Source organism: Leucobacter triazinivorans (assembly GCF_004208635.1).
Classification (GTDB): domain Bacteria; phylum Actinomycetota; class Actinomycetes; order Actinomycetales; family Microbacteriaceae; genus Leucobacter; species Leucobacter triazinivorans.
Genome location: NZ_CP035806.1, coordinates 1950119 through 2177856 on the forward strand (window position 1 = coordinate 1950119; position 227738 = coordinate 2177856).

208 protein-coding genes and 2 tRNA genes (2 of these 210 running past the window's edge) are annotated in these 227738 nt (G+C 69.8%); 131 read left to right on the forward strand and 79 right to left on the reverse strand.

Annotated elements, in window-relative coordinates:
- Both EVS81_RS08870 and EVS81_RS08875 read left to right on the forward strand, forming a co-directional pair.
- Positions 1–509, forward strand: the 3' portion of a protein-coding gene (locus EVS81_RS08870) for a GAP family protein (RefSeq protein WP_130110069.1). The gene continues 163 nt to the left of window position 1, outside the view; 509 of the gene's 672 nt are visible here — the last part of the coding sequence; its start codon lies off the left edge, out of view; it ends in the stop codon at positions 507–509.
- On the forward strand, positions 509–2116 hold the full coding sequence (locus tag EVS81_RS08875) for a SulP family inorganic anion transporter (protein WP_130110070.1): 1608 nt from the start codon (positions 509–511) through the stop codon (positions 2114–2116). The genes EVS81_RS08870 and EVS81_RS08875 overlap by 1 nt, the downstream gene beginning before the upstream one ends.
- Before the next feature lie 87 nt (positions 2117–2203).
- On the opposite strand, the gene EVS81_RS08880 is transcribed toward EVS81_RS08875, so the two are convergent.
- A complete protein-coding gene (locus EVS81_RS08880) occupies positions 2204–3088 on the reverse strand; it encodes a formylglycine-generating enzyme family protein (RefSeq protein WP_130110071.1) in 885 nt (294 codons plus the stop codon).
- 278 nt (positions 3089–3366) lie between these two features.
- Between EVS81_RS08880 and EVS81_RS08885 the strand changes: the two genes are divergently transcribed.
- Complete coding sequence (locus tag EVS81_RS08885; protein ID WP_130110072.1) at positions 3367–5937, forward strand: winged helix-turn-helix domain-containing protein; 2571 nt, start codon at positions 3367–3369, stop codon at positions 5935–5937.
- Positions 5938–5959: 22 nt separating this feature from the next.
- Here EVS81_RS08885 and EVS81_RS08890 read toward each other — a convergent pair whose 3' ends face one another.
- The 11 genes from EVS81_RS08890 to dnaA all read right to left on the reverse strand — a co-directional run bounded on the left by EVS81_RS08890 (position 5960) and on the right by dnaA (position 17418).
- Positions 5960–6400 carry a DUF6325 family protein gene (locus EVS81_RS08890; protein ID WP_130110073.1) on the reverse strand — a complete coding sequence of 147 codons (441 nt, stop codon included), beginning with the start codon at positions 6398–6400 and terminating at the stop codon, positions 5960–5962.
- A 17-nt stretch (positions 6401–6417) separates the two neighbouring features.
- On the reverse strand, positions 6418–6807 hold the full coding sequence (locus EVS81_RS08895; RefSeq protein ID WP_130111368.1) for an SHOCT domain-containing protein: 390 nt from the start codon (positions 6805–6807) through the stop codon (positions 6418–6420).
- Positions 6808–7093: 286 nt separating this feature from the next.
- A tRNA-Ala gene (locus EVS81_RS08900) sits at positions 7094–7166 on the reverse strand.
- A 28-nt stretch (positions 7167–7194) separates the two neighbouring features.
- Positions 7195–7268: transfer RNA gene (locus EVS81_RS08905), tRNA-Ile, on the reverse strand.
- 97 nt (positions 7269–7365) lie between these two features.
- Positions 7366–7773 (reverse strand): DUF3566 domain-containing protein, encoded by a 408-nt coding sequence (locus tag EVS81_RS08910; RefSeq protein ID WP_130110074.1) that lies wholly within the window; start codon positions 7771–7773, stop codon positions 7366–7368.
- The gene (gene gyrA, locus EVS81_RS08915; protein WP_130111369.1) at positions 7766–10300 is read right to left on the reverse strand and encodes a DNA gyrase subunit A; all 2535 of its coding nucleotides are present in this window, start codon (positions 10298–10300) and stop codon (positions 7766–7768) included. Before gyrA ends, EVS81_RS08910 begins: the two co-directional genes overlap by 8 nt.
- 25 nt (positions 10301–10325) lie before the next feature.
- Positions 10326–12323, reverse strand: coding sequence for a DNA topoisomerase (ATP-hydrolyzing) subunit B (gene gyrB, locus EVS81_RS08920; protein WP_130110075.1), 1998 nt, complete (start codon positions 12321–12323; stop codon positions 10326–10328).
- Positions 12324–12746: 423 nt separating this feature from the next.
- Positions 12747–13235: a DciA family protein gene (locus EVS81_RS08925; protein ID WP_130110076.1), complete on the reverse strand. Its 489-nt coding sequence runs from the start codon at positions 13233–13235 to the stop codon at positions 12747–12749.
- A complete protein-coding gene (gene recF, locus EVS81_RS08930) occupies positions 13235–14401 on the reverse strand; it encodes a DNA replication/repair protein RecF (protein ID WP_130110077.1) in 1167 nt (388 codons plus the stop codon). The genes EVS81_RS08925 and recF overlap by 1 nt, the downstream gene beginning before the upstream one ends.
- Before the next feature lie 12 nt (positions 14402–14413).
- Complete coding sequence (gene dnaN / locus EVS81_RS08935) at positions 14414–15556, reverse strand: DNA polymerase III subunit beta (RefSeq protein WP_130110078.1); 1143 nt, start codon at positions 15554–15556, stop codon at positions 14414–14416.
- Positions 15557–15966: 410 nt separating this feature from the next.
- Entirely contained in the window at positions 15967–17418 is a 1452-nt protein-coding gene (gene dnaA / locus EVS81_RS08940) for a chromosomal replication initiator protein DnaA (RefSeq protein WP_130110079.1), read from the reverse strand.
- A gap of 444 nt (positions 17419–17862) precedes the next feature.
- Here dnaA and rpmH point away from each other — a divergent pair, with 444 nt between their 5' ends.
- From rpmH to EVS81_RS08980, 8 genes are all read left to right on the forward strand, one after another.
- Positions 17863–18000 (forward strand): 50S ribosomal protein L34, encoded by a 138-nt coding sequence (gene rpmH, locus EVS81_RS08945; protein WP_010155609.1) that lies wholly within the window; start codon positions 17863–17865, stop codon positions 17998–18000.
- A 91-nt stretch (positions 18001–18091) separates the two neighbouring features.
- Positions 18092–18385 carry a ribonuclease P protein component gene (rnpA, locus tag EVS81_RS08950; protein WP_420813283.1) on the forward strand — a complete coding sequence of 98 codons (294 nt, stop codon included), beginning with the start codon at positions 18092–18094 and terminating at the stop codon, positions 18383–18385.
- On the forward strand, positions 18382–18687 hold the full coding sequence (gene yidD, locus EVS81_RS08955; RefSeq protein ID WP_130110081.1) for a membrane protein insertion efficiency factor YidD: 306 nt from the start codon (positions 18382–18384) through the stop codon (positions 18685–18687). The genes rnpA and yidD overlap by 4 nt, the downstream gene beginning before the upstream one ends.
- Before the next feature lie 4 nt (positions 18688–18691).
- The gene (gene yidC, locus EVS81_RS08960; protein WP_130110082.1) at positions 18692–19654 is read left to right on the forward strand and encodes a membrane protein insertase YidC; all 963 of its coding nucleotides are present in this window, start codon (positions 18692–18694) and stop codon (positions 19652–19654) included.
- Complete coding sequence (locus EVS81_RS08965; RefSeq protein WP_130110083.1) at positions 19651–20166, forward strand: Jag family protein; 516 nt, start codon at positions 19651–19653, stop codon at positions 20164–20166. Before yidC ends, EVS81_RS08965 begins: the two co-directional genes overlap by 4 nt.
- A 122-nt stretch (positions 20167–20288) precedes the next feature.
- Positions 20289–20930, forward strand: coding sequence for a 16S rRNA (guanine(527)-N(7))-methyltransferase RsmG (gene rsmG / locus EVS81_RS08970; protein ID WP_130110084.1), 642 nt, complete (start codon positions 20289–20291; stop codon positions 20928–20930).
- Entirely contained in the window at positions 20923–21837 is a 915-nt protein-coding gene (locus EVS81_RS08975) for a ParA family protein (protein WP_130110085.1), read from the forward strand. The genes rsmG and EVS81_RS08975 overlap by 8 nt, the downstream gene beginning before the upstream one ends.
- A 3-nt stretch (positions 21838–21840) precedes the next feature.
- Positions 21841–22857: a ParB/RepB/Spo0J family partition protein gene (locus tag EVS81_RS08980; RefSeq protein WP_130110086.1), complete on the forward strand. Its 1017-nt coding sequence runs from the start codon at positions 21841–21843 to the stop codon at positions 22855–22857.
- A 264-nt stretch (positions 22858–23121) separates the two neighbouring features.
- Here EVS81_RS08980 and trxA read toward each other — a convergent pair whose 3' ends face one another.
- From trxA to EVS81_RS08995, 3 genes are all read right to left on the reverse strand, one after another.
- Positions 23122–23445: a thioredoxin gene (trxA, locus tag EVS81_RS08985; protein ID WP_130110087.1), complete on the reverse strand. Its 324-nt coding sequence runs from the start codon at positions 23443–23445 to the stop codon at positions 23122–23124.
- Positions 23446–23480: 35 nt separating this feature from the next.
- Positions 23481–24467: a thioredoxin-disulfide reductase gene (gene trxB / locus EVS81_RS08990; protein WP_130110088.1), complete on the reverse strand. Its 987-nt coding sequence runs from the start codon at positions 24465–24467 to the stop codon at positions 23481–23483.
- Positions 24468–24572: 105 nt separating this feature from the next.
- Entirely contained in the window at positions 24573–26891 is a 2319-nt protein-coding gene (locus tag EVS81_RS08995; protein WP_130110089.1) for a DUF6049 family protein, read from the reverse strand.
- A gap of 67 nt (positions 26892–26958) precedes the next feature.
- Here EVS81_RS08995 and EVS81_RS09000 point away from each other — a divergent pair, with 67 nt between their 5' ends.
- The 9 genes from EVS81_RS09000 to EVS81_RS09040 all read left to right on the forward strand — a co-directional run bounded on the left by EVS81_RS09000 (position 26959) and on the right by EVS81_RS09040 (position 34044).
- Positions 26959–28413: a CCA tRNA nucleotidyltransferase gene (locus EVS81_RS09000; protein ID WP_130110090.1), complete on the forward strand. Its 1455-nt coding sequence runs from the start codon at positions 26959–26961 to the stop codon at positions 28411–28413.
- A gap of 70 nt (positions 28414–28483) precedes the next feature.
- Positions 28484–29311: a PIG-L family deacetylase gene (locus tag EVS81_RS09005; RefSeq protein ID WP_130110091.1), complete on the forward strand. Its 828-nt coding sequence runs from the start codon at positions 28484–28486 to the stop codon at positions 29309–29311.
- 171 nt (positions 29312–29482) lie between these two features.
- Complete coding sequence (rpsF, locus tag EVS81_RS09010; protein ID WP_130110092.1) at positions 29483–29845, forward strand: 30S ribosomal protein S6; 363 nt, start codon at positions 29483–29485, stop codon at positions 29843–29845.
- Between the two features lie 3 nt (positions 29846–29848).
- Positions 29849–30379: a single-stranded DNA-binding protein gene (gene ssb, locus EVS81_RS09015; RefSeq protein WP_130110093.1), complete on the forward strand. Its 531-nt coding sequence runs from the start codon at positions 29849–29851 to the stop codon at positions 30377–30379.
- 55 nt (positions 30380–30434) lie between these two features.
- On the forward strand, positions 30435–30695 hold the full coding sequence (gene rpsR, locus EVS81_RS09020) for a 30S ribosomal protein S18 (RefSeq protein ID WP_130110094.1): 261 nt from the start codon (positions 30435–30437) through the stop codon (positions 30693–30695).
- A gap of 13 nt (positions 30696–30708) precedes the next feature.
- Complete coding sequence (gene rplI / locus EVS81_RS09025) at positions 30709–31158, forward strand: 50S ribosomal protein L9 (protein ID WP_130110095.1); 450 nt, start codon at positions 30709–30711, stop codon at positions 31156–31158.
- A gap of 526 nt (positions 31159–31684) precedes the next feature.
- Positions 31685–33061 carry a replicative DNA helicase gene (gene dnaB / locus EVS81_RS09030; RefSeq protein ID WP_130110096.1) on the forward strand — a complete coding sequence of 459 codons (1377 nt, stop codon included), beginning with the start codon at positions 31685–31687 and terminating at the stop codon, positions 33059–33061.
- Between the two features lie 83 nt (positions 33062–33144).
- The gene (locus tag EVS81_RS09035; RefSeq protein ID WP_240739790.1) at positions 33145–33729 is read left to right on the forward strand and encodes a hypothetical protein; all 585 of its coding nucleotides are present in this window, start codon (positions 33145–33147) and stop codon (positions 33727–33729) included.
- A 27-nt stretch (positions 33730–33756) separates the two neighbouring features.
- On the forward strand, positions 33757–34044 hold the full coding sequence (locus tag EVS81_RS09040; protein WP_130110097.1) for an ABC transporter ATP-binding protein: 288 nt from the start codon (positions 33757–33759) through the stop codon (positions 34042–34044).
- A gap of 48 nt (positions 34045–34092) precedes the next feature.
- Here EVS81_RS09040 and EVS81_RS09045 read toward each other — a convergent pair whose 3' ends face one another.
- From EVS81_RS09045 to EVS81_RS09070, 6 genes are all read right to left on the reverse strand, one after another.
- Positions 34093–34617 carry a hypothetical protein gene (locus EVS81_RS09045; RefSeq protein ID WP_130110098.1) on the reverse strand — a complete coding sequence of 175 codons (525 nt, stop codon included), beginning with the start codon at positions 34615–34617 and terminating at the stop codon, positions 34093–34095.
- Positions 34610–35440 (reverse strand): LssY C-terminal domain-containing protein, encoded by an 831-nt coding sequence (locus EVS81_RS09050; protein ID WP_130110099.1) that lies wholly within the window; start codon positions 35438–35440, stop codon positions 34610–34612. Before EVS81_RS09050 ends, EVS81_RS09045 begins: the two co-directional genes overlap by 8 nt.
- 115 nt (positions 35441–35555) lie before the next feature.
- Entirely contained in the window at positions 35556–36413 is an 858-nt protein-coding gene (locus EVS81_RS09055) for a siderophore-interacting protein (RefSeq protein WP_240739791.1), read from the reverse strand.
- Positions 36414–36510: 97 nt separating this feature from the next.
- A complete protein-coding gene (purB, locus tag EVS81_RS09060; RefSeq protein ID WP_130110100.1) occupies positions 36511–37896 on the reverse strand; it encodes an adenylosuccinate lyase in 1386 nt (461 codons plus the stop codon).
- 322 nt (positions 37897–38218) lie between these two features.
- Positions 38219–38467 (reverse strand): arsenate reductase/protein-tyrosine-phosphatase family protein, encoded by a 249-nt coding sequence (locus EVS81_RS09065; protein WP_130110101.1) that lies wholly within the window; start codon positions 38465–38467, stop codon positions 38219–38221.
- A gap of 124 nt (positions 38468–38591) precedes the next feature.
- Entirely contained in the window at positions 38592–38999 is a 408-nt protein-coding gene (locus EVS81_RS09070) for a phage holin family protein (protein ID WP_130110102.1), read from the reverse strand.
- Positions 39000–39111: 112 nt separating this feature from the next.
- On the opposite strand from EVS81_RS09070, the gene EVS81_RS09075 reads away from it, so the two are divergent.
- From EVS81_RS09075 to EVS81_RS09090, 4 genes are all read left to right on the forward strand, one after another.
- Positions 39112–40281 (forward strand): histidinol-phosphate transaminase, encoded by a 1170-nt coding sequence (locus tag EVS81_RS09075; RefSeq protein ID WP_130110103.1) that lies wholly within the window; start codon positions 39112–39114, stop codon positions 40279–40281.
- Between the two features lie 42 nt (positions 40282–40323).
- Positions 40324–41526, forward strand: a complete 1203-nt coding sequence (locus tag EVS81_RS09080) for a thiamine pyrophosphate-dependent enzyme (protein ID WP_130110104.1) — start codon at positions 40324–40326, stop codon at positions 41524–41526.
- The gene (locus tag EVS81_RS09085) at positions 41523–42602 is read left to right on the forward strand and encodes an alpha-ketoacid dehydrogenase subunit beta (RefSeq protein ID WP_130110105.1); all 1080 of its coding nucleotides are present in this window, start codon (positions 41523–41525) and stop codon (positions 42600–42602) included. The genes EVS81_RS09080 and EVS81_RS09085 overlap by 4 nt, the downstream gene beginning before the upstream one ends.
- A gap of 147 nt (positions 42603–42749) precedes the next feature.
- Positions 42750–44087 carry a dihydrolipoamide acetyltransferase family protein gene (locus EVS81_RS09090; protein WP_130110106.1) on the forward strand — a complete coding sequence of 446 codons (1338 nt, stop codon included), beginning with the start codon at positions 42750–42752 and terminating at the stop codon, positions 44085–44087.
- Positions 44088–44200: 113 nt separating this feature from the next.
- Here the strand turns inward: EVS81_RS09090 and EVS81_RS09095 are convergent, their stop codons facing one another.
- Positions 44201–45067 carry an IclR family transcriptional regulator gene (locus tag EVS81_RS09095; protein WP_130110107.1) on the reverse strand — a complete coding sequence of 289 codons (867 nt, stop codon included), beginning with the start codon at positions 45065–45067 and terminating at the stop codon, positions 44201–44203.
- A gap of 121 nt (positions 45068–45188) precedes the next feature.
- Here EVS81_RS09095 and EVS81_RS09100 point away from each other — a divergent pair, with 121 nt between their 5' ends.
- From EVS81_RS09100 to EVS81_RS09145, 10 genes are all read left to right on the forward strand, one after another.
- Positions 45189–45854, forward strand: a complete 666-nt coding sequence (locus tag EVS81_RS09100) for an ABC transporter permease (RefSeq protein ID WP_240739792.1) — start codon at positions 45189–45191, stop codon at positions 45852–45854.
- Positions 45847–46890, forward strand: a complete 1044-nt coding sequence (locus EVS81_RS09105) for an ABC transporter ATP-binding protein (RefSeq protein WP_205879306.1) — start codon at positions 45847–45849, stop codon at positions 46888–46890. Before EVS81_RS09100 ends, EVS81_RS09105 begins: the two co-directional genes overlap by 8 nt.
- Positions 46887–47684, forward strand: a complete 798-nt coding sequence (locus EVS81_RS09110) for an ABC transporter permease (protein ID WP_130110109.1) — start codon at positions 46887–46889, stop codon at positions 47682–47684. Before EVS81_RS09105 ends, EVS81_RS09110 begins: the two co-directional genes overlap by 4 nt.
- A gap of 47 nt (positions 47685–47731) precedes the next feature.
- Positions 47732–48673 carry a glycine betaine ABC transporter substrate-binding protein gene (locus EVS81_RS09115; protein ID WP_130110110.1) on the forward strand — a complete coding sequence of 314 codons (942 nt, stop codon included), beginning with the start codon at positions 47732–47734 and terminating at the stop codon, positions 48671–48673.
- Positions 48673–49230 (forward strand): formaldehyde-activating enzyme, encoded by a 558-nt coding sequence (gene fae, locus EVS81_RS09120; protein WP_130110111.1) that lies wholly within the window; start codon positions 48673–48675, stop codon positions 49228–49230. Before EVS81_RS09115 ends, fae begins: the two co-directional genes overlap by 1 nt.
- Positions 49227–50150, forward strand: a complete 924-nt coding sequence (locus EVS81_RS09125) for an NAD(P)-dependent oxidoreductase (protein WP_130110112.1) — start codon at positions 49227–49229, stop codon at positions 50148–50150. The genes fae and EVS81_RS09125 overlap by 4 nt, the downstream gene beginning before the upstream one ends.
- Complete coding sequence (locus EVS81_RS09130) at positions 50147–51667, forward strand: NAD-dependent succinate-semialdehyde dehydrogenase (RefSeq protein WP_130110113.1); 1521 nt, start codon at positions 50147–50149, stop codon at positions 51665–51667. Before EVS81_RS09125 ends, EVS81_RS09130 begins: the two co-directional genes overlap by 4 nt.
- Positions 51664–52440, forward strand: a complete 777-nt coding sequence (locus tag EVS81_RS09135; protein ID WP_130110114.1) for an SDR family oxidoreductase — start codon at positions 51664–51666, stop codon at positions 52438–52440. The genes EVS81_RS09130 and EVS81_RS09135 overlap by 4 nt, the downstream gene beginning before the upstream one ends.
- Positions 52441–52606: 166 nt before the next feature.
- Complete coding sequence (locus EVS81_RS09140; protein ID WP_130110115.1) at positions 52607–54076, forward strand: FAD-binding oxidoreductase; 1470 nt, start codon at positions 52607–52609, stop codon at positions 54074–54076.
- 11 nt (positions 54077–54087) lie between these two features.
- Positions 54088–55470 (forward strand): FGGY-family carbohydrate kinase, encoded by a 1383-nt coding sequence (locus EVS81_RS09145; protein ID WP_130110116.1) that lies wholly within the window; start codon positions 54088–54090, stop codon positions 55468–55470.
- A 63-nt stretch (positions 55471–55533) separates the two neighbouring features.
- On the opposite strand, the gene EVS81_RS09150 is transcribed toward EVS81_RS09145, so the two are convergent.
- The 5 genes from EVS81_RS09150 to EVS81_RS09170 form a co-directional block, all read right to left on the reverse strand.
- Positions 55534–56187, reverse strand: coding sequence for an MIP/aquaporin family protein (locus EVS81_RS09150; protein WP_130110117.1), 654 nt, complete (start codon positions 56185–56187; stop codon positions 55534–55536).
- 151 nt (positions 56188–56338) lie between these two features.
- Entirely contained in the window at positions 56339–57376 is a 1038-nt protein-coding gene (locus EVS81_RS09155; protein WP_130110118.1) for a cation diffusion facilitator family transporter, read from the reverse strand.
- A 13-nt stretch (positions 57377–57389) separates the two neighbouring features.
- A complete protein-coding gene (locus EVS81_RS09160) occupies positions 57390–59705 on the reverse strand; it encodes a heavy metal translocating P-type ATPase (protein ID WP_130110119.1) in 2316 nt (771 codons plus the stop codon).
- Between the two features lie 56 nt (positions 59706–59761).
- Positions 59762–60289: a hypothetical protein gene (locus EVS81_RS09165; RefSeq protein WP_130110120.1), complete on the reverse strand. Its 528-nt coding sequence runs from the start codon at positions 60287–60289 to the stop codon at positions 59762–59764.
- Between the two features lie 70 nt (positions 60290–60359).
- Positions 60360–60575, reverse strand: a complete 216-nt coding sequence (locus tag EVS81_RS09170) for a heavy-metal-associated domain-containing protein (RefSeq protein WP_130110121.1) — start codon at positions 60573–60575, stop codon at positions 60360–60362.
- Positions 60576–60776: 201 nt separating this feature from the next.
- Between EVS81_RS09170 and EVS81_RS09175 the strand changes: the two genes are divergently transcribed.
- On the forward strand, positions 60777–62018 hold the full coding sequence (locus EVS81_RS09175) for a glycosyltransferase (protein WP_130110122.1): 1242 nt from the start codon (positions 60777–60779) through the stop codon (positions 62016–62018).
- 323 nt (positions 62019–62341) lie between these two features.
- On the opposite strand, the gene EVS81_RS09185 is transcribed toward EVS81_RS09175, so the two are convergent.
- Positions 62342–63100 carry a GntR family transcriptional regulator gene (locus tag EVS81_RS09185; RefSeq protein ID WP_130110123.1) on the reverse strand — a complete coding sequence of 253 codons (759 nt, stop codon included), beginning with the start codon at positions 63098–63100 and terminating at the stop codon, positions 62342–62344.
- A 208-nt stretch (positions 63101–63308) separates the two neighbouring features.
- Here EVS81_RS09185 and iolC point away from each other — a divergent pair, with 208 nt between their 5' ends.
- The 8 genes from iolC to EVS81_RS09225 all read left to right on the forward strand — a co-directional run bounded on the left by iolC (position 63309) and on the right by EVS81_RS09225 (position 73324).
- Positions 63309–64262 carry a 5-dehydro-2-deoxygluconokinase gene (iolC, locus tag EVS81_RS09190; protein WP_130110124.1) on the forward strand — a complete coding sequence of 318 codons (954 nt, stop codon included), beginning with the start codon at positions 63309–63311 and terminating at the stop codon, positions 64260–64262.
- Position 64263: 1 nt separating this feature from the next.
- Positions 64264–65145, forward strand: coding sequence for a class I fructose-bisphosphate aldolase (locus EVS81_RS09195; protein ID WP_165384230.1), 882 nt, complete (start codon positions 64264–64266; stop codon positions 65143–65145).
- A gap of 116 nt (positions 65146–65261) precedes the next feature.
- Positions 65262–66773 (forward strand): CoA-acylating methylmalonate-semialdehyde dehydrogenase, encoded by a 1512-nt coding sequence (locus EVS81_RS09200; RefSeq protein WP_130110125.1) that lies wholly within the window; start codon positions 65262–65264, stop codon positions 66771–66773.
- A gap of 141 nt (positions 66774–66914) precedes the next feature.
- Entirely contained in the window at positions 66915–67850 is a 936-nt protein-coding gene (gene iolB / locus EVS81_RS09205; RefSeq protein WP_130110126.1) for a 5-deoxy-glucuronate isomerase, read from the forward strand.
- A gap of 124 nt (positions 67851–67974) precedes the next feature.
- Entirely contained in the window at positions 67975–69930 is a 1956-nt protein-coding gene (iolD, locus tag EVS81_RS09210; RefSeq protein WP_130110127.1) for a 3D-(3,5/4)-trihydroxycyclohexane-1,2-dione acylhydrolase (decyclizing), read from the forward strand.
- A 266-nt stretch (positions 69931–70196) separates the two neighbouring features.
- Positions 70197–71120 (forward strand): sugar phosphate isomerase/epimerase family protein, encoded by a 924-nt coding sequence (locus EVS81_RS09215; protein WP_130110128.1) that lies wholly within the window; start codon positions 70197–70199, stop codon positions 71118–71120.
- Positions 71121–71331: 211 nt separating this feature from the next.
- On the forward strand, positions 71332–72348 hold the full coding sequence (locus tag EVS81_RS09220) for a Gfo/Idh/MocA family protein (RefSeq protein ID WP_130110129.1): 1017 nt from the start codon (positions 71332–71334) through the stop codon (positions 72346–72348).
- A 103-nt stretch (positions 72349–72451) separates the two neighbouring features.
- A complete protein-coding gene (locus EVS81_RS09225; RefSeq protein ID WP_130110130.1) occupies positions 72452–73324 on the forward strand; it encodes a sugar phosphate isomerase/epimerase family protein in 873 nt (290 codons plus the stop codon).
- Between the two features lie 49 nt (positions 73325–73373).
- Here the strand turns inward: EVS81_RS09225 and EVS81_RS09230 are convergent, their stop codons facing one another.
- Positions 73374–74129 carry a sulfite exporter TauE/SafE family protein gene (locus EVS81_RS09230; RefSeq protein ID WP_130110131.1) on the reverse strand — a complete coding sequence of 252 codons (756 nt, stop codon included), beginning with the start codon at positions 74127–74129 and terminating at the stop codon, positions 73374–73376.
- 106 nt (positions 74130–74235) lie between these two features.
- Between EVS81_RS09230 and EVS81_RS09235 the strand changes: the two genes are divergently transcribed.
- Positions 74236–75675, forward strand: a complete 1440-nt coding sequence (locus EVS81_RS09235) for a sugar porter family MFS transporter (RefSeq protein ID WP_130110132.1) — start codon at positions 74236–74238, stop codon at positions 75673–75675.
- An 83-nt stretch (positions 75676–75758) separates the two neighbouring features.
- Here the strand turns inward: EVS81_RS09235 and EVS81_RS09240 are convergent, their stop codons facing one another.
- From EVS81_RS09240 to EVS81_RS09250, 3 genes are all read right to left on the reverse strand, one after another.
- Entirely contained in the window at positions 75759–76631 is an 873-nt protein-coding gene (locus EVS81_RS09240) for a siderophore-interacting protein (protein ID WP_130110133.1), read from the reverse strand.
- Between the two features lie 83 nt (positions 76632–76714).
- On the reverse strand, positions 76715–77716 hold the full coding sequence (locus tag EVS81_RS09245; protein ID WP_130110134.1) for a sugar phosphate isomerase/epimerase family protein: 1002 nt from the start codon (positions 77714–77716) through the stop codon (positions 76715–76717).
- A gap of 3 nt (positions 77717–77719) precedes the next feature.
- Positions 77720–78916, reverse strand: coding sequence for a Gfo/Idh/MocA family protein (locus EVS81_RS09250; RefSeq protein WP_130110135.1), 1197 nt, complete (start codon positions 78914–78916; stop codon positions 77720–77722).
- Between the two features lie 224 nt (positions 78917–79140).
- Here EVS81_RS09250 and EVS81_RS09255 point away from each other — a divergent pair, with 224 nt between their 5' ends.
- From EVS81_RS09255 to EVS81_RS09290, 8 genes are all read left to right on the forward strand, one after another.
- Complete coding sequence (locus EVS81_RS09255) at positions 79141–80208, forward strand: LacI family DNA-binding transcriptional regulator (protein ID WP_130110136.1); 1068 nt, start codon at positions 79141–79143, stop codon at positions 80206–80208.
- Positions 80209–80553: 345 nt separating this feature from the next.
- The gene (gene iolG, locus EVS81_RS09260) at positions 80554–81570 is read left to right on the forward strand and encodes an inositol 2-dehydrogenase (RefSeq protein ID WP_130110137.1); all 1017 of its coding nucleotides are present in this window, start codon (positions 80554–80556) and stop codon (positions 81568–81570) included.
- 48 nt (positions 81571–81618) lie between these two features.
- A complete protein-coding gene (locus tag EVS81_RS09265) occupies positions 81619–82395 on the forward strand; it encodes a TIM barrel protein (RefSeq protein ID WP_130110138.1) in 777 nt (258 codons plus the stop codon).
- A gap of 108 nt (positions 82396–82503) precedes the next feature.
- A complete protein-coding gene (locus tag EVS81_RS09270; protein ID WP_130110139.1) occupies positions 82504–83541 on the forward strand; it encodes a LacI family DNA-binding transcriptional regulator in 1038 nt (345 codons plus the stop codon).
- 231 nt (positions 83542–83772) lie between these two features.
- Positions 83773–85227, forward strand: coding sequence for an aldehyde dehydrogenase family protein (locus EVS81_RS09275; RefSeq protein ID WP_130110140.1), 1455 nt, complete (start codon positions 83773–83775; stop codon positions 85225–85227).
- A gap of 348 nt (positions 85228–85575) precedes the next feature.
- The gene (gene iolD, locus EVS81_RS09280; RefSeq protein ID WP_130110141.1) at positions 85576–87525 is read left to right on the forward strand and encodes a 3D-(3,5/4)-trihydroxycyclohexane-1,2-dione acylhydrolase (decyclizing); all 1950 of its coding nucleotides are present in this window, start codon (positions 85576–85578) and stop codon (positions 87523–87525) included.
- A complete protein-coding gene (locus tag EVS81_RS09285) occupies positions 87522–88319 on the forward strand; it encodes an HpcH/HpaI aldolase family protein (protein WP_130110142.1) in 798 nt (265 codons plus the stop codon). The genes iolD (EVS81_RS09280) and EVS81_RS09285 overlap by 4 nt, the downstream gene beginning before the upstream one ends.
- Positions 88316–89380 carry an NAD(P)-dependent oxidoreductase gene (locus EVS81_RS09290; RefSeq protein WP_130110143.1) on the forward strand — a complete coding sequence of 355 codons (1065 nt, stop codon included), beginning with the start codon at positions 88316–88318 and terminating at the stop codon, positions 89378–89380. The genes EVS81_RS09285 and EVS81_RS09290 overlap by 4 nt, the downstream gene beginning before the upstream one ends.
- Before the next feature lie 143 nt (positions 89381–89523).
- On the opposite strand, the gene EVS81_RS09295 is transcribed toward EVS81_RS09290, so the two are convergent.
- Positions 89524–89781 carry a hypothetical protein gene (locus EVS81_RS09295; RefSeq protein WP_130110144.1) on the reverse strand — a complete coding sequence of 86 codons (258 nt, stop codon included), beginning with the start codon at positions 89779–89781 and terminating at the stop codon, positions 89524–89526.
- 50 nt (positions 89782–89831) lie between these two features.
- Here EVS81_RS09295 and EVS81_RS09300 point away from each other — a divergent pair, with 50 nt between their 5' ends.
- From EVS81_RS09300 to EVS81_RS09340, 9 genes are all read left to right on the forward strand, one after another.
- Positions 89832–90278, forward strand: coding sequence for a MarR family winged helix-turn-helix transcriptional regulator (locus tag EVS81_RS09300; protein WP_130110145.1), 447 nt, complete (start codon positions 89832–89834; stop codon positions 90276–90278).
- Between the two features lie 474 nt (positions 90279–90752).
- On the forward strand, positions 90753–91748 hold the full coding sequence (locus EVS81_RS09305) for a substrate-binding domain-containing protein (protein WP_130110146.1): 996 nt from the start codon (positions 90753–90755) through the stop codon (positions 91746–91748).
- A 25-nt stretch (positions 91749–91773) separates the two neighbouring features.
- On the forward strand, positions 91774–92820 hold the full coding sequence (locus EVS81_RS09310) for an ABC transporter permease (RefSeq protein WP_130110147.1): 1047 nt from the start codon (positions 91774–91776) through the stop codon (positions 92818–92820).
- Positions 92817–93749, forward strand: coding sequence for an ATP-binding cassette domain-containing protein (locus EVS81_RS09315; RefSeq protein WP_130110148.1), 933 nt, complete (start codon positions 92817–92819; stop codon positions 93747–93749). Before EVS81_RS09310 ends, EVS81_RS09315 begins: the two co-directional genes overlap by 4 nt.
- 146 nt (positions 93750–93895) lie before the next feature.
- Entirely contained in the window at positions 93896–94711 is an 816-nt protein-coding gene (locus EVS81_RS09320; protein WP_130110149.1) for an SDR family NAD(P)-dependent oxidoreductase, read from the forward strand.
- A gap of 148 nt (positions 94712–94859) precedes the next feature.
- The gene (locus EVS81_RS09325) at positions 94860–96116 is read left to right on the forward strand and encodes a Gfo/Idh/MocA family protein (RefSeq protein ID WP_130110150.1); all 1257 of its coding nucleotides are present in this window, start codon (positions 94860–94862) and stop codon (positions 96114–96116) included.
- 128 nt (positions 96117–96244) lie between these two features.
- The gene (locus EVS81_RS09330; RefSeq protein WP_130110151.1) at positions 96245–97156 is read left to right on the forward strand and encodes a sugar phosphate isomerase/epimerase family protein; all 912 of its coding nucleotides are present in this window, start codon (positions 96245–96247) and stop codon (positions 97154–97156) included.
- Positions 97153–98169, forward strand: coding sequence for a Gfo/Idh/MocA family protein (locus EVS81_RS09335; RefSeq protein WP_130110152.1), 1017 nt, complete (start codon positions 97153–97155; stop codon positions 98167–98169). The genes EVS81_RS09330 and EVS81_RS09335 overlap by 4 nt, the downstream gene beginning before the upstream one ends.
- Before the next feature lie 134 nt (positions 98170–98303).
- The gene (locus EVS81_RS09340; RefSeq protein ID WP_130110153.1) at positions 98304–99101 is read left to right on the forward strand and encodes an SDR family oxidoreductase; all 798 of its coding nucleotides are present in this window, start codon (positions 98304–98306) and stop codon (positions 99099–99101) included.
- Between the two features lie 15 nt (positions 99102–99116).
- On the opposite strand, the gene EVS81_RS09345 is transcribed toward EVS81_RS09340, so the two are convergent.
- Positions 99117–100184, reverse strand: coding sequence for an inositol-3-phosphate synthase (locus EVS81_RS09345; RefSeq protein ID WP_130110154.1), 1068 nt, complete (start codon positions 100182–100184; stop codon positions 99117–99119).
- Between the two features lie 241 nt (positions 100185–100425).
- On the opposite strand from EVS81_RS09345, the gene EVS81_RS09350 reads away from it, so the two are divergent.
- Positions 100426–101313, forward strand: coding sequence for an inositol monophosphatase family protein (locus EVS81_RS09350; RefSeq protein ID WP_130110155.1), 888 nt, complete (start codon positions 100426–100428; stop codon positions 101311–101313).
- Positions 101314–101343: 30 nt separating this feature from the next.
- On the opposite strand, the gene EVS81_RS09355 is transcribed toward EVS81_RS09350, so the two are convergent.
- A complete protein-coding gene (locus tag EVS81_RS09355; RefSeq protein WP_130110156.1) occupies positions 101344–102765 on the reverse strand; it encodes an amidase in 1422 nt (473 codons plus the stop codon).
- Between the two features lie 118 nt (positions 102766–102883).
- Complete coding sequence (locus EVS81_RS15810; RefSeq protein WP_165384231.1) at positions 102884–103042, reverse strand: hypothetical protein; 159 nt, start codon at positions 103040–103042, stop codon at positions 102884–102886.
- Positions 103043–103133: 91 nt separating this feature from the next.
- Between EVS81_RS15810 and EVS81_RS09360 the strand changes: the two genes are divergently transcribed.
- The 6 genes from EVS81_RS09360 to EVS81_RS09385 all read left to right on the forward strand — a co-directional run bounded on the left by EVS81_RS09360 (position 103134) and on the right by EVS81_RS09385 (position 108721).
- Positions 103134–104249, forward strand: coding sequence for a metal ABC transporter substrate-binding protein (locus tag EVS81_RS09360; RefSeq protein WP_130110157.1), 1116 nt, complete (start codon positions 103134–103136; stop codon positions 104247–104249).
- Positions 104246–105055, forward strand: a complete 810-nt coding sequence (locus EVS81_RS09365) for a metal ABC transporter ATP-binding protein (RefSeq protein WP_130110158.1) — start codon at positions 104246–104248, stop codon at positions 105053–105055. Before EVS81_RS09360 ends, EVS81_RS09365 begins: the two co-directional genes overlap by 4 nt.
- Complete coding sequence (locus tag EVS81_RS09370; RefSeq protein WP_240739793.1) at positions 105052–106023, forward strand: metal ABC transporter permease; 972 nt, start codon at positions 105052–105054, stop codon at positions 106021–106023. Before EVS81_RS09365 ends, EVS81_RS09370 begins: the two co-directional genes overlap by 4 nt.
- The gene (locus EVS81_RS09375; protein WP_130110159.1) at positions 106020–106847 is read left to right on the forward strand and encodes a metal ABC transporter permease; all 828 of its coding nucleotides are present in this window, start codon (positions 106020–106022) and stop codon (positions 106845–106847) included. The genes EVS81_RS09370 and EVS81_RS09375 overlap by 4 nt, the downstream gene beginning before the upstream one ends.
- A gap of 20 nt (positions 106848–106867) precedes the next feature.
- Complete coding sequence (locus EVS81_RS09380; protein WP_165384232.1) at positions 106868–107281, forward strand: Fur family transcriptional regulator; 414 nt, start codon at positions 106868–106870, stop codon at positions 107279–107281.
- Between the two features lie 486 nt (positions 107282–107767).
- Complete coding sequence (locus tag EVS81_RS09385; RefSeq protein WP_130110160.1) at positions 107768–108721, forward strand: hypothetical protein; 954 nt, start codon at positions 107768–107770, stop codon at positions 108719–108721.
- Between the two features lie 1014 nt (positions 108722–109735).
- Here EVS81_RS09385 and EVS81_RS09390 read toward each other — a convergent pair.
- The 3 genes from EVS81_RS09390 to EVS81_RS09400 all read right to left on the reverse strand — a co-directional run bounded on the left by EVS81_RS09390 (position 109736) and on the right by EVS81_RS09400 (position 112925).
- On the reverse strand, positions 109736–110545 hold the full coding sequence (locus tag EVS81_RS09390; protein ID WP_130110161.1) for an anti-sigma factor: 810 nt from the start codon (positions 110543–110545) through the stop codon (positions 109736–109738).
- Positions 110542–111141, reverse strand: coding sequence for a sigma-70 family RNA polymerase sigma factor (locus EVS81_RS09395; protein ID WP_240739794.1), 600 nt, complete (start codon positions 111139–111141; stop codon positions 110542–110544). The genes EVS81_RS09390 and EVS81_RS09395 overlap by 4 nt, the downstream gene beginning before the upstream one ends.
- Before the next feature lie 65 nt (positions 111142–111206).
- On the reverse strand, positions 111207–112925 hold the full coding sequence (locus tag EVS81_RS09400; protein ID WP_130110162.1) for a cytochrome c biogenesis protein CcdA: 1719 nt from the start codon (positions 112923–112925) through the stop codon (positions 111207–111209).
- Positions 112926–113120: 195 nt separating this feature from the next.
- Between EVS81_RS09400 and EVS81_RS09405 the strand changes: the two genes are divergently transcribed.
- From EVS81_RS09405 to EVS81_RS09430, 6 genes are all read left to right on the forward strand, one after another.
- Positions 113121–113801 (forward strand): fasciclin domain-containing protein, encoded by a 681-nt coding sequence (locus tag EVS81_RS09405; protein WP_130110163.1) that lies wholly within the window; start codon positions 113121–113123, stop codon positions 113799–113801.
- 285 nt (positions 113802–114086) lie between these two features.
- The gene (locus tag EVS81_RS09410) at positions 114087–114863 is read left to right on the forward strand and encodes an amino acid ABC transporter ATP-binding protein (RefSeq protein WP_130110164.1); all 777 of its coding nucleotides are present in this window, start codon (positions 114087–114089) and stop codon (positions 114861–114863) included.
- Between the two features lie 101 nt (positions 114864–114964).
- Entirely contained in the window at positions 114965–115843 is an 879-nt protein-coding gene (locus EVS81_RS09415; protein WP_130110165.1) for a glutamate ABC transporter substrate-binding protein, read from the forward strand.
- A gap of 81 nt (positions 115844–115924) precedes the next feature.
- On the forward strand, positions 115925–116575 hold the full coding sequence (locus EVS81_RS09420) for an amino acid ABC transporter permease (RefSeq protein ID WP_130110166.1): 651 nt from the start codon (positions 115925–115927) through the stop codon (positions 116573–116575).
- Entirely contained in the window at positions 116572–117546 is a 975-nt protein-coding gene (locus tag EVS81_RS09425) for an amino acid ABC transporter permease (protein WP_130110167.1), read from the forward strand. Before EVS81_RS09420 ends, EVS81_RS09425 begins: the two co-directional genes overlap by 4 nt.
- 3 nt (positions 117547–117549) lie before the next feature.
- The gene (locus EVS81_RS09430) at positions 117550–118707 is read left to right on the forward strand and encodes a pyridoxal-phosphate dependent enzyme (protein WP_130110168.1); all 1158 of its coding nucleotides are present in this window, start codon (positions 117550–117552) and stop codon (positions 118705–118707) included.
- 115 nt (positions 118708–118822) lie between these two features.
- Here the strand turns inward: EVS81_RS09430 and EVS81_RS09435 are convergent, their stop codons facing one another.
- Positions 118823–119836: an aldo/keto reductase family protein gene (locus EVS81_RS09435; protein ID WP_130110169.1), complete on the reverse strand. Its 1014-nt coding sequence runs from the start codon at positions 119834–119836 to the stop codon at positions 118823–118825.
- Between the two features lie 61 nt (positions 119837–119897).
- Positions 119898–120689 (reverse strand): SGNH/GDSL hydrolase family protein, encoded by a 792-nt coding sequence (locus EVS81_RS09440; protein WP_130111377.1) that lies wholly within the window; start codon positions 120687–120689, stop codon positions 119898–119900.
- 681 nt (positions 120690–121370) lie between these two features.
- Here EVS81_RS09440 and rpmB point away from each other — a divergent pair.
- The 5 genes from rpmB to EVS81_RS09465 all read left to right on the forward strand — a co-directional run bounded on the left by rpmB (position 121371) and on the right by EVS81_RS09465 (position 124767).
- Positions 121371–121607, forward strand: coding sequence for a 50S ribosomal protein L28 (rpmB, locus tag EVS81_RS09445; RefSeq protein ID WP_105805590.1), 237 nt, complete (start codon positions 121371–121373; stop codon positions 121605–121607).
- Positions 121607–121774: a 50S ribosomal protein L33 gene (gene rpmG, locus EVS81_RS09450; protein ID WP_017884003.1), complete on the forward strand. Its 168-nt coding sequence runs from the start codon at positions 121607–121609 to the stop codon at positions 121772–121774. The genes rpmB and rpmG overlap by 1 nt, the downstream gene beginning before the upstream one ends.
- Positions 121775–121776: 2 nt before the next feature.
- Positions 121777–122082 carry a 30S ribosomal protein S14 gene (rpsN, locus tag EVS81_RS09455; RefSeq protein ID WP_130110170.1) on the forward strand — a complete coding sequence of 102 codons (306 nt, stop codon included), beginning with the start codon at positions 121777–121779 and terminating at the stop codon, positions 122080–122082.
- Positions 122083–122395: 313 nt separating this feature from the next.
- Positions 122396–122674: an HU family DNA-binding protein gene (locus EVS81_RS09460; protein ID WP_053383214.1), complete on the forward strand. Its 279-nt coding sequence runs from the start codon at positions 122396–122398 to the stop codon at positions 122672–122674.
- Positions 122675–122778: 104 nt separating this feature from the next.
- Positions 122779–124767 (forward strand): bifunctional copper resistance protein CopD/cytochrome c oxidase assembly protein, encoded by a 1989-nt coding sequence (locus EVS81_RS09465; RefSeq protein ID WP_130110171.1) that lies wholly within the window; start codon positions 122779–122781, stop codon positions 124765–124767.
- Between the two features lie 160 nt (positions 124768–124927).
- Here EVS81_RS09465 and dcd read toward each other — a convergent pair whose 3' ends face one another.
- Both dcd and EVS81_RS09475 read right to left on the reverse strand, forming a co-directional pair.
- Positions 124928–125533 (reverse strand): dCTP deaminase, encoded by a 606-nt coding sequence (dcd, locus tag EVS81_RS09470; protein WP_130110172.1) that lies wholly within the window; start codon positions 125531–125533, stop codon positions 124928–124930.
- A gap of 257 nt (positions 125534–125790) precedes the next feature.
- Positions 125791–127218 carry an amidohydrolase family protein gene (locus EVS81_RS09475; RefSeq protein ID WP_130110173.1) on the reverse strand — a complete coding sequence of 476 codons (1428 nt, stop codon included), beginning with the start codon at positions 127216–127218 and terminating at the stop codon, positions 125791–125793.
- A gap of 195 nt (positions 127219–127413) precedes the next feature.
- Here EVS81_RS09475 and EVS81_RS09480 point away from each other — a divergent pair, with 195 nt between their 5' ends.
- The 3 genes from EVS81_RS09480 (at position 127414) to EVS81_RS09490 (ending at position 130507) form a co-directional block, all read left to right on the forward strand.
- Positions 127414–128121: an SDR family NAD(P)-dependent oxidoreductase gene (locus EVS81_RS09480; RefSeq protein ID WP_130110174.1), complete on the forward strand. Its 708-nt coding sequence runs from the start codon at positions 127414–127416 to the stop codon at positions 128119–128121.
- Positions 128122–128273: 152 nt separating this feature from the next.
- A complete protein-coding gene (locus EVS81_RS09485) occupies positions 128274–129506 on the forward strand; it encodes an acyl-CoA dehydrogenase family protein (RefSeq protein ID WP_130110175.1) in 1233 nt (410 codons plus the stop codon).
- Between the two features lie 5 nt (positions 129507–129511).
- On the forward strand, positions 129512–130507 hold the full coding sequence (locus EVS81_RS09490) for an alpha/beta fold hydrolase (protein ID WP_130111378.1): 996 nt from the start codon (positions 129512–129514) through the stop codon (positions 130505–130507).
- A 77-nt stretch (positions 130508–130584) separates the two neighbouring features.
- Here the strand turns inward: EVS81_RS09490 and EVS81_RS09495 are convergent, their stop codons facing one another.
- Positions 130585–131832 carry an acyl-CoA dehydrogenase family protein gene (locus EVS81_RS09495; protein ID WP_130110176.1) on the reverse strand — a complete coding sequence of 416 codons (1248 nt, stop codon included), beginning with the start codon at positions 131830–131832 and terminating at the stop codon, positions 130585–130587.
- A gap of 114 nt (positions 131833–131946) precedes the next feature.
- On the opposite strand from EVS81_RS09495, the gene EVS81_RS09500 reads away from it, so the two are divergent.
- On the forward strand, positions 131947–132426 hold the full coding sequence (locus EVS81_RS09500) for a MarR family winged helix-turn-helix transcriptional regulator (protein ID WP_130110177.1): 480 nt from the start codon (positions 131947–131949) through the stop codon (positions 132424–132426).
- On the opposite strand, the gene EVS81_RS09505 is transcribed toward EVS81_RS09500, so the two are convergent.
- The 6 genes from EVS81_RS09505 to EVS81_RS09530 all read right to left on the reverse strand — a co-directional run bounded on the left by EVS81_RS09505 (position 132407) and on the right by EVS81_RS09530 (position 137855).
- Positions 132407–133510, reverse strand: a complete 1104-nt coding sequence (locus EVS81_RS09505) for a zinc-binding dehydrogenase (protein ID WP_338034675.1) — start codon at positions 133508–133510, stop codon at positions 132407–132409. The genes EVS81_RS09500 and EVS81_RS09505 overlap by 20 nt on opposite strands.
- Before the next feature lie 5 nt (positions 133511–133515).
- Positions 133516–134298, reverse strand: coding sequence for an ABC transporter ATP-binding protein (locus EVS81_RS09510; RefSeq protein WP_130110179.1), 783 nt, complete (start codon positions 134296–134298; stop codon positions 133516–133518).
- A gap of 10 nt (positions 134299–134308) precedes the next feature.
- Positions 134309–135163 carry an ABC transporter permease gene (locus EVS81_RS09515; RefSeq protein WP_130110180.1) on the reverse strand — a complete coding sequence of 285 codons (855 nt, stop codon included), beginning with the start codon at positions 135161–135163 and terminating at the stop codon, positions 134309–134311.
- A complete protein-coding gene (locus EVS81_RS09520; protein WP_165384233.1) occupies positions 135163–135906 on the reverse strand; it encodes an ABC transporter permease in 744 nt (247 codons plus the stop codon). Before EVS81_RS09520 ends, EVS81_RS09515 begins: the two co-directional genes overlap by 1 nt.
- Before the next feature lie 103 nt (positions 135907–136009).
- Entirely contained in the window at positions 136010–137008 is a 999-nt protein-coding gene (locus EVS81_RS09525; protein ID WP_130110182.1) for an ABC transporter substrate-binding protein, read from the reverse strand.
- A 133-nt stretch (positions 137009–137141) separates the two neighbouring features.
- Positions 137142–137855, reverse strand: a complete 714-nt coding sequence (locus EVS81_RS09530) for a GntR family transcriptional regulator (RefSeq protein ID WP_130110183.1) — start codon at positions 137853–137855, stop codon at positions 137142–137144.
- A gap of 158 nt (positions 137856–138013) precedes the next feature.
- Between EVS81_RS09530 and EVS81_RS09535 the strand changes: the two genes are divergently transcribed.
- The 11 genes from EVS81_RS09535 (at position 138014) to EVS81_RS09585 (ending at position 148637) form a co-directional block, all read left to right on the forward strand.
- The gene (locus EVS81_RS09535) at positions 138014–138853 is read left to right on the forward strand and encodes an SDR family NAD(P)-dependent oxidoreductase (RefSeq protein WP_130110184.1); all 840 of its coding nucleotides are present in this window, start codon (positions 138014–138016) and stop codon (positions 138851–138853) included.
- Between the two features lie 72 nt (positions 138854–138925).
- Positions 138926–139855: an NAD(P)H-binding protein gene (locus EVS81_RS09540; protein WP_165384234.1), complete on the forward strand. Its 930-nt coding sequence runs from the start codon at positions 138926–138928 to the stop codon at positions 139853–139855.
- Positions 139852–140700, forward strand: coding sequence for an N-acyl homoserine lactonase family protein (locus tag EVS81_RS09545; protein WP_130110186.1), 849 nt, complete (start codon positions 139852–139854; stop codon positions 140698–140700). The genes EVS81_RS09540 and EVS81_RS09545 overlap by 4 nt, the downstream gene beginning before the upstream one ends.
- Positions 140693–141586 carry an NAD(P)-dependent oxidoreductase gene (locus EVS81_RS09550; RefSeq protein ID WP_130110187.1) on the forward strand — a complete coding sequence of 298 codons (894 nt, stop codon included), beginning with the start codon at positions 140693–140695 and terminating at the stop codon, positions 141584–141586. Before EVS81_RS09545 ends, EVS81_RS09550 begins: the two co-directional genes overlap by 8 nt.
- Before the next feature lie 44 nt (positions 141587–141630).
- Positions 141631–142038: a carboxymuconolactone decarboxylase family protein gene (locus EVS81_RS09555; RefSeq protein WP_130110188.1), complete on the forward strand. Its 408-nt coding sequence runs from the start codon at positions 141631–141633 to the stop codon at positions 142036–142038.
- Complete coding sequence (locus EVS81_RS09560; RefSeq protein WP_130110189.1) at positions 142035–142931, forward strand: NAD(P)-dependent oxidoreductase; 897 nt, start codon at positions 142035–142037, stop codon at positions 142929–142931. Before EVS81_RS09555 ends, EVS81_RS09560 begins: the two co-directional genes overlap by 4 nt.
- Complete coding sequence (locus EVS81_RS09565) at positions 142928–143698, forward strand: carboxymuconolactone decarboxylase family protein (protein ID WP_130110190.1); 771 nt, start codon at positions 142928–142930, stop codon at positions 143696–143698. The genes EVS81_RS09560 and EVS81_RS09565 overlap by 4 nt, the downstream gene beginning before the upstream one ends.
- Entirely contained in the window at positions 143695–145272 is a 1578-nt protein-coding gene (locus EVS81_RS09570) for an FAD-binding oxidoreductase (RefSeq protein ID WP_130110191.1), read from the forward strand. Before EVS81_RS09565 ends, EVS81_RS09570 begins: the two co-directional genes overlap by 4 nt.
- A 37-nt stretch (positions 145273–145309) precedes the next feature.
- On the forward strand, positions 145310–146707 hold the full coding sequence (locus EVS81_RS09575; RefSeq protein WP_130110192.1) for an FAD-binding oxidoreductase: 1398 nt from the start codon (positions 145310–145312) through the stop codon (positions 146705–146707).
- Positions 146704–147537: an SDR family NAD(P)-dependent oxidoreductase gene (locus EVS81_RS09580; RefSeq protein WP_130110193.1), complete on the forward strand. Its 834-nt coding sequence runs from the start codon at positions 146704–146706 to the stop codon at positions 147535–147537. The genes EVS81_RS09575 and EVS81_RS09580 overlap by 4 nt, the downstream gene beginning before the upstream one ends.
- On the forward strand, positions 147534–148637 hold the full coding sequence (locus tag EVS81_RS09585) for a zinc-binding dehydrogenase (RefSeq protein WP_205879307.1): 1104 nt from the start codon (positions 147534–147536) through the stop codon (positions 148635–148637). The genes EVS81_RS09580 and EVS81_RS09585 overlap by 4 nt, the downstream gene beginning before the upstream one ends.
- A gap of 130 nt (positions 148638–148767) precedes the next feature.
- On the opposite strand, the gene EVS81_RS09590 is transcribed toward EVS81_RS09585, so the two are convergent.
- Complete coding sequence (locus EVS81_RS09590; protein WP_130110194.1) at positions 148768–150327, reverse strand: FAD-binding oxidoreductase; 1560 nt, start codon at positions 150325–150327, stop codon at positions 148768–148770.
- A 13-nt stretch (positions 150328–150340) separates the two neighbouring features.
- The gene (locus EVS81_RS09595; protein WP_130110195.1) at positions 150341–150742 is read right to left on the reverse strand and encodes a cupin domain-containing protein; all 402 of its coding nucleotides are present in this window, start codon (positions 150740–150742) and stop codon (positions 150341–150343) included.
- Between the two features lie 144 nt (positions 150743–150886).
- On the opposite strand from EVS81_RS09595, the gene EVS81_RS15815 reads away from it, so the two are divergent.
- The 6 genes from EVS81_RS15815 to EVS81_RS09625 all read left to right on the forward strand — a co-directional run bounded on the left by EVS81_RS15815 (position 150887) and on the right by EVS81_RS09625 (position 158382).
- The gene (locus EVS81_RS15815; protein ID WP_165384235.1) at positions 150887–152017 is read left to right on the forward strand and encodes a flavin reductase; all 1131 of its coding nucleotides are present in this window, start codon (positions 150887–150889) and stop codon (positions 152015–152017) included.
- 297 nt (positions 152018–152314) lie between these two features.
- The gene (locus EVS81_RS09605) at positions 152315–153511 is read left to right on the forward strand and encodes a type 1 periplasmic-binding domain-containing protein (protein WP_130110196.1); all 1197 of its coding nucleotides are present in this window, start codon (positions 152315–152317) and stop codon (positions 153509–153511) included.
- An 88-nt stretch (positions 153512–153599) separates the two neighbouring features.
- Positions 153600–155135: a sugar ABC transporter ATP-binding protein gene (locus tag EVS81_RS09610; protein ID WP_130110197.1), complete on the forward strand. Its 1536-nt coding sequence runs from the start codon at positions 153600–153602 to the stop codon at positions 155133–155135.
- Positions 155132–156208 (forward strand): ABC transporter permease, encoded by a 1077-nt coding sequence (locus EVS81_RS09615; protein ID WP_130110198.1) that lies wholly within the window; start codon positions 155132–155134, stop codon positions 156206–156208. Before EVS81_RS09610 ends, EVS81_RS09615 begins: the two co-directional genes overlap by 4 nt.
- Positions 156209–156286: 78 nt before the next feature.
- Positions 156287–157279 carry a DMT family transporter gene (locus tag EVS81_RS09620; protein WP_165384236.1) on the forward strand — a complete coding sequence of 331 codons (993 nt, stop codon included), beginning with the start codon at positions 156287–156289 and terminating at the stop codon, positions 157277–157279.
- Entirely contained in the window at positions 157279–158382 is a 1104-nt protein-coding gene (locus tag EVS81_RS09625; RefSeq protein ID WP_130110200.1) for a zinc-binding dehydrogenase, read from the forward strand. Before EVS81_RS09620 ends, EVS81_RS09625 begins: the two co-directional genes overlap by 1 nt.
- 225 nt (positions 158383–158607) lie before the next feature.
- On the opposite strand, the gene EVS81_RS09630 is transcribed toward EVS81_RS09625, so the two are convergent.
- The gene (locus EVS81_RS09630) at positions 158608–159477 is read right to left on the reverse strand and encodes an NAD(P)-dependent oxidoreductase (RefSeq protein ID WP_130110201.1); all 870 of its coding nucleotides are present in this window, start codon (positions 159475–159477) and stop codon (positions 158608–158610) included.
- On the reverse strand, positions 159474–160856 hold the full coding sequence (locus EVS81_RS09635; protein WP_205879308.1) for a M24 family metallopeptidase: 1383 nt from the start codon (positions 160854–160856) through the stop codon (positions 159474–159476). The genes EVS81_RS09630 and EVS81_RS09635 overlap by 4 nt, the downstream gene beginning before the upstream one ends.
- A 117-nt stretch (positions 160857–160973) precedes the next feature.
- Between EVS81_RS09635 and EVS81_RS09640 the strand changes: the two genes are divergently transcribed.
- Positions 160974–161648: a helix-turn-helix domain-containing protein gene (locus EVS81_RS09640; protein ID WP_130110203.1), complete on the forward strand. Its 675-nt coding sequence runs from the start codon at positions 160974–160976 to the stop codon at positions 161646–161648.
- 77 nt (positions 161649–161725) lie between these two features.
- On the opposite strand, the gene EVS81_RS09645 is transcribed toward EVS81_RS09640, so the two are convergent.
- A complete protein-coding gene (locus tag EVS81_RS09645) occupies positions 161726–162805 on the reverse strand; it encodes a zinc-dependent alcohol dehydrogenase (protein WP_130110204.1) in 1080 nt (359 codons plus the stop codon).
- Entirely contained in the window at positions 162802–163113 is a 312-nt protein-coding gene (locus EVS81_RS09650; RefSeq protein ID WP_165384237.1) for a Dabb family protein, read from the reverse strand. Before EVS81_RS09650 ends, EVS81_RS09645 begins: the two co-directional genes overlap by 4 nt.
- Here EVS81_RS09650 and EVS81_RS09655 point away from each other — a divergent pair.
- The gene (locus EVS81_RS09655; RefSeq protein WP_240739797.1) at positions 163003–164238 is read left to right on the forward strand and encodes a ketopantoate reductase family protein; all 1236 of its coding nucleotides are present in this window, start codon (positions 163003–163005) and stop codon (positions 164236–164238) included. The genes EVS81_RS09650 and EVS81_RS09655 overlap by 111 nt on opposite strands.
- Before the next feature lie 13 nt (positions 164239–164251).
- On the opposite strand, the gene EVS81_RS09660 is transcribed toward EVS81_RS09655, so the two are convergent.
- Positions 164252–164935 (reverse strand): GntR family transcriptional regulator, encoded by a 684-nt coding sequence (locus EVS81_RS09660; protein WP_130110207.1) that lies wholly within the window; start codon positions 164933–164935, stop codon positions 164252–164254.
- 38 nt (positions 164936–164973) lie between these two features.
- Positions 164974–165501, reverse strand: a complete 528-nt coding sequence (locus EVS81_RS09665; RefSeq protein WP_130110208.1) for a VOC family protein — start codon at positions 165499–165501, stop codon at positions 164974–164976.
- A 157-nt stretch (positions 165502–165658) separates the two neighbouring features.
- On the opposite strand from EVS81_RS09665, the gene EVS81_RS09670 reads away from it, so the two are divergent.
- Together EVS81_RS09670 and EVS81_RS09675 are read left to right on the forward strand one after the other, a co-directional pair.
- Positions 165659–167851, forward strand: a complete 2193-nt coding sequence (locus EVS81_RS09670; RefSeq protein WP_130110209.1) for an alpha-ketoacid dehydrogenase subunit alpha/beta — start codon at positions 165659–165661, stop codon at positions 167849–167851.
- Positions 167851–169191, forward strand: a complete 1341-nt coding sequence (locus tag EVS81_RS09675) for a pyruvate dehydrogenase complex dihydrolipoamide acetyltransferase (RefSeq protein WP_130110210.1) — start codon at positions 167851–167853, stop codon at positions 169189–169191. Before EVS81_RS09670 ends, EVS81_RS09675 begins: the two co-directional genes overlap by 1 nt.
- Positions 169192–169293: 102 nt before the next feature.
- Here EVS81_RS09675 and EVS81_RS09680 read toward each other — a convergent pair whose 3' ends face one another.
- On the reverse strand, positions 169294–170013 hold the full coding sequence (locus EVS81_RS09680; protein WP_130110211.1) for a TetR/AcrR family transcriptional regulator: 720 nt from the start codon (positions 170011–170013) through the stop codon (positions 169294–169296).
- Positions 170014–170125: 112 nt separating this feature from the next.
- Between EVS81_RS09680 and EVS81_RS09685 the strand changes: the two genes are divergently transcribed.
- From EVS81_RS09685 to EVS81_RS09700, 4 genes are all read left to right on the forward strand, one after another.
- Complete coding sequence (locus tag EVS81_RS09685) at positions 170126–172981, forward strand: MMPL family transporter (protein WP_130110212.1); 2856 nt, start codon at positions 170126–170128, stop codon at positions 172979–172981.
- Positions 172978–175170, forward strand: coding sequence for a YhgE/Pip domain-containing protein (locus tag EVS81_RS09690; RefSeq protein ID WP_130110213.1), 2193 nt, complete (start codon positions 172978–172980; stop codon positions 175168–175170). Before EVS81_RS09685 ends, EVS81_RS09690 begins: the two co-directional genes overlap by 4 nt.
- A gap of 203 nt (positions 175171–175373) precedes the next feature.
- On the forward strand, positions 175374–176336 hold the full coding sequence (locus EVS81_RS09695; RefSeq protein WP_420813284.1) for a quinone oxidoreductase family protein: 963 nt from the start codon (positions 175374–175376) through the stop codon (positions 176334–176336).
- On the forward strand, positions 176333–177412 hold the full coding sequence (locus EVS81_RS09700; protein ID WP_130110215.1) for a hypothetical protein: 1080 nt from the start codon (positions 176333–176335) through the stop codon (positions 177410–177412). The genes EVS81_RS09695 and EVS81_RS09700 overlap by 4 nt, the downstream gene beginning before the upstream one ends.
- A gap of 35 nt (positions 177413–177447) precedes the next feature.
- On the opposite strand, the gene EVS81_RS09705 is transcribed toward EVS81_RS09700, so the two are convergent.
- From EVS81_RS09705 to EVS81_RS09720, 4 genes are all read right to left on the reverse strand, one after another.
- Complete coding sequence (locus EVS81_RS09705; protein ID WP_130111380.1) at positions 177448–178497, reverse strand: lipoate-protein ligase LplAB; 1050 nt, start codon at positions 178495–178497, stop codon at positions 177448–177450.
- A gap of 80 nt (positions 178498–178577) precedes the next feature.
- Complete coding sequence (locus tag EVS81_RS09710) at positions 178578–179447, reverse strand: alpha/beta fold hydrolase (RefSeq protein WP_130110216.1); 870 nt, start codon at positions 179445–179447, stop codon at positions 178578–178580.
- A gap of 81 nt (positions 179448–179528) precedes the next feature.
- Positions 179529–181205 (reverse strand): amidohydrolase, encoded by a 1677-nt coding sequence (locus EVS81_RS09715; protein ID WP_130110217.1) that lies wholly within the window; start codon positions 181203–181205, stop codon positions 179529–179531.
- Positions 181206–181310: 105 nt separating this feature from the next.
- Positions 181311–182534, reverse strand: a complete 1224-nt coding sequence (locus EVS81_RS09720) for an MFS transporter (protein ID WP_130110218.1) — start codon at positions 182532–182534, stop codon at positions 181311–181313.
- Between the two features lie 110 nt (positions 182535–182644).
- Here EVS81_RS09720 and EVS81_RS09725 point away from each other — a divergent pair, with 110 nt between their 5' ends.
- Positions 182645–183262 carry a TetR/AcrR family transcriptional regulator gene (locus EVS81_RS09725; protein ID WP_130110219.1) on the forward strand — a complete coding sequence of 206 codons (618 nt, stop codon included), beginning with the start codon at positions 182645–182647 and terminating at the stop codon, positions 183260–183262.
- Positions 183263–183299: 37 nt separating this feature from the next.
- A complete protein-coding gene (locus tag EVS81_RS09730) occupies positions 183300–184349 on the forward strand; it encodes an alpha/beta hydrolase (RefSeq protein ID WP_240739798.1) in 1050 nt (349 codons plus the stop codon).
- 14 nt (positions 184350–184363) lie between these two features.
- Here EVS81_RS09730 and EVS81_RS09735 read toward each other — a convergent pair whose 3' ends face one another.
- Together EVS81_RS09735 and EVS81_RS09740 are read right to left on the reverse strand one after the other, a co-directional pair.
- Positions 184364–184981, reverse strand: a complete 618-nt coding sequence (locus tag EVS81_RS09735) for a flavin reductase family protein (RefSeq protein ID WP_130110220.1) — start codon at positions 184979–184981, stop codon at positions 184364–184366.
- The gene (locus EVS81_RS09740; RefSeq protein WP_130110221.1) at positions 184978–185499 is read right to left on the reverse strand and encodes an NADPH-dependent FMN reductase; all 522 of its coding nucleotides are present in this window, start codon (positions 185497–185499) and stop codon (positions 184978–184980) included. The genes EVS81_RS09735 and EVS81_RS09740 overlap by 4 nt, the downstream gene beginning before the upstream one ends.
- Before the next feature lie 422 nt (positions 185500–185921).
- Here EVS81_RS09740 and EVS81_RS09745 point away from each other — a divergent pair, with 422 nt between their 5' ends.
- The gene (locus tag EVS81_RS09745) at positions 185922–186269 is read left to right on the forward strand and encodes a YciI family protein (RefSeq protein WP_130110222.1); all 348 of its coding nucleotides are present in this window, start codon (positions 185922–185924) and stop codon (positions 186267–186269) included.
- Positions 186270–186435: 166 nt separating this feature from the next.
- Positions 186436–187056, forward strand: a complete 621-nt coding sequence (locus EVS81_RS09750) for a GNAT family N-acetyltransferase (protein ID WP_130110223.1) — start codon at positions 186436–186438, stop codon at positions 187054–187056.
- Between the two features lie 225 nt (positions 187057–187281).
- Here EVS81_RS09750 and EVS81_RS09755 read toward each other — a convergent pair whose 3' ends face one another.
- The 3 genes from EVS81_RS09755 to EVS81_RS09765 form a co-directional block, all read right to left on the reverse strand.
- The gene (locus EVS81_RS09755) at positions 187282–188547 is read right to left on the reverse strand and encodes an alpha-hydroxy acid oxidase (protein ID WP_130110224.1); all 1266 of its coding nucleotides are present in this window, start codon (positions 188545–188547) and stop codon (positions 187282–187284) included.
- Positions 188548–188598: 51 nt separating this feature from the next.
- Entirely contained in the window at positions 188599–190644 is a 2046-nt protein-coding gene (locus EVS81_RS09760; protein ID WP_130110225.1) for a bifunctional aldolase/short-chain dehydrogenase, read from the reverse strand.
- Positions 190645–190761: 117 nt separating this feature from the next.
- A complete protein-coding gene (locus tag EVS81_RS09765; protein WP_130110226.1) occupies positions 190762–191523 on the reverse strand; it encodes a DeoR/GlpR family DNA-binding transcription regulator in 762 nt (253 codons plus the stop codon).
- A gap of 104 nt (positions 191524–191627) precedes the next feature.
- Here EVS81_RS09765 and EVS81_RS09770 point away from each other — a divergent pair, with 104 nt between their 5' ends.
- The 6 genes from EVS81_RS09770 to EVS81_RS09795 all read left to right on the forward strand — a co-directional run bounded on the left by EVS81_RS09770 (position 191628) and on the right by EVS81_RS09795 (position 198948).
- A complete protein-coding gene (locus EVS81_RS09770) occupies positions 191628–192377 on the forward strand; it encodes a DeoR/GlpR family DNA-binding transcription regulator (protein WP_130110227.1) in 750 nt (249 codons plus the stop codon).
- Between the two features lie 334 nt (positions 192378–192711).
- The gene (locus tag EVS81_RS09775; protein ID WP_130110228.1) at positions 192712–194244 is read left to right on the forward strand and encodes a sugar ABC transporter ATP-binding protein; all 1533 of its coding nucleotides are present in this window, start codon (positions 192712–192714) and stop codon (positions 194242–194244) included.
- The gene (locus EVS81_RS09780) at positions 194241–195260 is read left to right on the forward strand and encodes an ABC transporter permease (protein WP_205879309.1); all 1020 of its coding nucleotides are present in this window, start codon (positions 194241–194243) and stop codon (positions 195258–195260) included. The genes EVS81_RS09775 and EVS81_RS09780 overlap by 4 nt, the downstream gene beginning before the upstream one ends.
- A 31-nt stretch (positions 195261–195291) precedes the next feature.
- The gene (locus EVS81_RS09785) at positions 195292–196275 is read left to right on the forward strand and encodes a sugar ABC transporter substrate-binding protein (protein WP_130110229.1); all 984 of its coding nucleotides are present in this window, start codon (positions 195292–195294) and stop codon (positions 196273–196275) included.
- A 122-nt stretch (positions 196276–196397) separates the two neighbouring features.
- Positions 196398–197456 (forward strand): NAD(P)-dependent oxidoreductase, encoded by a 1059-nt coding sequence (locus EVS81_RS09790; protein ID WP_130110230.1) that lies wholly within the window; start codon positions 196398–196400, stop codon positions 197454–197456.
- Between the two features lie 61 nt (positions 197457–197517).
- Complete coding sequence (locus EVS81_RS09795; protein WP_130110231.1) at positions 197518–198948, forward strand: xylulokinase; 1431 nt, start codon at positions 197518–197520, stop codon at positions 198946–198948.
- 21 nt (positions 198949–198969) lie between these two features.
- On the opposite strand, the gene EVS81_RS09800 is transcribed toward EVS81_RS09795, so the two are convergent.
- The 8 genes from EVS81_RS09800 to EVS81_RS09835 form a co-directional block, all read right to left on the reverse strand.
- Positions 198970–200436, reverse strand: coding sequence for a rhamnulokinase (locus tag EVS81_RS09800; RefSeq protein ID WP_130110232.1), 1467 nt, complete (start codon positions 200434–200436; stop codon positions 198970–198972).
- A complete protein-coding gene (gene rhaI / locus EVS81_RS09805; protein WP_130110233.1) occupies positions 200436–201605 on the reverse strand; it encodes an L-rhamnose isomerase in 1170 nt (389 codons plus the stop codon). Before rhaI ends, EVS81_RS09800 begins: the two co-directional genes overlap by 1 nt.
- 51 nt (positions 201606–201656) lie before the next feature.
- Positions 201657–202001 (reverse strand): L-rhamnose mutarotase, encoded by a 345-nt coding sequence (locus tag EVS81_RS09810; protein ID WP_130110234.1) that lies wholly within the window; start codon positions 201999–202001, stop codon positions 201657–201659.
- Between the two features lie 2 nt (positions 202002–202003).
- Positions 202004–203278 carry an L-fucose/L-arabinose isomerase family protein gene (locus EVS81_RS09815; protein ID WP_240739799.1) on the reverse strand — a complete coding sequence of 425 codons (1275 nt, stop codon included), beginning with the start codon at positions 203276–203278 and terminating at the stop codon, positions 202004–202006.
- A 286-nt stretch (positions 203279–203564) separates the two neighbouring features.
- A complete protein-coding gene (rhaS, locus tag EVS81_RS09820) occupies positions 203565–204620 on the reverse strand; it encodes a rhamnose ABC transporter substrate-binding protein (protein WP_130110236.1) in 1056 nt (351 codons plus the stop codon).
- 31 nt (positions 204621–204651) lie between these two features.
- Positions 204652–205743, reverse strand: coding sequence for an ABC transporter permease (locus EVS81_RS09825; RefSeq protein ID WP_130110237.1), 1092 nt, complete (start codon positions 205741–205743; stop codon positions 204652–204654).
- A complete protein-coding gene (locus EVS81_RS09830) occupies positions 205740–206771 on the reverse strand; it encodes an ABC transporter permease (protein ID WP_130110238.1) in 1032 nt (343 codons plus the stop codon). The genes EVS81_RS09825 and EVS81_RS09830 overlap by 4 nt, the downstream gene beginning before the upstream one ends.
- On the reverse strand, positions 206768–208300 hold the full coding sequence (locus EVS81_RS09835; RefSeq protein ID WP_130110239.1) for a sugar ABC transporter ATP-binding protein: 1533 nt from the start codon (positions 208298–208300) through the stop codon (positions 206768–206770). The genes EVS81_RS09830 and EVS81_RS09835 overlap by 4 nt, the downstream gene beginning before the upstream one ends.
- 224 nt (positions 208301–208524) lie before the next feature.
- Between EVS81_RS09835 and EVS81_RS09840 the strand changes: the two genes are divergently transcribed.
- The gene (locus tag EVS81_RS09840) at positions 208525–209532 is read left to right on the forward strand and encodes a LacI family DNA-binding transcriptional regulator (RefSeq protein WP_130110240.1); all 1008 of its coding nucleotides are present in this window, start codon (positions 208525–208527) and stop codon (positions 209530–209532) included.
- A 126-nt stretch (positions 209533–209658) separates the two neighbouring features.
- Here the strand turns inward: EVS81_RS09840 and EVS81_RS09845 are convergent, their stop codons facing one another.
- Together EVS81_RS09845 and EVS81_RS09850 are read right to left on the reverse strand one after the other, a co-directional pair.
- Positions 209659–210519: a response regulator transcription factor gene (locus EVS81_RS09845; protein ID WP_130110241.1), complete on the reverse strand. Its 861-nt coding sequence runs from the start codon at positions 210517–210519 to the stop codon at positions 209659–209661.
- Positions 210516–211796, reverse strand: coding sequence for a sensor histidine kinase (locus EVS81_RS09850; RefSeq protein ID WP_130110242.1), 1281 nt, complete (start codon positions 211794–211796; stop codon positions 210516–210518). The genes EVS81_RS09845 and EVS81_RS09850 overlap by 4 nt, the downstream gene beginning before the upstream one ends.
- Before the next feature lie 200 nt (positions 211797–211996).
- On the opposite strand from EVS81_RS09850, the gene EVS81_RS09855 reads away from it, so the two are divergent.
- The 3 genes from EVS81_RS09855 (at position 211997) to EVS81_RS09865 (ending at position 215624) form a co-directional block, all read left to right on the forward strand.
- The gene (locus tag EVS81_RS09855; protein ID WP_130110243.1) at positions 211997–212908 is read left to right on the forward strand and encodes an ABC transporter ATP-binding protein; all 912 of its coding nucleotides are present in this window, start codon (positions 211997–211999) and stop codon (positions 212906–212908) included.
- Positions 212905–214029, forward strand: coding sequence for an ABC transporter permease (locus tag EVS81_RS09860; RefSeq protein ID WP_130110244.1), 1125 nt, complete (start codon positions 212905–212907; stop codon positions 214027–214029). Before EVS81_RS09855 ends, EVS81_RS09860 begins: the two co-directional genes overlap by 4 nt.
- 161 nt (positions 214030–214190) lie before the next feature.
- A complete protein-coding gene (locus tag EVS81_RS09865; protein WP_240740068.1) occupies positions 214191–215624 on the forward strand; it encodes a DHA2 family efflux MFS transporter permease subunit in 1434 nt (477 codons plus the stop codon).
- 333 nt (positions 215625–215957) lie between these two features.
- Here the strand turns inward: EVS81_RS09865 and EVS81_RS09870 are convergent, their stop codons facing one another.
- Complete coding sequence (locus EVS81_RS09870; RefSeq protein WP_130110245.1) at positions 215958–217259, reverse strand: TetR/AcrR family transcriptional regulator; 1302 nt, start codon at positions 217257–217259, stop codon at positions 215958–215960.
- A gap of 152 nt (positions 217260–217411) precedes the next feature.
- Here EVS81_RS09870 and EVS81_RS09875 point away from each other — a divergent pair, with 152 nt between their 5' ends.
- The 9 genes from EVS81_RS09875 to EVS81_RS09915 all read left to right on the forward strand — a co-directional run.
- Entirely contained in the window at positions 217412–218713 is a 1302-nt protein-coding gene (locus EVS81_RS09875; protein ID WP_130110246.1) for an MFS transporter, read from the forward strand.
- Positions 218713–220494 carry a glycoside hydrolase family 3 protein gene (locus EVS81_RS09880; protein ID WP_130110247.1) on the forward strand — a complete coding sequence of 594 codons (1782 nt, stop codon included), beginning with the start codon at positions 218713–218715 and terminating at the stop codon, positions 220492–220494. Before EVS81_RS09875 ends, EVS81_RS09880 begins: the two co-directional genes overlap by 1 nt.
- Before the next feature lie 260 nt (positions 220495–220754).
- Positions 220755–221066: a thiamine-binding protein gene (locus EVS81_RS09885; protein WP_130110248.1), complete on the forward strand. Its 312-nt coding sequence runs from the start codon at positions 220755–220757 to the stop codon at positions 221064–221066.
- 64 nt (positions 221067–221130) lie between these two features.
- A complete protein-coding gene (locus EVS81_RS09890; protein ID WP_130110249.1) occupies positions 221131–221364 on the forward strand; it encodes a type II toxin-antitoxin system ParD family antitoxin in 234 nt (77 codons plus the stop codon).
- Positions 221361–221651 carry a type II toxin-antitoxin system RelE/ParE family toxin gene (locus EVS81_RS09895; protein WP_130110250.1) on the forward strand — a complete coding sequence of 97 codons (291 nt, stop codon included), beginning with the start codon at positions 221361–221363 and terminating at the stop codon, positions 221649–221651. The genes EVS81_RS09890 and EVS81_RS09895 overlap by 4 nt, the downstream gene beginning before the upstream one ends.
- A 401-nt stretch (positions 221652–222052) precedes the next feature.
- Positions 222053–222922 (forward strand): glucose-1-phosphate thymidylyltransferase RfbA, encoded by an 870-nt coding sequence (gene rfbA / locus EVS81_RS09900; protein WP_130110251.1) that lies wholly within the window; start codon positions 222053–222055, stop codon positions 222920–222922.
- A complete protein-coding gene (gene rfbB / locus EVS81_RS09905) occupies positions 222922–223923 on the forward strand; it encodes a dTDP-glucose 4,6-dehydratase (protein ID WP_165384238.1) in 1002 nt (333 codons plus the stop codon). Before rfbA ends, rfbB begins: the two co-directional genes overlap by 1 nt.
- 2 nt (positions 223924–223925) lie before the next feature.
- Entirely contained in the window at positions 223926–225338 is a 1413-nt protein-coding gene (gene rfbD, locus EVS81_RS09910) for a dTDP-4-dehydrorhamnose reductase (RefSeq protein ID WP_130110252.1), read from the forward strand.
- Between the two features lie 210 nt (positions 225339–225548).
- A protein-coding gene (locus EVS81_RS09915) for a right-handed parallel beta-helix repeat-containing protein (protein ID WP_130110253.1) crosses the window boundary here: on the forward strand, positions 225549–227738 show its 5' portion. 1083 nt of this gene lie beyond the right edge of the window; 2190 of the gene's 3273 nt are visible here — the first part of the coding sequence; the start codon lies at positions 225549–225551; the stop codon falls past the right edge of the window.

Consider the following 227738-nt stretch of genomic DNA (forward strand, 5'->3'; position numbering starts at 1 on the left):
TGTTCACGATGCTCTCGGCGTTCCTTCCGGAGAGCGGACCGACCGGGCCGAAGCCGATCCTCGGCACGATACAGCTGCTGCTCGGCCTCACTCTGCTGCTCCTCGCCGCGAAGCAGTGGCGCGGTCGTCCCGGGCCGGATGACGCGCCGCAGCTGCCGAAATGGATGCGGTCGATCGACCGCATCCATTTCGGAGGCGCGCTCGGGCTCGGGCTGCTGCTGGCGGCCGTGAATCCGAAGAACCTCCTGCTCGGAGCCAGCGCGGGGGTGACGATCGGCTCCGCCGCGCTGGGCTTCGGGGCGACCGCCGGGACCATCACCGTGTTCACCGCGCTGGCCGGGTGCACGGTGCTCGTGCCCGTGATCGGCGCCCTCGCGGCATCGAAACGCCTCGCCGGGCCCCTCGCGTCCCTGCGCGACTGGCTGGCGCAGGAGAACGCCGTAATCATGACCGTCGTCCTCCTGCTGCTCGGCGTCTCCGTGCTCGGCAAGGGGATCGGGAGCTTCTGATGCCCGCGCGGGAGCGCCGTCTGCTCCCCACGCTGACGGCCTATCGCCGCGCCTGGCTGGGACCCGACCTCGTCGCGGGTCTCACCGCGGGCGCCGTCGTCGTGCCCCAGGCGATGGCCTACGCGACGATCGCTGAATTGCCGGTGCAGGTCGGTCTCTACACGTGCATCGTGCCGATGCTGGTGTACGCACTGCTCGGCGGCTCGCGGGCGATGAGTGTTTCCACGACCTCCACGGTGGCGACACTCACCGCCACGACGCTCGTCACCGCCGGCGTCACCGCGGGCTCGGAGGACCACCTGGGCTCGCTGATGATGCTCTCGCTGCTCGTCGGCGCCATCCTGCTCGCCGCTCGGCTGCTGCGACTCGGCGGGCTGGTCGAGAACATCAGCGGCGCCACCGTGCTCGGGGTGAAGATCGGCGTCGGCGGCACCGTCGCGATCAGCCAGCTCCCCAAGCTCCTCGGCGAAGACGCCGAGCCCGCCGGCGAGGGTTTCCTGCGCGCCTTGCTCGCGGTCGCCCGAGCCTTCGAGAGCGTGAACCCGCCGACCGTGGCGCTCTCGGTCGCATCGATCGTCGTCATGGTGCTGATGCAGCGTTTCCTCCCCCGAATCCCCGGAACGCTCACGGTCGCGGCGGGGGGCATCCTCCTGGTCGCGGTGGCGCGCATCGATCAGGCCGGCGTGGCGCTGATCGATCCCGTTCCGCAGGGACTGCCGCCTGTCTCGCTCCCGGATCCGACCCACGTCGTCGCGCTCCTCCCCGGCGCGCTGGCGATCGCGATGATGGTCTTCCTCGAGTCGGCGACCGTCGCACGGAGCATCCGGAGGCGCACGGATCCTCCGATCGATGCCGACCGCGAGCTCGTCGCCATCGGTCTCGCGAATCTCGCAGGCGCCTGCTTCCCCACCCTGCCGGCCGCCGGGGGCCTCTCGCAGAGCGCCGTCAATCAGCGCGCGGGGGCGCAGACGCAGCTCGCCGCGCTCGTCACGGTGACGCTGGCGATCCTCTTCGCGCTCTTCCTCGGACCGGTGCTCTCCCTGCTGCCGCAGGCCACGCTCGCCGCCATGGTGGTCGTCGCCGTCGCGAGCCTCATCGATATTCCGACCCTCGTGCGCTGGGCGCGCATCAGCCCCGTCGACTTCTGGGTGGCGCTGACCGTCGCGGTGATCGGGCTGACCGCGGGTCTGCTCCCGGCGGTGGGCGCCGGGGTGGCCATCACCCTCGTGCTGGTACTGCGGGAGTTGAACACACCCCGGATCGACGTGCTCGAGACCCGCGGAGCATCGCTGGCGCTGCACCTGGGGCGCGGCCTGTACACGGCCAACGTCCGCGCCAACGAGCAGGCGATCCTCGGCATCGTCGCAGAGGCACCGCACCCGGTCGATCGGCTCGTGCTCGACGTGCGGCGGGTGGACGTGATGACGGTCACGGTGCTCGACGCACTCGCCGATCTCGACCGGGAGCTGGCGGCGAAGGGAACGGAGCTGCACCTGGCGGGGCTGCCGGATCATGCCGGCAGGATCGCGCGCCGCACCGAGTGGTTTCGTCAGCTCGAGGCCGAGGGCCGGGTGCACTCCGCAGTCGCGGCCGGTCTGCGCGCGTAGCCGGAGCGAGTGGGTCACCGGTGCACCCGCCCGACCGACGCTCCAATCGTTCCGCGGCGGCTCGCGGCGTCGCGCTCGGCGTCGCGCTCAGCGTGCGCAGCGGAAGCCGATGTGGGTGGTCGCCGTGTCCTCGGCCTGCGCGGAGCGGGCCGCCGGCCGGTAGCGCAGGCAGTACTCGGGCGCGCACAGGTGCGAGCCGCCCTTGATCACGCGGCGCGGGATCTGCGATCCGGGCTCGGCCGAGAGCAGGCTCGCCCGATCCCCCGCGTCAACGCCCGACCACCCCGGCGGCACGTGACGGTGCGTCCAGGAGTCGGCGGTCCACTCCCAGACGTTGCCGATCATGTCGTGCAGACCGTAGGCGTTCGCCGGGAACAGGCCCACCGGCGACGTGCCGGCCCAGCCCTTCGCACCGGTATTGCGATACGGGAAGGCCCCCTGCCAGGTATTGGCCCTGAGATCGCCGGCCGATTGCGGCTCGTCGCCCCAGGAGAAGCGTCCTCCGACTGCGCCGCCGCGCGCCGCCCATTCCCACTCGGCCTCGGTCGGCAGCCGCTTGCCGGCCCAGCTCGCATAGCTCGAGGCGTCCTCATAGGCGATGTGCACGACCGGATGGTCCAGACGGTCCTCGATCGAAGAGTTCGCGCCGAAGGGTCGGCGCCAGTGGGCACCGGGCTGCCAGCGCCACCACTGGCGCCAGTCGCGCAGATCGACGGGCCCGGCAGTCGCAGTGAAGACGAGAGCTCCGGGGATGAGGGCGGAGGGGTCCACCTGCGGGTAGTCCTTCGGATCGAGGGGCCGCTCTGCCACCGTCGCGTATCCGGTCTCCGCGACGAAGCGGGCGAAGTCGGCATTCGTGACGGGATGGGCGTCCAGCTCGAACGGATCTACGTCACGCTCGTGCACCGGCCCTTCCTCCGGGTAGAACTCGTCGGATCCCATCAGAAGCGTACCGCCCGGAATGCTGATCATCGCTCGTCCCCTCACTCTGTCCTCCCGCTTGCGCCCGGGGCTGCTCCACCGCTGCGTGCGACGCTCCCCCGAGTGCATCACGACGGATTCGACAGCGAAATACCGCTCGCCGCTCACGGCGACGCCCGCACCGATCAGCCTACCGCCGGCGCCCGGAGACAAATGGGAATACCCCCGGCTCCCCGGCTCCCCGGCTCCTCCGCGCTGCGCTGTCACACTCCGTGACATCGGCGTCATTCACCATAGGCGCAGTGCGCGTTCATAGTTAGACTGAGGCCATGCCTGAGGGGGAAGCATATCGAGCTCGTCGGTTCAGACACGCACCGCCGCGACGACAGCCGGGCCACATCGATCGGCCCAGGATCGTGCGCGTGCTCGAGGATCGGCTCAGTACCGATCCGACGCTGCTCGTCGTCGCACCGAGCGGGTACGGCAAGACGTCGGCGGTGAGCGAGTGGGCATCGACCCACCCGGGCAGGGTCGCCTGGCTGACGGTGGGCCCGTTCGAATCCGACAGCACGCGCCTCGGCCTCGAGGCGGTACGCGCGCTGCAGGAGTTGGCGCGCTCCGACGACTCGGACGATCTGCGTCCGCTGCTCGAGATCACCGCGAACGACTCCGCCCCGGCAGAGACGTTCGAGCTCCTCGCCGACGCGCTGCAGGCGGTGCAGTCGCCCGTCACCCTCGTCATCGACGACGCGCATCGGGCGAAGGATCAGATCCGAGAGGGCCTGCTCGGCGCACTGATCGACTCCGCCGTCAGCCCCCTCCGGCTACTGCTCATCGGCACGAGCTATCTCGAGATCGCACTGAACCGACTGGTGCTCAGCCGACCGCACCTCGCCGTTCGCGCTCACGACCTCGCGTTCGATCTGGACGAGATCACGTCCCTGTCGACCGAGCTCGCACTCCCGCTCGACCCGGAGACCACCCTCGCGGAGACTCAGGGGTGGCCGATCGCGATCCGTCTGGTGCAGCTCACGGGCGTGCGGCCCGGCCCGGAGCACGGCGCTCCCGACGACGCACTCATGCGCGAGTACGTGCATGAGCACCTGCTCGCCTCCGTTCCGCAGGAGATCGCGGAGTTCGCGCTGCTGACCTCGGTCTGCGGCGAGATGAGCGCGGCGATGGCTGCCGCGGTCTCGGGGCTGGAGGAGAGTGCGGAGCTGCTCGAGCGGTGCGTGCGCATCGGCCTGTTCATCGATCGCTACGACACGCCCGGCGGCACCGTGTACCGCTGGCACTCCGTGTTCGCCCGCTATTGCCGGGCGATCCTCGAATCCACCCGCCCGGAGCAGCGGCTCGCGGCCAGCGCCGCCGCCGCCCGCTTCGCCGAGCAGAGCGCCCCACTCCTCTCGCTCTCCTACTGGGTCCAGGCCCGCGAGATCGACCGGGCCATCGCGTCGATGCTCGCGCACTGGCCCGAACTGATCGTCGGTCCTGACGCGCACGCGCTCCAGCAGTGGTGCGCCTCGCTGCCCGAGCCGTATGACGAGGATCCTCGCGTGCTGCTCGTACGCGCGTGCGCACAGGATGTGACCGGGGCCACCGACGTCTCCCGCATGCTGCTCGCCCACGCCGAAGCGCGTGCCGAGCACCTCGATGACCGGTCAGAGTACGAGGCGATCCGCACCCAGGTGCTGCTCCAACTCGTCGACGATCGGGATCAGCTGGCCGTCATCGCGACGCGTGCGCGCGAGCAGCTCATGGCCCCCTCATCGATGTCGGCTCGTACGCGTGCCGCGTACACCTATCTCCTGGGGTTCGCCGAGCTGCGCCTCCGGCGCTCCCCCGAGCTCGTCGTCCAGCTGCTCTCGTCGGCAGCAGCTGAGGCCGAAGCCGTGGGCAACTTCGCACTCGCGCATCGCGCACTGGATCATCTCTCGTACGTGCTGACGTGGGTGGGACAGTTGCGGCAGGCCCGCACGGTCCTGAACCGTCAACCCGGCACCGCCGACGACGCGTCCTGGGCCGCGTACGGCGGGGCACCCGCCGCCGCGACGGCGGCGAGCGGACAGATCGCCTACTGGGAGGACGACCTCGATCGCGCACAGGCCGAGTTCACTCGGGCACTGCGCGGGGGGAGCTCCCCGCTCGCCTTCGCCGGCGTTGCACGGATGATGCTGGCATTCACCGCAGCGGCTTCCCGCGACCCCGGCCTCTGCCACCGCGCGGCGCGAGAACTGCAGGCGATCCCGCAGCAGATGCACCGCGGGGTGTCGTGGCCGGCCTTCCGCAATGCATCCCGCGCAGCTCTGCACGAGGCGGCCGGTCACCGCGCACAGGCGATGAAGATCGTCGAGCACTACGCAGAAGCGAGCGATCTCCCGCTCGTGAGCGTGCTGCTCTCCGGGATCGCTCTCCGCGCAGGTAAGACGGAACTCGCTGCCAGCATGATGGCGAGGCAGGATCACTATCTCTCGGCGTCCTACATCAGTACGACCAAGCTCGCGGTCGACGCTCTCGTCCGGGCCCAGCGAGGGCTCGAGCAGCCCGCGCACGAACTCATCGAGCAGGCGCTCGAGATCGCAGCGTCCGAGGGAGTGCGGCGGCCGTTCTCGGGCGGCGGCATCACCATGCGCAAGCTCCTCACCGATCATCTGGCCTGGGGCACCCGGCACGAGCAGTTCATATCCGAGTGTCTCGCGCTGCGCACGACGGCCGGGCCGCAGGATCACCTCTCCGATCGGGAGAACGCGGTATTCGCGCAGCTGCGCACCACCAAGACCATGCAGGAGATCGCTGAGGTGCTCGGCGTCTCGATCAATACGGTGAAGACCCACCAGCGATCGATCTACCGCAAGCTCGGCGTGGCCAGCCGACGCGAGGCCGTTCGCTTCTTCTCGTAGTCCCCGAGGCCCGGGTCTACGATCAGTCCTCCAGCGCGATCTCGACGGCGGCGTTGATCGCGGGCGCCGGGATGCGCACAGTGGCCACGATCACGCTCCCGGCAATCGCGATCTGCTCGGCGAACTCCCTCGCCCAGATGGGCTCGAGCGCCACGACGGCAGCGGCGCCTCCCCGGGGAACGCAGGAGGCCAACTCGTGCAGATCATCTTCGGCGATGAGCCCCCGCGCGTGGAGCGCGAAGTGGGTGCATCCGTCGTCCCCCGCCTCGAGCTCGCGGATGCGCGGTGCCCCCTCGGCCGGCCGGTCGAGCAGCACGAGGTCGAGGATGCGCACGTCTCCGTGCGCCGCACGCTCCGAGAGTGCGCGCAACAGGCCCTCCGGCACGTGCTCGGTCTCGAACGAGATCACGTGCAGCTCGACCGCGCCGTACGCGAGGCCCGCCGCCGAAGCCCCCAGGCTCATGTCCCCGGCCCCTCGAGCTAGCCGGCGAGTGCGCGTGCTTTGAGCTGCTCGTACTCCGCCTGCGTGATCGTGCCGGATTGGAGGAGAGCTGCAGCCTTCTCGATCTGCGTCGCCGGATCAGTCTGCGCCACCGTGCGAATGTAGTCGTCCGCCTCCTGGCGCGTCTGGCGCGCGGCGGCGGCGCTGCGACGGCTCATCCCGTCGCCACGTGCGATGAGATAGACGAGCGCGGTGAGGAACGGCACGAAAATCAGGAAGATGACCCAGATCGCTTTGGCCCAGCCCTTTAACGTCTCATCGCGCACGATATCGGCGAGCACGGAGAACAGTGCCATCAGGTAGGCGATGAAGATCGCAGCCCAGAAGAACCACCCGACGATGGCCCAGAACGATTCCCAGAACGACATTTCAGTGTTCCTCTCTCGAGTGCGTACCGCTAGCGTGCCAGTCCCCTCGCCGAGATGGGAGTCCGCTTCATCCCGAGTGGGTGAGACCTTGCGCGTTTGCCCGGGGTGAGTGGGTGGCGGGCGCGGGCCGGGCGGCCGGGTCCGGGCCGGGCGGCCGGGTCCGGGCCGGGCGGCCGGGTCCGGGCCGGGCGGCCGCACCCGGGAGTCCCGGCCGCCCTTCGAGCTGGGTTCGGGACGCCCCCGCAAACGAGAACGACCCCGGCATGTGCCGGGGTCGTCGTGTCGGTGGATCCTGGGAGAATCGAACTCCCGACATCCTGCTTGCAAAGCAGGCGCTCTACCAACTGAGCTAAGGACCCGCTGAACAACTCGACGAGAGTCATTCGGTGGGGCTACCAGGACTTGAACCTGGGACCTCTTCATTATCAGTGAAGCGCTCTAACCGCCTGAGCTATAGCCCCTTGACCAAGCAATGACTCTACCCGATTCGAGCCGAATATCGAAATCCGACGCGGATATCGGGCGCGTTGCCCGGCCGATCCGCCGCGTGCGCGCGGCCTAGTTGCTCGTGAACCCGAGCTGGAACCCTCCCAACACCCGCACGAGCAGGTTGTAGACGAGGGATCCCACCGCGCCCAGAGCCGTGCCCACGATGGTGTTGAGGATCCCCACCACCACCGCGAAGCCGAAGACCTGCGGGAAGCCGATCAGCTTCATGAGGCTGTTGTCCTCGCCCACGATATCCATGAACAGCGTGTCGACCTGGGCGAAGACCCCGGTCTGCGTGAGCACGGTGTAGATGAGCACCGTCGAGACGACGCTCACGATCGCGAAGCAGATCGATACGAGGAAGGAGAACTTCACCGCAGACCAGAAGTCGATGTAGACGAGCTTCAGACGCACCTGCTTCGCAGGCGCCTTCTTCCGCGTCTTCTTTGCCAGTTTGTCGGCGACAGTGTTACTCATTCACGTCTTCCTTGCTGTCAGCGTTTTCGGCGCCCTGGGCCTCGGACTCCTCGTCATCGAGCCCGCGCTCCGAATTTCGCGCGATGCCAATGATACGGTCCCCCTCTGGGAATCGCGCAAAGACGACGCCCATCGTGTTGCGGCCCTTCGCCGGCACCTCGGCCACGTTCGAGCGCACCACCTTGCCACTCGCGAGCACCGCGAGCACTTCATCGGTACCGCCGACGATGAGCGCGCCGACCAGGTCGCCTCGGTTCTCATCGAGCTTCGCCACCTTGATGCCGTAGCCGCCGCGGTTCTGCACGCGGTACTCGTCGACCGCGGTGCGCTTGGCGTATCCGCCCTCCGTGACCACGAAGACATACCCCTCGGCGCCGTTGATGCGCGAGGCCGAGAGCAGCGTGTCGCCCGCTCGGAAGTTCATGCCGCGCACGCCGCTCGTCGAACGCCCCATGGGACGAAGCGCCTGATCAGATGCGGTGAATCGCACAGACATCCCCTGGCGGGAGACGAGCAGCACATCGTCGCTTGACTCCGCGATCAGTGCTGAGACGAGTTCGTCCCCCTCGCGCAGCTTGATCGCGATGATGCCACCGGTGCGGTTCGTGTCGTATTCCTCGAGTGCGGTCTTCTTGACGAGTCCGTCGCGGGTGGCGAGCACCAGGTATCCGGCCGCTGCGAAGTCGCGGACATCGAGGATCTGCGTGACCATCTCGTCGGGCGCCAGCGCCAGCAGATTGGCGAGGTGCTGTCCCTTCGAGTCGCGTCCCCCCTCCGGAATCTCATAGGTCTTCGCCCGATAGACACGGCCGGTGTTCGTGAAGAACAGCAGCCAGTGATGCGTCGTGGTGACGAAGAAGTGCTCGACGATGTCGTCGGCGCGCAGCTGGGCGCCCTTGACGCCCTTGCCGCCACGGTGCTGCGAGCGGTAGTTGTCGATCCGCGTGCGTTTGACGTACCCGCCACGGGTCACGGTGACGACCATCTCTTCTTCGGGGATCAGGTCTTCCATCGACATATCGCCGTCGAAGCCGTGCAGGATCGTCGTGCGCCGCTCGTCGCCGAACTTATCGACGATCTCGCCCAGTTCGGAGATGACGATGCTCCGCTGCTCGGCGGGCGACTCGAGAATCCCCTGGAACTCCTTGATCTGCGCTTCCAGCTTGGCAGCGAGGTCAAGGATCTTCTGACGCTCGAGCGCCGCGAGACGTCGCAGCTGCAGACCGAGGATCGCATCGGCCTGGATCTGATCGACGCCCAGGAGGGCCATGAGCCCTTCACGGGCCTCGTCGACGGTGGGCGAACGACGGATCAGCGCGATGACCTCGTCGAGGGCGTCGAGGGCCTTCAGGTAGCCCCGCTGGATGTGGGCCTCGGCCTCCGCCTTCTTCAGGCGGTACTCCGTGCGGCGCACGATGACCTCGACCTGGAACTTCGCCCATGCCGTGATGAACCCGTCGAGCGCAAGCGTACGCGGCACCCCGTCGACGATCGCCAGCATGTTCGCGCCGAAGTTCTCCTGCAGCTGGGTGTGCTTGTACAGGTTGTTGAGCACGACCTTCGCGATGGCATCTCGCTTCAGCACGACCACCAGGCGCTGCCCGGTGCGACCGCTGCTCTCGTCCCGGATGTCGGCGATGCCCTGCACCTTGCCGTCCTTGACGAGATCGGCGATCTTGATCGCCAGGTTGTCCGGGTTTACCTGGTAGGGCAGCTCGGTCACGACGAGACAGGTGCGCCCCTGGATCTCCTCGATGTTGACGACGGCTCGCATGGTGATCGAACCGCGGCCCGTGCGATACGCGTCCCGGATTCCTCGGGTGCCGAGGATCTGCGCACCAGTCGGGAAGTCGGGTCCGTGCACTCGCTCCATGAGCGCGTCGAGGAGCTCGTCGCGAGACGCCTCGGGATGCTCGAGGTGCCAGATCGCGCCCTCCGAGACCTCGCGCAGGTTGTGCGGGGGAATGTTGGTGGCCATGCCGACGGCGATGCCGACGGAGCCGTTGACCAGCAGGTTCGGAAAGCGGCTCGTGAGGACCGTCGGCTCCTGAGTGCGGCCGTCGTAATTGTCCTGGAAGTCGACGGTGTCCTCGTCGATGTCGCGCACCATCTCCATGGCCAGCGGCGACATCTTCGTCTCGGTGTACCGGTGGGCGGCAGCGCCGTCATTTCCGGGAGACCCGAAGTTGCCCTGCCCGAGCGCGAGGGGATAGCGCAGCGCCCAGGGCTGCACGAGACGGACGAGCGAGTCGTAGACCGCGCCGTCGCCGTGAGGATGGAACTGACCCATCACATCGCCGATGACGCGAGTGCACTTGGAGAACGCCTTGTCGGGGCGATAGCCGCCGTCGTACATCGTGTAGATCACTCGACGGTGCACGGGCTTGAGCCCGTCTCGCACGTCGGGCAGTGCTCGCCCGACGATCACGCTCATGGCGTAATCGAGATAGGAGCGCTGCATCTCCAGCTGCAGATCGACCTGGTCGATCTTGCCGTGCACGGCCGGCTCTGTCGTCTCGTGCTGCACGGTCTCGGGGTCGGGGTTCTGATTCTCAGATGTCAAGGAAGCGCACGTCCTTCGCGTTCTGCTGGATAAAGCTGCGTCGAGCCTCTACGTCTTCGCCCATCAGGGTGGCGAAGATCTCGTCTGCCACCGCGGCATCCTCCATGGTGACCTGCAGCAGGGTACGGGTCTCCGGGTTCATCGTGGTCTCCCACAGTTCCTCGTGGTTCATCTCGCCGAGCCCCTTGTAGCGCTGCACACCGCTTTCCTTGACGAGACGGCGACCGCTCTCGGTGCCGGCGGTCAGCCGAGCGTCGCGCTCGGCGTCGCTGAACACGTACTCATGCTCGGCATTCGCCCACTTGATCCGATAGAGCGGCGGTTGTGCGAGATACACGTACCCCAGATCGATGAGCGGACGCATGTAGCGGAAGAGCAGGGTGAGCAGCAGCGTGGTGATGTGCTGCCCATCGACGTCCGCGTCTGCCATGAGCACGATCTTGTGGTATCGAGCCTTCTCCGGGTCGAACTCCTCGCCGATGCCGGCGCCGAACGCAGTGATCATCGCCTGCACCTCGGCATTGTTCAGCGCGCGATCGAGTCGTGCCTTCTCCACGTTGAGGATTTTGCCCCTGAGCGGGAGAATCGCCTGAGTGTGCGGATTGCGCCCGGTCTTCGCCGAGCCACCCGCAGAGTCCCCCTCGACGATGAATATCTCTGAGATGGAAGGATCCTTGCTGGTGCAGTCCGAGAGCTTTCCCGGCATGCCGCCGGACTCGAGGAGCCCCTTGCGCCGTGCAGTCTCTCGCGCCTTGCGCGCAGCCAGACGCGCGGTCGCGGCCTGGATCGCTTTGCGGATGATGTCCTTCGCGGGGCCGGGGTTTCGCTCGAACCAGTCCCCCAGCTGATCGCCGACCACCTTCTGCACGAATGCCTTCGCTTCGGTGTTGCCGAGCTTCGTCTTCGTCTGCCCCTCGAACTGCGGCTCGCCGAGCTTCACGGAGATCACCGCGGTGAGCCCCTCGCGCACGTCATCGCCGGAAAGATTGTCATCCTTCTCGCGGAGGATGTTCTTCTCCCGCGCGTAACGATTGACCAGCGTGGTCAACGCGGCGCGGAAGCCCTCCTCGTGCGTTCCGCCCTCGTGAGTGTTGATGGTGTTGGCATACGTATGCACGCTCTCCGTATAGGCGGTGGTCCACTGCATGGCGATCTCTGCAGAGATCTTGCGGTCGGTGTCCTCGAGCTCGAACGAGATGATCTCATCGTTCACGAGCTCCGCGCGCTTCGTCGAATTGATGTGGTGAACGTAGTCCTCGATGCCGCGCTCGTAGAGGAACTCGTCGTGGAGCGCCGCAGGGGCGACCATCTCCCCCTCCTCGTTCTCCACTGGATCCTGCGGCCGCAGATCAGTGAGTACGATCTTCAGGCCCTTGTTCAGGAAGGCCATCTGCTGGAAACGGGTCCGCAGGGTCTGATAGTCGAAATCGACCGTCTCGAAGATCTCTTCGCTCGGCCAGAAGGTGATGGTCGTCCCGGTCTCATCGCTCGGTTTCCCCTGCGCCAGGGGAGCATCGGGAACACTGCCCGTGAACGACATGTTCCACGTGAAACCTTGACGCTTGACCTCGACGTCGAATCGGCTGGAGAGTGCGTTCACCACGGAGGACCCCACGCCGTGCAGACCGCCGGAGACCGCGTACCCCCCTCCGCCGAACTTTCCGCCGGCGTGAAGCACGGTGAGCACGACCTCGACGGTCGACTTGCTCGGATCGGATGAGTGCGGATCGACGGGGATCCCTCGCCCGTTGTCGATCACCCGAACTCCCCCGTCTTCGAGGATCGTCACGTCGATGGTGTCGCAGTAGCCGGCCAGCGCTTCGTCCACGGAGTTGTCCACGATCTCGTAGACGAGATGATGCAAGCCCCGGGGGCCTGTCGATCCGATGTACATGCCAGGACGCTTGCGTACCGCTTCGAGCCCTTCGAGCACCTGAATCGCACCGGCGCCGTAGTCTGCCGCGGCCGCAGCCTGTTCTGAACTCATGCCTTGAATAATCCTTTTCTGGCCCTCTCAGAGCGTTTTTCCACGCCGGGCACGTCCGCACACCAGCCTATCAAGAATCAGCCTCGAAACCGCCTGTTGCGGGCCTGTCGAGCACATTCTCGGTCGGGGGACGTCCCCCATGATCGAGGGATGCGTACAATGGGCCCCTTCTCGATGCTGTGACCGGCTCATTCCGACGCCCGATCAGCGCCCCAACGGCCCTCCGCCCAGGTGCGCGGCCACATCCCACGTGCGCGGCCATCACGCGGCATGGCCTCGATAGCGATGATGAGCGATCGCCGCACGTCGAGCCATGCCCCCAATCCCCGATCGATCCGGACGCATCATCGACGCCGTCCAGTGAGCCGAGCTCCAGCGTCGACCCGTTCCAGACTCCGATCCCGGGTCGATGCCCTACGCAGACTACCCGTAGGTATCGCGCGGCCCTCTCCCCCGCACCGTCCGCGGGCCATGACGCCAGCTCGGCGCGCCGGGCGCGAGGAAGCGCAGGTCTCGGATCTCAGCGTCAGGGTAGTCCCGGAGCAATCGCGTGAGCATCTCGGCGCGCAGACGACGCAGCTCGGTGGCCCACGTCGTGGAGTCGCACTGCACCTGCAGCACACCGTTGCTGATGCCCACTACCGACGTGTGCTCCGCAGTGGCCTCACCCGCGAATTCAGCCCACTCCGCGATCACACGCGCCTGCTCGAGTTCCACGCTCCATCCCAGATCCTCCGCGATCGCGAGAATCACGTCGCCGAGCGCGCGCGGATCCCTTCCCCCACCGAAGGGTCTCGCTCCGGGCGCCGCGAGTTCCGCGCGCTTCTGCTTCCGATACGTGGTGCCGCGCCACACCGCTTTGGCCCTGAGATAGGTCTCGGTGGCAAATCCTGCGTCCCCGATCGACCGCATCACGCCGCCTCCTCGAGCAGACGTCCCGCCTCGACCCGCACTCGCCGCCATGACACGCCGGGCGGCACATCCTCCTCGACCGCGGCCGTCACGATCACTTGCTCGAAGTCGCTCACAGCGTCCATCAGGCTCTCTCGTCGACGTGCGTCGAGTTCGGCGAAGACATCATCCAGAATGATCACCGGGTCGCCGGCGGGCGACTCGTCTCGCAGTATCGATGCGAGGCCGATCTTCAGGGAAAGGGCGAAGGACCATGACTCCCCGTGGCTGGCATACCCCTTGACCGGGAGCTGGTTCAGCCCCAGCAGCAGGTCGTCCCGGTGCGGGCCCACGAGCGTGACGCCCCGTTCCATTTCACGCGACCGCACCGCCGCCAGCGCATCACGAAACTGCTCGGCGAGCGTTTCACGTGAAACGGAGGCGAGCTCGTCCATCGACGCCGTTTCACGTGAAACATCGGTCACCGCCAGCGCAGTGAGTACGGACTCCTGGAGCGCGAGCTCGGGGGCGTGATCCTCGGATACCAGCCTTCGATATCCCTCGCGCAACGGTGCAGTCAGGTCGCGCACGAGCTCCCGCCGCGCGATCATGATCTGAGTGCCGTACTCGACGAGCTGCTCGTCCCAGATCCCCAGTGTCGCCTCGACTGCCGATGGGCCGCCGCGTGACGACTTCAACAACGACGTGCGCTGGCGGACCACCCGATCATAATCGGCGAGGGCGCCCGCAGCCACCGGATGCCTCGCCACCAGGGCGTCGTCGAGAAACCGACGTCGCCCGGCGGGTTCGCCGCGAACGATACCCAGATCCTCCGGCACGAAGGCGACAGCCGAGAACCAGCGCGTGACCTCTCGGGGGCGCACAGCATTGCGATTCACCTGAGCGCGGTTCGGACGATCGCGATTCACCTGCAGCTCGAGCATCACATCGCGCTCGGCCGCGGCAACGCGCATCCGAGCAATCGCGGCATCGGCGCCGGCGCGGATCAGAGGAGCATCGCCGGTGACCCGATGCGACCGGAGCGTCGCGAAGTACCCGATCGCCTCGACCAGGTTGGTCTTGCCCTGGCCATTGCGGCCCAGGATCAGATTGGGACCGGATGCCAGTTCGAGCTCCGCGGTGCGGTAGTTGCGGAAGTCGACGAGCGAGAGGTGCGCGACCCGCATCGCTCTCCTCCCCTACCGGAGCAGCAGGTTCGGCTGCAGGAGATAGCGGAAGCTCGCCTCGTCGGCTTCGTCCTTGCTCCGCTGACTGGTGATCAGCACCGGTCCCGGCTTGCCCGGATTGTCAGTGCGGGTGAACGCGATCCGGGCGAACTCAGCATGAGTGGAACGGAGCCCGTCGAGCAGGAACTGCGGCTTGAGGGAGACCACCATGTCGTCGCCCACCAGATGCGTATCCACGGTTTCCACTGCCTGTGCTGACTCGGTACCCGCGGCCTCGAGCGTCACTGATCCTTCCACGAAGGAGAAGCGCAGAGCCGCTTCACGCTCGAGCACCAGCCCCACGCGTCCTACCGCCTCGACCAGTTCGCCGGTGTTCACCACGGCGTAATTATCGACGTTCTCGGGGAAGAGGCGCCCGACAGGCGGGTAGTTGCCCTTGATGAGCAGCGACGTCACGGTCTTCGAGCCGCCGGTGAACGCGATGAGCTCCCGCTCGGAGTCCTTGACGATCGACACCTGCACCTGCCCGTCACCGGAGAAGGTCTTGCCGACCTCGGTCACGATCTTCGAGGGCACGAGCGCCGTCAATGCCTCTTGACCGCCCGCGTTCTCCCAGTCGATGCTGCGGGTCGCCACGCGATACCGATCGGTAGCCGTCAGGGTGAGCGAATTCTCGTTGATCTCGAACTGCACGCCGGTAATCACCGGCGTCACGTCGTCCTTCGAGGCCGCGAGCGACACCTGGGCGATCGCGTCGGCGAAGACGTCCGCGGGCACCGAACCAGAGACGGAGTCGATCCGAGGCACCTGCGGGTACTCCTCGACGGGCATCGCGGGAAGACTGAACGATGCGGATCCGCAACGAACCTCGACACGACTCTCGAGCAGCGAGACCTCGACATCTGCGTGCGGCAGGCGCTGCGCGATCTCACTGAGGAGTCGCCCGGATACCAGCGCGCGGCCCGCCTCGGCGACGACCGCTGTGACACTCGTGCGCGCAGAGACCTCGTAGTCGAACGAGGACACGGTGAGGAGATCGCCCTCGGCTTCGATCAGAGCACCGCTCAGCAGAGGCTGGGTGGGACGCTGCGGCAACAGCTTGACGGCGAACGATACGGCTTCGCTGAACACGTCGCGGTTGACGGTGAATCGCATCTGGTGTTCCCTCCCACGCACACACGTGTGCGGCTGATGTGTCGGTTCACAATCTTTGCATACTCGGGGGTGCGGAGCATCTGCGAGTCCGTCCGAACGTGGACGCCGGGCAGGGTCGCCGTCGACCCGTAACTGTGATCGAGTGCCCGGGAAAAGAGATTGAGGTGTTAACAGTGTTAACAGTTGTGGATACTGTGGATAACTCTCTCGATGGCAGTGTTTCCTAGTGAACTACACGTGTGTGAGTTGTTGGTGGGATCGACATGGACGTTCATCCGCGGAATGATGCCGAAGTCGTGCGCATCCGCGATTCCACAAGCCGAGCGGATCAGTCCACAGAAACGCCCGAGTTCTCCCCAGCTATCCACAGCCCGATACGGATCTGTGGAGAAACGCGGAGTGAATCGCCGTCATCGCGAGCTCTGCTTGATGCGCGTCGTCAGCTCTTGCACCTGGTTGTAGATCGAGCGGCGCTCGGCGATCAACTGGGAGATCTTCTTGTGGGCGTACATGACGGTCGTGTGGTCGCGCCCACCGAAGAGCTGCCCGATCTTGGGCAGCGAGAGCGGGGTGAGCTCACGGCACAGGTACATCGCGATCTGCCGAGCGGTTGCGATCTGCTGCGCTCGGGTCGGGCCGTAGAGGTCGTCCACCGAGAGATCGAAATAGTCCGCGGTCTTGCTGATGATGTCGGAGGGGTGCACCTCGTTGTCGGCGTCGAGAGTGATCAGATCCTTCAGCACGGTGTGCACGAGCGCCATATCGATGTGTTGTTGATTGAGGCTGGCATACGCCGTGACCCTGATGAGCGTGCCCTCGAGCTCGCGGATGTTCGACGAGAACTTACTCGCGATGAACTCGAGGATGCTGTGATCGATCTCGAGATTCTCCCGCTGGGCCTTCTTGCGCAGGATCGCGATGCGCGTCTCGAGGTCCGGAGCCTGGATATCGGTGAGCAGGCCCCACTCGAACCGGGAGAGCATTCGCTCCTCGAACCCCCGCAGCTGCTTCGGCTGCACATCACTGGTGATCACCACTTGCTTGTTGTGGTCGTGCAGCGTGTTGAAGGTGTGGAAGAACGCCTCCTGAGTCTCGACCTTGTCTTCGAGGAACTGGATGTCGTCCACGAGCAGGATGTCTACGCTGCGATACCGGGAATGGAATGCCGCTCCCTGATTGTTGGCGATCGAGTTGATGAAGTCGTTGGTGAAATCCTCGGAGCTGACGTAGCGAACGCGCACATCGGGAAAGAGCTCGCGCGCGTAGTGACCGATCGCGTGCAGCAGATGGGTCTTGCCGAGCCCGGAATCACCATAGATGAAGAGCGGGTTGTACGCGCGGGCGGGCGCTTCGGCGACGGCGACGGCAGCCGCATGCGCGAAGCGATTCGACTGGCCGATCACGAAGCTGTCGAATCGGTACTTCTCGTTGAGGCGGCTGTCGAGCGGGGCCTCGGCCCCGTGGCGCCGGCGCGGCTCGTCGACCGGGCGCACGGCATCATGGCGGGCCGGTGCTCCGGCGGCTCGCCCAGACGACGCAGGCGATGCGGCGACGGGCGCCTCCGCGATCGCCGGCTCCGGATCGAGCGACGGCAGGGCTTCCTCATCGACGATCACGACGAAGTTCTCGATCTCGTCGGCCTCGGGGATCTCGGCGATCGCCGACATGATCGACGGGCGCAGCCGGCTCTCGAGCAGCTTGAGCGTGAACTCGTAGGGGACTGCGAGATACAGAGTGCCCGCGGCAATCCCGCGTGGCATCGCGAGCGCGACCTGAGCGCCATTCGCCGGACCGACCGACGGGTCGCTCATGACGGCCCGGGTCACGCGCGCCCAGACCTCCAGCAGTTCGTCATCAGTCACGCGTCTACCCGGCTCGATCTCGAAATGGATGGGAAGTGGTCCATGTTATACCCAGAGTTATCCACAAGGGAAGCGCCGGTGATCCTTGAAAATTCGGGATATCCACTCTGGCGTCGGAACACCTGCGCCCACGTTAGCCACAGTCTTGTCCACAGGCAAGTCTGTCTGCCGGGTCGACGTCGAAGCCCTCCCCGTCAGCGGCAGTGGTGCGCGATCGGCACCCACCTGCAGACGATGCGCAACGCGACGCTTTGACGCGATCGCAGATCTCGCGTAGAGTAAATACCTTGTATGGGCGACCTTTGCCGGTCGGCGCACGTGCACCAGCGCGTGCACGGGAGAACGCAATGCTTTCTCCTCGAACGACACACGTGCTCGCCCTGATCCGACTTCCTCGATGTCACCGAGCCTCGGGGATCTGTTCCATAAGTCACGGAGTCTGTCATGAGCAAGCGTACCTTCCAGCCCAACAACCGCCGCCGCGCCAAGGTGCACGGCTTCCGCGCCCGCATGCGCACCCGCGCCGGCCGGGCCATTGTCGCGGCGCGCCGCGGCAAGGGCCGCTCGAAGCTCACCGCCTAGACCAGCCGATCCCGGCTCGATCATGCCTGCCAGGCAGCATCGTGTCACCCGGGGTGATGATTACCGGCGCACTGTGCGTGCCGGCCACCGCGTGGGGGGTGCCGTGTGCATCACCCACGCGGTTTTGCGTGCGCCGGGCGACCCCGCGCGATTCGGATTCATCGTCTCCAAGGCGATCGGCAACGCCGTGACTCGCAACCTGATCCGTCGTCGGATGAAGACCGTCGTCGAACGGCGTCTGCACGCAGGGTTCGCGGAGGCGGACGTGGTGTTCCGGGCGCTGCCGGCGATCACCGGGGCGCCCTTCGAGCAGCTCGAGCGCGAGATGAACCGCGCACTCGATCGCGTGGCACGCGAGTTGCCGCTGCGGGGTGCCGACGCATGAGGCCGGTGCTCGAGATCTGGTTGCTGCCGCGCAATGCAGCGATTGCGATCATGCAGCTCTACCGCCGGATCATCTCACCCCTTTACGGCCAGGTATGCAGGTATCATCCATCCTGTTCCCGCTACGCTGTGGAGGCGTATCAGCTTCGCGGCTTCACCGTAGGCACTCTGCTCACCGTCTGGCGGCTTCTGCGCTGCAACCCATTCACTCCCGGCGGCATCGATGACGTGCCCGCCGGCGAGCACCAGAACTTCGTGATCAACCCCCGCGGCTTCGTCCGCCCCATCGAGCGAAAGGCCTAACCCGGTGGACTTCTTCGAAACGATACTCTGGCCGCTGCGCTGGCTCGTCGAGCTCGTGCTGTGGGCATGGCACTGGCTGTTCACGGCGATCGGCATGGATCCGGCCTCGGGTGTCACCTGGGTGCTCTCGATCATCGGGCTCGTCGTCGTCGTCCGATCCGCCCTTATTCCGGTGACGGTGCGACAGATCAAGTCCCAGCGCCGCATGATGGACCTTGCGCCGGACATGAAGAAGATCCAGGACAAGTACAAGGGCAAGAAGGATCAGTTCTCCCGCGAGGCGATGAGCCGGGAGACGATGGCGCTCTACAAGAAGCACGGGACGAACCCGTTCGCTTCGTGCCTGCCGATCCTCATCCAGATGCCGGTGTTCTTCTCGCTGTTCTACGTGCTGCGCCACGCGTCCGAGAACAAGCCGGGCATCGGGTTCATGAACGAGGAGCTCACGCAGAGCTTCAATGCGGCGAGCATCTTCGGTGCGCCGCTGAAGATGACCTTCACCCAGGGCTGGGAGAGCGGCAACTGGATGGTCGTCGCGCTGCTCGGCGCCATCATGGTGCTCATGATCGCATCGCAGTTCTTCACGCAGCTGCAGATCATGTCGAAGAACGTCTCGGACGAGACGAAGAATTCGCCGATGTACCGGCAGCAGAAGATCCTGCTCTACATCATCCCCTTCGCGTTCCTCTTCTCCGGCGTCGCGTTCCCGCTCGCACTCAACATCTACTGGTTCAGCTCGAACCTGTGGACCATGGGGCAGCAGGCGATCGTGATCAACACGATGCCCACGCCCGGTAGCGAAGCCTGGCGAAAGCGTCAGGAGCGCCTCAAGGCCAAGGGTAAGATGACCGATGACGAGAAGCGGGCGAAAGCGCTCGGGCAGGATCCTGCGGCTGCGCCGGAGCCGCAGCAGGGTCAGCGCCAGCAGCCCATGAGCGCGAAGCGCTCCAAGAAGAAGAACAAGTGAGGGCCACTGTGAGCACGGAGCGGGCTGACGAGAAGCTGAGCCACGATGAACCCGACCTCGAAGAGCTCGAGGTCGACGGTGATCTCGCAGCCGACTACATCGAGGGGCTGCTCGACATCGCCGATCTCGACGGTGATCTCGACATCGATGTCGCCAACGGTCGCGCCTACGTGTCGGTCAACGGCGGGGGCGAGGATCTCGATCGGATCGCTGGGCCCGACGTCGTACAGGCGCTGCAGGATCTGACGCGCCTCGCCGTGCAGGCGAAGACCGGGCGGTTCTCTCGGCTCATCGTGGACGTCGCCGGATCGCGAGATTCCCGCGCCGCAGAGCTGAAGGGCATGGTAGACGCCGCGATCGCGCAGATCGCGGCCGGCCGCGATCGGGTCGAGCTCGAGCCCATGTCATCGTACGAGCGCAAGCTGGTGCACGACGAGGTGGCCGATCGCGGCTATCACTCGCAGTCCCGTGGAGAGGGACGGGACCGTCGGCTCGTCATCAGCCGAGCGTGATGCCACCGACCCGTTTCACGTGAAACGGGTCGAGCCAGAGCTCTCAGCAGCACTCCCCTCGCCCGGAAGTCGCTGCGAACGGGCGCGCTGCGCGCTCGCGCAGTCGAAGTGATGAGGACGTAATGACGGTAGGACTCGAGCCCGAGCCCGCGGCGGCGGCCGCCATCGCGGGAGACCGCATCGATGTGCTGCGCGAATTCGCGCACGAGCTCGGGGCGCGCGGCGAGAAATTGGGTCTCATCGGACCGCTCGAGCCGCCGCGGCTGTGGACCCGGCATCTGCTCAACAGCGCAGTGCTCGCGCCGCTCGTGGCGCCGGAGGCGCAAGTGGCAGATATCGGCACGGGCGGGGGGATGCCCGGACTCGTTCTGGCGATCGTCAGGCCAGACGCGCGCTTCCGGCTGATCGAACCCATGGAGCGCCGCTGCACCTGGTTGAACGAGCAGATCGAGCGGCTCGGCCTCCGGAATGCCGAGGTGCTGCGGGGCCGCGCCGAGGAGTATCACGGCGCGTTCGAGGTGGACCAGGTCACCGCGCGAGCCGTGACCGCGCTCCGCAAGCTCGTGCCGCTGACCGCTCCCCTGCTCCGGGACGGCGGAGAGATGCTTTTTCTCAAGGGGACGTCGGTCGAGAGCGAGATCGACGCTGCCGAGAAGGTGCTGCGCAAGCATCGCGTGCGCGAGAGTGCGGTCGACGAGCTCGGGGTCGGGCTTCTGGATGAGACGACCCGGGTGTTTCGGGCTAAAATCGATAGACATGGCTGAAGCGGAGAAGTCGCTCGTCGGCGACCACCTCGTCGACAAGATCAGGCGACGCCGCAAACTCGCCGAGACGGTCTCCCCGCTGCCCGAGCAGCCGCGGGTGATCACCGTGTCGAACCAGAAGGGTGGGGTCGGCAAGACCACGACCACGGTCAACCTGGCGTCTGCTCTGGCGCGACGCGGTGCGAACGTGCTCGTCATCGATCTCGATCCCCAGGGCAACGCCTCGACGGCGCTCGGTGTGCCCCATCGCCCTGAGGTGACGAGCGTCTACGATGTGCTGCTCGGCGACAGCGGGCTCGCGGACGCGCTGCAGACGACCACCGATCACGAGAATCTCGACTGCGTGCCGTCGACGATCAATCTGGCGGGCGCCGAGATCGAACTCGTCTCGCTCGTGGCGCGGGAGCAGCGCCTGCGCACCGCGCTGCAGACGTTCCTCGCAGAGTCCGAGCGCAGTTATCACTACGTTTTCATCGATTGCCCGCCCTCGCTCGGGTTGCTCACGGTCAACGCCTTTGTCGCCGCAGATGAGGTGCTCATCCCTATTCAGTGCGAGTACTACGCACTCGAGGGGCTCAGCCAGCTGCTCGGCAACATTCAACTCATCCAGAAGCACTTGAATCCCGAGCTGCGGATCTCGACGATCCTGTTGACGATGTACGACGCGCGCACCAACCTCGCGCAGGAGGTGGCGGGCGAGGTGCGTGCGCACTTCCCGGAGCAGGTGCTGAACGCGGTGATTCCGCGTTCCGTGCGCATCTCGGAGGCGCCCAGCTACGGGCAGACGGTTCACGCCTACGACGGAGCGTCGATCGGGGGCCTCGCCTATCTGGAGGCGGCCGCCGAAATGGCCGAACGGGGTTCCGGGGTGCCGGAACGCATCAGTACTCAGAACGGAGAGGCGTAGTTCATGGCGACGAAGAAGCGAGGCGGGCTCGGCCGCGGGATCGGCGCGCTCATTCCGCAGTCGCCCTCGAACGGAGAGCGCCCGGTCGACGTGTTCTTCCCTGCCGGCGGCAGCGCGACCGCCCCGGTCGACGTGAGCGCCGAACCGGTCGAGGTGCCTACGGAGTCCGTCGAGACCGAGCGCGCGGCGGACCTGCAGGAGGTGCCGGGAGCGCAGTTGACCCGCTTGCCGGTCGCCGACATCGTCCCGAACCGCTCGCAGCCGCGCGTCGAGTTCGACGAGGAGGCGCTCGATGAGCTGACGCACAGCGTGCGGGAGTTCGGCGTCTTCCAGCCGGTGGTGGTGCGAGCGATCGAACCCGCGCCGACGGCGGGTGAACCGCGCTACGAGCTCATCATGGGCGAGCGCCGCCTGAGGGCCTCGAAGCGCGCCGGTCTCGAGACCATTCCGGCCATCGTGCGCAGCACCGCCGACGAGCACATGCTGCGCGACGCCCTGCTCGAGAACCTGCATCGAGCCCAGCTCAACCCGCTCGAAGAGGCATCCGCCTACCAGCAGCTCCTCGCGGACTTCGGCATCACCCAAGAGCAGCTCGCCGAGCGCATCGGACGTTCGCGTCCGCAGATCTCCAACACGATTCGCCTGCTGCGGCTCCCCGAGCCCGTGCAGACCCGGGTGGCCGCGGGAGTGCTCTCCGCCGGACATGCGCGGGCGATCCTCTCGCTCGACGGCGACGGCGAGGCGATGCAGCGCCTGGCAGACAAGATCGTCAACGAGGGGCTCTCGGTGCGTGCTGCGGAGGCGGCGGCTTCGGAGGAGCCGAAGCGGCGCACACCCAAACCGCGGGCGGGCGGGGTGCAGGCCCAGCTCGGAGAGATCGCCGAGCGTCTCGGGGATCGGTTCCACACGCGCGTCGCCGTGAAGCTCGGGGCCAAGAAGGGCCAGATCATCATCGATTTCGCGACGATTGCGGATCTCAAGCGCATTCTCTCGGAACTCGACGACCCCGGGTTCGGGTGATCCCGTACGCACGTGGGCGTGAGCGACTCGGATCGAGACTCAGAACACCAGAATCGTCACCGCTGAGCGCGGAGTAGCCCAGCAGGGACCGCGCGTCGACTGAGCGCCTGGGGCCCTGGTTTCGACTCCGCTCAACCGGGGGGTGCGCGCCGACTCCGCTCAACCCTCGTGCGGGATTCGACTCCGCTCGAGTGGCGCCCGGGGGCGCGCTGCCCGGCACTTCCCTCGCGGCCGATACGAATCCCGCCGCGAGGGAAGAACGGCTCAGATGATCCCGTTGAGGTGCTCCTCGATCATCGGCTTCGGCATCGCACCGATGATCTCGCGCACTTCCTCGCCGTTCTTGAAGACCTTCATCGCGGGGATGGAGGTGATGCGGTACTGGGCCGCGAGGTTCGGGTTCTCGTCGACGTTCAGCTTCACGATGCGCAGCTTGCCGTCTTGCTCGGCGGCGATCTGGTCGAGCACCGGCGCTACGGCGCGGCAGGGACCGCACCAGGCGGCCCAGAAATCGACCAGTACGGGGATCTCGCTCTGCAGGACGACCTTCTCGAAGGTCTGCTCGTCGACGTTGATGGGCTCACTCATATTGGCTCCTCTGTTCCTCGGAATGTGTGCGGAGATCAGCGCTCGACGAGCGCCTCCACCTCGACTCGGTCCAACTCGACGATCTCGGGCTCCGCGTGATCGTCGATCGCCGCGAGGTAGTGCTCGGCGTCGAGTGCCGCCACAGTGCCCGAGGCCGCAGCCGTGATGGCCTGACGGTAGGTCGGGTCGACCACGTCGCCCGCCGCGAAGACGCCGCGCGACGACGTGCGCGAGCTGCGCCCCTCGACGGCGACGGTGCCGTCCGCGGTCAGATCGAGCTTGCCGTGCACCAGGTGGGTGCGCGGATCGTTGCCGATCGCGATGAACAGGCCGTCGAGAGCGAGCTCGCTCTCCGCGCCGTCGACCGTGCTGCGCAGGGTCACGCCGGTGACCTGGCTCTCGCCCTGGATGCCGGCGATCTCCGCGTTCCACACGAACTCGATCTTCTCGTTGTCGAAGGCGCGCTGCTGCATGATCTTCGAGGCCTTGAGCTCTTCGCGGCGATGGATCACGTAGACCTTGTCGGCGAATCGGGTGAGGAAGGTGGCCTCTTCCATGGCCGAATCGCCTCCGCCGACCACGGCGATGGTCTTCTCCCGGAAGAAGAATCCGTCGCAGGTCGCGCACCACGAGACGCCGTGACCGGAGAGGCGATCCTCGTCGGGCAGGCCCAGCTTGCGATAGGCGGACCCGGTCGCGTAGATCACGGTGCGCGCCTCGTGCACCGTGCCGTCACCGGCGGTGAGCCGCTTGACCGCGCCGGAGAAGTCGACCTCCACCACATCGTCGTATACCACCTCGGTGCCGAACCGCTCGGCCTGCTCCTGCATCTTCTGCATGAGGTCGGGGCCCTGGATGCCCTCCGGGAACCCGGGGAAGTTCTCGACCTCGGTGGTGTTCATCAGTTCGCCGCCGATGGCGACGGAGCTCGCGAAGAGCACCGGCTTGAGGCCGGCGCGCGCGGCGTAGATGGCCGCCGTGAAACCGGCGGGACCGGAACCGATGATGATGATCTGATGCATGGGGCTCCTCGCGCGCAGTGCGGTTCTGACGCGGCCGGGGCCGCGCGGGCTGGATCGGGGTGCGGTCGTGACCGCGCAGGTGGTACAACCCATACTAGGGCGGCCCTATTCCGCGGTGCCGACTGCATCTGCGCTGCGGGCGTCCGTGGGTGCACCGCGTACCGATGCATCGGCGTCCTCCGCGGCTCCCCGGTCACCGCCGGCCCCGAGCCGTCGTCTGCGCCGCACGCTGCGCCAGGTGCCGAAGCCGAGCAGCAGCGCGGCGAGGGATCCGATCGTCCACAGCGCGATCGTCTCGAAGCTGCTGCGAATGGAGACGGGAAGCGTGCTCGTGTACACGGTCGGGTCGCCCCCGGCGGCCGAGACGGTGACCACGAGGCCCGACTCCCCCGACGAGACGCGGCTGCGCACGGGCACGAGCACCCGTTCGGTGGCCTCGGCGGGGACCACGACATCCGGGAACCGGCGTTCGGGTACTGAGAGCGCGGCCGAGGAGGGTTCGACCTGCACGGCGACGATCGCGTCGAAGGGGAGGGCATTGCGCAGTTGCACCGGCACCCGGGTCGAGCTTCCGACCAGCTGGGTGTGCTCGGTGCTGATCACGCGCACCCCCTCGAGCAGCTCCGCGTCGCGCTCGCGGAACTGCGCGGCCACGCTGTCGAAGTCGACATCGGGTGCTGCGTAGCGCGTGCTGAAGAGTTCGAGCAGACGTGCGCGCTGATAGCCGCTGAGATACTCGGGGTGCACGAGCACCGCGCCCAGCTCGGTCACGGAGGACTCGCGGTTCGCAGCGGAGCGCAGCAGCTCGAGGCGCTCTTCGCTGGTGCCACCGGCACGCAGAGCGGCGCGGCCCTCGGGTAGTTCCGAGGCTGCGACGGGTTCGACCCAGTCGAAGGAGGAGAGCAGCTCCAGTAGCTGCGCGGGATCCTGCGACTCCCCCGCGGCCCCGCGGTCGAGACCGAGCAGCAGACCGGGGGCGCCCTCCTGCGCCGCGAACGCGAGTCGGGCCGTGAGCCACGCGGCGCCCGCTGAGCGCTCGGCCGCCGTGTTCCCCGCGAGGGCGGCCCGTGCATCCGTGCCGAGCGCGTCGTCGGTGATCAGCACGCCGCTGCCCGAGATGCGAGTGCGCACTGCGTCCGAAGCGGTGGCGTTGCCCGATCCGAGCACGACCGTGTCGATGCCGGAGGCCTGGAGCAGCTCGAGAGTCGCCGTGTCGACGGCACCGTTCGCAGGCCACGCGATCGCCTCCCCCCGCGGCCAGTCCAGAAGCTCCTCGAGAGTGGGCAGCGTCTGCGCCTCCGGGTCCTCTGCTTCCGCACCCGGATCCTCCTGAGCCGCATCGCCCGCGTCGTCGGCATCGCCCGCATCGCCCGCGTCGTCGGCCGAGGCGTCGGCAGCGTCTTCGGGCCTGACGTCGTCCGCGCCCCCCGTGCCCGTATCCGCTGCCCCGTCCGCACCCGGGCTCGCGTTGCCGCCCTCGGGAGGCGGCGGAAAGCTGCCGAAGCGCGAGACGAAGTCGAGACTGCTCGGTGCGAGCAGCGACGTGTAGCCGAGCGCGGCCTGGGCCGCTGGATCCGCATCGGCGAACTGCAGGAGGAAGCCGGGCAGCGCGCTCTGCTCCAGACGCGTGAGGAACTGTCGAGAGCTTTCCGGCGCATCGTCGCCGTACGCTCGGATCCCGGCGATGACGCGCGGATCGATGGCCAGCGTGGCGCGGTGGGCGCGTGCGGCGGTGAGCAGTCGATCCCAGACCGGGACGAGTTCGTCGAGCTGGCTGCGCGTGGGGAGCGTGCGGATCTCCGATGGGAGTGCGAACGGCACGAGCACCCCGAGCGGCAGGCTGCTGCCCGTGCCCGGGGACTCGGCGCCCGCGGTGTCTGAGCCGCCACCCGTCGCCGCAGGGCCGCGCCACACCACGGGGGTGAACGCCGTGACGCTCGGCGCGGTCGTCGCGCCGGACGTGTCGGAGGTGTCCGGGGTGTCGGGGGTGAACGAGGCCCGCACGGCGTAGACGCCGCGCGCGCTGAGCGCAGGCAGCTCGTCCAGGGGCACGGTGACGGCGGAGGTCTGCTCGCTCTCGGGAGCCGTCTCCCCGACGCGCGACTCGGCGAGGTGCACCGTCGGGGCGGCGGGCTCGGCGCTCAGCTCCTCGGGCGACTGCGCCGCCTGCATCGCGATGCGCACCTCGATCGTGCCGCTCGGGATCGCCGCCTCCCCCGTGTTGCGGATCAGCACGTCGAACGCGGCGTCGGCTCCCTCGCCGATCACCGGATCCTGCGGCGCGACGACGAGCTCCGCCGTGAGCGGCCGAGGATCCGCCGGCTCGGACTCCGCCAGTGCCGGCGTCGCCGGCCCGGCCAGCACGCCGAGGGCGAGCAGCGCGGCGCAGGACGCGCGAGTGCGACGCCGACGAGCAGAGGACATGACGCCCAGTCTATGGACCGACGCTGACACGCATCCGAGGCCGCGGATCCCCCGCTACGCTGGGAGGATGCGCTCCCTCGCCGAATCGATGCAGGCGCTGCGGGCCATCGCAGCGTCCGAGCCCGTCGCGACGCTCGCCGCCGCGTTCGCCGAGCGCGGCCACGAGTTCGCGCTGGTCGGCGGACCCGTGCGCGACGCGCTTCTGGGCCGCCCAGTGACCGATCTCGACTTCACCACCTCGGCGCGACCGCACGAGACCCGCGAGATCCTCGAGTCGCTCACCCGGAGCGTGTGGGACGTGGGCCGGGACTTCGGCACCATCGCGGCTCAGCTCCGCGGCGAGAGCGTCGAGATCACCACTTACCGCGCCGACACCTATCGGGACGACTCCCGCAAGCCGGAGGTCAGCTACGGCGACTCGATCGAGGGCGATCTGGTGCGCCGCGATTTCACCATCAACGCCCTCGCGCTCATGCTGCCCGAGCTGCGCCTGGTGGATGTGGGCACCGCTTCGGCAAGCGGCGCGGGGGGCGTGGAGGATCTGCTTGCGGGGGTGATCCGCACCCCGGGTGCGGCAGAGGCATCGTTCACCGACGACCCGCTGCGCATGCTGCGCGCCGCGCGCTTCGCCGCCCAGCTCGGCTTCGAGGTGTCCGCCGATACGCAGGAGGCGATGGTGCGCCTCGCGGATCGCCTCGACATCGTCTCCGCCGAACGCGTCCGCGACGAGTTCGTGAAGCTGCTCTCGACCGACGATCCCATCTCCGGGATCCGCCTGCTCGTCGACACCGGCCTGGCCGAGCGCTTCTTGCCGGAGCTCACGGCGCTCGTGACCACGCAGGACGATCACGGCCGCCACAAGGACGTCTACGAGCACAGCCTCACCGTGCTGCGGCAGGCGATCGCCCTCGAAGCCGCGCGCGGGCACGATCCATCGCCGGACGTCGTGCTGCGGATCGCCGCGCTGCTGCACGACATCGGCAAGCCCGCCACGCGCCGCTTCGAGCGCGGCGGCGTGACCTTTCACCACCACGACGTCGTGGGGGCGAAGCTCGCGCGCAGGCGCCTGCGCGAGCTGCGCTTCGACAACGACACCGTCAAGCGGGTGTCGCGGCTCGTCGAGCTGCACCTGCGCTTCTTCGGCTACAGCGATCAGCAGTGGACCGATGCCGCCGTGCGGCGCTACGTGCGCGACGCCGGTGGCGAACTCGAACGTCTGCACATCCTCACCCGCGCCGACGTGACCACCCGCAACCGGCGCAAGGCAGAGCGGCTCGAGCACGCCTACGACGACATCGAGCGGCGGATCGGCGAGCTCGCCGAGGCCGAGGAGCTCGCGGCCGTGCGCCCCGAGCTCGACGGCGCGCGGATCATGGCGATTCTGGGGATCCCGCCCGGGCCGCTGGTGGGCCGGGCCTACACCTACCTGCTCGAGCTGCGGCTCGACGAGGGGCCGATCGGCGCGGAGGCGGCTGAGGAGCGGCTGCGGTCGTGGTGGGCGGAGCAGGCCTCCGCCCATTGAGCGGGGCGCAGCGGCGTCGAGATCGCGGATTCACCCCCGCACTCTCGTCGGAGCGACTTCGGGAAGGAACATGGAGAAGATGACGCAGGATCCGAGCGAGTGGTTCGACGGACGCGCGCGTGTGATGTTCGTGCACGCGCATCCCGATGACGAGACCATCACGACCGGGGGCACTCTCGCAGCGCTGGCCGAGGCGGGGCGGGAGCCACTGCTCGTCACCCTGACGCGCGGCGAGCAGGGGGAGGTCGTCGCGGGCCCGCTCGAGGCGCTGGTCGCGGCCCACGGGCTCGCGGTGGCGCGGCAGAACGAGCTGCGCACCGCGCTCGGCATGCTCGGGATCGAGCGTCACGCGTTCCTCGGCGTCGAGCCTGCGCGCGCGGACGGCCTCTCCCCCGCCATCTACGAGGATTCGGGCATGCAGTGGGGAGACGACGGCCGAGCGATCCCGGATCCCGCGGCCGGACCGGACGCGCTGACGAGCGTGCCCGCCGTCGAAGTGCTGAACGACCTGCTCGCGGCTGCATATCGGGCCGGCGCGCAGGGCATCGTGAGCTACGACGACGGCGGAGGGTACGGCCACCCGGACCACGTGCTCGCCCACCGAGTGGCGCGCGCCGTCGCGCAGGCGCTCGAACTGCCGTTCTGGGAAATCGTGCCGGCGGGATCGATGGAGCCTGCGCGGTCCGACTCCGACGTGAGCCCCGGATCCGCCGACATTCCGGAGTCCGGAGATGGTCGCGGGCGCGTCGAAGCCCACGACGTCTCCCCCTGGGTCGACCGCAAGGTCGCGGCGCTCCGCGCGCACGCGACGCAGCTCACCGTCGACCGGGGCGACATCGTGCACGTGGGCGGGCAGCGGGAGCCGATCGGCGGGATCGAGGCGTTCCGCCGTCGATAGCGGGATCCTCGTGGGCCGCGGAATCCCTACTGCAGTCGACGCCGCAAAGGTGCTAAGCTGTTCTAGTTGTCTGCGTGTCGAGCGATCCGCTCCGCGCGCGGGCACGATGCACAACAACCCTCCTGTCACAGAAATCCTGTGGCCGTGAAGTCCGAAGGAGGTGGGTCAGTAATGCATCCGTACGAACTCATGGTGATCCTCGATCCCGGTATCGACGAGCGCACCGTGGCCCCCAGCTTGGAGAAGTTCCTCGGCGTCATCCGCAATGCGGGCGGCGAGATCGAGAACGTCGACATCTGGGGCAAGCGCCGTCTCGCCTACGAGATCAAGAAGCAGGCCGAGGGCATCTACGCCGTGGTGAACTTCACCGCGACCCCCGAGGCCACCGCAGAGCTCGACCGTCAGCTGGGCCTGTCCGAGGCCGTGCTGCGCACCAAGGTGCTCCGCGCAGACGAGCTCATCGCCCAGCGCGCCGCCCAGGCCAAGCGCGATCAGGCCAAGGCCGCTCGTGCCGCCGCGAAGGTGGGCGCGTAGCTCATGGCCGGCGAGCCGCTGATCACAGTGGTCGGCAACCTGGTTGCCGACCCGGAGCCGCGCGTCAGCCAGGCGGGCAAGTCGTGGGTGACCTTCCGGATCGCCTCGACGCCGCGCGTGCGCGACCGCCAGTCCGGTGATTGGTCGGATGGCGAGCCGCTGTGGCTGGGGTGTCGCGCGTACGGCGAGTACGCCGACAACATCGCCGCGTCGCTCACCAAGGGCATGCGCGTCGTCGTGCAGGGCCGCCTCACCCAGCGCAGCTACACCGACAACCAGGGGCAGCAGCGTACCTCCCTCGACCTCGAGGTCGAGGAGATCGGACCGTCGCTCCGCTTCGCCACGGCCCAGGTCAACCGCGGGCAGTCGCGCGGCCAGGTCGGCGGTTTCGGTGGCGGCGGGCAGCCGCAGGGCCAGAGCGGTTGGGGCAAGCCCGCCGGGCAGCAGCAGGACAACCCCTGGACCAACTCGGGCCAGGGCGGTGCCGGCGGCGGCGATTTCGGCGGCGGCTTCGACGACGAGCAGCCCTTCTAGGCAAGAAACTTCTTGATCCGGTGCAGCCGGATCGCATCACGAAAAGAGACCAAATATGGCAGGCAAGTCCAGCGGCGCAGGCCGCAAGCCGGGTCGGGGCAAGAACCCCAAGACCCTCGCTCCGGCGAAGAAGCAGACCGTCGGCGTCATCGACTACAAGGATGTCGCGACGCTGCGCAAGTTCATCTCTGAGCGCGGCAAGATCCGCGCCCGCCGCATCACCGGCGTGTCCGTGCAGGAGCAGCGTCTGATCGCGAAGGCCGTGAAGAACGCCCGCGAGATGGCTCTCCTCCCCTACGCCGGCTCCGGCCGCTAAGGAGTAGACCATCATGGCGAAGGTAATTCTCACGAACGAGGTCCAGGGCCTCGGCTCCGCCGGTGACGTCGTCGACGTCAAGAACGGCTACGCTCGCAACTACCTCGTGCCGCAGGGCTACGGGGTGCACTGGACCCGCGGTGGCGAGGCCCAGGTCGCACAACTCCGCGCCGCGCGCGAGGCCCGTGCTCTCGCCTCGGCCGAGGACGCGCAGGCGCTCAAGGCCAAGCTGCAGGAGGGCAAGATCCGTCTGCAGGCGAAGACCGGCACCGGCGGACGGCTGTTCGGTTCGGTGAAGCCCGCTGCGGTCGCCGCCGCGGTCTCGGAGGCCGGCATCGGCGAGATCGACAAGCGCAAGATCACCGTCCCGTCGATCAAGTCGACCGGTGAGTACCGCGCGATCATCCACCTGCACGAGGGCGTGGATGCCGAGGTGACCCTGCAGGTCATCTCGCAGCGCTGAGCAGTTTCTCGCGCACGGCGCGGTGGGGCGGCGATCCGATGGATCGTCGCCCCACCGGCGTTTTCGGGGCGTGCTGCACCGATGACTCCGAGGCCGAGGCGCTCCGGGTGCTCGGGCTCGGGGCGACGAACGGTGCGAGAACGGCCGGTGAATCGCGGGAAACGCCCGGACGTCGATTCGTTCTTGACAAATGCGGCGTTCTCCCGAGGTTGTCCACATCTCGGCACTCCGGACAAGCCTCAAGTTCTACCTGAAACTTGAATAACTTTTTGCGTGTGGAAAAGCTAAACTCCTGATCAGACCGTATAAATATTGCACAGTCCACAAGCTCTCCACAACTTGTCCCCAAGAGTGTGGAAAGTCTGCGGCGCAAAGCGGGCAGTTATCCCCGTAGTTATCCACAGGCCGAGTTGCGGGGAGATCGGACCCGTTTGAGACCGGTCAGCCCTGCCCCTACCGTGAATGTCCGGGGTCCGGTGTCTGATCGTTCAGTAACATCCCCCACTCATCGTGAAGGAGTGAGCGAGTGTCCATCGCACACCTGGGTATCCCAGATCCGTTCGTCGAAGACGCAGCCCGCGGGCACGAACGCACGCCTCCGTACGACCTTCTCGCCGAGCAGAGCGCACTGGGCGGGATGCTGCTCTCGAAGGACGCCGTGGCGGACGTCACCGGGCTGCTCACGGGCGGCGACTTCTACGTTCCGAAGCACGAGGTCATCTACGAGGCGGTGCTCTCGCTCTACTCGCGCGGCGAGCCCACGGACGTGATCACCGTCACCGACGAGCTCACCAAGGCGGGCGAGCTGCAGCGCGCGGGCGGCGCCGAGTACCTCCACACGCTCACCAGCATCGTGCCCACCGCCGCGAATGCGAGTTTCTACGCTGAGATCGTCGCCGAGAAGGCGCTGCTCCGACGGCTCGTCGAGGCCGGTACCCGGATCGTGCAGATGGGGTACGCCGGCGAGGGCGAGGCCATCGACCTTGTCAATGTCGCGCAGTCCGAGATCTACGGCGTGACGGGCGAGAGCCAGGGCGAGGACTACGTCCCGCTGCATCTGGCGGTCGACGCGGCCCTCGAGGAGATCAACAAGGCCAACGGCGCAGCCGACGGAATGCTCGGGGTGCCGACGGGCTTCAGCGAACTCGACGCGATGACCAACGGCTTCGCGGGAGGCCAGATGATCATCATCGCCGCGCGCCCCGCCATGGGCAAGTCGACGCTCGCGATGGACGTGGCGCGCAATGCCTCGGTGCACGCCAACGCCCCGACCGTGTTCTTCTCGCTCGAGATGGGGCGTGCGGAGATCGCCATGCGTCTCCTCGCCGCAGAGGCGAGTATTCCGATGCAGACCCTGCGCAAAGGCGCACTGGACAACCGGGATTTCCAGAAGCTCGCGGCCACCCAGGCGCGCGTCTCCGAGGCGCCGCTGTACATCGACGACAGCCCGAACCTGACGCTTGTCGAGATCCGCGCCAAGTGCCGGCGGCTCAAGCAGCAGCACGGTCTGCGCATGGTCGTGATCGACTACCTGCAGCTGCTCTCGAGCGGCAAGAAGTCCGAGAGCCGGCAGCAGGAGGTCAGCGAGTTCTCTCGTGCGCTGAAGCTCCTCTCCAAGGAGCTCGATGTGCCCGTCATCGCGCTATCGCAGCTCAACCGAGCGTCCGAGCAGCGCGCGGACAAGATGCCGGCTATCAGCGACCTGCGCGAGTCGGGCTCGCTCGAGCAAGACGCCGACATGGTGATCCTGCTCCATCGGGAGGCCGTGGGCGATCGCGACAGCCCGCGCGCCGGCGAGGCCGACTTCATCCTTGCGAAGCAGCGTAACGGTCCCACGGGCACCGTCACCGTCGCGTTCCAGGGCCACTACTCGCGCTTCCAGGACATGCCGCAGGGCGTCTGAGTGCATGCGCGTCTCCCGCGGTGCCGGCGGTCAGGAGCCGCCCACTCGGGCGCGATAGACTGGAAGACGAGGAAAGGGGAGTCATGGCTGCTGCGGTGACCGGCACTGGGCCGTCGACGACCCCCGAAGCCTCCGACCACGTCGCGCGGATGCCGCGCAGTGTGAGCCTGGTGCGCGTCGTCGTGCTGCTCGTCGCCGGTATCGTCATCGCGTTCACCGCGACACTGCACGAGCAGCTCGGCTTCGACCGGTCGGTGGCCGCGATCGCGCTGGGCGGGATCGCGCTCGCGCACCTGATCGAGTGGACCTCCCAGCGGTCGAGCGCTCCCGGAGCGGTGCCGCTGCTGCTCGCGATCGCCGCTGCCGCTGCCGCTGTCGTGCTGCCCTTCACCGCCACGGCGATCCTGTTCGCCTGCGTGATCTCGGCCTGGGCGCTCGTGAGTGCGCTGCTCGAGTTCATCGGCAGCGTCGTGCGTCCCGGCAGCCGGGCCGATGCCGCGCTGCTCGGCGCCTCGGGGATCCTGCTCGCGCTCCTGACGCTTCTGGTGCGCGAAGACCCCGTCGCCGTGCTCGGGTTCTTTGGCGCGTACACGATCATCGCGGGAGTCTTCTTGGGCATCTCCGCCTTCGATACGCGGCGCAGCGAACCCGCGCGACGCGACCGCTAGCACACCGATCCGACACGAAAGCAGACGATGAGCCAGTCTCCCGAGCCCACCGAGCAGGATCCCGTGACCCCGTCGCGCCGGGATCGCCTGCGCCCGCTGGAACTCGTCGGCTTCTCCGGGGTGCTCGGCGTGTTCGCCGGACTGATCGTGCTCATGGCGACCCGCGATTGGGTGCTCTCGCTCATCTTCCTGGCGGTCGGCTTCATCGTCTCGGTGATGATGGTGGCGCTCGTGGGGCTCGGCGGCAAGCCGAGCGCCGAGGATCTCGAGGCGCGCAAGGATCTGCGTCGCCCAGACGACACGAACTGGCACTGACGCGGGACCGGCCCGAGCGGCCGCACGTCTGCTCGTGCCGCCGCCCCCTCACCGTTCCCGCGTGCGGCGCGCGCGACGCTCGTTGGCCCGGTGCCTCGTCCAGGCGCGGGCGTCGCGGCTCGAGAGCGCGAGCAGCACCAGAATGTCCAGCGCAAGCGTGACGAGGGTGGTGCGCACGGTGATCTCCTCACCCATGGCGAAGTAGGCGATCGCCGAGACGGTGATACTCGTGGTGGCTCCGATCATCACGAAGATGCGGGCGCCGTTGCTGCCGCGCCAGACCGCCCAGGCCAGAGCCAGGAGCAGCAGCGCCCAGGCGCCCTCGACGCCGAGCACTACGCCGAGGGCCCACGCGGACTCGGCGGTCGTGAGCTCGAGCTCATCACGGATCGACGCCCACTCCCGCAGCAGGCCGACACTCCACAGCATGGCGCCTCCGGCGCGGAGCACCACCAGCGCGGCGCCCCCGGCGACGGAGGACGGGCGGGACGCGCGAGCGTGCGGCTGCGCGTCTCGCGCGAAGAGCGCCGCGGCGGGCTCGACCGCGGACCGCTTCCGCGGCTGCTCAATCACGGGTCGCCCCCTCTGGGAGTCCGCGCAGATCCAGGATCGGCAGATCCCCGTCCGTCCGTATGCTGTCGCCGCCGCCGTTGCGGGAGTGATAGCCCGTCGAGAAATCCGCCAGCAGCTCGACTCCGGCGGCATCGTTTGCGCCGATGACGGTCGCGACCACGTGGTCCCGCTCGACGTCGATGTCGGCGTCGATCTTGTGCGTGATCTGCAGCGTGAAGAGCGAGAAGCCGACTGCGCGATCGAAGGTGCCAGCTGCGAGCCAATCGACCCGGGCGCCGCCGGGCAGCAGCCATCCGTCCGGCGTGCGCCAGAAGCGCACGTGGTGCCGCTTCGCCGGATTCCCCGCGACCTCCTGCTGGTACGCGAAGTCCTGAATGCGTCCGAAGAGCAGCAGGGGGCTCACGGGCGCGCGCTCGTAGCTGCGCCGGGTGAGCGTCGAGGTGATGATGAGCCACGACGAGCGCAGCGTCACCGGGTCGGCGAGGATCCAACCCGCCTGCGTCATGGCGCGGTGCAGCTGGGCCTCGGAACCGCGGGCCGAGAGGTTGATGGGGTCGCCCAGCAGCCCGTCGCTCGTGCGAGTGCGGGCGATGAAGTAGTCGGGCACGTAGATCGTGGTCAGTATGCGGTGCAGGCGGGGCAGCACGAGATACGCCAGCAGTCCCCAGAACGCCACGAGGAAGAGGATCCCGAACCAGCCGAAGCTGAACGTCTCGGTGAGCACGAGCCACGCCAGCCAGATCGCTGCGAGGCCGGCGTAGACGAAGAAGAACTCGTCGAGCACGGCCGTGAGCGAAACGCGAGAACGCTGCACCGGGTCCATGGACCCATGCTAGTCGCAGCGGTGCCGACGGCCGCGGCCCGGGTGGGGCGGACGGCCTGGCGGAGCGGGTGGGGCGGGCGCAGCAGCCGCAGCGGGCGCAGCAGCCGCCGGATCCTCAGACCTCGGGGTCTGCGGGGTCCAGCGGAGCGTGGTGGTCGAAGGCGGCCGCCCCGCGCTTCCAGTAGCCGGTGATCGCGTACTGCTGGCGCGGCACCTCGAGTTCGCCGCGCAGCAGGCGGCGCAGGGGCACGAGTCGGGTCGCCTCTCCCGCCGCGAATACGTAGGTGCCGTCGTCGATGCCCGCCTCGCGCACGGCGGCCGCCAGGCCGTCGGAACCTGGCGGGGGAGCGGCGACGGGCACATCGCGGCCGCCCTGCGCAGCGAGATACGCTCGCACCCAGTCGAGACCGCCGACAACGTCAGCGATGATCTCGATACGCGCAGACGACGGCATGTCGGCGATCCACCGCGACGCGGCCGGCAGGGCGGTCTCATCGACCACGCAGAGCACCCGAGGTGCGCGGGAGGCGACCGAGAGCGAGCCCCGCGGCCCCACGATCACGATCTCATCGCCGAGTTCGGCGCGATCCGCCCAGCGTGCTGCAGGGCCCGGGCCCGGGTGCCGCAGGATGTCGAGGTCGAACACCCGGTGCCCCGAGCCGGGGCTCGTGCGCACGTTGAGCGGCGTGAAGTCTCGGCCGAAGGCGACGCCGGCGGGGCGCACGATCCCGCTCTCGTGCGGACCAGCGGGTGCGGGGGCCGTGAGCTCGCCCGTCTCGGGATCGGGGAAGAAGACTCGCGCGTGATCCTCCGGTCCAGTGCTCGCCCAATCGCCGAGCTCGTCGCTCGAGAGCGTCACCCGAGTGAAGCGTTCGATCTCGATGAGGTCGATCACCGTCACACGTCGCGCGGTGAAGCGGTGCGCGGTGCGAACTCGGGTGAAGCGATCGCCCGGCAGCTGAGTTGCGGTCACGGGGAGGATCCTCTCGTCGGATGCCTCCACCCTGGCACACCGGGGTCGGTGCTGCCAGGGGGTCGCCGGCGCGTGGCGCCTCGGCGACCGCGCGTGCTCAGCGCTGCAGGAAGTCGAGCAGCCGCACCGCGTCGCCGATGTAGGTGGCAGGGGTCAGCGCGAGCAGCCGCTGCTTCGCCGCGTTCCCGATCTCGAGGCCCTCGACGAACTCCACGAGTTCGGCCTGGCCGATGCGGCGATCGCGGGTGAGTTCCTTGAGCACGGCGTAGGGATCCGCGATGGTCGAGCGGCCGGCCGTCACCTCGGCGCGGATCACGGTCTGGATCGCCTCGCCCAGCACCTCCCAATTGGCGTCGAGGTCGGCGGCGAGCACCTCGGGGGCGGCGTCGATCTGGCCGAGGCCCTTGAGGATGTTGTCGAGCGCGAGCACGGAGTGGCCGAGACCGACGCCGATGTTGCGCTGCGCCGACGAATCCGTGAGGTCGCGCTGCCAGCGGCTCGTCACGAGGGTGGCGGCGAGGGAGTCGAGGATCGCGTTCGAGAGCTCGAGGTTGGCCTCGGCGTTCTCGAAACGGATCGGGTTGACCTTGTGCGGCATGGTCGAGGATCCCGTCGCCCCGGCGACCGGGATCTGGCGGAAGTAGCCGATGGAGATGTAGCTCCAGATGTCGGTGGCGAGGTTGTGCAGGATCCGGTTGGCGTGCGCGATACGCGTGTAGAGCTCCGACTGCCAGTCGTGCGACTCGATCTGCGTCGTGAGCGGGTTCCAGTCGAGGCCGAGGCCCTCCACGAACTCCTGCGAGACGCGGGTCCAATCGGTATCGGGATCGGCCGCGAGATGCGCCGCGAACGTGCCCGTGGCGCCCGAGAACTTCCCGAGGTACTCGATGTCGTCGATCTGGTTCAGCTGCCGTTCGAGACGGTGCACGAAGACCGCGAGCTCCTTGCCGAGCGTGGTCGGCGTGGCGGGCTGACCGTGCGTGCGGCTCATCATGGGCAGCTCGCGGTACTGCTCGGCCTGGCGGGCGAGCTCTCCGATGACCTTCTCGAAGCGGGGGCGCCACACGTCTGCGATGGCCTGCTTCACCGTGAGCGCATAAGAGAGGTTGTTGATGTCCTCGCTGGTGCAGCAGACGTGGGTGAGCTCGGCGAGGTGGCTGAGGCCCTGCCGCTCGAGCTGCCCGCGGACGAGGTACTCGACGGCCTTCACGTCGTGCTGGGTGGTGCGCTCGGTCTCGGCGAGCTCGTCGATCTCGGCCTGCCCGAAGCCCGCGGCCCACTCGCGCAGTGCGGCGACCTGCTCATCGGCGATGGGGGCGCCGCCGAGCAGCGCGTGCTGCGTCAGGTAGACGAGCCACTCCACCTCGACGTGCACGCGCGCCTTGTTGAGGCCCGCCTCCGAGAGCGTGTCGCCGAGGCCCGCGACCTGCGCGCGGTAGCGGCCGTCGAGCGGGCTGAGGGGCTGCGGGGGCAGGGGCGTCATGGAGTCTCCGTGCAGTCGTGGCGTGAGGTGCGCGATCCTCCGCGCGATCCGAGGTCCATTCTCTCACGCACCCGGCGCCCCCGCGGTGTCAGCACCCGGCGCCTCGACCCGCCCCAGCCCGCGCCTCCGCGCCCTCTGTCTTCGGGCGTCAGTAGTTGCTGCCTCCCGTCAGGTTTGGTGACAACTACTGACGCCCGAAGACAGTGCGCGTGGCGTCTCGCGTGGCAGGGTGGGGCGTGGCGGGCGGGGTGGGTCGCCGCGCGGTGGGGTGTGGCGGGCGCGAGGGCCCGCGGTGCGAGGTGGAAACGGCGCGCGAATGCGGTCAGCTGCGCCGAGTCAGGTGTTCGAGCAGCGCGGCGCTGCTGCGCTCGACCTGCGCCAGCACCTTGTGAAAGGCGCCCTGCTCCGAGCAGTAGGGGTCGAAGACATCCGGGTCGGTCGGCCGCTCGGGGTCGAAGGCGGTGAGCAGGCTGAGGCGATCCGGATCGGCACCGAGCTCGCGCAGGTGCCGCTCGTGGCCCCGGTCCAGGGCGATGAGCTGGTCGTGACCCGCGATGTCGGCGCTGCTCACCCGCGTGGCGCGGTGGCCGCTGCCGTCGTCTGCCCGAGGGTTCGCAGAATTTCAGGACGCGTCTGCTGCACTACGCACCGCATTGCGCAGCAGACGCGTCCTGAATTCCGCGACGGCGGCCCGCTCAGCGATCCTTCTTCTTGCCGGTGCCGAGCAGGCCGTTCAGCAGACCCGCGAGGATCGACATCACCAGCGCCGCGAGCACGCCCCACCAGAACGACTCGATCCGCAGGCCGAATCCCGCGAGGTCGGAGAGCCAGGCGACGACCGCGAAGAGGAATCCGTTCACGATGAGGCCGAACAGGCCCAGCGTGAGGATGGTGAGCGGGATCGAGACGAAGCGCACCACGCGGCCGAGCGTCCCGTTGACGAGCCCGAAGACCAGTGCTACGAGCACGAGGGTGAGCAGCGGCGCGTACTCGTCGTCGCTGATGGGGGCGATCCACACGCCGTGCTGACCGCGGCCGCCCACGATGAGCGTGGTGAGCCAGAGCGCGAAGGCGCCGACGAGAACTCTGATGATGGTGCGCATGCCACCAGTCTCCCAGCCCGAGCTGCGGAGCGGCGCAGATCTTGCCTGCCGGTGCGCGATCCGCGCAGGAGAACCGGCGGGCCGCTGCGCCCCACCTCTACACTGAACATCCATGAGCGAAAACGCCGTGCCGCCCGTCCGCCTCCGTCCCGACGTGCTCGCAACGCCCGCCTACCGGCAGGGCGCCGCCCCCACCAAGCCCGGGTTCAAGCTCTCGAGCAACGAGAACCCCTTCGCGCCGCTACCCGGCGTGCTCGAGGCGATCGCGCGGCGCGCCGAGCAGACGAACCGCTACGGGGCCGCCGCGATGCCCGAGCTGCGGGCGATGCTCGCCGGGTTCTTCGGGGTGAGCCTCGACGGAGTGCACCTCGGCGCCGGTTCGGTCGCGATCCTCTACCAGCTGGTGCAGGCCGCGGCGGGGCCGGGCGACGAGTTCGTCCACGCCTGGCCCAGCTTCGAGGCGTATCCGTCCCTGGGACTCGCGTCGGGCGCCGTCCCCGTCGCGGTGCCGCTGACCGCGCGCTCCGAGCACGACCTCGACGCCATGGCCGCCGCGGTCACCGAGCGCACGCGCGTCGTGCTGCTCTGCACGCCGAACAACCCGACCGGGCCGGCGATCCGGCGCGCCGACTTCGACCGCTTCATGGCGCAGGTGCCGCGCGACGTCCTGGTGGTGCTCGATGAGGCGTACCGGGAGTTCGTCACCGATCCCGACGCCGTGCGGGGCGAGGACGTGCTGCGAGACCACCGCAACCTCGTGGTGCTGCGCACCTTCTCGAAGGCCTACGGGCTGGCAGGCCTGCGGATCGGGTACGGGGTCGGCGATCCCGCGATCCTCGGCGCCGCGGCGAGCGTCTCGATCCCGCTGTCGGTGACCGGCATCGCGGAGAGCGCCGCCCTCGCGTCGCTCGCTCCGGAGGCGCGGGCGGCGAACGCGGATCGGATCGCCGAGCTCGTGACGCGGCGCGACGCGCTCGCCGCCGGACTGCGCGAGCAGGGCATCGCCGTTCCCGCGGCGCAGGGCAACTTCGTCTGGATCCCCGAGACCGCACCTGGCGAGGGCGGCGTGCCCAGCGCTCTCGCGCTCGCCGCCGATTTCGCAGAGCAGGGCACCCTCGTGCGGCCGTTCGCCGGTCACGGCGTGCGCATCTCGGTGGGGGAGCCGGAGAGCCTGCCCGAGGTGCTGCGCATCGTCGGCGCCCACCGTCAGCAGGAGCCGGCTCCCGCGATGCACCCGGCCCCGTTCCGCGCGAGTGCCGGTACCGCAGCGTCCGGCGGGTGAATATCCGCCCCGCGACATGGGGCGCGATTACACTGGGTCGAGATGAGCGAAGAGACGACTGACACCCCGCTGCTGTCCGGTGGCGCGGATCCCGAGCCGATCCGCTTCCTCGACGACGCCGGCGACTACGCGCCCTCGAGCACCGCGGCCGCGTTCGCGGACGAGCTCTCGGCGGTCGGCGCCGACGACTTCATGCAGTGGTATCGCGACATGGTCTCGACCCGCGCGTTCGACACCGAGTGCACGCACCTGCAGCGCCAGGGACAGCTCGCACTCTGGGTGCCCAGTGTCGGTCAGGAAGGCTGCCAGGTCGGCCTGGCCCGCGCGTCGGAGCCGCAGGATCATATCTTCCCGGCCTACCGCGAGCACGCGATCGCGAAGATCCGCGGCGTGCCCTTCGTGCAGGTGGCTGCGCTCTTCCGCGGGCTCACCCACGGCGGCTGGGACGTCACCGACCCGGCCAACGGCAACTTCCACCTCTACACGCTCGTGCTCGGCGCGCAGACGCAGCACGCCACGGGCTACGCCCTCGGTCAGCTGCTCGATGCCAAGCGCCGCGCCGCCGATCCGGCCCTCGACGCGGGGGAGCCCGGCACCGCGACGGGCGAGGCGACCATGGTGTTCTACGGCGACGGCACCACCAGCCAGGGCGACGCCAACGAGGCGATGATCTTCGCTGCCAGCTACCAGACGCCCGAGGTGTTCGTGGTGCAGAACAACGGGTGGGCCATCTCGGTGCCCGTGGCCCGGCAGTCGCGCACGCCGCTGTACCGCCGCGCCCTCGGCTTCGGCCTGCGCAGCGTGCAGATCGACGGCAACGACCCGCTCGCGGCCTACGCGGTGGGCCGTCGGTTCCTGCGCGACGCGCGCGAGGGGCGGGGCCCGAGCTACATCGAGGCCCTCACGTACCGCATCGGGGCCCACACCACGAGTGACGACCCCACGCGCTACCGCGCGTCCGGCGAGCTCGAGAGCTGGCGGCGGCGCGACCCGATCGCCCGCCTCGAGACCTACCTGCGCACGCTCGGCGTCGGAGACGACTTCTTCGACGAGGTGCGCGAGACCGCGGATGCCGAGGCGAAGCGCATTCGCGACGGGATCCTGAGCCTGCCGGCGCCCGAGCCCGATTCCATGTTCGCGCACGTCTACTCCGAGCCGCATCCCCGCGTCGAGGAGCAGCGCGAGTGGCTCGAGCGCTACGAGTCGTCGTTCGCGTCCGAGACGCAGGGAGGGGCGGGCGCATGAGCACGACCGAGACCGATGAGACGCGTCGGATCGCGCGGGATCCCGAGGCTCCCACGACGTCCGCGCACCGGGTTCCCGCCGCACCGACCGTGCTGAGCGAGCGCACCACGCTGCCGCTCGCCAAGGCCATCAACGAGGGCCTGCGCGCCGCGATGGCGGCAGATGACCGCGTGCTGCTGATGGGCGAGGACATCGGCCCCCTCGGGGGCGTGTTCCGCGTCACCGACCGCCTGCAGGCCGAGTTCGGGTCGGCACGGGTGCTCGACACCCCGCTCGCCGAGGCCGGCATCGTCGGCAGCGCGATCGGCCTCGCCATGCGGGGCTACCGCCCGGTCATCGAGATCCAGTTCGACGGCTTCATCTTCCCCGCGTTCAATCAGATCGTCACCCAGCTCGCCAAGCTCACCAGTCGCCACGACGGCAGGGTGCCCATGCCCGTGGTCATCCGGGTGCCGTACGGCGGCCACATCGGCGCGGTCGAGCATCACCAGGAGAGCCCGGAGGCCTACTTCGCGCACACCCCGGGACTGCGCGTCGTCGCGCCGTCCACCCCCAACGACGCGTACTGGATGATCCAGCAGGCGATCCAGTCGTCGGATCCGGTGCTGTTCTTCGAGCCCAAGGCGAAGTACTGGCAGAAGGGCGAGGTCGATCCTTCGGCGCCGACCGCCGAGCTGCACCGCACGCGGGTGGCGCGCTCGGGCAGCGACTGCACCGTGGTGTCCTGGGGGGCGATGGTCACCACCGCGCTGCAGGCCGCCGAGGTGGCGCAGGCCGAGGGCACGAGCCTCGAGGTGGTGGATCTGCGCAGCCTCTCGCCCGTCGACTACGGTCCGCTGCTCGACTCCGTGCGCCGCACCGGGCGCCTCGTCGTCGCCCAGGAGGCGCAGGGCGGCGTCAGCCTCGGCAGCGAGATCGCCGCCTACGTCGCCGAGCACGCCTTCTACTCGCTGCAGGCGCCGGTGCTGCGCGTCGCCGGGTACGACGTACCCTTCCCCCCGGCGAGGCTCGAGGGGCTCTACCTGCCGGATGCCGACCGGGTGCTCGAGGCCGTCGACCGCACGATGCACTACTGAGGTGCGCCGGTGCGCCAGTCCGAGTCATCGCGAGCGACGGAGGAGTCGCGCGGTCGCGCAGTGAGATTCCGCGACTCGCGAGATCGCGCGGACTGACCGGACACCCCAGACATACGCTGTTGCCACACCGAATCCCAGGAGCCACACATGAGCGAGATGACGTTCCCCCTCCCCGATGTCGGCGAGGGACTGACCGAGGCGGAGATCGTCGCCTGGCACGTCGCTCCCGGTGACGCGGTCGCCCTCAACCAGGTGATCTGCGAGATCGAGACCGCGAAGTCCCTGGTCGAGCTCCCCTCGCCGTTCACCGGCACCGTCACCGAGGTGCTCGCCGAGGCGGGCCAGACCGTGCCGGTCGGCGATCCGATCCTGCGCGTGTCGGTGGCGGGCGACGACGGGGCGGCGCCCGCGCCGATCCCCGAGCCCGCGGAGTCGGAGGAGACCCGAGACGCCGTGGCCGACGCGGCGGGCTCGGTGGAGCACGAGGATGAGGGCGGGGCCGTGCTGGTGGGATACGGGACCGCCGGCGCGGTGAAGTCCCGCCGGCGTCGCGGCGGCGAGCCGCTGCTCGGGGGAGCGGCATCCGCCGTCGGTGCGGCGCCGTCGCTGCCCGTGGCCGAGGCGTCGCCCGTGATCGCGAAGCCGCCGATCCGCAAGCTCGCGAAGGACCTGGGCGTCGATCTCACGCAGCTGAGCGGCACCGGGATCGCCGGTGAGATCCTGCGCGACGACGTGGTGCGGCAGGCCTCGCAGGCGAGCGTCTTCCGCAATCTCTCGACGCCCGAGGCGCCGGAGGCCCGCGAGGAGCGCATCCCGCTCAAGGGCATGCGCAAGCAGATCGCGAAGGCGATGGTCACGAGCTCGACCGAGGCTCCGCACGTGAGCGTCTTCACCGAAGTCGACGCGACGCGCACGATGGAGTTCGTGAAGCGCTTGAAGGGCTCCACCGATTTCGCGGGCGTCAAGGTGTCGCCCCTGCTCATCTTCGCGAAGGCGATGCTGTGGGCGATCCGCCGCAATCCCCAGGTCAACTCCACGTTCACGGAGACCGAGATCATCCGTCACAACTTCGTGCACCTGGGGATCGCCGCCGCCACGCCGCGCGGCCTCATCGTGCCGAACATCAAAGAGGCGCAGGAGCTCAGCCTGCTCGACCTCGCGAAGGCGATCGAGCAGCTGACCATCACGGCGCGCGACGGCCGCACGCAGCCGGCCGAGATGCAGAACGGCACCATCACCATCACCAACATCGGCGTCTTCGGCATGGACTTCGGCACGCCGATCCTCAACCCCGGCGAGGTGGCGATCATGGCGATGGGCACGATCCGCGAGAAGCCCTGGGTGGTCGACGGCGAAGTGCGCCCGCGCATGGTGACGACCGTCGGCGGATCGTTCGATCACCGGGTGGTCGACGGCGACGTGATCTCGCGCTTCGTCGCCGATGTCGCCTCGGTGCTCGAGGAGCCCGCGCTGCTGCTGGATTGATCCGGCGCTCCGTTCGACTGGCCCGGCGCTGCCGGATTGCTCCGGCGCTGCCGGATTGCTCCGGCGCTGCCGTTCGACTGACCCGGGCCGCCGCGACCGCCCGCCGGCGCGGGCTACTCGGTCGCGGGTGCGCCGAGGTGCTGGGAGAGCTCGCGCGCAGCCCGGGCCACGTATACGCCGAGCGCGTCGAGGCGATGGCCGATGCGCACCTTGGGCGCGCTGACGTTGATGGCCGCCACGATGCGCCCGGTGAAGTCGACGACGGGGGCGGAGGCAGCGACGACTCCGATCTCCAGTTCTTCGTCCGAGGTGGCGTATCCGCGTTCCCGGATGTGCGAGAGCTCGACGAGGAGGGACTCCAGATCGGCGACCGGCGCCGTACCCGGGGGCGGCGTCTCCAGCAGCGGGAACCCCAGGGGCTCGGCGTCGGGGTTCAGCACGCCCACCAGGGCGTGATCCCTGCCGTGATCCCGGTACCAGTGCGTGAGGGAGGCTTCGTCCCAGTCGCTCAGCAGCACTCGGCCTGACGGCGTGCGCCAGGCCGCCGTGGTGATGCCCGCCCATCCCGTGGTGCGGACCTCGTGCGAACTCAGCTCGCTGAGCAGCGTGAGCACGTTTCCGCCCCGCAGCACGCAGAGGTGGCTGGTCTCGCGGGTGAGCTGAGTGAGCCGCCGCAGGTGCGCCCGCGACGCGTGGACGATGGCCGACGGGGCGCTGTAGGCGGCGAGCGCGTAGAGCCGGGCTCCGGGCAGGTAGCGCAGCGAAGCCTCGTCGCGTTCGACGAGACCGGCTTCGGCGAGCGTGGTGAGCGCGCGGGAGACGACGGCCTTGTCGCGTCCCAGGGACTGCGCCACCTGCGTGACTCCGAGGCCTGCGCTCCGGAACGATTCGGGCGATCCGAGCAGTTCGAGGATCTCGATGTCGCGCGTGAGGCCGGAGGAGTTGCGGCGGGGCGATGCGGCGGATGTCGGCGGGGTCATCTGAACAGTGTAAGCCCTATTGTTGCCATATTGACAATTGAGTATGTCGAAATGGTTACAGCGGGTAGCTTATGGGGCATTGTCCTCACACCGCCTCGACGATGAGACAGGAGAACGGTTCTTGACAGGTTTCGATTGGGAAGGGTTGCTCACCTTCCTCTCGCGTCGCTCCGACGACATCCTCGAGCTCACCCTCGACCACCTGGTGGTCGTGCTCATCTCCCTCGCCTTCGCGATGGTGATCGGGATCGGCCTGGGGATCCTGGTGCGCGGCCGCCGCTTCGCCCGGTCCGTCGTCCTCACCGCCTCGGCGGTCGCCATCACGATCCCCTCGCTCGCGCTGCTGGCGCTGCTGAGCCCCGTGCTCGGCCTGGGCTGGCTCCCCACCGTCGTCGCGCTCGTCTTCTACTCGCTGCTCCCCATCGTGCGCAACACCGTCGTGGGGCTGCGCGAGGTGCCGCTCCCCGTGCTCGAGGCCGCTCGCGGCGTCGGCATGGGGCCGGTGCGAGTGCTCTTCACGATCCAGCTGCCCGTCGCCTGGCCGGTGATCCTCACCGGCGTCCGCGTCGCCGCGCAGCTCACGGTCGGCATCGCCGCCATCGCCGCCTACGTCGCGGGTCCCGGTCTCGGCGAGTACATCTTCAAGGGCCTCTCATCGCTCGGCTCGAAGAACGCGCTGAACTACGCGCTCACCGGAACCGTGGTCGTCATCATCCTCGCCCTCGTCCTCGACGGCATCTTCGTCCTCATCGCCCGCTACACGACTTCAAGGGGTCTCCGTGCCTGAACTCACCACCAACACCGGCGTCATCTCCTCGCTCGCCGCTCAGCAGGGCGGCGTCGACATCGAACTCGATCACATCACCAAGCACTACCCCGGGCAGCAGGTCCCCGCGGTCGAGGACTTCTCGATGCGCATCGAGCCCGGCGAGCTCGTCATGTTCGTCGGCCCCAGCGGCTGCGGCAAGACGACGACCATGAAGATGATCAACCGGATCATCGAGCCGACCTCCGGCTCGATCCGGATCAACGGCGACGACGTGCTCTCGCTCGACGGCAACGAGCTGCGCCGCCACATCGGATACGTGATCCAGCAGATCGGTCTCTTCCCGCACTTCACGATCGCCGACAACATCGCGGTCGTGCCGAAGCTGCTCGGCTGGTCGAAGCAGCGCACCGCCGAGCGCGTCGACGAGCTGCTGCGCACCGTGCAGCTCGATCCCGCCGTCTTCGCCGACCGCTTCCCGCGCCAGCTCTCGGGCGGACAGCAGCAGCGGGTCGGCGTGGCGCGCGCGCTCGCCGCGGACCCGCCCGTGATGCTCATGGACGAACCGTTCGGCGCCACCGACCCGATCACGCGGGAGAAGCTGCAGGCCGAGTTCCTCCGACTGCAGGCCGACATCGGCAAGACGATCATCTTCGTCACGCACGACTTCGAAGAGGCCATCCGGATGGGGGACCGCATCGCGGTGCTGAGCGAGCGCAGCCAGATCGAGCAGTTCGACACCCCCGCGAACGTGCTCGCCGCCCCGGCGAACGACTACGTGACCTCGTTCATCGGGCAGGGCGCCGCCCTCAAGCGGCTCGCGCTGATCCCCGTGAACGGTGCGCGGTTCGGCCCGGCGGACGCGAGCGCCCCTTCGATCACGATCTCGCCGGACGACTCGCTGCGCGAGGCCCTCGACCTCCTCGTGCTCACCGGCGCACCCCGCATCAACGTCGCCGACGGGGAGCGGGCCGTCGGCTCCCTCGACCTCGCGGCGATCTCGGCCGTGCTGGGCGCGGAGGTCCCCGCCCCGCAGGGGACCGGGGAGCGGTCATGACCGCCCAGCAGATCACCCCGTCGCCCACCACGCTGATCACGACGGCGGACGGGACCGAACGGCGTCGGGGCATGCCTCCTGTGCTGCGCCGCCTCATGCCCCTCATCGTCGTGGCCGCCGTGCTGCTCGCGACCTACCTCTGGATCGCCGCCCTCGAGCTCGACTCCATCGAGCAGCGCACGCTCAACAGCGGCTACATCATCGCCCGCATCGGCGAGCACCTGACGCTGTCGGTCGTCGCCGCGGTGCTGGTGGCCGTACTCGCGATCCCGGCGGGCATCGCGGTCAGCCGCTCGAAGTCCCGGGTCTTCACCGGCATCGTCATCGGTCTCGCCAACATCGGACAGGCCACGCCCGCGATCGGTGTGGTGATCCTGCTCGCCATCCTGTGGCAGACGGGCTTCGCCACCGCCCTCGTGGCGCTCGTGGTCTACTCCTTCCTCCCGGTGCTGCGCAACACCATCACGGGTATCGCCCAGGTGGACCCCAACGTGCGCGAGTCGGCCAAGGGCATGGGGATGACCTCGGCCCAGGTGCTGCGCCGCATCGAACTGCCGCTCGCCTCGCCGGTGATCCTCGCCGGCCTGCGCACCGCGCTCGTCTTCGCGGTGGGTGTCGCGACCGTAGCCACCTTCATCAACGCCGGCGGTCTCGGCGACATGATCGTCAATGGCCTCAAGCTACAGCGCTATCCCGTGCTCGTCGTCGGCGCGGTACTGGTCGCGAGCATCGCGGTACTCATCGACTGGGCCGCCGGCCTGGTCGAGGAAGCCGTCCGCCCCCGCGGCCTGTAGGCCCCGCTCCGTCATCAACCTCTGATCCACACCGAAAGGGAACCACCATGCACGCACGAAAAGCCGCAACTCTCGCCTTCGCCGCCCTCGCGGCGGGGTCGCTCGTCCTGACCGGATGCTCCTCGGGCGGCTCGGGAGGCGGATCCTCCGCGAGCGACGAGCTCTCGGGGCTCACAGGCGAGATCGGCTCGAAGGACTTCTCGGAGCAGTACATCCTCGCCCACATCACCACCGAGCTGCTCAACGCGCACGGGGCCGATGTCACCGCGAACACCAAGCTCGTCGGCTCGGCCAACGTGCGCCAGGCGCTCGAGAACGACCAGTTCCTCGGCTACTGGGAGTACACCGGCACCGCGTGGATCACCTACAACGGCAACACCGAGCCGGTGCAGGGCGCCGAGGCGCAGTTCGACGCCGTGCGAGAGGCCGACGCCGAGAACGGGATCGCCTGGCTCGATCCCGCTCCGTTCAACAACACCTACGCCTTCGCCATCCGCCAGAGCGAGGCCGATGCGCTCGGTGTACAGTCGCTCAGCGACGTCGCGGAGCTGCCGAGCGCCGATCAGACCTTCTGCATCGAGAGCGAGTTCTCGACTCGCGACGACGGCTGGCCGGGGCTGAAGGCCGCGTACGGCTTCGACGCACCCGACTCCAACGTCACTATGCTCGACACGGGCGTGATCTACACCGCGACCGAGAAGGGCGACGACTGCAACTTCGGCGAGGTGTTCCAGACTGACGGCCGCATCCCCGCGCTGAACCTCGTGGTGATGGAGGACGACCTCGAGTTCTTCCCCAGCTACCAGGGCGGCTTCACGCTCAAGCAGTCGACGCTCGACGAGTACCCGGCGATCGCCGACGTCATGGACCTCGTCAGCCCGCTGCTCACCACCGAGGAGATGCAGCGCCTCAACGCGCTCGTCGACGTCGAGGGCGAGGATCCCGAGGACGTCGCCATCGAGTGGCTCGAAGAGCAGGAGCTCATCTGATGACGGGATCCGCGCAGCAGCCGGCGCAGTCCGTGCAGGCGCAGTCCGTGCAGGTCGGCGAGAGCTTCGTCGGCGACGGCGTCAACGCCGCGCACATCAACACGGTGCTCGGCCACCGCGACGGACCCGCCGGGGTGGCGTGGGCTACGGCTCTCGCCACCCCGAGCCAGGGGCACGTGCCCTTCATGGCCGTGCTGCGGCCGTCGCTCCCGGTGAAGCCGCTGACCCTGTTCGTCACCAAGGCCGCACCCGCGAGCGACGAGCACGGCACCCACATCTGGGGTCCGGCGCAGGCCGGCGTCGCGGCCGGTGTCGCCGACGCGGTGGCCGAGGGATCGATCCCCGCCGAGGCGGCCGACACGCACGCGCTCGTCGCCGCTGTGTGGGTGAACCCCGGCGCCGACGACGCCGAGGCCGTGTACGCCAACAACCGCGAGGCCACCCGCACCGCGCTGCGCAACGGCGCCGCCTCACTCCCCGGGCTCGACGAGGTGCTCGAAGCCCGACACCGTCCCTCCAACCCCTTCTTCACTCCGAAAGCAGCCAGCGAAGCATGACCACCACCACCCAGCCCACCGTCGGGTTCATCGGACTCGGCAGCATGGGCTCAGGCATGACGAGGAACCTGCAGGCCGCGGGCTTCCCCCTCGTCGTCACCGACATCCGGCGCGAGGCCGCCGACGCCCTGGTCGCGGGCGGCGCCCGCTGGGTCGGCACCGCGGCCGAGGTCGCCGCGGCGAGCGACGTCGTCATCACGATGCTGCCCACGCCCCGGCACGTCGCCGAGGTCGCGAGCGGCCCTGACGGCATCCTCGCCGGCATCGCAGACGGCGGCACCTGGGTGGACATGTCGACCTCGGTGCCCGAGGTGACCGAGCGCATCCGCGCCGAGCACACCGCGCGCGGGCTGCGCATCCTCGACGCGCCCGTGAGCGGCATGTCGGTGGGCGCCGCGAACGGGATGCTGCAGATCTTCGTGGGCGGCGAGGCCGAGGACGTGGCCCGGCTGCGGCCCGTGTTCGAGGCGATGGGGGATCCGGATCGGATCCTGCACGTCGGCGGCGCCGGCGCCGGCTACGCCGTGAAGCTCATGATCAACCAGCTGTGGTTCTCGCACCTGGTCGCCACGGCCGAGGTGCTCTCGATCGGCGTCAAGGCCGGCGTCGGCCTCGGCGTGCTGCGCGACTCGCTGATCGCGAGCCCCGCGAACAGCACCTTCGTCGAGCGCGACGTGCTCTCGATCCTGAATGACGGCGACTACGACGAGGGCTTCGCCATCGCGCTCGCCTGCAAGGACCTGGGCCTGTCGGTGGATCTCGCCCGCTCGGTGGGCATGCCCGCCGAGGTCTCCTCCCTGGTCGAGCAGGTGTTCCGCAGGGCGCGGGCCAGCTACGGCGACCGCGCCGGTGAGATGACGCCATTCAAGCTCTACGAGGATCTGCTCGGCCGGCCGCTGCGGCTGGGGGCGGACGCATGAGCGGGGCGAGTGCCGTGAGCGCCGGCGAGCGCGCCCTGCTGGAGCGCGTGCCGACCCGGCTCCTCATCGCCGGGGAGTGGCGCGACGGATCCGCGGGGGCCGAGTTCGCCGTCACCGATCCCGCGACGGGCGAGACGCTCGCCCTGGTGGCGGACGCGACGCCCGAGGACGGCGAGGCGGCGCTCGCCGCTGCCGACGCCGCGCAGGAGGCCTGGGCCGCCACCGCCCCGCGGGCGCGCGCCGAGATCCTGCGTCGCGCGTTCGACCTCGTCACCGAGCGGGCCGACGATTTCGCGCTGCTGATGACCCTCGAGATGGGCAAACCGCTCGCCGAATCGCGCGCCGAGGTCGCCTACGGCGCCGAGTTTCTGCGCTGGTTCTCGGAGGAGGCGCCACGGATCTCCGGTCGCTACGCGACCGCGCCCGACGGGAAAAACCGACTGCTCGTGGCCAAGCGCCCCGTGGGGCCGTGCCTGTTCATCACGCCCTGGAACTTCCCCCTCGCGATGGCGACGCGCAAGATCGCGCCGGCGCTCGCCGCGGGCTGCACCTCGGTGCTGAAGCCGGCAGCGCTCACGCCGCTGACGGCGCTGCTGCTCGGCGAGGTGCTGGTCGAGGCGGGCGTGCCGGCAGGGGTCGTGAACCTCCTCCCGACCTCGCGGGCCGGCGCCGTCACCGGGCCGCTGCTGAAGGATCACCGGCTGCGGAAGCTTTCCTTCACCGGCTCGACCGAGGTGGGCAGGCGGCTCATCGCCGACGCGGCGGATCAGGTGCTCCGCGTCTCGATGGAACTCGGGGGCAACGCGCCCTTCCTGGTCTTCGAGGACGCCGACGTCGACGCGGCCGTCGAGGGCGCCCTGCTCGCCAAGCTGCGCAACGGCGGCGAGGCGTGCGTCGCGGCCAACCGCTTCCTCGTGCACAAGAGCGTGGCCGCGGAGTTCTCGGAGAAGCTCGTCGCACGGATGCGCGGGTACGTGCTCGCGCGCGGCACCGAGCCGGACGCCACGCTCGGCCCGCTGGTCGACGCCGCGACGCGCGACAAGGTCGCTGCGCTCGTGGCCGAGGCGCAGGAGGACGGGGCGACGCTGGTGCTCGGCGGGGAGGCCCCGGACGGACCCGGCTACTTCTACCCCGCCACGGTGCTCAAGGACGTGCCGCGGGAGGCGCGGATCCTGCGCGAGGAGATCTTCGGCCCCGTCGCTCCGATCGTCACCTTCGACACGGAGGACGAGGCCGTGCGGCTCGCCAACGCGAGCGAGTTCGGGCTGGTGTGCTTCGCGTACACGCGCGACCTGAACCGCGCGCTGCGGCTCGCGGAGCGGCTCGACACGGGCATGTTCGGCCTGAACACCGGCATCGTCTCGAACCCCGCCGCGCCCTTCGGCGGGGTGAAGCAGTCGGGCCTCGGTCGCGAGGGCGGCTTCGAGGGCATCGAGGAGTACCTCGAGACCCGCTACATCGGCATCTCCGATCCCTTCGCTCGAACCGACCGCACAGTTTCGAAGGAGCTGGATTGAACATCACAGATTTCTCCCTGGAGCTCTTCTCCCTGGAGGGGAAGCGCGCGATCGTCACGGGAGGGAACACCGGGCTCGGGCAGGGATTTGCGCTCGCGCTCGCGAAGGCCGGCGCTGACGTCTTCGTGCCCGGCCTCTTCTCCGACGGGGGCGAGACCGCCGCGCTCGTGCGGGCGGAGGGCCGCCGCTACGAGGAGATCACGGTCGACATCACCCGGGCCGGTGCGCCCGCCGAGGCCGTCGCCGCCTGCGCCGAAGCGCTCGGCGGGGTAGACATCCTCGTGAACTCTGCGGGCATCAGCCGGATCGCCGACGTCGCCGAGTTCGATCGGGAGCAGTGGGATCCGATGGTCGCGGTGAACCTGACCGCCGCGTTCGAGATGGGCCACGAAGCGGCCAAGCGCATGATCGCGCAGGGCTCGGGCAAGATCATCAACGTCGCCTCGCTCTTCGCGTTCCTCGGCGGTCTCGGATCCCCGGCCTACGCCGCGACCAAGCACGGCATCGTCGGCTTTACCAAGGCCTACGCCGACGAGCTGGGCCCGCACGGGATCCAGGTCAACGCGATCGCCCCCGGCTACTTCGCGACCCCCATCACCGAGCAGACCCGCACGGACCCCGAGCGCAACCGCCGGGTGCTCGAGCACACGCCCGCCGGGAGGTGGGGGGACATCGCCGACCTGATGGGCGCGACCGTGTTCCTCGCCAGCCGGGCCTCCGACTACGTCAACGGCCACGTGCTGACCGTCGACGGCGGCTACCTCGTCCGCTGAACGATCATGCCGAAACTGACCGTGCCGACCGCTGCTCGTCATTCTGCGCGCAGTCGCAGAATCCATCATGTGGATCCTGCGACTCGTTCCTCGCGCAGGATGACCGGGTAGGCATCTCGGCGCAAGATCCCACGAACCTCAACGAAAGAACAGGATCCTCATTCCCATGGTTGCATCACGATCGGACCTCAGCCGATCCGACATCGTCTCCGCACTGCACGATCTCGTCGGCGAGGCGCAGGTCGTCACCAACGCGCAGGAGCTGCGCGAGGCGAGCGTCGACCGATTCAAGAAGTACAGCGCCGTGCACGGCATCTACGACGGCCCGATCCCCGCGGCCATCGTCACGGCGCGCTCCACCGAGGACGTGGTGAAGGTGCTGGCCTTCGCCGATGCGCACCTCGTGAACGTGGTACCCCGCACGGGTCGCACCGCGACCGAGGGCGGGCTCGAGACCATCGTCGAGGACTCCATCGTGCTCGACGGCTCGCAGATGAATGCGATCCTCAGGATCGATCCCGTCGACATGATGGCGACCGTGCAGTGCGGCGTGCCGCTGCAGGTGCTCGAGGACACGCTGCGCGCGCAGGGCCTCACCACCGGGCACTCGCCGCAGTCGAAGCCGATCGCACAGATGGGCGGCCTCGTCGCGACGCGCTCGATCGGACAGTTCTCGACCCTCTACGGCGGCATCGAGGACATGGTGGTCGGCCTCGAGGCGGTGTTCCCCGGCGGCGGCGTCAGCCGCATCAAGAACGTGCCGCGCCGCGCCGCGGGCCCCGACATCCGCCACATCGCGATCGGCAACGAGGGCGCGCTGTGCTTCATCACCGAGGTGACGGTAAAGCTCTTCGCGTTCCAGCCGGAGAACCACCGCTTCCTCGGCTACCTCGTCGATTCGCTTCCCGCCGGTGTCGACGGCCTGCGCCGGATCATCACCGAGGGCTACCGCCCCTCGGTCGCGCGCGCCTACTCCGAGGAGGATGCGGCGCAGCACTTCGCCCACTTCGCCGGCGGCAGGTCGGTCGTCGTGGTCGTCGCCGAGGGGCCGCGCGGCGTCGCGGACGCCACCGCCGAGGGCGTCGAGCGGATCTTCGCCGACATCCCGCACGAGCGCGTCGATCCCGCGCTCATCGAGGAGTGGTTCGACGGACTGAACTGGGGCCAGGACAAGATCGACGCCGAGAAGCGCACGATGCTGGAGCAGGCGCACCTCGGGTACACGACCGAGGTGTCGATCGACTGGTCCAGCGTCGAGGAGCTCTTCGAATCGGTGATGCGCCGCGCGCGCACCGAGTTCCCGCGCGCCGCCGACCTCACCATGCTCGGCGCGCACTCCTCGCACAGCTACCAGACCGGCACCAACCTCTACTTCGTCTACGACTACAACATCGACTGCGACCCGCGCGACGAGATCACCGAGTACCACGAGCCGCTCAACGCGATCGTGGTCGAGGAGGCGCTGCGGCTCGGCGGCTCGATGGTGCACCACCACGGTATCGGCAAGTACCGCACGCCGTGGACGCTCGAGGAGCACGGCAGCGCCTACCCGATGCTCGAGGTGCTCAAGCGCGGCTTCGATCCGAACGGGATCATGAACCGGGGCACGATCTACCCCGTCGCCGCGGCGGAGTGAGCGGGGCGCGGATGGCGGCGTATGTGATCGCGGTCGACAACGGCTCGCAGAGCACGAAGGTCTCGATCTTCGACGCCGAGGGGGCCGTGCACGCGAGCGCCCGCGTGGCGCTGCGGCCGTACGACTCTCCGGCGCCCGGCCGTTGGGAGCACCCGGACGACGACCTCTGGACCTCGATCGTCGCCGCCATCCGCGAGGCGCTCGCCCGATTCGACGGCGATGCCTCCGAGATCCGGGCGCTCGGCCTCTGCACGATCCGGTTCTGCCGCGCCGTGCTGCGCGCCGACGGCAGTCTCGCCCAGCCCGTGATGAGCTGGATGGACGAGCGGGTGTCGCGGGCCTACGAGGCCGAGGCTCCCGAGGCGCGCTACGTCACGACCTCCTCGGGGTACATCGCGCACCGCCTCACCGGCCGCTTCCGTGACACGGCGGGCAACTATCAGGGCGTATGGCCGATTGATCCCGAGCGCTGGGACTGGAGCGAGGATCCCGGTGCGTACGTGCGCACGGGTATGCGCCGCGAGCAGCTCTTCGAACTGGTGGAGCCGGGTGCCGTGCTCGGCGGGGTGACCTCCGCTGCGGCCGCCGAGACGGGGCTGCCGCAGGGGCTGCCGGTGATCGCGACCTCCAACGACAAGGCCGTGGAGGCGCTGGGCGCCGGCTTGAGGTCGGACCGCGAGGCGCTGCTGTCGCTCGGCACCTACGTCTCGGTGATGATGACGGGCACGAGGCAGCAGACGTCGCCGGAGCACGCGTACTGGGTCAACTTCGGGGCCGATCCAGAGCACTACCTCCTCGAGAGCGCCGGGGTGCGTCGCGGCATGTGGACGGTGAGCTGGTTCCGCGATCTGGTGTCGGGGATGACGGAGGACGAGCTCGGACGCGGCGCGGAATCGGTGCCGCCGGGCGCCGATGGACTGGTGGTTTCGCTCGATTGGCTCGCACCCGACGACGAGCCGCATCGCCGAGGAGCGATCGTCGGCTTCAACGGTACCCAGGGTCGTTTCCACGTGTATCGCGCGATCCTCGAGGCGCTCGCCATCACGATGGCCGACAACTGCGAGCGGATGGCCGAGGAGCTGGAGCGCCGGCTCGAGGGGGTCGTGGTGACGGGCGGCGGCGCCGCTTCCGAGCTGATGCTCTCGGTGCTCGCCGCCGTGTTCGGCGTGCCCGTACGTCGTCCCGAGTTCACGGATGCGGCCGGGGTCGGGGCGGCGATCGCGGCCGCCGTCGCCGTTGGAATGCACGCCGACTGGGACCGGGCGGTCGCCGCGATGGTGCGCCCGGGGGAGAAGGTGGAGCCGGATCCCGCGCTCGTCGACGCCTATCTCGACGTGCGCGAGCGCTACGCGCGCGTGGTGCCTCGCGTTCGTGCGCTCTTCGCGGAGGGCTGACACGGGAAAGGCCCGCCCCGGCGAACCGGAGCGGGCCGCTCTCGCGCGCTGCGAAACGAGGGGTCAGGCCCCCGCTGCGCCGGCCTTGAGCTTGTCGTGCGTGTTGAGCGCGCGGAAGGCGAGCGCCGCAAGCGCGCCGCCGACGAGCGGGGCGAGGAAGTAGAGCCAGAGGTTCGACCAGGCGAAGTCGCCGTGCACGGCCAGGCCGAGCGCCACCGCCGGATTGAAGCCGCCGCCCGAGATCGGGCCGACCGTGAACGCCCCGACAACGACGACCGATCCGATCGCGAGTCCGTAGAACGAGTTGCCCTCGGTGTCCTTCGACGTCGCGACGTTGAGCACGACGTAGACGAGGATGAAGGTGAAGAGCGCCTCGACGAGGAAGGACGGGCCGGCTTCGATCGCCACCGCCGCGTCGGGCGCCGCGAAGATGAGGCCCGCGACGAGTGCGCCGAGTGCGCCGCCGACGAGCTGGGCGATGACGTAGGCGACGAAGTCGCCGGCGCTCAGGGCACCGCGCATCCATGCGCCGAGCGAGACGGCCGGGTTGAGGTGTGCGCCGGAGAGGTGCCCGGTCGCGTAGATCAGCACCATCAGGGCGAAGCCGATGGCGAGGGGCGCGAAATCGCCGGCGTTGTTGATCGCTGCGACGATGGCGAAGACGAACAGGAATGTCGCAAGGGCCTCGGCGACCGCATTCCGCACGGTACCAGTCATGTCGACTCTCTTTCTTGGAGCATCGGAACTTCTTTGATGGTGTCCATTATGTCAAAGCGGTGGATCGGAGCCAGGAGGGATATGCGGTGCGGCCCCGACGCCCGCTTCGGCGGGCGGGGCTCGGATTCGGCGTCGCGCGCACCTCCGCGCCTCACGCCGCCGGGTGCGCGCCTCCCTCGCCGGTGGTGTGCCCCTCCGGCTCGATCTGCAGGGTGACGTGCTCCGTGTCGAAGTGCTCGTGCAGGCAGGCGCGCAGCTCGTCGAGGATCGCGTGGTAGTCGTGTTCGCTCCACACAGCGTCGGTCACAGTGACGTGCGCGGAGAACGCGGGAACGCCCGACGTGATGGTCCAGGCGTGCACATCGTGCACCTCGATGACACCGGGCACGGCGAGCATGTGGCGCTGCGCCGCATCGACGTCGACGTGCTTGGGCGAGGCCTCGAGCAGTACGTCGACCACGTCGCGCAGCAGACTGACGGCGCGGGGGAAGATGAGCAGGGCTATGAGGATCGAGGCGATCTGATCCACCGCGTTCCATCCGGTGAACAGGATGATGACTCCCGCGAGGATGACTGCGCCGGAGCCGAGCAGATCGCCGAGCACCTCGAGGTATGCGCCGCGCACGTTGAGGCTCTCCTTCTGGCCCGCCCGCAGGATGAGCAGCGAGACGAGGTTGGCCGCGGCGCCGATGACGGCCGCGATGAGCATGGGCCCCGAGTGCACCTCGACCTCGGTGCCGAACCGTGAGATCGCCTGCACGAGGATCACGACGGCGATGACCCCGAGCACGATGCCGTTGACCAGCGCGGCGAGCACCTCCACGCGCAGATAGCCGTACGTGCGCTTCGAGGTGGCGGGGAGCCCGGCGATGAGGCTCGCGATGAGCGCGATGGCCACCCCGGTCGCGTCGGTGAGCATGTGCCCGGCATCGGCGAGCAGCGACAGCGAGTTCGAGATGAGCGCGCCGATCACCTGCACCACGAACACGAGGAGGGTGATCGAGAGCACGAGGATCAGGCGCGTGCGGTGCTTGCCGGTCGCGGTGCCGGCCCCCTGCAGGCCGTGGTCGTGCGAGTGCCCGTGCCCGGCTGCCCGGGCGCCTGCGCCGGAACCGGCGCCCGGTCGCTCGGGGTGCCCCGCACTGAATTCGGCGTCGCAGGATTCGGCCGGCCCGGGCTCCTCGCTCATGCGGCCGACCATATCAATCCTTCCGCGCGTCCGGAGCGACCGAGCCGCTGAACCGCCTGAGTCGGAGGCTGTTGCCGACGACGAAGACGCTCGAGAACGCCATCGCCGCACCGGCGAGCATGGGGTTGAGCAGGCCGAGCGCCGCGAGCGGGATCGCCGAGACGTTGTAGGCGAAGGCCCAGAACAGGTTGCCCTTGATGGTGCCGAGCGTGCGGCGCGAGAGCCGGATCGCGTCGGCGGCGCTGCGGAGGTCGCCGCGCACCAGGGTGATGTCGGAGGCCTCGATGGCGGCGTCGGTGCCCGTGCCCATCGCGAGGCCCAGGTCGGCCTGCGCGAGCGCGGCGGCGTCGTTCACGCCGTCGCCGGCCATGGCGACCACCCGGCCCTCGCCCTGCAACTTCGAGATCACGTCGGCCTTGTCGCCGGGCAGCACCTCGGCGATGACCTGCTCGATGCCGACCTCGGCGGCGATCTGCCGGGCCACGGTGTCGTTGTCGCCGGTGAGCAGGATCGGGGTGAGTCCGAGCTCGCGGAACTGGCCGATCGCCTCGGCGCTCGTGGGCTTGACCCGGTCGGCGACCACGAGCACGCCGCGGATCCGCCCGTCCCACGCCACGAGCACCGCGGTGCGGCCGTGCCCCTCGGCCTCCGCCTGCGCGGCCGCGATCGCGGGGTCGAGCTCGATCGACCACTCCTCGAGCAGTGAGCGGCGGCCCACCAGCACGGCGTGCCCGTCGACGACTCCCGAGACGCCCTTGCCCTCCGTGTTGCGGAAGTCCTCCACGTCGGGCAGGTCGATGTCGAGCTCCTCCGAGGCGCCCTTCGCGATCGCCTGGGCGATCGGGTGCTCCGAGGCGTCCTCGAGCGCGCCGGCGAGACGCAGCAGATCGGAGCGCTCGGTGCCCTGTGCCGGGATCGCGTCGATCAGGGTCATCTTGCCCGTGGTGACGGTGCCGGTCTTGTCGAGCACGATCGTGTCGACGCGGCGGGTCGATTCGAGAATCTCGGGCCCCTTGATCAGGATCCCGAGCTGCGCGCCGCGGCCGGTGCCCACGAGCAGCGCGGTCGGCGTCGCGAGCCCGAGCGCGCAGGGGCAGGCGATGATGAGCACCGCCACCGCGGCGGTGAATGCGGAGGCGGCGGGGAAGCCCGCGCCGAGCCAGGCGCCCAGCGCCAGCACCGCGATGTCGATGGCGATCGGCACGAAGACGCCCGACACCCGGTCGGCGAGGCGCTGCACCTCGGCCTTGCCCGACTGCGCGTCCTCGACCAGCTTCGCCATCTGCGCGAGCTGGGTGTCGCCGCCCACGCGGGTGGCGCGCACGACGATGCGGCCGCTCGCGTTGACGGTCGCGCCCGTGACGGCGTCGCCGGGACCGGCCTCCACGGGCACGGACTCGCCCGTGAGCATGGAGGCGTCGATGGCCGCGAGACCCGAGACGATCACGCCGTCGGTGGCGATCTTCTCGCCCGGACGCACGATGAACTCGTCGCCCACCGAGAGCTGCTCGACGGGGATGCGCACCTCGGCGCCGTCGCGCATCACGGCCACGTCCTTGGCGCCCAGCTCGAGCAGGGCGCGCAGGGCGGCGCCGGCCTGACGCTTCGAGCGCTTCTCGAAGTAGCGCCCTGCGAGGATGAACATGGTCACGCCGGCGGCGACCTCGAGGTAGATGTTGCCCGCGCCGTCGGTGGGGCTCACGGACAGCTCGAACGGGTGGGTCATGCCGGTGACGCCCGCGGTGCCGAAGAACAGCGCGTAGAGCGACCAGAGGAAGGCCGCGCCGGTGCCCACGGATACGAGCGTGTCCATCGTCGCGGCGCCGTGCTTGAGGTTCATCCACGCCGCGCGGTGGAACGGCCACGCCGCCCACACGATGACGGGGGAGGCGAGCGCGAGCGATGCCCACTGCCAGTAGTCGAACTGCAGCGCCGGGATCATCGCCATGAGGATCACTGGCACCGACAGCACGATCGAGCCGATGAGGCGCTGGCGCAGCGCGACGAGCTCGTGGTCGGGGGCTTCTTCGTCGTCCCCGTCGGACCCGGATCCCGCACCCGGCTGCACGGGGGGCTTGGGCAGAGCCGCGGTGTACCCGGTCTTCTCGACCTCGGCGATGAGCAGGCCGGGATCGAAGTCGAGCGGCGCGCGCACCTTCGCCTTCTCGGTCGCGTAGTTGACCGTGGCCTCGACGCCGTCGATGCGGTTCAGCTTCTTCTCGATGCGCATCGCGCACGAGGCGCAGGTCATTCCGCCGATCTCGAGCTCGTAGCTGCGCTCTGCTGCGTCGCTGCCTGCGGGTTCGCTCACGGTCTGTGATGTCGACATGATCGGTGTCCTTCGCTGAAGCGGATGGGTGATGCTGAGGGCTCGGTGAGAGCGGCTCAGTGCGAGTCGTCGTGGTCGGCGCCTTCGGGGGCCTCGCCCTCGGCGGTCGTGAGTGCGAAGGCGGCGGTGTGCACCTCGTCGCCGACCTGGAAGTCGAAGGAGAGCAGGTAGCGGCCCGCCGTCGGCGCCTCGGTCGCGAAGTCGACGGTCGGTCCCGACATGTCGCCGGCCTCGGGCTCGTCGCCCTCCGGGTGCACGCGCAGGTAGGCGAGGTCGCCTTCGCGGAGGGCGACGAGATGGCCGAAGGCGCCCGGGTAGGGCTGCATCTCGGTCACGGGCTCGCCGTCGCGGGTCACCTCGAGCGAGAGGGTCGAGCTGCCGCCGACGACGAGGTCGCCGGTGAGCTCGACGTCGAAGCCGCCAGCCTGCGCGGTGCGCACGTCGTCGTGCCCGCCGGCCGCGGTCGCGGCGATGCGGGCTTCGACGGCAGAGGAGGGCACGACCGCTCCGGCGACGGCGAACGCGGCGCCGAACAGCACGACGAGGCCGAGGCCGTAGATGCCGAGGCGGGCAGGGGTGTTCATGGTGGGCGTTCTCTTTCTGCTGCGCTGCGGTCGGTCTGTGCCGGTGCGGAGACCCGGCGGGGAACGCGGGTCAGGCGCGGGCCGCCGCGTATCCCGCCTCGTCGACGGCGGCGAGCACGGCGGCATCGTCGACGGGGGCCTCAGCGGCGGTGCTCACCGAGAGGCGCCCGGTGCTCGCACTGACGGCGATCCCGATGACGCCGGGGATCTGCTCGACCTCGGCGCGGATCGCGACCTCGCAGTGCCCGCAGCTCATTCCGGTGACCTGGTATTCGGTGGTGGACATGTGCACTCCTTCCGGATCGGCGGACGGCTGGGTCCGCGAAGATGCTGGCACTCGGAAGTGTATACCCCAGGGGGGTATCTCGCAACGCTGAGTTCATCCTGATCGCGTGCGGAGGCAGCGGCGGGTCGCGACCTCGAGGCGCCGCGCGTCCGGGAAGTGCAGGATGCCGTCGAGCGGGCATACTCCCGATACGCTCGACGTATGCAATCCTCACCGCTGCGCGTCGGTTTCGTGATGCTGCACACCTCCCCGCTCGATGTGCCCGGCACGAAGGACGCCGGCGGGATGAACGTGGTGGTGCGTGCACAGGCGGACGCGCTGGCGCGCGCCGGCCACGACGTCACCATCTTCACCCGGCGGAGCGATCCCGCGCTGCCGCACCGTTCGGAGCTGCGCCCGGGCCTGACCGTGGTGCACCTCGACGCCGGACCCGCCCGCCTGCTCGCGAAGGGCGAGCACGAGGGGGTCATGGAGCAGTTCGGCGCCCTGCTCGATGCAGAGCTGCAGCGCAGCCCGGTCGACCTGCTGCACGCCGAGCACTGGTTCTCGGGTATCGCCGCGCTGCCCGCGGCGAAGAGCGCGGCGATCCCGCTCGTGCAGAGCTACCACTCCATCGCGGCGCCGCCGGAATCGCCGCTCGGCGAGGGTGAGCGCCCGGAGTCCCCCGGGCGGCTGGCGGGCGAGCGCAGGCTCGCGCACGAGGTCGACCTCGTGATCGCCGTGAGCGAGGCCGAGCGGCGCACCGTTATGGAGCGGCTGGACGGAGTCGACGATCGAGTGCGGGTGGTGCCCCTCGGCGTCGATACCGAGCTCTTCCACCCCTGCGCCACCCAGGAGTGCGCCGAGGATCGCGATTGGCTGAGCAGCGGTGGGCGTCCGGAGGTCATCGTCGTGGGCCGGCTGCACCCGCTGAAGGGCTTCGACCTGGTCATCGACGCGGTGGCGGCGATCGACCCGGATCGCCGACCCATGCTGCGTGTCGTGGGCGCACCGCCGCCCGACGGCGACGACTACGTGCGCGCGCTGCACGAGGCCGTGGCCCAGCACGGCATGCTCTGCACTACCGCGTTCGACGGCGCGCTGCGTCGGCGCGACCTCGCCGAGCGCATCCGCCGCGCAGGGATCATGCTCGTGCCGTCGCACTCTGAGACCTTCGGTCTCGTCGCGCTTGAGGCGGCCGCGTCTGGGGTGCCGGTGATCGCGCGTGATGCCGGAGGTCTGCGCGAGGCGGTGATCGACGGTGAGACGGGCATCCTCATCCCGGTCGAGCCCGGTGCCGGCGACGATCCGCGGGTGTGGGCCGAGACCATCGAGCGGCTGCTCGATGACGCCGAGCTGCGCGAGCGGATGGGTGCCACCGCGCGGGAGCACGCGCTGCGCCGCAGCTGGGACGCATCGGCCGAGCGGCTGCTCGAGGTCTATCGGGAACTGCTCGCGCGGTAGATCCCGCGCGTCGGCAATAGACCCGCGCGTCGGCAATGGACCCGGACCGTCGGCGCTGGACCCGGCCCGTCGGCGCTGGACCCGGCCCGTCCGCGCGAGCTCGCGCGCCAGTTGTTGTCACCAAACCTCGCGCGAGGGAGCAACTCCTGACGCGCCAACGAAGGTGCGGGTGCGGGTGCCGGACCTTCGACAAGTTCAGGGGTGGGTGCGGTGCGCGGGGCGTTGCGCCGATCAGATCGCGCCCGCCCTCCTCGCCGCGCCCGCCCTCCTCGCCGCGCCCGCCCTCCTCGCCGCGCCCGCCCTCCTCGGCGCGCTCGGCGCTCTCAGCGGGAGACGAGCGTGGTCTCGAAGGAGTAGAGGTCGGGCCGGTAGCAGTGGTGGCCCGCCTCGATGACGCGCCCGCCGTGGTCGAACGCCACGCGATCCATCGTGAGTAGCGGGCTGCCCTTGGCGATCTCGAGCAGCTCGTGCTCTTCGCCGTGGGTGCGTCGCGCGCCGATCACCTGGTTGGCGATCTTGATGGTGATCCCTCGTGCGCGCAGGATCTCGTAGAGGCCCTGCCGCTCGAGCTGCTCGATCGTGAGGTCTGAGAATTCCGGCGGAAGCAGGTTCTCCAAGATCGCCATCGGGGTGCCGTCGGCGCTGCGCAACCGTCGCAGCCGGGTGACCTCGGCGCCGGGGGCCACGTGCAGTCGCTGCGCGGTCTCCTCATCGGCGGGGATGCGCTCGAGCGAGAGCACGCGCGTCGACGGCGTATGCCCCACGCGCGTGAGATCCTCGTGGAGACTCGTGAGCTCGACCGGCCGGCTCACGCGCGCCTGCACCACCTGCGTGCCGATGCCGCGTCGCCGCACGAGCAGGCCCTTGTTGACGAGCTCCTGGATCGCCCGCCGCACCGTCGGGCGGGAGAGCCCGAGGCGCTCGCCGATGGATATCTCGTTCTCGAGGCGGGCGCCCGCCGGGATCACACCCTCGCGGATCGCGCGCTCGAGGCGGCTGGAGATCTGGAAGTACAGGGGTACCGGGCCGGAGCGATCGAGGTCGGTGAAGAGCTCGTCCGGCCACACGGGGGCAGTGCTCATGGTCCCTCCCTGGAACATCGAGCGGCGTTGATCGGCGGACCCGGCCACGCTTTGTGATGACAACCTTACCTCCTGCGGGCTTCGCGCGTGACGGGTCGACGGCGCGGCGCCGCGAAATCCGCGTGCGGGGCGCACACTTCGTGCTATTGTTAGGACAAATGCGCCGGCGCACTCCGCGCTGCGCGTCACCTCGGAAGGCGGGTAGCGAATGTCGGAACAACGGCGTCCTGATGACGTGCTGGTGATGGGCCGGCTGGGAGTCGATGTCTACCCGCTCCAGCAGGGCCCTCTCGAAGACGTCGAGAGCTTCGGCAAGTACCTCGGCGGCAGCGCAGCCAACGTCTCGGTGGCCGCCGCGAAGTACGGGCACTCGGCCGCGCTCGTGTCCCGCGTCGGCGACGATCCCTTCGGCCGCTACCTGCTGCGCGAGCTCAGCCGTCTCGGCGTCGATCCGCGCGAGGTGCGAGTCGATCCGGAGTACCCGACCCCCGTCACCTTCTGCGAGATCTTCCCGCCCGACGACTTCCCGCTCTACTTCTACCGCAAGCCGAAGGCGCCCGACCTGCAGATCGGGAGCGCCGACCTCGACCTCGATGCCGTGCGCGACGCCCGCATCTTCTGGTTCACGCTCACCGGTCTCAGCGAGGAGCCGAGCCGAGCCGCGCACCATGCGGCGCTCGAGGCCCGCGGTCGCCGGCAGCACACGGTCTTCGACCTCGACTACCGCCCGATGTTCTGGGCGGATCCCGCAGAGGCCACGGCCCAGGTGGCGCGTGCGATCGAGAACACGACCGTCGCCGTCGGCAACAAGGAGGAGTGCGAGGTCGCCGTGGGCGAGACCGAGCCCGATCGCGCGGCCGACGCGCTGCTCGAGCGCGGCGTCGAGCTGGCCATCGTGAAGCAGGGCCCCAAGGGTGTGCTGGCCAAGACCCGCGAGGAGCGGGTCGAGGTGCCGCCGCACCTCGTCGATGTCGTCAACGGCCTGGGCTCGGGCGACGCCTTCGGCGGGGCGCTCTGCCACGGCCTGCTCGAGGGCTGGGGCCTCGAGCGCGTCCTCCGCTTCGCCAACGTCGCCGGCGCGATCGTGGCCACTCGACTCGAGTGCTCCACGGCCATGCCCGACGCCACCGAGGTCGAAGCCGTACTGACGAAGGGAGCCTGAGATGGCGTTGGACTTCGAGCGTCTGCGCGAGCTGCGTGCCGCCGATCCCGCGGGCATCGGCCGCGCGCTCGCGGAGCGCAAGCGCCGCGAGGTGATCCGCGGCGACGGGCGCCTCTTCATCGTGGCGGCCGACCATCCGGCGCGCGGCGCCGTCGCGGTCGGCGCGGATCCCACCGCGATGGCCGACCGCTACGAGCTGCTCGAACGCATGGCGCTCGCCGTCTCCCGTCCGGGAGTGGACGGCGTGCTGGGCACCCCCGATATCATCGACGACCTCGCCGCGCTCGGTCTGCTCGATGACAAGATCGTGGTGGGCTCCATGAACCGCGGCGGGCTGCGCGGCGCCTCCTTCGAGATGGACGACCGGTACACCGCCTATGACGTCGAGGCGATGGTACGGCAGGGGATCGACTTCGCGAAGACCCTCATCCGCGTCGACCTGAACGACGCGGGCACCGCCGCCACGCTCGAGGCCACCGCCCGGGCCGTGAACGCCGCGGCCGCGGCCGGCCTGCCCATCATGCTCGAGCCCTTCATGAGCAACCGGGTCGACGGCAGGGTCGTCAACGACCTCTCGGCCGACGCCGTGATCCTCTCGACCGCCATCGCCTCCGGCCTCGGCAACTCGAGCGCCTACACCTGGATGAAGCTGCCGGTCGTGCCGGAGATGGAGCGCGTGATGGCGGCGACCACCATGCCGACCCTGCTGCTCGGCGGCGACAACGGCGGCGATCCCGACGAGACCTTCGCGTCCTGGGCCGAGGCGCTCGCGCTGCCCGGCGTGCGCGGTCTCACCGTGGGGCGCACCCTGCTCTATCCCCACGACGGCGACGTCGCCGCAGCCGTCGACACCGCCGCCCGCCTCGTGCACACTGACCTGTAGGGATTCCGCAATCCGCCGTCATCCTGCGCAAGCGTGCGTGTCGCAGGATCTCACCCCACTCGACCTGGATCCTGCGATCCGCTTCGCGGCCGCAGGATGACGAAGAAGGAGCAATCATGACCACCGAAACCCCCGTGATCCCGCACTGGATCGACGGCGCCCGCCGCGAGTCGGCGAGCGGCCGCACCGCGCCCGTCTACAACCCCGCGACCGGCGAGGTGCGGGCGCACGTCGCGCTGGCCGATGAGGCCGAGATCGCCGAGGCCATCGCGTCGGCGCACCGCGGCTTCGAGCTGTGGAGCGAGTTCTCCATGGCGAAGCGCCAGACCATCATCTTCACGTTCCGCGAGCTGCTGAACGCCCGCAAGGGCGAGCTGGCCGCGATCATCACCGCCGAGCACGGCAAGGTACTCTCCGACGCGATGGGCGAGATCCTGCGCGGCCAGGAAGTCGTGGAGCTCGCGACCGGCTTCCCGCACCTCATTAAGGGCGCCTTCTCCGAGAACGCCTCGACCGGCATCGACGTGTACTCGATCAAGCAGCCCATCGGCGTCGCCGGCATCATCTCGCCCTTCAACTTCCCCGCGATGGTGCCGATGTGGTTCTTCCCCATCGCCATCGCGGCGGGCAACGCGGTCATCGTGAAGCCGAGCGAGAAGGATCCCTCGGCGTCGCTGTGGCTCGCCGAGCTGTGGAAGGAGGCAGGCCTTCCCGACGGCGTGTTCACCGTGCTCAACGGCGACAAGCTCGCGGTCGACGGCCTGCTCACCTCGCCCGACGTGGCCTCGATCTCGTTCGTCGGCTCGACGCCCATCGCGCAGTACATCTACGAGACCGCCGCGAAGCACGGCAAGCGCGTGCAGGCGCTCGGCGGCGCGAAGAACCATATGCTGGTGCTGCCCGACGCCGACCTCGACCTCGTGGCCGACCAGGCGATCAACGCCGGATACGGCGCCGCGGGCGAGCGCTGCATGGCGATCTCGGTGGTGCTGGCCGTGGAGCCGGTGGCCGACGAGCTGATCGAGAAGATCACGGAGCGCATCGCGAAGCTCAACATCGGCAACGGCGCCTCGACGCCCGAGCCCGACATGGGGCCGCTCATCACCGATGTGCATCGCGACAAGGTCACGGGCTACATCGACATCGCCGAGCAGGACGGCGCGACGATCGTCGTCGACGGCCGCGACTTCGCGGTCGACGGTCACGAGGGCGGCTTCTTCGTCGGCCCCACGCTCATCGACAACGTCCCCACCACCTCGCGCGCCTACACCGAGGAGATCTTCGGCCCGGTGCTCGAGATCGTGCGCGTCAAGACCTTCGAGGAGGGCGTGAGCCTGATCAATTCGGGCGCCTTCGGCAACGGCACCGCGATCTTCACGAACGACGGCGGTGCGGCTCGCCGCTTCCAGCACGAGATCCAGGTCGGCATGATCGGCATCAACGTGCCGATCCCCGTGCCTGTGGCCTACCACTCCTTCGGGGGCTGGAAGGCGTCGCTCTTCGGCGACGCGAAGGCCTACGGCGTGCACGGCTTCGACTTCTTCACTCGCGAGAAGGCGATCACCAGCCGCTGGCTCGATCCCGCCGCGCACGGCGGCATCAACCTCGGCTTCCCGCAGAACGACTAGCACTACCCGTCACCAGGTGATGGGAAGAGTTCCCGTCATCCTGCGCGAGGAACGAGTCGCAGGATCTCACCGCGAGATCCTGGATACTGCGACTCGTTGCGCTCCGCTCGACCGACGACACTCCTGAGAGGGGAGACGAACATGACGCAGCAGGCCGAACGCTGGTTCCACCGCCGCGGCGAACTCGCCGAGGGCGGCTGGGAGACCGTGGTCGACGAGCGCATCCCGGGCTGGGAGCACACCGGCATTCGAGTGGGCAGACTCGAACCGGGCGCCTCGCTCGAGCTCGACGGCACCGGCGTCGAACGATTGATCGTCCCCCTCTCCGGCTCCTTCGCAGTGACGCACACCGAGAACGCGGCCGGTGGCGAGAGCGCCGAGACTGTCACCGAGCTGGCGGGCCGCGCCTCCGTCTTCGACGGCCGCACCGACATGCTCTACCTCTCGTCGGCGGCGACCGGCACGGTCACCGCCCGCTCCGAGGGCGAGAGCCGCTTCCTGGTCGCGACCTCGCCCACCGATACGGTCCGCCCCACCCGCTACCTGCCGGTGGACGAGATCCCCGTCGAGCTGCGCGGCGCAGGCGCCTCGAGCCGCCAGGTGCACAACTTCGGCCGCAAGGAGGTGCTCGACGCCGCACGCTTCATCGTGGTGGAGGTGATCACGCCGGCCGAGAACTGGTCGTCGTACCCGCCGCACAAGCACGACGAGCACATCCCCGGCCACGAGTCGCAGCTCGAGGAGATCTACTACTTCGAGCTGGCCCCGACGAAGGAGGCACCCGCGGGCGTCGATCCCGAACGCGCCTTCGGCATGTTCAGCTCGTACTCCTCGCCGGCCGGGCACCTCGAGATCGACTCGCAGGTGAAGACCGGAGACGTCGCGCTCGTGCCCTACGGCTACCACGGGCCCGCGGTCGCGGCTCCGGGCTACGACATGTACTACCTCAACGTGATGGCCGGACCCGATCCCGATCGCAGCTGGCTCATCAGCGATGACCCGGCCCACGGCTGGGTGCGCGACACCTGGGAGGGGCAGCAGCTCGATCCCCGGCTCCCCTTCGAACCGGATCGCTAGACCCGTCGTTCTGCGCGAGCGAAGAGAGATCCTGCGACTCGCGAGCTCGCGCAGGATGACGAGAGAACCGAGACCCTGCGACTTCGCGCAGGATGACGAGAGACCACCCCGCAAGGAGACACCGATGACCACCCGCCGCATGACCGTCAGCCAGGCGCTCGTCGAGTTCCTGGCGAACCAGTGGACCGTCGACCGCGCCGCCGACGGCAGCGAGATCCGCGAGCGCACCATTCCGGGCATGTTCGGCATCTTCGGCCACGGCAACGTCGCCGGTGTGGGTCAGGCGCTGAAGCAGTGCAACGCCCTGAACCCCGATCTGATGCCCTACTACCAGGCCCGCAACGAGCAGGCCATGGTGCACCAGGCCGTCGGCTACGCCCGCATGCATCGGCGCCGCGGCACGTACGCCTCCGCGGCGTCGGTGGGCCCCGGCGCCACGAACCTGCTCACGGGCGCGGCGCTGGCCACCACCAACCGTCTGCCGGCTCTGCTGCTGCCGAGCGACACCTTCGCCACGCGCGTCGCCGATCCGGTGCTGCAGCAGCTGGAGCAGCCGCACGACATCGGCCTCACCGTCAACGACGCGTTCCGCCCGGTCTCGAAGTTCTTCGACCGGGTGCAGCGCCCGGAGCAGCTGTTCTCGATCGCGCTCGCCGCGATGCGCGTGCTCACCGACCCCGCCGAGACGGGAGCGGTCACCATCGCGCTGCCGGAGGACGTGCAGGCGGAGGCCATGGACGTGCCGCTCGAGTTCCTGCAGCCCCGCGAGTGGCGCATCCGCCGGCCCCTGCCCGAGCGCGACGTGCTCGCCCTCGCGATCGAGGCGATCCGCGCGGCGAAGCGCCCGTTCATCGTGGCCGGTGGCGGGGTGCTGTACTCCGATGCCGAGCAGCAGCTGCGCGAGTTCGTCGAGGCGACGGGCATCCCGGTCGGCTCCTCGCAGGCCGGCGGCGGTGTGCTCGATTGGGACCACCCGCAGTACCTGGGCGGCGTCGGCGCGACCGGCACGCTCGCGGCCAACCGGCTCGCCGCCGAGGCCGACCTCATCATCGGCATCGGCACCCGGTACAGCGACTTCACCACGGCCTCGCGCACGGCGTTCCAGAACCCGGACGCGCGGTTCGTGAACATCAACGTGGCGTCGTTCGACGCCTACAAGCACGGCACGCAGATTCCCGTGATCGCCGACGCCCGCGAGACGCTCCTCGAGCTGATCGGTGCCGTTGACGGCAGTGCCCACGGAAACGGGGCGGCCGGGGATCTGCGTGTCGACCCCTCCTATGCCGAGCGCATCGCGCGCGAGAAGGCGGAGTGGGACGCCGCCGTGGACGAGGCCTTCGCCCCCTCCGGCCTCGCGCTGCCGGGCCAGCCCGAGATCATCGGGGCGGTGCAGCGGGCGTCGGCACCCGAGGACGTCATCGTGCAGGCTGCGGGATCGCTGCCCGGCGACCTCCACAAGCTGTGGCGCGTGCGCGACCCGCTCGGCTACCACGTCGAGTACGCGTACTCGTGCATGGGCTACGAGATCGCCGGCGGGCTCGGCGCGAAGCGCGGACTGCTGGCCGCGGGCGACGACCGCGACGTGATCGTGATGGTGGGCGACGGCTCGTACCTGATGCTCAACACCGAGCTCGTCACGGCGGTCGCCGAGGGCATCAAGCTCATCGTGATCCTCATTCAGAACCACGGCTACGCCTCGATCGGCCACCTCTCCGAGACCGTCGGATCGGAGCGCTTCGGCACCTGGTACCGCTCCTACGACTCGGAGGCGAAGAACTTCCAGGGCGACGAGATCCTGCCCGTCGACCTCGCGATGAACGCGCGCAGCTACGGAATGGACGTCATCGAGGTGGATCCCGGGGCCTCCGCGATCACGGATCTGCAGGCCGCGATCGCGCAGGCGAAGGCGTCGGATCGCGCCACCTTCATCCACATCAACAGCGACCCGCTGATCTACGCGCCCGACGGCGCGGGCTGGTGGGACGTCCCCGTGCCGCAGGTGTCGACGCTCGAGTCGACGCAGCGCGCCCGCGCGGAGTACGAGCGGCAGGTCGCCGCGCAGAAGCCGCTGCTGGGGTAGTCGCTGCCGGCCTGGCTGCTGTGCCGGGTGAGCTGTTGCTGGCCCAGCTGTTGCTGGTCTGGTTCTTGTCGACCGGCTGCTGCCGCCGTTCGTGTGGGATCTGCAGAAGATATGGCCGATCCCGGGCAGAATCGCATGTCTTCTGCAGATCCCATATCTTCTGCCGGCCCTCAGCTGCGGCGAATTTGGCTTATTGTCCTATCAAAGTCAGGTTTCGAGGGTAGACTGTTGCGGTACCGAGACGTCACGAGAAAGCGCGTGAGCAGATGAGCAACGAAGCAGTCGACAACCCGGGCCTGCGCATCGGCACGGCCCCCGATTCGTGGGGCGTCTGGTTCGCCGACGACCCGAAGCAGGTGCCCTGGGAGCGCTTCCTCGACGAGGTGGTGGCCTCCGGGTACGAGTGGATCGAGCTCGGCCCGTACGGCTACCTGCCGACCGATCCGCATCAGCTCGAGGACGAGCTCGGCACGCGCGGGCTGAAGCTCTCGGCCGGCACCGTCTTCACGGGCTTCCACAAGGGCGAGGAGCAGTGGCAGCGGGCGTGGGATCAGGCGCTCGCCGTCGCCGGCCTCGCCTCGCAGCTGGGGGCGCAGCATCTCGTCGTGATCCCGGACCTGTGGCGCAGCGACGCGACGAGCGAGGTGCTCGAGCCGCGCACGCTCTCGGATGAGCAGTGGCGGAAGCTCGGCGCGGGCCACGACCGCCTGGGCAAGGCGCTGCTCGAGGAGTTCGGCATGCGGCAGCAGTTCCACTCCCACGCCGACAGCCACATCGGCACCACCCGTGAGGTGCTGCGCTTCCTCGACGAGACCGACCCGCGCTACACCAACCTCTGCCTCGACACCGGCCACTTCGCCTACTACGGCGGCGACAACGTGAAGCTCATCGAGGAGCGCCCCGAGCGCATCGGCTACCTGCACCTCAAGCAGGTCGATCCCACGCTGCTCTTCGACGTGCTGAAGAACGACGTGCCGTTCGCCGAGGCGGTCGCCGAGGGCATCATGATCGAGCCGCCGCACGGCATTCCGGATCTCGCCCCGATCATCGAGGCCGTCGCCAGGATCGATCCCGACATCTTCGCGATCGTCGAGCAGGACATGTACGGCTGCGACGTCGACCGGCCGTTCCCCATCGCCCGGCGCACCCGCGAGCACATCTTCGGCTGCACGCACCTGGCGCGGACGTAGCGCCCCGCCCGCGCGAACGCCCCGTCCGTGTCCCGCGCGAACGCCCCACCCGTCATCCTGCGGAAGCAGCCCACCCCCGTCATCCTGAGGAAGCAGCCCACCCCCGTCATCCTGCGCGAGCGAAGCGAGTCGCAGGATCCAGGCCCACACGACGAGATCTTGCGACGCACTCCGTTTGCGCAGGACGACAAAAGAAGTTGAGGACACACCAATGACCGAAGACCTCCGCATCGCCGTGGTCGGCGCCGGCATGATGGGCGCCGACCACGTGGGGCGCATCACCCACCGCATCGCGGGCGCCCGCGTCTCCGCGATCGTCGAACCCGACGGCGGCCGCGCCGGGGCGGCCGCGCAGTACGCGCCGGGATCCGCCGCGTTCGCGAACATCGAGGACGCGATCGCCGCCGACGCGATGGACGCCGTGCTCATCGCCACGCCGGGGCAGTTCCACGCCCCCGTGCTGAAGCCCGCGCTCGACGCGCGGCTGCCGATCCTGTGCGAGAAGCCGCTCACCCAGGACTCGGCCTCCTCGCTCGAGATCCTCGAGCTCGAGCAGCAGATGGGCCGGCCGCACATCCAGGTGGGCTTCATGCGCCGCTTCGACGCCGAGTACCAGGCGCTGCGCAAGCTCGTCGTCTCGGGCGAGAGCGGCGAACTGCTCATGGTGCGCGCCCTGCACCGCAACCCGTCGGTGCCCGAGAGCTACACGAACGACATGCTCATCACCGACTCGGTGGTGCACGAGTTCGACGTGGTGCCGTGGCTCGCGGGATCCCGCGTCGTGAGCGTCGAGGTGAAGCACCCGCGCCGCAACTCCCTCGCCCCCGAGCGGCTGAGCGAGCCGATCCTCGTGATCATGGAGCTCGAGAACGGCGTGCTCGTCGACGTCGAGATGAACGTGAGCGTGCAGTTCGGCTACCAGGTCGCCACTGAGGCGGTGTTCGAGCGGGGCATCGCCCGCATCGGCCAGCCCTCGGGCCTGCAGCGCTGGGACGCGGGGTACTTCCGCGTGAAGGATCACGAGAGCTTCGTGACGCGCTTCGCCGCCGCCTACGACGCACAGATTCAGCGGTGGGTCGACGCGGTGCGTCGCGGCGACCTCATCGACGGCCCCAACGCGTGGGACGGCTACCTCGTCGCCCTCTCCTGCGAGGCCGGCGTCAAGGCGCTGCACGGCGGCGGCATCGTGCCCGTCGAGGCGCCCGAGCGCCCCGCCTTCTACGCCTGACCGCACCCGGCGGATCCGCCCGTCATTCTGCGCGCAGTGCGCAGAATCCAGCACCGAGATCCTGCGACTTCACGCAGGATGACAGCACAGCAAAGGAGCCCCCATGGTCCGTATCGCCCTCGATCCCACGCCCTACAACGACTCGGTGCACCTGCTCGACTTCCCCGACCTGGTCGCGCGGCTCGGCTACGAGTACCTGCAGCTCACCCCGAGCCCCGATTTCGGGCGGCACTTCCACCACCCGAAGGTCGACAGCGGCATGATCGCGAAGCTGAAGAAGCGCGCGCGCGACGCCGGGGTGACCTTCACCTCCGTGCTGCCGGTGCAGCGCTTCGGCGGTCCGGAGGAGCACCAGCTGCAGGCCGCGATCCGCAACACGACCCGGTACATCGAGATCGCGGCCGAGCTCGAGGCGCCGATCGTGAACACCGAGTTCTCGGGCCGGCCCGAGCGCGAGGAGGAGTCGGAGAACTGCTTCTACCGCGCGATGGACGCGCTGATCCCGGTGCTCGAGCGCGAGGGCGTCACGCTCAACTTCGACCCGCACCCCGACGACTTCGTCGAGGACGGGCTCGAGGCGTGGCGCATCATCCGGGGCCTCAACACCGATCGTGTCGGCTTCGTCTACGTGGGATCGCACACCTTCCACATGGGCGACCGCGCGACCACGCTGCTGCCCGAGATCGGCGACCGCCTGGGAGCGGTGTACACGGCCGACACCTTCGACCACAATCGGTCGAACGGGCTGCGATACATCACCAACCCGCCCGGCAACGCCGTGCGCGTGCATCAGCACCTGGCGATCGGCGACGGCGACGTGGACTGGGCCGAGCTCTTCGGCGTGCTGAAGCAGACGGGCTACCTCGACCGCGAGGACGCGCTCATCGTCTCGAACGTCTTCGCCGAGGACGAGCGCGCCGACGAGATCTCGCGGTTCCAGCTCGCGAAGATCAGGGAGCTGATCGCCGCGGCCTGATCCCGCCGCGATCCGGCCGCCGCCGCGACGGCGAACCCGACGCGCCGCCTCAGCCCACCAGCAGGTAGACCGCGCCGAGGACCGTGCAGGCCACGACGGCCCACTCGAAGGTGCGCTGCTCGATGCGCAGGGCGATCCAGCGCCCCACGAAGGCCCCTGCGAATACGCCGGGCACGAGCACCAGGTCGAGCAGCAGCGTGCTCGGGGTGATGAGCCCGAGGCCCACCGAGACGGGCACCTTCGCGAGGTTGATCACCGCGAAGAACCACGCCGCGGTGCCGAGGAACGCCTTCACGGGGAAGCGGGCGGCGATGAAGTACATCGACATCACTGGGCCGCCGGCGTTCGCCACCATGGTGGTGAAACCGCCGAGCGAGCCGTAGCCGATGCGGGCCGCGCGGCCCGATCCCGGACCCCCGGCCGAGACGGTGCGCCGCCGCTGCCACAGCGTGAACGCGATGATCAGCAGCAGGATCACGCCGATGACTCGCCGCACCCACCCGTCGTCGGCGAAGGCGAGGAAGAGGGCGCCGGCCACGACGCCGGCGACCACGGCGGGGATGAGCCTGACGAGCGTCGCCCAGTCGGCGTGCCGCCGATAGCTGAGCAGGGCGAAGACGTCGCCGACGATGAGCAGCAGCAGGAGCGCTCCGGTGGAGGCCTTTGCGGGCAGGATCGCGGCGAACACGGCGATGGAGAGCGTGTTGATGCCGGGCAGCGCGGTCTTCGAGACGCCGACGAGCACCGCCGCGAGGGCCAGCAGCGCCCAAGCGACGGGGGCGAGATCCGGGATCAGCGACGTCACGGGCCCACCCTACCCGAAGAGCGAGTTTGTTGTTATGTAACGACATTGTTACCCTGGGTGGAACGCTCCATTGCAATCGGAGCGTCAGCTTGACGAAGGAGTCCCATTGGCCTCAGGAACGATCGATCCGAGTAGAACGACGCTGCCCTCGCTGACCGACGGTCCGCACCGCAAGCGGCTCGGCGTCGTCGCGCTGATCGCGACCTTCGGAGGCCTGCTGTTCGGCTACGACACGGGTGTCATCAACGGCGCGCTGCGCCCGATGGCCGCCGAGCTGGGGCTCAACCCCTTCACCGAGGGTGTCGTCACGAGCTCCCTGATCTTCGCCGCCGCGATCGGCGCCATGTTCTGCGGGCGCCTCGCCGACGGCTGGGGGCGCCGCAAGACGATCATCCTGCTCGCCGTGCTGTTCTTCGTCGGCACCGTCTTCGTCGTCGCCGCCCCGGGTCTCACCGTGCTCGTGATCGGCCGCATCCTGCTCGGTCTCGCCGTGGGCGGCGCCTCAACCGTGGTGCCCGTGTTCCTCGCCGAGATGGCACCCTACGAGATCCGCGGCTCGCTCGCGGGCCGCAACGAGCTCATGATCGTGGTCGGCCAGCTCGCGGCATTCGTCGTCAACGCGATCATCGGCAACACCCTCGGGCATCTCGACGGCGTGTGGCGCATCATGTTCGCCATATGCGCGCTGCCGGCCATCGCGCTGTTCTTCGGCATGCTGCGGGTGCCCGAGTCGCCGCGCTGGCTCATGGAGAAGGGGCGCGAGGCCGAGGCGCTCGCGGTGCTGAGGTCAGTGCGCTCCGAGGATCGGGCGGTCGCCGAGATGCGCGATCTCGAGCGCATCGCCGCGGAGGAGGCCGGCGAGACCCGCCTCGGCTGGCGCGCGATCTTCTCGAATCGCAACCTGCTGAAGATCCTGCTCATCGGCGTGGGCGTGGGCATCGCCCAGCAGCTCACCGGCATCAACTCGATCATGTACTTCGGGCAGACCGTGCTCGTGGAGTCGGGTTTCGACGAGCGCGCCGCGCTCGTGGCCAACATCGCCCCCGGCGTGATCGCCGTCATCGGCGCCGTCATCGCGCTCGCCATGATGGACCGCTTCGATCGCCGCAAGACGTTCATCACCGGCCTCGCGCTCACCACGAGCAGCCACCTGCTCATCGGCCTCGCCTCGATGGCGCTGCCGGTGGGCCACCCGCTGCGCCCCTGGGTGATCCTCTTCCTCGTGGTGCTGTTCGTGGGATCGATGCAGACCTTCCTGAACGTGGCCGTGTGGGTGTACCTGTCCGAGATCTTCCCCCTGCACATGCGCGGCTTCGGCATGGGCTTCTCGGTCTTCATGCTGTGGGTGACGAACGGCTTCCTGTCGCTGTATTTCCTGTCGCTCGTCGACGCCGTGGGGATCACCGGCACCTTCTACCTCTTCGCGGCCGTGGGCCTGGTGGCGCTGCTCTTCGTGTGGAGGTTCGTGCCCGAGACGCGCGGACGCACCCTCGAGGAGCTCGAGGAGGACGTGACGACCGGCGCGATATACCTGCTCGAGAAGTAGCCGGCCCTCCTGCACGCCCCGGCCCACGCCCCGGCCCCCGCACGCGGCAGACGAGTACGGGGGCCGCGGCGCGACCGCGTGCTCTACTCGGGGAAGATCTGCCCCACGGCCTCGCGCTTCTCGGCCTGGAAGCCGTCCTCGGCGCGGCCGAGCGCCCAGTAGGCCGAGAGCGAGAGCGCGCGGCGGTCGATGCCCCAGTCGTCGTGCAGCAGCGCGCGCAGGCCCTTGATCGATTCGCGCTCGCCGTGGGCGAAGACCTCCGGCAGCACTTCGGGCCGGGGCAGGGCGCGCGCGGCCTCGAGAAGCACGGTGCCGTGCACCGCCGCCTCGCCCGCCGGGGAGTTCCGGTGCAGCCAGCGCACCTCGATGCCCGCGTGATGCGCCAGCTCGATCTCGTCGTCGGCGTCGCCGACCTCGATGAGCGCGAGTCCCTCCGCCTCCGCGGGCATGGCCTCGAGCGCGGCCGCGATGGCCGGGAGGGCCGACTCGTCGCCGAGCAGCAGCCGCGGGATCGCCGGGTCGGTCGACGGCGCGAACTGCCCGCCCGGCCCCGAGAGCGAGACCAGATCGCCCGGCTCGGCCGCCGCTGCCCAGGGCCCGGCGATGCCCTCGTCGCCGTGGACCACGAAGTCGACCGCCATCGTCCCCGCATCCTCGTCGATCGAGCGGATCGTGTAGGTGCGCCGCACCGGCAGGTCCTCGAGCGGCAGGATCTCGCGGAGCGCCTCGAGGTCGTACGGCGGGGTCAGCCCGAGCTCGGGCTTCGCGAAGAGCATCTTCACGTACTTGTCCGTCTTCGCGATCCGCTCCGGGTCGGCTTCGCCCACGAACGCGGCGAAGTCCTCCCCGCCGAGGTGCACGCGCACGAGATGCGGACTCACCTGCTCGGTGCGGTCGACGGTGAAGACGCGCTGGGGGCCGCCGCGACGACGCGCGGGGGTGGTGGTTTCGCTCATCCCCTCACCGTACTCCGGATCGAGCCGCGGATTCCAGCATCATCTGATGATGAAGCCGGATGGTGCCGACGCCCCCGAGCGGCCTACGCGTCGAGCGCGGCGTCGGCGTCGCGCAGCACCCGCGCAGCCACCTCGAGCCCCTCGATGCGGCTGAGCGAGACGTCCTCGTGCTCGATGTTCACCCACATCGCGGGGTCGACCTCTCGGAGCGCCCGCAGGAACTCGGTCCAGTACGCGGTGTCGTGGCCCTTGCCGAGTGCCACGAAATCCCACGCCGACTGCTTCGGCCACTCGTTGGCCCACTCGTCGCCGCCCAGGTTGGTGCGGGGCTCGTCGGCGGAGAGGCGGCGGAAGGAGTTGTCGAGAACGCCGTTGAGCCGCGCGAACTCGGGGTTGACGCGCACGTCCTTGGCGGCGGCGTGGAAGACCAGCTCGCCGAGGTGGCGCACCACGGCCACGGGATCCATCTGCTGCCAGAACAGGTGCGAGGCGTCGAGCTCGACGCCCACGTGGGTGGCGCCGGTGAGCTCGATGAGCTTGTGCACGTCGGCCGAGTTGAACACGACGTTCTGCGGGTGCAGCTCGAGCGCCACCTTGACGCCGTGGTCGGCGGCGAAGCGGTCGATCTCGCGCCAGAACCTCGCGGCGACATCCCACTGGTAATCGAGCACGTCGAGCGCGGCCGAATTCCAGGCGTTGACGACCCAGTTGACGACGGTCGCGCCGGGCTCGCCGCCGGGCAGGCCGGACATCGTGACCACACGATCCTGCCCCAGGCGCGCGGCCAGCTCGATCGAGCGGCGCACGTCGGCCGCGTGCGCGTCGCCGATGAGCGGCTTCGGGTGCAGCGGGTTGCCGTTGCAGTTGAGGCCGGCGATCGAGACGCCGGTGCCCTCGAACTGGCCGAGGAACTCGTCGCGGGCGGCGTCGGAGGCGAGGACGTCGTCGCGGTTCGGGATGTGGACCGGCGGCAGGAAGCCCCCGGTGTTGAGTTCGATGCCGGCGAGGCCGAGGCCGCGCACGACCTCGATGGCCTCGGGGAGGCTGCGGTCGTGCAGGATCGCGTTGTAGACGCCGAGTTTCATGGGTCAGTCCTCCTTCACGGTGACGGTTGCGCCGCGCTGGGCGGCGGATGCGGCGACGGCGGCGAGGAACTCCATGTTGTGCACGCCGTCGTCGAAGCTCTTGCAGCGGGGGAGCGACTCGGCCTCGGGGATCCCGGCGACCTCCTCGAGGAACGCGCGGGCCTGGTGCACGAACAGGTCGTTCTGACCGATACCGACGCCCGGGGCGTCCATGGCCCAGCCGCCCGCGTAGTGGGGGTGGGCGGGGCCGAGCGGCACAGTGCGATAGCCGGCGAGGTCGCCCTGCTCGTCGTGCAGCATCACCTCGACCTGGCCGGGGTTCGTCTGCGACCAACGGGCGGCGCCCTTCGAGCCGAAGATCTCGAGGACGAGGTCGTTCGGGTGGCCCGCGGCGACGCGCGACACCTCGAGCGTGCCGACGCAGCGCGCGAAGCGGGCGTTGAAGGTCGCGTAGTCGTCGTTCTCGACGGGCGCGAGCTCGTCGCTGACGTTGCCGCGGGTGTGACCCACTACGGCGCCGAGCGGCTTGGGGCGCTCGGCAATCGAGGTGTGGAAGCGGCCGCCGGAGACCTCCTGCACGTCGCCGCAGAGGTGCTCGGCGATGTACGAGAGGTGGCTGCCCACGTCGCCGAGGGCTCCGGATCCCGCGGGGCCCTGGTAGCGCCAGCTCATGGGAGCGTCGGGGCGGCAGCCGTAGTCGGTCCAATAGCGGCCCGAGAAGTGCAGCATCTCGCCGAGGCGGCCGTCGTCGATGAGCTTGCGGATGAAGGCGATGCCCGGGGCGCGGAGGTAGCTGTAGCCGATGCGCGCGAGCGTGCCCTTCGCGTCTGCGGCGCGGGCCGCATCGGCCATCGCGCGCGCGTCTTCGATCGTGTCGCTGAGGGGCTTCTCGCAGAGCACGTGCTTGCCGGCGGCGAGCAGCGCCTCGACGATCTCGCGGTGCAGGAAGTTCGCGACGACCACGCTGACCACGTCGATCGAGGGGTCGTCGACGAGGGCGCGCCAGTCGGCGTCGTGCCGTTCGAAGCCGTAGCGCGCCGCGGCCTCGCCGCCGAGTTCGACGTTGATGTCGGCGATCGAGACGAGGCGGATCTGCGGCAGCGTTGGCTTGTAGAGCGTCGATGCCGCGCGGTAGGCGGCCGCGTGGGCCTTGCCGGCCATGCCTGCGCCGATGACGGCGACGCCGAGTGAGGCGGTCATGGGAGGTCCTTTCGAGATGTGAGCCGAGCGGCCGGAGCGTGAGCATACGGGGTCGGGTGGAGCGCAGGATCGCCCGCGTGATTCCGCTCGACGACTACGTTGGAGCGCTCCAACATAGGTCACGCTAACCTTGATGGGGCCGCGCTGTCAATGCGAAACACCGGAGAGCATTCCGAGCCCCGATCCCGCCGGAGCATCGGCGGTGCGCACGAGAGGAGCCGCGCGTGAGCAAGTCGCCCACCATCTACGACGTCGCCGAGCGCGCCGGCGTGTCGAAGTCGCTCGTCTCCCTCGTGCTGCGCGGATCCCCTCGCGTGAGCGACGAGAAGCGCGACGCGGTGCTCGCCGCGGTCGCCGAGCTCGACTACACGCCCAGCCGGCTGGCCGCCGGCCTCGCCGGAACGCGCACCCGCAGCATCGGCGTGGTGATCGACGAGTTCGAGAACCTCTGGTTCGCCCCGGCGCTGGCCGGGCTGCGTTCCGCGCTCGGTGCGGGCGGGTACAGCCTGAGCGTCGCCGATGCGTCGTTGAACGCGCACCTGGGGCTCGATCCGCTCGAGGTGTTCCGCTCGCTGCGGGTCGACGGGGTGGTGCTGGCCGGCGAGGTGCCCGAGGCGGCGGTGAAGCGGCTGACCGTGCCCGCGGTCGTGCTCGGCACGCGTGCGCTCGAGCTCCCGAACGCCCCGCTGATCGCGAGTGATGAGCGTATGGGCGGGCGGCTCGCCACGGCGCACCTCGCCGAACTCGGGCACCGCGAGATCGCGTGCGTCACGGGTCCGGGTGCGAGCGCGGCGGCGCGCGAGGCGGGGTATCTCGCCGAGATGCGGGATCGCGGCCTGGTGCCGCGGGTGGTGCGCGCGGCACAGACGACCGAGGCGGCGGCGCGCGAGGTCGCGGTGGAGTTGTTCGCGGCGGGAGGATCCGGTGCTGCCGTCGCGGCGTCCGATGGACCCCGAGCCGCTGCTTCCCCGTCGCCCGGAACCGACCCTGCGCCCACGGCCGTGTTCGCGGTGAACGACCCGATGGCCGTCGGTGTGATCGGCGCGGCACGGGATCACGGCCTCGAGGTGCCCCGCGGCCTGTCGGTCGTCGGCTACGACGACTCGCCGCTGGCGGCGTACGAGTTCATCTCACTCACCTCGGTGAGCGGCGATCCGCGGGAGCTGGGCGAGGCGGCGGGCCGGGCCCTCGTAGCGCTGCTCGAGGGTGACGCCGATCCGGATCCCGGCCCCGAAAGCCTGTTCACCCCGCGGCTTTCGGTGCGCGGATCCGCGGCAGCGCCCCGCGCCTGAGTCGGGGTTCGGGTCGTGCCGGAACAGGTCGCACCGGAACGGCCGGGGCCGCGGTTCTGCCCTCGCCCTCCCTCCCGCTCGCGCACGATCTTCGCGCGCCAGTAGTTGCTGCCTCCCGGCAGTTTTGGTGACAACTACTGACGCGCGAAGAGCGAGCGGGCACGGGGCGCTCGCGTCTGCGGCGGATCGCCGGATGCCTCTGCGGCGATCCCTCGCTTCGGGCCGGCCCAGACCCTATACTGATTAAGACGTATTGTCTTATCAAATAGAGCTACGGGCTCGGGGTACGGGGGCGCGGCGCCCGATCCCGGCCCTGACTCCGGCACCGACCCAGAGGACACCGCAATGACGCAGACTCCCGTCCGCCTCGGACTCATCGGCACCGGCCGTATCGGCCAGGTGCACGCCGCGAGTATCGCGGCCGCCCCCGATGCGGCGCTCGCCTGGGTCGCCGACCCGTTCGTGGACGGGGCCCGCGGTGTGGCGGAGCGCTTCGGCGGCACCGCGACCGAATCGGCGGAAGAGCTCATCGCTGCCGGCGCCTCCGGCGAGCTCGACGCGGTGCTCATCGCATCCCCCACACCCACCCACGTCGACCTCATCGAGGCCTCGGTGCGCGCCGGCCTGCCGGTGCTCTGCGAGAAGCCGATCGACCTCGACATCGCCCGGGTCGACGCGCTGCGCCCGCTCGTGCAGTCGAGCGGCGTGCCCGTGGCCCTCGGCTTCAACCGCCGCTTCGACCGCGACTTCGCGGCGGTGCGGGATCGCGTGGCCGCCGGCGAGATCGGCGAACTCGAGCAGCTCATCATCATCAGCCGCGACCCGGCCGCCCCGCCCGCCGACTACGTAAAGGTCTCGGGCGGCATCTTCCGCGACATGACCATCCACGACTTCGACATGGCGCGCTTCTTCCTGCCCGACATCGTCTCGGTCAGCGCCACCGGCACGCAGGCCTTCGACCCGGGCGCGCGCGAGCACGGCGACTTCGACACCGCCGTCACGACGCTGCGCACGGCATCGGGGGCGGTCGTCACGATCGTCAACTCGCGCCACAGCGCCATCGGATACGACCAGCGCCTCGAGGCTTTCGGGGCGACGGGCATGCTGCAGGTGGCGAACGCGCCCACGAGCCTCGTCAGCGCCTCCACCGCCGACGCGGTCGACGCGAAGCCGGCCTTCGGCGCGTTCTTCCTCGAGCGCTACGCCCAGGCCTACGCCGACGAGCTGCGCGAGTTCGTGAAGCTCGTGCGCGGCGAGGCCTCGACCAGCCCCACCTTCGAGGACGGTCGCGCCGCGCTGATCCTCGCCGACGCCGCACAGCGCTCCGCCGCCGAGGGCGTCGCGGTCGCCGTCGCGCTCTGAACCGGGCGCCCCGGGCGCCGATCCCGCACTGTTCGAGAGGACCCCACGATGACCTATCGCCTCGCCGCCTGCGCGGAGATGCTCTTCCCCGAGCTGCCGTTCGCGGAGCGCGTGCGCCGCATCCACGACCGCGGCTTCCTCGTCGAGATCTGGGACTGGAGCACGAAGGATCTCGCGGCGCTCGCCGCGACGGGCGCCGAATTCTCGTCGATGACCGGGTACCTGCGCGGCGACCTCACCACCGACGCGGGCCGCGCCGAGCTCATCGCCACCGCGAAGGAGTCGCTGCGCGCCGCCGAGGTCATCGATTCGCCGCGCCTCAACCTGCACGGCACCGGGCTCGGCGAGGGCGGCCTGCCGGTCGTGCCCCGCGAGAGCGTGAGCGGCGAGGACTGGATCCGCGCCGCCGACACGCTTCGCGAGCTGGCCGCGCTGGGCGAGGAGGCCGGCCGCACCTTCGTGCTCGAGAACCTCAATCTCGCCGTCGACCACCCGGGCACGCCGTTCGCCCGCGCCGCCGACACCCTCGCCCTCGTGCGCGCCGTCGATCGCCCCGGCATGCGCCTCAACCTCGACCTGTACCACGCGCAGATCGGCGAGGGGAACCTCGTCGAGCTGGTCACCGAGGCGCTGCCGTGGATCGGCGAGATCCAGGTGGCCGACGTGCCCGGCCGCTGCGAGCCCGGCACGGGCGAGATCCGCTACGAGGCGGTCGCCGCGGCGCTGCGCGAGCTGGGCTACGAGGGTGTGATCGGCATGGAGGCCTGGGCGAGCGGGGATCCCGACGCCGCGCTCGACGCGTTCGCGGCGGCATTCACCGCGTAGGGTCGGCAGGGCGGGCAGCGATGGGCGAGGATCGGGAGCGCACCGAGCTCTAGGATGTGAGAGGTGGCGCGGCGGCAAGCGGTGCACGGCAGGGTGACGGAGGCGGCGATGACGGAGCAGACGCGGGATCAGGCGGCGCATGTCCGCCCCCCGACGATCCGCGATGTGGCCCGCGAGGCCGGGGTCTCGAAATCGCTCGTCTCGCTTGTCTTCAACGGGGGCGAGAACGTCAGCGAGGAGCGGCGGCGAGTGCTGCTCGCGGCCGAGACGCTGGGGTACCGCCCCAACCTCGTCGCCCAGTCGCTGTCGGCGGGTCGTCGGGATCTCGTCGGGATCCTCGTCTCCAACCTCTCGAACCCGATCTTCGCCGACATCGTGGGCGCCGCGAAGGCGCGTCTCAGCGAGGCCGGGCAGCGGACCATGATCGTCACCGCGCAGGTCGATGACGGCAGCGGGGAGCCCGTGCTCGATCGCGACAACCTCGCGGTGCTCCGGGATCTGCGCCCTGCGGGGCTCATCACCGTCGGCACGATCCCCGAGTTCTCGGAGCTCTCCGACCTCACGGCTACGATTCCGACCGTCGTGGCGAGTGCGATCGACGCGACCGACGACACGGTCGCCACGGTGCGCACCGACGACGTCGCGGGCATCGACCTGGTCGTCGATCACCTCGTCGATCATGGGGTCGCGCGCATGGTGTTCGTCGGAGGCGCCGGGGGCACGGTGTCGGCCTCGCGTGAACGCGCCTTCCGGGCGGCCGTCGCGCGTCACGGGCTGGAGGACTTCTTCGTGGTGGAGCGCGCCAACTTCACCGAGGCGGGCGCGCGTCGCGCGGTGGAGCGGATGTTGGCGGCGGGCGCGCCGCCCGAGGCCGTCGTCGCGGTGAACGATCTCACCGCGCTCGGCGTGATCGCCGCGCTCGAAGAGGCAGGGGTGCGGGTGCCGGAGGACTGCCGCGTGACCGGCTACGACGATTCGACCCTCGCGTCGATCCCGCGCATCTCGCTCACCAGCGTCGACCCGCACAACCGCCGCATCGGGCGTGAGGCGGCCGAGGCGCTCCTCTCCGCCTCGGCGTCCGTTCGGCGCGGGCGCGAGGTGCTGATCCCGCCGAGTCTCGTGGTGCGGGAGTCGTCCGGGGCCTGACCGCGCGGCGGCCCGGCTCGTCCGCGGAAGCGGGCGGCGCGGGATCTCTTCGGGCCCCGTCGCCGCGCACGCACTAGCGGGAAGTGGGAGTCGCGTTCTGCTGCTTCGCCCCGGGCGATACCGGCAGAACGCGACTCCCGCTTGTGGAAGGCGGCAGGCGCCGAGGTTGACGGGCGGCAATCTTGCGCGTACGATTTGGACCGGTCCAAGTTCAAGGATGAAGGGGCGGCGATGAGCGAGCAGGGAACGCGTGAGTACGGCAGCTACGGGCTGCTGATCGGCGGCGAGTGGCGCGAGGCGGCGGACGGTGCGCGCGCCGAGGTGCGTTCGCCCTACGATGGCAGCCCCGTTGGAGAGGTCGCGGTGGCGACGGCCTCCGACGTCGACGCCGCCATCGCCGCGGCCGAGCGGGGAGCCGCCGTGTGGCGTCGCACTCCCGCTCACGAGCGCGCCGCGATCCTGAATCGCGCGGCGGACCTCGCAGACGCCCGCGCCGAGCAGCTCGCCGCGACGATCTCGGCCGAGAACGGCAAGCCGCTTGCCGAGGCGACCGGCGAGGCGCGCCGATCCGGATCGATCATCCGCCTCTCGGCCTACGAGGGCAGCCAGCTGTACGGCGACAGCCTGCCTCTCGACGCGAACCCGGGTACGGGGCAGGACAAGGTGGGCTTCACGCTGCGCCAGCCTGTCGGGATCGTCGTCGCCATCACTCCGTTCAACTACCCCGCGTTGCTGGTGCTGCACAAGGTTGGCCCGGCCCTGGCTGCCGGCAACGCGGTTATTCTCAAGCCCGCCGGAGCGACCCCGCTCACCGCTCTGGCGCTCGCCCAGATCTTCGTCGAGGCGGGCGTTCCCGAGGGCGCCATCTCCGTGGTGACCGGATCGGGCGGCGTGCTCGGTGACGCGCTCGTCAGCGATCCGCGGGTGCGCAAGATCTCCTTCACCGGCTCGACTGGTGTGGGCGAGCGCATCGCCGCGATCGCGGGCGTCAAGAAGCTCTCGCTCGAGCTCGGCGCCTCGTCGCCGACGCTCATCCTGCCCGGCGTCGACATCGAGAAGGCGTCGTCCGCGGTCGCAGCGGGCGGCTACGTGAACGCCGGCCAGGTGTGCATCTCGGTGCAGCGCGTCGTCGTGCACCGCGACGTCGAGGCCGACTTCCTCGACGCGCTGCTGCCGAAGGTGCGGGCGATCCGCACGGGCGATCCCTTCGCGGAGGGGGTCGCGCTCGGCCCGCTCATCGCCCAGCGCGAGGCCGAGCGCGTCGAGCAGAGCATCGCACAGGCGGTGGCCGACGGCTCGACGCTGCTCACCGGCGGCGAGCGGGACGGCGGTTTCATCTCGCCGGCCATCGTGACCGGTGTCGATACCCGCCAGGCGTTCGCGCAGGAGGAGCTCTTCGGGCCGGCCGTCGCGGTCACCACCGTCAGCGGCTTCGACGAAGCGATTGACGCGGCCAACGGCACCCCTTACGGTCTCGCGGCCGGTGTCTTCGGCGGCACGCTCTCCGAGGGGATCCGCGCGATGCGCGAGATCGACGCCGGCAGCGTGCACCTCGGGTGGACACCGCTGTGGCGCGCCGACCTCATGCCGTACGGCGGCTTCAAGGCCAGCGGCTACGGCAAGGAAGGGGTGCGCTCCACGATCGAGGAGATGAGTGAAGTGAAGACCGTGATCATGCACGGGTGAGGTTGTGGGGTCGGGATCGTGGGGTTGCCGGATCGCGGCCGACCAGGGGTTTCTGCGAGGAGCTCATCCATCCGCGTCCGGCCCTGGCGCTGCGCGCCGAGGGCTGAACGCTCCCGCCAGACCCGGCCAAGCTCCTCGCCGCACACCCCGACCGGCCGCTCTGCACGCCGTCGGCTTCACCCGCCCACCTCAACAGTTTTCAGGGGGCGCTGGGCCCGCACCTACCCCGTCATCCTGCGCGAGCTTGCGAGTCGCAGGATCCACCGAATCGCAATTGAGATCCTGCGATCCGCTCCGCGGCCGCAGGATGACCGGAAGAATACAAGGAAGCAAGGGAGCATCTGAATCATGGTTCAGGGAACATCGGGGCGTACCGTGCGTCTCACCGTGGCGCAGGCGACCGTGCGCTACGTCGCCGCTCAGCATTCGGTCGCCGACGGCGAGCGGCGCCGTTTCGTGCCCGCGGCGCTCGGCATCTTCGGACACGGCAACGTCGCCGGTCTGGGCCAGGCGCTCGCCGAGCACGCGGATCGCCTGCCCTTCGTGCAGGGCCGCAACGAGCAGGCGCTCGGCCACATGGCCACCGGCTTCGCGAAGGCATCGAAGCGCCGTCAGACCCTCGCCGTGACGGCGTCGATCGGCCCGGGAGCCACGAACCTCGTCACGGCGGCGGCGCTGGCCACCGTGAACCGGATTCCGCTGCTGCTCTTCCCCGGAGACACCTACGCGACGCGTCGTCAGGGCCCCGTGCTGCAGCAGCTCGACCTGCCCGGCACCCCCGACGTCACGGCGAACGACACCTTCCGCCCGGTGTCGCGCTTCTTCGACCGCATCACCCGCCCCGAGCAGCTGCTCACCGCGCTGCCGCAGGCGTTCCGCGTGCTCGCGAGCGCCGAGGAAACCGGTGCGGTCGTGGTCTCGTTGCCGCAGGACGTGCAGTCGCACGCCTTCGACTTCCCCGTCGAGTTCTTCGAGGAGCGCGACTGGGTGATCCGTCGGCGCGTGCCCGACGCCCCCGAGGTGGCGCGGGTGGCCGAGCTGATCCGCGCCGCGGAGCGCCCGCTTGTGATCGCGGGCGGAGGCGTCATCTACTCCGACGCGCAGGCGGAGCTCACCGCGCTCGGCAAGCAGACCCTGCTGCCCGTCAGCGAGACCTTCGGAGGGAAGGGGGCGATCACCGAGGACGGCCCGTGGAGCGTCTTCGGCATCGGGCTCGAGGGCTCGCCGACCACCAACCGTCTCGCCGAGCGCGCCGACCTCATCGTGCACATCGGCACCCGCCTCACCGACTTCGCCACGGCCTCTCAGTCGCTCTTCGCGAATCCCGACGTGCGCTTCGCCTCGATCAACGTGGTGGAGCACGACGCCGTGAAGCAGGGTGCCGCCGCGGTGCTCGCCGACGCGAAGCTCGCGCTCGAGGCACTCACCGCCGAGCTCGGCGACTACCGGATCCCCGCCGCGTGGGCGGTCGATGTCCAGGCGGCCCGGGCCGCCTGGGTCCCGGTGCGCGACGCCGCGCTCGATCCCGACACCCGCTTCCCCAAGGAGCAGCACCCCGAGCTGCCGCAGACCGACGCCGTGCTCACCCAGGGCCAGCTCATCGGCCTCATGCAGCAGCACGCACGTCCGGGCGACACGATCGTCGCGGCCGCCGGCGGCCCGCCCGGCGACCTGCAGAAGGTGTGGGACGCGACCGGCGCACGCCATGCGCACCTCGAGTTCGGCTTCTCGTGCATGGGGTACGAGCTGCCCGCCGCGATGGGCGTGCGCGTGGCTGATCCGGATCCCTCGCACCGTGTCACGGCGTTCATCGGCGACGGCACCTTCGTGATGATGCCCACCGAGATCGTCACCGCGGCGCAGGAGGGCATCCCCTTCACCGTCGTCATCTCCGAGAACCACGGCTACCAGGTGATCCGCCGCCTGCAGATGTGGCGCACCGGCGAGCACTTCGGCAACGAGTTCCGCTACCGCGAGGGCGGGGGATCCCTGGCCGGCGCCGATGCGGGGCGCCTCGAGGGCGAGTACCTGCGCATCGACCTCGCTCAGGTCGCCGCGGGTCTCGGCGCCGAGGTGCGCAGGCCCACCACCGCCGACGAGGTGCGCGCGGCGCTCGACGAGACCCGCGACGTGCCCGGCCCCGTGGTGATCGTGGTGCCCACGATCCCGCACGCCGACCTGCCCGCCTCCGAGGTGTGGTGGGACGTGTCGCCGGCCGAGGTGTGGGAGCGCGTCGACACCTCCGAGAAGCTCGTCGAATACGGCGAGGGCCTCGCGCTGCAGCGGTGGCACGGATGAGCACGGGGTCTGCGGCCGGCCCCCTCGCTCCCGGCCGCGCGCTGCGGGAGCGGTTCCGCTCGGGCGAACCCACGGTCGGCACCTTCCTGGGGCTCGGCTCGGTGACGGCGGCCGAGGCGTGCGCGGCGGCCGGTCTCGACTGGGTGCTCGTCGACCTCGAGCACGGCGGCGGGGACGAGGACCAGGTGGGCGCGATCGTCGTCGCCGCCGGCGCGTACGGCGCCGCGACGCTGGTGCGCGTAGAGCAGCCGGAGCGCATCCGCATCGGGCGCGCGCTCGACGCCGGTGCGGCGGGCGTGATGTTCCCGCGCATCTCGAGCGCGGCGGAGGCGGCGGAGGCGCGCAGGCATCAGCTGTACCCGCCGCAGGGCGACCGCGGTGTGGCCAGTTACAACCGCGCTGCGCGGTGGACGCTCGACACCGCGGCCCTCGACCGGACGAACGAGCAGGCGATCGGGATCGTGCAGATCGAGACCCGCGGTGCGGTCGACGATCTCGAGGCGATCGCCGCGACCCCCGGGGCCGACGTGCTCTTCGTGGGGCCGCAAGACCTCAGCTACGCGCTCGGTGTGCCGCGGCAGTTCGACGATCCCGGCTTCCAAGCAGTGCTGGATCGGGTGGTCGAGGCGTGCCGGCGGCACGGCAAGGTCGCCGGCATCCTGGCGAACGACCGCGCGGGGGCGGAGCGCTATCGGGATCGCGGCTTCGACTTCCTCGCCATCGGCTCGGACGCGACGCTGCTCGCTTCAGCGGTGAGCGCCTCGATTCCCGACGGGCTGGGGCTGTGGGCATGAGCGGCGCGGACCGCGCGCCCGGTGCGGGTGAGACGCAGAATCCCCCCTCCGTCATTCTGCGCGAGCCTGCGAGTCGCAGAATCTCGGGCGAGGCTGCTGCGACTGTGCTCGTGCCTCGCTCCGCGCAGGATGACCGCGGGCAGGTAAGAGACGATGCACCGGTCGTGGTCGGCCTCGGCCCGGTCGATCCCGAGCTCGTGCGGCCCCATCTACCGGAGGGCACGATCTTCGTCGCCGATCCCTCGGCGGGGGATCTCGCGGAGGCAGAGGGCGCGATCGTGCGCGCGGCCTTCGACGTGGACCGCGATCTGCTCGCGCGCATGCCCCGGCTTCGGGTCGTCGCCCGCACCGGCGTGGGCGTCGAGCGCGTCGACGTCGCTGCCGCGACCGAGCGCGGGGTCGCGGTCGCGGTGACCCCCGGCAGCAACAGCCGCGCCGTCGCCGAGGGCGCGTTCGCGATGATCTGCTCCCTCGTGAAGCGAGTGGGGGAATCGCACGCGTTCGTCGCCTCCGGCCGCTGGGGCACCGCTGCGGTGCCGGTGCCCGGCGATCTGCACGGCAAGACCTTCGCGGTGCTCGGGTTCGGCCGCATCGGGCGTATCATCGCAGGCTTCGGCGAGGCCTTCGGCATGCGGGTGATCGTGCACGACCCGTTCGTGCGGGCCGAGGCGTACGAGAACGTGAGCCTGGAGGAGGCGGTGCGCCGCGCGGATGCGGTCACGCTGCATCTGCCGGGCGGCGGCGGAGAGCTGCTGCCGATCGAGCTGCTGCGCACCGCTGCGCACGGCCTGGTGCTGGTCAACTGCGCCCGCGCCGACCTGGTGCGCGTCGAGACGCTGCGCACCGCGCTCGACGAGGGGGTGCTCAGCGGCGTCGGGCTCGACGTCTTCGCGCAGGAGCCGGTGGCGGATCATCCGCTCGCCGGGCATCCGCGCGTGCTGCTGAGCCCGCACACGACCGGGCTCTCCGAGGGTGCGCTGGCGGCCACCTTCCGCATGGCGGCCGAGGCGGTCGCCGAGGTGCTGGCGGGCCACTCGCCGGCCCACGTCGCGACCGTCTGACCTCCGCTCGATCGGCGGCGCAGGGCGCTCCCGCCGGTTGTGCGAGGAGCGCAGCGACGAGCGCCGTGCTGAGCGCCGTGCTGAGCGCCGTGCTGAGCGAGGCGAAGCCGAGCCGAAGTATCGAAACCCGAGCGGCTCGGCGCTCAGGCCCGCGGCGCGGGCGGCGGGCAGTTGAGGTGGGTCGCCTTCCCCGGCCCGCCGCGGTCGATCCGATGCTCTGCCATCTGTGCTCCGCACACCGGGCAGCGCGGGTCGACCGGAGGCACGTAGGGCGGTTCGTTCGGATCTCCGAGCTGCGAGGTCCCCTCGAACTGATAGAAGAACCGCTGCATGGCGGCGTAGAACCCGGGTCGGCCGTCGTAGGGGCTCTCGTGCCAGAGCCGCCGTTTTCGTTTGCGCACAAACGAAAACTATCACACTTGTTCGTGCACAAACGAGATAGCATCGAGAGATGGAGCAGTTCCCGGAAGACGCCCTCGAACTCGACCGACAGGTGTGCTTCGCGCTCGCCGTCGCCAGCCGGAGCGTGATCGGCATCTACCGGCCGATCCTGGAGCCGCTCGGCCTGACCCACCCCCAGTACCTCGTCATGCTCGCCCTCTGGGGCGACGCTCCGCTGCGCTTCGGCGAGATCGCCGACATGCTGCGCCTCGATCCCGCGACGCTCTCGCCGATCATCAAGAGGCTCGAGCACTCCGGCCTCGTCGAGCGCACCCCGGCGGAGGGTGACGAGCGCACCTTCTGCATCGTGCCGACCGAGGCCGGGCGCGCCCTGCGGGAGCAGGCGCTCTCGGTGCCGCCCGCCGTGGTCGAGCAACTCGGCCTGCCCGTCGAGCGTCTCATGGCGCTGCGGGACGAGCTCGCGACGGTGATCGCGGCCGTCGATCGCTCGGCCTGAGAGGCGTATCGCCGAGCACTCCGCGCGACGAGGCCACCCGCGTGCCGTGCTCGCGGGCCTCGGTGGCCAGTGCGGCGATGCGCGCGGCGACGGTGAGGGGGCTGCGCGGGGACTCGCCCCCGGGTTTGGCGGTGCCCGCAGTGGTCCAGCAGGTGGCCAGCAGTCGAGGCTCGGCGGTCATGGGGCTCCTTCGGGGTCGGTGGGCGGTGCGGCTGCTGCCGGAGTGCCGTGTCCTCGGCGGTGCTGCCGCGTCCCGCACAGGAGCGGGCGTCCTTGACAGGGGCGAGATGCCCGTGTGATGATTTGGACCGGTCCAAGTTTGCCAGGATGTTTCGCGGGACGCCGGGACCGTTTCGGCGAGGTCGTTATCGAACCTTTACCGTAGGTGTCGCCTCGGGGCGAAAGTTACGGTACTGTAAAACCGAGCGCAAGCTTTGTAACGACATTAGTTCAATTACACGATGGAGTGAAGCGATGTTGAAGTCACGTAAGGGTCGTTGGGGCAAGCTCGGTCTTGCCGGTGTCGCAGCCACGGGGGCGCTGCTGCTCGCCGCGTGCGGTTCTCCCGCGGGTGCCGGGGGCGGCGCGGCCGGCGGCGAAGAGGGCGGCAGCTCCGATCTCGAGCCGCTGAAGGTCGCACTCGTCACCCACGCCGCTCCGGGCGACACCTTCTGGGACACGATCCGTGCAGGTGCGGAAGACGCTGCGGACAAGAACAACGTCGATCTGCTCTACAGCTCGGATCCCGATGGTGCCCGCCAGGCGCAGCTGGTGCAGCAGGCGGTGGACCAGGGCGTCGACGGCATCGTCGTGACGCTGGCGAAGGCCGACGCGATGTCCGGCGAGGTCAAGAAGGCCGTCGAAGCCGGCATCCCGGTCTTCAGCATCAACGCGGGCGAGGAGCAGTTCAAGGAGATGGGCGTGCTCGCCCACTTCGGTCAGAACGAGTTCATCGCCGGTCAGGCCGCCGGTGAGCAGTTCAACGAGGCGGGTCTGAGCAAGGTCGTCTGCGTGATCCAGGAGCAGGGCCACGTAGGCCTCGAGTCCCGCTGCGAGGGTCTGGCCGACACGTTCAGCGGCTCTTCCGAGGTGCTGTACGTGCAGGGCACCGACATGACCAACGTCGCCTCGACCATCACCTCGAAGCTGCAGACCAACTCGGACATCGACGGTGTGCTCACGCTCGGCGCCCCCTTCGCGCTGACCGCTCAGGACGCCATCGCCGACGCCGGCTCGAGCGCCGTGCTCGCAACCACCGACCTCAATGCCGACGTCTACAACGCCATCAACGACGGGTCGATTCTCTTCGGCATCGACCAGCAGCCCTTCCTGCAGGGCTACTCCAGCGTCGAGGCGGTGCGCCTGTTCAACCAGGGGGGCTACGTGCTCGGCGGAGGCCAGGCCGTCCTGACCGGCCCGGCCGTGGTCAACGCCGACAACGCCGACAGCGTCTCGGCGCAGTTCGAGTGATACAGGTCGCCCGAAAGACTGATTGATGTCTACAGCAACTGTCTCCAAGGCAGACGAGCGCCTGGCCTCCGGCAACCTCTTCACGCGGTTCTTCACCAAGCCGGAGGCCGGCGCCACCGCCGCGGCGCTCGTCCTCGCGATCATGTTCGCCGTGGTCGCGCCCCAGTTCACCCGGCCCGAGTCGATCGCCACGATCCTGTACGGCGCCTCGACCGTCGGCATCATGGCCGTCGGCGTCTCGCTGCTCATGATCGGCGGAGAGGTCGACCTCTCCGCCGGCGTCGGCGTGATCTTCTCGGCGCTGTCGGCGTCGCTGTTCCTGTACTGGTTCGGCGGCAACGTCTGGTTCGGGGTGATCATCGGCCTCGTCACCTCGTTGATCCTCGGATTCGTGAACGGCTGGCTGCTCACCAAGACGAAGCTCTCGAGCTTCATCATCACGCTGGCGACGTTCTTCATGGTGACCGGCCTCAATCTCGGTGTCACCCGCGCGATCACGGGCGGGGTCGCCGCCCCCTCGATCGAGCGCTGGCCGGGCTTCGAGTCGGCAGCGGCCGTCTTCGCCTCCGACATCCCGGTGTTCGGCGTCAACGTGAAGATCACGGTGTTCTACTGGATCCTGCTCGTGATCGTCGCGACCTGGATCCTGCAGCGCACGAGGACGGGCAACTGGATCTTCTCGAGCGGCGGTGCACCGGACGCGGCCCGCGCGGTCGGCGTGCCGGTGGTGTGGACCAAGATCGGCCTCTACATGGGCGTGAGCTTCTGCGCGTGGCTGCTGGGCATGCATCAGCTGTTCGCCTTCAAGACGGTGCAGTCGGGCGAGGGAATCGGCAACGAATTCCTCTACATCATCGCCGCGGTGGTCGGCGGCTGTCTCATGACCGGCGGCTACGGCAGCGCGATCGGCGGCGCGATCGGCGCCCTCATCTACGGCATGGCGCTGAAGGGCGTCGTGTACGCGGAGTGGAACCCCGACTGGCTGAAGTTCTTCCTCGGCGCGATGCTCCTCGGGGCCACCGTGCTGAACTTCACCCTGCAGCGCCGCGCGGGCAAGGGAGGCAAGAAATGAACACCAGGGAAGCCGCGAGCCCCGCGGCCGCCGCGCCGCTCGTCGAGCTGCGCGCCGCGGGCAAGCGCTACGGCAACATCATCGCCCTGCGCGACGTGAGCCTGGAGGTGAGCCCGGGCGAGGTGACGTGCGTGCTCGGCGACAACGGCGCCGGCAAGTCGACGCTCATCAAGATCATCGCCGGCCTGCACCAGAACACCGAGGGCGCCTACCTCGTCGACGGCCAGGAGGTGAAGTTCACCTCGCCGCGCGAGGCGCTCAACCGGGGGATCGCGACGGTGTACCAGGACCTCGCCGTCGCGCCGCTCATGCCGGTGTGGCGCAACTTCTTCCTGGGCTCCGAGGTCTCCACGGGCTGGGGCCCGTTCCGGCGGCTCGACGTCGAATTCATGCGGGAGACGGCGAAGAAGGAGCTGCTCGACATGGGCATCGATCTGCGCGACGTGGATCAGCCCATCGGCACCCTCTCGGGCGGCGAGCGCCAGTGCGTGGCCATCGCGCGCGCTGTGTACTTCGGCGCGAAGGTGCTGATCCTCGACGAGCCGACCGCGGCCCTGGGCGTGAAGCAGTCGGGTGTGGTGCTGCGCTACATCATCCAGGCTCGGGATCGCGGCCTCGGTGTGATCTTCATCACGCACAATCCGCACCACGCCTACCCGGTGGGCGACCGCTTCCTGCTGCTCAAGCGCGGCCAGAGCATCGGCTACCACGAGAAGTCGGAGATCTCGCTCGAGGAGCTGACCGGCCTCATGGCCGGCGGCGCCGAGCTCGAGCAGCTGGTGCACGAACTGCGTCAGGTCGGCACGAGCACCGACGAGGTGCGGGTCATCCGCGACGAGATCGAGGAGGACACCGCCGCGGGGGTCGGCCACGTGCCCGTCACGGAGGCCGTCAACATCCGAGATCTCCCGGAGACCGAGGGCAAATAGCCGGCAGCAGCTGCCGGCGGCCGTCAGGGGCGCTGCACCGTCGGGGGTGCGGCGCCCCTTGCTCGTGTCCGGTCTCCGATTCCCGGCAGCCCGACCCCGGTCGCGCCCGGCTGGTCATCTCCGGGAGGCGCCTCTAGGCTTGAGCCATGGCGGCAGCGGCGGAACGAGTAGCGGTGATCTCGGGCGCGGGCGCTCCCGACGGGATCGGGTTCGCGACGGCGATGCGGCTCGTGCGTGCCGGGTACCGCGTCGTCGTGGGGGCCACGAGCGCCCGGATCCTCGCCCGCGCGGAAGAGCTGGAGCGCGCAGCGGCCGGATCGCGCACAGTGGGATCGCGTGCCGGGGACGGCGCGCCCCGGGCGATCCCGGTCGTCGCTGATCTCACGGAGGAGGCGGGTGCTGAGCGCCTGGTGGGCGCCGCGATCGACGGCTTCGGGCGTCTCGACGTGCTCGTGAACAACGCGGGCATGACCTCGGTCTCCGATCCGCAGGATCCCGCCCCCGCCTCCGATCTCGACCGGGCGGGCTGGGACCACGCGATCGCTCGCAATCTGACAACGGCCTACCTGGTCTCCCGATGCGCTCTGCCCCACCTCACGGCGGCGGAGCACGGGCGCATCGTCACCGTATCGTCGGTGTCGGGTCCGCTGCTCGCCTACCGCGGCGACGTCGCCTACCATGCGGCGAAAGCCGGGCTCGTCGGGCTCACGCGGTCCCTCGCCGTCGACCTGGCCGCGAAGGGTACCACGGCCAACGCCGTCGCCCCGGGCTGGATCAGGACCGGCTCCGCCACCGAGCACGAGAACCGGATGGGCGACGCGACCCCGATGGGGCGCTCCGGCACGCCCGACGAGGTGGCCGCCGTGATCGAGTTCCTCGCCTCGCCGGGCGCCTCCTATGTCACCGGGCAGGTACTCGTGGTCGACGGCGGCAACGCCATTCAGGACGAGAAGGGGATCTGAGCCGCGGGGTTCGCGCCGGTGTGCGCGCCTCGCCCGTGCGCGTATTGACATCCACGGGCCTTGTCCTTACAATTTGGACCGGTCCATAATGAAGTCAGAACCGCGATGAAGCACGGTGCGCAGCACCTCGACTGAGAGAAATATCATCATGCAGACGAACGAAGACGGCACCACCACGATCGGCGTGGGCCTCATCAGCGTGGGCTGGATGGGGCAGCTGCACAGCCGTGCCTACGCGAACCTGCGGTACGTCTACCCGGACCTCAAGATCACGCCCCGGCTGGCGCACGCCGCCGATCCCGCGCCGGCCCGCGCCGAGGAGGCCGTCGAGGTGCTCGGCTACGAACGCGCCTCCGCCGACTACCGCGAGGTGCTGAACGACCCCGAGGTCGACGTCGTCTCCATCTGCGCACCCAACTTCCTGCACGCCGAGATCGGCATCGCCGCCGCGAAGGCCGGCAAGCACTTCTGGATCGAGAAGCCCGTGGGCCGCGGCGAGCACGAGACCCGCGCCGTCGCCGACGCGGCCGCCGAGGCCGGCGTCGTCACCGCGATCGGCTTCAACTACCGCCACGCGCCCGCGGTCGAGCACCTGCGCAAGCTCATCGCCGAGGGCGAGCTCGGCCGCATCACCAACGTGCGCGGGCAGATGTTCGCCGACTACTCCTCCGACCCGCGTGGCGCGCTGTCGTGGCGCTTCGTGCGCGGTCTCGCGGGCAACGGCGTGCTGGGCGACCTCATGGGCCACCTGGTCGACCTCGTGCAGTACACGCTCGGCCCCATCGCCGAGGTCAGCGCGCTGACCTCGACCGTCTACACCGAGCGCCCCGAGCTGCCGATGGGCACCGGCACGCACTTCGCCGTGATCGAGGACGACGCAGATGTCGAGATGAAGCCCGTCGAGAACGAGGACTACGCCGCCATGCTCGTGCGCCTCTCGGGCGATGCGGTGGCCGCCGACGCGGTCGGCACGCTCGAGGCCTCCCGCGTCGCGGTGGGGCCGCGCGCCAGCTACGGCATCGAGATATACGGCACCGAGGGATCCGCGTACTGGGACTTCGAGCGCATGAACGAGCTGCACCTCTCGGGCGGCCTCGGCACGGAGAACCAGGGCTACACCCGCGTCATGGCGCACCCGGGCATGGGCGACTTCGGCCGCTTCCAGCCCGGCGCCGGCACCTCGATGGGCTACGACGACCTCAAGGTGATCGAGGCGAGGAAGTTCCTCCAGGCCGTGCTCGGTCGCGAGCACCTCAACTCGAACATCCAGGACGCAGTCTCGGCTGCCCAGGTGGTCACCGCCGCCGAGCGCTCGGCCGAGGCCCGCAGCTGGGAGCGGAGCGCGCCCGTCGCCGGCACGACCGCCGCCGTCCGGGGTGAGCACGGCCCAACCCTCGCCGGTTGAGCGACGAGCTCGCGAGGAGTCGCAACCCGGATCCCGCGTACCGGGTTGCGACTCCGCTGGCGCTCCGCTCAACCGGCGGGGACGCACCACACCGACGAACATCGACGAACACCGACGAAGGAGTCCCCATGAACGCCCGTATCGCATCCGCCCCCATCAGCTGGGGGGTCATCGAGGTCCCCGACTGGGGGTTGCAGCTCGACCGTGAGCGGGTGCTCTCGGAGATGGTCGGCCTCGGCATCGAGGCGACCGAATTCGGGCCCGAGGGGTTCCTGCCCGACGCCCCGGCCGAGCGGGCCGAGGCGCTCGCCGAGGCGGGCCTGCGCGCCGTCGGCGGCTTCTTCCCGGTGGTGCTGCACCGATCCGCCGAGCCCGGCAGCGACGAGGATCCGCTGCCAGCGATCAAGCGCGAGCTCGAGGCGTACGTGGCGGCCGGTGCGGGCACCATGGTGCTCTCCGCGGTGACGGGCGAGGACGGCTACGACGGCGCGGCGGAGCTGAGCGAGGCGGAGTGGCGGGCGCTGCTCGAGAACCTCGACCGCGCGCTCGACGCCGCCGCTCGGGTGGGCGTCGTCGCGACGCTGCACCCGCACCTCGGTACCGTGGTGGAGACCCCCGAGGCCGTGGCGCGCGTGGTCGCGGGATCCCGCATCGGCCTCTGCCTCGACACCGGCCACTACACGCTCGGCGGCGGCGATCCGGTCGCCTTCGTGCGGCAGCACGCCGCTCGTATCGTGCACGCCCACCTCAAGGACGTGAGCCTCGACGTCGCGGCCCGCGTGCGCGCGGGAGAGATCGACTACCGCGAGGGCGTGCGCCGCGGCATGTATCAGGCGCTCGGCGCCGGCGACGCCCGCATCGGGGAGATCGTCGAGGCGCTGCGCGAGGCAGGGTACGACGGCTGGTACGTGCTGGAGCAGGACACGGTCGTGGAGAACGAGGAGGATGCGGCGCGAGCGCTCGACAACGCGCGGCGCAGCGCGGCCTTCATCAGGGCGGCCGTCGGGGCCGGTGCCGGAAGCACGGCGGTCGCGGTATGAGCGCCCCGCTGCGCATCGGGCTGCTGGGGGCGTCGAGGATCGCCGAGCTCGCGATCACGGAGGCGAGCGGGGAGACCGGCGACATCCGGGCCGCCGTCGCGGCGCGGGATCCCGAACGCGCCCGCGCCTACGCCCGTGAGCACGGCTACGAGGGGATCCGCGAGAGCTACGAGGCGCTCGTCGCCGATGACTCCCTCGACCTGATCTACATCGGCCTGCCCAACGGCCTGCACGCCGAGTGGACGGTGCGCGCGCTCGACGCCGGCCGCTCGGTGCTCGTGGAGAAGCCGTTCGCCGCGAATCTCGCGGAGTTCGACCGGGTCGCCGCACGCCTCGAGTCGGCCCGGGGGTGGGCCTGGGAGGCCTTCCACTACGCCGATCATCCCGCGGTGCACCGGCTCATCGATCTCGTGCGACGCGGTGAGATCGGCGAGATCCGCGAGGTCGATGTGCACATGGACATGCCGTCGCCGTCGGCGAGCGATCCGCGCTGGAACTTCGATCTCGCCGGCGGCACCATGATGGACCTGGGCTGCTACGCGCTCAACGGCTTGCTGCTGCTCGGCGACGCCGTCGGGGCGCCGGTCGAACTGGTCTCGGCCGAAGTCGATCCGTACGAGGGCGATGCCCGCGTCGACGCGACGGTGCGTGCCCGACTGGCCCTCGGGAGCGCCCCGGTCACGATGCACACCAGCATGGTGAGCCCCGACTGGAACTTCGGTCTGCGGGTCTTCGGCAGCCTCGGCGAGGTGCGCCTGCCGAACTTCGTGAAGCCGCAGGAGGACGACCGGCTGATCGTGCGCACGACCACGGGTGCGGGCGTCGAGGATCGTGAGGAGCGGGCCGGCACCGTCTCGTCGTACGTCTACCAGCTGCGGCGCCTTCGGGACGCGGTGCGCGGCGGTGAGCGCTCAACTGAGGGGCGGGCGCGATCCCGCCGCACGATGGCGCTGATCGACGCGGTGTACGCGGCGGGCGGTCTGCCCGTGCGGCCCGGGCGCCTCGCCGGCTGAGCGAGGAGCCCCCGCTGATCGAGCGCCACCCTCCGTCATCCTGCGCGAGCGCAGCGAGTCGCAGGATCCAGCACCGGAGACCCCGCGACTCGCAGGCTCAGGCAGAATGACGACCACTACTGAAAGGACGCGACATGCAGCAGTTGATGAAGGGCAGGATCCTGCTCGTGACCGGCGGTACGCAGGGCCTGGGGCTCGCGATCGCCGAGGCCGCGGCGCGCGAGTGCGCGACGGGCATCGCGATCGTCGGGCGTGATCCCGAGAAGGCCGAGCGAGCGGCGGCGGCGATCCGGGAGCGTGGCGCGGCTCACGGCGCAGAGGCGCTGGCGATCGTCGCCGACCTGGCAGCGCCGGGCGAGGCCGAGCGCGCGGTGGCCGAGACGATCGCGCGCTTCGGCCGCATCGACAGCCTCGTCAACGCTGCGGGAGCGACGAGCCGCGGCACACTGCTCGACACCACGCGCGAGCTGCTCGACGTGCACCTCGCGGTGAACCTCGTCGCGCCCTTCATGACGATGCAGGCGGCGGTCGCCGACATGCGCCGACGGGGTGCGCCCGGCACGATCGTCAACATCATCTCGATGTCGATGCACGGCGGCCAGCCGTACCTCGCGCCCTACACGGCGTCGAAGGCCGGCCTCGCGGGCCTCACGCGCAACGTCGCCTTCGCCCACCGCTTCGACCGGGTCCGCATCAACGGCCTCAACATCGGATGGACTGCGACGCCCGGCGAGGCCGCCACCCAGCGCACCTTCCACGACGCCGACGACGACTGGCTCGAACGGGCCGCCGCCGCGCAGCCGATGGGCAGGCTCGGGCAGCCGGACGAGATCGCCGACGCCGTGGTCTTCCTGCTGAGCGATCGCAGCGGCGTCGTCACCGGATCGATCATCGACTGGGATCAGAACGTGCCCGGGGCCTACGACCAGTAGGCCCCGGCCGCCGGCCTACGCGGTCGCGAGGAACTCCTCGAGCTCCTCGCGGGCGATGTGATCGGCCTTCTGCACCGCGGGTGACTTCATGAAGTAGGCCGAGGCGGCTTCGACGGGGCCGGCGTGGCCGAGATCCTTCGCCACCTTCGCGCAGCGGATCGCATCGATCATGGTGCCGGCCGAGTTGGGCGAGTCCCAGACCTCGAGCTTGTACTCGAGGCTCATGGGCACATCGCCGAATCCGCGGCCCTCGAGGCGCACGAACGCGAACTTGCGGTCGGTCAGCCACGGCACGTGGTCGCTCGGGCCGACGTGCACGTCCTCCTCGGGCAGGTCGGCCTCGATGTTCGAGGTCACGGCCTGGGTCTTCGAGATCTTCTTCGACTTCAGGCGGCTGCGCTCCAGCATGTTCTTGAAGTCCATGTTGCCGCCGACGTTGAGCTGGTAGGTGTGGTCGAGGGCGATACCGCGGCTCTCCATGAGGTGCGCGAGCACACGATGGGTGATGGTGGCGCCGACCTGGCTCTTGATGTCGTCGCCCACGATCGGCAGGCCGGCATCCACGAACTTCGCCGCCCACTCGGGGTCGCTCGCGATGAACACGGGGATCGCGTTGACGAAGGCGACGCCGGCCTCGAGCGCCGCCTGCGCGTAGAACTTCGCGGCCTGCTCGCTGCCGACGGGCAGGTAGCAGGCGAGCACCTCGGCGCCCGAGTCGCGCAGCGCCTGCACCACGTCGACCGGCTCGGCCGACGACTCCACGACCTCGTCGCGGTAGTACTCGCCGAGGCCGTCGAGCGTGGGGCCGCGCTGCACGGTCACGCCGAGCTCGGGCACGTCCGAGAACGCGATGGTGTTGTTGGGACCGGCCCAGATCGCCTCGCTCAGGTCCTTGCCGACCTTGTCGGCGTCGACCTCGAATGCCGCGACGAACTCGAGGTCAGAGACGTGGTAGCCGCCGAGCCGCACGTGCATGAGGCCGGGCACCTGGTCGTCGTCAGCGGCGTCGCGATAGTACTCGACGCCCTGCACGAGCGAGCTCACGCAATTCCCGACACCCGCCAGGGCAACCTTCACCGTCATCGCACCACTTCTCTCTCGATGTTCGGCCCATCTGGGCCGGTGTTCCGCCGATCGAGCGAGCGAAGCGAGTCGAAACCCTGCACTCAGTGATCTCGACTCGGCTCCGCCTCGCTCGATCAGCGCGGGATCCGCTCGTTCGACCGGAGCAACGGTCGACGCAGCCTCTACGACCTTACATGGATCATTCTTTGTAACCTAGAGAGTGCGCTGAGACGTCGGCGCGAACGAGAGTGAGGATCCCGTGCCGATTCCCGAGCGAGGGGCGGCTGCCGCGAGCACCGCGGAGCGCACCGCCGAGAGCACCGCCGAGTCCCGCCGCGTCACCGAGGTGGCGATCGCTGCCGCGCGCGCGGCCGGAGCGATCGCGCTCCGCGGGTTTCGCTCCGCGGATCTGCGGGTCGAGGTGAAGACCGACCTGCACGACCCCGTGACCGACTTCGATCGGGCCTGCGAGCAGCGCATCCGGGAGATGATCCTCGCGGCGTACCCGGAGTCGACCATCGTGGGCGAGGAGGGCGGCACCAGCACGGGCGCGGGATCGCTCACCTGGTACGTCGATCCGATCGACGGCACGGCCAACTTCGCGCGCGGGATCGCGATGTGGGCGGTGAGCATCGGCGTCGCGCGCGACGGGGAGCTCGTCGCCGGGGTCGTCTACGACCCGGTGAGCGACCAGCTGTTCTGGGCCGATGACCGCGGGGCGTTCCTCGGCGATGAGCCGTTGCAGGGGCGAGGCGCCACCGCGCCGGAGCGGGCCACCGTGGCGCTCAACTTCCCGCTGGCGCGCGACCTGGTGCACTTCCCCGAGCTGGCGCTCGAGCAGTACGCGCGGGTGACGCGCCGCTTCGCGCAGGTGCGCGGGCTCGGCAGCACCTGCATCGCCCTGTGCTGGGTGGCGGCGGGGTGGATCGACGCCACGGTCTCCTTCGAGACGCACCCCTGGGACGTGGCGGCGGCGTCCCTCATCGTGCGCCGGGCGGGCGGCGCATATCTGGGCTACCGCGACGGGGCAGCGGTGCCCGAGGCGGGCGCGCATCTCGCTCCGCACTACTACGCGGCGGTCGCGGACGGCGAGTTCGAGATCCTGCACGAGATCATGCGCACGCAGAGCAGACGGCCGCAGGAGTGAGCGCCTCAGGCGCCGGTCCGGCAGCGGTGCTCAGCTCGTCGCGCGCGTGAGCTGCGCGGCGAGCTGCAGCAGCTGCGCCTCCGATCCCGCGCGGCCGATCAGCTGCGCCCCCATCGAGAGGGTGCCGGATCCGGTCGGGTTCGGCACGTCGAGGATCGGCACGGCGATCGCCGGCAGGCCGGAGACGTTGACCATCGAGGTGTACGCCGCCCACTCGCACTGCAGGCGATAGTCGTCGTCGGGGTCGAGCGCGAGGAACGCGCCGACGCGCGGCGGGGGCATCGTCAGCCCCGGCGTGAGCACCACGTCGTAGGCGCCCCACTGCCGGCGCAGATCCGCCGCGATCTCCTGCAGCGCCGAGGCGGCCTCGAGGTGCGCGTCGCGCGACCGGGCCAGCGCACGCTCGCGGAACACGCGGGTGTAGGGGATCAACCGCTCCTGCGCCCCCTCGGCCAGCTCCAGCAGCGACAGGCCCGCCATCCAGCCGGTGCCGAAGGCCTCGGCGTAGCGCGGGTCGTAGCGCAGGCCCGCCGCTTCGACCCGGTGCCCGGCCGCGGCGAGCCGCTCTGCCGCTGTCTCCCAGGCGAGCCGGGCGCCGGGCCAGAGCGGGATCGGGTGCACGGTCTCGAACGGCGAGGCCGCACTCACCCCGATGCGCAGATCGCGCAGCCCATCGGCAGCGCGAACGGCGGCGAGTGCCGTCCCCGGGCTGCCCGCCATCGCGTCGAAGAGCAGCGCCGCGTCCTCGGCGCTGCGGGCGATGGGCCCGGTGACGGGCAGTCGCGGGGCCCCGAAGTCGTCGACCGGTCCGTGCTCCAGGTCGGTGGGCACGGCGCCGAGCCCGGGTTTCAGGCCGATGAGCCCGCAGGCGAGGCTCGGGATACGGATCGAGCCGCCGCCGTCGCTCCCCGGCGCGACCGGCAGCAGGCCCGCCGCCACCGCGGCCGCGCTGCCGCCCGACGATCCGCCCGCCGTGCGCTCGGGGTCGAGGGGATTGCGGGCGGGAGCGGCGATCAGGTTCTCCGAGTACGCGTTGAGGCCGAGCTCGGGCACCTGCGTCTTGCCGAGCGACACCGCGCCCGCGGCGCGCAGCACCGCCACTCCGGGGTGGTCGCGCTCGGCGACCGGGTGCGGCAGCGCGGCGCTGCCCATCGTCGTGGGCGCGCCGGTCACATCGACCAGATCCTTGTGGGCGATCGGCAGGCCGTGCAGGGGCGGCAGCGCAGCGCGCTCGTCCTCGCTCAGCGCCGCGAAGCGTTCGTCGGCGGCGTCGGCCTCTGCGAGGGCCTGCTCGGCCGTCACTGCGACGAAGGCGCCGAGATCGCTGCGGTCGGCGATCCGCGCCAGGAAGTGCTCGACGGCCTCCCTCGCCGAGACCTCCCCGCGGCGCAGCGCGTCGCGCAGCGCGACGGCGCTCTCGGGGACGGAGGGGTTCGCGGAGGATCGGCTCATACCCCGAGCCTATGCCCGCGGCCGAGCTGCGAACTCGACTCCCGCTCTTCGCGCGTCAGTAGTTGTCACCAAACGTGAGAAATGGGCGCAACTCCTGACGCGCGAGGAGGGGAGCCCGTCAGTACGCCCCGCGGGTCGTGTGCAAACGGTGACGGAACTCCGCCTCGGTGCCGGGCGCGCGCATGTGGAACGGGGCGAGCGAGGCGGGAAGCGCCGCTGCGAGGATCGGGGCCGCCATCGTGAGGGCCGGCCCGATGCGGTGAGGAGGGCTGTCCATGAGAGAAGCCTGGAGGATGCTCTCGGGCCCGTGTTGCGAATCGTTCTCATCGCTCGCTATAGTGATACTGGTTCTCATTAGAAGGTTGGACATGTCGCGCACCGCTCACTCCCGTCATCCGCTCCGTCTCGCCGCGCTCGGAGGCGCTGCGCTCGCCGCCGCGCTCGTGCTGAGCTCGTGCAGCAGCGGGGGAAGCGCCGCCGCCGAGTCGGACTCGGACCGCTTGCGCGTGGTGACGACCACCACGCAGCTCACCGACTTCGCGCAGCAGATCGGCGGCGACGACATCGAGCTCACCGGATTGCTCGCTCCCGGTGGATCGGCCCACCACTTCGATCCGACCCCCGCCGATCTGCTCGCGCTGGGAGAGGCCGATGTGCTCATCGTGAACGGCGCGGGCCTCGAGACCTTCGTCGACTCCGCGGTCGAGGCCTCGGGCTTCGACGGCGAGATCATCACCGCGAGCGAGGGCATCGACCTCGCGGAGGCCGAGGCCATCACCGCTGAGGGCGGCGAGGCGCACGACCACGACCACGCCGAGGAGGAGCACGCGGCCGAGGAGCACGCGGCCGAGGACGACCACGCGGATCACGACCACGCCGAGGACGAGCACGATCACGATCACGATCACGGCAGCGTGAATCCGCACATCTGGACCTCGCCGCGCAATGCCGAGGGGATGGTCTCAATGATCGCGGGCGATCTCGCCCGCATCGATCCCGCGCACGCCGACGGGTACACCGAGCGCGCCGACGCCTACCTCGCGCAGCTCGACGCGCTCGACGCCTGGATCTCGGAGCAGTACGAGCGGGTGCCCGCCGCCGACCGGGTGCTGGTGAGCGGCCACGACTCCCTGCGCTACTACCTCCATGACTACGGCATCGAGTTCGCGGGGTCGATCCTGCCGAGCTTCGAGGACAACGCCGAGCCGAGCGCCGCAGACATCGACGCCCTCGTCGCGTCGATCCGGGAGCACGGCGTCACGGCCGTCTTCGTGGAGTCGTCGATGAGCCCCAAGCTGGCGCGCACCATCGCCGACGAGGCGGGCGTGCAGGTGGTCGATGCGGAGTCCCTCTACGCCGACTCGCTCGGCGCCCCGGGCAGCGACGGCGAGACGTACATCGGAGCGACGCTGCACAACACGCGCGTGATCCTCGACGCCTGGGGTGCCGAGGTGGACCCCGTACCCGATACGCTGCAGGGATGACGTTCGCCGCATCCGACCCTCGCGGCATCGCTCTCTCGATGAGCGATGCCGCGTTCGGCTACGCCGGGGAGACGCGCGTGCGCTCCCTGACGCTCGAGGTGCCCGAGGGCGCAGCCGTGGCCCTGATCGGACCGAACGGATCCGGCAAGTCGACGCTGTTGCGGGGCGTTCTCGGGCTCGCGGAGCTCACCGCGGGAAGCATCCGGGTGCTCGGCACCTCCCCCGATCGGGCCAGACGCGGCGTCGGGTCGTTGCCCCAGGCCGACACACGCGACGCCTCGCTGCCCGTGACCCTGCGGCAGGTCGTCACGATGGGCCTCTACCGCTCGCGCGGGGCGCTGCGGCCGATCGGCCGTGCGGGACGCGCCGCGGTCGACGGCTCTCTCGATCGCGTCGGGCTGAGGGAGTTCGCCGGGCGGCGCTTCGGCGAGCTCTCGGGCGGGCAGCAGCAGCGCGGGATCCTCGCCCGTGCCCTCGTCGCGAACCCTCGACTGCTGCTGCTCGACGAGCCGTTCAACGGGCTCGACCGCGAGAACCGCGAGGCGCTGCTGCACCTCGTGCGCGAGCTGCGCGACGAGGGTCGCACCGTGCTCGTCTCGACGCACGACCTCGAGATCGCCCAGCAGGCGTGCACGCATGTGCTGCTCCTCGCCTCCGGGCACCGCCCCGGCGAGCCCGGGCACCCTGCGGCGTTCGGCCCGCTCGACGAGGCGCTCACCCTCGATGCGGTGCAGCACGCGTTCCAGGACACCACCGTCGAGCTCGACCAGCACACGGTGACCACCACCCGGGAGACGGAGGTGTGATCGCGGGCGTCGGAGCTGCGGCGTTCGACGCCGCGGCGGCATTCGGAGCGGTCGATCCGGCCGTTCTCGGCTCCGGGTCGCTCGTCGCCGCGTTCAGCCCTCTGGAGATCTTCGCGCTGCCGTTCATGTCGCGGGCGCTGCTCACCGTCGCGATCCTCGCGGTCGCCGCCGGGGTGGTGGGGCTGTTCATCAGCTTCCGGGAGCTCGAGTTTGTGAGCGACGGGCTCGTGCACGCCGTGTTCCCCGGACTCGTCGTGGGCGCGGCCATCGGCGGCACCGCCGCCGTGCTGCCGGGGGCCGCGGTTGCAGCGCTGCTGGCCGCCGTGCTGTTCACGGTGATCGAGCGGCGGGGCGGGATCGGCGCCGACGCCGCGATCGCCGTCGTGCTGACGGGCCTGTTCAGCCTCGGCGTGGTGCTGGTGTCGCGCCAGGAGGGCTACGTCTCGCAGATGCAGGAGCTGCTCTTCGGCCGCCTGCTCACGGTCACCGAGGCCCAGGTGTGGCAGATCCTCGTCGTCGCAGCGGCCGCGATCCTCATCGTCGTGAGCACCTGGCGGGCGCAGCTCTTCCGAGCCTTCGACGCCGCGGGTGCCGAGGCCGCGGGCTTCCGCCCCCTGGCCGCGGATCTCTCCCTCGGCATCGCCGTCGCGCTGCTCGTGGTCGCCGGCGTGCAGGCGCTCGGCGTGCTCATGGTCATCGCGCTGCTCACCGTGCCCATGGCCGCTGCGCGGCTGTTCACCCGGAGCTTCGCACTGCTGATCCCGATCGCGATCCTCCTGCCGCTGCTCGCCGGTGCTCTCGGCCTGTGGCTGTCGTTCGAGTGGTCGGTGGGGGCCGGGGCGACGGTGTCTCCCGGCGCCGTGGTGGTGCTGCTGCTCGTGGGGCTCTACGTGCTGGCCGCGCTCGTCCGCGTGACGGCGTTCCGGCTGTCCTCCGCGCGTCGGAGCGCATCGGAGGCGGCGGCATGAGCTACTTCGCGCTCGCCGCACTCGAGCTGGTCCTGCTCGGCCTCATCTCCGGCCTGGCCGGCACGCTGATCGTGCTGCGCCGCCGGTCGTTCTTCGCGGTCGCCCTCAGCCACGCCACGTTCCCGGGCGGCGTGGTGTTCGCGATCGCCGGGTGGAACCTGCTGCTCGGCCAGGCGCTCTTCGCCCTGGTGCTCGTGCTGATGATGACGCTGCTGAGCCGGATCCCGGGGCAGGGCCGCCAGGTGACGAGCGGCGTGGTGCTGTCGTTCGGCTTCGCGCTGGGCGCACTGCTCGCGAGCCTCAACCCGGGGCTCGGCGTGCCCGTCGAGGCGCTGCTCGTCGGCTCGCCGCTGGGCGTCACCGTCGGCGACGTCACGGCGACGGCCGTCGTGCTCGTCGTGGTGCTCGCGGTGCTCGTGCTCTCGTGGCGCCGGATCCTGTTCCACACCTTCGACCCGGTCGGCTACGCCGCGGCCGGGTATCGTGCCTGGTCCGTCGAGTTCGTGGTGACCGCGGTGGTCGCCGCCGCCGTGGTGGTGGCGATGCCGGCGGTCGGCGCGATCCTGGGCGTCGCGGTGCTGATCGGGCCGGCCGCGACCGCGCGGGTGCTCGTCTCCCGTCTCGAGTGGATTCCCCCCGTGGCGGCTGTCATCGGGATCGCCGGGGGCCTCGTCGGACTCTGGATCTCGCGCGAGTTCGGCGTCGCCGCCGGCGGGTCGGTGGGGCTCGTGATCACGGCGATGTTCCTCTTGGCGCTCGGCGTGCGCGCATGCCTGCAGCGAACCCGACGCCCCTCGGCCCAGAACTTCGCTACGGTGGAGTGAGAATCGTCGGGAGGTGCGTGATGGAGCCGAAGGTGCAGCCGAAGCGGAACACGTGGCAGCGCGAGGCGGTGCGGGCGGCGCTCGCCGAGCACCGCGGCTTCGTGAGCGCCCAGCAGCTGCACCAGGCGCTGCGCGACGGCGGGTCGACGATCGGTCTGGCGACGGTCTATCGGGCGCTGGCCGGGCTCGCTGAGTCCGGTGAGGCCGACTCGCTCCAGTCGCCGGAGGGCGAGAACCTGTTCCGGTCGTGCATCATGCCCGGCCACCACCATCACCTCATCTGCCGCACCTGCGGCGACACGCGCGAACTCTCGGCCGCGGTCGTCGAGGAGTGGACGCAGCGGGTGGGCGCCGAGCACGGCTTCTCCGAGATCGAGCACGTCGTGGATCTGTTCGGCCTCTGCGAGCGCTGCCGCACCGCCGCGGCCGCGTAGCGGCCCTCGCGGCGCATGCGGGTTCGCGCGAGCCGACCCTCGATGATTGATTCCAAGGGTTGAGCGGCTGCGCGCCTGTCTCGAGCGCAGGTCGAGGGTGTCCAGGATCGAGGTTGAAACCTCAAACTCGATTCTCCGCGCTCCCGCAGCAGTCCGGCGACAACAAACGCCTCCGCACGCTCAGTGGCACCGTACAAGCCGTCATCGCGCACTGCGCACTGACAACAACTATCCGGCACGACCAGCACACCGCGCAGTCCGTCCTCCGGTCGCTGACCGCGTAAGACCACTGAACCCTTGGAATCGTGATGACGGCCCAGGACGACAACACGCAAGCAGCCCGGCCATCTCCTCCCGCGAAGGAGGGCCGGGCTGTAGAGATTCGTCAATTGACTTTTCCTTCAGTCAAGGGCTTGGGTGAATTCCTGATCTACTGATAGCTTTCAATCCACTTTTATATTGGATAGACTCAGGATAGAGATAGCAATGACGCAAAGATCTCCTATTCGTCCTACAGCGCTGACGTTCTTCGCTGCCGTAACTGTTGCTGCGACGACCATGTCCACGAGTGCTGTCTATGCGGCCGAGCTCGTCACCGCAGATATGTCGCCCGAAGTGGTACTTGAGGAAATCGCTCCGGAAACCCTGATTTCAGTCGCAGCCCCAGACACAGGACCTGAGGGCATCGAACTCGTGGTGAACGAAGTGTCCACCTCCATCCCAACGGATGCCAGCGACGGCATCGAGTTCGAATCCAACGAAGGTGCCCTCACGGTGTCGCTTCCTTTCGCAGAAGATGCCGAGCAGATCCCCACAGTCATCGACGGCATGGTGGCATTCGACAACGGAAACGGATCTCAGACTGCGAGCGTCTTGAAGGACGACGGTGGCGTGCAGATCAACACGATCATCGAAGGCCCCGGGGCACCCACTCGGTACGACTACGAGCTTGCAATACCGGACGGTGCAACGATCACTCAGAATGATGATGGCTCGATCCTCATCTCCGACAAAGACGGATATGCGCTCAGCAGCATCGATCCGGCCTGGGCGAAAGACGCGAACGGCGCATCAATAGAGACCTGGTACGAGGTCAAGGGAACGACCTTGACGCAAGTTGTGGCGCACTCGTCGGGCGACGCGTACCCGATTGTGGCAGATCCCTCCATCAACGTCTACTGGTGGGGAATCGGTATCAAATTCACTAAAGCAGAGACAAAGAAGATTGCAGCAGCCTCCAGCAACGCTGGCGCACTCACAGTCGCCTGCGGGCTCATTGCAAACGCGCCAGGCGCTGTTGCATGTGGAGCTGCCGGATTCGTCCTTTCTGCCCTAGGCAGGGACTGGGCAAAGGGCGTAGCCTCTCGTGGTAAGTGCATTCAGTTGAGCCAGACCTGGGCCACGGGCCTGCCGGCCGTACCAGTGGAAGTGAAGTGCTGATATGAGCAAATGGGAAAAGATCGCAACTGCCGGCTTGACTTCCGTCGCAATCTGGGGCGTGATGCAGGGGGTTGTCCTTCTGACGTCGGCCATCTTCACGACGCCCTTGGGGGTAGCCCGCGAGGTGGTCCCGCTCGGACTCGCATCGGTCTACTTCCTCTTCGAGTCGCGGCGAATCGCGCGAAGTGGCGTCGGCACCTCGGCCGATTCAGGCGAGCATACGTCGATCTCTCGGAGCTAATTCGCTCGAACGCTCCCAAGAACGTCGGATAGCCCCGCACCCAAGCCGCAAAGTGCGTTTGGGTGCGGGTCGGTACGGTCTCCACATGGTGAGGAGTACGGGCTGAGCTGCATCCGATGGGATGCGTACGAGTCGCACCCCATCGATGGAGATCATGCCCCGAACTTCAACGTCCTGCAGCCAGAAGTGCCATGCACGCTATGCGCAGGCCAACTCAGCGCCGAGATGGTGCCACGCTGACTGTGAGCCAAAGGCAAGCTTGCCGCGAAGTAGGACGCCGACGCTCGAAGCGGTGAGTAGGACCCACTGACCGTGCACCGGACCTCATGCGTCGGGGGCGCTCGAGATGCTGTCGAGTGGACGCAGATGAGCTTGTCTCAGATCTTCTGCCGCCTCTTTGTGCGAAGTTCAACCCGAAAAGCGCTCACCGCGATCCGGGTGTCGAGGCTGGTCTCCGGCTTCTCCCAAGAGCTGGCACACGCGTACGGCAAGCAATTAGCGAAAGGAGAGCGTTCTCCGACGTGCCGAGTGGGAAAAGAGAATGACCCGTTCAGTCTCTATCAGAGAGCTGCTCGAGCGTGCGGATCGACGGTTCGGCCCGTTCCCTGTGGGTGGGATTCCGCCTCCACGGGTGGCGTCCCGCCTCCACTTCCATTCACTGACAACGGCTATCTGGCACGACCACCACGCGGGGCAGCCCGCCCTCCGGTCACTGACCGCGTACTCCCACTACCCCTTGGAGCCGATCGCGCACCGCGACCCCCGCCCGGGGGTCACGCGGTGGCGATGACGACGACTGGGTCGGTCGTCGGCAGGCCCGTGGGCGATCCGCCCTGCTGCTCCACCGTGACGGCGACCGCATCCCCCGGCTCGAAGCCGTCCGCGAGCACCGCCGCGTCCCCGTCGTCCTCCGCGCGCATGACGCCGAGAGAAATCGGCTGGTCGCCACGCACGATCCACAGTTCGTAGTCGTGATCGTCGGGGGCGGGCTGCATGCCGTCGGCGACCAGCACCGCCTGCTGCTCGGAATCGGACCAGTGCAGCGTCGCCTCGCCGCCGTCCGCCAACTCGACCGTCGACGTGCGCGCATCGCCGGCCGAACCCACCTGCTGCAGCGCGATGGTCACCGGGTCCTGCGCCTCGAGCGCGCCGCGCAGCGGCAGCGCGATCGCGACGGCCAGCAGCACCGCGATCGATGCCGCGAGTGCGAACCATCCCGCGCGGCGTCGGGCGCGGGGGGCGTCCGCCTCGGGCGACGCGCCGCCCCCTGGTGGTGCGGGTGCGTTCCGGGGCTCCGGGGCGTCGTGCGCCGCGCCCGGGGCGCCGCCGCGCGCGTCCTGCGCGGGCGGTTCGAACTGGGGGCTGCGCGAGACGAGATCGAGGATCGCGGCGCGCGACGCGGCCGGCGGCTCAGCCGCGGCGGACGCGGCGCCGAGGCTCCCCGCGGTCTCGAGATCCTCGTCGACCACCCGCTGCCACTCGGGGTGCGCCGCGAGCGCTTCCGAGAACGCGCGCTCCTCCTCGGGTGAGAGCGCGTGCAGCGCCCGTGCGGCGGAGAGCTCGCGGAAGTGCTGCTCGTTCATCGCGTCGCCTCCAATGCGGTCCTGAGTCGGGTCAAACCATCGCGGATGCGCGTCTTGACCGTGCCGAGCGGAGCCCCCTCGAGGGCGGAGATCTCGCTCTGGGTGTATCCGCCGAAGTAGGCGAGTACGAGCGCCCTGCGCTGGGCCTCCGGGAGCTCGTCCAGCCCGCGCACCGCGCGACCGCCGTCGATCATCAGCGCCACCTCGTCGTCGACGCCGGCGTGCGTGCGGGCCAGCTCCCGCGCTCCGACTGCGAGGTCGCGGCGCCGCGCCGCCCGGGAGGAGCGGACGCGGTCGACGGCGCGGCGGTGCGCGATGGTGAGGAGCCACGCTCGCGCGCTGCCCCGATCCGGGTCGAACGCGGTCGCGGTCTGCCACGCCTCGAGGAAGACCTCCTGCAGCACCTCCTCGCTCTGCGAGCGGTCGACCAGCACCCGGAGGATCAGGCCGAACACCCGGGCGGACAGCAGATCGTAGAGGTCGGCGAAGGCGCGCTGATCGCCGTGCGCCGCGAGTGCGAGCGCCTCGTCGGCGGGATCCGGGCCCGCGCCGTCGTCCGCTATCTCGATTCCGTCGATGACCATCGTGTCCAGCATGCCGCATCCACCTCCACTCCGTCTTCGTGTCGCGACTGCGAGTCGTCGCATCTCGGGCGCACTCCCTACCCGAAGGTGAACGAGTAGACCTGCACGCCCTCGGGCACCCGGAGATCGAGGGTGCCCGTGTCGGGGTCGCCGTCCTCCACCACGCGGTACGAGCGCGGCGGCCCGCCGACCTCGACGGTGCGGGTGGCGCCGCCGACGCCGATCTCGAGCGTGCCGCTGCCCGCCACCACCGCCCGCACCTCCTGCGCGCGATATCGCAGGCGGATGTCGCCGCCCGCCCTGTCTTGCGGGGTCGCGAACTGCGTCTCCACCGTCCACCGCCCGTCGAGCGCGAAGGTGTCGACGTCCTGCCGACTGGGGAACGCGTAGTCGCCGTCGCCCGCCCGATACGCCTCGGGGCCGGCGAAGTTGCGGTCCTTCGACGAGCCGAGGAAGGTCTCGGGCGTGGTGCTGCCGAGTTCGGGGGTGCGGTCGGTCACCTCGGTCTTGGCGGGCAGCGCGTCGTCCGGGCGCGCCTCCTCGAGCAGCTCGCGCATGAGCTTCTCGGTGACGGCGTAGTTGCCCTCCCCGAACGAGATGTGGCGCACGGTGCCCTCGGCGTCGATCAGATAGTGGGCGGGCCAGTAGCGGTTGCGGTAGGCGGTCCAGGTCGAGAGCGAGTTGTCCATCGCGACCGGGTACTCGATGCCGAAGTCGTCGATGCCCGCCTCGACGTTCGCCCGCTCCTTCTCGAAGGCGTACTCGGGCGAGTGCACGCCGATCACGGTGAGCCCCTGGTCGCCGTAGGCCTCGTCCCAGGCCACGACGTGCGGGATCGACCGCTGGCAGTTGATGCAGGAGTACGCCCAGAAGTCGATCAGCACGACCTGGCTCCTGAGCGCGTCGAGATCGAGCGCTTCGCCGTTCGGCGTATTGAGCCAGGTCTCGATCCCCCTGATCGCGGGTGCCGCGCCGCACGAGGCGAGCTCGGCGGCGCCGTTCTCGCAGCGGTCGAGATCCCGGTTCTCGTCGGTGACGAGGCCCCCGAGGGAGAGGGCGCTCCTCCCGGCGTCGCTCTCGGCCAGGTCCCGCTGGACGCCGGAGGTGTAGTCGGGGAGCAGCCGTTGCAGCTTCTGCGGCACGTCGAAGGCGAGGCCCGCGGCGAGGGCGATGAGCGCGACGCCGCCCACGACGCGGATGGTGCGCTCTCGCCTGCGGAAGCCGCGGATGCGCTCGGCCACGCCGCGCCCGGCGAGTGCGAACACGAGCAGCGGGAGCGCGACGCCGACGGCGAACGAGAGGGTCAGGAGCACGGTCTCGGGCCCGATCCGGCCCGTCGCGCCCGCGACGATGATCGCGGCGAGCACCGGTCCGGCGCAGGGGACGAACACGGTGCCGAGCGCGAGGCCCATGCCGAAGCCGTTGCCGCCCTCCGCGGCGCGCCGGCGGGGAAGGCGCTGGAACGGCCGCTCGAGCAGCTGCTCGAACCCGGGGAAGAGCATACCCGCGCCGATGATCAGCAGCACCGCCACACCCGCCCAGCGGATCGCGCTCGGCGGGATGCCCAGCAGCCCCAGCAGCAGTGATCCGATCAGCGTCACCACCGAGAAGCTCAGCACGAGCCCGGCGATGATCCAATAGGGCCGACTCCGCTTCGCGGCGATCACCTCAGGCGTCTTGCCGGGCGCCGCCGGGCGGGCGCCCGCCGTCAAGAAGATGACCGGCAGCACCGGCAGAATGCACGGCGAGATGCCGGTGATCAATCCGCCGAGCAGACCGATGAGCACGATATCCATGAGCAACCCTCCTGTTTGCCGAGTCATTCGGAGCGGTGCGCGGAACGGATGGGACGGGGCGGTGCCGACGGCCCGCGGCGGCGGTCTGCGAACGCCCGCGAAACTTCTGCGACGAATTTCCCATCCGATCTCGTGACGGCTCCGAAGACCGAGACAAGCCGCGGAATTCTGCGGATCACCATCAGAGGAGGAATCATGTTCACGAAGAGGAAGACCTTCGCCGCCGCCTTCGCGCTGACGCTGGCCGGAAGCGCGATGCTGACCGGCTGCGCGATGGGAGCGTCGACCGACGAGGCGGCCGAGGATCAGAGCTCGGAGCAGATGCAGGAGAGCGCGCCGGCGGAGGAGTCGGACTCGTCGATGGGTGCGGCCGACCCCGCTGCGAACCTCGTGGGACCGGGCTGCGCCGCCTACGCCGAGGCCGTGCCCGATGGCGATGGCTCGATTCAGGGCATGTCGCAGGATCCCGTGGCGGTCGCAGCGTCGAACAACCCGATGCTCACGACGCTCGTGGCGGCCGTCAGCGGACAGCTCAACCCCGATGTGAACCTCGTCGACACCCTGAACAGCGACGAGTTCACGGTGTTCGCGCCGGTCGACGACGCCTTCGACAAGATCGACGCCGCCACCATCGAGACGCTGCAGACCGACAGCGACCTGCTCACCGAGATCCTCACCTACCACGTGGTACCGGGACAGATCGAGCCGGCCGACATCGCCGGAGCGCACATGACCGTGGAGGGCCGCGACCTCGAGGTGACCGGCTCGGGCGACGAGCTCATGGTCAACGACGCCGCCGTCGTCTGCGGCGGCGTGCAGACCGCCAATGCGACCGTCTACCTGATCGACGGCGTGCTGATGCCCCCGGCGGAGTGAGCGCCGGTCGCCGTCGCGCACTGGAGCGCGCCGGCGATCCGCACCGTCGCTGCGCCCGCTGCTCGCACTCGAGCGGCGGGCGCAGCTGCGTGCCCGGGCCCGCTGCCGATTGAGATACGGAATGGTAACGATTTCTCAGATTCGCGGGTGCGGGATCGATCCCGTGGTGCTCGATCCCGCGGCTTTCTTGCCGGTGAACAGGCATTCGTGGGCGCGGGTCAAGCGTTTTGGAGGATGGGCGCAAGACCCTGTTCCCCGGCCGCGAATCGTCCTAGTATCTGCCCCATGGCAAAGACGACAGCGATCAGGGTGGCTCGCGACGATCGGGAACCACTGGTCATCATCAGTGACGTGAACAAGCACTACGGCGAGCTGCATGTGCTGAACAGCATCAATACCCAGGTGGGCCGCGGCGAGGTGGTCGTGGTGCTCGGTCCCTCCGGGTCGGGCAAGTCGACGCTGTGCCGGGCGATCAACCGCCTGGAGACCATCGACTCCGGCACCATCACGATCGACGGCGAGCCGCTGCCCGAAGAGGGCAAGGGGCTCGCGAAGCTCCGCGCCGACGTGGGCATGGTCTTCCAGTCGTTCAATCTCTTCGCGCACAAGACGATCCTCGAGAACGTCACCCTCGGTCCCATCAAGGTGCGCGGCATGAGCCGCAAGGCGGCGGAGGAGAAAGCGATGGCGCTGCTCGACCGGGTCGGCATCGCCAACCAGGCGAAGAAGCTGCCGTCGCAGCTGTCGGGCGGCCAGCAGCAGCGCGTCGCGATCGCGCGCTCCCTCGCGATGGACCCGAAGCTGATCCTGCTCGACGAACCGACGAGCGCGCTCGACCCCGAGATGATCAACGAGGTGCTCGACGTGATGATCAGTCTGGCCAACGACGGCATGACGATGGTCGTCGTCACCCACGAGATGGGCTTCGCCCGGCGGGCGGCGGATCGCATCATCTTCATGTCGGACGGGCAGATCGTGGAGGAGGCGACGCCCGAGCAGTTCTTCACCGATCCCCAGACCTCCCGGGCCAAGGACTTCCTCTCGAAGATCCTCAACCACTGACCACCCAGACCGCGCCGGGCGGGCGCCACCGCGCCGGACCGGAGCGACATCAGAGGGATCGGCACGAACCGGACCCCCAACGAAGAGAAGGCAGGAATCTCATGCGAATCGCAAAGTATGCAGCAGTGATCGTGGCCGCGGGCGCGCTGGCGCTCTCCGCGTGCGCGTCCGGCTCCCCGGGGGACGCCGAGGGCGATGATGCCGGGCCGGCTCCGGTCGAGGAGACCTCCTTCGAGGAGGGCACCACGATGGCGGCGCTGAACGAGGCGGGCAAGATCACGATCGGCACCAAGTTCGACCAGCCCCTGTTCGGCCTGATGGGCCCGTCGGGCACTCCCGAGGGCTTCGACGTCGAGATCGGCAAGCTCATCGCCGCGAATCTCGGCCTCTCCGAGGACCAGATCGAGTGGAAGGAGGCGGTCTCGGCCAATCGCGAGCCCTTCATCGAGAACGGCGAGGTCGACATCGTCGTCGCCACGTACACGATCAACGACGAGCGCAAGCAGGTGATCTCGTTCGCCGGGCCCTACTATCTCGCGGGTCAGGATCTGCTGGTGCTCGAGGGCAACCCGGACGGCATCACCGGTATCGACGACGTGGCGGGCGAGAAGGTCTGCTCGGTCACCGGCTCGACCTCCGAGCAGAACCTCAAGGACGCCGGCGTCGAGGTGCTCGCGACCGACACCTACTCGAACTGCCTCGAGCCGCTGCGCTCCGGCGAAGTGGTGGCGGTGTCGACCGATAACGTGATCCTCGCGGGTCTGGCGGATCAGAACCAGGGCGAGTTCGAGGTCATCGACAACCCCTTCACCGAGGAGCCGTACGGCATCGGGCTGCAGAAGGACGACGACGACTTCCGCAACTTCATCAACGACGTGCTCGAGCAGTCGTTCGAGGACGGCGAGTGGGCCGCGGCGTGGGATCGCACCGCGGGCACGGTGCTCTCGACGCCCGAGCCGCCCATGATCGACCGCTACTGAGTCGGGCCGCCGGGCGGGCGCGATGACGCGACCGCCCGGCGCACCCGCACCCACCGACTCCCAACGAAGGGATCCTCACCCGTGGACGTGCTGATCGCGAACGCCGACGACGTGTTCGCCGGGTTCCTCATGACCCTCAGGCTGCTGCTCTTCGGCGGCCTCGGCGCGATGGTGATCGGCCTCATCGTCGCCACCATGCGCATCTCCCCCGTCGCGTCGCTGCGCGCCTTCGCCACGGTGTACACGGAGCTCGTGCGCAACATCCCGCTGACGCTGCTCCTGTTCTTCATGGTCTTCGTGCTGCCGCTCATCGCGACGAGCAAGCCCCCGTACGAGGTGCTCGCGTCGATCGGGCTCGCCATCTACACCTCGCCGTTCGTGGCCGAGGCGCTGCGCAGCGGCATCAACGGCGTGCCCGTGGGGCAGGCCGAGGCCGCCCGATCGATCGGGCTCGCGTTCGGTCAGACGCTCACGCTGATCGTGCTGCCCCAGGCGCTGCGCATGGTCGTGCCGCCGCTCATCAACGTGTTCATCGCGCTCACGAAGAACACCTCGGTGGCCGGCGGCTTCTTCGTGGTCGAGCTCTTCGCCACGGCGCGGCAGCTCACCAACGCCAACGGCCAGGCGGTGATCCCGATCCTCATCGGTGTGGCCTGCTTCTATCTGCTCATCACCATTCCGCTCGGCCTCATCGCCGGGCAGATCGAGAAGAAGGTGCGGGTGCTGCGATGACTCACGCAACGGTTCTCTACGACGCCCCGGGGCCGAGGGCCCGCACGCGCTCGCGCATCATCTCGGTCGTGGGCGTGATCGCGGTGGCCGCGCTGCTCGGCTGGGTGGTCTGGCGGCTCGCGCAGCCCCAGGTCGCCGTCAACGGCAACGTCACCCCGAGCATGCTCAGCGCGTCCCGCTGGGACGTGCTCGCCTACGGGGAGGTCTGGCGGTACATCGGCTCCGGCGTCTGGAACACGCTGCGCGCCGCAGCGGTGGCCATGGTCGGCGCGCTGCTCGTCGGGGTGCTCTTCGCCTTCGGCCGGCTCGCCGACACCGCACTGATCCGCATCCCGACCACCGTGCTGCTGGAGTTCTTCCGCGGCATGCCCGTGCTGCTCATGATGCTCTTCATCCTGCTCGTGGCCTCGACCGGGGCCTTCTGGGCCGTGGTGATCGCGCTCATCATCTACAACGGGGCCATCGTGGGGGAGGCGCTGCGCGCCGGCATCGTCTCGCTCAACAAGGGGCAGCGCGAGGCGGGCCTCTCCATCGGCCTCACCCCGGTGCGCACGCGGCTCATGATCGAGTTCCCGCAGGCCTTCGTGCAGATGCTGCCGATCCTCATCGCCCAGATGGTGGTGCTGCTGAAGGACACCTCGCTCGGCTACATCGTCGCCTACCCCGAGCTGGCCAAGACGGTGAAGGACATGGCCAACTACTACGGCAACGGCTACATGTTCACCTTCTGGCTCGTCGCCGTGGTGATCTATCTGGCGATCAACCTCGCGGTGTCCTGGTTCGGGCGCCGCATGGCCCGCTTCGCCGCGGCGCGGGGCGGAAAGGCGGACGCCGGGCCGGGCGCGACCGACCCCGGCGGTGCCGGCCCGACAGCCGCGGCCGCGGGCGGCGCCGCCGCCGTCGCTGCTGCGGGCGGTGCTGCGGGCGGTGCTGCGGGCGGTGCTGCGGGCGGTGGATCCGAGAACAGTTGAGCCGTGACGACGCGCGATGAGGGGGCGGGTGCACCGGACGGATCCTCGACCGGCGCACCCGCCTATCTCGATCCCGCGACCGGCGCCCGCTATCCGCTGCACGAGCCGCGCTGGCGCTCCGACTCGGGAGGGCCGCTGCTCGTCACCGGGGGCGGCGGGATCGGCCCTGCCGACATCGACACGGCCGCGCGCGGCCTGTGGCGGTACCGCGCGGCCCTCGCGCTCGATATCGAGCATCCCATCTCCCTCGGCGAGGGGCGCACGCCGCTCGTGGAGCGCGAGTGGGCGGGCGGAAAGCCGCGATTCAAGCTCGAGTGGTTCTCGCCGAGCGGCAGCTTCAAGGACCGCGGTGCGAGCGTGATGCTGTCGGCGCTGCGCCGGCAGGGCGTGCGCGCCGTGATCGAGGACAGCTCCGGCAACGGAGGCGCGGCGATCGCGGCCTACGGCGCCGCGGGCGGGCTCGACGTCACCGTGTTCGCCCCCGCGTCGACCTCACCGGCCAAGCTCGCGCAGTCGCGCGCGTACGGGGCGCGGATCGTGCCCGTTCCCGGGCCCCGCGAGGCCTCCCAGGCCACTGCGATCGCCGCGGCCGAGCGCGGCGAGGGCTTCTACGCGAGCCACAACTGGCAGCCCCTCTTCCTCGAGGGCACGAAGACGCTCGCCTACGAGCTCTGGGAGGACCTCGGATTCCGCGCACCCGATGCGGTCGTGATGCCCGTGGGTGCCGGGAGCACCCTCCTCGGCTGCTTCTTCGGCTTCGAAGAGCTGCGGCGCGCGGGAGCGATCCCGCGCCTTCCGCGGTTGTACGCGGCGCAGCCCCTGAACTGCTCTCCGGTGGACGCCGCGCTGCGGGGCGACCGCGACCGGCCCGTGCTGCCGACCATCGCGGAGGGCACCGCGATCCGGAGCCCGCTGCGCCTCAGCGGGCTCGTGGCCGCGGTGCGCCGCAGCGGGGGCGCGTCGGTCGCCGTGCCCGAGGCCGGGATCCTGGAGGCGCACGGGGCGCTCGCCCGCCGGGGCCTCTACACGGAGCCGACCAGCGCAACGGCCGCAGCGGCCACCGGTCGACTGCTCGAGGAGGGGGCGATCCGGCCCGACGAGACGACGGTCGTGATCCTCACGGGTTCGGGGCTCAAGGCTGCCGGGCCCGCCGCCGGTTGAGCGGAGCGCGCCCTCCCGCTGGTCGAGCGAGCGCAGCCTCCCGCCGGTTGAGCGGAGCGCGCCCGCCGCTGGTTGAGCGAGCGCTGCGAGTCGAAACCGAGGCCCCCGCGGCTCCTCAGCTGAGCCGGGACTGGGGCGCCATCGTCGAGGTGTGCCGAGGGTCGTCGAACACCGCGCCGTCGAGGGCGCGGTCGATCGCCGCGAGCGTGTCGGCGTCGAGCCGCACGCCCGACGCCTGCACTGTCTCGGCGAGCTGCTCCGGTCTCGAGGCGCCCACGAGCGCCGAGGCCACGTTCGGGTTCTGCAGCACCCACGCGATCGCGAGCTGCGGCATCGTGAGGCCGGCCGCCTCTGCGATCGGGCGCAACCGCTGCACCGCCTGCAGCACCTCGTCGCGCAGGAAGGCCTCGATGAACTTCGCGCCGCCCTGCTCATCGGTGGCGCGCGAGCCCGTGGGTGCTGCGCGCCCCGGCAGGTACTTGCCCGACAGCACGCCCTGCGCCATCGGGGACCACACGATCTGCGAGATCCCGAGCTCCTGCGACGCGGGAACCACTTCGCCCTCGATGACGCGCCACAGCATCGAGTACTGGGGCTGGTTCGAGATGAGCTGCACGCCGAGCTCCTTCGCCAGGGCGTGTCCGTCGCGCAGCTGCTCCGCGGTCCACTCCGAGACGCCGATGTAGAGCGCCTTGCCCTGGCGCACGATGTCCGCGAACGCCTGGAAGGTCTCTTCCAGCGGGGTCTGCGCGTCGAAGCGATGCGCCTGGTAGAGGTCAACGTAGTCGGTTCCCAGACGGCGCAGCGAGCCGTTGATGGAGTCCATGATGTGCTTGCGGCTGAGGCCGGTGTCGTTCGGCCCCTTCGGGCCGGTGGGGAAGTAGACCTTCGTGAAGATCTCGAGGCCCTCGCGCCGCTGCCCGCTCAGCGCGCGGCCCAGCACCGCTTCGGCCTGCAGATTGGCGTAGACATCGGCGGTGTCGAAGGTGGTGATGCCCGCATCGAGGGCGGCGCGAACCGTTGCGCTCGCCGCGTCGTCGTCGATCTGCGAGCCGTGGGTGATCCAGTTCCCGTAGGTGATCTCCGAGATCTTGAAGCCGCTGTTGCCGAGATACCTGTAGCCCACCATGGGGTTCACCCTAGCGGCGTGCGGTGGCGAGGGCCAGGGGGCCGGGGGCCGGCCCGGCGCGCTACGCGTCGTGCGGGGAGACCTCGGCCTCGGCGCCGGCGGGCGGCGTCGGGACGATCCACGTCCACTCCGCGTACTTGGCGGAGCGTCCGTCGCCGCTCGAGCGCCCCGTGAGGCGGCGCTTCACCCACGGCACCACGTGCTCCCGGGTGTAGGCGAGCTGCTCGCGCCGGGTGGGGCGCGGGATCGGCTCCGCCTCGATCTGCCAGGCCCGCGGCGGTGCGATCTCCAGTGCGCGCAGCACGTTCGCCGCGACCCGGTGATGCCCCACCGGGGCGAGGTGCAGCCGGTCGGGCGACCAGTACTGCGGGCCCGCCAGTACCGGGTCGCTCCAGTTGTCGGCGAAGCGGATGCCGAGCCGTTCGGCGATCGCGCCCGCGAGTCGCACCAGTTCGTCGCCCTTCGCCCGCACACGGGCGCCGCCGGGCAGACCCGCTGTGGGGTTCGCTCCCGCGAGCAGCAGCGGCTCGGCGCCTGCCTCGCGGATGCGGAGGAGCGCGCGCTCGGTCTCGGCGCCGATCCAGGCGAGATCGGTGCCGGGGCGCAGCATGTCGTTGCCGCCGCCGTTGAAGCTGACGAGCGTGGGGCCGAGCGCGAGCGCCGGGCCCAGCTGCTCGGCGATGATCGGGGCGAGCAGGCGGCCGCGGATCGCGAGATTCGCGTACTGGATCGGCTCCCCCGTCGCATCGGCGATGCCCTGCGCGACGAGATCTGCCCAGCCGCGCACCGAGCCGTCGGGTCGCTCATCGCCGACGCCCTCGGTGAAGCTGTCGCCGATCGCCACGTAGCGGATGCGCGCCCGGCGATCCGGCTCGGGCGCCGTGCGATCCGGTGCGTGCCGATCCGGTCCCGTCCGATCCGATGCCGCGGGCTCTGGTGCCGAGCGATCCGGTCCTGTCCGATCCGGTGCCGAGCGATCCGGTCCCGCGGGATCCGGTGCGTTCCGATCCGGTGCCGAGCGATCCGGTCCCGCGGGATCCGGTGCGTTCCGATCCGGCTGCTCGTTCTGCCTCTCGTCCACCTGCCCAGCCTACGCGTCGTGGCGCACGCGACGAGCCGCTTCTATTCCTTCCTGCCTCATCTACCTGCTTCATTCTCAATTGGGAGTCGCGTTCTGCCGCATCGGGGTGGGCGAAGCGGCAGAACGCGACTCCCACTTCGGGGGAGGGAGTGGGGGCGGGCAATCGGGTCGGGTCGAGCGACGGCGGGCCGGGGCGGCGGCGGGCCGGGGCGGCGCCGGGTCGGGTCGGCGCCGGGGCGGCGCGGGCGGGGAGGCCCGGGGGATTGCGCGACACGCCCGGCTTGCGCAGGCGCGGATCCTGACATAGAGTTGTTCTTTGGCTGTGCGCCGTCCCAGTGCGCAGACCGCGGGAGCCGCTCGGCTCGAGACCGGAATGACTCGTCAGGCCGGGGTTCCTGCAGACAAGAAATCTTGGGTGAGGCCGTCCGGCCTCACGGTATGAGAGGAAACACCATGGCAGCAGTGTGCCAGGTGACCGGCGCCGTTCCCGGCTTCGGTCACAACATCTCGCACTCGCACCGTCGCACCAAGCGCCGGTTCGATCCGAACATCCAGAAGAAGACCTACTACGTGCCGTCGCTCGGCCGCAAGGTGACCCTCACCCTGTCGGCCAAGGGCATCAAGGTGATCGATGCCCGCGGCATCGACGCCGTCGTGGCTGATCTACAGAAGCGTGGGGTGAAGTTCTAATGGCGAAGGACAAGGACGTACGTCCGATCATCAAGCTCCGCTCGACGGCAGGCACCGGGTTCACCTACGTGACCAAGAAGAACCGCCGCAACACCCCTGACCGCCTCGTGCTCAAGAAGTACGATCCGGTCATCCGCAAGCACGTCGAGTTCCGAGAGGAGCGTTAATCATGGCGAAGAAGAGCATGATTGCGAAGAACAAGCAGCGTCAGGCCATCGTCGCCCGCTACGCCGAGAAGCGCCTCGAGCTGAAGAAGGCCCTCGTCGACCCCAACGGCACCGAGGAGAGCCGCGAGGCCGCCCGCGTGGGCCTGCAGAAGCTGCCCCGCAACGCATCGCCGGTGCGCGTGCGCAGCCGCGACGTCATCGACGGCCGCCCCCGCGGCGTGCTGTCGAAGTACGGCGTCTCGCGTGTGCGCTTCCGCGACATGGCGCACCGTGGCGAGCTGCCCGGCATCACCAAGTCGAGCTGGTAAGACTCCGGCGGCGTCTCGACGAGTCGCCTGCGCGAACGGGCGCGGATCCTGCGGGGTCCGCGCCCGTTGGCGTGTCCGGGCGTGTGCCCGGCCGCGCGTGCGGCCCCGGCCCGGCACGGCCCGGCTGCGGGTGCCGCCGCGCGGCGCCGCGCGACACGCCGCATGGCGAAATCCCCGCCAGATTCCGCAGAATTCCGCCGAAGTGGGGTAGATTCGTAGCGATCAACCGATCGGACCCTTCCAAACCGGGAGGGATACCTGAACTCGATCAGGGGCTGGGGAGCATCGCGTCTTCGCCCTGGAAGGACACAACATGGCACTCAACAAGACCGAGCTTGTCGCGAAGATCGCCGCCGAGACCGGCCAGAGCCAGGCCGCTGTTTCCAGCGTCGTCGACGGCTTCTTCGCCGCCGTCTCCGAGACCGTCGCCGGTGGCGACAAGGTCTCGATCCCCGGCTGGATCTCCTTCGAGACCGCGACCACCGCTGCTCGCACGGGCCGCAACCCGCGCACCGGCGAGACCATCGACATCCCCGCGGGCAAGCGCGTGAAGGTGTCGGTCGGCTCGAAGCTCAAGGCTGCCGTGAAGTAACGCGCTTCCTCGGAAACCCCCGCCCGGTGCTCGCCACCGGTCGGGGGTTTCTGCGTTTCGCGGCCCCGAGCGCCTTCCCACCCGCCGCCGCGTAGGCTTGAGGGGTGCCACGATATCTGCGCGTACTCGCCCCCGCCCTGCTGATCGCGGCGACCTTCGCCGCGCTCCTCCTGGGGCTCGGGATCGGCGGCGCCGCGGCCGAGCGCACCCTCGCGGATCCGGGGGCGCTGGTGCGTTTCGGCATGCCCGTCGCCCGCACGCTCGTGAACCTCTCGATGGCGGGCCTCATCGGCTCGGTCGTGATGACGGTGTGGGCGCTTTCGAGCGAGCGGCCGGAGAGCCGCGTGGCGATGGATCTGGCGGCGGGATCCGCGGCGGTGCTCACCGTGGCCAGCTCGGCGACCCTGATCCTCACCTTCGTCGACGTGTCGGGGCTCGCCTTCTCGGGCGAGGCGAGCTTCGGGGCGGCGCTGGCCCAGTTCGTCACCGAGGTCGAGCTGGGGCAGCTCTGGCTGATCCAGCTGCTGCTCGCGGCCGTTACCACGGTGCTGGCCTTCGCGATCCGAGAGCGCAGACTCACCCTGCTCGTGCTCGTCGCCGCGATGGCCACCGCGCTGCCCCTCGCCCAGCAGGGGCATGCGGCAGGCGCCTCGGGCCACGGTCAGGCCGTCAACTCGCTGCTGGTGCACCTCGTCGGCGCCGCGGTGTGGTTGGGGGGCCTGCTGACCCTCGTCTTCATCGCGCGCGTGACCGACCGGCGCAGGCTCTCGGTGCTCACCGCGCGCTACTCCACCCTGGCGCTCTTCGCGTTCATCGGCGTCGCGGCCTCCGGAGTCGTGAGCGCGTGGTTGCGCGTGGGCGGCGTCGACGCGCTCCTCGGCACCGGCTACGGGCAACTCGTGCTGCTCAAGACCGCCGCGCTCGTGGTGCTCGGCGTGTTCGGAGCGGTGCAGCGCACGAGGTTGATCCCGAGCATCGCCGACACGGAGCGGGGCAGTCGGGCCTTCATGTGGTTCGTGCTCGCCGAGCTCGCCGTCATGGGCGTGGCGAGCGGGATCGCCGGTGCGCTCGGGCGCACCGCTACGCCGGTGGCGCTGGAGCCCGCGCGCGACCAGGGCGGCCGGATCAGCCCGGCCGAGTGGCTCACCGGCGATCCGCTGCCCCCCGAGCTCACCCCGATGAGCTATCTCACCACGTGGCGGTTCGATCTCGCTTGGACGCTCGTCTGCGTGTTCGGCATCGGCCTCTACCTGGCCGGAGCGATCCGGCTGGCCCGTCGCGGCGATCGCTGGCCGGTGGGGCGCACCATCGCCTGGTGCCTCGGGCTGGTGCTGCTCTTCTACACGACCAACGGTGCGCTCAACGCCTACGAGCAGTACCTCTTCAGCGTGCACATGCTGGCCCACATGATGCTGACGATGCTCATCCCCCTCGTGCTCGTGCTGGGGGCGCCCGTCACCCTCGCGCTGCGCGCGACGGAGAAGCGCGACGACGGTTCGTGGGGCGGCCGGGAGTGGATCCTGTGGGCCGTGCAGACCCCGTACTCCAGGATCATCACCCATCCCGCGGTCGCGGCGGTCGTGTTCGCCGGGTCCCTGTGGGTGTTCTACTTCACCCCGATCGCGCGCTGGGCAGCTTCGGAGCATCTCGGCCACCAGTGGATGATCATCCACTTCCTCATCGCCGGCTACCTGTTCAACCTATCGATGGTCGGCATCGATCCCGTGCCCTATCGTTTCCCCTACCCGCTGCGACTCGTCACGCTCTTCGCCACGATGGCCTCGCACGCGTTCTTCGGGGTGACGCTCATGACCGGCGACGGCCTGATGCTCGCCGACTGGTACGGGGCGATGGGGCGCACGTGGGGGGCGACGCCGCTCGAGGATCAGGTGACCGGCGGGGGGATCGCCTGGGGCATCGGCGAGCTGCCGACCCTGGCGCTGGCGCTCATCGTCGCGGTGCAGTGGTCGCGCAGCGACGTCAAGGAGCAGAAGCGCAAGGACCGCGCCGCGGATCGCTCGGGCGACGTCGAGCTCGAGGCCTACAACGCGATGCTGGCGCGTCGGGCTGGGGGTCAATCGCATCGCGACTGACTGCCCGACGCGCTGGCGCCACCGCGCCAGGACGGCCGAGCGGGCACGAAAAGCTCAGGAGAAGACGCGTAGCGTCTGATCGCTGTTCGCGCGGCGGCTCCTGCCGCCGGCAGGCGCAGGAGAAGTCGCGCGGGGTCTGATCGCTCCCGCGGAGGGGACGTCAGCCCCCGAGCTGCCCCTCGTCGGTAACCGTCACGTCGGCGCGGTGGAAGTTGAGGTGCGACCGCGAAGCCGTGGGGCCGCGCTGACCGAGGTAGCGCGAGTACGTGGCGCCCGAGCCGTACGGTCGCTCGGCCGGCGAGGAGAGCCTGAAGAAGCAGAGCTGGCCGATCTTCATGCCGGGCCAGAGGCGGATCGGCAGGGTGGCGACGTTCGAGAGCTCGAGGGTGACGTGCCCCTCGAAGCCGGGGTCGATGAAGCCGGCGGTGGAGTGGGTGAGCAGGCCGAGACGGCCGAGCGAGCTCTTGCCCTCGAGGCGCGCCGCGATGTCGTCGGGCAGGCCCACCCGCTCGAAGGTCGATCCGAGCACGAACTCGCCGGGGTGCAGGATGAAGCCCTCGGCGGGGTCGACCTCGATGAGGCGGGTGAGTTCGGGCTGCTCTTCCGCAGGATCGATGACCGGGTACTTGTGGTTGTCGAAGAGGCGGAAGTAGCGGTCGAGCCGCACGTCGACGCTCGACGGCTGCACCATCGACGGGTCGCTCGGGGAGAGGCTGATGCGCCCGGAACCGAGCTCGGCGTTGATGTCGCGATCTGAGAGCAGCACGTGAACGATTCTACCGATGATGGGGCGGGCGCGTCTCAGCGCTCTCGCCGGGCGGGTACTGCGTCGGCGACGTAGTCGACGGCCGCGAGGGGACTGTTGCGCTGAGCGAGTGGTGTTCCTGATGCATGCCGAAGCTCCGCGCCGCTATATGACGAAACGGCGGGAGGGGGGGGAAGCTGCATCCTGTTCCGATGGAGCGGACCCCGCAGGCGGTGTGGGTGGGCGGCGTCGCACGCGGCCCACCCACACCGCGTCGATCAGCGGGTGCGGTACTGGTAGGGGTTGCTGAGGATCTCGGTCTCTGGGATCTCCGGGAACATCCCGGCGTTCCAGGTCTCCTCGCCGAGCGAGCCGCGGAGGAACTCGAGCGTGTTCTCCAGTTGGGTGCGCGCCGCTGGGACGCGCGTGCGGTCCACGAGTTTGCTGTTGAACTTCACCGGTGCGCCGCCGACAAGCACGGTGTGCACGTCGCCACGTCCGGCCTGGTAGACGACGTGACCGTAGGGGTTGATGATCGGCGTCATCGTCGGCGAATCGTCGTTTTTGATGAGCACGACGTCGGCGAGTTTGCCGACCTCGAGGCTCCCGACCTCGTCGAGCTTGCCGATGGCGCGCGCGCCGCCCCGTGTGGTCCAGTCGACGACGTCCTCGACGCGCAGCGTCGCGTGCGTCACGGTGTCGTTCGTCTGGTGCGCGATGTAGTGCTCGAGTGAGCGGTCGGCGCCGATTGTGGAGCGCATCGCGGAGAACATGTCGGAGCTGAACCATACGCTCGTGTCGATGGACAGCGAGGCGGGGATGCCGTGCTTGCGCAGCGCGCTGGCCGGCGGGTAGCCCTGGCCGCAGGTCTGCTCGCTCTCGGTTGACAGCGAGACGGTGCCGCCCGTCGCGGCGATCTTCTGGTACGACTCGTCGCTGAGCGTGGCCGCATGCACGTAGGTGTATCCCGGCTGCATTACACCGTGCTGGTACATCATGTCGATGCCCTTGTCGCCGGTGGCGCCCCAGACGCCGGCATGCGTGGTGACCGGAATCCCGAGTTCGCGAGCGGCCGCGAAGGCAGCGGCCTCGGGGAAGCCGTCGTCGCCGGGCACGTCGAATGCGAGCTGCGTCGCGAAGATGCGCGAGTCGTCGCGCGCCCCCGTGATCACGCGGCGCACGGCCGGGTCCTGCGTCCACTCCCACGGTGCGGCGTGGATGTTCCCGTAGGCGAAGACGAAGCGCCCTGGCGAGGTCGCGAGCGCCTCCACGGCCGCTTCGCCGTGCGCTGGCGTACTCAGACCATGCGACCAGTCGACGCTCGTGGTGACGCCGCCCTCGATCGCGTCCAGTGCGGAGATGAGGTTGCCGGCGGCGATGTCCTCGGGGCGGAACTTCATGCCGTGTTCGAGGTAATACCAGACGAAATACTGCGACAAGGTCCAGTCGGCTCCGTAGCCTCGCATTGCCGTCTGCCACATGTGGCGGTGCGTGTCGATCATGCCGGGCATGACAATGCCGCCGGCCGCGTCGATCTCGAACACGCCATCGGGGGCATCGATGTTCGGTCCCACAGCGGCGATCTTCCCATCGACGACGAGCACGTCAGCGTCGCGCAACACCGTGTGCGCTTCGTCCATCGTCAGCACGATTCCGTTGCGGAATACGATCGGCTGCCCGTCCTGGGGCAGGGCGAGATCTGTCATGGGCATATCCTCCTTGATTTGCTGGTGACCCCGTGAGCACCCCGATTCCGGGGCGTCGAAGTTGACATTCTTGCTCAGGTCGACTTGACTCCTGAGTTAAGCATTACTGAACGAAGTTGTCCAGTCGGGCTTCCGGGGATCGATCGAAATTGAGGCGATCCTCAGGTCAGTCAGGCGCCGCACCGAAGGAGAATTGTGAGCAAGAAGACTATCGTCGTCGTCGGGGGAACCTCCGGGATCGGCCTGGAAGTCGCCCGGGACAGCGTCGAGCGGGGAGATCGCGTCGTCATCACCGGGCGCGACGCGGAGCGCGCCGCAGCGATTGCCGCCGAGCTCGGACCGGATGCCAGTGGCATCGCCCTGGACATCTCCGAGCCCGAGGGGATTGCGGCCCAGCTCGCGCAGATCGAGAGAGTCGACGGGCTGGTGCTCGCGGCCATCGAGCGCGATGCGAACACGATCCGCGACTACGATATCGCGCGCGCCCGTCGACTCGTCACGCTCAAGCTCGTGGGCTACGCGGAGACGGTGCACGCGCTGCTGCCGAGGATGACGAACGACGTCGAGACTGGTGTCGTGCTCTTCGGCGGTCGGGCGAAGGATCTGCCCTACCCCGGATCGACGACGGTCTCGTCGATCAACGGCGGCGTCGTGGGGCTGACGCACACACTCGCCCTCGAGCTCGCCCCGATCCGGGTGAATGCGCTGCACCCCGGGATCATCGGCGACAGTCCGTTCTGGGCCGAGAAACCCGAAGGTGTCCTGGATCAGTACAAGGATCGGACGCCGGGCGGCGAGTTGGCGACTATGAAGGACGTCGTGGGCGCTACGCAGTTCCTGCTGCGAAACACGGGCGTTTCCGCAGTGAATCTCTACGTGGATCGCGGCTGGAACGTCACCTGAGCGAGTGGTGGCTCCGGCGCGCCCGAGTCACCGCATTCCGAGGGTCGCCACCCCGGAAGGTTGTTATAGTTATCGAAACTAGTATTGTAGGATCGCAGCATTGGCGGCCGCACACCGTGCGGCCGCCTCTCTTCAATGACGAGAGGACGACGATGACCGAGAGCCGATACGCCGAGCTGCGGACCGAGGATGCCGAGCAGCTGGAGGAGCGGCTGCTCGCCGCGGTGCGGGACATGGCGGACGAGATCCGCGAGCGTGCTGCCGAGGCCCAGGAGATCACGCACATCCACCCGGTGATCCACGAGCGCTTCAAGGAGCTCGGGCTCTACCGGATGTACATTCCGCGGGTGCACGGCGGTCTGGAGGTCACGCCCGCGACCTTCTTCAAGGTGATCATCGAGATCGCCCGGGCGGACATGGGGACCGCGTGGTGCTTCTGCCTCTCGGCGAACCACGCGCTGATGGTCGCGAACTGGTTCCCGTCTGCGATCCACGCCGAGGTGTACAACAATGGTGACTTCCGTGCAGCCTCAATGTACGCGCCGACAGTGAAGGCCACGCCAGTCGAGGGCGGCTACCAGCTCGACGGTGTCGTCAACTACTGCTCTGGAATCCCGTACTCCACCTACTTCCTCGGGCAGGTGCGTCTTCCGGGTTTCGACGCCGACGGCAATCCCAGGATCGGGCTCTATCTGGCTCCAGAGGGGTCGTACGAGATCCTCGACGACTGGGGCAACATGCTCGGCCTCAACTCGTCTGGCTCCAACAGCATTCGTTTCACCGGGGCGTTCCTGCCCGAGCGCTTCATGGTCGAGGACGCCAATCTGATCGACTACGCGTTCGACGCGGATAGCCCCGGCTATCAGGCCTACGGCAACGCGATGTACTCTGCGAGGCACAACAGCAGCTTCGCCCTGGCACTCGGCGCCATCTGCATCGGTGGCGCGAAGGGGGCTCTCGACGAGTACCGGCACGCGATGGACACGCGGAAGATCACTGTGCCGCCGTTCTCTCCACGGACCGAGGATCCCGACTTCCAGCGCTACTACGGCGGTGCCATCGTGAAGATCGCCACCGGGGAGGCAGCGCTGCTTCATGCGCTGGGAGAGTGGCTCGTAGCGGCGGAGAAGAATGTCAGCGGCGAGCAGGCGTTCACGATCGCGATCGACAACCTGCTCGGCGGGATCGGTCGGGAGATCATGCTGCAAATGTGGGAGGTCGTCGAGAAAGACCTGTATCGCACGATCGGGGCTTCCGCGTCGAAGAAGGGGGAGCGCTTCGAGCTCGTCTTCCGCGACATGGCCCAGGCTGCGGGGCACCGCAATCCCCAGCTGCGCGACGTTGCATTCCGGTTGATCGCGCTGGACGCGCTGCAGGGAGCGTGACCGGCATGGCGGCGGCGCTTCCCGAGGAGTTCGCTGCGCATCCGCTGCGGACCGTGCGGAAGGGGCACTTCTGGATCGCGGGTGAGCGGGTCCCGGGCGAGCGCGGGCTCGTGCAGCGAGCCCCGCTCTATGTCGAGTGGGAGGCACCGGCCGAGATTACGCAGCCCTACCCGCTCGTGCTCGTGCACGGCGGCGGCGGCCAGGGAACGGACTGGAAGGGGACGCCCGATGGGCGCCCCGGTTGGCTCGATCGCTTCGTCGACGCGGGGTATCTGACCTACGTCGTCGACCGGCCGGCGCACGGTCGCTCGTGGGCTCATCCCGATGTGGTGGGCGAGCTGGGTGCCCAGTTCAGCTACGACCTCGCCGTCGGGCTCTTCGACACGCCGATCCCGGGGCACGATCAGGCGCCCTGGAGCGATCGGATCGGTGATCCGCAACTCGACCAGCTCATCGCCGGTATGGGGTTCATGCCGGCGGACCTTGCCGAGTCCCAGCGTCTGGACCAGGAGCGGATCGGGCGCCTGCTCCAGCGGATCGGGCCGGCGGTGCTCGTCACGCACTCCGCCGGCGGTCCAGCGGGGTGGTTGGTCGCCGACGCTCACCCGGAGCTCGTGAAGGCAATCATGGCGATCGAGCCGATGGGTCCGCCGTTCTTCGAGTTCGGGCCCGGGAGCCGCTTGGACTGGGGCGTGACCGCGGCGCCGTTGCAGTACGCACCGGAGGTGCAGGATCCTGCTGAGCTCGAGCGGGACCCCGCGGCCTTCCGGTTGCCGGCGCTCGCGGGTATCCCCGCTGTCGTGATGGTCGGCGCATCTTCTCCGTTCGCCATCTGGGCGGGTGGGCTGGTCGATTACCTGCGTTCAGCCGGTGCGGATGTCGAGCTGATGAATCTTGCGGATCACGGCGTCGCGGGGAACGGGCACGCGATGATGTTCGAGAAGAACTCGGACGCCGCGATCGTGCCCGTGCTCCAATGGATTGCCGACGCTGTGTCCTGACATCGATGCGCGGTGCGACGCGAAATGGCGGGGCCCGGTCGCCAAGACCGGGCCCCGCCATTTCGCGTCGATGCCGTCTACATCGTCAGCGGCTGGCCGAGCAGCACGCGGCCGAGCGAGCCGAGGAGCACATCGTGCTGCGCGCCGATGTGGGTGCGGTACATCGCGGCGTCGGCGGAGTACTTCCCAAGCTTCGTGCCGGCGAGTCCGGAGGCGGACGAGCCCGCCGTCGAGAACGCGATCTCGATCGCTTGCTGCGCGAGCTTCGCAGCCTGCACGATCTGCCCGCGCAGGCGCACATCCTCGGCGGTGGTGAACTCGGCCCCACCGACGGTCCAGGCGGTGTTCAGCTGCTCGAACTCCCGCAGCGCGCCGAGCATGAGCGTCTCGGACGATTCGGCGAGAGAGACGACCTGGCCGTACCAGAGCTGGTACTCGGGCGACTCGGAACGCGGGATGCGGGGCGGGAAGCTCGATCCGCGCTCCATGAGTTTCTCGTATTCGTCCTTGCATGCCAGCGCTGCACCGATCTGGGTCTGCGTGAGGCCGGCGATGAAGAAGGCCGAAGTACGGCCGAGGTAGAGCGGGTTCCGGTGCAGGCGATACCCGGGGGTAGCGTCCTCGCCCCACTCCAGGTCCTTGAAGTTGAACGGGACGACGTTGTGCTCAGGGACGAACGCTCCTTCGATCTCGATCGAGTTGGAGCTGGAGGCGTGGAGGCCGATGGTCTTTCCCGCGCCCCAGTCGTCGAGGATGGTGAAGTCCTTCCGCGGGAGGATGAACATGTGCAGCTCTGTCGAGCCGTCCTCGTGCGTGACGGGCGCAACCGGCATGAAGTGCGTGCTGTACGTGCAGCCCGAGTTGAAGTTCCACCTCCCGCTGAGCGTGTAGCCGCCATCGACCCGCTGCACGTCGGCGCGCAGCGGGAAGGCGCGGGAGGCGGCGATGAAGGGCTCGGCGGAGCCGAATGCCTCCTCCTGCGCGCGCTCCGGGAAGTGGGAGGCGAATTGATAGGCGTGGCTCGCGCCGAGCTCCCAGGACCAGCCCACGCCGGGGTCGCCGCGCGAGATCTCGATCGCGACGCGGAAGAAGGTCTCGAGGGAGACCTCGAGACCGCCGTAGCGCTTCGGGCGGAGCAGGTCGTACAGCCGGTGCTCGACGAAGGCCTCGTGGATCTCCTGCGAGTAGGTGCCGAGCTCAGCATGTTCGGCTTGCAACTCGCGCAGGCGCTCGCGGAGGCTGCGGGCGCTGGCGATGAGCTCATCGGCGCTCGGATCGACCGAGGTGGCCGTGGCCGGGGCGGTGGTTTCGAGAGTGGGGGTCATGGGGTCTCCGTTGCTTCCTCGCTGGACGGGTGGCATGCGCCATTATGGATAGATATAATAACTATATCTATCCCGTCGGGACCGATCAAGACGACGACTGATTAGAGTGGTGGCATGGACAACGAGGCGACACAGGCCGAACTCCTCGGGGAGCTCGGTGAGCGCGTGGTCGAGATCTTCAGGGTGCTGCAGCCCGAGGTGCTCGTCGATCGACCAGGGCTGATCGCCGTGACGCGATCCGAATCCGAGATCATGCGATTCCTCATGGCGGAGCCCGGGGCTACGGTGACGCACATGGCGCGGGTGTTCGGCCAGCACAAGAGCAACACGAGCACGCGTGTCGCGGCACTCGTGGAGAAGGGGCTCGTGCGCAAATCCACCAGCGAGGGCGACGGGCGCGAAGTGCGGATCCATCCGACCGAGCTCGCGGTGAAGAACTTCGCGAGCTACCGGGAGATCTGGGCGGAGCGACTGGCCGATGCCGTGGTCGGCCGGGAGGCCGAACTTGCGGATGCCGTCGCTCTGCTGCGCGCCCTCGCCGAGAACCTGGCGCGCGAGCGGAACGCCGAGCACCTCATTCCCGATCCGAGCTGAAATCCACGAACACCCCGCTGAGGTCGTCCAGCGTCTGGGACTGCCGCGCCGCGCGGTCGATCTCGTCCAGGCGATAGCGGTGGGTGAGAATGCGCGAGCAATCGATTCGGCCTTCGCGGAGCAGTGCGATCCACTCCGGCATGTCGCGATCCAGCGTGAGCTGACCGTTCTGGCACCCGATCACCCGTTTGCCGAGCACGGTGAGGTGCAGTTGCGGGATCGACACCTCGGTGTCCGAGTGCGCCACCCCGGTGAGGACGGCCGTGCCGGCACGCCGGGTCATCAGTACCGCATCCCGCGTCGCCGACGCAGAACCGGCGGCTTCGATCACGGCATCCGCTCCACGTCCCGCAGTGCGCGCCCGGACGGCGCCGACGGCGTCTTCCCTGGAGGGATCCACGAGAGCGTCCGCACCCAGCTCGAGCGCAAGGCGGCGGCGCTCCGGATGCGGATCGATCCCGATCACCTCGCCGGCTCCGGCGAGGCGTGCCGCCTGCACCGCCCAGAGCCCGAGGTGCCCGAGTCCGAGCACCGCGACCGTCTGCCCAGGTGCGACCTCCGCGATGCGGAAGATCGCACCGAAGGCCGTGGAGATGCCGCAGCCCAGCAGGCTCGCCTCGGCGTCCGGGAGATCCGGAGGCAGGGGGTGCAGTTGGATGCGATCGACGCGCATGTGGCTCGCGTACGCGCCAACGCGGCCCGCCGCGCGCACCTCAGTGCCGTCGTGCATGGTGCCGATGACAGGGTCGCCCTGGTCCATCAGCACCGAGCACTGGTCGGGTCGTCCCTGCTGGCAGTAGAAGCACTCGCGGCACTGCGGGGTGCCCGCGACGAGCACGCGATCGCCTACCGCGAGGTCGCTCACCCCGGCGCCGAGGGCCTCGACCATGCCCACCGCGGTATGTCCTAGGATGACCGGGGGTCGCTTCCGGCGCATTGCGCGCCAACCCATCCAATCGGTCGAGCAGAACGGGGCCGCGAGGGTCCGCACAAGCACCTGGCCGTGACCGGGACTTCCCAGATCGATCGTTGCGAGGTCGAAGGGGGCGTGGAACTCTGTCAGCACAGCGGCACGGGCGAGCATGCGCGTCACTTCCCGTGGATGAGGCGAGCGACCTGGCTGCGCAGTTGCACGAAGCGGGGCAGCTCTCGCGTGGCAATCTGATCGCGGGGGAAGGGCAGATCGATTTCGACGTCGCTGCGGACGTGGGCCGGAGGGCGTGAGAGGACGATGACGCGGTCGGCCAGGTAGACGCTCTCGTCGATGTCGTGGGTGACGAAGAGGATCGTCATCCCGTGGTGTTCGCGGATGCGCAGGACGAGGTCCTCGAGATCCTCCCTGGTCTGCGCATCGACCGAGGCGAAAGGCTCGTCCATCAGCAGCAGCTTCGGGCGGTATGCGAGCGCACGGGCGATCGCAACGCGCTGCTGCATGCCGCCGGAGAGCTGCCACGGGTAGCGCCGCTCGAAGCCGGCGAGGCCGACCTCGGTGAGCGCCTCGCTCACGGCGCGCTGCGTATCGGCCTTCTGCGCGCCGGCGCGCTTCAGCGGGAAGGCGACGTTCGCGGCGACGCTCAGCCAGGGCAGCAGCGAGCGGCTGTAGTCCTGGAAGACCATCGCCATGCCGTCGGGGACACCGGTGATCCGGGATCCCGATACCCAGACGGCCCCGTCCGTCGGCTGCTGCAAGCCGGCGAGAGTGCGCAGCAGTGTCGTCTTGCCCGCGCCGGAGGGACCGACGATAGAGACGAACTCGCCCGGCATCACCGAGAAGTCGAGTCCGTCGAGAGCGTGGTGGGCGGCGTCGCCCGTGCCGTAGGTGTGGGAGACCGCGTCGACGCGTACGAGCGGTTCGGTGGTGAGGGAAGTCATGTCCGCTCCTTCAGATCTTGGCGCGGGACAGGCGGTGCCACGCGAGGGTACGGTGCTCGATGCGTTCGAGCAGCAGGTTGATGAGGAGGCCGAGGAGCGCCAGCGCGAGCATCCACGACCACATGTCGAGCATCTGGAAACGACCCTGCGCCTGGATGAGCAGGTAGCCGATGCCGTTCGTCGCGAGCATGAACTCCGAGACGATCGCCAGCAGCAGCGCTGCGGTGCTCGCGATGCGCAGCCCGGCGAAGATCTTGGGCATGGCAGCGGGGATGACGATGGTGAACAGCTGCCGAGCCGGTGAGACCTGGAAGATGCGTCCCATCTCGAGCACGGTCTTGTGGATCGTGCCGACGCCCGAGGCGGTGTTGATCAGCACGAACCAGGAGACGCCGTAGGCGATGAAGGCGACGCGCATGTCGTCGCCACCGCCGAGCAGGGTGATGAAGAGCGGAAGCGCGGCGGTCGCGGGGACCGAGCGCAGGAACTCGACGATCGGGGTCATCGCGTCGCGGGCCACGCGGTTCAGCCCCATGAGCACGCCGACGACGATGCCCCAGGCCGAGCCGAGGGCGAAGCCGAGCAGCATTCGCCCGACCGTTGCGAGGAAGTCGCCGAGCGGTCCGGCGGTGCCTCCTGTGGAGAGCAATCCCCAGAGATTCTCCGCAATTGCGAGCGGCGGGGGGAAGAACGGCGACGCCGCGCTGGTGGCTGCGACCTGCCAGAGGGCGACGAGCACGATCAGAGGGACGAGGAGGTAGCCGAGCGCGGCGGCGGCGCGGTGGGTGCGGGCTGGGAGCGTGCTGCTCCGGCGCGGCACGGCGATACCGTGGGTGAGCAGGCTGCGGGGCGTGGTCTGCGTCATCACTGCGCTCCTCTGGTCGTGGCGTCCCAGGCGAAGAATCGCCGCTCGATCCAGCCCAGGATGAGGTTGATCACAAGGCCGAGCACGCCCGCGATGAAGGTGGCTGCGAGCACGGTGAGATAGGAGTCCGCGTCGCCGTAGGCGCGCGTCCGGGATATGAACGCCCCGAGTCCTTGCGCGCCGCCCGCGATGAGCTCGACGGTGATCACAACGATCAGGGCGATGGAGGAGGCGATGCGCACGCCAGTCGCGATGAACGGCGTGGACGCCGGGATCACGATCCGGCGAATGACACCGAAGCGGGATACACCGAAGCTGCGCGCCATCTCCTTCGCGTACGGGTCGACATCGTGGACGCCGTAGAGGGTATTGAACATGATCGGCCAGACGGCGGCGAAGACGACGATCACCAGCTTCATCTCGAGACTCGAGCCGAGCACGAGGATGACCAGCGGCACGAGCGCGACCGGCGGGATGGGGCGGATCAACTCGACGATCGCTCGCGCTGAGCGATAGACCGGCTGAGACAGCCCGAAGGCGATTCCGAGCGGCACGGCAACGACGATGGCGATCGTCATCCCGAGGACGTACGCCGTCAGCGTCGCGAGCACGTCTGTGCGGAAGACGGCATCCCCCCAGAGGGCGAGCGCGCGCATCAGCACCTCGGAGAACGGTGGGAGGAATCCGCTGGCGATCAGTGAGGACCGGGACGCAATCTCGAGGATCAGGACCAGAACGAGCACGCCGGCCGCACCGCGCCGGAGCGCGACGCGCGAGCCGCGTCGCGCTCGCGTCGACCCTGCGGCGGCCGATCCGGCCGCCGCAGGGCGGGTCCGCGCGGAGGACTCAGCAGTCGGCCGGAGCGTCGAGGACATGATCCGTGAAATCGAACTCGTCGGTCAGCAGACCGCTCTCGAAGTAGATGTCGGCGTTGCGCTGGATCTCGGCGAGGCGATTCGTGCGTTGGTAGTCGAGCATCACCTCGGCCGCGGCGACTTCAGCCGGGGCGCCGAGCAGCGACATGAACTGCGTCTCGAACAGGTCGCGGTCGTCGACGAGGGCGCCCTGCGCCTCGAGCAGTGTGCACTGGATGGCCCGAACCGTGGCGGGGTTCTCGTCAGCGTACGTCTGCGAGGCGATCCAGCCGGATTCCGCCATACCGGTGTACTCGCCGGCGCCGTAATCGAAGACGGTCGTGCTCCCGAGGCCGCGGACCGCGGCGAGGGTCGGACCGACCGCGCTGGACGCGTCGATCGTTCCCTGCTCGAGTGCAGCCGCGACCTCCCCGTAGGGCAGCTCTACCCAGTCGACGGCATCGGGGTCGAGCCCTTCGGCGAGCATCGCGTGTCGCAGCTTGATGGCGTGGCTCGATGTGAGCGAGATCACGTTCACCGTGCGACCCTCGAGATCCGCGAGGGACGCGATCCCTGAGTCGGGCAGCGCTTCGAGCGATCCGGTGTCGGGGGTGCTCGCCCATCCCTCGGCTATGACGACGATCGGCAAGCCCTGGTTGATCGCGTCGATCACTCCGAAGTAGCTGGAGTTGGCGGCCGCCGTGTCTCCGGAGATGACGGATGTTACGGCGACGCCGCTGTTGTCGACGTACACGGGCTCGACCTCCAGCCCGTATTCGGCCGCGGTCTGTTCTGAGGCGAGCTGGAGCGGAACAGTTCCGGGGCCCTGGATTCCACTGATGCGGACTGAGCTCACCTCGGGGGTGCCGTCGGATCCTTCGGGGGCCGTGGTCGTGGCCGTGGACGAACAGGCGGCCAGGGCGAGCACCGCGCCGAGCGCGAGGGAGATGCGGATCCCTCGGTGGCGGGCAGGGGGGTGCGGGATGGTCATAGAGCGGTCACTCCTTCGTAACTGCGTATGGCGAGCATTTCGTCTGACAGTAGTACATGATTACTGAGCAGTCAATCATACAATCCCGCAACGCCGAGTGCGCTGCGGGACAGAGGCGGCCGTGGGGCGGGGTTCAGTCGGTGGAGCCGTGCGACTCGCGCAGGTGCTTCAGTGCGTTCACCGCGGCATTGCGGACGTGCTGTGCGCACAGGCGCGCGGCCTCAGCCGGCTCGCGGCGCACCGCGGCTGCGGCGACGGCGCGCAGTTCGGCGACAGCCGCGTCAGAGCGTCCCGGCTCGCTCATCGAGGTTGCGCGAAGCAGGCGTACGCGAGCCTGCAGGCCCTCGACGATGCCCGCGAGCGTGGGGCTTCCTGCCCCTTCGACCAGCACCTCGTAGAACTGATCCTTGGAGTCGAGGACGATGCGGATGTCCTCGGTGCCGGCAGAGGAGGCGGCGAAGCGCTCCACGGACTCGACGAGGCGCGCGAGCTGCGCGTCGTCCGCTCGCTGCACGAAGCGCTCGATGAGGAGCGACTCGAGCAGCGCGCGAATCTCGTAGAGATCCTCGGCCTCCTCGAGCGACGGTGTGGAGACGATCGCGCCGCGCTGCGGGACCACCGTGACGAGGCCCTCGCTCGTGAGTTCACGCAGGGCCTCGCGCACGGTGGTGCGCGAGACCTGCAGCTGTTCGATGAGTTCGCGCTCGACGAGTCGCTGGCCCGGGCGGAACTCGAAATTGAGGATCGCGGATCGCAGCGCCTGAATGACCTGCTGGCGCAGCGGCGCGGCGATGCGATCCATCGCGGGCTTCGTCCAGGGGGATGCTGCAGGCGCGGAATCGCTCATGGCTTGCCTTCACTCTCGAGTCGTCATGATCATAGCGCCGGAGTGGCGAAGATGTATGACGAAGACACTATCCGACATCTGGATGTCGACGTAGGCGTATAGTACTGTATGACAATCGGTCAATCGGCCGACGAGAGGGCCGGAAGGGGCAACGGGATATGGATTACGCAGGGCTCGAGGGCAAGGTTGCGATCGTGACGGGCGGCACCGGGGGGATTGGCGAAGCGATCGTCGATCGGCTCATCCGCTCCGGTACTCGGGTCGTGATCGTCGGTACGAACGCCGAGCGCGCGCGGGCCCTCGCGGCGAACTATGGAGAGCAGGCGATCGGCGTTGCCGCCGATGTGTCCACGGAGGCCGGTGTCGCAGTGTACATGAGCGCTGCGCTGGAGGCGTTCGGCTCGGTCGATCTGCACGTGCTCAATGCCGGGATCGCGGGCACGCCGGGTCAGCTGATCGCCGACGCCAGCGTGGCGGAGTGGGATCAGGTGATGGGAGTGAATGTGCGCGGTCCGTTCTTGGGGATCCAGGCGGCACTGCGGGAGTACTCGAAGACGGGGGCGACTGGCTCGATCGTCGTGATGGCGTCGATCGCGAGTCTCCGGGGCGCGGCCGATCTGCTGGCCTACACGGCGTCGAAGCATGCGGTAGCCGGGCTGGTCGAGGGCGCTGCTGTGCACGCCGGTCCGGTCGGCGTGCGCGTGAACGCCGTCGCGCCAGGGCTGATCCCGACGCCGTTGTTCGGTGAAGCCGGTATGGAGAATATGCGCCAACGGGCGTCGACCTCGCCGCTGCGCCGTGCGGGGGAGCCTGATGAGATCGCGACTGCGACGGCCTTTCTCCTCAGCGATGACGCCTCCTACATCACCGGCACGCTCCTCTCCGTCGATGGCGGCTCGAGTGTGCAGAACAACTGTCGCTACGGCGGCGGTGCGGGGTTGTGGGATCCTTCCGAGATCGACGCGCCGCTGCTCGAGTCCTTCGGGCGGCTGGACTAGTCTGTACGATTGTCATACGATAGTAGTATCCATAGCGGAAGCGCTCGAGGGCGAGCGCGGAAGGAGAACGCCGTGTACATCGTGACCGGAGTGGGCGGTTATGTGAGCTCCCGAGTGGCCGAGGCGCTGCTGAGGAGTGAACCGGCCGAATCGATCATCGTGACGACGCGCAGCGCAGACACCGCGGCGACGTGGCGCGCCCGTGGAGTCGATGCGAGAATCGCGGACTACAACGACTCGGGCTCGCTGCGACGCGGCTTCGAGGGCGGGCGCTCGCTCTTCATGATCTCCGGTATGGAGGCCGGTCCACGTCGGCAGCGGCAGCACGGCGACGTCGTGGATGCGGCTGCCGCCGCCGGTGTGGAGCACCTCGTCTACACTTCCTTCCTCGGCGCCGATCATCCCGGCGCGAGCTCAGTGGAGGTCGCCGACCATCAGTTCACCGAGCAGCGGGTGCGTGAGAGCGGCATGCGCTGGAACTTCATGCGCAACAGCCAGTACGCCGATGCCATGGCCGAGAACCAGGCGGCGATCTCCATCGCGTCCGGGGTGAGCGCGGGCAACACCGGCGAGGGCCGCGTCTCCTTCGTCTGTCGCGATGACGTCGCCGAAGTCGGTGCCGCTCTGCTGCGCGGCGCCGGCGAGCCCAATACCGGGTACGACGTCACGGGCCCCGAGGCCTTCACCTATCGCGAGGTGGGCGAGATGATATCCGCGCTCTCCGGTGCGTCGATCGAGATGCGGGACCTCAGCGACGACGAGATGTACGCGCTCTGGGACGGGCTCGGCGTGCCGCGCTCCGCGGACGGAGACTTCTCCGCCTCGCCGGTTCCCTGGGCGAGCGACGGGATGGTGACGCTCGGCCGGATGATCCGCGAGGGGCACTGCGCGAACGTCACCGACGTCGTCGAGCGGTTCACGGGACGCCCGGGGCGGAGCCTCGAGGACCTGATGCGCGCCGCGCAGCCCGGCTGGCCGGCCCCCGGGGGCGTGACGGCATGAACGACGCGGAGTACGAAGTTGTCATCGTCCGCTACGGCACCCGCAGCGGGCATCGCGGCGAGGTCTACCTGAACTACCCGATCTACGGCGAGCCGGATGCTCCGATCGGCATGGACTACTACGTCTGGGTGATCCGTAACGAGCACCGCACGGTACTCGTCGACACCGGGTTTTCCCCACTGGGTGCGGAGCGCCGGCAACGCACCTTTGTTCGCGCGATCCCCGAGGTCTACGCCGCGCTGGGCATCGACACCGGCGCCGAGCAGACGCTCGTCGTCACCCACGCTCACTATGACCACATCGGTAATCTCGCCCTCTTCCCGCGCGCGCAGGTGCACATCAGCGGCGTCGAGTTGGACTTCTGGCTGAGTCCGATGGGCGAGCGGAAGCAGTTCAGCCACTCCACGGAGCCGGACGAGATCGCCGCGCTCCGCACGGCCCTCGACGAGGGCCGCGTGACCCGGGTCGGCGAAGGCGACCTCATCGCCCCCGGCATCGAGCTGCTCGAGATCGGTGGGCACACCCCCGGGCAGCTCGCGGTGAAGGTTGCGACCGACGAAGGGACCGTGCTGCTGGCCTCGGACGCGATCCACTACTACGAGGAGTATGAGGCGGACCTCCCCTTCGCGTTCGTCGCCGACCTCCCGGCAATGTACGCCGGCTTCGACCGGATCAGAGGTCTGATCGAGCGAGGTGACGTCGACCACCTCGTCTCGGGGCACGACCCGGCCACCCTGCAGAGATTCACGCCGGTGACGGACGGGCCGCTGGCGGGCATCGCCGCGACCATCGGCCAGGCGCCGCAGGCCCACCACGACGAGGAAGCAGAGCAGAGCAATGACTGAACGAGCGGGCTTCATCGGCCTCGGGAACATGGGAGGACGCATGGCGCGCCGCCTCGTCGAGGGCGGTGTCACGGTGCACGGCTTCGATCTGGATCCGACGACCGCGGCCGCGGTCGGCGCGCAGGCGCACCCCTCTGCCTCGGACGTGCTGGCGCAGAGCGACGTCGTCTTCCTCTCGCTGCCCGACAGCGGCGTCGTCGAGCGCGTCGTGTTGCAGGACGAGCGCTTTCTCGCCGGTCTGCGCGCGGGAATGACGATCGTCGATCTCAGCACCGCCGCACCTGCCTCGACGCAGCGGATCGCCGCAGCCCTTGCCGAGCGTAGTGCCGCGTACATCGACGCGGGGATCTCCGGCGGTGCCGCCGCAGCGGAGCGCGGAACACTGACGTTGATGGTCGGCGGCGATGCCGAGGCGCTCGAGCGCACCCGACCGCTGATGGACCGCTTCGCTGCGAAGATCGTGCACATGGGCGCCTCCGGTGCTGGACACTCGACGAAGCTTCTCAACAATTTCCTGAACGCCATCAGCCTGTCGGCGACGGCCGAGGTGATGGTCGGGGCGAAGCGTGCCGGACTGGATCTGCACAAGGTGCTGGATGTGCTCAATGCGAGCTCGGGTGTCAACTTCGCCACACTGAACCGCTTCCCGCATATCGTCGAAGGCGACTACCTCGAGGGCGGGCTTACGAACGCGCTGATGATGAAGGACGTTGTTCTCTACGTCGAGCACCTGCAGGAGCTCGGGGTGGTCTCGCTGAACGCCCCCGGCCCGCTCTCCAGTTTCGGCCTCGCGAATGCCCTGGGCTATCGCGACGCCATCAGCAACACGGTCGTCGATGCCATCGGCGACGTCTCGGGTGGAATCCGTCTGCACGACGGTGCCTGAGCGCGACGACCGACGACGACTTCACAGGAATCGAGGAGTTCAGCATGACTGTCAATGAAGCGAGCCACCGCCAGACCTACGAAGAGGGGCTCGAGATGCGCCGGCGGGTGCTCGGGCACGATCACGTCGAGCGGTCGCTCGCGCAGGTCAGCGAGTTCGGTCGACCGATCCAGGAGCTCGTCACCGAGTACTGCTGGGGCGGCGTGTGGACACGGGAGGAGCTCGACCCGAAGACCCGCAGCCTGATGAACATCGTGATGCTGTCCGCCCTCAACCGCGGACACGAGCTCGGTGTGCACGTGCGCGGTGCGATCCGCAACGGCGTCACCGTCGAGGAGATTCAGGAGGCCCTCATCCAGGTCGCGGTCTACGTGGGGGTCCCCGCAGGGCTCGAGTCCTTCCGCATTGCGGAGTCGAAGCTGGACGAGATGCGGGCGGCGGGCGAGCTGTGAGCGAGCGCCTCACCATCGGGTTCATCGGGCTCGGCAACATGGGCACGCCGATGTCGCGGCGCCTGCTCGACGCAGGTATCGGCGTGCGCGGCTTCGACCTCGACGCGGCCGCGCGAGAGCGGTTCGCCCAGCACGGCGGCACCGCCTTCGACGATCTCTCGGAAATGGTGCCCGGCTGCGCTCAACTCATCCTGATGCTGCCCAACTCCGACATCGTCGGTGCGGTGCTCGAGGGCGACGGCGGCGTGCTCGAACGGATCGACCCTGGAACGCTGATCGTCGACATGAGCTCGTCCGAACCGCTGCGCACCCGGGCGCTCGCTGAACGGGTTGCCGCGCGCGGCGGACGATTGATCGATGCCCCCGTCTCGGGCGGGGTCGGAGGGGCAAACGCCGGCACACTCTCGATCATGGTCGGTGGGAACGCTGCCGATGTCGCCAGTGCCGAGCCGGTGCTCGCGCACCTCGGCCGCGTCAGCCACGTCGGCGCCGCCGGCGCCGGCCATGCGCTGAAGGCAATCAACAACCTGATGTCGGCGACGCATCTGTGGGTGACGAGCGAGGCGATGCAGACCGGCATCGCCTTCGGTCTCGCCCCGGAGACGATGCTCGAGGTGGTGAACCGCTCCAGCGGCCGCTCCGGATCCACCGAGCACAAGTGGCCGAAGTTCATCCTCGGCGAGAGCTACGACTCGGGGTTCAGCCTCGCGCTGATGCTCAAGGACATGCGGATCGCGACGGGCCTGGCCGAGCATCTCGGCGTGCCGCATGCTCTGAGCGACGCGGCGGTGCGCCACTGGCAGATCGCCGACGCGGATCTCGGGCGGGGCGCCGACCACACGGAAGTCGCGAGATGGCTCGCGCAGCACACGGAAGGACCGGAGGGGCGATGAGCGAGAAGGAGACGATCCGCGCGGAAGCGGAGGAGATCCTCGGCGAGTGGAACGGCAAGTTCCAGGCGGTGCTGGATCTGGACCCGGCGTTCATGGATGCATACGCGAAACTCGAAGCGGTGCCGCATCGCAAGGGCGCGCTCGACGAGAAGATCCAGCACCTGATCCGTCTCGCCGTTGCCGCCAACGCAACGCACCTCTACGTGCCGGCCATCCGGCGTCATGTCCGTCGCGCATTCCAGGCGGGAGCCACGCCGGCCGAGGTGATGGAGGTGCTCGAGTGCGCCGCGACCCTGGGAATCCACGCGATGAACATCGGCGTACCGATCCTGGCGGAGGTGCTCGAGGAGGCCGGCCTGCGCTCCGGCCCGCGCGAGTTGGACGCGTACCAGCAGCGGCTGAAGGAGGATTTCACCCGCAACCGCGGCTACTGGCACGCCTTCTGGGACGAGATCCTCGAACTCGCGCCCGAGTTCTTCGAGGCATACACCGATTTCTCCTCGGTGCCGTGGAAGAGCGGTCCGCTCGAGCCGAAGGTGAAGGAGTTCGTGTACATCGCGTTCGACACCGCGGCCACTCACCTCTACACCTCGGGACTGCGCCTGCATCTCCAGAACGCGGTGCGCTACGGCGCGACCGAGGGCGAGCTCGTCGAGGTGATGGAGATCGCCGCGACCCTGGGGATCCACGGAGTCCTCGAGGCCGCGCCCATCCTGGCCGAGGAATCGCGCTCGCGCGCGACCGCGGAGCGGAGCGCCGAGCGATGACCGCGCAGCCCGACTATCGGCTCGACAGCGCGACGCTCGCCGCGTTCCGCGAGATCCTGCCGGCCGACGCGATCGTCGTCGATGAGGCCGGCCGCGACGAGTACCGCGACCCCTACTGGCACCAGGACGACCGCAGCTACGATTCCTCTGCCGTGCTCTACCCCTCTACCACCGAGGAGGTGCAGGCGGTGATGCGCGTCGCCGATGCGCACGGTGCTCCGATCTGGGTCTCCTCGCAGGGGCGCAACAACGGCTACGGCGGCCCGTCGCCGCGCGTGCGCGGCAGCGTGCTCGTCAGCCTGCGCCGCATGAATCGGGTGATCGAGATCAATCCGACTCTCGCCTACGCCGTCGTTGAGCCCGGGGTGACCTGGTTCGACCTGCACGAGGCGCTGCAGGCGGGCGGGCACGACGACCTGATGGTCTCGGTCCCCGATCTCGGCTGGGGCTCCGTGATCGGCAACACCATGGACAGCGGCGTGACCTACCTTCCGCTCGGTATGGACTATCAAGCGCCGACGGGGCTCGAGGTCGTACTCGCCGACGGCTCGATGCTGCGCACCGGCATGGGCGCGATCCCGGGTTCCCCATCGTGGCACGTGTACAAGCGCGGGCTCGGGCCGGTCCTCGATCCTCTGTTCGTGCAGTCCAACTTCGGGGTCGTCACTCGAATGGGCTACTGGCTGATGCGTCGACCCGCGATGTACGCCCCACTCTTCCTGACGGTGCCGCGCGCGGATCAGCTCGAGCAAGCGATCGACATCCTCCGCGAGCTGCGTCTGGACGGCGTGATCCGCGGCGTGCCGGTGATGCAGAACACCATGACGCTCTCCTCGCACTTCCCCGAGCTGCTCGGTCAGATGCAGGCGCAGAACGCGACGTTCAGCGAGGCGCAGCTGCAGCAGCTGGCTGACGAGAGCGGCGTCGGCCGGTGGGGGATGCGCACGGCCGTGTGGGGCGATGAGGTCGTCGTGGCGCGTCAGATCGAGCGAATCCGCGAGGCCTGGGCGGCGATCGACGGCGCGCGGGTGGACCACCACCGCAGCTACCGGCGCGACGAGTGGGATCAGATCGAGCACTTCGTCGACAAGGTGCAGGCGGGGATCCCGAGCCTGGACATGATGGAGTCCTTGCCGGAGGGTATCGGGCACGTCGGATTCTCTCCGGTAGTGCCGCTCGAGGGCACGCGTATCCGCGAGGTCGCCGAGCTCCTCGAACGGATCGTCGTCGAGGAGGCCGGCAGCAATTTCGTCGCCGGGATCTGCGTCATCAGCGAACGCAGCGCGATGATCGTCAGCGGACTGGTGTTCGATACGACCGACGCGGAGCAGACCGCGCAGGCCTACGCGACCGCCAAGTCGATGGTGCGCGCGGCCGGGGAGCGGGGCTACGGTGAGTACCGGGCGCACCTCGACTTCATGGATCTCGCGGCGGAACAGTACTCCTACGGCGAATTCGCCTACCGCCGTTTCGTCGAGAAGATCAAGGACGCCGTCGACCCGAACGGCATCATCATGCCGGGACGCCACGGGATCTGGCCGAGCAACCGGCGCACAGAGGACCGCGCGCAGTAGCCGCAGCGGACGAGCTCAACGAGGAGTGGACTGGAACATGAGTACGGAAGTGAACCCGGACGCGCTCGTCGCGCTGCGGGGCGAACTGACCGGCCCCGCGTACCTGCGCGGGGAGGACGGCTACGCGGAGGAGCTCGCGGGTTTCAACACGCTCTCCCCGCTGTCACCCGATCTGGTCGTCGGCGCCGTCGACGAGCGCGATGTGCAGCTCGCGGTGCGCTTCGCCCGAGCGGCGGGGCTGCAGGTGAGCGTGATGGCGACCGGCCACGGCTCCTACTGTTCGGTGCCGGAGGGCGTGCTCATCCGCACGCACCGGCTCGACGCGATTGATGTCGATCCCGAGACCCGGCGCTTCACGATCGGCGCCGGCGCCCGGTGGATGGATATCCTCCCGCGACTGGCCCCGCACGGCCTCGGCGCCGTGACCGGCTCCTCGCCGAGCGTCGGCGCCGTCGGGCTGACTCTCGGCGGCGGCGTCGGGCCGCTCAGCCGCACCTTCGGCTGGGCGGCGGATCGAGCCGTTTCCTATCGGCTCGTCGACGGCCTCGGCGAGCTGTTGACGGTCTCCGCGGATGACCACCCCGATCTCTTCTGGGCGCTCAAGGGCGGCAAGGTCGGGCTCGGGATCGTCACCGAGATGACGCTGGAGGCGCTGCCGCTGCGGGAGGTCTATGGCGGCGGGATCTTCTTCGCAGAGGAGCATATCGAGGCCGTGCTGCGTGCCTGGCTGCCGTGGACGAAGACGCTGCCGGAGGCCGCGAACACGTCGATCGGCATCCTGCGGCTGCCGGAGGATGTGCCGGCACCTCTGGGTGGTCGGACGCTCGCGCACCTGCGATATGCGTACGCCGGGCTGGAGCTCTCCCCGGAGGACCTCGAAGCCCGCGGCGCCGAGCTGCTCGCCCCGATGCGTGCGATCGCCGACGCCCTCGTCGATGGTGTCGGCATCCTCGCCTGCGATCGCGTCGGTGAGATCCACGCAGAGCCCTTCGGGCCGTTGCCGATCTGGGAGCGCGGCGAGTTCCTCGACGCGATCGACGAGACGTATATCGAGACCCTGCTCGCGCATGCCGGCGCCGGCACCGATGCGCCGTTCTCGAACGTCGAGACCCGGATGTTCGGCGGGGCGACGCACCGGGAGCCCGCAGCGCCGAACGCGATCGGAGGGCGCGGCGCGGCCTTCTCGCTGCTGGTGATCGGAGTGGATGTCCCCGGCGTCACCGACGAGGCACTGCGCCGCGTCGGCACGGCGCTGTTCGACGACGTCGCGGCGTACGCGCACGCCGAGGTCAACTACAACTGGGCCGGCCACCCGACCGCTCAGACGTGGCGGCGGTTGTGGTCGCCCGAGACCGCGGCGCGCCTCGCGGAGGTGCGTCGGCGCTACGACCCGGAGGCCCGTTTCGCCTTCGGCGACCAGGAGGGATCGCGATGACGGAGATCAACGGGCGAGTCGCGGTTGTCACCGGGGGAGCCTCGGGCATCGGACGCGGGATAGCCGAGGCGCTGCGCGAGGCCGGCGCAACGGTGGTGATCGCGGACATCGAGCGGGGGGCGCTGGAACAGGCCGCGGCGGAGCTGGGAATGACGGGGATCCACGTCGATGTCTCCGACGCCGACAGCGTGCAGCGCCTCGCCGACGAGGTGGTCGCCAAGTTCGGCTCCGTCGGCATCGTGGTGAACAACGCCGGGGTCGGGCCGCTCGCCCGCATTGAGGACCTCACGCTCTCCGACTGGGACTTCATGCTGAACGTGAATCTCAAAGGAGTGATCCACGGTGTGCGGAGCTTCCTTCCGCTGCTCGTCGCGAACCCAGACGGAGGGCACCTGGTGAACACCGGATCGATGGCCTCGTTCGCGTCGATGGCGAGCGGTGGGGCCTACAACGTGACGAAGTACGGGGTGGCTGCGCTCACGGAGACGCTCGCGCTCGAGCTCGCCGAGGACCATCCCGAGGTGCGCACGACGCTCCTCGCTCCCGGCACGGTGCGCACGAACATCAAGTCGAGTCTGCGCAATCAGCCGGCGGGCCGCTCCGGCGGCCTTGCGGATGTCGACATCTCGGGTGAGCAGGCAGCTGACATGCGGTGGATCGATCCGTTGGAGGCGGGCCGGATCACGGTCCGCGCGATCCGGGAGAACCGCCTGTACGCGCTGACCCACCCGGACTGGTGGCCGATCGTCGAGACGCGCTTCGCGCAGATCGAGCGGGCGTTCGCCGAGGGGATCGCGGAACTCGCTCCCGGCTCCGAGGCCGCGCTGTGAGCGGCCGGCTGGCCCGGGCTGGTGTGCTGCGGGAGATCGGCCGGCCGTTCTCCATCGAGGAGGTGGAGCTGCTGGCTCCCGCTGCGGGGCGGGTCATCGTGCGGACTCACGCGAGCCCGTTCTGCTCGACCGATGTGAAGAACTGGAAGGGGCAACTCTACAAGATTCCGCCGACGATCCTCGGGCACGCCTCCATCGGCGAGGTCGTCGAGGTCGGTCCCGGCGCCCCGGCAGCGCTCGTCGGCCGCCGGGTCGTGGTGCCGGGCACCCCGGAGTGCGGAGCGTGCTACTACTGTTCGATCGGCGAGCCGTGGCAGTGCGGCGAGCTCTTCGACCTCGGGGGCATCTACCCGGATGTGGCGCGAGGCGCCGATGGCGCCCTCATCTCGTGCGCCGGCTGCGTCGGCGGCTATGCGGAGTTGATGTCGATCTCTGCGAACCAGGTCTTCCCCATCGACTCCGACCTGCCCTCCGACGTGCTCTCGATGCTCGGCTGCGGCGTCAGCACCGGAGTCGGGTCGGTCGTCAACATCGCTGGGCTGCGGCCGGGTGAGAGCGTCGCGATCGTCGGCGCCGGGCACCTGGGGCTCTGGATGCTGCAGGCCGCGCGCGCCTTCGGCGCGGGGCGGATCTTCGTCATCGAGCCGCACGCCGGGCGGCGCGCCATCGCCGAGCGACTCGGGGCCGACCTCGTGCTCGACGGCGTCGACGGCGAGGCGACCGTGGCGCGCGTGCAGGAGGCGACGGGTGGGCGCGGCGTCGATATCGCGCTGGAAGCCGCTGGGCCCACCGCCGCGCAGCGGCTCGCCGTGCGGCTCACGCGCCGCGGCGGCCGGACTGTGCTCAGTGGATTCGAGATCGGCGGGGCGGATGTCGCGTTGCCCCAGGTCGAGACCGCGCTGCAGAGCCGCCAGATCCTGAGCACGCAGAACGGCCACGTGCACATGCGCACTGACCTGCAGCGCTACGCCGGGCTGCTGGAGCGCGGCCTGCTCGATCCCAAACCCGTCTACACCCGCAGCTACGCGCTCGACGAGCTCGATCTCGCGCGCGATCGCTCCGGATCGCTCGAGGATGTCTGCGGCATCGTCGTGTTCTGACCGTCGTTCACCGGTCCCGCACCACTCCGCGCTGACTGTTTCGGTGGGTGGCCGTCCCGGATCGACGTCGAGGCCCCCGGTTGCCGCACTCGTCGCGGTGACCGGGGGCCTCCCCATTCGGGCTTGCTTCTCAGTCGCGGTAGCGCGCCGGCCAGATCCCGTGCCGCCCCGGCATGATGATGCCGCGCGGGTCGACGGCGTCCTTGACGGACTCGACGAAACGGCGGTACGCGTGGTCCCCGAAGGAGTACTGCGCAGCTGCCCGGTCCATCACGTCGATGTGGGCGCGGTACTCCCCATAGCCGAGTTCCGCGATCTCGTCGATGAGCAGTCGCACAGTGTCGAAGGTGTCCTGCACGTGCTGTGGATCGCGTCGGTCGAAGCTCAGCGAGCTGACGATCATGGCGCTACGGTCGTTCGTCGGGAAGATCGCGCAGACGAAGTTCGCCCCGGTGCGCTCGATCACGCGCTGTTTGATCCGTTCTACCACGGCGACGACTTCGCGCCCCTGCAGCGGGACGATCGGGGAGAACCCGACGTGGCCCACCCAGTCGGGCATCTGCTCCATCATCTCCATCCCGGGAATCCCGGCCGAGATCTTCTGCATGAAGGTATCGATCTCATCCCAGTTCTCCGGCGTGAAACGTCCGAGCACATCGACACGGGACCCCTCGAGGGCGCCCCAGGCCTCCTGGATCCGCCGCAGGTGGTGCTCCACGACGGGGGCATCGCCCCACAGCGCAGTGCGCACGCCCCAGCGTCCGATGCCGGTCGCTGCAGCGAGTCCGTCCAGACGCTCCTCCGGCCAGGTGGCGTCGGCGCCGGGGAACATGCCGAGGTGCTCGGGGAACTGCGTGCCCATCGTGATGAGGTTCTGCAGATTCGGCACGCCTCGAATGACTCCGTCGAGGCGCAGCTCGCGGATGATGTCGATGGCTTGGCCGAGCTGGTGCTCCGCCGGGACCGAGAGGTACAGCGGCATGTAGGCCTTCGGGCGGCGCATGAGCCAGACGCCCATGCGCGTGACGATGCCGAAGTTTGACTGGGTGAATAGCGGGTCGAGCGTGGGGCCGAGCCCGCGCTTGTAGACGTGCCAGGATGGGGAATCCGGGAGCGCCCCCATGCCGGTGCGAAGCAGCGAGCCGTCTGCGAGCACGACCTCCATGCCGGTGGGCGCCTGGAAGTCGGTGCCGAGTGGCAGATAGGTCATGCCGTTGTCCATCGAGTTGCCGATGATGGAGCCCCAGCCGACGTCGGGGACGGAGAGCATGAGCTCATCGCCGAGCTCGTGCAGTGCGGCGTGGAGGTCGATCCAGCGCACGCCGGGTTCCACGACTGCGTAGGCGAGTTCAGTATCGATGTGGAGGATTCGGTTCATCCTGCGGAGGCTGACCAGCAGCGAGCCCGCGACACGGGGCGAGGGGCCTCCGTAGCCGTTGTTGCGTCCCTGCGATGAGACCCAGATGGGGATCTCGAAGCGGTTCGCGATGCGGACGACCTCCTGCAGCTGCTCCCGGTCGGCAGGGAAAGCCGCACCGCAGGAATCATAGCTGCGGTCCTCGGCGTGCCAGTAGGGATCGCGGTACTCGTCGCGCTCCTCCTCGGTGAGGAGCATGTGCTCGCGGCCGACGACGGCGATGAGCGCGTCGCGGGCTGCGGTGGGGAGCTGGAACGGTGCGGGCTGCGGCATGAGATCCTCGCCCCTATCCGCGGCGGGCCGCGGCGGCGGCGCGGGCGTACTCGTCGTCGGTGACCTCGTCGAGCCAGGTCGTCTCGCCGAGTGAGATGGCGGTGTGGCCCATCAGAGAGTCCTCGCCCCCGCCGTGCCAGTGGTGCTCGCCGGCCTCGATCCAGACGGTGTCGCCCTGCCGGATCTCCCGCGTTGTACCGTCTTCGCCGGTGACGTAGCCCCGTCCGCGGAACACCTGCAGAATCTGCCCGCGCTCGTGGAAGTGCCAGTACGTGCGCGCGCACGGGGTGAAGATGACGGAGTTGATCTTCACGTCGGCGTGGTCGGTCATGACGGCGTCCGCCCACACTTCGCCGGTGAAGGTGTGCTCGGAGCGCGTAGAGGGGGTGCCTGCTCGGCCAGCGATGACGCGCATGGGAGCGACTCCTTTCCTGAGTGTTGGATTGTCGGACGATACGCTAGCAGTCCGTTCCGAGAATTAATAGTTTTAATAACTGTAACTATTTTGCTAGGCTGACGTCGTCGTTATCGGAAGTGGCGTATCGCGAAGGAGCGAAGCATGTCAGCAGTAGTCAAGACCACCGAGCAGAAGGCCCCCTCGAAGGGGGAGTTCCGCGATGTGATGGGGCGGTTCGCCAGCGGTGTTACCGTGATCACCGCCCACGAGGATGGTGTCGATTTCGGCGCAGCAGTGAGCGCGGTCAGCTCCCTTTCCGACGAGCCCCCCATGCTCCTCGTGTGCCTGAACGTCAGTTCAACCACGGGCCAGGCGGTGAAGCGCACCGGCACCTTCGCGGTGAATGTGCTCGCCGAGGATTCCGCGCCGCTCGCGTACCGGTTCGCTTCGCGCGGAGATGACAAGTTCTCCTCGGTCGCGTTCGAGCGGGGAGAGGGCGAGGTGCCGCTGATCTCCGGGTCGATCGCGCACTTCGAGTGCGAGGTGCAGGAGGCCGTGCGCGGCGGGACCCACTTCGTCTTCCTGGCTCGTGTGCGCCGGGTGAGCTCGACTCCGGGCAACCCGCTGGCGTACTTCCGCGGATCGTTCGGTCGGATGGAGATGAACGCCGACGCCGTTGCGCTGCGCGCGGTGCGCGACTACGTGGTCACCAGAGTCTCCGATGTCGCGGTGCCGTTGGATGCGGAGGGCATGGCCGGCGAGCTCGACCTCGAGGTCGGCCGCACCTTCAGCGCGCTGATCGCGCTCGCGGGAGAAGGGCTCGTCAAGCGCATCGGCACGGCCTTCGAGGTGGAGCCCGTGCCGGATCTCGTGCTCTACGACTACTACTCCGCCAAGCTCTCGATCGAGCTCGGCGTCGCCGCGCAGACGGTGGGACGGGCTTCGCCCGAGCAGCTCGCCGAGCTCCGGCGCCTGATGGAGGCAACTCTCGAGCACGTCGACGGCGATCGATTCATCGACCCCGAGGCCTGGGTGGTTTCGAACGCGGAGTTCCACGAGTACCTCGTCGGCCTCGCCGGCAGCGTGATCCTCGATGAGACCTATCGCGGTCTGCAGCTGCGCGCGATCGAGCGACGGGCGATCACCGCCACGACGCGGGCGACGTCTGAGCTGCTCGAGGATCACCGGGCGATCGTTGCCGGTTACGAGGCCGGGGACGTCGATGCGGTGCTCGCCACGTTGCAGGCGCACGCTCACCGTGCGGCGCAGACGCGCGCTGCGCTGGCGGGCTGACGCGGCGCGGTCACCGCGTTCGCGCGGACCTTCTTCGCGCCCGGGCGCGCGCCGGTGTCGACCCCGTTCGCCGTGACGGCCGCGAGATGATCGGTGACGTGCCGGACTCCGCGGTGATGCCCCGGAGAACGCGACAGATATCAATTCGTGATGAACGTGTTTAGCGCTAGCGAACACATCGCTGACGTATTAGAGTATCGTCATACAGTATGTCGAAACGGGTCCCGGGCCGTGACCGCACCGACCGGGACGCCGGGTCGACATATATCAACGCCGTGTGTAAACAAAGGAGTGAACATGGATCGACGTACCAGAACAGCCCGCCTGCGGGGGATCTCGGCTGCCGCCATCGCGGTCGGCCTTGCGCTGACGGGCTGTGCCTCGACCGGAGGCGCCGATGCCACCGGAACCGACGGTGGCACCGACGCCACCGCCGTGAGCTACCGCGCTGCCGACGGCAGCTGTGACGCAGCCCCGCGCGAAGGCGTCGCCTTCGACGAAGCGGAGACCCTGATCGAGAGCTTCCGCCAGCAGGCCGACAGTCTGCTCCAGACCGAACCGTTGCCTGCGGCGATCCCTGAGGGGACGACGGTGGCCTTCCTGAACAACGACACCCCGGTCGCTTCTCTGATGTACGAGAACATGGTGCTCGCGGCAGAGGCCGCCGGCGTCGAGCTGCAGAATGTCAGCACGGGCACCGACGCGCAGAGCATCAATTCGGCGTTGAACTCGGTCGTCGAATCCGACCCCGACATTCTGATCTCCACCTCAGTCGACGCCGTGTTCTTCCAGGACCAGCTGACGCAGCTGCAGGAGCAGGGCACTTCGATCGTCTACGCCTCGCAGATGAACGCCGAGGAGTACGGCCTCGATGACACGCTCGGCGGTTACAACGGGTCACTTGTCAACGGCGAGCTGCTCGCCGCGAGTGCCATCGCCTTCACCTGCGGTACCGGCACCGACTTCGTCTACTACAACATCCCCGAGCTGAGCTTCTCTGCAGTGGTGCAGGGCGCGCTCGAGGAGAAGCTCGCAGAGCTCTGCGCAGATTGCACGCTGCGCGTGGTCGACATCTCCATCCTCGAGTCCAGCCCCGCCGATGCGATCGTGAGCGACCTGCAGGCGAACCCCGACACCGATTTCTTCGTGACGACAGGCGATCAGTTCCAGATCGGGCTGCAGGAGAAGGCCGAACTCGCCGGGCTCACCAACGCAGTTGGGCTCGGTCAGGGCTCGCTGCCGCAGAACATTCAGCAGACCGTCGACGGGCAGCAGATCGCGGCGCACGCAGTCGACTTCAGCATGTTCATGTGGGCGCTGCTGGACGAGGGGCTGCGCAAGCAGCAGGACGTCTGGACACCCTACACCGACTGGCAGCGCGTCAGCCGGTCGACCTCGCGCGTGCTCACTCAGGAGAACGCCGGGGAGTTCGTCGCAGGCTTCGTCGCCTTCCCGGGGATGGAAGACGCCTACATGGAACTCTGGGGCGTCTGAGCGGATTCCGCTCCGTGCCGTGCACGACCGGGGCGGCGTAGGCGACTGCGCCGCCCCGGGACGACAGGAAGACGATGAGGGTGCAATAGTGGTAGCAAATGATGGCAGCCGCGAGGAGGATGGATCCGCGCCGCAGCAGCTCCTGACCGTGTCGGGAATCGTGAAGGAATTCCCGGGACTCCGGGCGCTCGACGACGTCTCGCTCGATCTCGCCAGTGGCGAGATCGTCGCGGTCGTCGGGCACAACGGATCGGGCAAATCGACGCTCGTGAAGATCCTCGCCGGGATCTACACGGAGGACGCCGGCGAGGTGCACCTCGCGAACGATGCCGGTGAGCAATCGGAACTGTACGTGATCCACCAGGATCTCGGCCTCGCTGCAGAGCTCACGGCGATCGAGAACCTCGGCCTCTCCAGGGATACCGGGATCCGAGGGCTCTTCCCGTTCCGCGCCGGTGTCGAACGGGCCCATGCCCGAGAGCTGATCTCCCGCTTCGGGGAGCCGTTCGACGTCGACGTGCCGGTCGGCACGCTCGCCCCGGCGCAGCGATCGATCATCGCGATCGCGCGAGCTCTGGACGGCTGGGCCCATCCGCACAACGTGCTCATCCTGGATGAGCCCACGGAGGCCCTGCACGCGAGCGAGGTCGAAGTGCTCTTCGCCGCCGTGCGGAGACTCGCGGCGGCGGGCGCCGGGGTCATCTTCATCTCCCACCGACTTGACGAGGTCATGGACCTCGCCGACCGCGTCGTCGTGCTCCGGGACGGCGCGAAGGTCGCAGACGAGTCCACCGCGACGCTCGACCATGACCGGTTGGTGACTTTCGTGACGGGGGTGACGAAGGAGGAGGAAGAGCACGGTACCAGCGGCCGCACCGTCGGCGAGATCGTGCTCGACGTCACCGGTCTCTCCGGCGAGGCCATCGAGGAGGTCGACCTCCAGGTCCGCGCCGGCGAAGTCGTCGGCATCGCCGGCGTGCTCGGTTCGGGGCGCGAGGCGCTGCCGGCGATGATCTTCGGGACTGAGGAATGCACCGAGCGCGAGTTCGCGCTCGCGGGCGAACCCTACGAGCGGCGCTCGCCGCAGGAGAGCATCCGGCGCGGGATCGGATTCGTGCCGGGCGACCGGGCGAAGTACGGCTCGGTGCGACCGTTGACCGCTCGCGAGAACATGACCCTGCCCAACTTCTCCGAGTTGACGACACCTTTCGGTACGGTCGACGAGCGCGCCGAGCGCCGCCACGCCGCGCAGCTCATCGCGGAGTACGGGGTGCGACCCCCGCGCCCCGAGCAGGTGTTCTCCCAGTTCTCGGGCGGTAACCAGCAGAAGATCGTGTTCGCCAAGTGGCTGCGCAACGACCCTTCGCTCCTGCTGTTGGAGGAACCGACGCAGGGTGTGGACATCGGGGCGAAGCGCGCGATCTACGACGCTGTGGACCGCGTGGCTTCCGCGGGAACCGCGGTGCTCGTCTGCTCCTCTGACGCGAAAGAACTCGTACGCCTGTGCGACCGCGTCCTGGTGCTGCGCGACGGACGTGTGGGCGCCGAACTCTCGGGGGACAGCCTCACCGAGTCACGACTGATCATGGAGGGCTACGGCCTGATGAGCGAGGAATCGAAATGAAGAAGACGGAAACCATCGCGTTGCAGCAGGTGGCGCAGGAGCCGCCGGTGAAGAGTCGGGTGCTCTCCCTGATCTCCTTCCGCAACATCAGCGCGATCTACATCTTCGTGGTGCTGTTCGTGATCTTCGCGCTGATCACCCCGAAGACCTTCCTCACGGCGGGTACCTGGCTCGTGCTCCTCGACGCGCAGTCGATCACGGTGCTGGCCGCGATCGCGGTGCTTGTGCCGCTGGTCTGCGGCGTGTTCAACCTCGCCATCGGCGCAGAGGTCGGATTCGCCGTGATCTTCGTCGCAGTACTGCAGGTGAAGCTCGACCTGCCGTGGGGCCTCGCGGCACCGCTCGCGATCCTCGCGGGCGCGCTCATCGGCATCATCTCCGGCCTGCTCGTGACGAAGGCGAAGATCGACTCGTTCATCGCCACTCTCGGCATGAGCTCCGTGCTGACCGCCGCCTTGGCCTACCTGTCCGAGAGTCGACAGATCATCGGGCTGCAGGACGGCTTCCGCATGCTTGCGACCAGTGGCATCCCGCTCTCAGCGGCGAACCCCAACTTCAAGATCAGCACGCCGGTGTTCATCATGCTCTTCGTCGCCCTCCTCGTCTGGTTCGTGCTGGAGCGCACACCGTTCGGCCGCCGGATGTACGCCGTGGGGTACAACCCGGACGGCGCCAGGCTGTCGGGCGTGAACGTCGACCGCATCAAGATCATCTCCCTCGTCGTCGGTGGCATCATCGCTTCGCTCGCCGGCACTCTCCTCGCCTCGCGGATCAACGCCGGCGACCCCACCGTCGGGCCGGACATGCTTCTCCCCGCGCTCACCGCGGTCTTTCTCGGATCGACGCAGTTCCGCGGTGGACGATTCAACGTGTGGGGCACCGTCGTCTCCGTGTACGTGCTGGCCGTCGGCATCAAGGGCTTGCAGCTGCTCGGCGCCCAGGGCTGGGTGAGCGACCTGTTCAACGGCGTTGCGCTGCTCGCCGCGGTCGGGCTCTCGAAGTGGGAGCGCACCTCCCGGCGCGCGGGCGCGATTCGCCGAGTCCTGCCCTTCCGTAAGAAGTCCTCCGCCTGAGCCGCGGCACTGCCGGGCGCCACGTCGGGCTGCACCGCATCATGGCGCATGACGATTCGACAGAACGGGGGAAGGCGCATGGCGCAACGTGCATCGCACGCGCGGTCCGCGGCGATCGCCATCGCCGCGGCGATCGCCGCCGGAGTCGGCGTTTCTGCTCAGACCTCGGTGAACGGCCACGTCAATGTCGTCGTCGACTCCGCAGTGCTCGCGACGGCGATCAACCACAGCAGCGCGCTCGTGCTCGCCACAGCGTTCGCTCTGGTGACCGGGGCCTTCCCCCGCGCCCGCGCGACGCTGCGCAGTCAGCAGGTCCGGCTGCGCCCCTGGTGGTTCCTCGGCGGCCTGATGGGGTTCGTCGGCGTGCTCATCGTGATCTCCGTCACTCCCGTGCTCGGTGTCGTGGTCGTCGGCGTCGCCGTCACCCTCGGGCAGCTCGCCGGGTCGGTGATCGCCGATTCCGGCGGGCTCGGCCCGGGCGGACGGCGTCCGCTGACCGCGTTCCGCGCGATCGGCATCGTCGTCGCCATCGCGGCGATCGCCGTCGGCGCGATCGGGCGGATCGCGCTCGACAACGTCTGGCTGGTGCCGCTGATCGTTCTCTCGGGTGCGCTCATCGCGATTCAGCAGGCTGCGAACGCCTGGCTCGTGGTCGTCACCGGCGAGTTCTCCGTGATGTCCGTCATCAACTTCTCCGTCACGCTCGTCTTCGTGCTGATCGCTCTGCTGATCTCGGCGTCGACCAGCGACATCGACTTCGCAGCGATCCCGTACTGGGCGCCGCTGGGCGGGGTCCTCGGCGCGGTGATCGGCGTCGTCTCTGCGCTTACCGTGCGAACCGTCGGGGTGCTGAGCGTGATGCTCTGCGTGGCGGCCGGGCAGGCGCTCGGCGGTATCGTCCTCGACCTCGTCGTCCCGGTCGATCGTGTCGGGCTCACCGCAGCCTCCGTTTGCAGCGCTGTGCTCGCTGTCCTCGCTGTCACGATCGCGAGTCTGCACGCCGGGCCCCGCGCCTCGCGCCGGCGCGGCCGCCGATCCCTGGCTCCCGCACTCCCGCAGGAGGCGCACTGATGGCGCGGCGCGTGCGCGCGGCGCTCGCCGAGATCGGGGCGACCGAATTCCGGGTCGCCGAGATCCGGCTGCGCGATCCCGGCCCACGCGACGTCGTCGTCGAACTCGCCGCGAGCGCGTTCTGCATCAGCGACTGGATCGCCCTGCGCGGCGATATGGGGCTGGAAGAGAATGGCACGCTGCCCGCAGTACTCGGCCACTCTGCCGTCGGCACAATCACCGAGGTCGGGGCGGAGTCGGCGCTCCTCCCGGGGACCCGCGTAGTGCTCACGGCCACGCCGGAGTGCGGCGCGTGCTTCTGGTGCCTCGCAGGGCGCATCGACCAGTGCGCCGGGCTCTTCACGGGCGCCCCTGTGCTCGGCACGCTCGCCGACGGTCGCGAGGTGTTCGCGCCGGGTGCGACCGGGGCATACGCTGAGGCAACGGTCATCCGCGACACGCAGGTGTGGCCCGTCGATGACGAGCTTCCGGACGCGTGGCTCGCCATGCTCGGCTGCGGCATCGTCTCCGGCGCCGGAGCGGTGGTCAACGTCGCCCAGGTGACCCCCGGCAGCTCGGTGCTGGTGGTCGGCTGCGGCCAGATCGGGCTGTGGATGATTCAGGCGGCGCGGATCCTCGGCGCGACGACGATCATCGCCGCCGAGACCTCCCCGGCGCGTGCTGCCCTCGCGGCCCGCGTCGGGGCGACCCGGGTCGTGGATCCCTCCACCGAGTCGCTGCTCGACGTCGTGCGTGCGGAGACCGGCGGTCGTGGCGCAGACTTCGGCTTCGACGCGGGCGGCACCACCGATGCGGTAGAGCAGGCATTCCTCGGCACCCGGAACGGCGGGGTGACGACCCTCACCTCGTATGTCGCCCGCGACACGCGGGTCTCGCTCCCGCTGTACGATCTGGCGCTGCGCGGGCGCGATGTGCGCAGCTCGCAAAGTGGCCGCCTCGACATGCGGCGCGACATCGCCAGGTTGCTCCCCTGGTTGGCAGACGGCAGCTTCGATGTCCGCGCTATGCTCGGCGGCATCCGTCCGCTCGACGAGATCGCCCTCACGCTCGCGGCGGCACGCGAGCGGCGAGAGATCACCCCGATCATCTCGTTCTCCCACTGACTCGCAGGCACCCTATTCGTGCGCCGCATCCGATTCGCGTCCTTCATCGTCACCGGCTGATCGGATTGCCTGCACCGCGAGGGCAACCGCTTGTTGCGGGCCGATCCCGCGGGCGACCTCGATGGGCGGGAGATGCAGGCCCACTGGTTCCACGTCCACCGGGGTGCCACGACGAGAGGGGCGGGGGATCCAAGAGCCCCCGCCCCTCTTGTCGCGAGTGCGCCGTCAGCTCCCCTGGCGGCGCGACGTCTCAGCGATGACGCTCCAATCCCCCTCGCGCAGCTCGGGATCGGCGAGCGCCGTATCAAACGCTGCGATGAGGGCGGGCATGGTCGCCGGCTGCACCCCGGTCGCCTCGGCCACCGCCTCGGCGAGTGCGAGATCCTTCCGGCCGAGCGCGACGTGGAAGCCCGGCGGGTGGTACTCCTCGCGCGCGATGATCGAGCCGTAGCCGGAGTAGACCACGCCGCTGAAGAGCGTCGAACTGAGCAGCTCGGTGAACACCTCGGGAGCGACGCCGAGCCGCTCGGTCATCGCGACGGATTCGCCGATCGCCTGCATCGCGTGAATGATGTTGTAGTTCACTGCGGCCTTCACTGCGTTCGCCACCGACGGTCGTTCGCCGAGGTACCAGGTGCGCTTCCCGAGCACCTCGAAGTACGGCGCGAGTCCGTCGATCGTGGATTCGTCGCCGGCCGCCAGGATGTTGAGCTGCCCTGCAGCGGCGACATTCGGGCGCCCGAGCACCGGCGCCGCAATGTAGTTCGCATCGGAGCCCTCGAAGCGCGAGTAGAGGCGATCCGAGAGCGCTGGACTGATGGACGACATCATGACGTGGGTCCTCGCGCGGCAGGAGAGGAGCGCCTCGTCTGAGAACACGTCCGCGACAGCCGCGTCGTTGGCCAGCATGGAGAAGGACAGGGTAGCGGCGAGCGCGTCCGCTGGGGTGTCGGCCGCGCTCGCGCCGGCCGACACGAGCTCTTCGACCGCACCCGCAGAGCGATTCCACACGATCACGTCGTGTCCGGCTTCGACCAGGCGGGCCGCCATGGCCCGCCCCATCGTGCCGAGTCCGAGGAAGCCGACGGTGCTCATGCTTCGCCGCGTCCCCAGATCGTGTTCTTGTGGGATTGGGAGTCGCGTTGCAGGTTGAGCGGCCCGTCGATCGTGTAGTACCTGCGGCCGGCGACGATGAGGTCCTCTGCAGGGAACTTCGTGATCACCTCGCAGCCGTCGGCGGTCACGACGACCTCTTCCTCGATGCGGGCGGCGCCCCAGCCGTCGGCCGAGGGCCAGTACGTCTCGAGAGCGAACACCATGCCTTCCTCGATGAGCTCGGGGTGTTCGAGCGAGGTGAGGCGCGAGAAGATGGGCTTTTCCCAGATCGAGAGGCCGACGCCGTGCCCGTACTGCAGGGCGAAGGCAGCCATCTCATCGGGGAAGCCGAACTCCTCGGCCTTCGGCCAGACCTTGACGATGTCGGCCGTAGTGGCTCCCGGCCGGACGAGCGCGATCGCGCGGTCCATGTATTCGCGAGCCCGCTTGTACGCATCGCGTTGAGCGACGCTCGCCGAGCCGACGGCGAAGGTGCGGTAGTAGCACGTGCGGTAGCCGTTCCAGCTGTGCAAAATGTCGAAGAACGCGGGGTCCCCTGGGCGGATCAGCCGATCCGAGAACACGTGGGGGTGAGGTGCGCAGCGTTCGCCGGAGATCGCGTTGACGCCCTCCACGTATTCGGACCCGAGATCGTAGAGGGTCTTCGCGACGAGCCCGACGGCTTCGTTCTCGCGGACACCGGGGCGGAGGAAGCGATGGAGCTCCTCGTACGCCGCGTCGACCATGGAAGCGGCCTGGGTGAGGAGGAGGATCTCGTTGCGGGTCTTGATCCGGCGGGCCTCCATGAAGATCTGCTGGCCGTCGACGACATCGATCCCCTCGGCGCGCAGCGCCATGAGCACCGGCATCTCGATCACGTCGACCCCGAGGGGCGCGTTCGCGACGCCGAACTTCTCGAGCTCGCGCTTGATCTTCTTCGCGAGGTCGGCCGCCATCTCGGCGTCTGGCGGGAATGCGCCGCGGAGCGTTGAGATGCCCGCGCGTGAGCCGTTCTCCAGCCGGGGGCGCTTTGCGCCCTCGTGCGGGGCGTGCGGGTTCGCATCCATTTCGGAGGAGGTGACGTCGAGCCAGGGGTTGTAGAGCTGATGGTGCTTTGCCGCGGAGCCGAAATCCCAGACGATCGGGTCGGTATTGCGCGTCAGCAGCGAAAATCGGATGAGCTTATCCATCGCCCACGTGCCGATGTGGGTCGCGCTCATGTAGCGGATGTTCGAGAAGTCGAAGGCGAGGACAGCGCCGAGATCGGACCTCTGGAGTTCCGCTTTCAGACGTCCGAGCCGATCGTCGCGCAGCTGATCGAAGTCGACCCGCTGCTCCCAATCGACGCCGTTCGTGCCCGTGGTGCCGGTGCTCTTCATTGAAACCTCTCCTAGCATGGGGGAATACGTGCTCCCGCAATATGAAAGTTGTAAAGTAGAGCTTAACGCATCGAGCCGGGAATCCGGCTGGAAAAACGAGAGAATCTCGGAGAACCCATGTCCACAGAGGAAAGTATTGGTGAACGTTTGCGTTCAGCGCGCCTGGCGCGTCGCCTGAGTCTGCGCGGAGTGGCGCAGCAGCTCGGGGTGTCGGCGAGCCTGATCTCGCAGGTCGAGACGGGGAAGACGCGTCCATCCGTCGCCACGCTGTACGCGCTCGCAAGTCATCTGGACGTCTCCCTCGATGAACTGCTCGGGCTGGGGGCGGTGGAACGGCCGGGTGGGGCCGCCACTCCGGTGAGTTCGAGCGTGCAGCGCTCTTCGGACAATCCCGTGATCGAGATGGAGAACGGCGTGCGCTGGGAGCGCTTGGCGATGCAGCCGGGCGGCGCCGCCGATCCCGTGCTCGTCTCGTACGCTCCGGGGGCGTCGAGTTCGATCGAGGGCAAACTCATGCAGCACCGCGGTCAGGAGTACGGCTACGTGCTCGAGGGCACGATCACCCTGCAGCTCGAGTTCGACACTTTCGAGCTGCATCCGGGCGACTCGTTCCACTTCGACTCGGAGCGCCCTCACATCGTCTCGAATCGGGGGGACGTCGAAGCGAAGGGGGTGTGGTTCATCGTCGGGCGCGGCAGCGCGGGGAGCGTTCTCGGCGCCCACGAGGCTGGGCAGGCGCAGCGTTCCTCGGAGTCGGGGACCGACGCGCTGCATCGCAGCATCGGCGCGTAGGATCGCCCGGGTTCCGCAGACGCGTTCGCCCGCCGCACGGCCCCGTGCGGCGGGCGAACGCGTCTGCGGAACCCGAATCATGGCCGGGTGTGCAGGGCTGGTCGCGGGGCATCGATCCACGGGTCGATGAGGGTCTTGATCTGCGTCGCGGTGCCGTTCAGGAGCGGATCGAGTGCTTCCGGGATCAGTTCTCCCAGTGGGATGACCTGGCTCGCGATGTCGCTCCAGTCCGGGCGGGAGCTCAGCAGCCGGATCGCTTCGGGGAAGTCCGTCTCGAAGACGTGCGCCACGGTTCCGACGACGAGGTACTCGCGGAGTGTCCAGGTGCCGATGGCCTGCTGCGGCGGGGTGCGTTGGACGCCGACCGGCACGATCGTGGAGCCGGGTGCCGCGGCATCGAGCACCGAGGTGAAACCGGGGGCGGACCCGCTGACCTCGAAGAATACATCGGGATCGAGCTGCGCTTCAGCAAGTTGATCGGCGAGCGGGGCGCCGCCTGCCAGGAAGGTATGGTCAGCGCCGAGCGCACGGGCGAGTTCGAGGCGGTCTTCGTTGAGATCGACGACGATCACCTCGGCCCCGGTGCTTGCGGCGGCAACGGTGATGAATGCGCCGATGCCGCCGGCGCCGACGATCACCGCGGTGTCGTCGGCGGTCAATCCGCTGCGCCTCACGGCGTGCACTGCGATGGCCATCGGCTGGGTGAGGCCGAGAGTGTCTGTGGCGAGCCCGGAGCCGCTGACGTCGAGCACGATGTCAGCCGGGGCGACGACGTATCCGGCGAGGCCGCCGTCGTGGTGGAAGCCCTGAGTCGTATAGCTGCGGCAGAGATTCGTGCGTCCGGCGCGGCAGGGCTTGCAGGTGCCGCAGGAGATGCCCGCGCCGGACACGACCGTCGCGCCGAGAGCGATCCCTGTGACCTCCGCGCCGAGGGCCTCGACCGTGCCGACGAACTCGTGGCCGAGCGTGACCGGGGGCTGGGCGAGAACGAGCTGCTTGCCGTACTCCACAGCGTCGCTGCCGCAGACGCCGCAGACGCCGATCCTGATGAGCACCTCGCCCGGGCCGGGTGCCGGCACCGGGACCTCTTCGAGCCGGAGGTCGCCGACTGCGTGCAGTACGGCGGCCTGCATCGTCTTGGCGTGCGCCGTGCTCATGCGAAGCTTCCCGAAGCGATCGGCAGCTGGGCGGCCTCGCGGCTCTCGAGCATGGTGCCGAGGAAGTCCGTGTAGACCTGCTGATGCAGCGGGTGATCGAGGTATGCGTCGAGCGCATCCCCGTCGGCGACAATCGCGGCGACCGCGTAATCGGATCCGCCGGGACGCAGGTGGAGGTTGGGGCCGGCGGCGTACGAGTGGATGCAGTCGAGCTGTGCAGCCATCTCGGTCAGTGCCGCGGTCAGTGCGGCGATGCGTTCTTCGGTGACGTCCGGCTTCCAGCGGAAATTGGCGATGTGCAGGATCATGGGCTCCTCCTTGAGTGTGTGTTTAGTGGCAGTGTACATTGTTCCGCATGGCTGTGCACTCGACGATGCGCGGTCACTGAATCGGACGGAAGGCGGAGTATCATGGGCAATGCGCGGATCGCAGTACTGGGCGCAGGAGCCAATGGCGCCTCGATCGGAGCTGACCTCCTCGACGCCGGGCACGATGTCACGCTTATCGAGCAGTGGCCGGCGCACGTAGAGCGGATGCGTGAGGCGGGGCTCACGGTTGTGAGCGAGGGGGAGGCGCGGACAGTCCGCCCGCGGGCGATCCACCTCTGCGAAGTCGCGGAGGAGCGCGAGCCGTTCGACGCCGTGCTGATGCTGATGAAAGCGTACGATGCGAAGTGGTCGGCGCAGCTCATCGCGCCGCACCTCGCCGAGGACGGCGTGATGGCCGGCGTGCAGAACGGCATGACGACGGGCGCGGTGCGCGATGCCATCGGGGCGGAGCGCACGGTTGGCGCGGTGATCGAGTGCTCAGCGACGATGTTCGAGCCCGGCCTCGTGTATCGGCACACCGGCAGGGAGAGCGCCTGGTTCGCGACCGGGCTGCTCGAGGGGGGAGATCCGGCGCGCGAGTCCGTCGTGGCTGAGCTGCTCTCCGCGGCGGGCCGAGTCGAGCACTTCGAGGACATCGAATCGGCGAAGTGGATGAAGCTCGTCAGCAACGCCACGCTGCTCGTCTCCTCAGCGATACTGAATCTGCCGATGCTGGATGCGATGCGACTCACCGGCTATCGGGAGCTCATGATCGAGCTGGGCGAGGAAGCGCTCCGCGTCGGAACCGCGCTCGGGTATGCGACGCTGCCCATATTCGGTCTAGCAGTTGAGGAGGTGAGAGATCCGGCCCGGGTTGTCGAGAATATGACCGACAAGCTGTTCGCCGGCTTCGTGCGCCCGGGGGCGACAACTACTGTGCTGCAGGACTGGCAGCGAGGACGCCGCAGCGAAGCGGACGATCTGAACGGGCTCGTGGTGCGAGAGGCCGAACGGCTCGGGCTGGATGCGCCGGCGAATCGTCGCGTTCTCGAGTTCGCGAGAAGGATCGAACGCGGTGTGCTGCGGCCCGATCCGATGCACCTAGCAGATATGCGCGCCTTTTGAGCACTGCGCGGCTCTAAGCCCCGAAGATCTCGGGATGCTTCGAAAGCTGCCGGCGCGTACGGCGGATGTGCCCCGCCAGCACGCGCTCGGCCTCCTGGAAATCCCCGTCGCGCAGCGTCTGGATGAGGATGTTGTGCTCGTCATCGGCCAGGCGGCGCAGCTCGGGGGACCACGTGGCCACGTATGCGCGGCGGTAGGGGGCGGTGGTGTTCCAGAGCTTCGAGATGAGGTCGCCGAGTTGCTGGGTCCTGGCGTGGGCGTAGGTGGTGAGGTGGAACTCGCGGTCGAAGCGGAGGAAGCCGTCGACGTCAGCCGCCGCCGAGGCCTCGGACACCCGGGCCGCGAGCGATTCGAGGCGGGTGAAATCGTCCTCCGTGAGGTGGGGAGCGCTGAAGCCCAGCAGCAGGGGCTCGAGACGTTCGCGCATGAGGTAGACCTCCTCGCACTCGGGCAGCGTGAGCCGGGAGACCCACGAGCCGGAGTTCGCGACCGTGGTCACGAGCCCCTCGTGCACGAGGATGCGAATCGCCTCGCGAACGGGAACCCGACTCGCGCCGAAGCGTTCTGCGAGTTCCTCCTGCCGGATCCGGGTGCCCGGGTCGAGGTCGCCGCGGAGGATCTCCTCGCGCAGGCGCTCCGCGATCCGCTCGCCGGCGTCGCCGCCGCGCTGACCCGGTGATTCCGTGTGTGCTGCCATCATGCCCCTCCGCGTGGTCGTCACTCCCCCACCGTAATTCAGCGCTGCGGATGCAGGGGGTGCCACAGGAGCGTACCCGCATCCTGCTCGTACGCCTTGCCCTCGGGGTAGCTCACGAGCTCGAACTGCATGCCCCAGGGCGAGCGGAAGTAGACCCAGCGCTGCCCGGCGCTCGCGTTCGCGCTCGCAACGGGATCGCCCATGATCTCGATGCCCTCGGCGCGCAGGTACTCGAGGGCCGCGTCGAAATCATCGACGTAGAACGCGAGATGGTGCCCGCCGAGATCGCTGTTGCGGGGTTGAGGGCGCTGCTCGTCGGCCGGATCGTACTCGAAGACCTCGAAATTCGATCCGAAGCCGCAGCGGTAGAAGTTGAGGCGGCGCATGACCGTGCGCGGATGGACGCCGAGTTGCCGGGTCATCCAGTCTCCCTCGTCGTGCTGGAACGGGCCGAGCGAGTAGACGCGTTCGCAGCCGAGCACCCGCACGAAGAAGTCGTCTGCTTTGTCGAGGTCGGGGACGGTGAATCCGATGTGGTCGGTGCCGCGCAGTCCTGGCAGTGGCATCTCTTCTCCTCCGTTGGCGAGCAGGTTGACTTAATTGTATCCAATCATGGAGCAGAACGGGAGAATCTGCGCAGATGAAGACGGGGATAGCTTGCCATTGAATCCAATTAAGCGTATTGTCGGCTTATCCAACGACGACTCATCAACGGAGATTCACATGCCGAGACGCCGCACACTCGAAACGGGAGTGCCCTGGATCGAACTCGCCACGACGGCCGCCGACTGGAAGAAGGCGGACCCGCAGCTGCTCGCGACCATGCTGGGGCAGATCCAGCTGATCCGCTCGTTCGAGGAGTCGGTGCTCGAACTCGCCGGCGCCGGGCTCGTGCACGGCCCCGCCCACTCGAGCATCGGCCAGGAGGGCGGCGCGGTCGGCTCCATTCTCACGCTGCGCTCGAGCGACGGGGTGAACGGTTCGCACCGCGGCCACCACCAGTTCCTGGCCAAAGCGATCACCCACGTCTCGAACGGTGCGCTGGATCTCGGCGCATTGGTGGATACCGACATGCGGGCGATGCTGCAGCGCACGCTCGCCGAGATCCTCGGGCTCGCCCAGGGCTTCTCGGGCGGCCGCGGCGGATCGATGCACCTGCAGTGGCTGGAGGCCGGCGCGCTCGGCACCAATGCCATCGTCGGGGGCGGCGCCCCGCTGGCCGGCGGCAACGCCTGGGCGCAGCGGTACGCGGGCACCGACGATGTGTCGATCAACTACTTCGGCGACGGCTCGAGCCAGATCGGATCGGTGCTCGAGTCGATGAACCTGGCCGCCGCGTGGAAGACGCCGGTCATGTTCTTCATCGAGAACAACCTCTACGCCGTCTCCACCCACGCGAGCGAGGCGAGCGCCGACACTCGGTTCTCGGTGCGGGGCCAGGGCTTCTCGGTGCCGTCGTGGCGGGTCGACGGCATGGATCCCCTCGCGGTGCACCTCGCCACGCAGGAGGCGCTCGAGCGCATGCGCGGCGGCGAGGGCCCGGCGATCATCGAGGCCGAGGTCTACCGCTTCTTCCACCAGAACGGGCCCTTCCCCGGCAGTGCGTTCGGGTACCGCACGAAGGACGAGGAGAAGGCCTGGCGCGAGCGGGATCCGCTGCAGCGGATCGCATCGCGCATGCTGGAGCTCGGCCATGTGTCGGAGGCCGAGGTCGAATCGGTGCGAGAGCAGTCGAAGCAGGCCATGGCCGACGCCGTAGCGGCGCTCATCGAGGGCGACCCGGAGCGCGAGGGCAAGCGGCGGATCAAGCCCGAGCTGTGGCCCGATCCAGCGGTCGTCGACGCCGGCATCCGCAGCGATGCGCGCGAACTGGACGCGTGGGAGGCGAAGGAGCCGGGCGAGATCGGCGGATCCTGGCGCGACGTAAAGTTCGGCGACGCGGTGGCGGGTGCGATGGATCGTCGCATGGAGCAGGACGAGCGCATCGTCGTGCTCGGCGAGGACGTGCACAAGCTCGGCGGCGGCACGAACGGTGCCACGAAGGGGCTCGCCCAGAAGTACGGTCCCGAGCGCGTGGTCGGCACGCCGATCAGCGAGAACGCCTTCTTCGGCTTCGCCACGGGTGCGGCGCTCGACGGGCGCATCCGCCCGATCGTCGAGTTCATGTACCCCGACTTCATGTGGGTCGCCGCCGATCAGGTATTCAACCAGGCCGGGAAGGCCCGGCACATGTTCGGCGACAACAACGACGTGCCCCTGGTGCTGCGCACGAAGGTGGCGATGGGGGTGGGCTACGGCTCGCAGCACCTCATGGATCCGGCGGGGATCTTCGCCACGCAGCCCGGGTGGCGGATCGTGGCCGCCTCCAGCGCGGCCGACTACGTCGGCCTCATGAATGCAGCACTCGCGCTCGAGGACCCGGTGCTCGTGATCGAGCACGTCGACCTCTACGGCAAGGCCGATCGTGTGCCCGAGGGCGAGCTGGACTACATCATTCCGCCCGGATCGGCCGCGGTGCGGCGCGAGGGCTCGGATGTCACGGTGCTGACCTACCTGACGATGGTCGATCACGCGCTCGAGGCCGTCGAGCAGACGGGCATCGACGCCGAGGTGATCGACCTGCGCTGGCTCGACCGCGCCTCGTTCGACTGGGACACGGTCGGCGAGAGCATCAGGAAGACCAACGCCGTGCTGATCGTCGAGCAGGGCGCTCGGGGCGCCTCGTACGGGGGGTGGCTCGCCGACGAGATCCAGCGCCGATACTTCGACTGGCTCGACCAGCCCGTCGAGCGGGTCACCGGAGGCGAGGCGAGCCCGAGCATCTCGAAGGTGCTCGAGCGGGCCGCGATCGCCCGCACCGAAGAGGTCGTCGACGGCCTCGAGCGGGTGCGCACCGCACTCGGAGGGAGCAACTGATGGCCAGCATCGTGCGCATGCCGGAGCTCGTGACGGGCTCCGCCGAGGCCGCGATCGCGGCCTGGCTCGTGGCCGTGGGCGACGAGATTTCCGCCGGGCAGCCGATCGTCGAGATCGAGACCGAGAAGGCGACGGTCGAGTACGAGGCCGAAGCCTCCGGGGTGCTCGCCGGCACGCTGCTCGAGGCCGGGACGTCGGTGGAGGTGGGCACGCCCATCGCAGTGCTCGCCACCGGAGGCCAGTCGGCCGAGGAGGCGCTCGCCGAGGCCGGCGCGGCCTCGGGAGGCGACCCGGGAGCCGACGAGCCGGGATCGGCGCAGCCGGATCCTGAGCCTGCTCCGAACTCTGAGCCTGCGTCCCCTGAATCCGACGAACGGGCAGCCACCGCGGATCCGGAGACACCGACGGCCTCGGGCGAGCGACGGTTCGCGAGCCCGCTGGTGCGCAAGCTGGTGCGCGAGCGCGGTCTCGATCTCAGCGGGGTGCAGGGCACCGGACCGAACGGCCGGATCGTGCGCCGCGACCTGGACGGTCTCGCGGCCGTGCCGGTCCCGGCTCCCGCGGCCGCCGCCGCTGCGTCGTCGGAGTCGGCGGATGCCGCGCCGGACGTGCCCTCCGCGCCGAAGACCGTGCCGTCGAGCGCGCCCGAACCGGCTTCGGGATACACCGACGTGCCCCACACCGGGATGCGCCGGGCGATCGCGCGCCGGCTCACCGAGAGCAAGAGCACGGTGCCGCACTTCTACCTCGTCGCCGACTGCCGAATGGACGCGCTGCTCGAACTGCGTGCGCAGGTCAATGCGCTGGAGGCCACCCGGGTCTCGGTCAACGACTTCGTGGTGAAGGCGGTTGCCGCCGCGCTGCAGGACGTTCCGGGCGCGAATGCGATCTGGACGGACGATGCCACGCGCCGATTCGACTCGGTCGACATCTCCGTTGCGGTCTCCGTGCCCGACGGACTGTTCACTCCGGTCGTGCGCGGGGTCGAGAAGCTCTCGCTCGGCGCGCTCAGCCGCGAGATCCGCGACTACGCCGAGCGCGCGCGTGCGGGCAGGCTGAAGCAGCACGAGCTCGAGGGCGGGTCGTTCTCGGTCTCCAACCTCGGCATGTACGGCACGAGCGAGTTCTCGGCGATCCTCAACCCGCCGCAGGCCGGTATCCTCGCCGTCGGCGCGGCGGAGAAGCGCCCGGTGGTGCAGGACGACGGTGCGCTCGGCGTCGCGACGATCATGACGGTCACGCTCTCGGCCGACCACCGTGTCCTCGACGGCGCGCTCGCCGCCGAGTGGCTCGCGGCCTTCACGAAGCGCATCGAGTCCCCGATGAGCCTGCTCGTCTGAATCCGGGTTCCGTCGTCGTCGCGCGATCGGGGCGTCGCGCGATCGGGGCGCCGCGCGATCGGGGCGCCGCGCGATCGGGGAGTGCGGCTCTAGCCGATTCGGTCAGATGAGCCGCAGACCCGGCGGAGGTACGAAGTCCGGGCCCGGTGAGTCGACGGGATCCCCCGCGGGATCCACCTCCGCGGGATCCACCTCCTCCGTGAGCGCGAAGAGCAGCTCGGCGAGGCGGTCGCCGAGCTCGTCGAAGGCGCCGCTCGCCTCTGGTCCGGCGAGCGCGGCCGTGCGCAACGCCCGCTCGTAGACCCCGCTGAGCACCGGCATCGCGCGCTCGACCGGGATCACGAAGCGGCGTCCCGCCGCGGCGATCACGCGCTCGACGACCCCAGCGATGCTGGCGTAGAAGCGATCCATGAACTCGTGGTGGCCGGGCGCGATCGATGGGTCGCGCATGGCGAGCAGCAGGAACTCGGCCTCGAGCACGAACCAGGCGGTCGCGTCGCTCGCCGGCGCGAAGAACTCAACGATGTAGCGCGCCGCCTCCGCTGGGGAGATGCAGCCGCTGCGCTCGCGCAGGCCGGGTTCCAGCTCGCGTGCCTTCTCCGCGAGATCCTCGGCCCGCCGTTCGAACTCGCGCTCCAAGAGCGCCAGGAAGAGCTGCTCCTTGCTCGAGAAGTTCGAGTAGAAGGCGCCGCGGGTGAACCCGGCGCGGGCGCACACGGCCTCGACGGAGGCGCCCTGCAAGCCCTCCTCGGCGAAGACCTCGACGGCGGCGTCGAGCAGTCGCGTGCGGGTCTCCTGGCGTCTGGCACTCGGAGTCGACATGTCACCATCTTCGCACGTTCAGCCGGCTCGAAGGCGGTGCGGATACATTGGTGTATCGAAAGCGATGCACGAGTGCATCGAGAGCACCCCCTCCCGCGACCGAAAGGCCCGCATGTCCACGCTGCTCTATGCCCTCGGCCGGTGGGCGATCCGCGCGAAGACCCTCGTCCTCATCCTCTGGATCGCGGTGCTCGCCCTGCTCGGCGCCGGCGCGGGGCTCTTCGGCCAGGGCGCCAACGCACCCATCACGATCCCGGGCACCGAGTCGCAGGAGGCGATCACCGAGCTCGGTCGCACCTTCCCCGAGGTCAGCGGCACGAGTGCGACGATCATCGTCGTCGCGGCGGACGGCGAGCGGGTCGACGACGCGGCCTATGAGCAGATCATCTCCGATGCCGCGGCGGATCTCGAGGACGTGCGCGATGTCACGGCGGTGCAGACGCCGTTCTCGGAGCTGGCCGGCGGCGGGCTCGCCGACGACGGCAGCGCCGCGCTCATCACCGTGCAGGTCGAGGGCGACATGAGCACGGTGCCGGACGCGACGGTCGAGGGGATCGAGCGGGCCACCGAGGAGATCCGGGATCAGCTGCCGCAGGGCGCCCAGGCGTCCTACGGAGGGGAGATGTTCTCCGCCGCCGTGCCGGGGATCAGCCCCACCGAGGCGATCGGCGTGCTGGTCGCCTTCGTGGTGCTGATCCTGACGCTCGGATCGCTCATCGCGGCCGGCATGCCCCTGCTCATCGCGATTCTCGGCGTCGGGGTCTCCATCGCGGGCCTCTTCCTCGTCACCGCGTTCGCCGACCTCACGTCGACCACCCCCATGCTCGCGCTCATGCTCGGCCTGGCCGTGGGCATCGACTACACGCTCTTCATCGTGAGCCGGCACCAGGAGCAGCTGCGCGCGGGCCTCGGCGTCGAGGAGTCGATCGCGCGCGCCACCGCCACCAGCGGATCGGCGGTGGTGTTCGCCGGCCTTACCGTGATCATCGCGCTCGTGGGTCTCGCGGTCGCCGGGATCCCGTTCCTCACCGCGCTCGGCGTCGCCGCCGCCGCCGCGGTCGCCATCGCGGTGCTCATCGCGATCACGCTCACCCCCGCAGTCATGGCGATGGCCGGGATGCGGATCCTGCCGAAGAAGCAGCGATCCGTCGTTCTGCGTGAGGAACGAGGCGCAGAATCCAGTCGGGTGGATCCTGCGACTCGCAAGCTCGCGCAGGATGACGGGGAGACGCCGCACGCGCAGGATGACGGGGAGACGCCGCACGCTCCCTCGCGCGCCGACCGCTTCTTCGCCGGCTGGGTGCGCACGGTGACCCGGCGCCCGATCATCACGATCGCGGCGGTGCTCGTCGCCCTCGGCCTCGCCGCCGTTCCCGCGCTCGACCTGCGTCTCGCGCTCCCCAACGCGACCTCGCTGCCCGCCGACGATCCCGCCCGCGTCACCTACGAGCTGACGGGCGAGCACTTCGGCGAGGGCCACAACGGCCCGCTGCTGCTCACCGGCTCGATCATCACGAGCGAGGACCCGCTGGGACTCATGGAGGATCTCGCCGACGAGGTGCGGCAGGTCCCCGGCGTCGCCGAAGTGCCCCTCGCCACCCCGAACCAGGGCGCCGACACCGGGATCATCCAGGTGGTGCCCGAGGAGGGCCCCCACGCCGAGAGCACCGCGCAGCTCGTGCACGAGCTGCGCGAGCTGCACGACGTGTGGCAGGAGGAGTACGGCGTGAGCCTCGCGGTGACGGGCTTCACCGCGGTCGGCATCGACGTCTCCGAGATGCTCATGCAGGCGCTGCTGCCCTTCGGCATCCTGGTGGTCGGGCTCTCGCTGATCCTGCTCGCCATGGTCTTCCGCTCCGTCTGGGTGCCCGTCAAGGCCACGCTCGGCTATCTGCTCTCGGTGGGCGCCGCGTTCGGCGCGGTCGTCGCGGTGTTCCAGTGGGGCTGGTTCGCCGATCTGCTGCACGTGAGCGCCGCGGGCCCGGTGCTGAGCTTCATGCCCATCATCCTCATGGGCGTGCTCTTCGGCCTGGCGATGGACTACGAGGTGTTCCTCGTCTCGCGCATCCGCGAGGAGTACGTGCACGGGGCGACGGCGCGCGACGCGATCCGGCGCGGCTTCGTCGGCAGCGCGAAGGTGGTCACGGCCGCCGCCCTCATCATGTTCGCCGTGTTCGCCGCATTCGTGCCGGAGGGCGACCCCAGCATCAAGGTGATCGCGCTGGGTCTCGCGGTCGGTGTGTTCGTCGACGCGTTCATCGTGCGCATGACGCTCGTGCCGGCGGTGCTCGCGCTGCTCGGGGATCGCGCGTGGTGGATGCCGCGCTGGCTGTCGCGGTTGCTGCCCGCCTTCGACGTCGAGGGGGAGGGGCTCTCTCGCGAGATCGCCCATGCCGAGTGGCCCGACGACCTGCCGCGCGCGGCGATCGCCGCGGAGCGCCTGCTGCTCCCGCATCACGTGCGCGTTCCCCGGCTGCGGGTCGCCGCGGGCGAGGTGCTGCTGCTCGACCCGCGCGATCCCGCGTCGCTGCCGCTCGCGGAGACCCTCACCGGCCGCGGTCCGATCATCGCCGGCACGGTGAAGGTCGACGGTCTGCTGCTCCCGGAGCGATCCGCTTCGCTGCGGGCGCGCTCGGCCTGGTGCGGGCCGGAGTCGCTGCGAGAAGCGTTGCGGGATCGGCCCTCCGTGCTGCTGCTCGATCTGCGTGACGCCGCCGAGCGGCCGATGACGCTCGACCGCGTGGACGACGTGCGCTCGGCCCTCGCCGCTGCGACCGTCGAGACGAGCCGAGGATCGGCCCCGGAGCTCGCGATCGTGGTGCTGGGCGGCCGGGATCTCGCCGAGCGCCTGCTGCCCGCCGACGCCCGCTTCGTCGAGCCCGACGCCGATCCGGGCGCCGATGATCCCGCGCCCGCCGATGCCTCGCCCGCCGATCCCGCGCAGACCCTGGAAGGAGCCGCCCGATGAGCCTGCCGCTCGCACGACGCACCGGGAGCAAGCCCGTGCACTGGACCACGATCGTCGGTCTGATCCTCGTGCCGCTCACGGTGGCGGGAGTGCTGCTCTGGGGGCTCTGGAATCCGACGGAGCGGCTCGACAGCGTCACCGCGGCCGTCGTCAACGAGGACGAGCCGGTCGAGGTCGACGGCCAGCTGGTGCCCCTCGGGCGGGTGCTCGCGGGGGAGCTGATCGGATCCGCGGGCTCCTCGGAGGACGAGGACGCCGAAGCGGGCGGAGAATCTGGCGGCGAGTCGGGATCCGGCACACCCGACACCAACTTCACCTGGGTTCTGACCGACGCCGACGACGCCGAGGCGGGACTCGCCGAGGGGCGCTACGCCACCGTCGTCACGATCCCCGAGAACTTCTCGGCTGCGGCGACGTCGCTGTCGGATGGGCCCGAGGGCGCGCAGACCGCCTACATCGATGTCGCCGAGAGCGATCGGGGCCGGCTGATCGACACCGCGCTCTCGAGCATCGTGACGCAGACCGCGACGAGCGTGCTCAATCAGCAGCTCGGTTCCCAGTTCGTGGGGAGCGTGTTCGTCGGGATGAGCGAGCTGCACGCCGGAATCGGGGACGCGGCCGACGGCGCCTCGCAGCTCGCCGACGGCGGTGCGCAGCTCGCCGAGGGCGCGAGCCAGCTCGCCGATGGCACCGAGCAGCTCTCGGACGGCACGCAGCAGCTCTCGAGCGGCGCGGGCGAGCTGTCGACGGGCGCCGCGCAGGTCGCGACGGGAGCCGGCGAGCTGTCGGCGGGCGCGGGGGACCTGTCGGCGGGCAGCGCGGGCCTCGCAGCCGGAGTGCGCAGCTTCGCCAGTGGCGACGGGACGCCGGAGAACCCGGGGTTGCGAGGATACGCTTCAGGAGTGCGGCTGCTCGTCTCGGGCGACGGCACCGAGGGGAACCCGGGGCTGACGAACTATCTCGGCGGCGTCGATACCTACGCGACCGGCGTCGGCGGTGCGCTGGCCCAGTTGCGGGACGGGATCACCGCCGGCCCCGCAGAGCTCATCGCCTACCGCGACGGACTGCAGAACGGCACCATTCCTCCGCCGCAGGACGTGCCGGTCGAGGTGCTGGTCGGGATCCTCGACGGTCTCATCGCCCAGATCGAAGCTCAGATGCAGTCTCCCGAGGTGCAGGAGCAGCTCGCCCGGCTCGACGGTCTCATCGTCGCCAGCGATGGCATCGCCGCGGGGGCCCGGGGCTACGGCAGTCAGCTGGAGCCCATCGCGGCGGGGGCGGAGGGGCTCGCGGCCGGAGCCGAGCAGCTCGCGACTGGAGCGGAAGATTTCGCGGGAGGGGCCTCGCAGTTCGCGGGCGGCGTCGCGCAGTTCGCGGGCGGCACCGCCGAGCTCGCCGACGGCGCGTCGCAGCTCGCCACCGGTACCTCCGAGCTAGCCGCGGGCACCCCCGAACTCGCCGAGGGAGCCTCGCAGCTCGCCGAGGGCGCCGGCCGGTCGGCGGAGGGTACCGCCGAGCTCGCCGAGGGGCTCGGCGAGGCCGCGAGCGGGATCCCGGACTACACCGAGGCCGAGCGGGAGACGGTGGCCCAGACCGCTGTGACCCCGGTCGAGGCGCGCGGCGGCAGCGACGAGCTGTTCAACGCCTCGGGCGTTCCGCTCTTCGCGGGGATCGCGCTGTGGGCGGGGGCGCTCGCGTCGTTCCTCGTGCTCGCGCCGCTCTGGCGCCGCACGCGCGACGCCGCGCGCGGCGTGGGGTGGATCGCCCTGCGCAGCGCCGGGCCGGCCGTCGCCATCGGTGCGGCGCAGGGGGCGATCGCGGGTGTCGTGCTGCCCGTCGCGCTCGGCTACGATCTCGCGCGGGGTGCCGCCTTCTTCGGCATGGCGCTCTTGGCGGGGATCGCGTTCGCGCTCGTGGTGCAGGGCCTGTCGGCGCTGCTCGGCGGCCTCGGGAGGTTCATCGCCTTCGTGCTGCTGGTCGTCGCCTTCGCGGTGGGGATCGTCTCGACCGTGCCGGCCGGGCTCGCGGCCGTGGGCGACGCGAGCCCGCTCGGCTCGGCGCTCGCGGGGTTCCAGGCGATCGCGACGGAGGCGTCCGGCGCCGGTATCGCGGCCGTGCTGCTCGTACTGTGGGGGCTCGGCGGGCTCGTGCTCACCGCGCTCGCGGTGGCGAGGGCGCGGAAGGCTTAAGGAGAACGCGGAGCGTTCTCTGCCTTCCGCGCCGACGCCACCGCGTCGCCACTGCGTCGCTGCCCGAACCGAGTGGGAGTCCCGTTCTGCCGCATTCCCCGAGGGGAAGCGGCAGAACGGGACTCCCACTTGCGGAGGGCGCCCGGGCCCCGGGTGCGCCGACTGCGCTCGACGGCGGAGCCGCGTAGGCTCGGGGCATGACGATGCGCGCGATTGTTGCCGAGCAGACCGGCGGGCCCGAGGTGCTGCGGCTCGCTGAGATCCCGGATCCGGCCCCCCGTCCCGGCGAGCTGCTCGTGCAGACCGCCGCCGTCGGCGTCAACTTCATCGAGACCTACCAGCGCTCCGGGCTGTATGCCGTGCCGCTCCCGTTCACGCCGGGCGCCGAGGGCGCCGGCCGGGTGCTCGCGGTCGGGCCCGGCGTCGAGGGCTTCGCGGAGGGAGACCTGGTCGCCACCGCCGAGGCGACCGCCACGTACGCCGAGCGGTTCGCGGTGGCCGCGGAGCGCGCGGTCCGCGTGCCCGAGGGCATCGGCGCCGATACCGCCGCCGCGCTCCCCCTGCAGGGGCTCACCGCGCACTACCTGGCCACCTCGGCCGCACGGCCCGAGCCGGGCGACACGGTGCTCGTGCACGCGGGCGCCGGCGGCGTCGGCCTGCTGCTCACCCAGCTGCTCGCCGCCCGCGGTGTGCGGGTGCTCACCACGGCATCGACGCCCGAGAAGCAGCAGCTGAGCCGGAGCGCCGGAGCTTCCGAGGTGCTCGGCTACGACGGGTTCGCGGATCGGGTGCGGGAGATCACGGGCGGCGAGGGGGTCGCCGTGGCCTACGACGGGGTGGGCAAGAGCACCTTCGACGACTCCCTGCGCGCGCTGCGGGTGCGCGGAGAGCTCGTGCTCTACGGCGCCGCCAGCGGCCCGGTGCCGCCGTTCGATCTGCAGCGCCTCAACGCGGGCGGATCCCTCTCGGTCACCCGCCCCTCGCTGGGGCACTTCCTGCGCACCCCGGATGAGCGCGTCTGGCGCTACCGCGAACTCTTCGCCGCGATCGAGGCCGGAGCGCTTGACATCCGGATCGGTGCGCGCTTCCCGCTCGCCGAGGCCGCGGCGGCGCACCGGGCGCTCGAGGGCCGGGAGACGACCGGCAAGGTGATCCTCGAACCGTGAGCGGCCGCTTCCCCTTCGTCTCCGAGGTATCCCGAGGGGCGTGGCTCGCGGAGCGCCTCGAGGGCGATAACTCGTCGCAGACCGATCCCCGCACGGGACACCCGTACGACGCGCTCGCCGCGACCGTGCCGAGCGGGTTCCCGGTGATCGTGCGGGTGCTGCACCCTTTCTCGAGGGACCGGCCGGCGCAGCGCACCTTCACCGAGTACGTGGCCGAGGGAGGTGAGGATCCGTTCGAGCCCGCCCCCGAGATCGTGGAGGAGCGCGACGTCTCCTGGCGTGCGGTGGCCGATGCGCACGGCACGCGGCGGGAGGCACTGGCGGATCCCGGTGACGCCGCCGCGGAGGTACTCGCGGGGGAGCTGCGCCCCAACGTGCGTGCGCACGAGTTGCTGGGGCTCGAATACGGTGCGCACCGCGACGTCGAATCGGCCGACGGCTGGCGCTACTCCGCTCCCGCGGAGGGGCGCCTCGAGCCGAGTGTACTCGCCCGGGTCGCGGAGGTGCTCGCCGGGTTCACCCGCACGCCCGACCGCGGAGTCGCGGCTGTGTGGGAGGGGTACGGAGGCCTCGTCACCTCTCAGGGCGTGGGGTGGTTCTTCGCCTTCGAGGATCCCGCGGGGAACTGGCCGCGCTGGATCCTGCGCCCGCTGCGCCACGTGCAGTCGAGGATCGCTGAGTTCCGCGCCCGGCGGGGGCGATTCGGCACGGCCGCAGCGGTGCGGCACCTCGTGCGCCCGAGGGGGCCGCAGCCCCCGGGCAGCGGGATCCTGCCGCGAGAGGCGGCTGCCGGGCCGCGGCTCGAACTGCCGGATCGTGGCTACGTCTGCTTCGATGCGGGGATTCGCGAGTTCACGACTCCGGCCTGGATGTCTCACGCACCCTGGGTGGACGAGCCGGGTTCGTCCTGGGTGCAGACGCCGAACCTCATCTGGCCGGAAGGACGGGAGTGGGTGCTGGTGAGCGAGATCGACTTCGACTCGACGCTCATCGCGTGCTCCGCGGCGTGTGCGGGGTCGCTGCTCGGGGCGGCAGGTGTAGAGGCGGTGCGCATCACGCGCGACACTTGGCTCTGAGAGCCCTGGCAGGAGCCCTGGCAGCCGGGAGCCGGCTACGGCACCCGACGCAGCCACGCCTCGGTGGTGAACTTCTGCTCGACGAGGCGCTCGGCGGCGTCCCACTCGCCCTCGGTGACCTCGCCGGCGGTGCCGCCGTGCCGGCGCGTGAAGACCTCGATCATCTTCGCGATGATCTCCTCGCGCTCGAGGCCCGTCTGGCTGCGCAGCGGGTCCACCCGCTTCTGCGCGCTGGCGGTGCCCTTGTCGGAGAGCTTCTCCCGCCCGATGCGCAGCACCTGCGTCATCGCCTCGGGATCCATGTCGTAGGCCATCGTCACGTGGTGCAGCACGGCACCCGAGCCGAGGCGCTTCTGCGCGGCACCGCCGATCTTGCCGTGGGGGCTCGTGATGTCGTTGAGCGGCTTGTAGTGAGCGTCGATGCCGAGCGATTGCAGCGCCTCCAGCACCCACTCGTCGAGGTATGCGTAGGAGTCGGCGAAGCTCATGCCGCGCACGAGTTCGCCGGGCACGTAGAGGGCGTAGGTGATGCACGAGGCCGGCTCCATGTACATCGCCCCGCCGCCCGAGATGCGGCGCACCAGCTGCGCGCCGTGCGCCGCGGCCTGCTCCTCGTCGACCTCGTTCTTCACCGACTGGAAGCTCCCGATGAATACGGCCGGGCTGTTCCACTCCCAGATGCGCAGCGTCGGGCCGCGCAGGCCCTCGCCGACCGCGGCCGTGAGCACCTCGTCGAGAGCGGCGTTGAGCACCGGGGAGATCGGCGGTTCGTGCAGGATCTGCCAGTCGTAGTCGCGCCAGTGCGCGGCTCCGGTCACCGCGCGGCGGATCGCGACGCCGACGGAGTCCGGAGTGAAGCCGAGCAGGTGCACCTCGCCCGGCAGTGCCTTGCGGATCGCGTCGCCGACCTCCTCGATCGTGCTGTTGGGGTGCATCCCCTCCACGGCGGAGTCGATGCAGGCGAGGGCGTCGTCGGGTTCGAGGAAGAAGTCGCCCGAGAGCCGGAAGTCGCGGATGAGCCCATCGACGACGTCGAAGTCAACGACGACCAGTTTGCCGCCCGGAACCTTGTACTCACCGTGCATGCTCATAGCTTTAGAGTACGCCTCTCCCCGCCGATTGAGCGAGCGGCGCGTCCGGGAGCGCAGCGGTATCCGCGGCCAGGTCAGCTCGCCACGCGCTCCAGCATCCAGGTCGTGAGATCTGCCGTGACGTCCTCGCGGTTCGTCTCGTTCAGCGTCTCGTGGCGTGCGCCGGGGTAGAGCTTCACGGTGACATCGCGCACACCCCGCTTGCGGTACGCCTCGGCCAGCAGGCGCAGGCCGTCGCCGCGGTTGAGCGGATCCTCGCTGCCCGAGACGATGAGGATCGGCAACTCCTGCGGGATCCCGTGCCCCGGCTTGCCGAAGAGCCGCAGCCCGTCGGCCACCCCGAAGAGCTTGAGGATGTCGGCCGCGAAGCACAGCGGGTCGGCGATGAACGCCTCGGCGACGGCGGGTTCGCGGCTCAGCCACTCGAAGCCGTTCGCGTCGTCGGTCTTCCATCTCGCGTTGAGGTCGCCGCTCTCCATGTGCTTGAACGTGCGGAAGGCGGTGCCGGAGAGCACCAGCGCCTCCCAGGCTCGCGGATGCTCGTTGAGGATCCGCTGCGCCATGAGCGATCCCCACGAGTGCGCGAACATGACCACGGGCAGTTCCGGGTGCCGTTCGCGCACGATCCCGGTGAGCTGCAGGATCGCGGCCTCCGCCGCCTGCAGCCCGCCGGGGCCGAGGCGCCCCATCTTGGAAAGGTCGCCGTCGTGCTGCGCGCGCCCCGTCTCGCCGTGCCCGCGGTGGTCGTCGGCGTACACCGTGAAGCCGGCGGCGACGAGCCGGCGGGCGAACGCGTCGTAGCGCTTGGCGTGCTCGCCGATGCCGTGCGAGATCTGCACGACGCCCACCGGCTCTTCGGCCGCCCACTCGTAGACGAAGATCTCGATCCCGTGGTCGTCGGTGTAGCTGAACTCGGTGCGCGCGGTGGCCTCGATGTCGCTCATGCCCCCATTCTGGTGCGCCCGCCTGGGTGCCGCCAGGGCGCGGTGCTGTGCGCTGCGCTCCTCGGCCTTGAGAGGCGCGCGTCAGGCCCGGCGGTGGGCCGCCTCGCCGTCGACCAGGGTGAGCGCCGCGGCGGTGCCGAGCAGCTGCTCGGGGGCGTCGGTGAGGGCGTTGGCGGTCCACACCACCGCGTTCGCGCGGTACCCGGAAGCGATGCGGCCCACCTCCTGCTCGCGCTTAGTCGCGTACGCGGTGCCCAGCGTGAGCGCCTCGAGCGCCTGCGCCGGGGTGAATACGCGCTCCGGCTGGTACGCCTCGCGGCGCTGCTCGAGCGCCGACTTCGCGGTGAGCGCGATGAACAGGTTGTCGGGGGCCTCGTGGGGTGCAGTGGGGGCGTCGGTGCCGAGCGCCAACGGCACGCCCGCCTCGCGGAACTTGTGCCACGGGAAGCCCGTGCGCGCGCGCTCGTCGCCCAGCACGGCCTGCCAATTGTCGAGCACGGCCGGGTCGCAGTGCACCGGCTGCATCGAGGCGGTGACTCCGAGCGCGGCCATGCGCGCGATCGTGTCGTCGGCCACCGACTCGAGGTGCTCGACGCGAGCGCGGCGGTCGGGGCGGGGGCCGTTGACGCGAATGCACTCCTGCACCGCGTCGAGCGCGATCGTGCTCGCCTCGTCTCCGATCGCGTGCAGCGCGAGCTGCAGCCCGGCCGCGTCGGCGGCCACCGCCACGGGCAGCGCGAACTCGCGCTCCCAGATCGGGCCGGGCATCGCGCCGTTCGCGTACGGTGCGCGCATCGCAGCCGTGCAGGCGTCGATCACCCCGTCGAGGATGAACTTCACCCCGACGATCCGCAGCCACTCGTCGCCGTACTCGGCGGCGACCTCGTCCCGGATCCGCGCGACCTCGGCGACCTCTGCGAGATCGGTCTCGAGGTCGCCGGAGGCGGTGAGGATCCAGTGCGCGTTCACGGGGAACGGTAGGCGCCCCTCGCGGTCGAGGATGCGTCGGTACGCGGCGAGATCCGGGTGCCCGAAGGACATCTCGGAGGCGCCCGCGACACCGGTTTCGATGTAGGCGTCGAAGGCCGCGGCGAGCCAGCGATCCCGATCCTCGTCGCTGGACACCTCGTCGAGGTACCCCCAGCCGTACTGCATGGCCGCGGTCTCGAGCAGGAATCCGGTGGCGTCGCCGTGCTCGTCGCGCTCGATCTCGCCGCCCACCGGATCCGGCGTGTCGCGGGTGATGCCCATGGCCTTCAGCGCCGCGGAGTTCACCCACATCGTGTGCAGGTCGTTCGCGTCGAGGAAGACCGGCACGTCGGGCACCGCGGCGTCCAGCATCGCGGCGGTGGGGCGCTGCCCCTCCTCGAAGATGTCGAAGCGCCAGCTCACACCGGTGATCCGAGGCGCGTCCGGGTTCGCGGCTCGGGCAGCTGCGATCCGCTCCTGCACCTCCGCGACCGTGCCCGCGTCGCGCAGCTGCACCTTCGACAGCGCCTCGCCGAGCATCAGCATGTGGGCGTGGCCCTCCCAGACCGCGGGGGTCACGAGCGCACCGCCGAGATCCACTTCCGCGATGGGGCCGGATCCCGCATCGCCGGATCCTGCATCGCCCGCGCCGGCCGCCAGTCGCACCGCAGAGAGGGCGCCCGCGGCGAGGATCCGCCCGTCGCGCACGGCGAAGCTCTCGCGCGGTGCGATCGACGCGTCGCCGGTGAAGACGACGGCGTTGCGGTAGATCGTCGTGGTGGAGGGCATGGGACTCGCTTTCGCAGGAGGGGAAGGTTGGTGTCGATGGTAGCCGTGCGCCCCGGGCCGAGCGGTCTGCGCGGGCCGAGCGGCCCGGCGCCGCTCATGCGCGGATCATGCGCAGATGGGTTCGGCCGTCTCAGCGGTGCGGGATCGGGTCAGAGCGCGCTCGGCTCCGACGGAGACGCGCGCGATCAGGATCGTCGGCACGATCACGATGAAGCTCACCAGGCCCATGAGCAGGGAGAACACCGGCACGCCGAACCACTCGATGAACGCGCCGCCGATGAGCGGGGCGAAGCTCGAACCGACGAGGTAGGCGCCGAGCAGCGGGCCCGACCAGCGACCGCGGGCGTCGAGGCCGGCGGCGGTCGCGAGGAACAGGGTGAAGGCGAACGCATAGATGGTGTTGACGCCCACGATGAGGGCCGCGAGCAGCGCGGGATCCTCGGCGAAGCCGATCCACACCTTGAGGGCTCCCCCGAGTACCAGCGCCGCGGTGAGCGGCGCCGCGCGCCCGATCCGATTGCCGAAGATCGTGACGACGAGCATGCCGAGGATCCCGCCGGCCGCCGCGAGGCTGAGCGTGAAGCCGAGCGGTTGCTCGCCGAGGCCGACGGCGTCGCCGAGCACGGGCGCCATGGTCCAGATCGCGTCCTCGCTCGTGCCCCAGAGTGGGAACACGAGCAGCACGGCGATCCCGGCCGCGGTGATGCGACGCGGTTCTGCGATCTGCAGGCTGCTGGTGACGTCGACGGGTTCGGCGTGCTCGGGGGAGTCCGGCAGCCACACGGCGAGCGCCAGGCCGACGAGCGAGATGAGCGCGAGCGCCCCGAACACGCTGCCCTGGGTGATCCCGATGATCGGGATCACGCCCAGCACCAGCGTGATGAGCACGCGGTTGACGAGCCCACTGGTGGCAGACACGCGGTTGGGGTTGCGCAGCGCGGCGATCGCGGCGCCCGAGGTGGAGATGGCGGCTCCCACGCCCGCGCCGCCGATGATGAGCCCGGCCACGGCGACGCTCGGAGCCGGGGCGAGCGCTGCGGCGCCGAAGGCGATGACGGCCAGGGCGAGTCCGGCCATGGCGAGGGGGCGGCGGGCGCGCCCCGACGCGAGTCGCGCGGTGGCGAGGCCCACGACCGCGGAGGCGAGCAGCGCCCAGGTGAGCACGTTGCCGCTGGCGACCACGTCGAAGCCCAGGCCGCCGAGCGCGGTCATGATGAAGGGCGCGAGGTTCGCCATCATCAGGCTCGCGAGGGCGATGAGGAAGGTGGCGCTCCCGTTGCGCAGGGTCAACGGGAGGCGGGGGTCGGCGATGGGGGCTGTGGTGCTCACGGGTTCTCTTCTCCGGCGGCTCTGGCGGTTAACCGAATTCATTTCGGTTATCGAGTTCATGGTGCCTTCTGTGGGAGGATCTGTCAAGCAGAAGATCGGAGGGAGGATCCGTGGCGCGACCCAGAACCGCACGCCTCAGCCGGGAGATCATCGGCCGCGCCGCCATCGAGTTCGTCGAGGCGGGCCACGAGCTGCAGCTGGTGCCGCTCGCCCGCCGCCTCGGGGTGAGCGTCTCCTCGCTCTACCACCACGTCGCCGGACGAGACGGGGTGATCCAGGCGATGCGCCAGGTGCTCGTGGCGGAGTACATCAGGCCGATGCCCGCATCGGGGGACTGGCGGCAGCGCATCCGCCAGGAGGTCGAGCTGACCTGGCGGATGTACGCCGACCACCCGCGCGTGCTGCAGCTCCTGCTCACCGTGGTCATCGACGAGCCCGACGTGCTGCGCATCTACAGCGTGCTCGCCGACGCGCTCGAAGAGGCGGGTCTGCCGGAAGGCGAGATCCTCACCACGATCGAGGTCATCGACGCCTTCACCTTCGGCATGACCCTCGACGCGCTCTCGCCCGAGACGATCCTCGACCCGGAGCGGGCCACGGGCACGCTCGCGCGGCTCCTGCCGGGCCACCCGTCCGGGGCCGAGCGCAACCGGCGCGTGTTCGCGAGCGGGCTCGACCTGATCATCGCGGGCATCGAGGCGCGGGTGCGCGAACTGGGCGCGGAGTGAACGGGCGTCGATCGCAGCGCTGACGTACACTGTGCTTGTGCCACGCTCGGACCGCCGGCGGCCGGCCCGGCGGCGGGGCGGGCCCTCCCGCATCAGCCTCGCCCTGTGCACGGGTGCGCTCGGCGCTGCGGCGCTGCTCGCCGCCGCACTCCCGGGAGCGGCGGCCGGCGACGAGGGTGCGCCCGAGGCCGAACGCGTGCTCGCGTCGATCGAGGAGGGGACGGCCATGCGCATCAGTTCGATCGAGGTCGCCGGTCCGGCGAGGGATCGGGATCCCGCAGCGATCAATCGGCTGGGGTCTGCGGCGGTTCCGGTGCGGCTGTACCTGCCGGCGGAGGCACCGTGGGCGACGCTCGTGTGGGCGCACGGCGGATCCTTCAGCCGTGGCACGCTGGACTGGCCGGAGGCCGACTGGGTCTCGCAGCGCTTCGCCGATGCCGGGGTGCGGGTGTACTCGGTCGATTACGCCCTGGCCACCGAGACGGTGAAGGCGCCGGCGCCGGGCAACGATGTCGCCGCAGTGCTGCGCGCCGCCGCCGAGGAGGCGGGGCCGCTGGTGGCCGGAGGCGCGAGCGCGGGGGCCCACCTCGCGGTGCTGGCGGCGCTCGCGCAGGCCGATCTCGCGGGATCGGGGATCGCGCGCCCGGCCGATGCGCTGATCCTCGAGTACCCCACCCTGCACCGAGTCCAGCGCGCCGACGCCGCGATCGCGGCGACCACCGCCCGGCTGCCCGAGCGGCGGCGGTTCGGCGCGGAGCGCATCGCCGAGATGTACGGGTTCTACCTCGGCGATCCGGCGGCCGCGGCGGCGGCCGGCGCGGTCGTCGCCGGCGAGCTGCCGCCCGAGCGGCTCGCGCTCCTGCCGCCGACGGTGATCGTCAACGCCGACGCCGACGACCTGCGCGCCTCGGGCGAGGAGTTCGCCGAGCAGCTGCGGGCCACCGGCGTGCCGGTGGTCGAGGCCGTGCAGCCGGGCACGGTGCACGGCTACCTCAATCGGCCCGAAGAGTCGGATCGCGCCCGCGCCGATGCGCAGGAGACCGTCGACCGCTTCGTGCGGGAGCTGCGGGGCATCCTCGCGCCGTAGAGCTGCGGCGGCCCTCAGATCATGTACTCGAGTTCGCGGTAGGCGCCGCGGTAGAAGAGCAGCGGGGCGCGATCCGGATCGGTCGAGATGCCGAGCACGCGCACGAGGAAGATGAGGTGATCCCCCGCCTCGATCTCGCGCTCGATCTCGCCCGCGACCCAGCCGGTGACGCCGTCGAGCGTGGGCGCGCCGTTGGCCTCGGAGGGGTGCCACGCGACGCCCTGCCACTTGTCGGTGCCCGAGCGCGCGAACTGCGCGCTCAGGTGCTGCTGCTCGGCGCTCAGGAAATTGACGACGAGCTGCCGGTGCTCGCGCAGGGCGGCGAGGCTCTGCGAGGTGCGGGCGACCGAGAAGGAGACGAGCGGCGGATCGATCGAGACGCTGTAGAACGACTGGCAGGTGAAGCCGACGGGGGCCGTCGCGCCCTGCGTCGTGATCACGGTGATCCCGGATGCGAAGGCGCCCATGGCGTTGCGGTACTCGCGCTCGTCGAAGGGGGCGGGCGCCGGTGCGCCGGCGGGCGACGCGACCTCGGCGCCTGCGGTGCTCGCCGGCCGAACCGGTTCCGCGTGGGCCTGCGCGGGACCGGCCGGGTGCGGCTCGGTCCGGGTGGCGGAGGTGTCGAGGCTCATGCGCCGGCCTCCGTCTGCGCGTGCGTCCCCGGCAGCAGCGGGCCCTGGGTCGACACCCACTCGTCGAGCAGCTCGTCGCGCCGATCGAAGCGCGGCGTGGGAAACGCGAGCCCGCGGGTGGGCACACTCGCACCCAGCTCGACGAGCAGCGGCCGCAGCGTGAACTCGACGGCCAGCGCGTGCTCGTCGGAGGCGATGGTGAAGACGGGGATCGCGGTGACCCCCTCGAGACCCTGTGCCGGGTAGCGGTCGAGGAACGCCTTGAGCAGGCCGGTGTAGCTGGCCTTGTAGGTGGGCGTGGCGATGATGGCGTAGGTCGACGCGCGCAGCTGCTCGTTCAGCGGGTCGAGCGCGGCCGACGGCCAGCGGAAGAGCTCGTCGGCGTGGTCGATGAGGTCGACGGTCGGCAGGATCTCGGCGCCCGTGCGCGCGCTGATGCGCTGCGCCAGCTCCTCGCCGACCTGGCGCGTGCGCGAGTGCGGCTTCGGGTTTCCGACGATGACGGAGATGGTGGACACGGGGCTCCCTTCGAGGACGACCGCTGCGGGCGGCGGCCGACGGTCGTCGATGGACGTCCTCCGGAGCGGCCTGCAGCGCTCCGGAGGACGTCGGGTGCTCCACGGTGTGATGTCGCGGAGTCGCCGCGGGATCTCATCCTGCGGGGGTGCACGTCAGTGTAGGCGGTGCGTCGCGGTCGGCGCGGCCCGGGCGTGCAACAGAGCGTAACGGCCGCCTTTCGCTGCGGCGGTGCGGGCCTGCTCGCGCTCCGGAGCACATGGGAGTCGCAACACGCCGCATCCTCGGCGACGAAGCGGCAGAACGCGACTCCCACTTGCGCAGTCCGCCCCTCGACCCCTGGGCGCGGTCGTGACACGATGGAGGCACCGGGGCCGCGCAGGCCGCGCAGCCCTCGCGGCGTCTCGGAGATGCGGAGGATCCCATGCGCTACATGCTGCTGCTCCACGGCCGGGCCGCCGAGTTCCACCACCGAGACGCGGATGCGCTCGAAGCGGCGCTCGCCTTCCTCGTGCGTTTCGAGGATGAGTTGGCCGGTCGTTCCGAACTCGAGTGGACCGAGGTGCTCGACGACGAGGCCCAGGCGGAGGTGGTCGGCCCCGATCGCGCGGTGCGGAAGGGCGCGGTGCACGCGGAGGGGCCGCTGATGCGCGTGTGGGTGGTGCGCGTACCGGACCAGGCGCGGGCCTGGGATCTCGCGGGCGCGCTCGCCGAGGGCATCGGCATGTCGATCGAGGTGCGCGAGTGCATGCCGGGGGCGCAGCGGCCCTAGCCTCCTGCGGGGCGCATCGAGCCGAGAGAATTCGCCCCGAGCGCCGTCGAGATCCCGATTCCGGTCGCCTCGCTTCCCGGCGAGCGACCGGAATCGGGATCTCGCTGCGGGCGCGGCTCGCGCTGCGTCCCGTGCTCGCGCCCGCACCGTGATGCAGAATGGGCCCATGGCACTCGATCATCCGGGCACCCTCAGCGGCCGGCTCGTCACCCTCGAACCGCTCTCGCTCGAGCACCACGACGAGCTTCTCGCCGCAGCGCGCGACGGCGAGCTGTGGCGCCTCTGGTACACGAGCGTGCCGACGCCCGAGGGCATGGACACCGAGATCCGGCGCAGGCTCGGGCTGCAGGAGCAGGGCAGCATGCTCCCGTTCACCGCCCGCCGCAACGACACCGGACGCGTCATCGGCATGACGACGTTCATGAACATCGACGCCGCGACCCCGCGCGTCGAGATCGGTTCCACGTGGAACGCCGTGAGCGCGCAGGGCACGGGCACGAACCCGGAGTCGAAGCTGCTGCTGCTCGGACACGCCTTCGACGTCTGGGACTGCTCGGCAGTCGAGTTCCGCACCGACTTCCACAACCACCAGTCGCGCGCCGCGATCGCGCGCCTGGGCGCGAAGCAGGACGGGATCCTGCGGGCCCACCTGCGCCCCGCCGCTGGCTACGTGCGCGACACGGTCGTGTTCTCGATCACGCAGCCCGAGTGGCCGGGCGTGCGCGTCGGCCTCGAGCACCGCATCTCCCGGCATCTCGCCGAGCCGGGAGCCCCGCGTCTGGGGTGATGCGGCGCCGACGCGTCTGCGGCATCGCCGCCGCACCGCCGGTCGCACCGCCGGTCGCACCGCCCGCCGAAACCGAGCCCAATGCTCCAAACCGAGTGAGTTCTCGGCGCTGGAAGCGTCGATCTCGCACAATGGGCTCGGGCTCGGGCTCGGGCTCGGGCTCGGGCTCGGCGGGCGAGCGCCGAGCCGAGCCGGGCCGAGCCTGCCCGCCCGGCCCGGCGGCGCTCAGGGGGCGGTCGGGTCCAGCTGCGGCGATCCCCCGGCGACCGGCACGAGCCGCTGCAGTTGGGTCACGTGCCGGGGTTCCAGCTCCTCGAGCGAGGAGACCCCGAGCAGCGTCATCGTGCGTTCGATCTCGCTGCGCAGGATCGCGATCGTGCGGTCCACCCCGGCGCGGCCCCCGGCCATGAGCCCGTAGAGGTAGGCGCGCCCGATCAGCGTGAACTTGGCGCCGAGCGCCACCGAGGCGACGATGTCGGCGCCGTTCATGATGCCGGTGTCGATCATCACGGTGGCGTCGCGACCCACCTCGCGCACCACCTGCGGCAGCAGGTGGAAGGGCACGGGCGCGCGGTCGAGCTGGCGCCCGCCGTGGTTCGAGAGCACGATGCCGTCGACGCCGCGGTCGATCAGCTGCACTGCGTCGGGCACGTTCTGCACGCCCTTCACCACCAGCTTTCCGGGCCACAGCTCCCGGATCACCTCGAGATCCTCGTACGAGATCGTGGGATCCATCGCCGCGTTGAGCAGGTCGCCGACGGTGCCGCCGGTCGACGAGAGCGATGCGAACTCGAGCTTGGGCGTGGTGAGGAAGTCGACCCACCACCACGGGCGCGGGATCGCATTGATCACCGTCGACAGCGAGAGCTGGGGCGGGATCGAGAAGCCGTTGCGCTTGTCGCGGAGGCGTGCCCCGGCGATCGGCGTATCGACGGTGAACATGAGCGTGTCGAACCCCGCGGCTGCGGCGCGCTCCACGAGCCCGTAGGAGATCTCGCGATCGCGCATCACGTAGAGCTGGAACCAGTTGCGGCCGTCGGGGTTCGCAGCGCGCACGTCCTCGATCGACGTGGTGCCGAGCGTCGACAGCGTGAACGGGATTCCCGCGGCGCCGGCCGCCCCGGCGCCCGCGATCTCGCCCTCGGTCTGCATCAGCCGCGTGAAGCCCGTGGGCGCGATGCCGAAGGGCATCGAGGATTGGCCGCCGAGGATCTCGGTCGACGTGTCGACGTGCGCGGCCGGCTTGAGGATGTCGGGGTGGAACTCGATGTCCTCGAAGGCGCGGCGGGCCCGGTCGAGCGACAGCTCGCCCTCTGCGGCGCCGTCGGTGTAGTCGAAGGCCGCCTTCGGGGTGCGGCGCTTCGCGATCCGCTGCAGATCGGCGATCGTGAGCGCGGAGTCGAGACGGCGCCGCTTGCCGTTGAGATCGGGCTTCTTGAACCGCATGAGCTCGAAGAGCTCGGCGGGGTTGGGGAGCTGACGCGTGACCATGTGTTCGAACCTAACGGGAGTGGTGAGGGATCGCGAGGGGAGCGGCGCGGCTCAGCGCAGGAACGCCGCCGCGACGCCGGAGTCGACGGGCACGTGCAGACCCGTGGTGCGGCTGAGCTCGGGGCCGGTGAGCACGTAGACCGCGTCGGCGACGTTGTCGGGAACGACCTCGCGCTTCAGGATGGTGCGGTTCGCGTAGAACTGGCCCAAATCCTCCTCCTTCACCCCGTAGGTCGCGGCACGATTGGCGCCCCAGCCCGAGGCGAAGATCCCGGATCCGCGCACCACCCCGTCGGGGTTGATGCCGTTGACGCGGATCCCGTGCTCGCCGAGCTCGACCGCGAGCAGCCGCACCTGGTGCGCCTGGTCGGCCTTGGTCGCCGAGTAGGCGATGTTGTTGGGGCCCGCGAACACGCTGTTCTTCGAGGAGATGTAGACGACGTCGCCGCCCATGCCCTGCGCGATCATGGCGCGTGCCGCCGCCTGGGAGACGAGGAACGAGCCCTTCGCCATCACGTCGTGCTGCAGGTTCCAATCAGCTTCGGTGGTCTCGAGCAGGGGCTTCGAGAGCGACAGGCCGGCGTTGTTGACGACGAGGTCGACACCGCCGAATGCGAGCACGGCCTCGTCGATCGCGGCCTGCACCGCGGCGGCGTCGGCCACGTTCGCGGCGACTCCGATGGCCACGTCGGTATTGCCCAGTTCTGCGGCGGCGGCGCGCGCCTTCTCGAGGTCGAGATCGGCGACCACCACGCAGGCGCCCTCGGCGGCGAGGCGCGTCGCGATGGCCTTCCCGATGCCCGAGGCCGCGCCGGTGACGAAGGCGATGCGGCCCTGGTGCGACTTCGGCTTCGGCAGGCGCTGCAGCTTCGCCTCTTCGAGCGCCCAGTACTCGATGCGGAACTTCTCGGCGTCGCTGATGGGGGCGTAGCTCGACAGGGCTTCGGCGCCGCGCATGACGTTGATCGCGTTGAGGTAGAACTCGCCGGCCACGCGGGCCGTCTGCTTGTTCTTGCCGTAGGAGAACATGCCGACGCCCGGCACGAGCACGATGAGGGGATCGGCGCCGCGCATGGCGGGGCTCGTCTCGTCGGCGTGCGCCTCGTAGTAGGCACGGTAGTCGGCGCGGTAGGCCTCGTGCAGCTCGGCGAGGCGCGCGAGCTGCTCATCGAGGGAGGCGGTGGCGGGAAGGTCGAGCACGAGCGGCTTCACCTTGGTGCGCAGGAAGTGGTCCGGGCAGCTCGTGCCGAGTGCGGCCAGGGGCGCGAGCTTCTCGCGCGACAGGAAGTCGAGCACCTCGGGGGCGTCGGAGAAATGACCCACCATCGCGCTGTCGTGCGAGGCGATGCCGCGGACGGCGGGGGCGAGGGCAGCGGCCCGGGATCGGCGCTCCGCCTCGGGCAGCGGCTCGAAGCCGGGCACCGCGGCGCCGAACGGATCGGCCGCCCCGTGCTCGGAGATGTAGGCCGCGGCGGTGTCGATGATCCAGAGCGAGTTGCGCTCGCACTCCTCGCTCGTGTCGCCCCAGGCCGTGATGCCGTGCCCCCCGAGGATGCAGCCGATCGCCTGGGGGTGCTCGGCCTTGATGGCCGCGATGTCGAGTCCCAGCTGGAAGCCGGGGCGGCGCCAGGGCACCCACACGACGCGGTCGCCGAAAATCTTCGCGGTCAGCTGCTCGCCGTCGGCGGCGGTGGCGATCGCGATGCCCGAGTCGGGGTGCAGGTGGTCGACATGCGCGGCGTCGACCAGTCCGTGCATGGCGGTGTCGATCGACGGCGCCGCGCCGCCCTTGCCGTGGAGGCAGTAGTCGAGCGCGGCGACCATCTCGTCCTCGCGCTCCACTCCCGGGTACACGCCCTGGAGCGCGCGCAGGCGATCGATGCGCAGCGCGGAGAGGCCGGCGGAGGTCAGGGTGCCGAGGTCGCCGCCGGATCCCTTCACCCACATGAGCTCGACGTCGTCTCCGGTCACCGGATCCTGCGCCGTGCCCTTGGCCGAGGTGTTGCCGCCGGCGAAGTTCGTGTTCTTCTTGTCGGCGCCCAGTCGGTTCGATCGGGCGATGAGGGCGTCGACGGTGGGGTGAGCGGGGTGCGACATGGGTGCCTCCAGTGGCAAGTGTTATTTGATGTGAATTTAACACGAAATAACACGATCGACAAGGAGGTGTTCCTGTTGTCGCCGCGGGCCGCGGTCGATGTGCGGGGCGGGGATCCTTCAGAGCACGTCGAGATGATCGCGATAGGGATCCAGGCGAGGGTCCTCGGGTGCGAGCTCCGTGATCAGCGTCGAGATGTCGCCCGTCTCGAGTGCCATGCCAGTGGAGCGCTTCCCCAGTTTCGAGGAGTCGAGGCAGAGCACTGTTCGTTCGGCAGCAGCGGCGAGGTGGCGTTTCACCTCGGCCTCGGCGAGCGAGGCCTCGGAGGTCCCCTCCGCCGGACTGAAGGCGTCGGCCGACGTGAAGAACGTCAGGGTGTGGATGAGCCGCGCCCCCGCGTTCGCGATGGGTCCGACCAGGCTGCCCGTCGCGGGCTCGTGCGCTCCTCCTGTGAGGTGAGCCTGCGGGCCGCCCATGCGGGTCAGTGTCTCGAAGGTCTGGATGGAGTTCGTGCAGACGAGGAGCTCGTGTCGATCCACGAGCATCTCGGCCAGGGCGTTGACGGTGGTCGACGCGTCGAAGGACACCGCGCCGCGGGTCGGGACCAGCGCCAGGGACTTCTTCGCCACCGCCCGCTTCGCGGCCGCGCGCGTGGCGAGGCGCTCATCATAGCTGCGCGGCGCAGGGGCGCCGACCGCTCCGCCCCGTACCCGCTTGACCACTCCCTCGAGCTCGAGCGCTTCGAGGTCGCGTCGGATTGTCATGGCCGAGACGGCGAAGCGGTCCCGCGCCTCCTCGATCGAGATCTCCCCCGTGCGCTGGATGAGCTCGGCCAGATCCCTGCGCCGACGTTCGCCGTCGATACTGCCGTATACCGCCATGTCAATGAGCCTAGGACCTCATTCGCGGTTCCCGGCATCCGGCGCTGGAGCCGGCCGCGAGTCGAGCCGCGCGGAGGGCCCGCAGCGCTACGCTAGATTCCACCATGACCTCACTCGCCGCTGAACAACGCCGCGCGTGGCTCCTGCAGAAGCTGCGGGACACCCAGCGCGTCTCCCTGGCCGAGGCCGCGGGCGAGCTCGGGGTGAGCGAGATGACAGTGCGGCGGGATCTCGACCAGCTCGAGGGCGGCGGCGGGATCCGTCGCGTGCGCGGCGGGGCGCTCTACACGGGCCCGGTGAGCTTCAAGGGGCGCGAGGGATCGTACGCGGAGGAGAAGATCCGCATCGCCGAGAAGCTGCTGCCGCTGGTGCCGGATCGCGGCATGATCGGCCTCGACTCCTCGACGACGATGCACCGGCTCGCCCAGCGGATCGTCGGCGGGGGCGATCTCTGCGTCGTGACCAACGGCATGCTCACGTTCCAGGCGCTGCAGGAGCGCCCCGGGCTCACCGCGATCCTCACCGGCGGCGCCGCCGACCGGCGCAGCGACTCGCTCATCGGCCCGGTCGCCACGGGCTTCCTCTCGACGGTGCGCCTGTCGGCCTTCTTCGCCTCGGCGGCGTCGCTCGATGAGCAGGGCTGTCACGAGAACACGCTCGAGGAGGCGGAGATCAAGCGGGCGTTCGTGCGGGCCTCCGGGCGCGTGGTCGTCGGCGTGCACGCCGAGAAGCTCGGCAGCGCGGCGACCGCGACGTCGGTGAGCTTCGAGCAGATCGACGTGCTCGCGACCGAGCTGCACCCGGAGACGCGCGACCTCGCGCCCTACCGGGAGCTGGTCGCCGACCTCCGCTGACTCGGCGAGGCGGCGGGGCGCACGGGCGGGCCGCCGCACCCCGCCGCACCCCGGGGCGCGCCGGGCGGCGCAGCTCAGGGATGCGGCTGCGCCTCCGGCCTCCGCGCGCATCGGGTCACCCGCCCCGCACCCCGCCCGCCCCCGCAACGCACCGGCACCCCGCCCCCCCCGCAACGCACCGGCATCGCAGCCGACACGGCGATGTGCCCGCGTGAACGGCGCGTTTCCGGGCCGTTACGCATTCGAGCCCTAACATTATTTGACAATATCTAACAAACAAGAACATGATGAGTGCGATGCATTGGCATCACGACGAAGTGAGGAGACTCCGGCGATGACCATCCCCAGCACGCCGACCGACGAGCGCGAGCGCGCCGGCCTTGCGCTGCAGGTCGACTCGCTGGTCAAGGAGTACCCCGGCGTGCGCGCCCTGGACGGGGTCAGCCTCGACCTGCGAGCCGGCGAGGTGCACGCGATCATCGGCGAGAACGGCGCGGGCAAGTCGACCCTGATCAAGACGCTCGCGGGTGCCATCGCCCCCACCAGCGGCACCATCACGGTGAACGGCGAGCCGTACGAGCGCCTCACCCCGCAGCTCGCCCGCGAACTCGGCATCGCCGTGATCTACCAGGAGTTCACGCTCTTCCCCAACCTGAGCGCCTCCGAGAACGTCTTCCTGGGGGAGTTCATCCTCAAGGGGAAGGGGCCCGTGCTCGACCGCAAAGCGATGGCAGCGAAGTCCCGGGCGCTCTTCTCGCGCCTCGGCGTGTCCATCTCGCCGAACGCGCTCGTCGAGACGCTCACGACCGGGTACCAGCAGATCGTCGAGATCGCCAAGGCGCTCTCGAAGGACGCGAAGCTGCTCATCATGGACGAGCCCTCGGCGCCGCTGACCGCATCCGAGGTCGACGCGATGTTCGCGATCGTCGAGGCGCTCAAGCGCGAGGGCATGACCATCGTCTACATCTCCCACCGCATGGAGGAGATCTTCCGCCTCTCGGATCGCGTCACGGTGCTCCGCGACGGCAGCTACGTCACGACGGTCCCCACGGCCGAGACCACGAAGCGCGAGCTCATCTCGCTCATGGTGGGCCGCGAGCTCGGCGAGGGCTACCCCGAGCGCGAGCATCCCATCGGCGAGCCCTCGCTCACCGTCGACGGGCTCGGCGGCAACGGCGTGCACGACATCAGCTTCGTCGCCCGTCGCGGCGAGATCCTCGGATTCGCCGGGCTGATCGGCGCGGGCCGCACCGAGCTCATGGAACTCCTCTTCGGCGCGAAGCGCCCTGAGACGGGCACGGTCGAGCTGCACGGCTCCTCCGTGCTCTCGACCAGTCCGATCCAGGCCATCCGCAACGGGATCGCGCTGGTGCCCGAGGACCGCAAACGCCACGGGCTCGTGCTCGAGTTCTCGATCGAGCAGAACATCACGCTGCCGACGCTCAAGAAGCTCTCCCGGGGGCCCGTCGTCTCGGGCTCCGCCGAGGCTGAGCTCTCGGACCGCTACATGCGCGAGCTGCGGGTGAAGGCCCCGAGCGGCAAGGAGATCGTCGGCAATCTGAGCGGCGGCAACCAGCAGAAGGTCGTGCTCGCCAAGTGGCTCGCGACCGGTCCCGAGGTGCTGATCTTCGACGAGCCCACCCGCGGCATCGACATCGGCGCCCGCCACGAGATCTACCTGATCATGAACCGCCTCGCGGCGGAAGGCAAGACGATCCTCATGATCTCCTCCGACATGGAGGAGCTCATCGGCATGTCCGACCGGGTCGTCGTGCTCCAGGAAGGGCGGCAGCGCGGTCTGCTCGCCCGGGAAGACATCACGCAAGAAGCCATCCTCACGCTGGCTTCGGAAGGAGACCTCGTATGACCTCGAAGCTCATGCCGCGGGTTCAGGGGCTCGGGATCGTACTCGTCCTGGTGCTGCTGATCATCGGCTTCAGCCTGCTCTCGCCCAACTTCCTCGACGCGAACAACCTGTTCAATATCCTGCGTCAGGTCACCACCCTCGGGATCGTCGCCGTCGGGTTCGCCTTCGTGCTGCTCACCGGCGGCATCGACCTCTCGGTCGGCTACCAGATCTCGCTGTACGTGGTGGTGTGCGGGATCCTGATGTCGCAGTTCGACCTGCCCTGGCCGCTCGCGATCGTGCTCGTGCTCGTGCTCGGGGTGATCATCGGCCTGATCAACGGGCTCATCATCACGCTCACCGGCGTCGCCCCGCTGATCGTCACGCTCTCCATGATGACCATCCTCAACGGCGTCAGCTACCTGCTCTCCAAGGGCCTCCCGATCTCCGGCTTCCCGAGCGAGTTCTCGGTGCTGGGCCAGGGCGCGGTCGTCGGGATCCCGGTGTCCGTGATCGTGCTGGCGGTCGTCTGGGCGATCGGCTACTTCATCGCCAACAAGACCTACATCGGCCGGTACTTCTACGCGATCGGCAACAACATCGAGGCCGCGCGTCTCTCGGGGGTGAACACTCGTCGCACGCTGCTCTTCGTCTACGCCATCTGCGGCCTGTTCACGGCGGTCGGCGCGATCCTGCTGCTGTCGCGGCTCAACTCGGCGCAGTCCGCCACCGGCGCCGGCTTCGAGTTCAGCGTGCTGACGGCGTGCGTGCTCGGCGGCGTGAGCGTGATGGGCGGCCGCGGCACGATGTTCGGCGCCTTCGTCGGCGTGCTCATCGTCGGCGTGCTCGACAACGGGCTGGTGCTGCTGAACGTCAGCGAGTACGTGCAGCTCGTGATCAAGGGCGCGATCCTGCTCGTCGCCGTCATCTACGACGCCATGTCCAAGAACCCGCGGGGACGCACGAGGCAGATCGGCGGCATGACGCTCGGCGGCAGGAAGCCCGGTCCCCAGACCACCACCGTGCCGCTCTCCTGAGCCCACCCCGCACCATCGAAAGGAAATCTCAATGAAGAAGATCACCGCAGTCCTCGCCGCAGGGGCGCTCCTGCTCGGCATGTCGGCGTGCTCGTCCGACGGAGGCGGCGCCGGAGGGGCGGACGCCTCGGGCGACGAGTACTCGGTCGGCGTCACCTTCTCCGACCTCTCGAACCCCGTCTGGGCCGAGCTGGTGCAGGAGGCGCAGAGCTACGGGGCCGAGAACGATCTCGCGGTCAACTACGTCGACGCCAAGAGCGACGCCTCGACCCAGGTCACCCAGATCGAGAACTTCATCCAGCAGGGCGTCGACGCGATCATCATCTGCGCCGTCGACGCGAAGTCGCTGGTCGACGTGACGAAGAAGGCGCAGGACGCCGGCATCAAGGTCGTCGGCTACACGCAGGTGCTCGACAACTACGATGCCCAGTACCTCGTCGACGCCTACAACACGGGCTACGCCAACGGCGAGGCCGCTGCGAACTGGATCACCGAGAACTACGGCGACGAGAGCGTCGTCGAGTGGGGCCTCATGGACCTCCCCACCTTCCCCGAGATCATCGACCGCGCCAACGGCATCAAGGACGCGATCGAGGAGCTCGCCCCGAACGCGGAGCTCGTCGCCACCAACTCGGCGCTCACCGCCGAGGAGGGCGTGACGAACGCCGAGAACTTCCTGCAGGCCAATCCCGACATGAAGGTGATCGCCACCATCGGCGGCGGCGGCGCGCAGGGCGGCAACGAGGGCGTGAAGGCCAGCGGCATCACGGACTACGAGTCGTTCGGCCTGTTCGGGATCGACGCCACCAGCATCGAGATCGAGAACATCCTGAAGGGCGACCCGCAGAAGGCCTCGGTCAGCCTGGGCGGCGGCAAGGCCCACGGCCGCACGCTCGTCGACATCACCTCCGACCTCCTCGCCGGCGAGGACGTGGAGAAGGACCAGTACATGCCCATCACCGTGATCGACGAGAGCAACGCGCAGGAGTACTTCGACGAGGTCTTCGGCGGCTGATCCCCGACCCCGGCCGCGGATCGGGCCCCGTCCGGCCCGATCCGCGCCCCACCGCCCCGGCGCGGGGCGGCGCAGCCGCGCCGATCCGCGCCCCGAACCAGCAAGATACGAGGCAGACACCGATGACACGCATCCTCGCCGCGGGAGACCTCTTCATCCGCTCCGCGCACCTGCGCCGATCGCTCGAGCGCGCGCTCGCCGATCACCCGGTCGAGATCCGCGAGATCGAGTTCCCCTGGCCCGACGCCCCCTTCGGCCGCGTCGCCGAGGTGGACGAGGCGTCGGGCACCGAGGAGCAGCTCATCGAGGCGCTGCGGGGCGCCACGGCCATCGCCACGCAGCTGGCGCCGCTCACCGACCGGGTGCTCGCGGAGAGCCCGGACCTCCGGCTGATCGCAGTCTCACGCGGCGGCCCCACCAACGTCAACCTCGACGCCGCCCGCGCACGCGGCGTGCTGGTCGCGAACGTGCCGGGGCGCAACGGCGTCTCCACCGCCGAGATGACCATCGGGCTCTCGCTGGCGCTGCTGCGCCGCATCCCGCTGTCGCACAACACCCTCCTGGCGCACGAGTGGCGCGGCGGGTTCTACCGCTTCGACGAGGTCGGGGGCGAGATCGCCGGCGCGACGATCGGGCTGCTGGGCGCCGGCGCCGTCGGCGCCCACGTGGCCCGTGTCTTCGCCGCGATGGGCGCCGATGTCGTCGTCTTCGATCCGTATCTGCCCGAGGGGGTGCTCGACGGGATCGTGCGGCGGGCCGACACCATCGACGAGGTGTTCCGCGCATCCGATCTGGTGTCGGTGCACGCGCGCCTCACCCCGGAGACGACGCACCTCGTGAACGCCGAGCGGCTGGCCCTGATGCGGCCGGGATCCCGCCTCGTGAACGCCGCCCGAGGCGGGCTGGTCGACTACGACGCGGTGGCCGACGCGGTCGAGCGGGGCCAACTCGCGGGCGCCGCCTTCGACGTCTACCCGGAGGAGCCGGTCGACTTCGGGCACCGCATCTTCGCGCTCGCCGCCGCGGGGCACGACATCGTGCTCACCCCGCACATCGCGGGAGCGAGCCGTGAGACGACGGATCGCGCGGCCGACGGGGTCGCCGAGGAGATCAGACGGTATCTCTCGGGTGAGCCGCTGCTGCACCCTCTCGGCGGACTCCCGCAGGGCGCGACGCGCTGAGGCGCGCCGGTTCAGATCCATCCCGGGGGCTTCCGCCCCGAATCACAGGCAGAGTAGAGACATGACCGCACTCCTCCTCGGTATCGACGTCGGCACCAGCTCGGTGAAGGTGGTCGCCACCGATCGCCGCGGAACGCTGGTGGCCGACGCCTCCCAGCGCTACCCGACCGCCACCGAGGGGGCGGCTGCGGAGCAGGACGCCGAGGCGTGGTGGGAGGCCGTGTGCGCCGTCACCCGACGCGTGGTGAACGGGCGCGAGGTGACCGCGGTCGCGGTGACCTCGCAGGCGCCGACGCTGGTGCCCGTCGACGAGGCGGGCGATCCGACGTCTCCCGCGCTCACCTGGCTCGACCGTCGCGCCGATGCCGAGGCCCGGCGCATCGCCGAGATCGTGTCCCGCTCCCGCAACGGAGCAGACCCGTTCTTCGGCACCGCGAAGCTGCCGTGGCTCGCCGCGCACCGGCCGGCCGAGCTCGCGCGTGCCCAGCACGTGCTCTCCGCCAACGGATTCATCGTGCGCCGCCTCAGCGGGGCGAGCGTGCTCGACGACACGACGGCCGCCCTCATGCAGGGATTCGACGACGAGGCGGGCGCGTTCGACGCCGCCCTCGTCGAGGCGGAGCCCGCCCTGCGCTATCTGCCGCGGATCGTGCCCGCTGCTGAGGTCGTGGGCGCGGTGAGCGCCCGGGCCGCCGAGGCCACGGGGATCACCGCGGGCGCGCGGGTCGTCGCGGGCGGCATCGACTCCATCGGCTCGGCGCTCGAGGCGGGGGTGCTCGAGCCGGGCGACCCGCTCGTCGACATGACGGGGTTCTCGAGCGTCACGATTCTGCCCGTGCCGCGCGGCACCCGGGTCCCCGGCTTCCTGCACTCCCGGCACTGCGTTCCCGGGGTCGACCTGCTGTTCACCGCCCAGGTCACCGCGGGCGCGACGATCGACTGGGTGAACGGCCTCGACGCGGCGCGCGACCTGCGCGACGACGAGACGCTGCTGGCGCGCGAGCGGCCCGGTCGGCTCACCATGGTGCCGAGTCTCGCCGGCGAGCGCACCCCGAGCTGGAATCGGCATGCGCGGGGCGTGATCGACGGCGTCGACCTCGCGACCGACGGGCACGACCTCATGCTCGCCGCGATGGAGGGCAACGCCCTGGCGCTCGCGCGAGACGTCGCGACCATCGCCGCTGCCGGCTACCCGGTCGACCGGGTCGTCTCGACGGGCGGCGGTTCGTCGTCGCGCGCGTGGCTCCAGATCAAGGCCGATGTGCTCGGGGTGCCGGTGGACCGTCCGGCGAGCGGGCACGGGGCGGCCCAGGGCGCCGCAGTGCTGGCGGGTCTCGCGGTCGGGGCCATTGCTTCGCTCGACGCCGTGCGCGGCCTCGGCCGCGAGATCCAGGCGAGCTACGCGCCGGACGCGGCCCGTTCGGCGGCGTACGCCGAGCGCCTCGACCGATTCGAGGCGCTCTGCGCGCTCAACGAGGCGCGCCGGGCCTGAGCCGCGCCGGACGGACGCCGCCTACGCGGCCGAGCCGTCCCCGCGCGGCGCGTACGCGACGATCCGCGCGGAGCGCGCCACGACCGCGCGCAGCGCGTCGAGGCCGGGAGCGACGAGCCCGAGGGTCTGCGCCTGTACGAGCAGATTGCCCATCGCCGTCGCCTCGACGGGGCCGGCGAGCACGGGGAGGCCCGAGCGGTCGGCGAGCGCCTGGCAGAGCAGCGTGTTCTGGGAACCGCCGCCGACGATGTGGATGACGGAGACCGTGCGGCCGGAGAGTCGGGCCCCCTCGCGCACCGCGTCGGCGAAGGCCGCGGCGAGGCTCTCCACGATCGAGCGCACGATCTCGGCGGCCGTCTCGGGCACGCGCTCGCCGCGCTCGGCCAGCCAGGAGCGGATGCGGCCGGGCACGTCGCCCGGGGGGAGGAACACCGGGTCGTTGACGTCGAAGATCGGAGCCCCCTCGCCCGTCCGCGCCGCCTCGTCGAGCAGCTCGCTCAGGCGGCTGGAGCGCTGGGCGTCCGTGGCCCCGGGTTCCCAGTGGCGCAGCGACTCGGAGAGCAGCCACAGCCCCATCACGTTGTGCAGGAACCGGGTGGTGCCGCCGATCCCGCCCTCGTTCGTGAAGTTGGCGCGGTACGCCTCCTCGCTCAGCACCGGCGCAGCGAGCTCGAGACCGACGAGGCCCCAGGTGCCGCAGGAGACGTAGGCGAAGTCGGGGCGCTCCGCCGGGACCGCCGCGACGGCGGAGGCCGTGTCGTGCGAGGCCACCGAGACCACGTCGAGCGGGCGGCCCACCACCGCGGCCGCCTCCGGGGTCAGCTGCCCCAGCGGGGTGCCCGCGTCGATGAGCGGGGGCAGCATGCGATGCGGGATCCCGAGCGACGACGCGAGCTCCAGATCCCACTCGCGGGTGCGCGGATCCAGCAGCCCGGTCGTCGACGCGTTGCTGCGCTCGGCCGCTTCGACGCCGGTGAGCCAGTAGTCGAGGAGGTCGGGGATGAGCAGCGCGCGGTCGGCGAGGCCCAGCAGCTCCCCCTCCGCCGCGAACTGGAAGACTGTGTTGAACGGCAGGTGCTGCAGCCCGTTGCGCGCGTACAGCTGCGCGGCCGGCACCCGGGCGTGCACCGCGGCGACGCCGGCCTCGCACCGCCCGTCGCGGTAGTGGTAGGGCAGGCCCAGCAGCCGGCCGTCGCGCAGCAGGCCGTAGTCGACCGCCCAGGAGTCGATGCCCACGGACGCGATCTCGCCGGGCGACTCGCGCTCGGCGAGCGCGAGGCCTGAGAGCGCCTGCCGGTAGAGCTCGAGCAGGTTCCAGTGCAGGCCGTCGCGCGTGCGCACCGGATCGTTCGCGAAGCGCGCCACGTGCTGCGCGTGCAGCGTCCCCTCGTGGACGCGACCGAGGATCACCCGGCCGCTCGTGGCGCCCAGATCGACCGCGGCGACGGCGGTGCCGGCGGGGGCGCCGGCGGGGGCGGAGCGGGTCACTAGGCGCCCCAGCTGGCCTGGGTGCCTCCGACGCGATCCGCCTCGATGCGCTGCTGGTAGCCCGAGCGGGCGTACGCGCGCATGGGGTCAGCAGGCAGGCCGCGCGACTCCCGCCACGCGGCGAGGGCGGGGCGCACATCGGTGTAGAAGGCGTCCATGAAGATCTCGTTCGCCGCGAGCACGTCGTTGTCCGAGCGCGCGGCCGCCAGGGCCTCGCCGTCGAGCAGCAGGGCCCGCGCGGTCATCTCCTGCACGTTCAGCACCGAACGGATCTGGCCGGGGATCTTGGCTTCGACGTTGTGGCACTGGTCGAGCATGAAGGTGACGTCGGGGTGGTTGAGGCCGCCGCCGCGGATCACCTCGACGAGGATGCGGAACAGCTGGAACGGGTCGGCGGCGCCGACGATGAGGTCGTCGTCGGCGTAGAAGCGCGAGTTGAAGTCGAAGGAGCCGAGCTTGCCGAGGCGCAGCAGCTGCATCACGATGAACTCGATGTTGGTGCCCGGGGCGTGGTGCCCGGTGTCGAGGCAGACCATCGCGCGGTCGCCGAGCGCGGCCACCTGGGCGTACGAGGTGCCCCAGTCGGGCACGTCGGTGTGGTAGAACGCCGGCTCGAAGAACTTGTACTCGAGCACCAGGCGCTGCTCGTCCGAGAGTCGCGCGTAGATCGTCTGGAGCGAATCCTGCAGGCGATCCTGCCGGGCGCGCAGGTCGGACTGGCCGGGGTAGTTCGATCCCTCGGCGAGCCAGATCTTCAGGTCGCGCGAGCCGGTGCGATCCATGACGTCGATGCATTCGAGGTGGTGGTCGATCGCCTTGCGGCGGATCCGGTCGTCCTCGTGGGTGAGCGCGCCGAACTTGTAGTCGTCGTCCTGGAACGTGTTGGAGTTGATCGTGCCGATGGCGACGCCCTGCTCCGACGCGAAGTCGCGCAGCGCGGCGTAGTCGTCGACGCGGTCCCACGGGATGTGCAGCGCCACGACGGGGGCGAGGCCCGTGTGCCGGTGCACCTGGGCCGCGTCGGCGATCTTCTCGAACGGGTCGCGCGGCGTGCCCGCGGTGGTGAACACCTTGAATCGGGTCCCCGAGTTGCCGTAGGCCCAGGAGGGGACCTCGACGGCCTGCTGCTCGAGGGCGGAGAGGATCTCCGGGGTGAGGGTCGTGGTCATGATGCGAGTCCTGTTTCTCTCATGCTGTGGGGTGAGTCCTGGTGAGGGCGCCTAGCCGCTGATCGCGGCCAGCTGGTCCTCGAGATGGAAGACCTCGGTCAGTCGGACGAAACCGGTGTCGGGACGACCGTCGAGGTCGAGGAAGAACGGGGCCATCTCCGCCTGCCACCGGGCGTTGACCTCGGTGGCCTCCATGGCCGCCTGCAGGGTCTCGAGGGGCGCCTCGGCCTCGACGTAGCCGATCAGCAGCCCGTCCTCGCCGAGGAAGAGCGAGTAGTTGCGCCAGCCCGCGTCGCGCAGCGCCCGCAGCATGTCCGGCCACACGGCGGCGTGCCGCTCGCGGTACTCGGCGATGCGGTCGGGCCGCACCCGCAGCTGGAAGCAGTACCGGCCCACGATCACACCTCCCGGTAGTCGATGCCGAGCAGCGAGGCCGCGGCGCGATAGGTGCCGGCGCGGTGCCCGACCGACAGGCTCCAGTGGTGCCCCACGCCGGTCGCCGACCAGTCGTCGACCCACTCGCCGGGATCGCGGCCGAAGTCGATGCGCGTCGTCGTGTTGCCGATCTCGAGCAGCGGGCCGGGCACCGAGGTGCCCTCCGAGGCGATGAACGACAGCCCGCCGTCGGCGTCCTGGCCGAGACCGAGCAGGGTCACCGGGCCGTGCTGCACGTCGAACTCGACCGAGACGCCCCAGCCGCGCTTGCCGTGGTAGACGCCCAGGCCGCGCAGCAGCGGGTCGCGCGCCGAGACGGACAGGTGCGCGGGGCCGTCGTGCCCCATCTCGACGACGTCGTCCTCGAAGTTCAGGGCCTGGATCTCGCAGAACGATCCGCCCGCTCCGATCACCTGAGATGCGAGCTGGGCGACGGTGGTGCGCAGCTCGAACTCGCCGGTCGCGGGGATGCCCCGCGCGGTCAGCAGGGAAGCGCCGAGGATCATGCCGGCGCCCAGCCGCTCGTGCTGCTCGCCGTCGAGTCCGCGATGGTAGTAGGCGAGCGAGTCGAGCTCGAAGTCGTCCACCAGGCGATCGAGCCCCACCGAGACGCGGGCGCCCCACGCGAAGTCCTCGTCCTGCACGGATGCGTCGAGGGTGAAGACCTCGCGCGCGAGCGCCATCCGCTCGGCGACCTCATCGTCGGTGACCTTCTCCACGCGCGCCCGCAGATCGTCGAACTCGAGCACCTCGACGTGGGAGCCGAAGGTCGACGGCAGCAGCGTGAGGTCGGTCGAGACGTCGAGCATGCCGGGGTAGAGGTGCCCCATGAGCCCGTGGCGGGCGTGGCGCAGCGCGGCGCGCACGTGCGCCGCCGAGATCCACTGCTCGATCCGGGCCCAGGCGCTCTCCTGCCGCAGCCACCCCGACACCGAGCGGAACGGGATCCCGGCGCGGCGGAAGACGTTGCCGACCTCGGGCACGGGGCACTGGCCGCAGTACGCCAACCACTCCCCGGTGCCGAAGGAGGCGTGATCCATCTTCTCGGTGGGCTGCAGGTCGATCACGAGCACCGGGGAGTTCGCCCGCTGGGCGATCGGCAGCACCATCGACGCCGTGAGGTACGTCGTCAGGAAGAGCACGATGAGGTCGCAGTCGGCCCGGCGCAGCTGCTCGGCCGCCGCCGCGCCCTCCTGCGCATCCGAGATGAATCCGACGTCGGTGACCTCGGCGTCCATCTCCGAGAATCGCTGGGAGACGTAGCGCGACGACTCCTGCAGCTGCGGCAGCAGCGTGGGGAACTGCGGCCAGTAGGCGCCGAGGCCGCCGGCGACCAGGCCGATGCGCGGCTTGCGGCGTGCGGGTGGGAAGGAGATCGGCGATCTGCCGTGAAGCGGGGCTCAGTCGGTTCCTTGCTCAAGATCGGGTCGAGGGGAGCGATTCGGGGGGGGGGGGGGGGGAGGGGCCGGGGGTCCCGGACCCGCCCCGGGGCGTGCGGGGCCGGAGCGGCCCCGCACGCGACGACTAGAAGTCGTAGTCGTCGATGTTGTCGGCGTTGAACACGGTGGGCGGGCCGACGATCACGATGCCGTCCGCTCCCACCTCGCGCTCGCCGAGATCGCCGGCTTCGAAGGTGTCCCCCTCGGCGCCGGTGATCGTGCCGTCCGCGAGGGCCTGGCCCGCGAAGGCCGAGACGTATCCGAGCTGAGCCGGATCCCAGAGCGCGAACTCGGTCACGGTGCCGTCCTTCACGAACGGGCGCATCTCGTTGGGCAGCCCGAGCCCGGTGAGGGCGACCTGCCCCTTGTACTCCGACGTGGAGAGGTAGCGCGCCGTCGCGGCGATCCCGACGGTGGTGGGCGAGATGATGCCCTTGAGGTCGGGGTAGGCCTGCATCAGGCCCTGGGCCTCCTGGAACGACTTCGTGTCGTCATCGTCGCCGTAGACCTTCGTGACGAGCTCGATGTCGGCGTAGTCGGGGTTCGAGGCGAGCTCCTCCTCCATGAAGGCGATCCACTCGTTCTGGTTCGTCGCGTTGGCCGTGGCCGAGAGGATGGCGATCTCGCCCTCCCCGCCGATCTGCTCGGAGATCAGCTCGAGCTGGATGAGCGCGACGTCCTTCGCGACGACCTGGCTCACGAACACGTCGCGGCAGTCGGGGTTGGTGTCGGAGTCGAAGGCCACGATCTTCGCGCCGCCGCTGCGGGCCTCCTCGAGCGCCGGGCACACGGCGTCGGGGTCGTTCGCCGCGATGACGATGACGTTGGTGCCGGCCTGCGTCTCGGCGTTGATGAACGAGACCTGGCTCGAGGCGCTCGCATCGAGGGGGCCGACGACCTGGCTCGAGGCGAAGCCCGCGGCGCTCGCGCCCTCCTCGCCGCCGCCGAGCACCACGTCGGTGTAGGGATTGTTGAGCTGCTTCGGGATGAACGTGATGGTGAGATCCTCGCCGCCCTCGGCGGCGTCGCCGCCACCGGTGCCGCCGGAGGCGCAGCCGGCCAGTGCGAGGGCCGCGATCGAGACGATCGAGCCCGCGAGCGCGAGTCGACGTCGACCCCGCTGCTTCAGTGAGAGATTCATCGTGCTTCCTTTCGGTGTGGCGTCAGTGGGTTCAGGCGCCGGTGGGCCCCGGGCCGTCGGACCGGGGGAGTTCTCTTCGGATTCTGCGTTCGTGGCCGAGCCGTCGCAGGGCCGCTCCGATGCTCGGCGTCACGACCGAGACGATGAGCAGAGCGCCCGTCACGATCACGAGCACGACCTCGGACACGCGGCCGAGCCGCAGGGCGTAGTTGATCGTGCCGATCAGCAGCACGCTGGCGAACACGCCCGGGATCGATCCGCGACCGCCGAAGATCGAGACCCCGCCGAGCAGCACGGCGGCGACCACGGTGAGTTCGAGCCCGGTGGCGTTGTCGGACCGGGCGCTCGAGTAGCGCAGCGTCCAGTAGATGCCCGCGAGCGCCGAGACCCCGCCGCTCGCGACGTAGAGCCAGAACTTCGACTTGACGACGTCGATGCCGACGAATCGGGCCGCCTCCTTCGAGTAGCCCATCGCGTACAGGCCGCGTCCGAACGGGGTGAAGTGGAGGAGCACCCCGAAGACCGCGACCACCGCGAGCACCCCGATCATCACGGTCGGGATCCCGGTGGCGCCCAGCTTCGACGTGACGAACGCGTTGTACTCGGGCGGGAAGTTGGCGACCGCGTTGTCGCCGATCACCACGAGCGCGAGGCCGCGGAACAGCGCGAGCGTGCCGATCGTCACGGCGAGCGACGGAAGCCCGACGAAGGCGATGAGGACGCCGTTGAACGCGCCCGCCGCCACGCCGATGAGGATCGAGAGCAGGATCGCCGTGTTCATGTCGAAGCCGGCGGCCCACATCACGCCGAGCGAGGCGCTCGTGAGGCCGGCGATCGATGCGACGGAGAGGTCGATCTCGCCCGTGATGATGATGAGGGTCATGGGCATGGCGATCAGCAGCACCGGGATCACGTCGAGCAGCAGGAAGCCGACGGTCAGGGGCGAGGCGAAGCGCGGGATGAAGAGCGCGAAGAGCACGATCGTCACCAGCAGGAGCCCGATCATGACCGCGTCCCGGCCGAGCAGGATCCGCGCGAGGCCCGTGCGGCCCTTCGGCTCGCCGCGCAGCGTCTTCGACGTGCTGGCGGCGGTGAGCGTCGCCGAGGTCTCGGTGTTCGTCATTTCTTCTCCTCGCTCGCCGCGCCGGTCTTGAGCCGTCTGGCGGTGCGTATCGAGGCGACCCGATCGATCAGGATCGCCGTCAGGATGAGCACGCCGACGATCGCCTGCTGCCAGAACTTGTCGACCCGCAGTGCGGTCAGCGCGCCGGTGATGGTGGTCAGCAGCAGCGCGCCGAGTCCCGCGCCCACGACCGAGCCGCTGCCGCCGAAGATCGCGACGCCGCCGACGACCGCTGCCGCGACCACGTTGAGCTCCATCCCCGTGCCGGTCGTGGCCCCCACGGAGTTGAACCGTGCGGCGTACAGCACTCCGGCCAGGCCCGCGAGCATGCCGTTGGCGAGGAAGGCGAAGAAGACCCGCCGCCCGATCGCGATGCCGAAGAGGCGCGCCGCGGCCGGATCCGACCCGATCGCGTAGAGGTCGCGACCTGCGCGGGTGCCCGCCAGGGCGACGGCGAGCACCACGACGACCACGATCGCGATGAGGGTGATGATCGGGAAGCCGAACAGGGTGTCGACCGCGAGGCCGCCGAACGCGTCCGGCCTGTCGTCGGCGAAGTACTGGGTGCCGCCCGCCCACCAGTTGTTGACGCCCCGGAAGATGTAGAGCGTGCCCAGCGTGATGACGAGGGCGGGGACCCCGGCCAAGGTGACGAGCAGGCCGTTGACGGCGCCGAGCACGGCGCCGAAGACGATCCCGATCGCGAACACGGCCCAGATGGGGATGCCCTCGACGTTCGCGAAGAGCGACCCGGTGCCGAACGCGACGAGGCCGAGGATCGACCCCACCGAGAGGTCGATGTTGCGCGTGATGATGACGAGCGTCTGGCCCGCGGCCAGGATGATCATGATCGTGGCGTTGAGGAGCAGATCCTTCGTGCCCTGCGGGGAGAGGAACAGCGGGTTGGCCGCGTAGGTGAGGCCGACGAGCGCGATCAGCGCGATCGAGACGGGCAGCTCGCGGGCGCGCAGCAGACCCGAGAGCCGGGAGCGCCGCGGGGGCGCGATCTGCGAGGTCGTGGTGCTCATGCGGAAACCTCCGTCGTCGCTTCGTGCGCGTGCGTCGCGGCGTGCATGACGCTCTCCGGCGTCGCCTCCGAGCGGTCGAGGGTGGCGGTCACGCGCCCCTCGCACATCACCACCACGCGATCGGCCATGCCGAGCACCTCGGGCAGCTCGCTCGAGATCATCAGGATCCCGATCCCCTGCCCCGCGAGATCCGAGAGCAGGCGATGCACCTCGGACTTGGTGCCCACGTCGATGCCGCGCGTGGGCTCGTCGACGATCAGCAGGCGCGGCTCGGTCGACAGCCACTTGGCGAGGACCACCTTCTGCTGGTTGCCGCCGGAGAGCGTCGAGACCGCGTAGTCCATCGAGCCGGTCTTCACGTGCAGGCGCTGCGACCACTCCGCGGCGACCCGGCGCTCGTGCGCGCCGCTGATGAGGCCGAAGCGGGCGAGGGTCTTGCGGAGTGCGAGTGTGGCGTTGCGCGCCACCGAGAGCTCCATCACGAGCCCCTGCTTGCGCCGGTCCTCGGGCACGAAGCCGATGCCGGCGTCGATCGCGCGCTGCACGTTGTTCTTCTGCAGGGGCCGGCCGTCCATCTCGACCGATCCCGAGTCGTATCCGTCGACGCCGAAGACGGCCCGGGCCACCTCCGAGCGCCCCGCGCCCACCAGGCCGGCCAGCCCCACGATCTCGCCCGCGCGCACCTCGAGGTCGATGTCGCGGAACACGCCGGCGCTCGTGAGCCCGCGCACCTGCAGCACGGGGTCGCCGATCACGGCCTCGGTCTTCGGGAAGAGCTGGTCCACGTCGCGGCCGACCATCTGCTTGACGATGCCCTCCACCGTCGCATCGGCGGTGCGCACGGTGGAGATGTAGCGGCCGTCGCGCATGACCGTGATGCGGTCGCTGAGGTCGAAGACTTCCTCGAAGCGGTGCGAGATGAACATGATCGCCGCCCCGCGCTCGCGCAGCGCCCGCGCCACGGTGAAGAGCCGTTCGACCTCGACGCCGCTCAGGGCGGCGGTCGGCTCATCCATGATGAGGACGCGGGCGTCCATCGAGATGGCCTTCGCGATCTCGATGATCTGCTGATCGGCGATGGAGAGCCCCTCGGCGGCGCGATCCGGGTCGATCGGCACCCCGAGCCGCGCGAACAGCTCCGCCGCCTGCTCGCGCATCATCGAGCGGCTGATGAGGCCGGTGGGGCCCTTGGGCTGGCGGCCGATGAAGATGTTCTCCGCGACCGTGAGATCGGGGAACAGCGTGGGCTCCTGGTAGATGACGGAGATTCCGGCGGCCTTGCTGTCGGCGACCGAGCGGAAGGCCTGCGGGGCGCCCTCGATCCTGAAGTCGCCGGCGTCGGGGTGGTGCAGGCCGGCCAGGATCTTCACGAGCGTGGACTTGCCGGCCCCGTTCTCGCCCACCAGGGCGTGGATCTCTCCGGAGCGGAGTTCGATAGTGCCGTCGGCGAGCGCCACGACAGGACCGAACGTCTTCACTGCTCCGTGGAGGGCGAGCAGCGGGCTGCCCTCGGCGGGTGGTCTCTTCATTGAACTCACGGCTTCCTGTCGCAGGCTGTGTCGAACGTGTTCCCGCAACGTTAATGAATCGTTTCAATACGCATTGAATCACATGCGTTTCAAGCCCGTCAAGGCGGGGTCGCCGAAAAGGCCGCGGTTGTTATTGAAGCGTTTCAAAAAGCTCGTCCCCGTGGGTAGACTGACCGCAACTGCATGATCACGACTCCGTCTTCGCGGGGCGGGAGGGAGGCGCGATGGCGAGCAGCATCCGGGATGTCGCCCGCGCCGCGGGCGTGTCGGTCGGCACCGTGTCGAACGTGCTGAACCGGCCCGAGATCGTCGCACCGGGCACGGTATCGCGGGTGCACGAGGCGATCGAGCGCCTCGGCTTCGTGCGCAACGACGCCGCCAGGCAGTTGCGCGCCGGCCGCAGTCGCAGCCTGGGGCTCGTGGTGCTCGACACCCGCAACCCCTTCTTCATGGACCTGGCCCACGGTGCCCAGAGCCGCGCGCTCGACGACGGATACACCGTGCTCATGGGCGGCAGCGACGACTCCCGTGCGCGCGAGCAGAGCCTGCTCGACATGTTCGAGGAGCACCGCGTCGCCGGCGTGCTCATCTCGCCGGTGCGCACGCAGCTCACGCAGCTGCGCAGGCTGCGCGACGTCGGGATCCCCGTGGTCCTCGTCGACCGCGGCACGAGCGACCGCAGCTTCTCCTCCGTCGCCGTCGACGACGTCGAGGGCGGGCGCATCGCCGTGCAGCACCTCGTCGATGTGGGGCGCCGCCGCATCGCGTTCGTCGGCGGCCCGCAGGGCCTGGAGCAGATCGACGATCGTCTCGCCGGGGCGCGGTCCGTCGTCGAGCCGCACGAGGGCGTCTCGCTCGAGGTGTTCCCGACCGAGGCGCTGAGCGTGCTCGAGGGGCGGCGGATCGGCGCTCAGCTGGTCGAGATGGCGCCCGAGCGGCGCCCCGACGCGGTCTTCGCCGCGAACGACCTGCTCGCCATGGGCGTGCTGCAGGCGCTCGTGATGACGGGCTCGCTGCGCGTGCCGGAGGACGTGGCGCTCATCGGCTACGACGACATCGACTTCGCGAGCGCCGCGGTGGTGCCCATCAGCTCGGTGCGCCAGCCCGCTGCCGAGATCGGGGCCACCGCCGTCGATCTGCTGCTCAAGGAGGCCGAGGCCGGCACGGCGGCCGACCGCGAGCAGGTCGTATTCCAGCCCCGGCTGGTCGTGCGCGCCTCGACTGCGGGCTGACGCGGGGCGGGCACTTCTCCGCGTCGAACCCGCGCCCGTTGCTCCAGACGGAGCGAGTCTGCGGCGCTGCATGCGTCGGTCTCGCACAATTGCCTCGGTCTCGGTGCCGCGGGGCGCGGCGCGGCGCTACACCGCGCCGCGCGTGTGCGCCCAGACGACGGCCTGGATGCGATCCCGCACGCCCAGCTTCTGCAGCACGTTCGACACGTGCGTCTTCACCGTCGCCTCGCCCAGGAAGAGCGCGGCCGCGATCTCGGCGTTCGAGCGACCCTCGGCCAGCAGGCCGAGCACCTCGCGCTCCCGCTCGGTGAGGCCCGCCCGCTCCATCGCGGCCGGCGTACCGGGGGAGTCGCTCGGGCCGGGCGAGGCGGGCGAGCCCGCAGAGGCGGGGGTGACGGCGGCGACGGCGGAATCCGGCGCACCGGGAATGCCGCGGGATCCGGAGCCGTCGGCGAGCCGGGCGGGATCCAGCGGCGGATCCGAGGGCGCGCGCCCGCTGCCCGACCGCGCGCGATCCGCAGCCACCCGCTCGATCACCGCTCGGGTGACATTGGGCCCCAGCAGCGCGTCGCCCGCCGCGAGCGACCGCACCGCGTCGATCAACTGCTCGGCCCGCGAGGTCTTGAGCAGGAAGCCGCTCACCCCCGCCGCGAGCGCGTCGAAGAGGTAGGCGTCGTGGCCGAAGGTGGTGAGGATCAGGATCGACGGCGCGGGGCCTGCCCGGCGGTCGCCGGCGCCGCCGGGCCCCTGCGTCGCGACGGTCGGAGCCCGAGGCGACAGGATCCTCCGCGAGGCCTCGATCCCATCCATCTCGGGCATCTCGACGTCCATGCAGATCACGTCGGGCCGCACGGTCGCCGCGAGCTCGACGGCCGACGCGCCGTTCGCCGCCTCCCCGACCACCTCGATGTCGGGCTCCGACTCCAGGATGATGCGGAAGCCCGACCGCACCAGCTCCTGATCGTCCACCAGCATCACGCGGATCATGCCGGCACCGTCGCCCGCTGGTGGAGCGGCACCCGGGCACGCACCATGAACCCGCCGCGCTCCCGCCGCCCGGCGCTGATCTCGCCGCCGACGGCTCCGACGCGCTCCCGCATGCCCTGCAGGCCGAGGCGTCCGCCCGGCGCGCCGCCGCGATCCAGCGTCTGTCGCACCCCGTCGTCGCTCACCTCGACCTCGACCGCGTCGAGCTCGAAGCGCAGGCGCACCTCAGCCGAGGCGCCGCGCCCCGCGTGCTTGCGCACGTTCGTGAGCGCCTCCTGCACCACGCGGTACAGGGCCACGTCGATGAGCAGCGGCAGGGGGCGGGCGTCGCCGGCGACGATGAGGGTGGCCGGCACCCCGGCGTGCCGCGACTCCGCGACGAGCGAGGCCAGGTGGGCGATGCCGATCGTGCTCGCCGAGCCCTCCGCCTCGGGGGTGCGCAGCGTGTGCACGAGCTGCCGCAGCTCCTCCACGGCTGTGCGCGCGCTCTCCTCGACCGTTTCGAGCGCCGCCTCCGCTCGTTCGGGATCGGTGGCGAGGCTGCGCCGCGCGGCCGCGGCCTGGATCCCCATCACCGAGACGTGGTGCGCCACCACATCGTGGAGTTCGCGCGCGATCTCGACGCGGTCGAGCGCCACCGCCTGTAGCGCGCTCGTCTGCCGCTCCAGGGCGAGCTCGTGCCCCTGCGCCTCGAGCAAGGCCTGCGTGCGCGCGGCGCGCCACGACCGCTCCCCGAAGTAGTAGGCGCCGCTGAAGTAGAGCAGGTTCATGACGATCTGGATGATCGCGTAGGTGGCGTATGCCGAGAAGATGCCCGAGCGCGAGAAGCCGGGAAACGCGTCTTCCTCGGACGACGCGATGATCAGGGAGAGCACCAGCCACACGATCATGCCGATGCCGATCCCGAACCGGCTCCAGAACGCCAGCACCCGGTGCCGCTCCCAGGCGCCCACGGTGTAGAGGGCGATGAAGAGGCAGATGTTGATGATGAGCACCTCGGGCACGGCGAACTCCCCGCACACGTAGAAGCCGCCCGCGACCACGAGCGCCACCGGCACCGGGTAGCGGCGGCGCAGCGCGAGCGGCAGCGTGCACAGGCCGAGGCCCAGCGCCCACACCCACGGCTCTGCCGGCTGCTCGAAGAGGCCGGCACGGGCGTAGAGCAGCGAGGTGAGCGTCGCCGCGAAGGCGAGCAGGATCGCGAGGCCGAGATCGGTGCGCAGCTCCGACGCGCCGGGTGCGGGTCTGCTCCACCCGGTGCTCATGATCTCGGCCATGCTGACCAGCGTAGAACCTGTCGTGCGGTCGCGCCTCCGCCGCACGGGGGAGGCCTGTCCCTCGATGCCCTCCCTCGATGCACTCCCTCCGCCCCCAACACACAGACGGGCGATCGACCCTCAGGAGGACGAGAATCCGCCGCGCGGGGGAGGCGCCCGCGCCCGGCACCCGGCAGGCTGGACTCGACGAAAGGAGCGAGATGATCGAGATCGCAGGCGTCTCCCGCAGCTTCGGCGAGCGGAGAGTGCTCGACGACGTGGGCTTCCGCGTTCAGGGCGGCCGCATGACCGGCTTCGTGGGGGGCAACGGAGCGGGCAAGACGACGACCATGCGCATCATCCTGGGGGTGCTCGCGGCCGACGCCGGCACGGTGACCCTCGACGGCCGGCCGCTCACGGCGGCCGATCGCGCGCGGTTCGGTTACATGCCCGAGGAGCGGGGACTCTACCCCAAGATGAAGGTGCTCGAGCAGCTGGTCTACCTCGGCCGGCTGCACGGCATGAGCGCGGAGTCCGCGAAGACCTCCGCGAGCGGCCTCATCGAGCGTCTCGGGCTCTCCGAGCGCGCCGGCGACACCCTCGAGAGCCTCTCGCTCGGCAACCAGCAGCGCGCGCAGATCGCGGCGGCCCTGGTGCACGAGCCGACCGCGCTCGTGCTCGACGAGCCGTTCTCCGGCCTCGACCCCATCGCCGTCGAGGTGGTGCTGGGCGTGCTGCGCGACTACGCGGCGCAGGGCGCGCCGGTGCTCTTCTCCTCGCATCAGCTCGACATCGTGGAGCGGCTCTGCGACGACGTCGTGGTGATCGGCGGCGGCAGGATCCTCGCCTCCGGATCGCGCGAGAGCCTGCGGGCCGAGCACTCGGGCAGCGCGTTCGAGATCGAACTCGCCGGTCCGGTCGGCGACGCGGGATGGGTGCGGGATCAGCCGGGCGTCGAGGTGACGCACCTCGACGGCGGGTTCGCACGGTTCGACGCGTCGGAGGAGGCCGCACAGGGCGTGCTCGCCCACGCGGTGGGGCGCTCGCAGACCCCCGGATCCCAGACCGTCGTGCGCCGCTTCGGCCCGGTCACGCCCACCCTGGCCCAGATATTCAAGGAGGTCGTGCAATGAGTACCCATACCGAACCCCGCGCGCGCGCCGGCGCGCGCCCGATGAGCGGGCCACAGGGCGCCTGGCTCGTCGCCGAGCGCGAGATCACTACGAAGCTGCGCAGCAAGGCGTTCGTCATCTCGAGCATCGTGCTGCTGCTGTTCGTGCTCGCCGGCGTGCTGGTGAGCGGATTCCTCGCGCAGTCGGGCGGTCTCGGCGGCCCGACGAAGGTCGCCGTGGTGGGACAGAGCGCTCCCGGGCTCGCCGATCTGGGCTTCGAGGTCACCGATGCGCCGGATCGCGCTGGCGCCGAGCAGCTGGTGCTCGACGGCGAGGTCGACGCGGCCGTGCTCCCCGGCGGCGACACGCCCGTCGGGCTGACCGTGCTCGCCTCGGACAGCCCGCCGAGCGACGTGCTGCAGGCGCTCTCGGCCGTGCCGACCGTCGAGCTGCTCGCGCCGACCGCCGAGAATCCCGCGCTCGCCTACATCATCGCGGTCGCCTTCGGCGTGCTCTACATGATGAGCGCGATCACCTTCGGTACCACGATCGCCCAGAGCGTCGTCGAGGAGAAGCAGACCCGCATCGTCGAGATCCTGCTCGCCACGGTTTCGGCGCGCACCATGCTTGCCGGCAAGATCCTCGGCAACAGCATCCTGGCGCTCGCGCAGGTGGTCGCGATCGTGGCGATCGCGTCGGTGGGCATGCTGGCGACCGGGCAAGATCTGCTGCTCGGCGAGCTCGGCACCTCGCTCATCTGGTTCGGCGTGCTCTTCGCCTTCGGATTCGTGCTGCTGGCGACGATGTACGCGGCTCTGGCCACGCTGGTGTCGCGGCAGGAGGACGTCGCCTCCGCCGTCAGCCCGGTGATGTGGCTGGTGATGCTGCCCTACTTCGCCATCATCTTCTTCAACGACAACCCGCAGGCGCTTGCGATCATGAGCTATATTCCGTTCTCGGCACCCATCGGTATGCCGATGCGGCTATATCTCGGTACGGCCGAGTGGTGGGAGCCGCTGCTGTCGCTCGGCGTGCTCGTGGTGTCCATCGCGGTGGTGCTCTGGATCGGCGCCCGCATCTACAGCAACTCCATCCTGCGCACCGGGTCGCGCGTCAAGCTCGGCGAGGCGATCAAGGGGTAGCGCCTTCGCGCGTGCCGGGCGCTGCGGGGCCTGTCGGGGCTCGGGAGTAGGCTGACCGGGTGAGCAACGACCCCGCACCCTCGGCGCGGCCGACCCCGCCCGGCACCGCTCCGCGCATCCGCCCGTGGGCGGCGCTGTGGTCGCTGGTGCTCGGCTTCTTCATGATCCTCGTCGACACGACGATCGTGTCGGTGGCGAACCCGTCGATCATGCAGGGGCTCGAGACGACCATGGTCGCGACCCTCTGGGCGACGAGCGCCTACCTGCTCGCCTACGCCGTGCCGTTGCTCATCACCGGACGGCTGGGCGATCGCTTCGGCCCGCGTCGCATCTACCTGATCGGGCTGACGATCTTCACGCTCTCCTCGCTCGCCTGCGGGCTGTCGACGAGCATCGAGGCGCTCGTCGCGGCGCGCGTGCTGCAGGGGCTCGGGGCCTCCCTCATGACGCCCCAGACCATGGCCGTGATCACGCGCATCTTCGCGCCGACCGAGCGCGGCTCGGCCATGGCCGTGTGGGGGGTCACCGCGGGCGTCGCCACGCTCGTGGGGCCGATCCTCGGCGGCTTCCTGCTCGACGCGTGGGGCTGGGAGTGGATCTTCTTCATCAATGTGCCGGTGGGGGTGCTCGCCTTCGTGCTCGCGATGAGCTTCGTGCCCCGGCTGCCCACGAGCGCGCACCGCTTCGACTGGCTCGGAGTGCTGATGAGCGCGGTCGGCATGTTCCTGCTGGTGTTCGGGATCCAGGAGGGGGCCAGCTACGACTGGGGCGTGATCTGGGGGCCGATCACCGTCTGGGGCATGATCATCGTCGGCGCCCTCGTCCTCGTGATGTTCGTGCTGTGGCAGCGCTGGCAGCGGGGCGAGCCCCTGATCCCGCTCCAGATCTTCCGCGACCGCAACTTCTCGGTCGGCACGGCCGCGATCGTGACCGTGGGGTTCGCGGTGACGAGCATGGGCTTGCCGCTGATGTTCTACCTGCAACTGGTGCTCGGGCTCGCGCCCACGCAGGCCGCACTGATGATGGTGCCGATGGCGGTGCTCTCGATCGCGCTCGCGCGGCCCGTGGGCCTGCTCATCGATCGCCGCGATCCGCGCCGGGTGCCGCTGCTGGGCTTGCTGCTCGTGGCGTCGGGCCTGCTGCTGTACGTGCTGCTGGCCCGGCCCGACACGCCCATCTGGCTGCTGCTGATCCCGAGCGCCGTGCTCGGACTCGGCAACGCGTTCATGTGGGGGCCGCTCGCGACGCTCACCACCTTCGGTCTCGCGCCGAAGTTCGCCGGAGCCGGATCCGGCGTCTACAACACGAGCCGGCAGGTGGGCGCGGTGATGGGCTCGGCGGCGATGGCGGCGCTCATGGAGTCGCGCATCAGCGCGCAGCTGGGTGCGGCCGCAGGTGACCTGGGGAGCTTCAGCGGAGAGGCCGGATCCGGCGTCTCCGCTCTGCCCGAGCCGCTGCGCGAGGGATTCGCCGCTGCCATGGCGCAGTCGATCCTCATGCCGCTGGGCGTGATCCTCGTCGGGGCGGCCATCGCCCTGTGCTTCGGCCCGCGACCGGCGCGCACCGGCGGGGTGCGCCTGCCCGTGGAGGGCTGAGGGCGCGGGCCTCCGCCTCTGTCGGGGCCGCGCGCGGGTTCGAGGCCGGGCACGGGTCGGCGGTCGGGCGCGGGTTCACGCCCGAGCGCGGATTCACCGTCGGGCACCCGGTCACCGTCATGCACGGGTTCGCCGTCGAGCACGGATTCGCGGCCGTGCGCGGATTCACCTTCGAGCGCGGGTTCGCCGGAGAACGGATTCACCTTCGAGCACGGATTCGCCGGAGAACGGCACCTCTGGGCCAAAACCACGTGCTCTCGGGTGAATCGGTGCTGCCGGATCATGGCTCGCGGGGCGGCGGCGCACGATCGGAGCCCTCTGCGCGCATCGGATTCAGTCGAGCGCGGGGAACGCGTCGACAGGTCGCGGCACCACATCTGCGAGATGGGCGTCGAGCTGCGCACCCACATCGACGGCCCCGCGGTCGTAGAGCCACTGGTACTGCAGCCCCTCCCACAGCGCCACCAACCAGATGGCCTCGTGCTCGGGATCCCGTCCAACGCCCAACTCGCCGTCGGAGCGAGCCCCGGCGAAGAGATCGCGGAAGTAGTCGAGCCCGGATTCGAAGCGATGCACGAAGTACTCGTGCGCCGGGTGCCCGATCGGCACGGCCTCGCATGAGAGCACGGCGTGCACCTGGATGAGACCGGGCTCGGACACGCTGTTCGCGGCGGCACCGCGAGGAATCGCCCGCACCGCTTCGGCCGCGCGATCCGCGTCGTCCGCCGCCGCAGCGGCCTGCACCGCGCGATCGCGTTCGACGAGCACCGCCCCGAGAAGCGCTTCCTTCGAGGGGTAGTGGTGCAGCAGCGTGGTCTTCGCGACACCCACGCGGTCGGCGACCTCGCGCAGGCTCGTGTCCCCGTAGCCGTCGCGCGCGAACAGAGCCATCGCGTCGGCGAGGATGCGGCTGCGCCGCTCGCGGCCGGGCCGATAGCCGCCCGATGACGCGGGTTCGGCGCGCAACGGCTCGCGCGGCAGGGGTGCCGGATCCGTCGGACGGTCGCCGCGCCGTGCGGCGCTGCCCGGGGGTGCGGCGAGCAGCACCTGATGCGCTTCCAGGCGCTCCACCACGTCGACGCGCCGGGGCAGGTACTGTTGCAGCAGTTGCAGCCCGTCCCACCCCGCGATCAGTCGCACCGCCTCGGCGTCGGGATCCCGTGCCGCATCGACGGCGCCGCGCCGGCTCGCTTCCCTCAGCTCGCACGCGACTCGGTGTCGCAGGGAGCCGTAGCGACTACGCATCGAGGCGTGGGCCGGGTGCGTCGAAGTCGACGCCTCGCCGGTGAGCGCCGCATAGAGTGCCGCGTACCCGGGCACGGTCGCGTTCCAGCGTGCGATCGTCGCGTAGTGGAGCCCGCCGGATCGGTCCTGGGCGAGTCGGTCGATCAGTTCGGGGGCCTCCCCGCGTTCGATCGCGTCGAGCACTGCGATGAGCAGCACGTCCTTGGTGGGGAAGTGCCTCAGGAGTCCCGCGACGCTGATCCCGGCAGAGGCGGCAATATCGCGCAGCGAGGTCGCCCGATAGCCCTGCTCGACGAACAGTCCGCGGGCAGCGGAGAGGATTGCGGCCCGCGTGCGCTCGGTCGAGGCCGCGCGTGCAGCACTCCTCGCCGTTCCCTGAGCGCCGCCCATCGTTCCCCATCTCTTCCGCGTCCCGTCGGCATCATATCAATCCATTGCGAACAGGCGGTCGGCTTTCTGTTAACAACCGGTCTATTTTGAGGTATCGTCTCCTTCACCCGGCATCACCGTCGATGCCCGGCGTCCCCGTCGAAAGGAACCTCATGACAGAGTTGTCACCGGTCGCAGATCCCGCTGCGCACGCGGCAGCCGAGAACGCCGGTGACGGCGCTTCACGCCAGGCGCCGCCGGGCTACACCGCCGGACTCGCGGCGGTTAATTTCGGCATTCTCATCGCACTGCTCACCCCGGTGCTCGTGTCGATGGCGTTCAAGCTGCAGCACATCTCGGCATCACCGGAGGAGACAACCGCTCGACTGGGCCTCGTGCTCGGAGTGGGCGCGCTGTTCGCGCTCGTCGCCAATCCGCTCGCCGGACGGCTCTCCGACCGCACCACTTCACGCTGGGGGATGCGGCGACCGTGGATCCTCGGCGGCACAATCATCGGGGTCGGCGGCCTCGCGATCATCGGCATCGCCCAATCGGTCTGGGCCGTTCTCGTCGCGTGGTGCCTCGTGCAGACCGCCATGAACGCTGTGCTCGCCGCGGCCAACGCCACACTGCCCGACCAGGTACCCCCGCGCGGTCGCGGCAAGGTGTCGGGCATCGTCGGCCTCGCGACCCCGGTGGGCCTGCTCGCCGGCAACCTGCTCATCAACTTCCTGTCTGACGACATCGCCCGCTTCGTCGTGCCCGGCCTCATCGGGCTCGCACTCGCGGGGGTGTTCGTCGTCGTGCTGAAGGACCGCCGGTTGACCGAGAAGCCGGCGCAGGCATTCACCATCGGTCAGTTCTTCGGTGCATTCGTGTTCAACCCCGTGAAGCACCCCGACTTCGGCTGGACGTGGCTGACGAAGTTCCTCATCATGTTCGGCTACGCGGGGATTGCCACCTTCCTGCCGTTCTACCTGACCGAGCGATTCGGCCTCGGCGAGCAGGAGGCCATCTCGACGATCCTCATCGCCAACGTCGCCTCGATGGCGATGATGATGATCTCGGGCCCGCTCGGCGGCATCCTCTCCGATCGCGCCGGCAAGCGTCGCCCGTTCGTGGCTTTCGCCGGCGTGATCATGGTCGTTGGTCTCCTGCTGCTGGCCTTCGCCCCGGACATCATCACGTTGATCATCGCCCAAGGGATCATCGGCTTCGGCACCGGCTCCTTCTTCTCGGTCGATCTCGCACTCGCCACCGAGGTGCTCCCCAATCCCGAGGACACCGCGAAGGATCTCGGTGTGCTCAACATGGCGAACGCTCTGCCGCAGTCGATCGCGCCCGCCATCGCGCCCGGGATCATCGCGCTCGGCGCATCGACACCGCTCGGCGGATACACCACCTGGTACGTCTTCGGCGCGCTCGTCGCGCTTGCAGGTGCCCTGCTCGTCTATCGCATCAAAGGAGTCCAGTAATGCACGATCTCACCAGTGACGCACGCACGACGCATCCGCGCGCAGACCGCCCGTGGCTCGCCCCCGGCCTCTCCGTCGAGGAGCGGGTCGAGCTGTTGCGGTCGGCGATGACGCTCGAGGAGAAGGCCGGGCTGCTGTTCCACTCCATGATCACTGTGGGAGATCTCGAGTCGGCCAACGCGATGTTCGGCATTCCGTCGGCGCGGGAGGTGGTGATCGACCGGCACATGACCCACTTCAACGTGGCCGGCGGCGCGCCGACGGGCCGCGAACTGGCGGAGTGGCACAACGCCCTGCAGCGGCTCGCGGCCTCCACGCGACTCGGCATCCCCGTGACCCTGTCGAGCGACCCGCGCCACTCGTTCAGCGAGAACCCGGGCGCCGCGATCCTCGCCGGCCCATTCTCGCAGTGGCCCGAACCACTCGGCCTCGCCGCGATCGGAGACGCCGAGCTCGTCGAGCGATTCGCCGACATCGCTCGGCAGGAGTACGTGGCGGTGGGCATGCGCGCCGCACTGCATCCGCAGATCGACCTCGCGACGGAGCCCCGATGGTCGCGGCAGTCGGCCACATTCGGCGAGGACGCCGAACTCGCCGGCCGGCTGGGCGCGGCCTACATCCGCGGGTTCCAGGGCTCCGCCTTCGGGCCGGGGTCCGTTTCGACGATGACCAAGCACTTCCCGGGCGGAGGTCCCCAGAAGGACGGGGAGGATCCGCACTTCGCGCACGGGCGCGAGCAGGTCTATCCCGGCGGGGCGTTCGAACTGCACCTGCGTCCGTTCGAGGCCGCGTTCGCCGCCGGCACGCGCCAGATCATGCCCTACTACGGCATGCCGATCGGCACTGAGCACGAGGAGGTCGGTTTCGGCTTCAACAGGTCGGTGATCACGGGGCTGCTGCGGGAGCGCTTCGGCTTCGACGGGATCGTGTGCACCGACTGGGGGCTCATCACCGACGCCGAGATCTTCGGCGAACCGTTCCCCGCGCGCGCCTGGGGCGTCGAGCATCTCACTCCGCCTCAGCGCATGCAGAAGGTGCTCGACGCGGGTGTCGACCAGTTCGGGGGCGAAGCATGCCCTGAGCTGCTCATCGAGCTCGTGAGGTCGGGCGCCGTGACCGAGGAACGGCTCGACCACTCGGTGCGACGGGTGCTGCGCGAGAAGTTCGAGCTGGGCCTCTTCGACACCCCCTATGTCGATGAGGACGCGGCTGATCTCATCGTCGGCCGGGCCGACTTCCGAGCCGCGGGGGAGGCGGCGCAGCGCGCATCGATCACGGTCCTCACGAACTCGGGCGCGCTGCCGCTCCCCCGCCGCCCGAAGCTCTACGTGGAGGGCATCGACCCTCGGATCGCGGCCCGCTACGGCGACGTGGTCGGCACCCCGGCCGAGGCCGAGTTCGCGGTGCTGCGCCTGCAGGCGCCCTACGAGCAGCGCGGCACGACGTTTGAGAACTTCTTCCACGCCGGATCGCTCGATTTCGCACCCGAGGCCATCGCACACGTGCGTGAGGTGGCGTCGGCTGTACCGACGGTGATCGATGTGCTGCTCGACCGCCCGGCGATCCTCGAGCCGATCGTCGAGGTCGCCGCAGCCGTCACAGTCAACTGGGGTGCCAACGCCGCCGCGCTGCTCGATGTGCTCTCGGGCGCAGCGACCGCGCAGGGACGGCTGCCGTTCGACATCCCGCGATCGATGGCGGCTGTCGAGGCTTCGCGCTCCGATGTGCCGTTCGACACGGCCGATCCGCTGTTCCGCTTCGGGCACGGTGTGCAGATCTGACGGGGCGTCGAGGGTCCGGCGCGGGTTCGCGGTCGGGCGCGGATTCGCGGTCGGGCACGGATTCACGCCGGAGCGCGGATTCGCCGGAGAACGGATTCACCTTCGAGCACGGATTCGCCGGAGAACGGCACCTCTCAGCCGAAACCATGTGCTCTCGGGTGAATCGGTGCTGCTGGATCATGGCTCGCGGGGCGGAGCGAGGGCTGGGATACTCGCTGAGGAAGCTCCTCTCGCCGAGAGGCCGGACGAAAGGCACGCGCATGATCCTCGCATTTTCTGTGGCGCCGAGCGGCGGCGGTAATCCTGACGGCTCGGTGTCCGAGGCCGTCGCGGCGGCCGTCGGAGTGGTGCGAGAGTCGGGTCTGCCGCACCGCACGAGCAGCATGTTCACCGAGATCGAGGGCGAGTGGGACGAGGTCTTCGCCGTGGTGAAGCGCGCGACCGAGGCGGTGCTGCCGTACGGATCCCGAGTATCGCTCGTGATGAAGGCCGACATCCGCCCCGGATATGAGGGCGAGCTCGACGGGAAGCTGGAGCGGCTCGAGGCTGCGATCGACCGCACCGGCGCGTAGCCGCTATCCCGCCTCCCTCTCCCGCGAGACCGCCGCTCTTACCAATCCTTGGTATCGTGGTGCTATGGCTCAGAACACCTCGATCAGCTTGGATTCGCACTTCTCGGACTTCCTCTCACGCGAGGTCTCCTCCGGCCGCTACCGGTCCGCCAGTGAGGTCATCCGCGCAGGGCTCCGGCTGCTGGAGGACCAGGAGACTCGGCTGGCGGCTCTGCGCGCCGCCCTCGTCGCCGGCGAGGAGAGCGGAGAGGCTGAGCCCTTCGACTTCGACGCGTTCGTCGCGGCGAAGAAGGCATGACCGGCTACCGTCTCACTCCTGCCGCCCGACGCGACCTCTCCTCCATATGGGATTTCACCCGGGAGAGCTGGGACGTGCGCCAGGCCGAGACCTATGTGATCGAGATCCGGGCCGCGATAGAGCGCATCGCCGACGACCCCGGACGGGGCCGTGCCTGCGATGAGATCCGCGAGGGCTACCGCCGATACGGCATCGGCAGTCACCTGCTCTTCTACATCGAGCGAGGGGAAGGCGTGGACGTGATCCGGATCCTGCACCAGCGCATGGACCCGACGCGGCACCTGTGAACGTAGGTCACACGATCACGGCAGTCGCCTGCGCCTCCCGCTGAGCCCCGCTTCTCCAGCCGCCTCCGGTTGTGCATTTGGGCAAACGGCACGAGCCATGCTGCGAGTCGCTCGGAGTGTTCCGCGACGGATGGATCCTGCGACTGCGCGCAGGATGACGGTGGGGGGCCGTGGCCAGGATGACGGTGGGGGGCCGTGGCCAGGATGACGGTGGGGTTCCTGCGACTGCGCGCAGGATGACGGTCGGGTCCGTGGCCAGGATGAGGTGATCCGTGCATCCCTCGCGCGGGGCTACGCCAACTGCGAGTCCTCGTGAGAGGATCGGAAGCATCCAGATCAGAGGCGAGCTGGTGCGGGCCCGTCGGGTCCCGTGCGCGGGGCGGCCGGAGATGAGGTGCGACGTGCGCGGTGTGATCCTTGCGGGGGGCTCCGGGACGCGACTGTGGCCGATCACCCGGGGCACCTCGAAGCAGCTGATGCCCGTGTACGACAAGCCCATGGTGTTCTACCCGCTGTCGACGCTGATGGCGGCGGGTATCCGCGAGGTGCTGATCATCACGACCCCCGAGCACAACGCGCAATTCCGATCCCTGCTCGGCGACGGCTCCGGCTGGGGGATGCGGCTCGAGTACGCCGTGCAGCCCTCCCCGGACGGCCTCGCCCAGGCCTTCATCATCGGCGAGGACTTCATCGCGGGGGAGAGCGCCGCACTCGTGCTCGGCGACAACCTCTTCCACGGCACGGGACTGGGCACCGCGCTGCAGCAGCACTCCGAGATCGACGGAGCGAGGATCTTCGCCTACCACGTCGCGAACCCGAGCGCCTACGGCGTGGTCGAGTTCGACGGCGACGGGCGGGCCCTCTCCATCGAGGAGAAGCCGGAGGCGCCGAAGAGCCACTACGCGGTGCCGGGCCTGTACTTCTACGACAACGACGTCGTCGAGATCGCGAAGGGGATCACGCCGAGCGCCCGGGGGGAGCTGGAGATCTCGTCGGTGAACGAGCACTATCTGCGCGCGGGCAAGCTGCACGTGCAGGTGCTGGATCGGGGCACCGCCTGGCTCGACACGGGCACGTTCGCGTCGATGATGCAGGCGTCCGACTACGTGCGGGTCATCGAGGAGCGGCAGGGGCTCAAGATCGGGTGCGTGGAGGAGCTCGCGTGGCGCAACGGCTGGATCGACGACGCTCAGCTCGCCGCCCTCGCGGAGCCGCTGGTCAAGAGCGGGTACGGCGACTATCTGCTGCGGCTGCTCGAGGGCGGGCGCTGATGCCGCGGCGCGTGCTCGTGACCGGCGGGGCCGGGTTCATCGGATCGAACTTCGTGCACCACCTGGTCGCGCACACCGACGATGCGGTGACGGTGCTCGACAAGTTCACCTACGCGGGGAACGCGGCCTCGCTGGCGGGGCTGCCCGAGGATCGCGTCGCGGTGGTGCGCGGCGACATCTGCGACGGCGCGCTGGTCGACGAGCTCGTGAGCGCCGCCGACGTCGTCGTGCACTACGCCGCCGAGTCGCACAACGACAATTCGCTGGACGAGCCGCGACCCTTCGTCGACACCAACCTCGTGGGCACCTACACGCTGCTCGAGGCGGTGCGACGGCACGGCACGCGCTTCCACCACATCTCGACCGACGAGGTGTACGGGGAGCTCGAACTCGACGATCCGGAGCGGTTCACGGAGCGGACGCCCTACAACCCGTCCTCGCCCTACAGCAGCACGAAGGCGGGCAGCGATCTGCTGGTGCGCGCCTGGGTGCGCTCCTTCGGGGTGCGGGCGACCATCTCGAACTGCTCGAACAACTACGGGCCGCGGCAGCACGTCGAGAAGTTCATCCCCCGCCAGATCACGAACATCCTCTGCGGCGAACGGCCCAGACTGTACGGCGCGGGCGCGAACGTGCGCGACTGGATCCACGCCGACGATCACTCCTCGGCGGTGCTGCGGATCATCGAGGCCGGCCGCATCGGGGAGACCTACCTCATCGGCGCCGACGGCGAGCGGAGCAACCGGATGGTGCTCGAGTCGATCCTCACCGCGATGGGGGAGCCGGCGGATGCGTACGACCGGGTCGCCGACCGGCCGGGGCACGACCTGCGCTACGCGATCGACAGCACGAAGCTGCGCGAGGAGCTCGGCTGGCGACCGGCCCTCCAGGACTTCGCGCGCGGGCTGCTGATGACCATCGACTGGTATCGCGACAACGAGGACTGGTGGCGGCCGCAGAAGGCCGCGACCGAGGCGAAGTACCGGGAACTCGGGAGGTAGGCATGGCGGCCAAGGAGCTCGCGATCCGCGAGACGACGATCCCCGGGCTGCTGGTCCTCGACCTCCCCGTGCACGGCGACAACCGGGGCTGGTTCAAGGAGAACTGGCAGCGCGAGAAGATGGTCGCGCTGGGGCTGCCCGACTTCGGGCCGGTGCAGAACAACATCTCGTACAACGAGCGCCGCGGTGCGACCCGCGGCATCCACGCCGAGCCCTGGAACAAGTACGTGTCGGTGGCGACCGGGCGCATCTTCGGCGCGTGGGTGGATCTGCGCGAGGGCCCCACCTTCGGCGCGGTGTTCACGACCGAGCTCGATCCCTCGACGGCCGTCTTCGTGCCGCGGGGCGTCGGCAACGCCTACCAGACCCTCGAGCACGCCACTGCGTACGTGTACCTGGTCGACGCGCACTGGACGGCCGAGGCCCAGGGCGAGTACACGTTCTTGAACCTCGCGGACGAGACCGTCGGGATCGACTGGCCGATCCCGCTCGAGCAGGCCGAGCGATCCGAGAAGGATCTGGCGCACCCGCGTCTCGCGGAGGCGACACCCATGCGGCCGCAGCGCACCCTGGTGATCGGCGCCAACGGCAAGCTCGGGCGCGCGCTGCGGACGGCGCTGCCGCACGCCGACTTCGCCGACCGCTCGCGCATCGATCTGTTCAACGAGGAGACCCTCGATCGCGTGAGCTGGGCGGAGTACGACGCGGTCGTCAACGCCGCGGCCTACACCGCCGTCGACGCCGCCGAGACCGCCGAGGGCCGCGCCGACTGCTGGGACGCGAACGTCACCGGCGTCGCGCGGCTCGCCCGCCACGTCGCCGCGCACGGCATCACGCTGGTGCACGTCTCGAGCGACTACGTGTTCGACGGGACGAAGCGCAGCGCGTACACCGAGCGGGATCCCGTCGCCCCGCTCGGCGTCTACGGGCAGACCAAGGCCGCGGGCGACGCGATCGTCGGCGCGCTGCCGCGTCACTACGTCGTGCGCACGAGCTGGGTCGTCGGCGACGGGGACAACTTCGTGCGCACCATGGCCGCGCTCGCCGCACGCGGCGTCGACCCGTCGGTGGTCGACGACCAGGTCGGCCGCCTCAGCTTCACCGACGACATCGCCGCGGGCATCATTCACCTGCTGCGGCAGCGCCCCGAGCCCGGCGTCTACCACCTCAGCAATGAGGGGCGGGCCACCTCGTGGGCCGACGTGGCCCGCCGGGTGTTCGAGCTCCTGGGCCACGATCCCGCGAGAGTCACCGGGGTGAGCACCGCCGCGTATTTCGCGGACACGCCCGCAGCGGCGCCCCGCCCCCGCAACAGCCTGCTGTCGCTCGAGAAGATCGCGGCGACGGGGTTCGTGCCGCGCGACGCCGATGCGGCGCTGGCCGAGTACCTGGAGGGTCTCGGCCGCGCCGGCTGAACCGGCGGAGGTGTCGACTCGTCGCTGCGCTCCACGCTCGACCGGTGGCAGACCCCGCCGGTCGAGCGTGGAGCGCAGCGAGTCGAAACCTGGGAGTCCTCACAAGGTCGCGCCCCCGAGCGCGTTTTCGGGATATCCTGGCGCGAGTTTTAGGGGATCTGTTCCGCCGCCGCATGGCGGCGCACCCGATCACGCGAGGACCCCTGCTCCATGGCCGATAGCGCACCCTTTCCCGTCGCCCAGCGCTCCCGAACAGCGCTTGCAGCCGTCGTCGCGCTGTTCGCGCTCGTCTTCACCCTCATCGCACCGCCTCCCGCCCGCGCCGCTCCCGCTCCCGTGCTGGTGGATGCCTTCGACCGCTCGGTGGACTCCGGGTGGGGCGCGCCGCCCTCGGGCGCGTATCTCGCCGGATCGGCGGCCGTCTCGGCGGTCGACGCGGGCGAGGCGCTGCTGCAGCCGGTGGCGCCCGGCCGCACGGCGAGCATGGCGTGGAGTGGAAGCGCGCTCCGCGACGCGGGGGTGCGCACTGAGTTCCGGATCCCCACCCTGCCGTCCGAGGGGAGCGGGGTCTACTTCGGCTCGCACGTGCGGGTGACCGACGCGGGTTCGTACGCGGCCCGTGTGCGCGCGGTACCCGGCGGCCGGGCCGAGCTCGCGCTGATCCGGGTCGACGGCGTGCAGTCCCGGGTGCTGCAGGAGCGCACCGTGCCCGTGGACGTTCAGACGGACTCCGTGCTCGAGGTCAACACCGTCGGCACGGAACCGGTGCGGCTGCAGGCGCGGGTCTGGAACGCGGGGGACGTCGTGCCGGACTGGCAGCTGGAACTCGAGGATCGCGGGCCGTCGCCGCTCGGCGCCGCGGGAGACGTCGCCTGGTCCGCGTACAGCTCCTCGGCCGGATCGGTGCTGCCGGTCGTGCTGAGCGCCGTGCGCGCGGGCGCGCCCGACGCTCTGGCGCCGCCCGAGCCGGGAGCGGATCCCGATCCCGCACCCGATCCGGCACCGGATCCCGATCCCGACCCCGCACCGGATCCCGATCCGCCGCCGTGGCCGGGGGAGGAGGGAGCCGCCCTGGTCGATGACTTCTCGCGGCAGGTCGACCACGGATGGGGCACCGCCGACTCGGGCGCCGACTGGGAGGCGACCCCCTCCGCCGTGCTCGCGGTGTCGCCGGGCGGCGCGTCCATCAGCAGTCCCGCCCCGGGGCGCACGAGCCTGGTGACGGCCGACGGACCCTCCCTGGCAGACGCACGGATGAGTTTCGAGCTGCGGATCCCCGAGCTGCCGCGCGGGGGCAGCGGCCTCTACCTGACCGCCGGCCTGCGGGCCGTGGAGTCCGGATCCGTCGGCGCGCGTCTGCGCGTGCACCCGAGCGGGGCCGTCGACCTCGCGCTGGTGCAGGTGCGTGGCCTCACCGACGCGACCGTGCTGGCGGAGACCCGCCTGGAGCCGACGGTGCGCGCGGGGGACGCGCTGCGCGTGCGCGTGCGGGCCACGGGGCACCCGCGGGTCGAGCTGGCCGCATCGGCCTGGATCTCGACCGCCGACGAGCCGGACGAGCGGATGCTGACCGCGGCGAGCAGCGGCGGCGCGGCGCCGACGGGCTCGGCGCGCCTCGCCCTCTACACCTCGAGGGGGTCGGAGGTGGCGCCGCTCGTCATCGCTGCGCTGCGGGTGTCCGCTGCCGAGGGGCTGCCGGATCCCGGCCCGGACCCTGCGCCGGATCCCGATCCGGATCCTGCTCCGGATCCCGACCCCGCCCCCAACCCCGACCCCGCCCCCGCCCCCGAGCCGGGCCGCGATCCCGAGCTGCGCGGGGCCCCGGGCGCCGCGGCCCCGGGCACGCTCCGCTACCCCGTCCCGGCCGGAGCCGTCTTCGTCGCCCCGTCGGGCGACGACACCCGGGCGGGCACCGCCGCGGCCCCCAAGCGCACCGTCGCGGCGGCGCTGCGCACGGTGCCGAACGGAGGCACGATCGTGCTCCGTGAGGGCGCGTACCACGAGGAGGTGCTGGTGCCCCCGCAACGGCGCGTCACGATTCAGCCCTACCCGGGCGAGGAGGTCTGGTTCGACGGCGCGACGGCCGTCACCGGTTGGCGCGCCTCGGGCTCGGTCTGGGTGAAGCCGGGCTGGGACCTGGAGCTCGACCCGAGCCCCACCTACTTCCGAGGGAGGCCGGACAACACGGAGCCGGGGTGGCGGTTCGTCGCCCCGGAGCATCCGATGGCCGCGCACCCCGACCAGGTGTGGGTCGACGGCGAGCGGCTGCGACAGGTCGCCTCGCGCGACCAGGTGGCGCGCGGCGCGTTCTACGTCGACCGCGCGCGGGACGAGCTCGTGATCGGCACCGACCCGACGGGGAGGCGGGTCGAGGCGAGCACGCTCGTGCAGGCGCTCTCG

Coding starts and splice junctions, on each gene's coding strand:
- EVS81_RS08875 (WP_130110070.1), top strand. CDS start 509: ATGCCCGCGCGGGAGCGCCGTCTGCTCCCCACGCTGACGGCCTATCGC.
- EVS81_RS08880 (WP_130110071.1), bottom strand. CDS start 3,088: ATGATCAGCATTCCGGGCGGTACGCTTCTGATGGGATCCGACGAGTTC.
- EVS81_RS08885 (WP_130110072.1), top strand. CDS start 3,367: ATGCCTGAGGGGGAAGCATATCGAGCTCGTCGGTTCAGACACGCACCG.
- EVS81_RS08890 (WP_130110073.1), bottom strand. CDS start 6,400: ATGAGCCTGGGGGCTTCGGCGGCGGGCCTCGCGTACGGCGCGGTCGAG.
- EVS81_RS08895 (WP_130111368.1), bottom strand. CDS start 6,807: ATGTCGTTCTGGGAATCGTTCTGGGCCATCGTCGGGTGGTTCTTCTGG.
- EVS81_RS08910 (WP_130110074.1), bottom strand. CDS start 7,773: ATGAGTAACACTGTCGCCGACAAACTGGCAAAGAAGACGCGGAAGAAG.
- gyrB (WP_130110075.1), bottom strand. CDS start 12,323: ATGAGTTCAGAACAGGCTGCGGCCGCGGCAGACTACGGCGCCGGTGCG.
- EVS81_RS08925 (WP_130110076.1), bottom strand. CDS start 13,235: ATGCGGTCGATCGGGGACGCAGGATTTGCCACCGAGACCTATCTCAGG.
- recF (WP_130110077.1), bottom strand. CDS start 14,401: ATGCGGGTCGCGCACCTCTCGCTCGTCGACTTCCGCAACTACCGCACC.
- dnaN (WP_130110078.1), bottom strand. CDS start 15,556: ATGCGATTCACCGTCAACCGCGACGTGTTCAGCGAAGCCGTATCGTTC.
- rpmH (WP_010155609.1), top strand. CDS start 17,863: ATGAGCAAGCGTACCTTCCAGCCCAACAACCGCCGCCGCGCCAAGGTG.
- yidD (WP_130110081.1), top strand. CDS start 18,382: ATGAGGCCGGTGCTCGAGATCTGGTTGCTGCCGCGCAATGCAGCGATT.
- rsmG (WP_130110084.1), top strand. CDS start 20,289: ATGACGGTAGGACTCGAGCCCGAGCCCGCGGCGGCGGCCGCCATCGCG.
- EVS81_RS08975 (WP_130110085.1), top strand. CDS start 20,923: ATGGCTGAAGCGGAGAAGTCGCTCGTCGGCGACCACCTCGTCGACAAG.
- EVS81_RS08980 (WP_130110086.1), top strand. CDS start 21,841: ATGGCGACGAAGAAGCGAGGCGGGCTCGGCCGCGGGATCGGCGCGCTC.
- trxA (WP_130110087.1), bottom strand. CDS start 23,445: ATGAGTGAGCCCATCAACGTCGACGAGCAGACCTTCGAGAAGGTCGTC.
- trxB (WP_130110088.1), bottom strand. CDS start 24,467: ATGCATCAGATCATCATCATCGGTTCCGGTCCCGCCGGTTTCACGGCG.
- EVS81_RS08995 (WP_130110089.1), bottom strand. CDS start 26,891: ATGTCCTCTGCTCGTCGGCGTCGCACTCGCGCGTCCTGCGCCGCGCTG.
- EVS81_RS09000 (WP_130110090.1), top strand. CDS start 26,959: ATGCGCTCCCTCGCCGAATCGATGCAGGCGCTGCGGGCCATCGCAGCG.
- EVS81_RS09005 (WP_130110091.1), top strand. CDS start 28,484: ATGGAGAAGATGACGCAGGATCCGAGCGAGTGGTTCGACGGACGCGCG.
- rpsF (WP_130110092.1), top strand. CDS start 29,483: ATGCATCCGTACGAACTCATGGTGATCCTCGATCCCGGTATCGACGAG.
- ssb (WP_130110093.1), top strand. CDS start 29,849: ATGGCCGGCGAGCCGCTGATCACAGTGGTCGGCAACCTGGTTGCCGAC.
- rpsR (WP_130110094.1), top strand. CDS start 30,435: ATGGCAGGCAAGTCCAGCGGCGCAGGCCGCAAGCCGGGTCGGGGCAAG.
- rplI (WP_130110095.1), top strand. CDS start 30,709: ATGGCGAAGGTAATTCTCACGAACGAGGTCCAGGGCCTCGGCTCCGCC.
- EVS81_RS09035 (WP_240739790.1), top strand. CDS start 33,145: ATGGCTGCTGCGGTGACCGGCACTGGGCCGTCGACGACCCCCGAAGCC.
- EVS81_RS09040 (WP_130110097.1), top strand. CDS start 33,757: ATGAGCCAGTCTCCCGAGCCCACCGAGCAGGATCCCGTGACCCCGTCG.
- EVS81_RS09050 (WP_130110099.1), bottom strand. CDS start 35,440: ATGGACCCGGTGCAGCGTTCTCGCGTTTCGCTCACGGCCGTGCTCGAC.
- purB (WP_130110100.1), bottom strand. CDS start 37,896: ATGACGCCCCTGCCCCCGCAGCCCCTCAGCCCGCTCGACGGCCGCTAC.
- EVS81_RS09070 (WP_130110102.1), bottom strand. CDS start 38,999: ATGCGCACCATCATCAGAGTTCTCGTCGGCGCCTTCGCGCTCTGGCTC.
- EVS81_RS09075 (WP_130110103.1), top strand. CDS start 39,112: ATGAGCGAAAACGCCGTGCCGCCCGTCCGCCTCCGTCCCGACGTGCTC.
- EVS81_RS09080 (WP_130110104.1), top strand. CDS start 40,324: ATGAGCGAAGAGACGACTGACACCCCGCTGCTGTCCGGTGGCGCGGAT.
- EVS81_RS09085 (WP_130110105.1), top strand. CDS start 41,523: ATGAGCACGACCGAGACCGATGAGACGCGTCGGATCGCGCGGGATCCC.
- EVS81_RS09090 (WP_130110106.1), top strand. CDS start 42,750: ATGAGCGAGATGACGTTCCCCCTCCCCGATGTCGGCGAGGGACTGACC.
- EVS81_RS09095 (WP_130110107.1), bottom strand. CDS start 45,067: ATGACCCCGCCGACATCCGCCGCATCGCCCCGCCGCAACTCCTCCGGC.
- EVS81_RS09110 (WP_130110109.1), top strand. CDS start 46,887: ATGACCGCCCAGCAGATCACCCCGTCGCCCACCACGCTGATCACGACG.
- EVS81_RS09115 (WP_130110110.1), top strand. CDS start 47,732: ATGCACGCACGAAAAGCCGCAACTCTCGCCTTCGCCGCCCTCGCGGCG.
- fae (WP_130110111.1), top strand. CDS start 48,673: ATGACGGGATCCGCGCAGCAGCCGGCGCAGTCCGTGCAGGCGCAGTCC.
- EVS81_RS09125 (WP_130110112.1), top strand. CDS start 49,227: ATGACCACCACCACCCAGCCCACCGTCGGGTTCATCGGACTCGGCAGC.
- EVS81_RS09130 (WP_130110113.1), top strand. CDS start 50,147: ATGAGCGGGGCGAGTGCCGTGAGCGCCGGCGAGCGCGCCCTGCTGGAG.
- EVS81_RS09140 (WP_130110115.1), top strand. CDS start 52,607: ATGGTTGCATCACGATCGGACCTCAGCCGATCCGACATCGTCTCCGCA.
- EVS81_RS09145 (WP_130110116.1), top strand. CDS start 54,088: ATGGCGGCGTATGTGATCGCGGTCGACAACGGCTCGCAGAGCACGAAG.
- EVS81_RS09150 (WP_130110117.1), bottom strand. CDS start 56,187: ATGACTGGTACCGTGCGGAATGCGGTCGCCGAGGCCCTTGCGACATTC.
- EVS81_RS09155 (WP_130110118.1), bottom strand. CDS start 57,376: ATGAGCGAGGAGCCCGGGCCGGCCGAATCCTGCGACGCCGAATTCAGT.
- EVS81_RS09160 (WP_130110119.1), bottom strand. CDS start 59,705: ATGTCGACATCACAGACCGTGAGCGAACCCGCAGGCAGCGACGCAGCA.
- EVS81_RS09165 (WP_130110120.1), bottom strand. CDS start 60,289: ATGAACACCCCTGCCCGCCTCGGCATCTACGGCCTCGGCCTCGTCGTG.
- EVS81_RS09170 (WP_130110121.1), bottom strand. CDS start 60,575: ATGTCCACCACCGAATACCAGGTCACCGGAATGAGCTGCGGGCACTGC.
- EVS81_RS09175 (WP_130110122.1), top strand. CDS start 60,777: ATGCAATCCTCACCGCTGCGCGTCGGTTTCGTGATGCTGCACACCTCC.
- EVS81_RS09185 (WP_130110123.1), bottom strand. CDS start 63,100: ATGAGCACTGCCCCCGTGTGGCCGGACGAGCTCTTCACCGACCTCGAT.
- iolC (WP_130110124.1), top strand. CDS start 63,309: ATGTCGGAACAACGGCGTCCTGATGACGTGCTGGTGATGGGCCGGCTG.
- EVS81_RS09195 (WP_165384230.1), top strand. CDS start 64,264: ATGGCGTTGGACTTCGAGCGTCTGCGCGAGCTGCGTGCCGCCGATCCC.
- EVS81_RS09200 (WP_130110125.1), top strand. CDS start 65,262: ATGACCACCGAAACCCCCGTGATCCCGCACTGGATCGACGGCGCCCGC.
- iolB (WP_130110126.1), top strand. CDS start 66,915: ATGACGCAGCAGGCCGAACGCTGGTTCCACCGCCGCGGCGAACTCGCC.
- iolD (WP_130110127.1), top strand. CDS start 67,975: ATGACCACCCGCCGCATGACCGTCAGCCAGGCGCTCGTCGAGTTCCTG.
- EVS81_RS09215 (WP_130110128.1), top strand. CDS start 70,197: ATGAGCAACGAAGCAGTCGACAACCCGGGCCTGCGCATCGGCACGGCC.
- EVS81_RS09220 (WP_130110129.1), top strand. CDS start 71,332: ATGACCGAAGACCTCCGCATCGCCGTGGTCGGCGCCGGCATGATGGGC.
- EVS81_RS09225 (WP_130110130.1), top strand. CDS start 72,452: ATGGTCCGTATCGCCCTCGATCCCACGCCCTACAACGACTCGGTGCAC.
- EVS81_RS09240 (WP_130110133.1), bottom strand. CDS start 76,631: ATGAGCGAAACCACCACCCCCGCGCGTCGTCGCGGCGGCCCCCAGCGC.
- EVS81_RS09245 (WP_130110134.1), bottom strand. CDS start 77,716: ATGAAACTCGGCGTCTACAACGCGATCCTGCACGACCGCAGCCTCCCC.
- EVS81_RS09250 (WP_130110135.1), bottom strand. CDS start 78,916: ATGACCGCCTCACTCGGCGTCGCCGTCATCGGCGCAGGCATGGCCGGC.
- iolG (WP_130110137.1), top strand. CDS start 80,554: ATGACGCAGACTCCCGTCCGCCTCGGACTCATCGGCACCGGCCGTATC.
- EVS81_RS09265 (WP_130110138.1), top strand. CDS start 81,619: ATGACCTATCGCCTCGCCGCCTGCGCGGAGATGCTCTTCCCCGAGCTG.
- EVS81_RS09270 (WP_130110139.1), top strand. CDS start 82,504: ATGACGGAGCAGACGCGGGATCAGGCGGCGCATGTCCGCCCCCCGACG.
- EVS81_RS09275 (WP_130110140.1), top strand. CDS start 83,773: ATGAGCGAGCAGGGAACGCGTGAGTACGGCAGCTACGGGCTGCTGATC.
- iolD (WP_130110141.1), top strand. CDS start 85,576: ATGGTTCAGGGAACATCGGGGCGTACCGTGCGTCTCACCGTGGCGCAG.
- EVS81_RS09285 (WP_130110142.1), top strand. CDS start 87,522: ATGAGCACGGGGTCTGCGGCCGGCCCCCTCGCTCCCGGCCGCGCGCTG.
- EVS81_RS09290 (WP_130110143.1), top strand. CDS start 88,316: ATGAGCGGCGCGGACCGCGCGCCCGGTGCGGGTGAGACGCAGAATCCC.
- EVS81_RS09300 (WP_130110145.1), top strand. CDS start 89,832: ATGGAGCAGTTCCCGGAAGACGCCCTCGAACTCGACCGACAGGTGTGC.
- EVS81_RS09305 (WP_130110146.1), top strand. CDS start 90,753: ATGTTGAAGTCACGTAAGGGTCGTTGGGGCAAGCTCGGTCTTGCCGGT.
- EVS81_RS09310 (WP_130110147.1), top strand. CDS start 91,774: ATGTCTACAGCAACTGTCTCCAAGGCAGACGAGCGCCTGGCCTCCGGC.
- EVS81_RS09315 (WP_130110148.1), top strand. CDS start 92,817: ATGAACACCAGGGAAGCCGCGAGCCCCGCGGCCGCCGCGCCGCTCGTC.
- EVS81_RS09320 (WP_130110149.1), top strand. CDS start 93,896: ATGGCGGCAGCGGCGGAACGAGTAGCGGTGATCTCGGGCGCGGGCGCT.
- EVS81_RS09325 (WP_130110150.1), top strand. CDS start 94,860: ATGCAGACGAACGAAGACGGCACCACCACGATCGGCGTGGGCCTCATC.
- EVS81_RS09330 (WP_130110151.1), top strand. CDS start 96,245: ATGAACGCCCGTATCGCATCCGCCCCCATCAGCTGGGGGGTCATCGAG.
- EVS81_RS09335 (WP_130110152.1), top strand. CDS start 97,153: ATGAGCGCCCCGCTGCGCATCGGGCTGCTGGGGGCGTCGAGGATCGCC.
- EVS81_RS09340 (WP_130110153.1), top strand. CDS start 98,304: ATGCAGCAGTTGATGAAGGGCAGGATCCTGCTCGTGACCGGCGGTACG.
- EVS81_RS09345 (WP_130110154.1), bottom strand. CDS start 100,184: ATGACGGTGAAGGTTGCCCTGGCGGGTGTCGGGAATTGCGTGAGCTCG.
- EVS81_RS09355 (WP_130110156.1), bottom strand. CDS start 102,765: ATGAGCCGATCCTCCGCGAACCCCTCCGTCCCCGAGAGCGCCGTCGCG.
- EVS81_RS15810 (WP_165384231.1), bottom strand. CDS start 103,042: ATGGACAGCCCTCCTCACCGCATCGGGCCGGCCCTCACGATGGCGGCC.
- EVS81_RS09360 (WP_130110157.1), top strand. CDS start 103,134: ATGTCGCGCACCGCTCACTCCCGTCATCCGCTCCGTCTCGCCGCGCTC.
- EVS81_RS09365 (WP_130110158.1), top strand. CDS start 104,246: ATGACGTTCGCCGCATCCGACCCTCGCGGCATCGCTCTCTCGATGAGC.
- EVS81_RS09375 (WP_130110159.1), top strand. CDS start 106,020: ATGAGCTACTTCGCGCTCGCCGCACTCGAGCTGGTCCTGCTCGGCCTC.
- EVS81_RS09380 (WP_165384232.1), top strand. CDS start 106,868: ATGGAGCCGAAGGTGCAGCCGAAGCGGAACACGTGGCAGCGCGAGGCG.
- EVS81_RS09385 (WP_130110160.1), top strand. CDS start 107,768: ATGACGCAAAGATCTCCTATTCGTCCTACAGCGCTGACGTTCTTCGCT.
- EVS81_RS09390 (WP_130110161.1), bottom strand. CDS start 110,545: ATGAACGAGCAGCACTTCCGCGAGCTCTCCGCCGCACGGGCGCTGCAC.
- EVS81_RS09395 (WP_240739794.1), bottom strand. CDS start 111,141: ATGCTGGACACGATGGTCATCGACGGAATCGAGATAGCGGACGACGGC.
- EVS81_RS09400 (WP_130110162.1), bottom strand. CDS start 112,925: ATGGATATCGTGCTCATCGGTCTGCTCGGCGGATTGATCACCGGCATC.
- EVS81_RS09405 (WP_130110163.1), top strand. CDS start 113,121: ATGTTCACGAAGAGGAAGACCTTCGCCGCCGCCTTCGCGCTGACGCTG.
- EVS81_RS09410 (WP_130110164.1), top strand. CDS start 114,087: ATGGCAAAGACGACAGCGATCAGGGTGGCTCGCGACGATCGGGAACCA.
- EVS81_RS09415 (WP_130110165.1), top strand. CDS start 114,965: ATGCGAATCGCAAAGTATGCAGCAGTGATCGTGGCCGCGGGCGCGCTG.
- EVS81_RS09425 (WP_130110167.1), top strand. CDS start 116,572: ATGACTCACGCAACGGTTCTCTACGACGCCCCGGGGCCGAGGGCCCGC.
- EVS81_RS09435 (WP_130110169.1), bottom strand. CDS start 119,836: ATGGTGGGCTACAGGTATCTCGGCAACAGCGGCTTCAAGATCTCGGAG.
- rpmB (WP_105805590.1), top strand. CDS start 121,371: ATGGCAGCAGTGTGCCAGGTGACCGGCGCCGTTCCCGGCTTCGGTCAC.
- rpmG (WP_017884003.1), top strand. CDS start 121,607: ATGGCGAAGGACAAGGACGTACGTCCGATCATCAAGCTCCGCTCGACG.
- rpsN (WP_130110170.1), top strand. CDS start 121,777: ATGGCGAAGAAGAGCATGATTGCGAAGAACAAGCAGCGTCAGGCCATC.
- EVS81_RS09460 (WP_053383214.1), top strand. CDS start 122,396: ATGGCACTCAACAAGACCGAGCTTGTCGCGAAGATCGCCGCCGAGACC.
- EVS81_RS09475 (WP_130110173.1), bottom strand. CDS start 127,218: ATGACAGATCTCGCCCTGCCCCAGGACGGGCAGCCGATCGTATTCCGC.
- EVS81_RS09485 (WP_130110175.1), top strand. CDS start 128,274: ATGACCGAGAGCCGATACGCCGAGCTGCGGACCGAGGATGCCGAGCAG.
- EVS81_RS09490 (WP_130111378.1), top strand. CDS start 129,512: ATGGCGGCGGCGCTTCCCGAGGAGTTCGCTGCGCATCCGCTGCGGACC.
- EVS81_RS09495 (WP_130110176.1), bottom strand. CDS start 131,832: ATGACCCCCACTCTCGAAACCACCGCCCCGGCCACGGCCACCTCGGTC.
- EVS81_RS09500 (WP_130110177.1), top strand. CDS start 131,947: ATGGACAACGAGGCGACACAGGCCGAACTCCTCGGGGAGCTCGGTGAG.
- EVS81_RS09505 (WP_338034675.1), bottom strand. CDS start 133,510: ATGCTCGCCCGTGCCGCTGTGCTGACAGAGTTCCACGCCCCCTTCGAC.
- EVS81_RS09510 (WP_130110179.1), bottom strand. CDS start 134,298: ATGACTTCCCTCACCACCGAACCGCTCGTACGCGTCGACGCGGTCTCC.
- EVS81_RS09515 (WP_130110180.1), bottom strand. CDS start 135,163: ATGACGCAGACCACGCCCCGCAGCCTGCTCACCCACGGTATCGCCGTG.
- EVS81_RS09525 (WP_130110182.1), bottom strand. CDS start 137,008: ATGACCATCCCGCACCCCCCTGCCCGCCACCGAGGGATCCGCATCTCC.
- EVS81_RS09530 (WP_130110183.1), bottom strand. CDS start 137,855: ATGAGCGATTCCGCGCCTGCAGCATCCCCCTGGACGAAGCCCGCGATG.
- EVS81_RS09535 (WP_130110184.1), top strand. CDS start 138,014: ATGGATTACGCAGGGCTCGAGGGCAAGGTTGCGATCGTGACGGGCGGC.
- EVS81_RS09545 (WP_130110186.1), top strand. CDS start 139,852: ATGAACGACGCGGAGTACGAAGTTGTCATCGTCCGCTACGGCACCCGC.
- EVS81_RS09550 (WP_130110187.1), top strand. CDS start 140,693: ATGACTGAACGAGCGGGCTTCATCGGCCTCGGGAACATGGGAGGACGC.
- EVS81_RS09555 (WP_130110188.1), top strand. CDS start 141,631: ATGACTGTCAATGAAGCGAGCCACCGCCAGACCTACGAAGAGGGGCTC.
- EVS81_RS09565 (WP_130110190.1), top strand. CDS start 142,928: ATGAGCGAGAAGGAGACGATCCGCGCGGAAGCGGAGGAGATCCTCGGC.
- EVS81_RS09570 (WP_130110191.1), top strand. CDS start 143,695: ATGACCGCGCAGCCCGACTATCGGCTCGACAGCGCGACGCTCGCCGCG.
- EVS81_RS09575 (WP_130110192.1), top strand. CDS start 145,310: ATGAGTACGGAAGTGAACCCGGACGCGCTCGTCGCGCTGCGGGGCGAA.
- EVS81_RS09580 (WP_130110193.1), top strand. CDS start 146,704: ATGACGGAGATCAACGGGCGAGTCGCGGTTGTCACCGGGGGAGCCTCG.
- EVS81_RS09590 (WP_130110194.1), bottom strand. CDS start 150,327: ATGCCGCAGCCCGCACCGTTCCAGCTCCCCACCGCAGCCCGCGACGCG.
- EVS81_RS09595 (WP_130110195.1), bottom strand. CDS start 150,742: ATGCGCGTCATCGCTGGCCGAGCAGGCACCCCCTCTACGCGCTCCGAG.
- EVS81_RS15815 (WP_165384235.1), top strand. CDS start 150,887: ATGTCAGCAGTAGTCAAGACCACCGAGCAGAAGGCCCCCTCGAAGGGG.
- EVS81_RS09605 (WP_130110196.1), top strand. CDS start 152,315: ATGGATCGACGTACCAGAACAGCCCGCCTGCGGGGGATCTCGGCTGCC.
- EVS81_RS09615 (WP_130110198.1), top strand. CDS start 155,132: ATGAAGAAGACGGAAACCATCGCGTTGCAGCAGGTGGCGCAGGAGCCG.
- EVS81_RS09620 (WP_165384236.1), top strand. CDS start 156,287: ATGGCGCAACGTGCATCGCACGCGCGGTCCGCGGCGATCGCCATCGCC.
- EVS81_RS09625 (WP_130110200.1), top strand. CDS start 157,279: ATGGCGCGGCGCGTGCGCGCGGCGCTCGCCGAGATCGGGGCGACCGAA.
- EVS81_RS09630 (WP_130110201.1), bottom strand. CDS start 159,477: ATGAGCACCGTCGGCTTCCTCGGACTCGGCACGATGGGGCGGGCCATG.
- EVS81_RS09635 (WP_205879308.1), bottom strand. CDS start 160,856: ATGAAGAGCACCGGCACCACGGGCACGAACGGCGTCGATTGGGAGCAG.
- EVS81_RS09640 (WP_130110203.1), top strand. CDS start 160,974: ATGTCCACAGAGGAAAGTATTGGTGAACGTTTGCGTTCAGCGCGCCTG.
- EVS81_RS09645 (WP_130110204.1), bottom strand. CDS start 162,805: ATGAGCACGGCGCACGCCAAGACGATGCAGGCCGCCGTACTGCACGCA.
- EVS81_RS09650 (WP_165384237.1), bottom strand. CDS start 163,113: ATGATCCTGCACATCGCCAATTTCCGCTGGAAGCCGGACGTCACCGAA.
- EVS81_RS09660 (WP_130110207.1), bottom strand. CDS start 164,935: ATGGCAGCACACACGGAATCACCGGGTCAGCGCGGCGGCGACGCCGGC.
- EVS81_RS09665 (WP_130110208.1), bottom strand. CDS start 165,501: ATGCCACTGCCAGGACTGCGCGGCACCGACCACATCGGATTCACCGTC.
- EVS81_RS09670 (WP_130110209.1), top strand. CDS start 165,659: ATGCCGAGACGCCGCACACTCGAAACGGGAGTGCCCTGGATCGAACTC.
- EVS81_RS09675 (WP_130110210.1), top strand. CDS start 167,851: ATGGCCAGCATCGTGCGCATGCCGGAGCTCGTGACGGGCTCCGCCGAG.
- EVS81_RS09680 (WP_130110211.1), bottom strand. CDS start 170,013: ATGTCGACTCCGAGTGCCAGACGCCAGGAGACCCGCACGCGACTGCTC.
- EVS81_RS09685 (WP_130110212.1), top strand. CDS start 170,126: ATGTCCACGCTGCTCTATGCCCTCGGCCGGTGGGCGATCCGCGCGAAG.
- EVS81_RS09690 (WP_130110213.1), top strand. CDS start 172,978: ATGAGCCTGCCGCTCGCACGACGCACCGGGAGCAAGCCCGTGCACTGG.
- EVS81_RS09695 (WP_420813284.1), top strand. CDS start 175,374: ATGCGCGCGATTGTTGCCGAGCAGACCGGCGGGCCCGAGGTGCTGCGG.
- EVS81_RS09705 (WP_130111380.1), bottom strand. CDS start 178,497: ATGCACGGTGAGTACAAGGTTCCGGGCGGCAAACTGGTCGTCGTTGAC.
- EVS81_RS09710 (WP_130110216.1), bottom strand. CDS start 179,447: ATGAGCGACATCGAGGCCACCGCGCGCACCGAGTTCAGCTACACCGAC.
- EVS81_RS09715 (WP_130110217.1), bottom strand. CDS start 181,205: ATGCCCTCCACCACGACGATCTACCGCAACGCCGTCGTCTTCACCGGC.
- EVS81_RS09735 (WP_130110220.1), bottom strand. CDS start 184,981: ATGAGCCTCGACACCTCCGCCACCCGGACCGAGCCGCACCCGGCCGGT.
- EVS81_RS09745 (WP_130110222.1), top strand. CDS start 185,922: ATGCGCTACATGCTGCTGCTCCACGGCCGGGCCGCCGAGTTCCACCAC.
- EVS81_RS09750 (WP_130110223.1), top strand. CDS start 186,436: ATGGCACTCGATCATCCGGGCACCCTCAGCGGCCGGCTCGTCACCCTC.
- EVS81_RS09755 (WP_130110224.1), bottom strand. CDS start 188,547: ATGGTCACGCGTCAGCTCCCCAACCCCGCCGAGCTCTTCGAGCTCATG.
- EVS81_RS09760 (WP_130110225.1), bottom strand. CDS start 190,644: ATGTCGCACCCCGCTCACCCCACCGTCGACGCCCTCATCGCCCGATCG.
- EVS81_RS09765 (WP_130110226.1), bottom strand. CDS start 191,523: ATGGCGGTATACGGCAGTATCGACGGCGAACGTCGGCGCAGGGATCTG.
- EVS81_RS09770 (WP_130110227.1), top strand. CDS start 191,628: ATGACCTCACTCGCCGCTGAACAACGCCGCGCGTGGCTCCTGCAGAAG.
- EVS81_RS09775 (WP_130110228.1), top strand. CDS start 192,712: ATGACCATCCCCAGCACGCCGACCGACGAGCGCGAGCGCGCCGGCCTT.
- EVS81_RS09780 (WP_205879309.1), top strand. CDS start 194,241: ATGACCTCGAAGCTCATGCCGCGGGTTCAGGGGCTCGGGATCGTACTC.
- EVS81_RS09785 (WP_130110229.1), top strand. CDS start 195,292: ATGAAGAAGATCACCGCAGTCCTCGCCGCAGGGGCGCTCCTGCTCGGC.
- EVS81_RS09790 (WP_130110230.1), top strand. CDS start 196,398: ATGACACGCATCCTCGCCGCGGGAGACCTCTTCATCCGCTCCGCGCAC.
- EVS81_RS09795 (WP_130110231.1), top strand. CDS start 197,518: ATGACCGCACTCCTCCTCGGTATCGACGTCGGCACCAGCTCGGTGAAG.
- rhaI (WP_130110233.1), bottom strand. CDS start 201,605: ATGACCACGACCCTCACCCCGGAGATCCTCTCCGCCCTCGAGCAGCAG.
- EVS81_RS09815 (WP_240739799.1), bottom strand. CDS start 203,278: ATGGACGCCGAGGTCACCGACGTCGGATTCATCTCGGATGCGCAGGAG.
- rhaS (WP_130110236.1), bottom strand. CDS start 204,620: ATGAATCTCTCACTGAAGCAGCGGGGTCGACGTCGACTCGCGCTCGCG.
- EVS81_RS09825 (WP_130110237.1), bottom strand. CDS start 205,743: ATGACGAACACCGAGACCTCGGCGACGCTCACCGCCGCCAGCACGTCG.
- EVS81_RS09830 (WP_130110238.1), bottom strand. CDS start 206,771: ATGAGCACCACGACCTCGCAGATCGCGCCCCCGCGGCGCTCCCGGCTC.
- EVS81_RS09835 (WP_130110239.1), bottom strand. CDS start 208,300: ATGAAGAGACCACCCGCCGAGGGCAGCCCGCTGCTCGCCCTCCACGGA.
- EVS81_RS09840 (WP_130110240.1), top strand. CDS start 208,525: ATGGCGAGCAGCATCCGGGATGTCGCCCGCGCCGCGGGCGTGTCGGTC.
- EVS81_RS09845 (WP_130110241.1), bottom strand. CDS start 210,519: ATGATCCGCGTGATGCTGGTGGACGATCAGGAGCTGGTGCGGTCGGGC.
- EVS81_RS09850 (WP_130110242.1), bottom strand. CDS start 211,796: ATGGCCGAGATCATGAGCACCGGGTGGAGCAGACCCGCACCCGGCGCG.
- EVS81_RS09855 (WP_130110243.1), top strand. CDS start 211,997: ATGATCGAGATCGCAGGCGTCTCCCGCAGCTTCGGCGAGCGGAGAGTG.
- EVS81_RS09860 (WP_130110244.1), top strand. CDS start 212,905: ATGAGTACCCATACCGAACCCCGCGCGCGCGCCGGCGCGCGCCCGATG.
- EVS81_RS09865 (WP_240740068.1), top strand. CDS start 214,191: ATGATCCTCGTCGACACGACGATCGTGTCGGTGGCGAACCCGTCGATC.
- EVS81_RS09870 (WP_130110245.1), bottom strand. CDS start 217,259: ATGGGCGGCGCTCAGGGAACGGCGAGGAGTGCTGCACGCGCGGCCTCG.
- EVS81_RS09875 (WP_130110246.1), top strand. CDS start 217,412: ATGACAGAGTTGTCACCGGTCGCAGATCCCGCTGCGCACGCGGCAGCC.
- EVS81_RS09880 (WP_130110247.1), top strand. CDS start 218,713: ATGCACGATCTCACCAGTGACGCACGCACGACGCATCCGCGCGCAGAC.
- EVS81_RS09885 (WP_130110248.1), top strand. CDS start 220,755: ATGATCCTCGCATTTTCTGTGGCGCCGAGCGGCGGCGGTAATCCTGAC.
- EVS81_RS09890 (WP_130110249.1), top strand. CDS start 221,131: ATGGCTCAGAACACCTCGATCAGCTTGGATTCGCACTTCTCGGACTTC.
- EVS81_RS09895 (WP_130110250.1), top strand. CDS start 221,361: ATGACCGGCTACCGTCTCACTCCTGCCGCCCGACGCGACCTCTCCTCC.
- rfbB (WP_165384238.1), top strand. CDS start 222,922: ATGCCGCGGCGCGTGCTCGTGACCGGCGGGGCCGGGTTCATCGGATCG.
- rfbD (WP_130110252.1), top strand. CDS start 223,926: ATGGCGGCCAAGGAGCTCGCGATCCGCGAGACGACGATCCCCGGGCTG.